Origin of the sequence: Rhizobium sp. Root1212 (assembly GCF_001424985.1) — a bacterium.
In the GTDB taxonomy this organism is placed as follows: Bacteria; Pseudomonadota; Alphaproteobacteria; order Rhizobiales; family Rhizobiaceae; genus Pararhizobium.
The window spans coordinates 227,375-445,399 of record NZ_LMDA01000022.1 but is presented as its reverse complement, the minus strand read 5'-3'; the positions used below and the strand labels follow the sequence as shown (position 1 = coordinate 445,399).

The window sequence follows — 218,025 nt, the reverse complement described above, 5'->3', positions numbered from 1 at the left end:
CATCCCCGCATTTCCTAAGAAACTTCAGAGCGAGTTCGTCGGTCGCCAGCAGCGCCGCCGCCCTCGTTGGTGAGCGGGTTATAGTCCCCCACCAACGAAATAGTCAACACACCAAATTCAAAAAAATACAAAAATTATACAAGTTACTGAAAATAAAGGGTAATTTTGATGATGCGGGGAGCTGTCTAGATAATCCATATAAACAGACGAAATCAGGAGGGGAGAAAGCGGGCAAATCAGGAGACAACATCGCGTGGCCGGAAAGACGCAACAGAGCGTACAGATGACGCCTCCTAAACAAGTGCTCCTTCCTCCCTCTATAGAGAGACGAACATTCCCTTATAGAGCGCCGCTTGCTATGCCCGGACATCCCGCGGAACAAACGATCATGCGCGCAAGAACAGAGACGACAATGCCCCATACGGCCCTCTCTCCCTATAGAGTGTATTTGAAAGACAGAGAAGACGGCCTGCGCCTCTTCCCGCGAGGCCGGCATGGTTGAGGTCGCCTCGCTGCCCGAGCTTCCCGTCAAAGCCGTCCTGCCGGAACTCGGACGCGCCTTGCAGACATCGTCTTCAGCCGTGCTGGCTGCACCGCCCGGCGCCGGCAAGACGACGCTTGTGCCGGTCTTCCTTCTTAGCGCGGCCTGGCGCGGCGACGGACGCATCATTCTTCTCGAACCAAGACGCCTTGCCGCCCGCGCCGCCGCGGGGCGGATGGCGAGCCTTCTCGGCGAGGAGATCGGCCAGATCGTCGGCTATCGCATGCGTCTCGACAATCGCGTTTCGGCAAAGACCCGCATCGAGGTGGTGACCGAGGGGGTTTTCGCACGGATGCTGCTGGATGATCCGGAGCTTTCGGGGATCGCCGCGGTGCTCTTCGATGAATTTCACGAACGCTCGCTGGACGCGGATGTGGGGCTGGCGCTGGCGCTCGACGTACAGCAGGGGCTGCGGCCGGATCTGCGGATCATCGTCATGTCGGCGACGCTCGATGTCGAGCGGGTCTCGACGCTGCTGGGCGGTGCGCCGGTGATCGAAAGCGAGGGGCGCGGCTTCCCCGTCGATATCCGCTATCAGGACCGGCCGGGAACGGAGCGGATCGAGGATGTCATGCAGCGCGTCATTCTCGATGCTTTGTGGAGCGATGAGGGATCGATCCTCGCCTTTCTTCCGGGGCAGGCGGAAATCCGCCGGACCGCCGAGCGGCTGGAGGGTCGGCTGCCGGCGGAGGTCACGGTCACGCCGCTCTACGGCAATCTGAGCCAGAAGGAGCAGGATGCGGCGATCCGGCCGGCAGCGGCTGGCACGCGCAAGATCGTGCTGGCGACGTCGATCGCCGAGACGTCGATCACCATCGATGGCGTTCGCATCGTCATCGACAGCGGCCTGCAGCGTTTGCCGGTCTTCGAGCCTTCGACCGGAATTACCCGGCTGGAAACCGTCCGGGTATCGCGCGCCTCGGCCGACCAGCGGGCAGGACGCGCCGGCCGCACGGAACCCGGCATGGCCATCCGTCTCTGGCATCAGGGTCAGACGGCGGCGCTGCCTGCCTTTACGCCGCCGCAGATCCTCTCCAGCGACCTTTCGGGTCTCGTGCTCGATCTTGCCCATTGGGGTGTCGGCGATCCCGCCTCGCTTGCCTTTCTCGACCAGCCGCCCGCGGCGGCCTGGCAGGAGGCGAAGGCCTTGCTGGTTTCGCTCGGTGCGCTCGACCGGGCCGGCATGCTCACGGCGGAGGGGCGTCGTATTCGCGATCTCGCCTTGCCGCCGCGGCTGGCGGCGATGGCGGTTCACGCCGCCGCGGGCGGTCATGCCGAAGAGGCCTGCCTGCTGGCCGTCGTGCTGACCGAACAAGGGCTCGGCGGAACCAGCATCGATCTCGAAGACCGTTTGCGCCGGTTTCGCAGCGAACGCGGGGAACGGGCGGAGGCTTCGCGGCGGCTGGCGCTCAGGATGGCCAAGGATATTGGTGGGAAGAAGGAACAATCGCCCATACAGCCCGGAACGTTGCTGATGCACGCCTTTCCCGATCGAATCGCCTTGCAGCGCGGCGGGCGGGGCCGCTTCGTCATGGCCAATGGGCGCGGCGCAGAACTGCCGGAGACGGAGCGGCTGGCCGGCGCATCGATGCTGGTCATTGCCGATCTCACGGGCCGGGCCGGCGCGCAACGCATCCTTGCCGCCGCCGAAATCAACCGGGCCGATATCGAAGCGGAAATGCCCGAACTGATCGTCAAGGAAGATCAGACGATCTTCGACCGGCAAAGCCGGCAGGTGCGCGCGCGCCGCGTGACACGGCTTGGCGCGATCGTGCTGGAGGAAACGCCGATCGCCCGACCGAAAGGACCGGCCAGTGCGCAGGCGCTGGCCGAGGGGGTGCGCCAGCTGGGGCTCGGCGTCCTGCCCTTTTCGAGGGAAGCTGCGCAACTTCGGGACCGTATCGGCTTTCTCAACCGCACCATCGGCGAACCCTGGCCGGATATGTCCGATGAAGGGCTGCTGGCAGCGCTCGATACATGGTTCATTCCCTTCCAGGAGGAGACGCGCGGGATCGACGATATTTCCGCCGGCTCGCTTTCCGAGGGATTGTCGTCGCTGGTTCCTCACGAGGTGGCCCGCGATCTCGGCAAGCTGGCGCCCACGCACTTCGAAGCGCCGACCGGTCAGCACCATCCGATCCACTACGATGGCGACGAACCGCTGCTGTCGATCCGCGTACAGGAGCTTTTCGGGCTGAAAACCCATCCGGCCATCGGCGGCGGCCGGCTGCCGCTGGTTCTGGAGCTGATTTCGCCCGGACATCGACCGATCCAGACGACACGAGACCTCCCCGGTTTCTGGACCGGCTCGTGGAAGGATGTGCGCGCCGACATGCGCGGACGCTATCCGAAACATCCCTGGCCGGAGGACCCGGCCAATGCCGCACCGACGACCCGCGCAAAGCCGCGCGGCACCTGAACCACCCAAGCAACCGTAGACGTTTCGATGTGAGGATTATGCATGGCGATCACGACTTCTCCCTATGAAGCGGCAACGATCCGCACGTTGCGGCTGCAGACGATCGTGCGCCTGCGCTGGCTCGCCGTCGGCGGCCAGTCGGTTGCGGTGGTGATCGTCGCCTTCTGGCTGCGGTTTCCCCTGCCGCTGGCTGCCTGCGCCGGGCTCATCGCCTTTCTTGCTTGGGTCAATGCCTATCTGACGGTGCGCTATCCGGCGGCGCATCGGCTGGAACCGTTTTCCGCCTTCGCGCTGCTCGGGCTCGATCTCGCGCAGCTGACGGTGCTGCTGTTCATCACTGGCGGACTTTCCAATCCGTTTGCGCCGCTGGTCTGCGTGCCGGTCATCATCTCGTCGGCCTCGCAGCCGCGCGGCCACAGCATCGCGCTTGCCTGCCTTGCCGTGCTCGGCATCACGGCGCTTGCCTTCACGCCGTTTCCGCTGCCGTGGTATCCGGGCGTCGTGCTGGTGGTGCCGCCGCTGCTGACGGCCGGCTTCTGGTTCGCGATCGTTTCCACCACGGCCTTTGCCGCCTTCTATACCTATCGCGTTTCGCTCGAAGCAAACCAGCTTTCCGATGCACTGGCGGCAACGGAGCTGGTGCTGCAGCGGGAAAAGCATCTGTCCCAGCTCGACGGTCTGGCCGCCGCCGCCGCCCATGAACTCGGCACCCCGCTTGCGACCATCACCGTCGTCGCCAAGGAGATGGAGCGCGAACTCGGCGACGATCCGCGTTTCGGCGAGGATGTGCACCTGTTGCGCAGCCAGAGCGAACGCTGCCGCGATATCCTGCGGCGGCTGACGACGCTGTCTTCGGAAGGCGAGGCCCATATGAACCGGCTGCCGCTGTCCTCCCTCATCGAAGAGGTGATGGCGCCGCATCGGGAGTTCGGCATCCGCCTCAATCTCGTGGAGATCGGCGACCGCGCTTCCGAGCCGGTCGGAAACCGCAATGCCGGCATCCTCTACGGCCTCGGCAATCTGCTGGAAAACGCCGTCGACTATGCCAAGAAGGAAGTGACCGTCACCGTCGCCCACACGCCGGACATTGTCCGCGTCACCATCGAGGACGATGGCGACGGTTATGCGCCGGATATCCTGAGCCGCATCGGCGAGCCCTATATGACCCAGCGGCAGAAGGATGATAGCGCCGGCGGCCTCGGGCTCGGACTGTTCATCGCCAAGACCCTGCTCGAACGCTCCGGCGCCAAACTCGCCTTCGAAAATCGCGGCCCGGAAACGCCGGGCGCACGGGTGCGCGTCGAATGGCCACGACGGCTGATGGATACGAAATCGTCAAATTGACTTTACCCCGCGCCTTGAAGCGGGAATAAAGCATGGGAAAAGCGATATCGCCGAGGAAGCCTCGATCATGACGGAAAAGACCAACGAACCGGCTGCAGACAACAGCGATGCCTCTTCCATCGGGCCGGATGCCTCCCTGCTGATCGTCGATGACGACGGGCCGTTCCTGCGCCGGCTTGCGCGGGCCATGGAGGCCCGCGGCTTTATCGTCGAGATCGCCGAATCGGTCGCCGAAGGCGTTGCACGCGCCAAGACCAAGCCGCCGAAACATGCCGTCATCGACCTCAGGCTCGGCGACGGCAGCGGCCTCGACGTCATCGAGGCAATCCGCGCGCGGCGAGACGACACCCGCATCATCATGCTGACCGGTTATGGCAATATCGCAACCGCGGTCAACGCGGTGAAGCTCGGGGCGATCGATTATCTCGCCAAGCCCGCCGATGCCGACGAAATCTTTGGCGCGCTGGTACAAAAGAGCGGCGAGCGGGCCGAACTGCCGGAAAACCCGATGTCGGCGGATCGCGTGCGCTGGGAACATATCCAGCGTGTCTATGAGATGTGCGAGCGCAATGTGTCGGAGACCGCACGCCGGCTCAATATGCATCGCCGCACCCTGCAGCGCATTCTGGCCAAGCGGGCGCCGAAATAACGGTCAGGGGAACTTATCGCGGGCGCCGGAGATGATGTCGCGCATCGCCGGATCGTCATTGCGGTCGGTCGACCATTCGGCCAGCATCAGGCGCTGGGCCGACACGCGCGCAAAGCTTGCCGTCAGGCTTTTGCGGGTCGCGGCGGAAAGCTTGTGTTCCGGCGCCTCGCGAATCAGGTCCGCGCCATAGCCGTCCGAGACGAACAATCCGCACTCTTCCGGAAAGATATCGAGCGGCACGCCGCTATGGGTGGCGAAAAACAGGCGGTCGGAATGCAGACGGTAATCCGGCCATTTGCGATCGACGCGAAAATCCTCGATCGAGGTCTTGATCTCGATGATCCAGATCTCGTTTCTGGGCGAAATGGTGATGAGATCGGCGCGGCGACCGCTGGCCAGCGTCAGTTCCGGCAACACGGCGTGGCGCATGTCATAGAGGAAACGCTGCACGCCGCGGCGCACCATCAACGCCCGCTGCGACTGGCGGCCGTCGATCAGTGGATTATCGTTGTGGATAGAGAGAATCGCCATGGTCTCTACTCTGGCATATCGGACGTTTTGTTGCAAAAAAGCCAGCCGTGGTGAATTTGAGGCCACCCGCAAGAATGCTGCAGTGCATTCACTTGCAATCGGGGTGTTAATCGAAAATAAACCATAATCACCGATGGTCGCAATGACCCGGATATTCTTCATATCTTTTCAAGAGACTCCCATGCGCTTCCGCAATGCCCTCATGCTGTGCAGCCTCGCGGCAACCGTTGCCCTTGCCGGTTGTTCGACGACCCCCGTCTCGACCACGCCCGGCGTTCATGTCGCCACCAACCAGATCTTCTCGGACAGCTACGGCACGGTCGAGGATCACGGCTATACCCTGCCGGCGATCCCGATCTCGAAGGTCGACCAGCGCTTCCATCGCCAGATCGTCGATTATGCGACCAGCGAGCGCCCCGGCACGATCGTCGTCAATACGCCGAGCCGCTTCCTCTATTACGTGCTGCCGGGCGGCAAGGCCGTTCGTTACGGCATCGGCGTCGGCAAGGCCGGCTTTGCATGGGAAGGCCGCGCCTACGTCGCCTGGAAGCAGGAATGGCCGACCTGGCACCCGCCAAAGGAAATGGCGGTCCGCAAGCCTGACGTTGCGCAATATGTCGAAAACGGCATGGGCCCCGGCCTGCGCAATCCGCTCGGCGCCCGCGCAATGTATCTTTTCAACGATAGCGACAAGGACACGCTGTTCCGCATTCACGGCTCGCCGGAATGGGCCTCGATCGGCACCGCAGCCTCTTCCGGCTGTATCCGCATGATCAACCAGGACATCATCGATCTCTACGCGCGCGTCCGTCCGGGCAAGAACACCCGCGTCATCGTCCAGCAGTAAGTCGCTTTCGCCTCGCGAAACAAAAAACCCCGGAGGAAACTCCGGGGTTTTTTGTTTGTCTGCTTTGCCGGTGAAGGCGGCCGATCAGGCCGCCTCGCTCGCCTTCAGCTCCAGCCGGCGGCGGTGCAGGACCGGCTCGGTGTAGCCGTTCGGCTGCTCACGGCCCTTGAGCACCAGTTCGACGGCTGCCTGGAAGGCGATCGAACCATCGAAATTGCCGGCCATCGGCCTGTAGGCCGGATCACCGGCATTCTGCCCGTCGACGACGGCGGCCATGCGCTTCATCGTCTCGATGATCTGCTCTTGCGTGACGACGCCGTGACGGAGCCAGTTGGCCATATGCTGTGCCGAAATCCGCAGGGTCGCGCGATCTTCCATCAGGCCGACATTGTTGATGTCCGGCACCTTCGAGCAGCCGACACCCTGGTCGATCCAGCGCACCACGTAACCGAGGATGCCCTGGGCATTGTTGTCGAGTTCGCGCTGGATTTCTTCCGGCGTCCAGTTCGGGCGCGATGCGACGGGGATCGAAAGGATATCCGACAGCTTTGCGCGGGCGCGCGAGCGCAGGCTCTCCTGAACCTTTGCGACATCGACCTTATGATAATGGGTCGAATGCAGGGTCGCTGCCGTCGGCGAGGGCACCCAGGCGGTGTTGGCGCCGGCTCTGGGATGGGCGATCTTCTGCTCCAGCATCGCCGCCATCAGGTCGGGCATGGCCCACATGCCCTTGCCGATCTGCGCATGGCCGGACAGGCCGCATTCGAGGCCGATATCGACGTTCCAGTTTTCATAGGCACCGATCCAGGCCGCCTGCTTCATGTCGCCCTTGCGGATCATCGGACCGGCTTCCATCGAGGTGTGGATCTCGTCGCCGGTGCGATCGAGGAAGCCGGTGTTGATGAAGACGACCCGCTCGCGGGCGGCGCGGATGCACTCCTTGAGGTTGACCGTCGTGCGACGCTCCTCGTCCATGATGCCCATCTTGATGGTGTTCGGCGTCATGCCGAGCGCTTCCTCGACGCGCGCGAAGATTTCGGACGCGAAGGCGACTTCTTCAGGGCCGTGCATCTTCGGCTTGACGACATACATCGAGCCTTCGCGCGAATTCATGCGGCGGCCGTCCTTGCCGATATCCCGCAGCGAGATGAGCGCGGTGACCATGGCATCCATGATGCCTTCCGGCACTTCGTTGCCGTCGCGATCGAGGATCGCCGGGTTGGTCATGAGGTGGCCGACATTGCGCACCAGCATCAAGACGCGGCCCTTCAATACGAGCGGCTTGCCATCGGCGCCGGTGAATTCGAGGTCCGGATTGAGCTTGCGGGTAAAGGTGCGGCCACCCTTGGTAACCTCTTCGGAGAGATCGCCCTTCATCAGGCCGAGCCAGTTGCTGTAGACGACGACCTTGTCTTCGGCATCGACGGCGGCAACCGAATCCTCGCAATCCATGATCGCGGTGATGGCCGATTCAAGGATGAGATCGGCGATGCGGGCCGGATCGCTCTTGCCGGTCGGGGTTTCGCCATTGATGACGATGTCGATATGCAGGTGGTGCTTGACGAGAAGGACATGCGACGGCGAAGCTTCATCGCCCTTGTAGCCGGCAAACTGCGTGGCATCGGCCAGGGTGGCCGAGCCGGTCTTTGTGCTGATCGACAGCGCGCCGTCCTTCACGGAAAGCCCGGTGACGTCACGCCAGCTGCCAGCAGCAAGCGGCGCGCTGTCGTCGAGGAAGGCGCGTCCCCAGGCGATGACCTTTTCGCCGCGAACCGGGTTGTAGCCCTTGCCCTTTTCCGCGCCGACGGTTTCCGGGATCGCATCCGTGCCGTAGAGCGCATCGTAGAGCGAGCCCCAGCGCGCATTGGCGGCGTTCAGCGCATAGCGCGCGTTCATGACGGGAACGACGAGCTGCGGGCCGGCGATGACGGCGATCTCAGGATCGACATGGGCGGTCGCAACAGCGAAATCCGGGCCTTCGGGAACGATATAGCCGATCTCCCTCAGGAAGGCCTGATAGGCTTCCATATCGGAGGGAACGCCGTTTTCGCGATACCAGGCGTCGATCTGCGCCTGCAGCGCATCGCGTTTGGCAAGCAATGCCCGGTTCTTCGGCGCGAGATCGTGAATGATGGCGGAAAGCGCGGCGAAGTAACGATCCTGATCGACGCCGGAACCGGGCAGCGCCTGATTCACGAGAAAATCATCGAGGCCCTTGTCGATCTGCAGACCGTTGCGTTCAATCCGGCTCATGGCCTTCTCCTAAATTCAAGAAAACATGGGCCGCAGTCTCACATTCTTTATAAACCTGTCAATTCAGTGAAAATGCGAAAAATTATTTCCTTTTTGGAACAGATTAGTGATGGGCGATGCGCGGACGGCCACTGGCGACCGCCACGAAGCGCGCTTCGATCAGTTTTCGCGTGCCTTCGATCTCCGGGGCGGAAATGTCTTCCAGGATCATGACGACCGGGCTTTCCGCCCCACTCTTCTGCGCTGCCTGAAGGGCCGCATCTTCCGCACGCCGGCGCGCCTCGGCAAAGGCCTTGGCCTCATCCAGCAGGCGCAGGCTTTCGCCGGCGCCGTTCACGACGAAAATGCCTTCCTCCGGCACCGTGACGAAGACCGTGACCGCCGCCCGGATCTGGCCGACAACCGCACCCACGGCATTGGCGACACCGGCATCCGCAGGGATCACCGAGGGAGCGCCGAGCATCTCGGCAATAGCCGGATAATAGACCGGCGCGGACGCACCAAGCCCCACCAGCGGCCGGTCGAGCGCCAGCGAGAAGCGAACGATGCCGGGCGCACGCTTCAGGGCACGGTCCACCGCAAGCGAAACAGCAGGATCGATCGCCGCGCCATCCTCGGCGAAGCAGCTCGACAGGATGACTTCGGACGACTGCCGCGTCAGCCTCGCCACGATCTTTTCCGCCATCTCTTCGGCGGAGGCCGCAATAGGACGGCCCTGGCCATCCTTGATGCGGGCGGCGAGCTCCGCGCCGAGCCGGGCGGCCTCGCCGTTCCACTGGCCCTGGCAGCCGAGAACGTGCATGGCATCGGAGGGCGTCAGGCCGCAGATATGGACGAGACCGCGCTCGACGAGCCGGTCGAGCGTAGCGCGCTGTGGCGTGCTGGTCAGCAGGTTTTCCAGCGCAACGGGCACGGAGCCAATACGTTCGTACAGCGCTTGCTGCTGGCTCGTCAGGCCGGCCGCCAGATGATCCGGCAAACCGGTGCGCACCGCCAGCTTGCCGTCATGCCGGCCGACATGGGCCGTGCGCAACTGCCGTTCGAGAACGCCGATGACAACCTCCTCATGCGCCACGGCCGCAAGGCTGAGCGGCAGAAAGCGGCGCGGGCCGAGAGACAGGGCTGCGACCATGCCACGATCGTCGATCCGAACCTCGGAATCGCCACCGAGCCCGAAGGTGCGCATCGCCACCGCCTCGACCATAGTGCGGAAACCGCCGACGACGGCGCCCTCCTCGTCCAGCCGCGGCCGCCCTTCGGCAAGGGTCGCGACATCGGTGGTCGTGCCGCCGATATCGGAAACGACGGCATCATCGAGGCCGGTCAGGTAACGGGCGCCGACGAGGCTTGCCGCCGGGCCGGAGAGGATGGTTTCGATCGGCCGCAGCCGGGCTTCGGCGGCCGAGATCAGCGCGCCATCGCCGCGCACCACCATCATCGGCGCTTCAATGCCGCGATCCCTCAGGAAATCCTCGCAGGAGCCGATCAACCGGTCGATCATCGAGACGAGACGGGCATTGAGCAGCGTCGTCAGCGCCCGGCGCGGGCCGCCGAGCTTGGAGGTCAGTTCATGGCTGCAGGTGACCGGCAGGTGCGAGACTTCGCGGATGCGGTCGCGCACCCGCTGCTCATGGGAGGGATTGCGCACGGCGAAATAGCCGGCGACGGCGAAGGAGGAAACCTCGCTTGCCAGCCGCGGCAGGGCCTCGTCGAGCGCGCGCATGTCAAGCATGGTTTCGCCGCCATGCACATTGTGGCCGCCGGGCAGGAAGATTACCGGATCGCTCCCCAGCGCGTCCTGCAAGCCATCCCGCTTCAGGTCTTCCGGGCCGAAGCCGATCATCACCAGACCCGCACGTCCGCCCTGCCCTTCGACCAGCGCATTGGTGGCAAGCGTGGTCGAGAGCGACACGAGGCTGATCGCGGAAACGTCCGTTCCCGAAGACGCAAGAACCGCCTCCACCGCGCCGGAAATGCCGACGGCGAGATCGTGCCGCGTGGTCAGCGATTTGGCGCGGGCGACGACGCCCCCGGTTTCGCTGAAGAGAACGGCGTCGGTATAGGTTCCGCCGGTGTCGATGCCGAGAAGAAGATGATCGCTCAAGATAATGCCCGTCAGCTCAGGGAAAGGCGGTGCGCGGCACCGCTTCAAACGAAGTTGCGAAGGTGATAGGACATATTGGCGGTCAAGGCTATCGCGCAGGCGACGCGATGGCGCGCAGGCGACGCGACCGATCTTGTTCAGCCGTCCGGGGGGATGCCGCATGCGTCGTTTCACATTGCCTGCCACTGTTCTCGCGCTCGGTGTGCTGCTGTTTTCCACGCCCGGTTTCGCGCAGGACAGCGACGAGGAGGAATACAAGCCGCAGCTGCCGGATGTCTCGATCTACAAGGCGATGCTCGACGTCAATAAGCCGACCGGCTGGGTGCAGTTTCGCAACTACGACGACAAGCAGCTCATCTATTTCACGACGCTGCAGACGATGCATTGCCGGCTATCCGAAATCCGTTACTCGGTGAATTCCGATCTGCTCGACAAGCGCATGCCGCTCGGTGAATGCAATCCGCAGATCCCCTTCAACCTTCCGGACGATCCGAGCAACAAATATCTCTATATCTCGCTGCCCGCCCATGAGGCGAAGACCATCGCCATTCAGGTCGTGTGGGACGACGGCGCCGGCAGCGAGATCGTCATCTACAAGCCCTGCGAAAATGTCGGCGACGCGACCTGCGCCCAGATCAAGACGATCAAGAAGCCGAGCAAGGTCTTGCCGCAGCCGCAACCGGCCGACAGTCCGGTGAAGGCAATGCAGGAACAGACGCCGGGCAAGAACTTCAGCGAGCCGTCACCCGCAGCGGCAGGCCGCCCCTAGGCTGGGTCGTCAGCCGCTGGATCGGCCAGGGGTTTGTGTCCGCGGTCATATCGAAGCGATAACGCTTCATCAGCACGGCCAGCGCGATCACCGCTTCCTGCAGCGCGAAGGTCGCGCCGATGCAGGTGCGCGGGCCGGCACCGAAGGGCAGATACTGGAACCGGTGCAGCTTTTCGCGGTTTCCCGGCAGGAAGCGCTCGGGCATGAACGCGCGCGGCCGATCCCAATAGAGCACGTGGCGATGCAGCGTCCATGGCATGACCAGAACGGAAATTCTCTTGGGAATGACGACGGTTTCGCCGGTTTTCGAAGTCCACTGGTCGTCTTCGATCGCCGCGCGATTGATCGAGGGCGCCGGCGGGTAAAGCCGCATCGCCTCCTCGAAGGCGGCGCGCACATGCGGCATCCGCTCCAGCCACTCGACCGGTTCGGCGCCGCTTGCCAGAACGCGGTCGATCTCTTCTTCCATCACTTCGCGCACATGCGGGGCATTGGCGATGCAATAGAAGGTCCAGCCCAGCGCCCGCGCCGTCGTCTCGTGGCCGGCGCCGATGAAAGTGAGGATATTGTCGGCGATTTCGTCTGTCGAAAGACCGTTCGGGCCTTCCAGTTCCAAGAGCAGCGTCAGGAAATCGCGCGGCACCGTGCCGGGATCGCTTTTCATCAAGGCGCGGCGCCGGTCCATCGTGTCGTAGACGATGCCATAGAAGCGCGCCATGACCCTGCGCCCGCCGATCCGCGTCAGCCGCGGCACCCATTTGGGCGCGAGCATGATGTCCATGGGATCGACCCGGCCCATCCGGTGCAGGAGCTGATCGACGCTATCGGCAAAACCCTCCGTCTCGGTGGCGATCTGGCCGGAAAACAGGGTTTCGGAGAGGATTTCGAAGGTCAGCTCCGTCATATCGTTGGCGATATTGACGACGCTGCCCTCCCGCGCCGCCTCTTCATAGCGGGCGGCATAGTCCTCGCTTTTTGCCAGCATCTGCGCGGCGAAACCGCGGGCGTGACGGGGCGTGAACACCGGCGCCATCGCCTTACGCGACCGTTTCCACACCTCGCCTTCAGCCGTCAGCAACCCGTCACGCAGGATCGGCCGCAGAATGAGCCGGCGCACCTGCGACATCTCGTAGTTTGCGGCATTCTCCACCAGAACGTAGCGGATGAGGTCGGGATCGTTGACGATAAGAGTGCGCTGGTTGAAGAACTTCGTCTCGATCCACGGCAGCGTATAGGAAGGCTCGCCCCAGAGTTCGAGCGGATTGCGCAGAACCGTGCGGATGACTTCCAGTCGCGTCAGCAATCGGGCCCGCATCGCCGGGGCCGGTGGTTCGAAGGGATCGGGTCGCTTGTCCATCTCACCTCCGCTTCGTCAGCATTCAACGAGAAACGTTAGAGCAGCGCGCGCAGTTCCGCGAGCTTGTCGTTGACCAGCCAGCCGTAATAGTTCTCTTCCGGCCATTCCGGGCCGCCATTCTTGCGTTTCGCCGCAAAGGCGGCGGCGCGCTGGTCCGGGTTGCCGACATTATAGAGCGTCGAGGTGATGCCCGGATTGTCGGAGATATCGACGCCGGCAATCGACTTGTAGGCGTCGATCGAATGGCGGATCGAGGCGGCCATATAGGCCAGCGACTGGTCTGGGTCCATGATCGCTTGATAGACGCCGGCCGCATCGTTCTCATCCAGCCTGTCATAGCCGGAAACGCGCGACACCATGTCGGTCAGCATCAGCGCCGTCAGCGGGTTGATCTGGCCGAGGCCGAAGGTCTGGCCGGCGAAGAAGGGCTGGAAGAACACGGCGCTGAAGCGGTTGTTCGGGAAGGAGACGCCGCCAACCGTCTTGCCGCGGAAATCCTGCTCCCAGACATTTTCCCGACAGCTCCACAGCGCATAGGAATTCTTCTTGCCCTGGCATGCGGCAAATTGCGGCCGCACGACGAATTGGGCAACCGTCTCGTCTTCATAACCGAAGCGGAAGCTGTCGCCGGCATAGGCCGCCGCCTTCACATAATAGGACTGCAGCCGGTCATAGGCATCGACATTATAGGTATGCTCGCCAACGATCGCGCCGATCATGTGGATCGGGTCGATGCCGTAGGCCGCCGCGGTCGACTTGATTTTGCTCATCAGCTTGCGATCGCTCGCCAGCAGCCGGTGCACCTTCTCGTATTTCGCATCGAAGGAGGTTTTGCCCGCCTTGGTGCGGCGCACGGAGGCGCCCGGCACGTTCGGCTGCTCGACGTTGCGGTTTCCTTCCGGCATTCGGCGAACATCGGCATGGGCTTCGACGCTTGCCAGCGCCAGGACCGAAGCGAGAAGCATTGCGAGAATGGAACGCACGATCGTCTTCCTCTGATCTTCCGGCCGCCCCGGCAGGCGCAGGACGCATGCGGCAAAATCATGTCGGAATCATGCCGCCGGTATTTTCCGATTAGTTTGATCTAGAAATAACGAAGGCGCCTGTCGGGTGACAAGCGCCTTCTTCAAAATTCGGACCCGACGTTATAGGATGTAACGCGACAGGTCGGTATTGGCCGCGAGATCGCCAACATGCTTGCGGACATACTCCGCATCGATCGTCAGCTTCTCGCCGGACTTGTCGGGGGCGACGAAGGAGATTTCGTCGAGCACGCGCTCCATTACCGTCTGCAGGCGGCGTGCGCCGATATTCTCGACGCTGGCATTGAGCTTGACCGCGACATCGGCCAGCGCATCGAGCGCATCGTCGGTGAAGCTCAGCCCGACGCCTTCGGTATCGAGCAGCGCGATGTACTGGCGGATCAGGCTCGCCTCGGTTTCCGTCAGGATGCGGCGGAAGTCTTCCTTGGTCAGCGCCTTCAGCTCGACGCGGATCGGCAGGCGGCCCTGCAATTCCGGCAGAAGGTCCGACGGCTTCGACACATGGAAGGCGCCCGAGGCGATGAACAGGATGTGATCCGTCTTCACCGGCCCGTATTTGGTGGCGACCGTCGTGCCTTCGACGAGCGGAAGCAAGTCGCGCTGCACGCCTTCGCGCGACACGCCGGCACCCATGCCGCCGTCGCGGGCGGCGATCTTGTCGATCTCGTCGAGGAAGACGATGCCGTCATTCTCGGCCGAGCGGATCGCCTCGCGCTGAATCTGCTCATTGTCGAGCAGCTTGTCGGATTCGTCATCGATCAGCACGGTGTAGCTGTCCTTGACGGTGGTGCGCACCTTCTTGGTGCGGCCGCCCATCGCCTTGCCGAACATTTCCGACAGGTTGAGCACGCCGATATTGGCGCCGGGCATGCCAGGGATTTCGAAGCCGCCGCCCGGCGAACCGGTGTCGGCGATTTCAATGTCAATTTCCTTGTCGTCCAGCTCGTTGGCGCGCAGCTTCTTGCGGAAGCTGTCGCGGGTGGCCGGCGATGCAGTGGCGCCGACCAGAGCATCGAGGACGCGCTCCTCGGCGTTCTGGTGCGCCTTGGCCTTCACCTCGGCGCGCTTCTTCTCGCGCACCAGGCCGATGCCGACCTCGACCAGATCGCGCACGATCTGCTCGACATCGCGGCCGACATAGCCGACTTCGGTGAATTTGGTCGCTTCCACCTTGATGAAGGGGGCGCCGGCCAGCTTGGCGAGGCGGCGGGAAATCTCGGTCTTGCCGACGCCGGTCGGGCCGATCATCAGGATGTTCTTGGGCATGACTTCATCGCGCAGCTCGTCGGAAAGCTGCTGGCGACGCCAGCGGTTGCGCAATGCGATCGCCACGGCGCGCTTGGCGTCATGCTGGCCGATGATGAACCGGTCGAGTTCCGAGACGATCTCGCGGGGGGAAAATGTGGTCATGGATATCAGGGTCCTTGGACGGCCGTTGCGGCCGATGAATGGGGTTTACCGGTTGCCCGCATGATCATGCGGCGTCCAGCGTCTCCACGACGATGTTGCCGTTGGTGTAGACGCAGATGTCGCCGGCGATTTCCATGGCGCGGCGGGCGATCTCTTCGGCCGTCTTATCGCTGTCCATCAGGGCGCGCGCAGCCGCATAGGCATAGTTGCCGCCCGAGCCGATGGCGATCGTGCCGTGTTCCGGCTCCAGAACGTCGCCGTTGCCGGTGATGGCGAGAGTGATCGTCTTGTCGGCAACCAGCATCATCGCTTCGAGATTGCGCAGGTATTTGTTGGTGCGCCAGTCCTTGGCCAGCTCCACGGCGGCGCGCATCAGCTGGTCGGGATATTGCTCCAGCTTGGCTTCGAGCCGTTCGAGCAGGGTGAAGGCATCAGCGGTGGCGCCGGCAAAACCGGCAATGACATCGCCCTTGCCGAGGCGGCGAACCTTGCGGGCATTGCCCTTCATGACGGTCTGGCCGAGGCTCACCTGGCCATCGCCGGCCATCACCACCTGGCCGCCCTTGCGCACCGTGATGATCGTCGTCGCGTGCATGGTTCCATAGGGATTGTGTTCACTCATAAGGGTACCTTTAGGCCCGGAAGACCGGGCGTTGTGCGGGGTTTGTCGGGTTCTATGTAAGAGCGGTTTTGCCGATTGCAAATAGGGTCGTTCGCGCGCCGAGAATCCCTGTCACACTTCTGGATATTTGGGGCTTAGCCTGATATGGAGCGGCTCTGTTTTCCTGGAGAACGCCTGATGGCAGACGAAAAGACCAGCCGCACCGCCAGCGTTTCGCGCAAGACGAACGAAACCTCGGTGAGCGTTTCCGTCAACCTCGACGGTACGGGCGTGTCCCGGATATCGACGGGGGTCGGCTTCTTCGACCATATGCTGGACCAGCTTGCCCGCCATTCGCTGATCGACATGGAGATCACGGCCGAAGGCGATCTGCATATCGACGATCATCACACCGTGGAAGACACCGGCATCGCCATCGGCCAGGCGATTTCCAAGGCGCTCGGCGACCGTCGCGGCATCACCCGCTATGCCTCGCTCGACCTTGCCATGGACGAAACGATGACCAAGGCTGCCGTCGATCTGTCGGGCCGTCCGTTCCTCGTCTGGAACGTCGATTTTTCCGCGCCGAAGATCGGCACCTTCGACACCGAGCTGGTGCGCGAGTTCTTCAACGCGCTTGCCCAGCACGCCGGCATCACGCTGCATGTGCAGAACATCTACGGCGCCAACAACCATCATATCTCCGAAACCTGCTTCAAGGCCGTTGCCCGCGTTCTGCGCGTCGCGACAGAGATTGATCCGCGCCAGGCAGGCCGCGTCCCCTCCACCAAGGGAACTCTGGTCTGACCGGCATAGCAGCGAAAGCCGCTCATGACGTCCTATCTGGTCTATAGCCCTCCCGGCGACAAGCCGCTCGACATCCGCTTCGTCGCGGATCGCTTTTCGTGGCTCGCCTTCGTCTTTCCGGCCTTCTGGCTGCTGTTCAAACGGCAATGGCTGGCGGGGATCGCCGCGATCGTCGTGCAGGCCGTCATTGCGGCCACGACCGACGAACCCCATCTGCTGGTCGCCGGGCTTCTTGCCGAACTGGCGCTGAGACTGCTTGTCGCGCTCGAAGGCCCGCGTTTCGTCGCCTCCCGTCTCGAAGTCGCCGGCTGGACATTGCATGCGGTCATCCCCGCCCCGGATCTCGACACCGCCGAAGCGATGTACGATAGCCGGCCGGCCGGCACCGACACACCGACACCATCCTTGAAGAGCACCGAAAACGGCAAGGCGGGCACGCCGGCCTTCGGTCTCTTCGAAACCTATGGAGAACGCTGATGCGCGTCGCCATCATCGACTACGGCTCGGGCAATCTGCGCTCGGCCACCAAAGCCTTCGAACGGGCCGTGCGCGAAGCCGGACTCGATGCCGAAATCGAGCTGACCGACAAGGCGGATAGCGTCGCGACCGCCGACCGCATCGTGCTGCCGGGTGTCGGCGCCTATGCCGATTGCCGCGCCGGACTCGATGCCGTCGACGGTATGCAGCAGGCGATCGAAGAGGTGGTCGATCGGCACGGCCGGCCGTTCCTCGGCATCTGCGTCGGCATGCAGCTGATGTCGTCGCGCGGCCTTGAGAAGAAGACGACGAACGGTTTTGGCTGGATCAAGGGCGATGTGATCGAAATGACGCCCGACGATCCGAGCCTCAAGATCCCGCAGATCGGCTGGAACACCCTGACGCTTGCCCGTCCGCACCCGCTGTTCGAGGGTATCCCGACCGGACTGGGCGGCCTGCACGCCTATTTCGTGCACTCCTACCATCTCGCCGCCGAACATGCCGACGATCTGGTGGCGACCACCGATTACGGCGGTCCGGTCACGGCCTTCGTCGCCAACGGCAACCGGGCCGGCTCGCAGTTTCACCCGGAAAAGAGCCAGACGCTCGGCCTCGCCTTGATCTCCAATTTCCTGCGCTGGAAGCCCTGACATGATCCTCTTTCCCGCCATCGACCTCAAAGACGGCCAGTGCGTGCGCCTCAAGCTCGGCGACATGGAGCAGGCGACCGTCTACAATCCCGACCCCGGCGCTCAGGCCAAGGCCTTCGAAGACCACGGGTTTGAGTGGCTTCACGTCGTCGACCTGAACGGCGCCTTTGCCGGCGAGACCGTCAATGGTGCCGCCGTCGATGCCATCCTCAAGGCGACGAAAAACCCGGTGCAGCTCGGCGGCGGCATCCGCACGCTCGATCATATCGAAAACTGGCTGTCGCGCGGCCTTGCCCGTGTCATTCTCGGCACCGTCGCCGTGCGTGACCCGGCGCTGGTGATCGAAGCCTGCAAAAAATTCCCCGGCAAGGTCGCCGTCGGCATCGACGCCAAGGGCGGCAAAGTGGCGGTCGAGGGCTGGGCGGAAGCCTCCGAACTCGGCGTGATCGAGCTTGCCCGCAAGTTCGAAGGCGCCGGCGTCTCGGCGATCATCTATACCGACATCGATCGCGACGGCATTCTGACCGGCATCAACTGGGCCTCGACGCTGGAACTGGCGGATGCCGTTTCCATCCCCGTCATCGCCTCGGGCGGGCTTGCCTCGCTCGATGACATCCGCCGCATGCTGGAACCGGATGCCGCCAAGCTCGAAGGCGCGATCTCCGGCCGCGCCCTCTATGACGGCCGCATCGACCCCGCCGAGGCCCTGAACCTCATCCGGGCAGCGAAAGGAAAAGTTGTATGACCCTCAAAGCACGCGTCATCCCCTGCCTGGACGTCAAGGACGGCCGCGTCGTCAAGGGCGTCAGCTTCGTCGATCTCATCGATGCCGGCGATCCTGTCGAATCGGCCAAGGCCTATGATGCGGCTGGTGCCGACGAGCTTTGCTTCCTCGACATCACCGCTTCCTCCGACAACCGCGACACGATCTTCGACGTCGTGGCGCGCACCGCAGACCATTGTTTCATGCCGCTCACCGTCGGCGGCGGCGTGCGCTCGATCGCCGATATCCGCAAGCTGCTGCTGGCCGGCGCCGACAAGGTCTCGATCAACTCTGCCGCCGTGAAGAACCCGGATTTCGTCGCTGAAGCCGCCGACAAGTTCGGCAACCAGTGCATCGTCGTCTCGATCGATTCCAAGAAAGTCTCGAAGCCCGGCGAGGAAGACCGCTGGGAAATTTTCACCCATGGCGGCCGCCAGGCGACCGGCATCGATGCCGTGGAGTTTGCCGAGAAGATGGTGGCGCGGGGCGCAGGCGAGTTGCTGCTCACCTCCATGGACCGCGACGGCCAGAAGAGCGGCTACGACATCGCGCTGACCCGCACCATCGCCGACCGTGTTTCCGTTCCCGTCATCGCCTCCGGTGGCGTCGGCAATCTGGATCACATGGTGGAAGGCATTCGCGACGGGCATGCGACCGCCGTGCTCGCCGCCTCGATTTTCCACTTCGGCACCTATAGCGTCGGCGAGGCCAAGCGCTATATGGCCGAGCATGGCATTCCCATGCGGCTCGACTGAGAAGGAAAGACATGATGAGCCAGCAGTTTGATCTTTCCGACCTCGAGCGGATCGTCGCGGAGCGGGCGAAAGCCTCCCCGGACCAGTCCTGGACGGCGAAGCTCGTGGCGCATGGCCAGCACAAGGCGGCAAAGAAACTCGGCGAAGAGGCGGTCGAAACTGTGATTGCCGCCATTTCCGACGACAAGGACAACCTCGTCGCCGAAAGCGCCGATCTTCTCTATCACCTGATGGTCGTATTGAATATCGCAGGCATTCCGTTGCAGAATGTCATGGACGAACTCGGACGGCGAACGGCGCAGTCCGGCCTTCAGGAAAAGGCGAGCCGGCAGACATCATGACCATCGCGGCAAAAGACCTGGCGCCTTCCGATATTCCCGATCATTTCGATAACAAGGACTATTCGCCCTACCGCTTCTACACGGCGGAAGAATGGTCGAAGTTTCGCGCCGATACGCCGCTGACCCTGACCGCCGACGAAGTCCACCGCCTGCGCTCGCTGAACGACCCGGTCGATCTCGATGAGGTCCGCCGCATTTACCTCTCCTTATCGCGGCTTTTGTCGGCCCATGTGGAATCGTCGCAGATGCTGTTCGAGCAGCGCAAGCGCTTCCTCAGCATGTCGGACGAATCCAAGACCCCCTTCGTCATCGGCGTTGCCGGTTCGGTCGCCGTCGGTAAATCGACCACCGCCCGCATCCTGGCGGAACTGCTGTCGCGCTGGCCGTCGAGCCCCAAGGTCGATCTGGTGACCACGGACGGTTTCCTCTATCCGAACGCCGTGCTCCAGCGCGAAAACATGATGGAGCGAAAGGGTTTTCCCGACAGCTACGATATCGGCGCACTGCTCCGCTTCCTGTCGGCGATCAAGGCCGGCCAGCCGAACGTCAAGGCGCCCAGCTATTCGCACCTGACCTACGACGTGCTGCCGGACACGTTCCAGGTCATCGACCGGCCAGACATCCTGATCTTCGAGGGCATCAACGTCCTGCAATCGCGCAACCTGCCGGCCGATGGCCGCATCGTGCCGATGGTGTCGGATTTCTTCGATTTCTCGATTTATATCGATGCCGAGGAAGAGTTGATTCACAGCTGGTATGTGAACCGCTTCATGCGCCTGCGCCAGACCGCCTTCCGCAACCCGGAATCCTTCTTCAAGCGTTATGCCGAAATCAGCGAGGAAGCGGCCCTGGCGATTGCCGAGGGGCTCTGGCACAACATCAACCTCAAGAACCTGCGCCAGAACATCCTGCCGACCCGGCCTCGCGCCGATCTCATTCTCCAGAAAGGCCCCAATCACCTCACCGAGAAGGTGGCGCTGCGCAAGTTGTGATCGTCAGGGCGTGACGCGGCGTAGGGTCAGGTTGATGCGGCCGCCATTCTTCAGAAGCGTCGATGTGGCGGGATAAATGCGATCGACGCCATGGTAGGCAAGCCTCCCCTCCCCGCCGAGAACGACGACATCGCCGCTTGAGAGCTTGAAGGACAGGGTCGGATCGCTGCGCCCGGTGCCGCCAACGCGGAAAAGGCAGCTGTCTCCCAGCGATACCGAAACCACCGGCGCACCAAAATCCTGCTCGTCCTTATCCTGGTGCAGACCCATCTTGGCGCTGTCGTCATAGAAATTGACGAGGCAGGCTTCCGGCAGTTTTTCGCACTGCGCCACATCCCGCCATAGGTCGAGCAGGCGCGCGGGAATCGCCGGCCATGGCTTTCCCGTTTCGGGATGATGCGGCTGATAGCGATAGCCGCGCTCCTTGTCCGTGACCCAGCCGAGGTCACCGCAATTGGTCATCCGCACGGACATCGGCTTCCCGGTCTTCGGCATGCGCGGCACGAACAACGGGGCTTCCGCTACCACCAGACGGATCGCTTCGACCAGCGCCTGTTGTTCGCCGCGATCGAAATACTCGGGAAGATGGCGAATGCCGTCGGGAAGCCTGCGCATCATTCCATGCCGACGACCGCCGGCGGCACGCCGTAGCGATCCGGCCAGATGGCATAGGCAACGTCCGTCGGGCCGACGACATGGTCCACGAGGTTCCACCGGCCGGACTGGAAAGTCAGAAGCGCAAACACGGTCAACCCGTCCATCATGTCCGATTCGCCCCGAAAACCGGTGCGCTCCGGATCGATCGCCCCACCACCCGGACGCTGCGGTTCGACCTGGACGAACGCCCAGCCGGGCGAAACCCTGATGGTGGTGACGACGAACTCGACGGAGCCGCGCATCTCCGCCTCGACAGCCGGACGCAGGGCATCGAGGATGGCGGCGCGCTCCGGCGAGCCTTTCGGCGGTTCGCGCAACGCCTGCGCCTGAAGCGGCCCTGCTGCCAGCGTCAAAAAAGCGAGCACGAGGCAAAGAATGCGCGACATCCTTATCGTCATGCTTCGTCGAGGCTCGGAATGCGAAGTACCTGACCTGGATAGATCTTGTCGGGATGGCTGAGCATGGGGCGATTGGCTTCGAAGATCAGGTTGTTCTTGGCGCCCTTGCCTTTTCCATACTGCGCCTCGGCGATCTTCCAGAGATTGTCGCCTTTCTTGACGGTGTAGAAAACCGGGGCTTTTGCCGGCGCGGGTGCGGCGCCTGCCGCTTCGACCTTTAGGTCGGACGCCTCGACCTGGGAAACGCCGAGCGTATTGCCGACAGCAACAATAGCCTTTTCGAAAATGGCCTGATCCCTGACGACACCCGAAAGCACGACCTTGTCGTCAACGACGCAGACATCCACCTTGTCCGTGCCGAGATCATGGGTATCGAGTTCTTTCTTGACCGCTTCGGCCTGCGGCGCCTCGTCGTCGCCGCCGATCCCGAGTTTCTTGCCCGCATTCTTGATGAAGCTGAAAAGACCCATGGCATTTCTCTCCCTGATAGAAACCGACTCCAGCAAAGAAAGCGCTGTGCGGGATAAAAGCAAGTGTCCGCACGGAGAAATCGTCAGCCCTCGCCTCCCGGCCGTCCTCGCATCTTCTTGATTTCGCCCCTGCCCGCCTTTGCCTTCAACCGCCGCTCGACCGAACCCTTGGTGGGTTTCGTCTTGCGGCGCAGCGGGGGCGGAGGTTCGGCCGCCTTCAGGATCAGCTCCTTCAGCCGTTCGCGCGCATCCTCACGGTTGCGCTCCTGGCTGCGAAACCGGCTTGCCTCGATCAACAACACGCCATCCTTGGAAACCTTGCGGCCGGCGATGCGGATCGCATTGTCGCGCACGCGTTCCGGCAGGGCTGGCGATGCGGCGATACCGTAGAACAACTGGACGGCGGTCGAGACCTTGTTGACGTTCTGCCCGCCCGGACCGCCGGCCAACACGAATTGCTCCGTCAATTCCCAGCCGGCAATGACGATGCGATCGTTGATGTAAAGCGGTTCGCTGGCCATGATCTTTGTCTCCGGCCCCGTCTATCTCACGGTTTCGGCGATTTGCATATCCTGCGCCTAAAATGGCAAAACCCGGCTCATGAGCCGGGTTTCACGTGAATCATAGCCAACAATCGATCGGAAACTTATTCCGCCGCGACGGCAACACCCGGAGCGGCATCGCGCACGCTGCCATCGACGTGGTTTTCGAACTTGGCAAAGTTGGTGATGAACATGTCTACCAGCTTGCGGGCTTGGGCGTCATAGGCAGCGCCATCGGCCCAGGTCGAACGCGGATCGAGGATCGCCGTATCGACACCTTCGACGGCGACCGGAACGGCAAATCCGAAGTTCGCATCCGTGCGGAATTCCGCGTTCGCCAACGAACCATCAAGGGCAGCACCGAGAAGGGCGCGGGTCGCCTTGATCGGCATGCGATGGCCGGTGCCGTAGGCGCCGCCGGTCCAGCCGGTGTTGACCAGCCAGCAGGTGACCTCGTGGCGGGCGATCAGGTCGCGCAGCAGGTTGCCGTATTCCGACGGGTGGCGCGGCATGAAGGGGGCGCCGAAGCAGGTCGAGAAAGTGGCTTCCGGCTCGGTCACGCCCTTTTCCGTGCCGGCGACCTTGGCGGTGTAGCCGGAGAGGAAGTGGTACATGGCCTGCTCGGGGGTGAGCCGGGCGATCGGCGGCATGACGCCGAAGGCATCGGCCGTCAGCATGATGATCGTGCGCGGATGACCGGTCGTGCCGGTCTTGCTGGCATTCGGAATGAAATCCAGCGGATAGGCGCAGCGGGTGTTTTCCGTGAGCGAGCCGTCGTTGAAGTCAGGCTTGCGGTTTTCGTCCAGGATGACGTTTTCAAGCACGGTGCCGAAACGGCGCGTCGTCGCAAAGATTTCCGGCTCGGCTTCGGCCGAAAGACGGATGGTCTTGGCGTAGCAGCCGCCTTCGAAATTGAAGATGCCGTCCTCGCCCCAACCATGCTCGTCGTCGCCGATCAGCGTGCGCTTCGGATCGGCCGACAGCGTCGTCTTGCCGGTGCCCGAAAGGCCGAAAAACACGGCCGCATCGCCATCCGGGCCGACATTGGCCGAGCAGTGCATCGGCATGACGCCCTTGGCCGGCAGCAGGTAGTTGAGCGCCGTGAACACCGATTTCTTCATCTCGCCGGCGTAGGAGGTGCCGCCGATCAGGATCAGGCCGTTGGTGAAATCGCAGGCGATGACGGTTTCGGTGCGGCAGCCGTGACGGGCCGGGTTACCCTTGAAGTCCGGCAGGTCGATGATCGTCAGGCGCGGCACGAAGCTGTCGAGCGCTGTCTTTTCCGGGCGGATCAGCAGGTTGCGGATGAACAGCGAATGCCAGGCGAATTCGGTGATGACGCGGGTCGGAAGCGCATTGTCCTGATCGGCGCCGCCGATGAGGTCCTGCACGTAGAGCGACTTGCCGCGGGCATGCTCGAGCATGTCGGCGCGCAGCACGGCAAAATGCTCCGGCGACATCGGGGCATTGTTGTCCCACCAGATGACGTCGGTGGTGTTTTCGTCGCGCACGACGAACTTGTCCTTCGGCGAGCGGCCGGTGTGCTGGCCGGTCAGGGCGCGCAGGGCACCGTCGGCCGTCAGCTGAGCTTCGCTGCGGCGCAGCACTTCCTCATAAAGCTCCGCAGTGCCGTAGTTAAACCGGACGACGTCCAGATCCTTGAAACCGATTGCGTCGAGCCCGATCGCGGGATTACGGATGCCGAGTGCGTCCATGGTCCAGTTTTCCTCTGTGTTGGTCCTGGAAGGGTGATTGAGAGGACAATAACCGTATGAAGCTAAAATGACAAGATTGCTGTCTTAAAATATCTAATAATATCAGTATATTAATCGATTTAAAGAAAATTATTTATTCTTTAATCGGTTTAAACGCGCGATTCAAACGGTTCGCTGCATGGGGATTTTCGCCTCTTGCCAAAGCTCTAATGCAACCCATCTTTGCCTTCGCCACAATTTGTTCCACCTTTATACTCATGAAGCGCAGGTGAGACGCCTGAACCGGGCATCGGTTTCCTTCCGGTGCAAGACATGGAGCGAAATGCAATGCAGACGATCGCGCTGGTCGATGACGACCGCAACATCCTGACTTCGGTTTCCATCGCCCTGGAAAACGAAGGCTACAAGGTCGAGACCTATACCGATGGAGCTTCCGCTCTCGACGGTTTGCTGGCGCGTCCTCCGCAGCTTGCGATCTTCGATATCAAGATGCCGCGCATGGACGGCATGGAGCTTCTGCGCCGCCTGCGGCAGAAGTCGGACATCCCCGTCATCTTCCTCACCTCCAAGGATGAAGAGATCGACGAACTCTTCGGCCTGAAGATGGGCGCCGACGATTTCATCACCAAGCCGTTCTCCCAGCGCCTGCTGGTCGAGCGCGTCAAGGCGATCCTGCGCCGTTCGGCAAACCGCGATGCCGTGGCTGCAAGCGGCGCCAGCCCCCAGAAGATTGCCGCCGACGTCCAGGCCCGTTCGCTCGAACGCGGCCAGCTTTCCATGGACCAGGAGCGCCACACCTGCACCTGGAAGAACGAGCCGGTGACACTGACAGTCACGGAATTCCTGATCCTGCATTCGCTGGCCCAGCGCCCCGGCGTGGTCAAGAGCCGCGACGCGCTGATGGACGCCGCCTATGACGAACAGGTCTATGTCGACGACCGCACCATCGACAGCCACATCAAGCGCCTGCGCAAGAAGTTCAAGATGGTCGATACCGATTTCGACATGATCGAGACGCTCTACGGCGTCGGCTACCGCTTCCGCGAATCAGCCTGACGCACCCGATTGTGACCGCGGCTGGCATGGCGCCGGCCGCGGCGGTATGATAGGGCTCCGCGCGCCGATGGATCGGCCGGACGCCGATCCTCGACAATCACCAACGGATAAGACCGCGCGGGCGGGAGTGGAAAGACTTGGTCGAAGTCTTGCAGAACAGGGACATGGATGAACCGGAGGCACGGCTTGCTGCCGGCCGCCGCTGGATACATCCCTTTACCCTGATCCGCCGCATCTTCGGCAATGCCGTCTTTTCGAGCCTCACCCGCCGCATCCTGTTCTTCAATCTCGTCGCGCTCGTCGTTCTTGTCGGCGGCATCATGTATCTCAACCAGTTCCGCGAGGGGCTGATCGATGCGCGCGTCGAAAGCCTGCTGACCCAGGGGGAGATCATCGCCGGTGCGATCGCCGCTTCCGCTTCCGTCGATACCAACTCGATTACCATCGACCCGGAAAAGCTCTTGGAACTGCAGGCCGGCCAGAGCATCACGCCGCTTCCGAGCGATGAAGACCTCGAATTCCCGATCAATCAGGAACGTGTCGCACCCGTGCTCCGGCGACTGATCTCGCCGACCCGTACCCGCGCCCGTCTCTTCGATGCCGACGCCGACCTGCTGCTCGATTCGCGCCATCTCTATACCGGCGGCCAGGTGCTGCGCTTCGACCTGCCGCCGATCGAGCCGGAATCGACCAGTGTCTCGGAATATCTGAACTCCTGGTTCAACCGCATCCTGCAGCCGGGCAACCTGCCGCTCTACAAGGAACCACCGGGCGGCAACGGCTCGATCTACCCGGAAGTGATGAATGCGCTGACCGGCGTGCGCGGTGCCGTCGTGCGCGTCACGGAAAAGGGCGAATTGATCGTCTCCGTCGCCGTGCCGGTCCAGCGCTTCCGCGCCGTGCTTGGCGTGCTGCTGCTCTCCACCCAGGCCGGCGATATCGACAAGATCGTCCATGCCGAACGTCTCGCCATCATCCGTGTCTTCGGCGTGGCGGCGCTGGTCAACGTCATCCTGTCGCTGCTGCTTTCCAGTACCATTGCCAATCCGCTGCGGCGCCTGTCGGCGGCCGCGATCCGGGTGCGCCGCGGCGGCGCCAAGGAGCGCGAGGAAATCCCGGATTTCTCGGCCCGTCAGGACGAAATCGGCAATCTTTCCGTGGCCTTGCGTGAGATGACGACGGCGCTTTACGACCGCATCGATGCGATCGAAAGTTTTGCCGCCGATGTCAGCCACGAGTTGAAGAACCCGCTGACCTCTCTGCGCAGCGCGGTGGAGACCCTGCCGCTGGCCCGCAACGAGGATTCCAAGAAGCGCCTGCTCGATGTCATCCAGCATGACGTGCGCCGTCTCGACCGACTGATCAGCGATATCTCGGACGCCTCGCGCCTCGATGCCGAGCTTGCCCGCAGCGACGATAAATCCATCGATATGGAAAAGTTGCTGAACGATCTCGTCGATATCTCGCGCCAGATTCATGCCGCCAAGAAGACGGTGGCAATCAGCTTTGCCGTCGATCGGCGCGACAACCCGAAGATGCGATTCCGCGTCAACGGCTATGAGCTGCGCATCGGCCAGATCATGACCAACCTGATCGAGAACGCCCGCTCCTTCGTGCCGCAGGAAGGCGGCCGGATTTCGGTCCGCTTGACGCGCGCAAAAAACCGCTGCCTCGTCACCGTCGAGGACAACGGCCCCGGCATTCAGGCCGAGGATATCGACCGTATCTTCGAGCGCTTCTACACCGACCGCCCCGAGAGCGAAGGTTTCGGCCAGAATTCCGGTCTCGGCCTGTCGATCTCCCGCCAGATCGCCGAAGCCCATGGTGGCACGCTGCGCGCCGAAAACATCATCAATCCAGAAACGTCCGCGATCGAAGGCGCGCGCTTCACGCTTTCGCTGCCCGTCGAGCCGAACACGTGACCGGCGCTGCCGGCACCAATGTCCATGCCACCGCGGTCGTGATTGAAAGCCGCTGCCTGCTGTTCATCGGCCCTTCCGGCAGCGGCAAATCCTCCGTCGCCCTCGCCTGCCTGATGGCGGCGCGCGATCACGGCCTGTTTGCCGCCCTCGTCGCCGACGATCAGGTTTTCGTCTCCACCGTCAACGGCCGGATCATCGCCCGCCGACCATCTTCGATCGCGGGACTTGCCGAGTTGCGCGGCGCAGGCATCGTCCCTGTTGCCTCCCTTCAATCCGCCGTGCTCGACTACGCGATCCTGCCGGTCAGCCCGCCTTTCAAGGAAAGAGTACCGCCGGAGACGGAGCGCCATGTTCTGCCGGATGGAAACGCGCTGCCGTTGCTGCGCCTGCCGCTCATGGCAGGCCTGCGCCCCTTCGATACCTTGCGGTTGTTATTGGCGAAAACGGCGGTAATTTCGCAATGAAAATACGTTAGCGGCGCAAGAGTTGGGATTTTTGACTTGCACTTCGCCTTTTCATGGCCAAGATGGCGAGCCCTAAAGGTGGACGGAATTGCTGCATTGCGATAATTGGACCATCGAATATTTTGCAGATGCAGTTGGAGCAAAGACACCATGATCGGACTTGTGCTTGTCACACACGGCAAGCTGGCTGAAGAGTTCAGGCATGCTCTGGAGCATGTCGTCGGACCGCAAAAGGCGATCGAGACGGTCTGCATCGGCCCCGAAGACGATATGGATCAACGGCGGCAGGATATCCTCGAAGCCGTGCTCAGGGCCGATCAGGGCAAGGGTGTCATCATCCTCACCGATATGTTCGGCGGCACACCGTCGAACCTCGCCATCTCCGTCATGCAGAGCGGCACCGTCGAGGTGATCGCCGGCATCAACCTGCCGATGCTGATCAAGCTTGCGGGCGTGCGCTCCGAAAGCGACATGGACAAGGCGCTGCAGGAAGCGTCCGATGCCGGCCGCAAATATATCAACGTCGCCAGCCGCGTTCTGAGCGGCAAATAACCGGATTTCTGCCTCCATGCTGTCGCGCGAGCTGCTGATCATCAACAAGAGAGGGCTGCACGCCCGCGCCTCGGCCAAGTTCGTCCAGACGGTCGAAAACTTCGATGCCGATATCAAGGTCTCCAAGGACGGCATGACCGTCGGCGGCACTTCGATCATGGGCCTGATGATGCTCGCCGCCAGCACCGGCTGCACCATTTCCGTGACCGCTACCGGCGTACAGGCCGACGCGGCCATGGATGCGCTCGACGCGCTGGTGGCCGACAAGTTCGGCGAAGAGATGTAAGCGCGATATAAAGATATAAAGACCTCTTTATATCGCCATTGCTCCCGCAAGCGTTTCCTGATAGTTGAAGCTCAAGCCCTTCGCAGCCTGCGGCGGGCAGCATTTTTCGTGTGCGCATCCGACATGGGGCCATTTGCGCTCCATCGGACGCCGCACCAGCACGGAGACCTCCATGAGCACCACGAACGACTATCTGGTCGCGGATATCGGCCTTGCCGATTTCGGCCGCAAGGAAATCACCATCGCCGAAACCGAAATGCCGGGCCTGATGGCCTGCCGCGAGGAATTCGGCGCGGCAAAGCCGCTGAAGGGCGCACGCATCACCGGCTCGCTGCACATGACGATCCAGACGGCCGTTCTGATCGAAACGCTCGTGGCGCTCGGCGCAGAAGTCCGCTGGGCTTCCTGCAACATCTTCTCGACGCAGGACCACGCCGCCGCAGCGATCGCCGCCAGCGGCGTTCCGGTTTACGCCGTCAAGGGCGAGACGCTGGAAGAATACTGGACCTACACCGACAAGATCTTCCAGTGGGCCGATGGCGGCCTCTCCAACATGATCCTCGATGACGGCGGCGACGCCACCATGTACATCCTGCTCGGCGCCCGCGCCGAAGCCGGCGAGGACGTTCTGTCCAACCCGACCTCCGAGGAAGAAGAAATCCTCGTCGCCCAGATCAAGAAGCGCCTTGCCGCTTCTCCGGGCTGGTTCACCAGGCAGCGCGACGCCATCAAGGGCGTGACCGAAGAAACCACCACCGGCGTCAACCGCCTCTACCAGCTGCACGCCAAGGGCCTCCTGCCCTTCCCGGCGATCAACGTCAACGATTCGGTTACCAAGTCGAAGTTCGACAACAAGTACGGCTGCAAGGAATCGCTGGTCGACGGCATCCGCCGCGGCACCGACGTCATGATGGCCGGCAAGGTCGCCGTCGTCTGCGGTTACGGCGACGTCGGCAAGGGTTCGGCCGCCTCGCTCTCCGGCGCCGGCGCGCGCGTGAAGGTCACGGAAGTCGATCCGATCTGCGCCCTGCAGGCCGCCATGGACGGCTATGAAGTCGTCCAGCTCGAAGACGTCGTCTCCTCCGCCGATATCTTCATCACCACGACCGGCAACAAGGACGTCATCCGCATGGACCACATGCGCGAGATGAAGGACATGGCGATCGTCGGCAATATCGGCCACTTCGACAACGAGATCCAGGTTTCGGCGCTGCGCAATCTCAAGTGGACCAACATCAAGCCGCAGGTCGACCTGATCGAGTTCCCGAAGGGCAACCGGATGATCCTGCTCTCGGAAGGCCGCCTGCTCAACCTCGGCAATGCAACCGGCCATCCGTCCTTCGTGATGTCGGCCTCCTTCACCAACCAGGTGCTGGCCCAGATGGAACTCTTCACCCGCGCCGGCGACTACGCCAAGCAGGTGCACATCCTGCCGAAGCACCTCGACGAGAAGGTCGCCCGCCTGCATCTCGCCAAGCTCGGCGCAAAGCTGACGGAACTTTCCGAAGAGCAGGCCAGCTATATCGGCGTGAAGCCGCAGGGTCCGTTCAAGGCGGAACACTACCGCTATTAACTTTGCGACGACAATCCACAACATCTAGAGACCGCGCCCCTTGACAAGGGCGCGGTTTCTTTTTTTCGCCAACCCTTCCCGCAGAATCTCCGAAGCGTTACACTTTTGTATCGATTCGTGACGCCGATGCGGACAGATGGTGTCGCAGATCGAAACATCCGGCCGCGCCCTTGCGCGGCGAACGCAGCCGGTCATCCGCCCCCGGAGAGGGACGATGTCAGCATTCATGGGCTCCTCAGTGGCCTGATGTCATGCACCGCCGAAAGGTCGGGGCACGCTACGGATGTTTAATGAAACGTGATCGCCCTGGCTCGACCGAATCGGCGGCGGTGACGTGCGATGCAAGCGGGGAAACGAAGATGGATCACGGTTCGGCGAAACGCGTGGGTGGACGGATCGGACGTCTGTTGCGAAAACTGGCGGCCGGTTCCATGCTGGCGTCCCTTGCGGGTCCGGCCTTTGCCGAAACCAGCGGGCTTTCCCTCTTCCGCTCTTCCGAAGTCATCACCTTTTCCGTGCTCATCGGCGTGATCTCCGCCGCGATGATCTCCGCCATCTGGCTGATCCGCCAGCGCGGCAATATCGAGAACGAAAACCGCGAGCTGAATGCCGCTCTTGCCGATGCGAACCAGCGTATTTCCCGGCTGCAGGCCCTGATCGCCGACAAGAACCGCCGCATCGTCATCTGGGAAGGGCTTTCCACCAAGCCGGAATTCATCGGCCATCTGCCGGCCGAAACCGGCGTGCCGCAGGACGACCGTGAATTCCTCGCCTTCGGCCGCTGGATCAAGCCGATCTCGGCCTCCGAGCTGGAAAAGGCGATCGAACGGCTGCGATCGCAGGCCCAGAGCTTCGACCTCATCATAGAGACCCACCGCAACGAAATTCTCGAAGCGCAGGGCCGCGTTTCCGGCGGCCGCGCCTTCGTGCGCTTCGTCGCCCTCAACAACCTGCGCGCCGAACTGGCCGAGTTGAAGCTGGAACACGATACCCTGCAGGCGTCGCTCGCCTCCGTCTACACGCTTCTCGACGCCATCGACCAGCCGGTGTGGCTGCGCAACACCGACGGGACCCTGAGCTGGGTGAACGAGGCCTATACCGACGCTGTCGAGGCACCGAACCGGGCGGAGGCCATCAAGGACGGCAAGGAATTGCTGGCCACCGTCGCCCGCGAAAAAATCCGCGCCACCAGCACCTACGACAACCCCTTCCGCGACAAGGTCTCGACCGTCGTGCGCGGCAACCGAACCTTCTTCGACGTGGTCGACGCCCGCAACATCCACGGCTCGGCCGGCATGGCCGCCAATATCTCCGATGTCGAGGCGGTGCGCGAGGAGCTAAACCGCACGCTGAAGAGCCACGCCGAAACACTCGACCATCTGGCGACGCCGGTTGCGATCTTCGACGGCGCTCAGCGGCTGCAATTCTACAACCAGGCCTTCCAGCGACTCTGGGAACTCGACATGGGCTTCCTGGAGCGCAAGCCGAGCAATGGCGAAATCCTCGACCGGCTGCGCGCCGGCGGCAAGCTGCCGGAACAGCTCAACTGGAAGCAGTGGAAGGACAACGCCCTTTCCGTCTATCAGGCAATCGACACGCAGTCCGATCTCTGGCACCTGCCGAACGGCCAGACGTTGCGCGTCTTCGCCACCGCCCGCCCACAAGGCGGCGCGACCTGGGTGTTCGAGAACCTGACGGAAAAGGTCGATCTCGAAACCCGCTACAACACGCTGGTTCAGGTGCAGGGCGAAACCATCGATCACCTGTCCGAAGGCGTCGCGGTGTTCGGGCCGGATGGCCGCATCAAGCTGTCGAACCCCGCCTTCCGCATGCTCTGGAACATCAGCGAGCCGCAAGCACAGCCGGGAACCCATATCCGCGCCATCGAACAGGCCTGCGCCTCTTCCTACGACCAGCCGGACGGCTGGAAGCGCTTCTCGCATCTCATCACCAGCTTCGACGACGAGCGCACCGACTGCCGCGGCATGCTCGAACTGCACACCGGCCTGATCCTCGATTTCGCCGTGATCCCGCTGCCGAACGCCCAGACGATGCTGACCTTCGTCAACATCACCGACAGCGTGCGGGTCGAGCGGGCGCTGACCGAAAAGAACGAGGCGCTGCGAAAAGCCGATTCGCTGAAGAACGATTTCGTCCAGCACGTGTCCTACGAGCTGCGCTCGCCGCTCACCAACATCATCGGCTTTGCCGACCTCCTGAAGACGCCGACTTTCGGCACGCTGACGGAACGGCAGGCGGAATATGTCGATCACATCTCCACCTCGTCCTCGCTGCTCCTGACCATCGTCAACGACATCCTCGATCTCGCAACCGTCGATGCCGGTATCGTCGAGCTTGAGCTTGCCGATATCAACCTCACCGATTTCATCGACGAGGTTTCGGCCCACATGGCCGAGCGGCTGCATGAAAGCGGCGTGACGCTGCGCATCGAGACACCGGACATGCTCGGCAACTTCGTCGCCGATCACCAGCGGCTGAAGCAAATCTTCATCAAGCTTTTGACCAACGCTGCGAATTTCGCGCCGGAAGGCAGCATCATCAGCCTGAAATGCCATCGCGAAAACCATGATTTCGTCTTCAGCATCGCCGATAACGGCAGCGGCATCCCGCAGGAAATCCTCGAAAGCGTTTTCGAACGCTTCGAAAGCCACGGTTCGCGCGGCGGGGCCGGCCTCGGTCTCTCGATCGTCGAGAGCTTCGTCAGCCTGCATCACGGCACAGTCTCGATCCGCAGCCGCGAGGGTGAAGGCACGGAGGTCACCTGCCGCATTCCCTCGGCCGAACTACCAAAAGTCCAAGCCGCCGAATGACGACGCCCATCGATATCCTGCTGAAGGACGAGGCCGCGACCAAAACGCTGGGCGAAGACCTGGCGCTGGCGGTCAAGATCGGCGATTGTCTGGCCTTGTCCGGCGATCTCGGCGCCGGCAAATCGACACTGGCCCGCGCCCTGCTGCGGGCGCTTGCCGACGATGACGAGCTTGAAGTGCCAAGCCCCACCTTTACCCTCGTCCAGAGTTACCCGCTGCGCATCCCCGCCGCCCATTTCGATCTCTACCGGCTGTCCGATGTCTCCGAACTCGACGAACTCGGCTTTGATGAAGCCCTGTCGGAGGGCATCTGCCTTGTCGAATGGCCGGAGCGCGCCGAAAGCGCCCTGCCAAAAACCACGATTACGCTCAGCTTCACCCACGAGGGCGACGGTCGCCGGGTGATCATTTCCGGCTACGAGGCCGCCCTGTCGCGGATTGGCCGCAGCCTGTCGATCCGCAACTTCCTCGACTTCAGCGGTTACAGCGATGCCCGCCGCCGTCACCTGAGCGGTGATGCCTCGGCCCGCGCCTATGAAACGATCTCCACCCGCGGTCGCGCACCGATGATCCTGATGGATGCACCGCGGCACAAGCCCGGCCCCATCCTCGAAGACGGCAAATATTACCAGCAGCTTGCCCATATCGCCGAAGACTGCGTGCCCTTCGTCGCCATCGACCGTGACTTGCGTGCAAAAGGTTTCAGCGCGCCGGAAATCTATGAAAGCGATCTCGACGCCGGCATCCTGCTGATCGAGGACCTCGGCCGCGACGGTGTTCTCGACGCTGATGGTAAGCCGATTGCCGAGCGCTACATCGAAAGTGTACGCATGCTGGCAGCCTTGCATGCACAGAAAGCCACGCCAAAAATCGCAGTTGGCAACGGCATCGTCCACACGGTGCCCGATTTCGACCGCCGGGCCATGAAGATCGAAACCCGGCTGCTGCTCGACTGGTACCTGCCATGGAAGCGCGGCGAACCGGCATCGAGCGCCGAGCGAGACGATTACGCCGCCGTCTGGGACGGGCTGATCGATCTGCTCGCCACCTCGGAAACCAACCTGTTGCTGCGCGATTTCCATTCGCCGAACATCATCTGGCGCGAGCAGGAAGCAGGCCTGAAGCGCATCGGTCTCATCGACTTTCAGGACGCGATGATCGGCCCGACGGCCTATGACGTCGCCTCGCTGACGCAGGATGCCCGCGTGACCATCGAGCCGGCGCTGACGGCCCGCATGCTGGAGGCTTATATGGCCGGTCGGCAGGAAAGCAGCGGCTTCGACAGGGAAACCTTCCTGCGCGACTGGCACATCATGTCGGCGCAGCGCAATTGCAAGCTCGTCGGCATCTGGGTGCGGCTGATGCAGCGTGACGGCAAACCCGGCTATATGAAACACATGCCGCGCACCTTCGCCTATCTGGAAACAGCCCTGACACACCCGGCCCTTGCGCCGCTCAAGGACTGGTGCGTGCGAAGCGGGCTTCTCTGAACCTTCAAATCGAAGCGCAATGTTATAGAGTCCGAATCAAGAACATCAATTCGGACCTCTTCATGCCCATTCACAACGCCATGGTGCTTGCCGCCGGCCTCGGCACCCGACTGCGCCCGATCACCGACACGATGCCGAAGCCACTGGTGAAGATCGCGGGACGGCCGATGATCGATTACGTGCTCGACCTGCTGCAGGCGGCCGGCATCACCACGGCGGCGGTCAATGTGCATCACTTCGCCGACCAGATGGAGAATCATCTCAAGGAGCGGGCAGAGCCAGAAATCCTGATCTCGGACGAACGCGACCGACTGATGAATTCCGGCGGTGGGCTGGTCAAAGGCCTGTCGCTTCTGGAAGACGGTCCTGTCCTCGTTATGAACGCCGATCTTTTCTGGGTGGGCGAAAAATCCTCCAATCTCGACCGCCTCATCTCCTTCTTCGATCCTGAAAAGATGGATATGGCGCTGCTCTGCGTCCGCAACGAGGACACGACCGGGCACAACGGCAAGCTCGATTTTTCTCTCGCGCCCGATGGCCGGCTGACACGCTATCAGAAGGGCATGCCGCAGCCAGTTGTCTATGCGGGTGCCATCGCGCTCGATTCGCGCCTGTTCGACGACGCCCCCACGGATGCCTTCAATCTCAACATCTATTTCGACAAGGCGATCGAACGCGGGCGGCTTTACGGCATCGTGCTCGAAGGCCACTGGTTGACGGTCGGCACACCCGAGGCGATCGGCCTTGCCGAAGAGGCCATCGCCCGCTTCGGCAACGGGGCCTGACATGGTGGCCCCCGCCCGCAACGTCTTCACCATTCCTGCCGGGCGACCGTTCCTGAAAACGCTCGTCCAGTCGCTCTGCGATGGAAGATTGATTGCCGGCTACAGATATGACGAGGCCGATCCGCTGGCGTTGGCCGGCATCACGATTTTCGTGCCGACCCGCCGTTCCGCCCGCGTGCTGCGCTCCGAACTGGTCGATCACCTCGGCGGCCGCTCGGCGATCCTGCCGGTCATCCGCGCACTCGGTGAGACCGACGACGACAGCGGCTTCTTCGATGCCGAAATCCCTGTTATCCTCGACCTTGCCCCGCCGCTTCCCGGCACCGCGCGGCTGATCGAGCTCGGCCGGCTGATACTCGCCTGGCGCAACCAGCTGCCGAAGATCGTGCTCGACATCCATTCCGAAAGCCCGCTGATCGCGCCGGCAAGCCCGGCCGACGCCATCTGGCTCGCCCGCAATCTCGCCGACATCATCGATGCGATGGAAACGGAAGAGCTGGATTGGGAAGCACTGGATAACCTGCAGAATGCCGACCATGCGCTGTGGTGGCAGCTGACGTTGGAATTCCTGAAGATCGCTCGCACCTACTGGCCGGCGCGGCTGGAAGAGCTGCACCAATCTTCCCCCGCCCGCCATCGCAATGCCATCCTCGACGCAGAAAGCCAGCGCATCGCCGCCGGCAAGGTGACGGGACCGATTATCATCGCAGGCTCCACCGGCTCCATCCCCGCCACCGCCGCCCTAATCGCTGCCGTACAAAAACTGCCGAACGGTACCATCGTCCTGCCCGGCCTCGACCAGACGATGAGCGAAGCCGAGTGGAACCAGATCGTTCCCGAGGCCATCGGCGACACTGGCCGACCGGACCCGTCGAGCCGCAGTCATCCGCAATACGGCTTCTTCCGTCTGTTGAAGCGCATGGGTCTCGATCGCAGCGAAATCCCGAGCCTTGCGGAGGCCGAAGGCGATCTCGCCTATCGGAGCGAAATCCTTTCCCACGCGCTGCTGCCGGTGCAGGCGACCAGCGCCTGGATGGACCTGCAACGCGACACCGACCCCACAAGGCTGCGCGCCGCCTTCAAGGACGCCGCCCTGATCGAAACCGCCAATGAGCGGGAAGAAGCAACCGCCATCGCCATTGCGCTTCGCCTTGCGCTGGAAGGCGATGAGAATAGTCAGGCAGCGCTGATCACGCCCGACCGCGACCTTGCCCGCCGGGTCGCCGCCGAGCTGCTGCGCTTCGGCATCGAAGCCGACGATTCGGCCGGCACGCCCTTGTCGGCCACACCGGCCGGCAGCCTCACGCGCCTCGTTCTCGAAGCAAGCCTGCGCCCCGGCGATCCCGTTGCGGTAACGGCGCTGCTCAAGCATCCTCTCGCACGCTTCGGCCAGCCGACCGATATCGCTCGTCGGGCAACGAGCGTGCTTGAACGGCTGGCGCTGCGCGGCGGCACCGGCAGCGTCGATCTCTCGGAACTGGGAAGCCTGCTCGATCAGGCTCTTGCCCGCCGCGTGACGGAACGCCACCAGCCGGAGTGGAAGAGCGCCATCACCGAGGAGGATATCGACGCGGCGCGGGATTTTTCTCGAGCGATTGGCAAGGCTGTCGAGCCGCTGACCGGCACGCTTGTCGGCCGTCATCGCAGCGGCCGCGGCTTGACGACCACGCTGACGCTCTCCGACTGGGCAAAGCGAACCGGCGAAGCGCTGGAAGCGATCGCCATCGACGCGGACCGAAGCCTCGCCGACCTCTGGAGCGGCGAAGCCGGTGAAGCCCTGGCAAACCTCTTGCGCGCGATCATCGAAACGGATGGCCAGCTTTCCGCCGATGGGCCGCAATGGAGCGATGTGATGGAAGCGCTGATGGTCAGCGAAGCCATCAAGCCGCGCTCCATGCGCCATCCCCGCGTCTTCATCTTCGGTGCGATGGAATCGCGCCTGCAGAGTGTCGATCTCGTCGTGCTCGGCGGCCTGAATGAGGGAACATGGCCGGGCCAGACGGCCAACGACCCCTTCCTGTCGCGCACGATGAAGACGACGATGGGGCTGGAGCCGCCGGAACGGCGCATCGGCCAGCTCGCGCACGATTTCCAGATGGCGTGCGGCACGCGGCGGCTGGTGCTGACCCGCGCCATGCGCAAGGGCGCCACCCCGACCGTCGCCTCACGCTGGCTGCAGCGGTTGCTGGCGGTCGGTGGTGAAGAGCTTGCGGCGGAGCTGCGCGCCAATGGCCGCGACTATGCCGGCTGGGCGGGCATGCTGGATGACGGCGGGCAGCAGGAACTGGCCAAACGCCCCGAACCGAGACCACCGGTGGAACTGCAGCCCCGAAGCTATTCCTTCAGTGAAGTGAGCCGACTGCGCCGCGACCCTTATGCCGTTTACGCGCGGCGCGTTTTGCGCCTTAACCCGCTCGATCCCTTCAATCGCGATCCCGGTGCGGCGGAGCGCGGCACGCTCTACCACAAGATCGTCGAGCGTTTCATTGCCGAAGATCTTGAGCCATCGTCTCCGCAAGCCGCCGCCACGATGGACCGTATCCTGAAAGAAGCCTTCGACGAACAGGCCCTGCCGCCCCATATCGATGTCGTCTGGCGCCCCCGCTTTGCGGCTGTCGGCAAGGCCTTCCTTGCCTGGGAGGCAGGACGCAGGGGTTCGATCAAGCAATCCTTCCTCGAGCTTTACGCGACCTTGCCGCTCGGCGTCGGCGACATCAAGCTGACGGGCATTGCGGACCGCATCGATATTCTGAACGACGGCACGGCTGTCATCCTCGACTACAAGACCGGCTCCAGCCCGTCGGTCAGGGAAGCCCGCACGCTGCTCGACCCGCAGCTTGCCCTGGAAGCCGCCGCCCTGAAGGCCGGGGCCTTCCCGAAGATCGGCCGCAAGGAGCCACAGTCGCTCGTCTATGTCCGGCTGAAGCCTGGCGATCGTTTTAAGTCCGAGGAGGTCAACAACGAAGGCGCAAGCCGCGCCGGCGTCGAAACGAAATCGGCCGATCAACTGGCGGAGGAATCGTTGCGCGAGCTGATCGGCCTGCTTCTGGCGCTGCGCAGCGGCAAATACGGCTTCGCATCGCGGCTGATCGTGCAAAAGGAACGCGATTATGGCGGCGAATACGACCATCTGGCCCGCGTCGCCGAATGGGCGACCGCCGATGGCGACGAGGATGGCAACGATGGCTGAACTTTCGCCCAACGATCTCAGCCCCAAGGGCTGGCTGGACTGGACATCGGCCAAGCAGGCGGAGGCGTCCGACCCTGCGCGCTCCGCCTGGGTGTCGGCCAATGCCGGTTCGGGCAAGACCCATGTGCTGACGCAGCGCGTGATCAGGCTTCTGCTCTCGGGATGCCGGCCCTCGGCAATCCTATGCCTCACCTATACCAAGGCCGCCGCATCGGAAATGTCGAACCGGGTGTTCGAGCGGCTTGCCGAATGGGTGACGCTCGATGACGACGCGCTCGACGCCCGCATCGAAGCAATCGAAGGTGAAAGACCGTCTCTCTTCAAGCGGCAGGAGGCGCGACGCCTTTTCGCGCGGGCGCTGGAAACGCCGGGCGGCCTGAAGATCCAGACGATCCACGCCTTCTGCGAGGCGCTGCTGCATCAATTCCCGCTCGAAGCCAATGTCGCCGGGCATTTTTCGGTGCTGGACGACCGGGCATCGGCGACGCTGCTGGCCGATGCCCGCCGCGCGCTTTTGACGGCGACGGCCAGCGAGGACGATCCGGAACTAGCGCAGGCCTTCGCCACCGTGCTTGACCTTGCCGACGATACCGGCCTTGAAAAGCTGCTGACGGCGATCGTCGCCAGCAGGACGAAGCTTCAGGCCTTTCTGGCCGAGGCGGAGGGCGGCATCGATAGCGCGCTCCGCGAAGCGCTCGGCATCGGACCGGACGAAAGTTCGCAGACGCTTATCGCCAACCTTTGGCCGCTCGATCCGCTGAGCGGCGCGGCGCTGGAGCGTTATCTCTCTGCTGCTGCCGCCTCTGGTGGCGCGAAGGTTTCGGAAGTGGCGGAAAACCTGCGTGGCACGGCCGGAACGTCCGATCCGCTGCAACGCTTCGATCTGCTGCGTTCGGCTTTCTATACCGGCAGCGGCAAGCCGAAGGCCGATTCCGGCCTGTTTTCCGCCGCCATGCGCAAGAGCGTGCCCGATCTGGAACCCATCGTTTTCGCGGCCCGCGACCGCCTTATGGAAACCATCGACCGGCTCAATCTCGTCGCGATGTTCGAGGCGACCCATGCGGCACTGATCCTCGCCGAACGGCTGAACCATGACTACGAGGACATCAAGAAAACCCGCAGCCAACTCGATTTCGACGACCTGATCAACCGCACCGCTGCGCTGCTGTCCCGCGCCGATGTCGGCGCCTGGGTGCATTACAAGCTCGATCAGGGCATCGACCATATCCTCGTCGACGAAGCGCAGGATACGAGCCCGGTGCAATGGACAATCATTCAGTCGCTGGCGGAGGATTTCTTTTCCGGCGAAACCGCGCGCGGCACCCATCGCACCATGTTTGCGGTGGGGGACGAGAAACAGTCGATCTATTCCTTCCAGGGCGCGCGTCCCGAACGTTTCTCAGATGAAAGCACAGCCACCGAACGGCGGGTGCGCGAAAGCGGCAGCGCCTTCAGCCCCATCCGCCTGCAGCTTTCCTTTCGCTCGACCGAGGATGTGCTGTCCGCCGTCGATGCCGTCTTCGACAATCCCGCCCATGCAAAAGGTCTCAGCGCCCGCAACGAGCCGGTCGTGCATGCCTCGAACCGCATCGGCCAGGCCGGCGTCGTCGATGTCTGGGAAACGATCGTGCCTGCCGAAACCATCCATGAAGAGGAATGGACGGCCGCCTTTGACGCGACGCCGGAAGATGCACCCGCCAATATCCTGGCGCAACGCATCGCCGCCACGCTTGCCGACTGGATCGGCACCGAAACGGTGATCGAGAGGGGCGTACCGCGCCCGATGCAGCCGGGCGATGTGATCGTGCTGGTGCGCAAGCGCGATGCCTTCGTCAACGCCCTGACGCGGGCACTGAAAACCCGGCGCGACATTCCCGTCGCCGGAGCCGACCGGCTGGTGCTGACCAGCCATATCGCCGTGCAGGACCTGACGGCGCTCGGCCATTTCGTGCTTTTGCCGGAAGACGACCTGTCGCTGGCGTCGATCCTGAAAAGTCCGCTCTTCGATCTCTCGGAAGAGCATGTCGCAGCCCTCGCCGAGCGGCCTGATGGCACCAATGTCTGGCAGCATTTGCGCAGCCTTCACGAACAGGCGCCCTATGGCGATCTCGTCAAGCGGCTGGAGCGCTATATCGCACTTTCGCGGGAGCTGCCGGTCTATGATTTCTATGCCCGTATCCTCGGGCAGGATGGCGGACGGGCAGCGTTTCTGGGGCGGCTCGGCAGCGAGGTCGGCGACATCATCGACGAATTCCTGACCTTCGCGCTCGATCACGAGAAAAACGGTCTGCCCGGCCTGCAAAGCTTCATTTCCGGCCTCGAAATGGAAGCGCCGACCGTCAAGCGCGAGCAGGACAAGGAGCGCAACGAAGTCCGCATCATGACCGTGCACGCCGCCAAGGGGCTGGAGGCGCCGGTCGTCTTCCTCGTCGATGGTTCCGGTAAGGCCTTCAATGCGCAGCATGTTTCTGGCTTGCGCACCCTTCCCCCCGTCATCGACCGGCCGGGCGCTGCCGATGTGCCGGTCTGGCGGCCGCCGGGCGCGTCCTCAAACAGCCTGATCGATGCCGATACCGAGCGGTTGAAACAGGCCGCCGAGGAAGAATATCGCCGGCTTCTTTATGTCGGCATGACGCGGGCTGCCGATCGGCTGGTCATCTGCGGCTATCAAGGCAAGCGCGCCAATGCCGACAGCTGGCATGCCATGGTCACATCCAGCCTTTCCGCTGATGAGAAGGGCCGCAGCACGCCGTGGACCTTCAAGGCCGGCGGGCAGGAATGGGCCGGCTATCGCTGGCAGGTTTCCGCGCCAAAAGATGTTTCCACGCCACAGGAGAAGAAGGACAAGGCGCATCGCGATGGCGGACCCGGTCTTCCCGTCGCCCTCTCGAAACCCCTGCCGCCGCAACGGCGCCTGCCGAGGCCGCTCAGCCCCTCGGGCGCCGGCATCACCGTGGAAGAGGATGCCCTGCCGCAGACGGGCTCTGCGCTCTTCCTGCAGAAGGCCGTGCCGCAGACCTCCCTGCTGCGCGGCGCGATCCTGCACCGTTTCCTGCAGATGCTGCCGGCCATGCCAAGGGAAGAGCGCAAAGCAGCGGCCGAACGCTATCTCGAACGATCGGTGCCGGACTGGCCGGAAGCGGAGCGCCGGGCTCTCGTGCAATCCGTGCTCGGTGTCATCGAGGACGAAAGCCTTGAGCGGCTTTTCTTAGGCGGCAGCCGGGCCGAAGTCTCGATCATGGGCACGCTGACACTCGGCAAGCGCGAGCACGCTGTCTCCGGACGCATCGACCGGCTGGCGGTGACGGACGACACTGTCATCATCGCCGATTTCAAGACCAATCGCGAGATTCCGGGCTCGGCCGAAGACGTGCCCTTCGTCTATCGCGCGCAGCTGGCCGTCTACCGGGCGATCCTGCAGCCGCTTTACCCGAAGCATCGCTTCGAATGCGTGTTGATCTATACGGAAGGGCCGGTATGCATCAGGCTCAGCGAAGCCATGCTCGACCAAAGTCTTGTCCAGCTCGCGACAAAGTGAGATAGAAAACATTGAAAATCCGGCGCTCAGCCATCACATCAGGAACAACCGTTCCAGGAACGCCAGAATCGAAACCAAGGAGCAGCCTATGGCTACCGTAAAAGTCGATACCTCCAATTTTCAGGATGAAGTGCTGAATGCCGCCGAGCCGGTGATCGTCGATTTCTGGGCCGAGTGGTGCGGCCCGTGCAAGATGATCGCGCCGAGCCTGGAAGAAATCTCCAACGAACTCGCCGGCAAGGTGAAGGTCGTCAAGCTCAACATCGATGAGAACCCGGAACTCGCCGCCCAATACGGCGTGCGCTCGATCCCGACGCTGGCCATGTTCAAGGCCGGCGAAGTCGCCGACATCAAGGTTGGCGCCGCTCCGAAGACGGCCCTGTCGTCGTGGATTTCGAACGCCGCAGCCTGAGGCGCTTCCAGTCTGGAAAAAGAAAGCCCGGAAAACCGGGCTTTTTTTGTATCTGGATCAGGCCGGGACGGTGCCGTTATCGGCGAGCACGTCACCCACCAGATAGAGCGAACCGCCGATCAGGATGCGCGGCGCGCCGTTGCCATTGTCGAAGATATCGCTGATTTCAGCCAGCGCCTCGGCCACCGATGAGACGGGCGCAGCCTTGAAGCCCGCCGAGGCCGCATCTTCAGCCAGAACCACCGCATCGATGCCGGCATCGGAACCGCGGATCGGCGCGGTGAAGACGTACTCGGCCAAACCCTTGAAGGCATTGAAGTAACCCAGCGGGTCCTTGGTGTTGATCATGCCGATCACCAGAAACAGCGGCCGCGGATCGCGGTCTTCCAGATTGGCCATGGTTTCGGCGATGACCTGGCCAGCGCCAGGGTTATGGCCGCCATCGACCCAGATTTCCGCGCCCTTCGGTGCAATCGCAGCCAGCCGGCCCTCGGTCAGGCGCTGCAGGCGGCCCGGCCATTCGACGGATGCCAGGCCCTTTTCGATTGCGGCTTCCGAAGGCGCAAAGCCGGCGGCCTTGACGGCGCGGATCGCAGCAGCGGAATTGGCATATTGGTGACGGCCCGGCAGGCGCGGCAGCGGCAGGTCGGCAAGACCGTCCTCATCCTGATAGATCAGCCGGCCATATTCCTCATGGGCCATGAAATCCTGGCCATAGACCGAAACCGGGCAACCCAGACGCTCGGCCGTGGTGACGAGCACGTCACGCGCGCCATCTTCTTCCTGATGGCCGATCACCACCGGACGGCCGCGCTTCATGATGCCGGCCTTTTCGGCGGCAATCAGCTCGACCCTATCGCCGAGATAGGCCTGATGATCGAGCGAGATCGGCATGATCACCGAAACGGCCGGCGAAGAAATGACATTGGTCGCATCGAAGCGGCCACCCAGCCCTACTTCGATGATCGCGACATCGGCGGGATGCTCGGAAAACAGGACGAAAGTGACGGCCGTCAGGATTTCGAAGACGGTGATCTTCTCGCCGGCATTGGCCTCCGCCACCCGGCGCACGGCATCGGCCAGCACCGGATCGGAGACCAGCTCCCCGCGCCCACCCTTGCGGCCGAGCCGGTAGCGTTCATGCCAATTGACGAGATGCGGCGAGGTGTGGACGTGGACGCTGAGGCCGGCGGCCTCGAGGATCGACCGGGAAAACGCGGTGACAGAGCCCTTGCCGTTGGTGCCGGCCACATGAATGACCGGCGGCAGGCGGTCCTGCGGATTTCCCAGCCGGTCGAGAAGCCGGGTGATGCGGTCGAGCGAAAGGTCGAAACCCTTAGGGTGGAGGGCGAGCAGTTTTTCGATTTCCTGCCCGGCCTCGCTGACGTCAACCGTCATCATGGTCTTCTTCCGATTGCGATCAGACGCTGGCTGCCAACGGCACGACGGCCGCGCCGCTTCCGTTCAGCTTGGCGGCATCGACCGGCTTCTTCATCAGGATCTTCAGGGTGCGAGCGAGCGTATCGGGGATATCGTGGCGCTTGACCACCATGTCGACCATGCCGTGCTCCATCAGATATTCCGAGGTCTGGAAGCCTTCCGGCAGCTTTTCGCGGATCGTCTGTTCGATGACGCGCTTGCCGGCAAAGCAGATTTCCGCGCCCGGCTCGGCAATATGCAGATCGCCCAGCATGGCGTAGGACGCGGTAACGCCGCCCGTCGTCGGGTTGGTCAGGACGACGATATAGGGAAGGCCGGCTTCCTTCAGCATCTGCACCGCAACCGTGGTGCGCGGCAGCTGCATCAGCGACAGGATGCCTTCCTGCATGCGGGCGCCACCCGATGCCGGGAAGATCACCAGCGGGCATTTTTCCGCAATCGCCTTCTCGAAGGCCTTGATGATCGCTTCGCCGGCGGCGATGCCGAGCGAGCCGCCCATGAAGGCGAATTCATGCACGACGCCAACCAGCTTCACGCCCTTGACGCGGCCGAGCCCGGCAACGATCGTGTCTTCCAGATCGGTCTTGGCGCGGCTATCGCGCAGGCGGTCGGTGTATTTCTTCGAATCGCGGAACTTCAGCGGGTCCTGCGCCACCTTGGGCTGCGGCAGGGCTTCATAGACGCCGTCGTCGAAAAGGTCCTTCAGACGCGCCTTGGCCGGCATCTTCATGTGATAGCCGGAGGCCGGGATAACCCACTTGTTGTCTTCAAGGTCGCGATGGAACACCATCTCGCCGGTCTCGGGGCACTTGATCCAGAGATTGTCCGGGACCTCGCGGCGGCCGAGCATCGAATTGATCTTCGGGCGAACGTAATTTGTGATCCAGTTCACTGCAAACTCCTGAAGTATTGCGCCCGGCCTTGCCGTTCAGCCGGCCAGGGACGCCTTAATTCATCATTTTCTCCAGCGCATCCGCCGGTCTGGCCAGCGGAATGCCCCAGAATGTGGGCATTTATTCGGCTGCTGCAAGCCTTGAGCCACGAACGCCCGCTGCAAGCCCGCGCACCAGCGCCTCGACCCCCGGCACCGTCGCGCCGGTGGAATGGCCTTCCTCGTTGAGGCTAGAGGCCACCTGATTGACGATCGCCGTTCCGACCACGACACCATCGGCGGAGGCGCCGATGGCGCGCGCATGCTCCGGCGTCTTGACGCCGAAGCCGACACAGACCGGAAGCCTGGTGTGCGCCTTGATGCGCTGCACCGCGCCGCCGACCAGCGACGGGTCCGGCAGAGCCGAGCCGGTGATGCCGTTCATAGAGACGTAATAGACGAAGCCGGAGGTATTTTCGAGCACCTTCGGCAGGCGCTTGTCATCCGTCGTCGGTGTGGCGAGGCGGATGAAGTTCAGCCCCTTGGCCAGCGCCGGCAGGCAAAGCTCGTCATCCATTTCCGGCGGCAAATCGACGACGATCAGGCCGTCGATGCCGGCTTCCAGCGCATTTTCGATGAAGCGGTCGACACCGTAGACATAAATCGGATTGTAGTAACCCATCAGGACGATCGGCGTATCCTTGTCGTCGGCGCGGAAGCGGCGGGCCAGTTCCAGCGTCTTTTCCAGCGTCTGGCCGGCCTTCAGCGCCCGCTGTCCCGCAAGCTGGATCGCCGGCCCATCGGCCATCGGATCGGAGAAGGGCATGCCGAGTTCGATCACGTCGGAACCGGCAGACGGCAGCGACTTCATGATCGCCAGCGAGGTTTCGAAATCCGGGTCGCCGCCCATGAAATAGGTGACCAGCGCCGGCCGGCCCTCGGCCGCCAGATCGGCGAAGCGTTTGTCCATGCGTGCGGTCATGCCCTTAAAGCCCCATGCCCAGAATATTGCCGACGGTGAAGATGTCCTTATCGCCGCGGCCGGAGAGATTCATCAGGATGATTTCATCCTTGCCCATTTTCGGCGCGCGCTTGATCACTTCGGCGATCGCGTGGCTCGGCTCGAGCGCCGGGATGATGCCTTCGAGACGGGTCAGCATCCGGAAGGCCTCCAGCGCCTCATGGTCCATGATCGGAACATATTCGACCCGGCCCACATCGCTCAGCCACGAATGTTCCGGCCCGATGCCGGGGTAATCGAGGCCGGCCGAAATCGAGTGACCTTCCTTGATCTGGCCGTCGCGATCCTGCAGCAGATAGGTGCGGTTTCCATGCAGCACACCCGGCGAACCGGCCGTGATCGAGGCACAGTGCTCGTCGCCGTCCAGCCCCTTGCCGCCGGCTTCGACACCGACCATCTTGACGGTTTCGTCATCGAGGAACGGGTGGAAAATGCCGATCGCATTGGAGCCGCCGCCGACTGCAGCAACAACCAGATCCGGCAACCGGCCTTCGGCTTCAAGGATCTGCTCGCGCGCTTCCTTGCCGATGACGGACTGAAACTCGCGCACGAGTTCCGGATAGGGATGCGGGCCAGCGGCGGTGCCGATCAGGTAATAGGTGCTGTCGACATTGGTGACCCAGTCGCGCAGCGCCTCGTTCATCGCGTCCTTCAGCGTGCCGCTGCCGGCGGTGACCGGCTTTACCTCGGCACCGAGCAGCTTCATACGAAACACGTTCGGCGCCTGACGCTCGACATCGGTCGCGCCCATGTAGACGACGCAGGGCAGGCCGAAACGGGCCGCGACGGTCGCCGAGGCGACGCCATGCTGGCCGGCGCCGGTTTCGGCGATGATCCGGGTCTTGCCCATACGCTTGGCGAGCAGGATCTGACCGATGCAGTTGTTGATCTTGTGCGAGCCGGTATGGTTCAGTTCTTCGCGCTTGAAATAGATCTTAGCGCCGCCAAGCTCGGCCGTCAGGCGCTCAGCGAAATAGAGCGGGCTTGGGCGGCCGATATAATGGGTGCCGAGATCGGCAAGCTCCGCCTGGAAGGCAGGATCGGTCTTGGCCTTGTTCCATTCGTCCTGCAGATCGAGGATCAGCGGCATCAGGGTTTCGGCAACGAAACGGCCGCCGAAAATGCCAAAACGGCCATCCTCGTCGGGTCCGCTCCTGAACGAATTCAATTTCGGCGTCTGGTTCACGTGTCGCTCCCTGCCGCAACCTCCGGCCCACGGGCCACGGCTGCGAAAAATTCCCGCATGCGCTTCAGGTCCTTGACCCCAGGTGCGCTTTCAACCCCGGAAGAAATATCGACGGCCCCCGCGCCCGTGAGCGCAAGGGCTTCCCCGACATTTTCCGCATTCAATCCACCGGAAAGCATGTAATCGACGCTTCCGTCAAGCGTCTCCAGCAGCCGCCAATCGAAAGAGACGCCATTGCCGCCGGGCAAGTCGGAGCCTTTCGGCGGCTTGGCATCGAAGAGGAAGCGATCGGCGATGCCGATATAGGGCTCGATCCGCTTGAGATCGTCGGCGTCGCGTATCGAGAAAGCCTTGATCACCGGCAAGCCGTAAACGGCTTTGACGGTCAGCACCCGTTCAGGGCTCTCATTGCCGTGCAACTGCAGGATATCCGGCGAAAGCGCCGAGACGATCTCGTCGAGCAGATCGCTATCGGCATCGACGGTGACCGCGACCACCTTGGCCTTGCCGCGGATGCGATCGGCAAGCCGGCCCGCGTCGTCGGGCTCGATATTGCGAGGGCTCTTTTCGAAGAAGATGAAACCCGTATGGGTCGCCCCGAGTTCGACCGCCAGATCGATGGCCTCAGCCGTCTTCAAACCACAAATTTTTACGTCCGTCGTCATGTCAGGGACCTTGCATGAAATGCCGCGTGAGTCGAGCCTAAAGAAGCCCGCCGCACTCAATCGAAGTCGATGGCGTGCAGCATGGTGCCGTTGCGCTTCAGCCAGCGCCGCGCATCCGGCGTCGCGGGGCAAAGCTCCTCGCACAAGGCCCAGAAATCCGGACCATGGTTCATCTCGCGAAGATGAGCCACCTCATGGGCAGCAAGATAATCGATCACCTTCGGCGGCGCCATGACGATGCGCCAGGAAAAGCTCAGGGCGCCATCGGCAGCACAGGAACCCCAACGGCTGCGGGTATCCTTGAAGCTGAGTGACTTGACCTTGCGCCCGACGATGCGGGCATGAATGCCGACACGATGTTCGAGGTCCTTGCGCGCTTCCTTCTTCAGGAAATCGGCGATACGCCGGCGCAGGTGCTCCGGTGCGCCGCTCACCCGCAGCACGGCCTCGTCCTCCGCCATAACCGCTTCCGTCAGGCCGCGCAGCTTGCCGGTGCGCTCGATGCGATGGGCGATGCCGCGGATAAGGATCGTGCCACCTTCCTCCAGCACGCTCTCGCCGGAAAACCGCGCGAGCTTGGTCATCAGCCAGCCCTGATGCCGGTCGAGGAAGGCATTGATCTCGCGTTCGGGCAGACCGGCCGGCACCGTCAGCTTCAACTCGCGGCCGCCGGGCTCGATTCTAAGCGTCATGCGGGTCGCTCTTGCATTCTGCTTGATCGTCAGCGGCATCGCGCGGCCGGCGACATCGAGAAGGCGCTTCGTCGGCTGCGGCGTTTTTTTCGTGCCCGTTGTCTTGCGAAGAAGGGAAAACATGAAACTGGTGATAGCCGATTCGCCGGGTTTACGCATTCGACAGATAAGGAAAAGCCGGCGCTTCAGGGAAACGCCGGCTTTGATGTCAAACCGTCAGTGGGCCGGAAAGCCCGGCACCGAACCCGGACCGCCGGAATTGCGTTCGCGCATGAAGCGGTCGAACTCTTCCTGATCCTTGGCCCGACGCAGCTCGCGGACATATTCGTCGAACTGTTCGCGCATCTCATCGAGCTTGCGGCGTTCTTCATCAAGGCGGGTCAATTCGGCATCACGCCAATCGTCGAAGGCGACGTTGCCGGTGCGGAACTGGGGACGGCAATAGCCGCGACGGCCACGCTTGAAGGATGAGAACATCCCGTCAACGGTATCGTTGGCATCCTTGCGGAAGGATTTCAGCCGATCGCCGAACAGGATATAGGCCAGCATGGCGAGACCGAGCGGCCAGAAGACCACGAAGCCAAGCACCATCAGCGCAATGGTTGCGGGAGTCCAGTCCGGACGGATCAATGCAGATTGATTCATGTTCAGAAGTCCTCGCTCAAGACAGACCCTTTTGGGCCTGCCCTTTACGATGTGGGAACAGCCGAACCCGCTCGCAAGACAGGCGCCGGCGAAATCCGCCAAGCGCCTGTTTCCAATCTCATAAATCGAACGAAACCCAGGTTTAGCCTGGTTTTCCGCCCTTGATCACGCGGGCGACCGGCTTTGCCCGGCGCGCGTGCTGGCGCTGGAAGGCGACGATGCGCGGCGCGATCTCGCGGCGGAAGCGCGAGCCGTTGAAGACGCCATAGTGGCCGACATCCGGCTGCACGTAATGCTGGCGCATGTCGTTGGGGATGTTGGTGCAGATCGTCTGGGCAGCTTCGGTCTGGCCGACGCCGGAGATGTCGTCGTTCTCGCCTTCGATCGTCAGCAGCGCCACCTTGCGGATGGCGGTCGTATCGACCGGCTGGCTGCGATGCATCATCTCGCCCTTCGGCAGGGCATGGCGCATGAACACGACTTCGACCGTCTGCAGGTAGAATTCCGCCGTCAGATCCATGACGGCCATGTATTCATCGTAGAAATCGCGGTGCTTTTCCGCAGCATCGCCGTCGTTCTTGACGAGGTGCTCGAAGAAATCCTTGGTCGCCGTCAGGTGCCGGTCGAGGTTCATCGACATGAAGCCGGACAGTTGCAGGAAGCCCGGATAGACAGGCCGCAGGAAGCCCGGCTGCGGGAACGGCACCTGCATGACGACATTGTCCTGGAACCACTTGATCGGCTTGTCCTTGGCCAGCTGGTTGACGGCCGTCGGATTGATGCGGGTATCGATCGGCCCGCCCATCAGCGTCATCGAGGCCGGCGACAGCGGATCTTCATTGGTTTCCATGACCGCAACCGCAGCCAGAACCGGAACGGCCGGCTGGCAGACGGCGATCACATGGGTATCGGGGCCTAAGAAATGCAGCATCTCGATGACGTAATCGATGTAGTCGTCGAGATCGAAAGTGCCCTCTGTCAGCGGCACCATGCGGGCATCGATCCAGTCGGTGATGTAGACATCCGAATGCGGCAGCATCGCCTCGACCGTGCCGCGCAGCAGCGTCGCATAGTGGCCGGACATGGGCGCGACGATCAGCACCTTCGGATCGGCGGCGCGGCCCTTGGGCAGCGCCCGCTCGAAGCGGATGAGATTGCAGAAGGGCTGGCGCCAGACGATCTTTTCGCGAACCTTCACCGTCTGCTCGTCGACCACGGTTTCGGGAAGGCCGAATTCCGGCTTGCCGTAGCGGCGGGTCATGCGCTCGAACACTTCGAGGCCGGCGGCGGCAACCCGGCCGAAATAGGTATGGGAAACGGGATTGAGCGGATTGGCGTAGGCGAGGCGCATGGCATCGGCCGTTGCGCGCCAGGGCGCCATCATCGCATGATTGAGTTCGTAAAGCTGGTAGAACACGGGGACACTCCTGTTACCGCTGCCGAAAAACGTCGACCCGAGCCGGCGACATTCCGGTCATTCCTCATCGACAGGCGGCTGGAGCCTTAACCTATTTTGTGCATCGCAGCAATTGCTGCAGCGCCAAATCGCCTTCAGTCATCGGACGCAAGAATTTCACCGATCTTTTGACAATCAATGAAGTTGCTTGCGCAAAGCTCGCGTAGGCGGTGACAGCTGTCAAGTTTCCCCTTTAATTCCCGAGGTTTTCTTCCTTCAGGGCGCTATTTCGATCACAGCCTTGACCAACCCTGTCTTTTCGCTGGCCCAGCGCGGCAAGTCGGAGATCACCCCTTGCAGCGTGGTGCGGTGCGTTATGAGCGCATTGACGGGCACCTTGCCGGCCCTGATCGCCTCCGCCACATGGACGAAATCCTCCTTGGTCGCATTGCGGCTGGCGATCAGCGTCATCTCGCGCTTGTGGAACTCGGGATCGGAAAAGCGGATGTCATCCTTGACCACGCCGACGAAGATGAGCGAGCCGCCATGGGCGACATAGGAAAAGGCGCGCTCCATCGAGCCGGCATAGCCGGTGGCGTCGAAGACGACATCGAAACCATCGCCGTCGGTTGCTGCGGAAACGGCCTCTGCCGTGTCGCCGCCGACGAGGATCGCCTTGGCGAAATCGAAGGATTTTGCCGCCATGGCGAGACGGTCGGCGCTGGTATCGGCAAGCGTCACGTCATAGCCGGCGATGCGGGCGAAGATCGCGGCCCCAAGGCCGATCGGCCCGGCACCGATGACCAGCGCCCGTGACCCTTCCGGGGCCTGCGAGCGGCGGACCGCATGGGCGCCGATGGCCAGAAACTCCACCGTCGCCGCAGCCTCCGGCGAAAGACCGTCAGCCGGGTAAAGATTGTGCTCCGGCACGAGGATTTCCTCGCACTGGGCGCCATCGGTATGCACGCCCAGAACCCGGATATTGGTGCAGCAGTTTGGTTTTTCCTTGCGGCAGGCGCCGCAGCGGCCGCAGGCGAGATACGGATTGACGATGACGAGGCTGCCGATGGGAAGCGAGACGCCCTCGCCCGCCTCCGCTATCCGGGCGGAAATCTCGTGGCCCATGATCCGCGGATACTGCAGGAAGGGATGCTTGCCCTCGTAGATGTGGTAATCCGTGCCGCAGATGCCGACATGGCTGACGGCAAGCCGCGCCCAGCCGGCCGGCACCGCGCCCGGCGCCGGGACATCGACAAGGGCAAGCTGTCCGGGTTCGTTGCAGACGACCGCTTTCATGGCACTCCCCGCTTTACCGCGAACCGCGGCGGCGCAACTGATCGAAATAGACGATGACGATAATCAGCAAGCCTGTGATGATGCGCTGCCAGAACGAATTGACGTTCAGGAGGTTGGCGCCGTTGTTGATGGTCGCCAGAATGAAGGCGCCGATCAGCGGGCCGTGGATCGAACCGACCGCGCCGAACAGGCTGGTGCCGCCGATGACCGAGGACGCAATCGCCTGCAGCTCCCAGCCTTCCGCCTGGGTGGCGTTGCCGATGCCGATGCGGGAGGCGAGCAGGATGCCGACAAAGGCGGCGCAGGTGGCCGAGAGGATATAGGCCATATAGATCGTGCGGTCGACGCTGACGCCCGAGAGGCGCGCGGCTTCGCGGTTGGAGCCGACTGCGAAGAGATAGCGGCCCCAGCGGCTGAGATGCAGGAAGATATAGGCCGGCACCGCCACCAGGATCACCATCCAGAACAGGCTGGGAATGCCGAGGAAATTGGCGCGCGAAAACCCGGTGAAGGCTTCGTGGGTGATCGAAATGGTCGAGCCATCGGTGATCAGCAGACCGATGCCGCGCAGCGAGGTCAGCGTCGCCAGTGTGATGATGAAGGGCGGCAGGCCCATGCGCACGATGCCGAAACCGTGGAAGACGCCGATCGCCATGCCCATCAACAAGGTGAGGATCAAGGCCGCCCAGAGCGGCACGCCTGCATGCAGCAGCCAGGCAAGGATGACGCTGGAAAAGCCGACGATCGCGCCGACGGACAGATCGATGCCGGCTGTGATGATGACGAAGGTCTGCCCCACCGCAAGGATCGCCGTCATGGCGCCCTGACGCAGCAGGTTGGAGATATTGAGCGGAGTCCAGAAACTGGCGGTCCCGAGGCCGAGCGCAATCCAGAGGAAGAGGAGAAGACCGATCAGCGTCAGGCTGAACAGGACGTTCACGCCGCGCCGCGGCGCCGCCGCGCTCGATTCGGATGAGGTGATGGCCATTTGGATTGTCCTCTTCTCGCTTTTCTCAGACGCCGATCGCCTCGGCGAGCACGTCTTCATGGGATGCGGCATGGAAATCATGGCTGCCCACCAGCCGGCCACGGCGGAAGACATGCAGCCGGTCGGCCAGTTCATAGACCTCGGGCAGATAGGACGAGATCAGGATGATGCCCGCCCCCTCTTTCAGGAGCATGGCGAACAGGCGGTAGATTTCCGCCTTGGTGCCGACATCGACACCGACCGTCGGCTCGTCGAAGATGAACAGCCGCGCCCCGTGGCTCAGCCATTTGCCGATGACGACCTTCTGCTGGTTGCCGCCGGACATGCTGGAAACCAGCACCCGCCGGCTCGGCGTCTTGATGCTGAGATTGCGGATCTGCTGATCGGCATTGGCCGATTCCAGTGCATGACTGATGATCGGCCCGCGGCTGAGCCTGCGGAAGACCGGCAGGTTGATGTTGAGGCCGATCGGCAGGTTGAGGCACAGGCCCTGATCGCGGCGGCTTTCCGGCGCAAGCGCGATGCCGAGGTCCATGGCCGCGTGCTCGTTCCGGATATCGACCTTCTTGTCCATCCAGTGGATTTCGCCTGATGTGGCCGGGTGCCGGCCATAGAGGCCGAGCGCAAATTCGCTGCGACCGGCGCCGATCAGCCCGTAGAGGCCGACGATCTCGCCGGCCCGGACGCTCAGCGAGACATCCTCGAAACCTGGCCCGCTCAGGCCCCGCGTCTCCAGAATGGTTTCGCCGAGTGGAATATCTACCTTGTGGTAGATCTGCTCGATCGAGCGGTTGATCATCAGCGCGATCAGCTCGGTCTCATTGGTCTCGCCGACAAGGCGGGTACCGACATGGGTGCCGTCGCGCAGCACCGAGACGCGATCGGCAAGCTCGAACACCTCTTCCATGCGGTGGCTAATATAGACGATGGTCACGCCTTCGCTCTGAAGCCGGCGAATGAGCTTGAAGAGCTGGGCCGATTCCTGGCGTGTCAGGTAGGCGGTCGGCTCGTCGAAGATCAGGAACTGGGTGCCGCGCATGGCCGCCCGCGCTGTCGCGACGAGCTGCTGCTGGCCGATGGTGAGCGAACTCAAGGTGGACGCCGCCGGCAGATTGAAGCCGAGGTCGTCGAGCACGGCCTGCGCCGTCTTCTCCATCTGGCGCTTGCGCATCAGGCCGTTGCGGTTGATCTCGTCGCCGAGGAAAAGATTGGCGGCGACCGTCAGGTGCGGGCAGAGCACCACCTCCTGGTGCACGGCATTGATGCCACGGGCGATTGCCTCGTTCGGGGTCGCCAAGGCGACCGGTTGGCCGCACCAGAAAATTTCACCCGCCGTGCGGGTGATGACGCCGGTCAGGAGCTTGATCAGGGTCGATTTGCCGGCGCCGTTTTCACCGACGATCGCATGAATTTCGCCGGCTAGAAACGTTACCGTCGCCGGTTTCAGCGCCTGCACATAGCCGTAGTTCTTCTGCAGCCCCTTCAGCTCGAGGATCGGCGAGCCTGGGGCGACACGATTGGCCTCGGTTTTCTTCAGGCTGTCGTCGTGCCGGTGCGCGACCTGTTCCAGGCTTGTCATGAACGCTGCCTCCTCCCAAAGGGAAAGCCGCGCCGGGTTGATTGAGGCGGCGCGGCTTCTGTTCTTAGATCTTCGGGTTGAGCAGCGCGTCGATCTTCGGATCGGCCATGTTCGCCTTGGTGACGAGGTTGGCGCCGGTATCGACATTGGCCTCGACCTTCTCGCCCTTGGAAACGGCAAGCGCGGTCTTCACGCCGTCATAACCCATGCGATAGGGGTCCTGCACCACAAGGCCGGCGAGCGCCCCTTCCTTCAGGAACGCGACCGTCTTGTCGTCGCTGTCGAAGCCAATGACCTTGATCTTGTCGCCGAGCTTGTTTTCCGAAATCGCCTGTCCGACGCCCTGGGCCATGATCAGGTTCGAGGCGAAGACGCCGACGAGGTTCGGATTGGCGGTGATCAGATCGGTCATGATATTGAGGCCGGTCGTTGCCTGACCGTCCGCATATTTATCGGCGATGACCTTGATGCCCGGATACTTGGTCTTGATCTGATCGAGGAAGCCTTCGCGGCGCTGCTCGAGCGAGCCGGCACCGGGCAGGTTGGTGATGATCGCGACTTCGCCCTCTTCCTTGCCGGTCGCTTCCTTGATCGCAGCAACGAGGCCATCGGCAGCGATGCGGCCGCCCTGGACGTTGTCGGTGGTCAGGAACGAGCTGAAGGCCTTGGAATCGGCGCCGGAATCGATACCGATCACCGGCACCGCCTTGGCGGCTTCATCGATCGGCTGGCCGAGCGCCTTGAACTCCGTCGGCGCGATGACGACGGCGGCCGGCTTGCCGGCAACCGCATTTTCCAGAATGCCGACCTGGCCGTTGACGTCGGATTCCGCCTGGGCGCCCAGTTCCGGAACCTTGACGCCGAGATCCTTGCCGGCCGCACGGGCGCCGGCCAGAACGATCTGCCAGTAGAAGGATGTCGTATCCTTGACGATGATCGGGATGGTGACCTCCTGCGCGAAAGATGCGGCAGGCATCATCGTGGCGAGGACGGCGGCGCCGGCCAGGCTGGTGAAGGCACGACGGGACAGAATATGCTTCATGATGGTCATTCTTGTTCTCCTCCAAAGCGCCTCGGTAATCTGTCCTTCGATCGGATCGTCAGGCGCAAAAGATCCGATTTATCAGCGGGACATCAGAGCGGCCGCGCGACGCCCGATTTTTGCGGGATCATCGCAGGAGCCGGCGATCGAAATTCTCCTCCCTTTCGATCGGCCCTAAAATCGAGGCTATAGGAGCCAATCCGAAAAGCAATCGAAAAATGGTTCTCTCATTCCACTTCCCTAGTATTCGGAATTTTTAATCCAATACCTCTCTTTCAGGGTCTGTAGAGTTCCTCCGGGCGCACTACCCCCTTCTTCAGGATGATGTTGCCGTAGAGCCGGAATTCAGTGGTTGCGACGATATAGGCAGCCTTGCGGGCGCGTTCGTAAAAGGCGAACCGCTCCACCGGCACCACCCGGAAATCGCCGGCCAGCCGATGGACGATCTTCTGGAATTCTATGCAAACCTCGGGCTCAGCCGCCGGATCACCCACCACTTCCATCCGCCAAGCGGCCTCGTCGACCAAAGTATCGAGCGGCATATGGGCAAGCACAGCCTCGGTGATCGACAGCGCATCGACGCCATCGGCGCGCACGACCTTCGGCCCCATGGTGCTCGCCGGAAAATTGGCGTCGCCGATGACGATTTCGTCGCCATGGCCCATGGAGCGGATCGCATGCAGCAGGTCCGGTCCGAGCAAGGGGTGGATGCCCTTTAGCATTGCTGTTTCTTCCTTTCTTCAGGCACGGACGGCTTCCTGTCCCAGTTCCGGCGCGACGAGGGTATGGGCTTCATAGGCGGCCAGATCGGCGGTGCCGATCTTGGCCCTGGTCAGTTCCATATTACGGACGAGGCTTGCCGGTTTTGCCGTGCCGAGCAGCACCGAGGCCACCGCCGGATGATCGAGGGCAAACTGGATTGCGGCCGCCGCAAGCGGCAGGCCTTGCGTTTCTGCGATCGCTTCCATGGCCGCGACCTTTTCCAGAATATCCGGAGTCGCGGGCATGTAATCGAAATGTGAGCCGGCAACCGGCCCTGTTGCCAGAATGCCCGAATTGAAGACGCCGCCGACAACGACGGACGTGTTTTTCTGCTCGCAGAGCGGCAAGAGTTCCGCAACGGCGGATCGGTCGAGCAGGGTATAGCGGCCGGCAAGCAGGATGCAGTCGATATCGGCCCGGTGCATGACATCGATACAAACGGGAACTTCGTTGACGCCCAGTCCGTAAGCCGAGATGATGCCACTCGATTTCAACTCCTCCAGTGCCTTCAGGCCGGAATCGAGCAATTGGCCGAGCAGCACCGCATTGCGGGCCGCGCCGTGTGTGTAGGCGCCGATATCATGGACATAGAGAATGTCGATACGGTTCAGCCCGAGGCGGGCATAGCTGAACTCGACGGAGCGCATGATCGCATCATAGCTGTAGTCATAGGTGACATCGAAGGGCAGCGGATCGACATAGGAATAGTCTGGCACCGCATTGTCCGGCACCGGATGCAGCAGACGGCCGACCTTGGTGGACAGCACATAACTGTCGCGCGGCTTGTCGCGCAGGAAATCGCCGGTGCGCCGCTCGGCGAGGCCAAGGCCGTAATAGGGCGCGGTATCGAAGTAACGCAGGCCGGCATCCCAGGCGGCTTGAAGGGTGTCCATTGCCGTTTCGCGCGGGCAGGCCCGGTAAAGGCCGCCGAGGGCCGCCGTGCCGAAGCTGTATTCGGTCACGTGAAGCGCGGTTTTGCCGATCTGCCTCGTCTTCATGTTTTCCCTCCCGCTACAGCGTTGCGCCGAGGTGCCATGGCACGAATTCATTGTCGCCATAGCCGAATAGCTCACTCTTGGTCTTTGCGCCGGAGGCGGTCTCGATGATCAGGTCATAGATCGCCCGGCCCATGCCAGCGATCGTCGCATCGCCGGTCGCGATCGTGCCGCAGTCGATATCCATGTCCTCTTCCATCGCCCGATAGAGTGTCGTGTTGCTCGTCAGCTTGATCGACGGCACCGGGCGCGAGCCGAAACAACTGCCGCGGCCGGTGGTAAAGGCAATCACATTCGCGCCACCGGCGACCTGCCCCGTTGCGGACACCGGATCGTAACCCGGCGTATCCATGAAGACGAGACCGTGCTCGTTCACCCGTTCGGCGTAGTGGTAGACCGCCGTCAGCGGCGAACGGCCGCCCTTGGCGACGGCGCCGAGCGATTTTTCGAGAATGGTCGTCAGGCCACCGCGTTTGTTGCCCGGCGAAGGATTGTTGTCGAGGGAGGCACCGTGCATCTCGGCGTAACCTTCCCACCAGGTGATCAGGCCATCGAGCTTCTTCGCCACATCGTCGTTGACCGCGCGGCTGCGCAGCAGATGCTCGGCCCCGTAAATCTCCGAGGTTTCCGACAGGATCGCCGTGCCGCCGACGCCGGCGAGGATATCGACGGCAACCCCAAGCGCCGGATTGGCAGTGATGCCCGAGAGCCCGTCAGAGCCGCCACATTGCAGGCCGACGATGATTTCGCTGACGGGGATCGGCACGCGCCTCACTGTCCCGACTTCGGCCGCGATCTCTTCGAGAATGCCAAGTGCCCTTTCGACGGCACGGCGGGAGCCGCCGGCATCCTGGATGTTGAAATGCCGCTTTTCCGCGCCAGCGCCGGCCTGACCATAGAGCGTGAGTTGGTTGACCTCGCAGCCGAGCCCGACCATCAGCACGCCACCGAAATTCACATGGCGGGTGTAGCCGGCGAGCGTGCGGTGCAGGTTCTTCATACCGTCGCCGGTGGAACTCATGCCGCAGCCCTGATCGTGCACGATCGGCACGAAGCCGTCGATACCCTCATAGCGCGGCAGAATTCTCTGGTTTGCGGCATCGGCAATCGCCCGGCAGACGGTGGTGGAACAGTTCACGCTGGCGATAATGCCGATATAGTTGCGCGTCGCTGCCCGGCCATCCGCCCGCCGGTAACCGAGAAAAGTTCGCGCCCTGTCGGCGGCGCTTGCCGCTTCCGGCGGCACGGCGGCGCTGACCGAAAGCCGATCCTGATCGAAGGCGAGATTGTGGGAATGCACGTGATCGCCGGGCTGGATATCCACGGTCGCGCGGCCGATCGCCTGCCCATATTTGACCACCGGTTCACCGGCATGGATGGCGCGGATAGCGACCTTGTGACCGGCATCGATCCGCGCCGCAGCATGAACACCGCCGGCCAGCGCCTCACCCTTGTCGAGCGCAAGCGCTGCCACCGCGACGTTGTCTTCCGGCGAAAGAACGATGAACGAAGGTGAACTCACCTCGTTTTCCCCCTACAGCTGTTCCCTGGACTTTGTCCGTTATTATTGTCTTTTATCGACAATAGACAGTTATTCGTCAATGGGTATTATCTTCACCCAAGCTCGTCTTAAACGATCGGTATCTCATGGCCAGGCAAAACACCGTCTTCAAGGACGCTTTCAACCGCTGCCTGTTGCAGTTGGCGGATACCGCATCGCTGCCGTCCGAGCCGGAACTCGGAAACGTACTGGGGGTAAGCCGAACCACAGTTCGCGCCATTCTCGCGCGGATGGAGGAACTCGGGCTCATCCGCTGGAACAAGCGCGCCAAGACGGTGTTGCGGCAGCCGAAGGCGGAGGATTATTTTCCCGAAGACGAGACCAATTCGCTCTCGACGATTATTGAACGCAGTTTCATGCGCCGGATTCTGGCCGGCGGCGCCGAGGCCGGTATGCAGATCAACGAGCTGGAAATCGCCCGCGACATCGGCATCGGCACGACCAGCGTGCGGGAATTTCTGATCCGCTTCAGCCGCTTCGGCCTGATCGAGAAACGGCCGAACAGTCATTGGGTGTTGAAAGGCTTTACCCGCGAATTTGCACTGGAGCTGACGGAGGTGCGCGAAATGTTCGAGTTACGCTCGGCCGCAAGCTTCGTCACATTACCGCCGGAGCATCCGGCCTGGGCCGATCTGCAGCGTGTCGAGGCGATCCACCACGAGCTTCTGGCGGATATCGACAATCGCTATGCGGAGTTTTCAGAACTCGACGAGCGCTTTCATCTGCTTGTGCACAGATCGTCGGCCAATCGCTTCATCGTCGATTTCTACGATATCATCGCCATCGTCTTCCACTATCACTACCAATGGAACAAGACGAATGCGCGCCAGCGCAATGCGCGCGCGCTGGAAGAGCATCTGGATTATATCGCCGCACTTCGCTCCCGCGATGCGGAAAAGGTCGAAGCCGCCTGCCGGCGGCACCTGCGCTCCGCCCGCGAGACGCTGCTGCAATCGATCCCCTGACGATCAGTAGCCAGAGACAGGCTTTGCATTGCCGGATTCACCATTGAGGAAATCCGATCGCAGCTTTTCCGTCGCCGAGACCAGCAACGTGACATCCGTACCGATCGCCATGAAATCCGCGCCGAGCGAGCGGTAGAGATAGGCCTGGCCGAGATCGAGCGTCATGATACCGCGTCCCTTGCCGGCCTTTGCAATGCGCTGAAACGCATCGGTGATGGCCTCAGTGACGGCGGGATGGCCGGGCTGGCCGAGATAGCCCATGTCGGCGGCAAGATCGGACGGGCCGATGAAAAGGCCATCGACGCCTTCCAGCGCTGCGATATCGTCAAGCGCGGCAAGGCCGGCGCGGCTTTCGATCTGCACGATCAAGCAGATTTCGTCGTTTGCCGTTTCAAGATAGTCGCCGATCCGGCTGAAATTCGAGGCACGGCCGAGGGCCGCACCGACGCCGCGGATGCCGTGCGGGGGATAGCGCACGGCGCGCACCAGCGCCTTGGCCTGCTCGACGCTCTCCACCATCGGGATGAGCAGCGTCTGGGCGCCGATATCAAGCACCTGCTTGATCATCCAGGCTTCGCTGCAGGGCAACCGGACCATCGGATGGCTTCCGGAGCGCAGGATCGCCTGAAGCTGGGCGGCGATGAGCGGAATATCGTTCGGCCCATGTTCGCCATCGATCAGCAGCCAGTCATAGCCGCTTCCCGAAACCACTTCGGCGGCATAGGGGCTTGCCAGCGCCACCCAGAGCCCGAGCTGGAAACGACCCTCGCGCAGGGCGGTCTTGAACGGATTGACAGGCGCGGGCATGGCATTCTCCTCAACAAAAAGCCGGCCGGAATGATCCGGCCGGCTCCGTCATAACAAACAAAGCATGTCGTGCAAAAGTGTGCAGCGGTTTTGCGGCAACGACATGCGAAAAAACAAGACCTAAAGCGCAGCTTTAAGGCCGTCTCAGGCAATTCCGCCGAGGCAGACATACTTGATTTCGGTGAACTCCTCGATGCCATAGCGGGAGCCTTCGCGGCCGAGGCCGGAGAGCTTGACGCCGCCGAAGGGGGCTTCAGCGGTGGAGATCAGGCCGGTGTTGACGCCGACCATGCCATATTCCAGCGCTTCGGCGACGCGGAAGACGCGGGCGAGATCCTTGGCGTAGAAATAGGAGGCGAGGCCGAACTCGGTGTCGTTGGCCTGCTCGATGACGTCGTTCTCATCCTTGAAGCGGAAGAGCGGTGCGACCGGGCCGAAAGTTTCTTCGCGGGCGACGGCCATGTCTTTGTTGACATCGGCCAGAATGGTCGCCTCGTAGAAGGTGCCGCCCAGCGCGTGCGGCTTGCCGCCCTGAAGGACGCGAGCGCCCTTCTTGACGGCGTCGGCCACGTGTTCGGCGACCTTTTTCAGAGCCGGCTCGTCGATCAGCGGCCCGAGGATCACGCCCTCGTCGAAGCCGTTGCCGGTCTTCAGCTTGCCGACGGCCTTGGCCAGTTTTTCGGCAAAGGCTTCATAAACGCCATCCTGCACATAGATGCGGTTGGCGCAGACGCAGGTCTGGCCATTGTTGCGGAACTTGGCGATCAGCGCGCCATCGACGGCTGCATCGAGATCGGCATCGTCGAAGACGATGAAGGGCGCATTGCCACCGAGTTCAAGGCCAAGCTTCTTGATGGTCGGCGCGCTCTGCTTGTAAAGCTCGGCGCCGACTTCGGTCGAGCCGGTGAAGGTCAGCTTGCGCACGGTCGGGTTGGAGGTCATCTCAGCGCCGATCTCGCGGGCGGAGCCGGTGACGACGCTGAACAGGCCCTTTGGCAGGCCGGCGCGTTCGGCGAGAACCGCAATCGCGATCGCCGAGAACGGGGTCTGCGCAGCCGGCTTCAACACCATGGCGCAGCCGGCGGCAAAGGCCGGGCCGGCCTTGCGGGTGATCATGGCATTGGGGAAATTCCAGGGCGTGATCGCGGCGACGACGCCGATCGGCTGCTTCATCACCATGATACGCTTGTCCGGCTGGTGGCCGGGGATCAAGTCGCCATAGATACGGCGTCCTTCCTCGGCAAACCACTCGATGAAGCTGGCGCCATAGACGATTTCGCCGGTTGCTTCCGCCAGCGGCTTGCCCTGCTCCAGCGTCAGGATGCGACCGAGATCGTCCTTGTTGTCGATCATCAGCTCGAACCACTTGCGCAGGATGCCGGCGCGCTCCTTGGCGGTGCGGGCGGCCCAGCCCTTCTGGGCGATGCGGGCGGCTTCGATCGCCGTCTTGGTTTCAGCAGCACCCAGCTTCGGTACATGGCCGATGGTTTCGCCGGTCGCCGGGTTGGTCACCACAATCGCGGTCTTCGGGTCCGCCTCGATCCAGTTTTCGCCGATGAGGGCTGCCTGGCGGAAAAGCGAGGGGTCTTTGAGGGAAAAATTCATCGGGGCAGTCCTCCAATTAAAATCTACAGAACTTATACAAGTTTTTTACGGAAAGACAATCTCCCTCGGCCAATCATTCGCGGCGAGGGGCCGTGCCAGCAGCCATTGGTCGCAAATTGGAAACAGTCCATCCTCCAAACCGCGACTTTCAGCGCCGTTGGCAATGACTATATCGTTTGGAACAGACCGACCGGGCCGGAGAGGCTCCCAAACTCCCCGCCGGATCGCCTCGCCGACTATACACAGGGCAAAAAGCCCTGACCCGAAAAATCCGCATGGCTCCGGCACCGCCCCATGCCCACGACAGGAACCGTATCATGACTGCCAGCAATCATCGCCAGGCCGACTATCCGATTTCGCCGGTCTTCCTCAACCGTTGGTCGCCGCGCGCCTATAACGGCGACGTCATTTCCGAACAGGAGCTGCTGACGATCCTCGAAGCCGGCCGCTGGGCGCCTTCGGCCTTCAACTCGCAGCCCTGGCGTTTCGTCTATGCGCTGCGCGGCACCGAAGAATGGAACACGCTTTTCCCGCTGCTGAACGACTTCAACCAGAGCTGGGCCGCCAATGCCTCGGCGCTGGTGCTGATCGTCTCGAAGACGCATTTCGCCGCTCCGGGCACGACGGAAGAAAAGCCCTCCTACAGCCACAGCTTCGATACCGGTGCTGCCTGGGGCGCGATTGCAGCGCAGGCTTCGATTTCCGGATTCCAGGCCCATGGCATGACCGGCATTCATTTCGACAAGGCTGCCGAGGTGCTGGGCATTCCGGAAGGTTATCGTATCGAGGCCGCAGTTGCCATCGGACGTCTCGGCGACAAGGCGCAGCTGCCGGATTACCTTCAGGCCCGCGAAACGCCGAGCCCGCGCCGTCCGCTTGGCGAGATTGCCTTCAACGGCAAATTCATCGCCGAGTAACAACGCCTGAACACTCTCCTCCGTCATGCTCGGCCTTGGGCCGAGCATCCATCAGGCTCTCCGTTCGGCGAGGGGCTGGAAGATCCTCGGTCGAGCCCGAGGATTACGACGGGGGGTGGGCGGGCTGCTTCCGCCACCCAAAAAAGCGAAGTCAAAAAAATGGCGCCCGTTCGGCGCCATTTTTGTTTCTACCGCTCTCGGCTCAAATATCGAGGTTGGCGACGTTCAACGCATTCTCCTGGATGAAATCGCGGCGCGGTTCGACCTCGTCGCCCATGAGGCGTGAGAACAGGCCGTCGGCATCGGTCGCATCGTTCACCCTCACCTGCAGCAGCGAGCGCACGTTCGGATCGAGCGTCGTTTCCCAGAGCTGCTCGGCATTCATTTCGCCAAGGCCCTTGTAGCGCTGCATCGACAGGCCCTTGCGGCCGCTGGCGAAGATCGCTTCGAGCAGGGCGCGCGGGCCGCTGATTTCGAGCGAACCGTCCTTGCGCTCCAGTGCCGGCGGAACGGCATAGATTTCGCCGAGGCGTGAAGCCATCTGGTCGATCAGACGGGCATCCTGCGAGCCGATCAACGCCATGTCGAGAGAAGCGACTTCCTTGACGCCGCGTACCATGCGCTCGAATTTCAGCCCGCCTTCGCCGGTCACGACCGGGCTCCAGCCGCGTTCGGTTTCCTCGGCAATCAGGTCCAGCCGCTTGGCGACCTGTTCGGCCGTCGCCTGCGCCCGCTCGGCATTGTGGACCAGTTCCGGGTTGAGCGCGCCGGCGATTGCCGCCTGCTCGACGACGGAACGGCTGTAGCGGGAATGCAGGCCATCGATCAGCGAACGCAGGCGAAGGGCGTCGCTGATGACTTCGCGCAGGTCCTGGCCGGCGCGGACTTCACCCGAGCCCAGCACCAGACGCGCATCTTCAAGGCCGGTGGAGATCAGGTAATCTTCCAGCGCCTTCTCGTTCTTCAGATACTGCGCCGACTTGCCGCGTGCGACCTTATAGAGCGGCGGCTGGGCGATGTAGAGATGGCCGCGCTCGATCAGTTCCGGCATCTGCCGGAAGAAGAAGGTGAGCAGCAGCGTGCGAATATGGGCGCCATCCACATCAGCATCGGTCATGATGATGATCTTGTGGTAGCGCAGCTTTTCCGGGTTGAACTCGTCCTTGCCGATCGAGGTGCCCAGCGCAGTGATCAGTGTGCCGATTTCCTGGCTGGAAAGCATCTTGTCGAAGCGTGCGCGCTCGACATTGAGGATCTTGCCGCGCAGCGGCAGGATCGCCTGATTTTCGCGGGAACGGCCCTGCTTGGCCGAACCGCCTGCCGAGTCGCCCTCGACGAGGAAAAGCTCGGATTTCGCCGGATCGCGCTCGGAGCAATCGGCCAGCTTTCCGGGCAGCGACGAGATATCGAGCGCACCCTTGCGGCGGGTCAGTTCGCGGGCCTTGCGGGCAGCTTCGCGGGCAGCGGCCGCCTCGACCACCTTGCCGACGAGGATCTTCGCTTCGGTCGGATGTTCCTCGAACCAGGTGCTGAGCGCTTCGTTGACGAGGCTTTCGACGACCGGACGGACTTCGGACGAAACCAGCTTATCCTTCGTCTGTGATGAGAACTTCGGATCGGGAACCTTGACCGATAGAACCGCCGTCAGGCCTTCGCGGCAATCTTCGCCCTGCAGCGTGACCTTCTCGCGCTTGGTGATGCCGGAGCTATCCGCGTAGGAGGTGACCTGGCGGGTCAGCGCGCCGCGGAAGCCGGCCATATGGGTGCCGCCATCGCGCTGGGGAATGTTGTTGGTGAAGCAGAGCACGTTTTCGTGGTAGCTGTCGTTCCACCACATCGCCACTTCGACGGTGATGCCGTCCTTCTCGCCACGAATGGCGACGGGCTTGGCGACCAGCGGCTTCTTGGCGCGATCGAGATAGGCGACGAAGGCTTCAAGGCCGCCATCATACATCATCTCGTCCTGCCTGATATCGGAATGGCGGCGATCGGTCAGGACGATGCGGACGCCGGAATTGAGGAAGGCGAGTTCGCGCAGGCGATGCTCCAGCGTTCCGTAATCGAAATCCGTCTTGGTGAAGGTCTCGGTGCTCGGCAGGAAAGTGACTTCCGTACCCGTCAGGTCGCCGGCATCCCCGGTCGCGGCCAGGGGAGCATCGGCGACGCCGTGGGTAAAGCTCATCTCGTGGATCTTGCCGGCGCGGCGGATCTTCAGCTTCAGCGAAACCGACAGCGCATTGACGACCGAGACGCCGACGCCGTGCAGGCCGCCGGACACCTTGTAGGAATTCTGGTCGAACTTACCGCCGGCGTGCAGCTGGGTCATGATGACCTCGGCTGCCGAAACGCCCTCTTCCTTATGAATATCGGTCGGGATGCCGCGGCCGTTGTCGGTGACGGTGACGGAGCCATCGGCATTCAACGTAACGGTGACGATATCGGCGTGACCGGCCAGCGCCTCGTCGATGGCATTGTCGACGACCTCATAGACCATGTGATGCAGGCCGGAGCCGTCGTCGGTATCACCGATATACATGCCGGGACGCTTGCGAACGGCGTCGAGGCCCTTGAGCACCTTGATGGAATCGGCGCCGTATTCGGCGTTGGAACCGGCAGCGGTTTCAGGAGTATCGGTCATCTAGTCTTTCCAGGTTTCAGGCCACGAACGGGCCTGACGGCGATTGCGGGCGAATCACCCAATCCACGGCTGTTGCGAATATAGGGAAACTATCGGTGCTTCCAAATCCCGAGGCGGTAAAACCTGCAGAAAACAGGGGATCATTCCCGTTCCTTATCAGGAAACCGTCCTTTTTCCAAAACTTCTTCCAGCGCAGCGATGGTTTCGTCGGGAAGGCGGCGAATTCGCGCCGCAAGCCGGTTGGCAAAGGCCGTGTGGCCGGCCGGAAGGCCTGTCGTATCGACCACCACCTTGGGGTCCGAAAGGGCGGCGATACCGAAGAATTCTTCCGCCTCGTCCCAGATGATATTGAAATATCCGGCGACCCGCTGCTGGAAATCGAAGCTCGGGGCGCCGCGCCTTCCGTGCTCGAGAGCTGAAAGATAGGCCGCCGAAACGCCGATCGCCGCCGCCATCTGCTTCTGGGTCACACCCTTGCGCTGGCGCAGCCGGTGCATCGCCTCGCCGAAGGGGGTCACGGCACTGACCCTTTGGGACGCGACAGGCGCACGTAAAGCGCACCGTCTCCACCGTGGGTACGGGCCGCCGGCTCATAGGAAGAAATCAGAAAGCGGAATTCCGGCAAAGAAAACCACATCGGCACGGCCCGCTTCAGCGCGCCTTCGCTGCCGAGCGAGGTGCCCTTGCCGGTGATGACGAGCACATGGCGCAGGCCCCGCTCATGGGCGCGCATCAGGAAATGCAACAGGAAGCCATGGGCCTCGCTCTGGATCATGCCGTGCAGATCGATCCGCGCTTCAAGCTGAAGGTGACCGCGCGACAGCTTGCGCTTGACTGGCTTTTCAAGCGGATGATGGCGATGCGAAGCCGGTTTTGGCGGTTCGGGTGCTACGCCAAAAGCTTCCAAGAGAGACTTTCCCTCTTTCACCTTCACCGGTTCCGATGGTGTGGGCGGCTTTTCCTCGGGTGGGACTTCGAACTGCGCAAGCTCTTCCATGCGTCCGGGCAGCGGCCGCGTCGTGCGCGCCACCTTGCCCCAGAGGATTCTGTCTTCGCTGGAGAGCTTGCGATCCCTAGCCATGGCCGTAACGCGCTGCTGCGGCCGTGGGAATGAAGATGAAGAAATCCGCGCCGTTGCGGACGGAGCCGGCAAGCCGGCCCGCCTCGTCGCCCGAGCCGGTGAAGATATCGCCTCGCGCCGGGCCGACGATCGCCGAACCGGTATCAAGCGCCAGCATCAGCTTGCGGAAGGGTTTGCCGGCATCGATATGGGTCAGCGTCTCGCTGCTGATGAAGAAGGGAACGCCGAAGGTGTGTATGGCGCGATCCACGGCCAGCGAACGGCCGGGCTCCAGCGCCACCTTCGCCGCCGCGATCGGCCCCAGTTCGGGATCGGCGACATCAGCCTCGCGGAAGAAGATGAAGGAGCGATTGTGCCAAAGCACCTCGTTTACCCCATCCGGGTGATCGGCAAGCCACTGGCGGATGCTCTGCATCGAGACGGTCTTCGGGTCGATCTTGCCGCGTTCGATCAGGAGCTTTCCGATCGCCGAAAAATAATGTCCGGTTTTGGCCGCATAGGTGATGCGCGTCACTTTGCCGTCGGGGAAGACCAGCCGTGCCGCGCCCTGAACATGGGCGAAGAAGACATCGACGATCGATCGGGCATAGGCGATCTCCAGACCCTTGCCAGCGAGATAACCCTGCTCGATGGCGGGTCGATCCGGGTATTCGTCGACGAGACCGTCCCGCAGCCGGCCGAAGGCGAAATACGGGTCCATTCCATCAGGGCGATTGTCGTCGTCGATATCGACGAGGTCTTCGGGACGCCGGTAGAAGGGAAAGCGGTATTCCGCATCCGGTGCGGCACGGACCTCGACTTCCGGTTCGTAGAAGGCCGTCACCAGCCCTTGTCCGCCGCTATCGAGCTTGATGGCGAAGGGAATGAAATGGGTTTCGAAGAAAGCCCTCGCCTGTTCGGCAGTCATCTCACCCGCGCCACTTGCGGCCTTATACGCAGGCAAAAGATCGCTCGAGGCGATGCCGAGCGATCCCGTCTTGTGCGGCTTGACGGAAACGACTTGCCGATGACAGCGCGCCAGCGCTTCGATCAACGCGCCCGGATCGTCATCAGACCAACCGGGCAAATTGGAAAAGCCGATCCTTTGCAGGCTGAAATCCATCGGCGCTTCCGATCAATTTTCGGATTCGGTTGCGATCAGCTTCCAGTTCGGATCGCGCGAGCGGGTATCGCGGGCAAAGGTCCAGAGGTCGTTGACCTCGGAGACCGCCTCCGCATCGCCGTCGATGACCGCGCCGGCCTTGTCGTGGGTGGCCGAGATCAGCTGGCTGATGATGCGCAGGGTGAGGTTGGCTTCGCTGTCCTTGACTTCGGCATGGACGATCTCGGCCTTCTCGATGCCGACGAAGGTGGATTTCAGCGTCTCGCCCTTGGCTTCGCGCTCGGCGATCGCAGCCTCGAAGCCGTCATAGACCTCGCGGGAGAGCAGCCCCTTCAGCGTCTTGCGGTCGCCATCGGCAAAAGCCATGACGATCATCTCGTAAGCCATCTTGGCGCCGTTGACGAATTCCTTTGGATCGAAGGACGGATCGGCATCGGAAATCCTGCGAAGCCCGTCGTTCAGCGGCGTGCCCGCCGGGGTGAAGGCGTCGATGGCGGCGTAGCGTCCGCCGTTTTCCGGGCCGCCGTCGCGGCGCGGCAACTGCACGACCTTGCCGCCGGTATCGGGGGCTTCTGCGGTTTCCCGCTTCGAATAGGGATCAACCGGCGGGCGCTCGCTGCCCGTGCGGCGGCCGAGCACGCTGCGCAGCTGGATGAAGATGATCACCGCCGCAACGAGAAAAAACAATGTGACGAAGTCGAAAGAGCCCATTCCACCCAGACCGCTGTTAATTTGCCTTGAGGTTACCCCATATAGTCTGCATGGCATCATCATTCAAACGACTATATCATTTCCTTTTGCCGGGATGCCGAAACAGCGGCATTTCCATGATCGATTGACGGGTTCCATGGGTATTCTGATCGCCTTGCTTTTTCTCCTGCTGCCGCTGGCCGAGATCGCCACCTTCGTTCTGGTCGGCCGCGAGGTCGGCGTCGGCACGACCCTGATGCTGGTCCTCGCCAGCATGTTCGCCGGCATCGTGTTGTTGCGCGTGCAGGGGCTCGGCACGCTGCGCCGGCTGCAGCAGGCAACGGCCAAGGGCGGCGATCCCGGCCGCGAACTTGTCCATGGCGTGATGATCGTCATTGCCGGCATTCTCCTGATCCTGCCGGGCTTCCTCTCCGATCTCATTGGCCTGCTGCTTTTCATTCCGCCAGTGCGCGATTTCGCCTGGAAGCTGATCCGCAGCCGCATGACTGTGATAAGCTCGGCTTCTAGCTTCCAGTTTTCGCGCGGCTCCGATCCTTACGCTCCGGAACAAACCAAAGCCCGTTCCGGTTCAAAGATCGTCGATCTCGATGACGACGAATTTTCGCGCGACGACACCGACCGACCGAGCAGGCCCAACGGGCCGAACCGCCTGCAGTGATGCCCAGGGCCTGCGGGTTGTAAGGCCTTTGGTGAAATGCTAGATGGCCTCGACAAATCAAGCCGAAGGAAAAGGCCCCATGACCGATACCGCATCCAATCAGAACGGCGCTCAGGAAAGCCCGTCGCTGAACGTTCTGGCGCAATATATCAAGGACCTCTCCTTCGAGAACCCGTCCGCGCCGCGTTCGCTGCAGGCCCGCGACAAGGCCCCGTCGATCAACATCAATGTCAACGTCAATGCCAATCCGCTTTCGGAAGCCGAATTCGACGTCGTGCTGACGCTGAACGCCGAAGCCAAGGAAGGCGACAAGACGCTGTTCAACGTCGAGCTTTCCTACGGCGGCGTCTTCCGCGTCACCGGCTTCCCGCAGGAACACATGCTGCCGCTGCTCTTTATCGAGTGCCCGCGCCTCTTGTTCCCGTTCGCCCGCCAGATCGTTGCCGATGCCACCCGCAACGGCGGTTTCCCGCCGCTGATGATCGACCCGATCGACTTTGCCCAGATGTTCACCCAGCGCATGGCCGAAGAGCGCGTTCGCTCGCAGGTCACCGGCGCGCCGAACTGATCTGAGAGTAACGCCCAACGAAAAATGCCCGGTTCTCGCGAGCCGGGCATTTTTTTGACGGGATGTTTTATTGCGGCTCGCCGTAGCGGCCCCAGATGGCTTTCGCGCCCATCTTGGCGACAAGCGCCTGATGGCCTGCCCGTTCCTCTTCGCTGATGCGGGGGGCGAGCGGACGGGGCCTCTGCCCGATCGCGATAACGATATCGTCGTTTTCCTGTTGTGTGCCTCGGGTCTCGCTGCTCGAAAGACCGAGTGCGGCCTGCCGGCCTCCGGTCATCTCGATATAGACTTCCGCCAGCAGTTCGGAGTCGAGAAGCGCGCCGTGCTTGGTGCGGTGTGCGTTGTCGATGCCATAGCGACGGCAAAGGGCGTCGAGCGAGTTCGGGCCCATCGGGTGCTTGCGGCGGGCAAGCGCCAGCGTATCGGTCACCATGTCCGATGCGATCGGCGGCCTGCCGAGGCGCGCAAGCTCTGCATTGATGAAGCCCATGTCGAAGGTCGCATTGTGCGCGACCCAGCGGGCATCGCCGAAGAAGTCGATCATCTCTTCGACGATCTCGGCAAAGCCCGGCTTGTCCTTCAGGAACTCATCGGTGATGCCGTGTACGGCCAGAGCATCCGGGTGAACCTGCCGGTCGCCGGGATTAATATAGACGTGGAAGGTGCGGCCGGTCGGAAAGTGATTGTCGAGTTCGACGCCGCCGATTTCGATCACCCGGTCGAGGCGGTTGTCGAGGCCTGTCGTTTCCGTATCGAAAATGATTTCGCGCATCAGCTCATCCCTTCTTAAGGAGGCGATCGATCAGCGCAGCCACCTGTGCGCGGGCCGAATCAAATCCCTGCCCCGTGTCGATGATATAATCCGCCTTCGCACGTTTTTGCGCATCCGGCATCTGACGGGAGAGGATGAGATCGAATTTTTCCGGTGTCATCCCCGGTCTTTTCAGCACGCGCTCGCGCTGGGTATCGGGATCGGCCGTCACGACGACGACGGCATCCACCCTGCTCTCCCCGCCGGTTTCATAGAGAAGCGGAATGTCGAGAACGACGATCGGCGTTTCGAGCGCCCGATGCCGCTCAAGAAATTGCTTTTCCCGCCGACGCACCAACGGGTGGATGATCGCTTCCAGCTCCTTGAAACGGGACGGATCTGCCGCAAGCACGCTCGAGAGTTTTGCCCGGTCCACCCGACCGTCCGAGATCACGCCAGGAAACGCGTTTTCCATCGGCGCGACGGCCTCCCCTTGATAGAGATCGTGCACGACCGCATCCGCATCGTTCACGGGGATGCCGAGATCGACGAACATTTGCGCGGTCGTCGATTTTCCCATGCCGATCGATCCGGTGAGGCCGAGCATGATCATGCGTGGGCGGCCATGTCATCGATGATCAACTGGCGAAGCGCCGCATCGACCGTCGGGCGCACCCCGAACCATTTCTCGAAACCGGGGGCCGCCTGATGCAAGAGCATGCCGAGGCCATCGACGATGCGGAACCCTTGTGCCTCCGCCTGGGAGAGGATCGGCGTCTTCAACGGTACGTAGACGATGTCGGTAACGACGGCATCCGACCGCATCAAAGTGAAGTCGAATTCGGGAACCTCACCACCATCCATGCCGAGCGATGTCGTGTTGATCAGCAGACCGGCACCGGACAGAACCTCACCCAGCGCATCCAACGACTGGGCATGAACGGCCGGGCCGAAGCGATCCGCCAGTTCCTGGGCGCGGGAGACGGTGCGGTTCAACACATGGATGGTTTTCACGCCGCGATCCCGCACCGACTGGATGACCGCCCGGCTTGCGCCACCGGCACCGAGAATGACGGCGGTATCGATCCTGTCCCAGCCAGGAGCGAAGGCGTCGAGATTGGCGGTGAAGCCGATGCCGTCCGTATTGGTGGCATGCACCAGCCCGTCTTCCCGCCAGAGCGTGTTGGCCGCTCCGATTTCGCGGGCGATCTCATCGGGGCGGTCGGCGACCGCGAAGGCTGCCTCCTTGTGAGGAATGGTGACATTGCCGCCAATGAAGCCGGAGCTGCCGCTCTTCAGATCCGCTATGAAGCCGGGAAACTTATCCGGAGTCACCTCCGCGGTTCGATAGCTTCCCTGTAGACCAAGGCTTTTCAGCCAATATCCATGAATGAGCGGCGAGCGCGAATGCTTGATCGGATAGCCGGCAACAAAGGCGTGGTTAACAAATGTTTCACGTGAATCATCCATGGATGACAGCAAGCTCCCTGAGTTTTGCGAGCAGCGGCAGCATGGGCAGACCGAGGATCGTGAAATAATCCCCCTCGATCTTTTCGAAGAGCTGAATGCCCTCCCCCTCCAGCTGATAGGCACCCACACTCGACAAGGCTTTTTCGCCGACACGGGCGAGATGATAGGCGATGAAATCATCCGTCAAGGGCCGAACGGTCAGTCGCGCCGACGACATATGACGCCAGAGAACATGGCCGCCGCGGTGAAGCACGATGGCGCTGTTCAGCTGATGGGTCGCGCCGGAGAGCGAGCGCAAATGCGCGTGAGCCTCCGCCATATTCGCCGGCTTGTGATAAACCCGGCTACCGAGCGACATCGTCTGGTCCGAACCGATTACCACTGCATCGGGAAAATGCCGCGCCACATCGGCGGCTTTTTCCGCAGCCAGCGCCAAAGCGACCTCTTCCGGTGATGCACCCGCGGCTTCGAGCTGCGCGTCGATCGCCCGCTCGTCGATATCGGCCGCGCGATGGCTGAAGGCGATGCCGGCATTTTCAAGCAACATGCGCCGTAAGGGGCTTGCCGAAGCAAGAACGAGAGAAGCGGTCATTGGTCAGGGCCTAAAAGGAATGATGGCGGATTTACCGCACGCGCGGGCGAAGGGCAACGATGGCCGCCGCCGTCTCCTCGATCGAGCGGCGGGTGACATCGATGATCGGCCAGTTGTTGCGGGCCGAGAGCGAGCGGGCATATTTCAGTTCCTCCGCGATCGTCGCCCGGTCCGTATAGTCTTCCGCATGGAAGTCGAGCGTGGAACCCAGCACCCGGTTTTGCCGGACCTGGGAAATACGATCGACCGTCGCGATGAGACAGACGATCAGCGGCTTGGTCGCCTGCATCAGGCGTTCCGGCAAGGGCACGTTCGGGACGATCGGAATGTTGGCCGTTTTGATGCCGCGATTGGCAAGATAGATGCTCGTCGGCGTTTTCGAGGTGCGGCTGATACCGACCAGCACGACATCGGCCTCGTCGAAATCCGCCGCCAGCTGGCCGTCGTCATGGTCCATGGTGAAATTCAGCGCCTCGATGCGGGCGAAATACTCCGCATTCATCACATGCTGGGCGCCCGAGCGCCGGCGCGAGGTCGCCCCCAGATAGGTCTGGAATATATCGATGATCGGATCGAGCACCGAGACGCAGGGCACCCCCATCTCCTTGCAGCGCTCTCCGATCAGATCCGACAGCTCCCGGTCGACGATGGTATAGAGCACGATGCCGGGGGCACCATCGATCGCATCCAGAACCTGCGCCAGCTGTTTTCGCGTGCGGATCAGCGGATAGACGTGCTCGAGGGCGTGAGAAGCCTGGAACTGCGCGGCCGCAGCCCGGCCCGCGGCAATCAGCGTCTCGCCGGTCGAATCGGATATGAGATGCAGGTGAAAATAGTTTTTGTGGTTCTCCACGCTATTCTCCGCGGGCTGTTGATAAAGCGGGACAGAAATAGCTAAAGGCGCGGCCGCGGCGAAGGCAAGGGGAAAACCCGCGAGTTATTCACAATTGACGCTCCGGCGGATTTCGTCTCGGCGACCTTGTGGAGAAGACTCATGCTTAGGGCAAAATGTCACGCTGATTCACAGGCTATCCACAGAAGACGATTTCTTTGCCGGGACCGCAATCGACTGAATCGAAAAAGCTTTTTCCGATATCCAAAAACTTCCGGCGACACAGACGATTTTTCTCCCAACCGGAGCGATGGTTTTCGCCCGATGTGGAAGAAGCGTGGATGGATTTTAATCCTTGATAGTCACCGACTCTAAGAAATAGAAACCTTCTCAATAGGATTTCTTTTAAGTTGGAGTATGTGGACGTGACGGTGCAGGAACGCAAAGTGCTGCGGGTTTTGAAGGGAGAAACGCTCTCTCCTCCCCCCGTCTGGTTGATGCGCCAGGCTGGCCGCTATCTCCCGGAATATCGTCAGACGCGACAGCAGGCCAGGAGTTTCCTCGATCTCTGTTACACGCCCGATCTCGCCGTCGAGGTCACGCTGCAGCCGATCCGCAGATATGGCTTCGATGCCGCCATTCTGTTTTCCGATATCCTCGTCATTCCCGATGCGCTGAAGCGCAATGTTCGCTTCGAGGAAGGTCATGGACCGCGGATGGACCCGATCGATGCGGACGGCATCGCCGGTCTTGATGCTTCGATCGTGTCGGCCCACCTGAAGCCGGTGATCGAAACGGTCTCGAAGCTGCGGGGAACCTTGCCGGGTGAAACGACGCTGCTCGGCTTTTGCGGTGCGCCGTGGACAGTGGCGACCTATATGATTGCCGGCCACGGCACGCCGGATCAGGCCCCTGCCCGTCTTTTCGCCTATCGATACCCTGAAGCCTTCGGCCGGCTGCTCGATCTCTTGGCGGATGTCTCGGCAGACTATCTGGTCGAACAGATTGATGCCGGCGCCGATGCCGTGCAGATTTTCGATTCCTGGGCTGGCGTGCTCGGCGAGGAGGAATTCGAGCGTTATGCCGTTCGCCCGGTCAAGCGTATGATCGACAGCGTGAAAGCTCGCCGTCCTGAGGCGCGCATCATCGCCTTCGCCAAGGGGGCCGGCATCCTCCTGAAAACCTACCGGCAAAAGACCGGCGCCGACGCGATCGGTCTCGACTGGTCGGTGCCGCTGAGCTTTGCGGCGGAGCTGCAGAAGGACGGCCCGGTTCAGGGCAATCTCGATCCGATGCGGGTCGTGGCCGGCGGTGCTTCGCTCGATGAAGGGATCGACCGTATTCTCGATGTCCTCGGCCAGGGACCGCTGATCTTCAATCTCGGCCACGGCATCACGCCGCAGGCCGATCCCCAGCATGTGACCCGGCTTCTGGCCCGCGTGCGCATGACCGGAGATGCGGCGTGACGGCTGAGCGACAGACAGACAGGGCGCCGGGCCAGCGCGCCCGCGCCCGCGCCTTCATCGCGATGGGCATTTTTGTGGGGTTGCTGGCCTGTCTTTTCATCTCTCGGCCGGAAAGCCTCTATCTCTGGATCAAGGCCCTGCACATCATCGCCGTGATGTCGTGGATGGCGGCGCTTCTCTACATGCCGCGGCTGTTCATCTACCACACCGATGCCGCGGTTGGCTCGCAGCAGTCGGAAACCTTCAAGATGATGGAAGATCGACTGCTGAAAGTCATCATGAACCCTGCAATGATGATTTCCTGGGGGCTTGGCCTTTATCTCGCCTGGAGCGTCTACGGCTTCCAGGGCGGATGGCTGCACGCGAAACTCCTCTTCGTCGTGCTTCTGACTGGGGTGCATGTGATGTTCAGCAGAGCGGTACGTCGCTTCGCCCGCGATGAGAACACCCACAGCGCCCGCTACTGGCGGCTGATGAACGAGGCACCGACCGTGCTGATGATCGCAATCGTCATCATGGCGGTGGTGAAACCTTTCTGATTGGGTCGCGGACGAAATTACGGTTAAATCCGCAACGCCTCTTGCGGCTCAGCAACTGACTCGCTATTTTCGCGCCATCTCATCTTCTCATGGCATGTGTGACCGAGACGAGCCTGCCCTTTTCCGCGCGGCTCCCTCATCCCAAAACACGCCGACTTCCATTCCGAATTGCTAAGTGTGGTTCCCCCTTCATGGCTGAAATGAAGCTACAAGACTTAAAAAATAAAACCGCGACCGATCTGCTCGCCTTTGCCGAAACGCTGGAGGTCGAAAACGCCAGCGTCATGCGCAAGCAGGAACTGATGTTCGCGATCCTGAAGATGCTGGCGAGCCAGGATGTCGAAATCATCGGCGAAGGCGTGGTCGAAGTTCTTCAGGACGGTTTCGGCTTCCTGCGTTCGGCCAATGCCAACTACCTGCCCGGCCCCGACGATATTTACATCTCGCCCTCGCAGATCCGCCGCTTCTCGCTGAAGACCGGCGACACGGTCGAAGGCCCGATCCGCGGCCCCAAGGAAGGCGAACGCTACTTCGCGCTGCTGAAGGTCAACACGATCAATTTCGAAGACCCGGAAAAGATCCGACACAAGGTCCATTTCGACAATCTGACGCCGCTCTATCCCAACGAGCGCTTCAAGATGGAATTGGAAATCCCGACCTCCAAGGATTTGTCCGCCCGCGTCATCGACCTGATCGCGCCTCTCGGCAAGGGCCAGCGCGGCCTGATCGTCGCGCCGCCGCGCACCGGTAAGACGGTTCTCCTGCAGAATATTGCCCATTCGATTACCGCAAATCACCCGGAATGCTATCTGATCGTGCTGCTGATCGACGAGCGTCCGGAAGAAGTCACGGACATGCAGCGCTCGGTCAAGGGCGAAGTCGTTTCCTCCACCTTCGATGAACCGGCAACCCGCCACGTGCAGGTTGCGGAAATGGTGATCGAAAAGGCCAAGCGCCTCGTGGAGCATGGCCGCGACGTCGTCATCCTGCTCGACTCGATCACCCGCCTCGGCCGCGCCTACAACACCGTTGTTCCGTCGTCGGGCAAGGTCCTGACCGGCGGTGTCGACGCCAACGCGCTGCAACGCCCGAAGCGCTTCTTCGGTGCCGCGCGCAATATCGAAGAGGGCGGCTCGCTGACCATCATCGCTACGGCGCTGATCGATACCGGCAGCCGTATGGACGAAGTCATCTTCGAAGAGTTCAAGGGCACCGGCAATTCGGAAATCGTTCTCGACCGCAAGGTTGCCGACAAGCGCATCTTCCCGGCAATGGATATCCTCAAGTCCGGTACCCGTAAGGAAGACCTGCTGGTTCCACGCCAGGATCTGCAGAAGATCTTCGTCCTGCGCCGTATCCTTGCCCCGATGGGCACAACGGATGCGATCGAGTTCCTGATCGACAAGTTGAAGCAGACGAAGACGAACGGTGATTTCTTCGATTCGATGAACACTTGATCTGCTGCCGGTGGATTTTGAAAAAGCCCGACCTGGTTCGGGCTTTTTCTTTTCGTGAGACAGCATTCCGGCAAACGTAATTTATGTAGCCGGATTCCTTCTGTGGAAACTCGCTCATGGCATTGACGGATACGATTTATGCCCTTTCATCCGGCGGCCTGCCCTCAGGTGTCGCCGTCGTCAGGATCAGTGGCAGCAGCACACGGGATGTCGTTTCGGCACTCTGTGGCGATGTTCCCGCACCTAGGATTGCGGCACTGAAATCGATTCGGACTCGAAACGAAGATGTTATCGATCAAGGTCTGATATTGTTCTTCCCGACGCCGAACTCCTTTACCGGCGAAGACGTCGCCGAATTGCAGGTTCATGGCGGGAAAGCCGTTGTCGATGCAATTCTAACTGAACTTGCCGGCCTCGGTTGCCGGCACGCAGAGGCGGGCGAGTTTTCGCGGCGGGCTTTTCAGAACGGGAAACTTGATCTCGTCGAAATCGAAGGCCTTGCCGATCTGATATCTGCGGAAACTGAGATGCAGCGGCGGCTGGCGATAGAGCATTCGAGCGGTCACCTTTCAAGTCTTTATGAAAGTTGGGCGCGGCGTTTAACTCATGCGAGAGCGATGATTGAAGCCGAACTTGATTTTGCCGATGAAGACGATGTCCCTGGCTCTGTCGCGGAGACGATATGGGCGGATATGCGGCGCCTTGAGCGGGAAATCTCCGACCATCTCAATGGTGCTCCCATCGCGGAAATCATCCGGGATGGACTGAATGTCGTTATCGCTGGCGCCCCGAACGCTGGCAAATCCAGTCTGTTGAATGCACTGGCCAAGCGGGATGTGGCAATCGTCACCGAGATTGCGGGGACAACCCGCGATGTGCTTTCCGTCGATCTTTCATTAGCCGGATTCAACATCAAGCTTCACGATACGGCGGGGCTTCGCGAGACCGAAGACCTTGTTGAACGCGAGGGTATCCGCCGCGCGCGGCTCGCCTTGGAAAATGCCGACCTTGTTCTGTTTCTGGCGGATGAACCCCAAGGGCTGGCGGGCAGGATGCCCTCGTTATCGCCGATGGTGCTTGTCGGCACAAAGATTGATTCCAACCCCCATTTATGGGATAAGGCGAATGTGGATGCCCTGATATCGGCCAGAACCGGCGAAGGCATGGACGCTTTGATTGAGCGCATTGCCGATCATCTTCCCAAACTGACTTCTGCGTCTAGTTTTTCTCTGCCATCGCGTAGACGTCATGTCGATTGTTTGCGGGAAGCCGGTAAAGCGATTTCATCCAGTCTCGCGGCTTTCAGTGTTGGTCTCGACATACAGGCGGAATATCTGCGTATTGCAGCTGAAGCTCTGGGTCGCATCACCGGCAGAGTGGACGTTGAAGATCTGCTATTGGTGATCTTCTCGGAATTCTGCATCGGGAAATAATGGAATACAACGGGAGCGAGTCTCGAGAAGCGTTTCACGTGAAACGATTCCATGCATGCTCAAAGGGTTTCGAATGTTTGATTATGATGTCATCGTCATCGGCGGCGGTCATGCCGGTGTGGAAGCCGCGAATGCATCGGCCCGCCTTGGTGCCAGAACCGCGTTGTTGACCCATAAGCGCGAGACTATCGGCGTTATGTCTTGCAACCCCGCAATTGGTGGGTTGGGTAAAGGGCACCTGGTTCGCGAAGTCGATGCTTTTGACGGTCTGATGGGCCGAGTTGCCGATCGTGCCGGCATTCAATTTCGACTGCTCAATCGCCGTAAAGGCCCCGCGGTGCGCGGGCCTCGTACCCAAGCCGATCGCAAGCTGTACCGCATGGCGATGCAGGAAGAGATTTTCAATCACGCCGATCTGGACGTCATCGAGGGCGATGCTTTCGATATCGAAATGAAGCGTGGTGTTGTTTGCGCTGTCGTCCTAAAAGACGGCAGGAGTTTTTCATGCCGCGGTGCCGTGCTGACCACGGGCACATTTCTCCGCGGTTTGATCCATATCGGCAATCGAAAGGTACCTGCGGGACGGGTTGGAGAAGACCCGTCGCTCGGTCTGTCCGGTAGTTTGGAGCGTTTGGGGGTAAAGCTCGGCCGTCTAAAGACTGGCACGCCAGCGCGCCTGGATGGTAAGACAATCGATTGGACGAGCATCGGCCGTCAGTCTGCCGACGAAGACCCTGTACCATTCTCGTTCATGACGGACGCCATCACAACGCCGCAAGTCGATTGTGGCGTCACTCGTACCACCGAGGCGACGCACAAGATCATCGCCGACAATATCGGCAAGTCCGCCATGTATTCCGGACAAATCGAAGGCGTTGGACCGCGCTATTGCCCCTCGATCGAAGACAAGATTGTGAAGTTTGGAGAGCGCGACGGGCACCAGATATTCCTGGAGCCTGAGGGGCTGGACGATGATACGGTCTATCCGAACGGTATATCGACCTCTCTGCCGGAAGACGTGCAGTCGGCTTTCATTCACACGATTCCCGGATTAGAGAGAGTAACTATTCTTCAGCCGGGTTATGCGATCGAATACGATCACGTCGATCCGCGTGAACTGACGCACGGTCTAGAGCTGCGCAAAGCGTCCGGCCTTTTTCTCGCCGGGCAGATCAACGGCACGACGGGCTATGAAGAAGCGGCTGCCCAAGGCCTTGTAGCGGGTTTGAATGCAGCGCGCCTTTGTGCAGGACAGGCGCCGTTCGTGTTCAGCCGGACAGATTCTTACATTGGTGTCATGATCGATGATCTGACATCTCGGGGTGTTGCGGAACCGTACCGCATGTTTACATCGCGTGCTGAGTACCGGCTATCGTTACGCGCTGACAATGCAGATCAGCGATTGACGCCGCAGGCAGTTGCTCTTGGCTGCGTATCGTCAGCGCGTGCCATGAAATTTGATTCCTGGTCCGAGGCATTCGCAACGACCAAGCAACAGCTCAAAAGTCTGTCGCTAACTCCCAATGAGGGCGCCTCTTACGGGATGAAACTTAATCAGGACGGGCAACGACGAACGGCCTATGACCTGCTTGCCTACGCCGAGCATACGCTGGAGACGCTGTCGCGCGCCTGGCCCGAGTTGAAGGGCATCGACAAGAAGCTAGGCGAAGCGCTGGAAATCGATGCCAAATATGCTGTCTATATGGATCGCCAGTCTGCGGATATCGTTGGTGTACGACGCGAAGAAAGCCGTTCCATCCCCGACGATTTCGATTTCTCTGCCCTCCCTGGGCTGTCTATCGAGCTTCAGCAAAAGCTTCAGAAGGCGCGGCCGACTAACCTAGCCCAAGCGATGAAGGTGGATGGAATGACGCCATCGGCAGCTTCTCTATTGCTCGCCGTCATACGCAAGGGCGAACTCAAAGGTGAAGTAAAGGTATCTATGCAATGAATACGAGTCCCGCGGTTGCATTGAACGGGCTGCGTGTTTCACGTGAAACGTCCGACAAAATTGAACACTTTGCGACGCTTTTTCAGAAATGGGCCAAGTCGATCAATCTGGTCGCGCCGTCTACGGTATCCGATCTCTATTCGCGTCACATCGCTGACAGCGCGCAGATTTTTCAGCTTCTCCCGGAACCGAAGCGATGGTTGGATCTCGGAAGCGGCGGCGGCTTTCCAGGAGTTATAACGGCGATTCTACTGACGGAACTGAATGGCGGATGGGTACATCTGGTCGAAAGCAACAACAAGAAGGCTGCCTTCCTACGGGTAGCGCTTGCCGAAACGGGCGCGCGTGGGTCCGTCCACCCTGTGCGAATCGAAGAAGCCGCTAAAACGATCCCGGAATGCGACGCCATTTCCGCCCGTGCCCTGGCGGAATTGCCGCTGCTTCTCGATTACGTGTCGCCTTGGATGGTCAAACGTCCTGAAGTGCGCGCTTTTTTTCACAAAGGCCGGGATTACCAGCAGGAGATCGACAAAGCCGTTGGTCGCTACGCCTTCGATCTGGTAAAACATGCTAGTGTTATCGAAGCGGACTCAGTCGTCCTCGAAATCGCAAATCTTTCGCGGAAAACGTAACCATCAACGGATACCCAGATGCCAGGCGAAAAGAACCGGATCATTACCATTGCCAACCAGAAGGGCGGCGTCGGCAAGACGACGACGGCGATCAATCTGGCCACAGCGCTTGCGGCAATCGGTGAACGCGTCCTGATCGTCGATCTCGATCCGCAGGGTAATGCGAGCACCGGTCTCGGCATCCAACGGCGTGATCGCCGCCTGTCGTCCTATGAGTTGATGACGGGGTCTCACGGTATAGATGAGATCGTGCAGGAAACGGTCGTTCCCAACCTGTCGATCATTCCATCGACGATGGATCTGCTGGGCATCGAAATGGAGATCGCGCAAGCCGCCGACCGGATTTTCCGCCTGCGTAAGGCGCTCGCCTCGCCGGCGGCGCTTTCCTATTCCTATGTGCTGGTCGATTGCCCGCCGTCGTTCAATCTTCTGACCATGAACGCCATGGCCGCAGCGCATTCCGTCCTGGTGCCGCTGCAGTGTGAATTCTTTGCGCTGGAAGGCTTGAGCCAGCTGCTCGAAACCGTGGACCAGGTGCGCCGCTCGGTTAATCCGACGCTCGATATTCAGGGCATCGTTTTGACGATGTTCGATTCACGAAACAATCTGGCTCAGCAGGTAGTGAGCGATGTTCGCACCCATCTCGGTGAAAAAGTCTATCACACGCTGATCCCGCGCAACGTCCGCGTCTCGGAAGCACCCTCCTACGGCAAGCCGGCGATCCTCTACGACCTGAAATGTGCCGGAAGCCAGGCCTATCTTCAGCTGGCTTCGGAAGTGATCCAGCGCGAGCGGCAGCGCAAGGCTGCCTGAACGATTCGATACCGTAACGACATTGTGTGAGTACCTGCTATGAATGACGACAACTCGAGAAGGCGACTCGGCCGCGGTCTGGCAGCCCTCATCGGCGAGATGGATCAGCCTTTGACGACGGGTTCGCCGGCAACGTCGGTGAGCGCAGATCGCAAGGTGCCGATCGAATTTGTGGCGCGCAACCCGCGCAACCCGCGCCGTCATTTCGATGAGGCCGAGCTTCAGGATCTTGCGAATTCGGTCCGCCAGCATGGCATTGTCCAGCCTGTCGTGGTCAGAACGCTCGACACCGATCGTTATGAAATCATTGCGGGTGAACGGCGCTGGCGTGCGGCACAACTGGCCGGATTTTCCGATATTCCGGTTATCGTCCGGGATGTCGATGACCGCACGGCGCTCGAAATCGCTATCGTCGAAAACGTGCAGCGCTCGGATCTCAATCCGCTGGAAGAGGCGCTTGGTTATGAGCAACTGATTGCCGAGCATGGCTATACCCAGAACGATCTCGGCGAAATCATCGGCAAGAGCCGTAGCCATGTAGCGAACAGCCTTCGTCTGCTGAAGTTGCCGGACCCGGTTCGCGACATGCTGTCTTCCGGCACGCTGTCGGCTGGCCACGCTCGCGCGCTTATTCCGACGTCCGATCCTGTCGCGCTGGCCCGCTCGGTCGTCAGCAAGGGCATGTCCGTTCGCGATACCGAGCGCCTTGCCCAGAATGATATTCGTGCCCAGAGCGATCCGAATTTCGGCAAGCCCGCGCCTCGCCCGGAAAAAGATGCCGATACGCTGGCGCTGGAGCGAACTCTTACCGATAGTCTTGGCCTCGACGTAACCGTCAATCATAAGGCTTCGGGCGGTTTTCTGCGGATCGACTACAAGACGCTGGACCAGCTTGAAGAAATCTGCCGGCTGCTAGAGCGTCGGTAGAGATCGATTCGTATCCGAAATAATTTAGAAATATAGAGAAAACAGCGCTTTACCGCCGTGCGGACTGCAGCGTGATCGCCAGCAGCGTTTGCATAGCGATACTGTCCTCCAGGCTGGCGCGCGAGCGGCTCTGGAAGACGGCGGCATTGAGCCTGTTCAATTCACGCTGGATTGCGCTGCTTTGCCAGTTGCGAAGGGCTGCTTCCACCAGCGGCTTGCGGCGGAAATGCAGATGACGGCCCAGCGTTGCGACAACCTGCGCCGGTTGCTGGCGCTTCTCGTCCATCTCCGCTCGCATCAGGTCGAGAACCTGGAATTGCTTCAGGCAGGCCTGTAGCACGAGGAAGATCGCGGTTTTGGAAGCGACGATCTTGCGGACCGCGTGGTTGAGCCCATCGGCGTCGCCCTTCAGTACGGCATCGACGGCATCATCGACTGAAATCGCACTGGCATCGCCGACGATATCGAAGACATGCTCTTCCTCGACTGTCGGAAGACCGCGGCAATAAAGAGCCAGCTTACGAATTTCGTTGCGCGAAGCGATACGGTCGCCGCCAAGGGTTTCGACCAACCTTTGCCGGGCGGTAGCGGTAATCTTCAGGTTTTCCTGTCCAAGTTCCAGATCGATCAGCGCATTGATGGCGCGGGCGTCATCCGCGTAGCAGGCAATACCGATGACACTGCGGGCGGTCTCCGCCAGCTTGCGCAGCCCGGCTCCCTTCTTCAGGTCGCCGGCCTCAATGATGACATAGCTGCCGGCTGGTGGTTCCTTGGAAAGCAGGGTGAAGGCATCGAGAAGTGCCTTTTCCGTTCCGGAAGCGCGCACCCAGACGAGTTTTTCGCCGCCAAAGAGACCGATCGAATTGACTTCATCGAGAAGCCGGCCGGGATTCTGCTGCAGGTCGGAAGCATCGAGTTTCACGAGGCAAAAGGGATCGTCGAGGGCGATGCCGGTTTTGGCGGCGATCTGCCCTGCCCGCTCGGAAACCAGGCCACGATCAGGGCCATAGATCAGGAACAATCTATGATCGCCCAGCGCGCGCTGGAGAAAACCTTCGAACTCGTGGGATTTGACCTCGCTCACCGCCCGGCCGCCTTCAGCGCCCGAGGGCTGCTGCTAGGTCGGCGCGGATGATCTCGGCGAGTTCACGCGCCGCCCGGTTTTCCGCATCGCGCTTGGCGCGCAGCTTGGCGAATTCCTGGTCCGGGAAATCGACCAGAGCGACGGCGCTGCGTTTGCCCGAGCGAACGGTTTCGCCGGTATCGGCACGCGACAGATTGTAGTCCGCCGTCACCGTAGCGCGGCCGGCGTCGGCCGTGTCGGCTTCGTCCTTCTCGTAGAGCACGCCAACGATCTTGCTCGTTACATTGAGCGCCAGCTTGTATTGCGGGTTAACGGGCTCGCCCGCCCCACCGCCGACAAGGAAGATGAGCCGATTGCGGACTTCCTGGGCGACCCGGGTATCCGCATCGGAAATCTCAATCGACGCCAGCTTCTGTGCCGGTGCGCCGCTTACACCTTCGGAATAGAGCGGCCGCACCTGGCAGCCCACCAGAGCACCGAAGATCGCCGCCAACGCAACAAAACGGGCTGCGCGCCGGGCTTTATCAGACAACGACATTCACGATCCTCTGCGGCACGACGATGATCTTCTTCGGGTTTTGGCCGTTCAGGACGGCCTGCACGGCTTCCAGCGCCAGGACGGCGCTCTGGACCGCAGTCTGATCCGCATCGCGCGCAATTGTCAAATCGGCGCGCTTCTTGCCGTTGATCTGGACGGGAAGCGTGATTTCGTTCTCGGCCACCAGGTCCGCATCGAAGGACGGCCATGCGCCCTTAGCGATCAGGCCTTCCCCGCCTATTTCACGCCAGCATTCCTCGGCTAGGTGCGGCATCATCGGCGCGAACATGTTGATAAGGATCACCACGGCATCCTTGGCGGCCGAAACGGTTGCCGCATCGGCCTTACCGCCGGCGACCTCGGTGAGCGGCGCTGCGAGCGCATTCACAAGCTCATACAGGCGCGCTACGGCCTTGTTGAAAGCCAGCTTTTCATAATCAGCTCCAACGGCCTTCAGCGTGCGGTGCGCGGCCTGAGAAATTTCCAGGGCATTGCCGCTTTTTGCCGGCTTAGCTTCGGCTTGACGAAGGGCTGGAGCGGCTTCGGAAATCAGACGCCAGGTGCGCTGAACGAAGCGATGCGAGCCCTCCACGCCGGCTTCCGACCAGATAACGTCACGGTCCGGCGGCGAATCCGAAAGTACGAAGAAGCGTGCGGTATCGGCGCCGTAGGAGCCGATGATGTCGTCGGGATCGACGACGTTCTTCTTTGATTTCGACATCTTCTCGATCGAGCCGATGGTGATCGGCTCCTCGGTTTCGATGTGGACCGCCCGGCGTTTGCCGTCGATCTCGTCGATGCGGATTTCGGCCGGCGTGATCCACTCGCGCTGAGCGCCCTCGCCGCGGCTGTAGGTTTCGTGGACGACCATGCCCTGCGTGAACAGGCCCTTGAAGGGCTCGTCCAGGGCGACGTGTCCGGCAGCCTTCATTGCTCGGGTAAAGAACCGCGAATAGAGCAGATGCAGGATCGCATGCTCGATGCCGCCGATATATTGATCGACGGGTAGCCAGTGGTTGGCGGCCTTTGGGTCGGTCGGATTGTCTTCCCAGGGGGCCGTGAAACGGGCAAAATACCAGGACGAATCGACGAAGGTATCCATCGTGTCGGTTTCACGCCGCGCGTCCTTGCCGCAATGCGGGCAAGCAACGTGCCGCCAGGTCGGGTGACGGTCGAGCGGGTTGCCCGGCTTGTCGAAGGTAACGTCGTCGGGCAGCTTGACCGGCAGATCCTTCTTCGGAACCGGAACGATGCCGCAGTCCTCGCAATGGATGACCGGGATCGGGCAGCCCCAATAGCGCTGGCGCGAAATACCCCAGTCGCGCAGGCGGAAATTCACCTTGCGCTCCGCCTGCGGCTGGTTTCCGATCAAGGTTTTCTCAAGGGTCGCAGCGACGCGTTCGAAGGCCTCTTCCGTGGACAGACCATCGAGGAAGCGCGAATTGATCATCACGCCATCGCCAATATAGGCTTCGTTTTCGACGGTGAAGGTCGCGGCGTCGCCGTCCTTCGGCATGACCACCGGAACGACCGGCAGATCGTATTTGCGGGCGAAGTCGAGGTCGCGCTGGTCACCGGAGGGGCAGCCGAAGATGGCGCCCGTGCCGTAATCCATCAACACGAAATTGGCGATGTAGACCGGTAGCTCCCAGCTCGCGTCGAGCGGATGCTTAACGCGGACGCCGGTGTCGATACCCTTCTTCTCGGCCGTTTCCAACGCGGCGAGCGACGTACCGGCGCGACGGCATTCGTCGCAGAAGGCGGCGCTGGTTTCGTTGCCTGCGGAAAGCTCGCGGGCGAGCGGATGATCGGCGGCGATTGCCAGGAACGAGGCGCCGAACAGCGTGTCGGGCCGCGTGGTATAAACCGTGATTTCTCTCTCGGCGGTCTTCTGAGAGCCTTCGGCGATTTCCCAGCGCACGGTCAGGCCTTCCGAACGGCCAATCCAGTTGCGCTGCATAAGGCGCACCTTTTCCGGCCATTGGTCGAGCGTATCCAGCGAATCAAGCAGATCCTGGCTGAAATCGGTGATGCGGAAGAACCATTGCGTCAGCTCACGCTGTTCGACCAGCGCGCCGGAGCGCCAGCCGCGGCCATCGATGACCTGCTCGTTGGCGAGAACGGTGTGATCGACCGGGTCCCAGTTGACCTTGGATTGCTTGCGGTAGACGAGGCCCTTTTCCAGGAAATCCAGGAACAGGTGCTGCTGGCGCTGGTAATACTCGACGTCGCAAGTGGCGAATTCGCGGCTCCAGTCGAGCGAAAGGCCCATAACCTTCAGCTGCGCCTTCATGGCTGCGATGTTCTGGTAGGTCCAGGCGGCCGGGTGAACGCCGCGTTCCATGGCGGCATTTTCAGCCGGCATGCCGAAGGCGTCCCAGCCCATCGGATGGAGCACGTTGTAGCCGCGCGCTCGCTTGAAGCGGGCAACGACGTCACCCATCGCATAGTTGCGCACATGGCCCATGTGAATGCGGCCGGACGGATAGGGGAACATCTCCAGCACGTAATATTTTTCACGCGGATCGTCGTTATCCGTCTTGTAGACGTTGTTCTTTTCCCATTCCTGCTGCCAGCGCTGCTCGGCATCGCGCGGATTGTAACGTTCGGTCGCCATGTGATTTTCCGGAAGTTTGGATGGGGCACGAAGCCCTCAGGATATTTGGGGTGACCTTCATCATGAAACAGCCGTAGCGTCAAGTTTTTGAGGTCTTTGAGGCGAAACTTTGGGGCAGCCGGCGCGGCCTTCCCTTGGCAGCGCTCAAGGATTTGTCTATCTGCCTCTGCAGAGCTTCCCGTTTCGGGGAACAGGACGGAAAACCAGGACGGAGACGGGCGATGGACGTGACAGAAAGACTGAACGAGGTCTTGAGCCGGATTCGCACCGCCGAGCGTCAGTCGGCCCGTGCGAAAGGGTCGGCAGCGCTCGTTGCCGTCTCGAAGACCTTCGATGCCGATGCGATCCGTCCGGTCATCGCGGCCGGCCAGCGGGTTTTCGGCGAAAACCGGGTTCAGGAAGCGCAGGGCAAGTGGCCGTCGCTGAAGCAGGAAACTCCTGGTATCGAATTGCATCTGATCGGGCCGTTGCAATCCAACAAGGCGGCCGATGCGGTGGAATTGTTCGATGTCATCGAAACAATCGACCGCGAAAAGATCGCCCGCGCCGTCGCTGAGGAGATGCGCCGGCAGGGGCGCACGCTCCGTCTCTATGTGCAGGTCAATACCGGGCTGGAGCCGCAGAAGGCTGGTATAGCGCCGGATGAAACGGCGGCTTTCGTTTCGCTTTGCCGGAAAACGATCGGTATCGAGGTCGAGGGGCTGATGTGCATTCCGCCGGCGAATGAAAATCCGGGGCCGCATTTTGCCCTGCTGGCCAAGCTGGCCGCGGAATGTGGTCTTGAGCGCATCTCGATGGGAATGTCCGGGGATTTCGAGACGGCTGTCGCCTTCGGTGCGACGAGCGTCCGGGTCGGTTCGGCGATCTTTGGCACTCGCTAAAAAAGCTTAGGCTTTCGTCTGGCTTTTCGCGGTCGGCGCCTTGCCCTACTCTCTTTCCCGAGGAGCCGAGGATTTCGGTGGAAACGGGAGGAAAACGGCGATGGCCTATCACGCCGCCTATGACGCCTGGAACAGGGATGGCGAGGCTTTCTGGGGGCGGGCAGCAGGGGCGATCGACTGGTACCGGAAACCGCAGCGTATTTTCGATGGTGACCTCGGCGTTTACGGCCTCTGGTTTCCCGACGGCGAGACCAACAGTTGTTACAATTGCCTCGACCGCCATGTGGCCGCAGGGCATGGCGACCGCAATGCGTTGATCTATGACAGCCCGGTAACCGGCAAGGTCGAGCACTGGACCTATGCCCGCATGCTGGCCGAGGTGGAAACATTGGCGGCCGTTTACCTCGATTTCGGTCTCTCCAAGGGCGATCGGGTCGTGGTCTATATGCCGATGATTCCGGAGGCTGTCGTGGCCATGCTGGCGGCGGCGCGCATCGGGGCGGTTCATTCCGTGGTGTTCGGCGGCTTTGCGGCGAACGAACTGGCCGTCCGGATCAACGATACGGAAGCGAAACTGGTGGTGTCCGCCAGCTGTGGTATCGAAGCCGGCCGGGCCGTCGCCTACAAGCCGCTGCTTGATACGGCGATTGCCATCAGCGATCATAAGCCGGCACATTGTCTGATCCTGCAGCGCGAGCAATTGGCAGCCAGTCTCGATCAGGGCCGCGATATCGACTTTTCGGCGGCGATGGACAGGGCGCGGCGGGCGGGCGTTTCGGTTCCTTGCGTTCCCGTCGCGGCCACCGATCCGCTCTATATCCTCTACACATCGGGAACGACGGGCCAGCCGAAGGGCGTGGTGCGCGACAACGGCGGCCACATGGTCGCGCTCAAATGGTCCCTGCCGAATATCTTCGGCGTCGGGCCGGGAGAAGTTTTCTGGGCGGCGTCCGACATCGGCTGGGTGGTCGGGCATTCCTATATCGTCTACGCGCCGCTGTTGAACGGCAGCACCACCATTCTCTATGAGGGAAAGCCGGTGGGAACCCCGGATGCGGGCGCCTTCTGGCGGGTGATCGCCGATCACGGCGTTTCCGTGCTGTTCACGGCGCCGACGGCATTGCGCGCCATCCGCAAGGAAGATCCGGAAGCATTGCTGGCGCGGAAATACGATCTCTCAAGCCTGCGGGCTCTGTTCCTGGCTGGCGAGAGAGCTGATCCGGACACCGTGCGCTGGGCGGAAGCCGTGCTCGGTACGCCGGTCGTTGACAATTGGTGGCAGACGGAGACGGGCTGGCCGATTGCGGGCAATCCCCTCGGGCTTGGTCTTTTGCAGGTCAAGCACGGCTCGGCTGCGGTGCCCATGCCCGGCTACAGGGTGAAAATCCTCGATGATGGCGGCCACCCCGTGGAAAGCGGCACACTTGGCAATGTCGTCATCGAACTGCCGTTGCCGCCCGGCTGCCTGCCAAGCTTCTGGAAAGCGGATGATCGCTTTCGGGATGGGTATCTGCGGGAGTTTCCGGGGTACTACCGGACGGCTGATGCCGGTTACATCGATGATGATGGCTATATCTTCATCATGTCGCGCACCGACGATATCATCAATGTCGCCGGCCACCGCCTGTCGACAGGCTCGATGGAGGAGATCTGCGCCAGCCATGCGGATGTGGCAGAATGCGCAGTCATCGGCATCGCCGATCCGATCAAGGGGCAGATTCCGGCCGGCTTGCTGGTGGTAAACGCGAATGTCACCAAACCCCCGGCGGAAATCGAACGGGAAGTAATCGGTCTCGTGCGGGAGCGGTTGGGGCCGGTCGCCTCGTTCAAGACGGCCGTCTGCGTCAAGCGCCTGCCGAAAACCCGCTCCGGCAAAATCCTGCGCGGAACCATCAAGAAGATCGTCGATGGCGAAAGCTGGAAGATGCCGGCGACGATCGACGACCCGGCCGTTCTCGACGAGATCGCCCAAGTCCTGACAGCACGGGGTATCGGGGCGGCGTAAACCGGGCAAAAGAAAACCCAGGCTTTCGGCCTGGGTTTGGGAATGTGCGATAGCCTGATGTCTCAGTAATCGTCGTCTTCGTCGTCCTTGCGGTCGGACTTGAGCGACTTGAGCTTGGCGAACACCGCGTCGGCATCCATTTCCTTCTCTTCCTCGCGCTCGTAGGAGAAGTCGAGCTTTTCGGTTTCCTGCGAAGATTCGAGGGTAGCGCCGAGTTCGGCGGCGGTCGGCAGCGGCCGGCCCTTGGAAGCGCGTTCGACTTCGAGGTCGAGATCGATCTGGGTGCAGAGGCCGAGCGTGACCGGGTCCATGGCGGTCAGGTTGGCCGAGTTCCAGTGGGTGCGCTCGCGGATCTGCTCGATGGTCGACTTGGTGGTGCCGACGAGGCGAGAAATCTGTGCGTCTTTCAGTTCCGGATGGTTACGCACCAGCCAGAGAATGGCGTTCGGACGATCCTGGCGCTTGGAAACGGGTGTGTAGCGCGGGCCCTTGCGCTTGCTTTCGGGAACGCGAACCTTCGGCTCGGAAAGCTTCAGCTTGTGGTTCGGGTTGCCTTCGGCGCGATGGATCTCGTCGCGGGAGAGCTGGCCGGTGGCGATCGGGTCGAGGCCCTTGATGCCCTGAGCGGATTCACCGTCGGCGATCGCCTTCACTTCCAGCGGATGCAGCTTGCAGAATTGCGCGATCTGGTCGAACGACAGAGCAGTATTGTCAACGAGCCAGACGGCCGTTGCCTTGGGCATAAGCAGTTGTTGGGCCATGGATATAATCCTTCTGTCCGTCCGCGCCGGTGTCGCGGGCCGTGGAGTGTAACCACTGATTTCCGGGAATTGAGCGCTTCTATACCTCCGTCGTCGCAGAAATGCAATTCTTCTTCAACAAATGACCTTTTGTCTAATTGCCGCCGTGGTTTGACCTGATATGAATGGCGCCGGAGCCGGGCGCGCACGGGGAGTTGTGCGGCCCAGAAATCGCTTGCGCAGGGAGGAGACATCAATGTCCGCCAAGACGTATCCCGTTCTGAAATCCGCCAAAAACCGGGCACTGATCGACAAGGATACCTATCAGAAATGGTATCGCGAAAGCGTCGAGAACCCGGAGCGTTTCTGGGACAAGCACGGCATGCGGATCGACTGGTTCAAGCCCTATACAAAGGTCAAGAACACGTCCTTCAACGGCAAGGTTTCGATCAAGTGGTTCGAGGACGGCATCACCAACGTCTCCTACAACTGTATCGACCGCCATCTGAAGGCTCACGGCGATCAGGTCGCGATCATCTGGGAAGGCGACAACCCGTATATCGACAAGAAGATCACCTATAACGAGCTCCACGAGCAGGTCTGCCGCCTCGCTAACGTCATGAAGAAGCATGGCGTCAAGAAGGGCGACCGTGTCACCATCTACATGCCGATGGTGCCGGAAGCGGCCTATGCGATGCTCGCCTGCGCCCGCATCGGCGCGATCCATTCGGTGGTGTTCGGTGGCTTCTCCCCGGATGCGTTGGCTGGCCGCATCGTCGATTGCGAATCCACCTTCGTCATCACCTGCGACGAGGGCGTGCGCGGCGGCAAGCCGGTACCGCTCAAGGAAAACACCGATACCGCGATCGACATCGCCGCCAAGAACCACGTGATCGTCAACAAGGTGCTGGTCGTGCGCCGCACCGGCGGCAAGATCGGCTGGGCGCCGGGCCGCGATCTCTGGTATCACCAGGAAATCGCCAGCGTGCCGCGTGATTGTCCGCCGGCGCGCATGAAGGCGGAAGATCCGCTTTTCATCCTCTACACTTCCGGCTCCACCGGCAAGCCGAAGGGCGTGTTGCATACAACGGGCGGCTATCTCGTCTATGCCTCGATGACCCACAAATACGTCTTCGATTATCATGACGGCGATATCTACTGGTGCACGGCCGATGTCGGCTGGGTCACCGGCCACTCCTATATCGTCTATGGCCCGCTCGCCAACCGGGCGACGACCGTGATGTTCGAAGGCGTGCCGAATTTTCCGGACGCCGGCCGGTTCTGGGAAGTGGTCGACAAGCACAAGGTCAATATCTTCTATACGGCGCCGACGGCAATCCGCGCGCTGATGGGTGCGGGTGACGCTTTCGTCAAACGGTCGGACCGGTCGTCGCTGCGCCTTCTCGGTTCGGTCGGCGAGCCTATCAACCCGGAAGCCTGGGAGTGGTATTATAATGTCGTCGGCGAAGGCCGTTCGCCGATCGTCGATACCTGGTGGCAGACGGAAACCGGCGGCATCCTGATCACGCCGCTTCCGGGTGCGACCGACCTGAAGCCGGGCTCGGCGACCCGTCCCTTCTTCGGCGTCAAGCCGGAACTTGTAGACAATGAAGGGGCGGTGCTGGAAGGTCCGGCGGATGGCAACCTTTGCATCGCCGATAGCTGGCCGGGCCAAATGCGCACCATCTATGGCGACCATGCCCGTTTCGCCCAGACCTACTTCTCCACCTACAAGGGCAAGTATTTCACCGGTGATGGCTGCCGCCGCGACGAAGACGGCTATTACTGGATCACCGGCCGCGTCGACGACGTTCTCAACGTCTCCGGGCATCGTCTCGGCACCGCGGAAGTCGAATCCGCCCTCGTCTCGCACCATCTGGTGTCGGAAGCGGCGGTCGTCGGCTATCCGCACAGCCTCAAAGGCCAGGGTATCTATTGCTACGTCTCGCTGATGGCCGGCGAGGAAGGCAACGACACGCTGCGCCAGGACCTGATCAAGCATGTGCGCAAGGAAATCGGCCCGATCGCTACGCCGGACAAGATCCAGTTCTCGCCGGGGCTGCCGAAAACCCGCTCCGGCAAGATCATGCGCCGCATCCTGCGCAAGATCGCCGAGGACGATTTCGGCTCGCTGGGCGACACCTCGACGCTGGCCGATCCGGCCGTGGTCGATGACCTGATCGCCAATCGTCAGAACAAGGCCTGATGCTTCCAGCAAGCCGGCGGGCGACCGCCGGCTTGTCTACTGCCAGAACTCGCAGGATTGCGATGTGCTCCGCCGTTCGGCATAGGTGGCGACATAGCCGGCAGACAGCAATTCCCGAGCCGGATTCCGCCCGTCTTCAAGCGCAACCTCAGCCAGAACCCGTCCGAAATACTTGTCGCCGGAAATGCGCATCAGCCGGATATTGCGGTCGCTGACCATGCGCGCCAGCGCTGCCTTGGCCTTTTCGCCCGCGTCATGAATGGCGCTGCAGTCGGATTTTATTTCCGGCGCATCGATGTCCCGCAGCCGGACATAGACCTCGACGATCTGCTGCGGCCACGGACGCGCCGCGACAAGCAGGGTGTCGCCATCCACCACCCGCAGTACCTCGGCATTGACGGGGCCGGTGATTTCCTCCGCCCAATGTCCGGTGTCGGCCCCGACGGAGATATCCGCAGCGGCGAAGAAGATGAAGAAGGCAAGGGCGAGTCGGGAGCGCATGAAAGGAAAATATTCCAAATCATCGCACCCTTCAACAGGAATTATTTCCTTTAATCAAAAATCGATGGCGCGGCCGTTGATTTCCCAATCTCCGAATCGGGCGGGATCGGCGCCGCCGCGTCCGCCCAGTTCCGCCGGCAACGCTTCCGTCTTCTCCTCCTTACGGCGTTCTTCAGCCTCCTGCAGGGCGCGCTGCGCGGCGGGCGAAAGAGCTTTTGGAACTGCTTGCGGCTGGTTGTCGTTGTCGGCGCTCATAGTCGAATTTCCGATGCAATATTGAAGAGAAGGCGTTGCTATCCCATCATATAGGTGACTTCACTGGAAACGAAACCCGTGATTCACGTGAAACACGACGCAGGATCGATGGACGGAGAACACTCATGAACGTTGTTCGCACGGCAATGCTTCTGGCGGCCATGACCGCGCTTTTCATGGGCGTCGGCTTTCTGATCGGCGGTCGGGGCGGCATGATGATCGCCTTTCTCATGGCAGCCGGTATGAATGTGTTTTCCTACTGGAACTCCGACAAGATGGTCCTGCGCATGTATAATGCCCAGGAGGTCGATGAACGCAGTGCGCCGGAATATTACGGCATCGTGCGCGATCTGGCCGCCAAAGCTGGCCTGCCGATGCCGCGCGTCTATGTCATCGACAACGCGCAGCCCAACGCTTTCGCAACCGGGCGCAATCCCGAAAATGCCGCGGTCGCGGCCTCGACCGGTCTACTCCATGCCCTGAATTACGATGAGGTCGCGGGTGTCATGGCGCATGAACTCGCCCATGTGCAAAACCGCGACACGCTGACCATGACGATCACTGCCACGCTTGCTGGCGCGATCTCGATGCTCGGCAATTTCGCCTTCTTCTTCGGCGGCAATCGCGAGAACAACAATCCGCTCGGGGCCATCGGCACGATCGTCGCCATGATCGTCGCGCCGCTGGCGGCGATGGTGGTGCAGATGGCTATCAGCCGAACGCGTGAATATTCGGCCGACCGACGCGGCGCCGAAATCTGCGGCAAGCCGTTGGCGCTGGCCTCTGCGCTTGCAAAGATCGCCGGTGCCGCTCATCACATCCCCAATGCCGAGGCCGAACATAATCCCGCGACCGCGCCGATGTTCATCATCAATCCGTTGTCAGGGCAGCGTATGGACAACCTGTTTTCCACCCATCCCGATACGGAAAACCGGATTGCGGCCCTGCAGCAGATGGCTCGTGAGATGCAGCCGGTCTCGACGCCGCCGGTCACGCCTGATAAGGCGGTGCGCAAGTCGCGCTCCGTTCCGTCCACCGGTTGGGGACGCGGCGGTTCCGAACCGCCGAAAGGTCCCTGGTCTTGAATTCCGATACTCCGAAAAACGATTCGCCATCGAAACAATCCCGCAAACCCGGCCAAAAGCCAATTAACCATCCCACAAAGCCAGGTCTTCTGGCGCGTCAGGTTGCGGCAAAAATGCTGGCGGCCGTCGTCGATCGCAAGACCTCGCTCGATGGCATGCTCGATGCGGCAAACGGCAATCCGGCTTATCGGGCGCTGAATGAAGCGGATCGTGCCCTGGTGCGGGCGATCCTCAATTCGGCGCTTCGGCAATTGCCGCGTCTTCAGGCTATGATCAATTCGCTGTTGGAAACCCCGCTGCCGGAAGGCGCACGGGCCTTGGAGCATGTGCTGGCGGTTGCTGCCGCGCAGATCCTTTATCTCGACGTTCCCGATCATTCCGCCGTCGATCTCGCGGTCGAGCAGGCACGCACCGATCCGCGCAACAAGCGCTTCGCGAACTTGGTTAATGCGGTGTTAAGGCGCCTTTCCCGCGAGAAGCAGACTTTGCTGGAAACCGTGGGTGCCGCAACTCCGGTCATCCCGGCCTGGTTTCAGGAGCGCCTCGTTGCCGCCTATGGTGCCGAGCATGCCAATCGCATCGCCTTATCCCTGCTGACGCCGGCCGCCATCGATCTCACGGTGAAATCCGATGCCGAAGGCTGGGCGCAAAAGCTCAATGGCCGCGTTCTTCCCACGGGTTCGGTTCGTCTTGCCGGTTTCACCGGCACGGTTCCGGCCCTCGCCGGTTTCGAGGATGGCGAATGGTGGGTGCAGGATGCGGCCGCCTCGCTTCCCGCGCGTCTCTTCGGTTCGCTTGCGGGCAAGCGTGTTGTCGATCTCTGTGCAGCGCCGGGCGGCAAGACGGCGCAACTCATTCTGGCCGGCGGCGAGGTAACGGCGCTCGACCAGTCGAAAAGCCGATTGAAGCGCCTTGAAGGCAACCTTGCGCGGCTCGGCATGAAAGCCGAAACGCTTGAAAGCGATATGGCTGTCTTCACGACGGACGAACTGTTCGATGCCGCCCTTCTCGATGCACCCTGCTCGTCCACCGGCACGATCCGCCGCCATCCCGATGTGCTCTGGACCAAGGGCCCGGACGATGTTGCCAAGCTTGCTGCGCTGCAGGAGCGCCTGTTGCGCCACGCACTGATGCTGGTGAAGCCGGGCGGCATCGTGGTTTTTTCCAATTGTTCGCTCGATCCCAGCGAAGGCGAGGAGATGGTAGAGCGGCTTGTCGGCGAAGGCATGTGCGAGCGCGTTTCCGTCCAAGCCGCGGATTGGCCCGGCCTCGAAGATGCGGTCACGGCAAAAGGCGAATTCCGCACGACACCGGCCATGATCGCGCCGGAGGGGCCGTTTGCGGGTGGTCTCGACGGATTTTACGCCGCTGTGCTGCGCCGCAAGGTGTGATTGCGGTTTTTCGTCAACAGTACATTCCATGCTGTCGATTGACGCCGATGCCTTCCTCGGACAAAGATGACGCAATCCGTAAAGGTTTAGGCAATTTCGGACAAGTTTCGGTTCAAGGCGCGCTTCGTGCCAGATCGTCCTGAAATCGGAGACATGCGGGGCGTAATGCGTTTTTCGGACCGCCAGAGGCTGTTTTATCTGTATCTGCGTGAGGGCTGCCGCCGTTTTTCGCGCAGAATGGCTCTGGGGCGTAATCGCGCCGGCCGTTTCGCCGGTAAAACACCGGAACGGCTGATCGTCGCACCGACCGATCTTCGTGCCATCGATCCCTTTGTTGCCCGCGAAATACTGCAGGGGCGCGTTCCCCTTGCCGGACGGGTGCTGGATACGGAGGGCGAATCGCCGTTCGAACTCGATCTTCCCTCGAAGGAATTTGCCGTGCGGCTCTATTCCTTCGGCTGGGTGCGTCACATGCGCTCGCTGACAGACGACAAGGATTTTGTCGTGCTGCGGAAGCTGATTGGCGACTGGATGGCGACCCATGGCCGTCATATCGGCGGACTTTCCTGGGAACCCGATATCATCGCCCAGCGGGTCATCGCCTGGCTTTCCCACTCTCCCGTCATCCTGCGCAATGCCGAGCATGCTTTCTACCGGCGTTTCCTGAAGAGCCTGGGTTTCCAGCTACGCTACCTGCGCCATGTCGCCGACACCACCAGCGACGGTGAAGCGCGGCTGCGGGTGCGCATCGCCCTTGCAATGGCCTCTATCGCCATGCCGGCTTCGGCCAATGCGATCCGCAAGGCGGCCCGCAATCTCGATCTGGAACTTGATCGGCAGATCCTGCCGGATGGCGGCCATTCCTCGCGCAATCCGCGGGTCGGGCTAGAGCTGCTGCTCGACCTCTTGCCGCTGCGCCAGACCTACGTCAATCTCGGCCATGATGTGCCCGCGCGGCTGATCCCCTGCATCGATCGCATGTATCCGGCGTTGCGCTTCTTCCGCCATCAGGGCGGTGAACTGGCGCTGTTCAATGGCGCGACGTCGACGCTCGCCAACGAGCTGATGTCTGTGCTGCGCTATGACGAGACTTCGGGCGCGCCTTTCCGCGGCCTGCCGCATATCAACTACGAACGGCTCGCCATGGGCGATACGGTTGTGATCATGGATACCGGCCTGCCGCTTTCGCCGGAACTGTCGCTGAATGCCCATGCCGGATGTCTGTCCTTTGAAATGTCGTCCGGCCGGCATCGGTTCATTATCAATGCGGGATCACCGAAATTCGCCGGCGAACGATTTCGCCAGATGGCGCGGGCAACGGCCGCCCACTCGACCGTCACGATCAACGACCGTTCCTCTGCCCGCCTTTCGCAATCGCAATTTCTCGGCCCGATCGTCACCGGCGGCGTGACCAAGGTCGAGGCCCGTCGCGAAACGCAGCCGAACGGCGCTGAGGCCGTCATTGCCCGGCACGATGGCTATGTCCGGGTCTTCGGTATCGTCCACGAAAGGGACCTCAGTCTGAATGTTCAGGGGACGGTGCTGCGCGGCCGTGATCGTCTGATGACGCCGGATGGCGGCGATCCGGCGGGCACGGCGCAGCTGCAGGCCGAGGCCCGCTTCCATTTGCATCCGGCGATCAAGCTGCGCCAGCACAGTGCAAACGAGGTCTACATGACTGCGCCGGACGGCGAGAGCTGGCTGTTTTCCTGCCACGATGCGCCGGTTTCGATCGAAGAAGACATCTTCTTTGCCGATCCCTCCGGCGTGCGCAAATCGCAGCAGCTGCTGATCGGCTTCGATGCACGCGAACTTCCTGAAATCCAGTGGGTCGTTTCCCGCGAAAGTCTGACCAGCTCCTTAGCCGGAGTCTGAATATTGGCGGTGAAATATCCGCAAACCATCGGGTGTCCAAGGTTTCCTCGCGGGGGCAGCTGTGCTAACGGCACCTCAGACCCATGGCCCACGGCCGGACCCGTTTCCCGAAGGCTCCGGCGCCGCACAAGGAACCCGCTGATGGCTGTCGCCTCCAAGAAAATCCCAGCTCCGGATCAGGTTAAGGTCCGCACCGCCCTGCTCTCCGTCTCCGACAAGACGGGGATCGTCGATCTCGCCCGAAAACTGCATGAGAAGGGTATCCGGCTGGTTTCGACCGGCGGCACGCACAAGGCGCTTTCCGAAGCCGGCCTGCCCGTCAGTGACGTTTCGGAACTTACCGGTTTCCCGGAAGTGATGGACGGCCGCGTCAAGACGCTGCATCCCGGTGTGCATGGCGGGCTGCTCGCCATCCGCGACGATGAAGAGCATGTTGCCGCCATGAGCGCGCATGGCATCACCGGCATCGATCTCGCCATCATCAACCTCTATCCCTTCGAGGAAGTCCGCGCCAAGGGTGAGGATTATCCGACGACGGTCGAGAATATCGATATCGGCGGCCCGGCGATGATCCGTGCGTCGGCCAAGAACCACGCCTATGTCACTGTTATCACCGATCCGGCCGATTACGACGCCCTGGTGGAAGAGCTTGGCTCGGGCGCGACTTCCTTTGCCTTCCGCCAGAAAATGGCGGCCAAGGCCTATGCCCGCACCGCCGCCTACGACACGGCGATCTCCAGCTGGTTTGCCGAAGTGCTCGATACGCCGATGCCGCGCCATCGCACCATCGGCGGTGTGCTGAAGGAAGAGATGCGCTACGGCGAAAACCCGCACCAGAAGGCCGCCTTCTACGTCACCGGCGAAAACCGTCCGGGTGTGGCGACGGCGAAGCTGCTGCAGGGCAAGCAGCTCTCCTACAACAACATCAACGACACCGACGCGGCTTTCGAACTGGTGGCGGAATTCCCGGCCGAACAAGGGCCGGCTTGCGCGATCATCAAGCATGCCAACCCCTGCGGCGTCGCCACCGGCAAGACACTGGTCGAAGCTTATTCCCGCGCCTTGGCCTGCGATTCCACCTCGGCCTTTGGCGGCATCATCGCGCTGAACCAGGTGCTGGATGCGGCGACGGCCGAAGAGATCGTCAAGCTCTTCACCGAAGTCATCATCGCACCCGAAGTGAGCGAGGAAGCCAAGGCGATCATCGCGCGCAAGGCCAATCTGCGCCTGCTGGTGACCGGCGGCCTGCCGGACCCGCGCGTGCCGGGCCTCACCGCGAAGACGGTGGCCGGCGGCCTGCTGGTCCAGACCCGTGATAACGGCATGGTCGAGGATCTGGACTTGAAGGTCGTCACCAGGCGCGCGCCGACGGCGCAGGAACTGATCGACATGAAGTTCGCCTTCAAGGTCGCCAAGCACGTGAAGTCGAACGCCGTGGTCTATGCCAAGGATGGCCAGACGGTCGGCATCGGCGCCGGCCAGATGAGCCGCGTCGATTCTGTCCGCATCGCTGCGATCAAGGCCGAGGAAGCTGCCAAGGCGCTGGGCCTGCCCCAGCCGCTGACGATCGGCTCGGCGGTGGCTTCGGAAGCCTTCCTGCCGTTTGCCGATGGTCTTCTTTCGGCGGTTGCCGCCGGGGCGACCGCGGTCATCCAGCCGGGCGGCTCGATGCGCGATGATGAGGTGATTGCGGCGGCCAATGACGCCGGCATCGCCATGGTCTTCACTGGCATGCGCCACTTCCGCCACTAGGTTTTTCGCTTGTTCGAAACCCGCCGTGCGATCTCGCCCGGCGGGTTTTTCATGCCCGCTTGCTGGCGGGGTAAGGCGTGCGCAGGATCAGCAGCAGTCCGAGCCCGAGGAAGGCGACAAGCGCCATCATGCCGATCCGCGCTGAACCCGTGGCAAGCGTGATGGTGGCGACGGAGGCAGGCGCCAGGAACGATGTCGCGCGGCCGGACAGGGCATAGAGGCCGAAATAGCGGCCCGCTTCATCCGGGCTGACGCTGCGGGCGAGATAGGAACGGGACGACGCCTGTACCGGCCCGAAGGCGATGCCGACCAGCAAACCAAAGACGATATAGGCCTTTTCAGCCGCGGTGCCGAAGAGGCCGCCGCTGTCGGCGGTCGAAAGCGGCAGCAGACCGAACAGCGTGTAGCCGGGTCCTGTCGAAACGATGCCGAGCGTTGCCGTCACAAGACAGGCGAGGCTGAAGACAACGATGGTCTTCGAGCCGAGCTTCCGGTCGAGCCGGCTGGCATAGAGGCAGCCGCCGATCGCGACGACATTAAGGATGATCCCGTAAACCCCAAGCTCCACCGTCCGCCAGCCAAACATACCGGCGGCAAAGGTGCCACCGAGCGCCAGCAGCCCGTTGACACCGTCCTGATAGATCATACGGGCGATGAGAAAGCGCAGCATGCCATCCCGCTGTCTGAGTTCCGCAAGCGCATGGCCGAGTTCGCGAAAACCGGCGCGCACGGCAGTCCTCGCGGAAATGCTGACGCGCTTTGCATCGGGCGTGAATAGAAACATCGGCAGGATGAAGACGAGATACCACAGGGCGGAGATCGGGCCGGTGATGCGGGCATCTTCGCCGGCTACGGGATCGAGCCCGAACAGCGGGCTTAAGCCGATCACCGTCTTGCCGGTTTCCGGGCTTGCAGCCAGAAGCGCCACAACGGCGATCAGCACGATCATGCCGCCGAGATAGCCGATCCCCCAGGCGAGATTGGAAATACGGCCGATCTCCGGCTCATCGACCAGTTTCGGCAGCATGGAATCGTTGAAGACGATGGAGAATTCGGCCGCAATGGTGGCGAGAACGATGCAGAGGAACGGCACGACGAGGGGCGAACCGGGTGCCGCGAACCAGAGCGCGGATAGCGCGGCGATCTTGATCACGGCGAAAAAGGCGATCCAGGGTTTTCGCGCGCCGGTCGCATCGGCGACCGAGCCGAGGATCGGCGAGAGGATGGCAATGACGACGCCGGAGACCGTCAGCGTATAGCCCCACATCGCCTGCCCGTAATCGGCGTCGTTCGTGAGTCGGGAAACGAAATAGGGGCCGAATATGAAGGTGGTGATGACGGTGAAAAAGGGCTGGGCCGCCCAGTCGAACAGCATCCAGCCCCAAAGACCCGCACGGGTGACTTCCTGCCGTCTCGTACCGTCAATCGCCTTGATGTCGTGCAAGTCCCGCTCCCTGCCCGGAGGCATTGCAGCCGCGGCGCCCTATGGGCCGCGGCTTACGGCGGCAAGATTCCGTTGCCGGATTCATGCCGCCGCGCGGACTGTTTCACTTCGAAGGCGTCTGTGCAAGATCGCTCAGGAGACCGGCTGCGACCGTGATCTTGGCCAGCGTCGTTTCGCCGGTTTCGGTCAGCTGCGTCAGCTGTTCGCTGATGCGGCCGATGCGGTCGCGGTCGCCCTCCTGCCAGGCCTGGATCGGGTTGCGCTCGGATTTCTTGTCGGCCAGTGCCGCAATGGTGATCTGGCGGCGGGCAGCGGCGATGTCACCGATGCTGCGTGACAGAGCCATGGCCTCGTACTGATCGGTAGCCGAAACCTTTTCGGCAGCAGCGAGCAGACGGGAGACCCTGAGATGCTGGGTCACGCCGAAGTAGCTTTGAGCTGTGCGGCCCAGCGTCACGCCGGTTTCGGCGGAAATCTGGATGATTTCCGGGACAACCGTCATCAGTTCAAGTCCGGCGACCTCTTCCGCAAGCGCGGCAGGCACGCCCCGGTCCACGAAGTAAGCCGCTCTCGCCTGCAGTTGCTGGGCAGCATCTGCGGGAAGCGAGCCGTGCAGGCTCGGCTTGAGCTTGACCAGCGCATGGCGCACGCCCTCGACGGCTTCGGTCAATCCGCCGGCGGCCGCCTTGGTGCGTAGCGCCCGCTCGGTGACGACGGCAAAGACCCGGCTCACATCCTGATAGAGTTCGTTCTGGACCTGCCCGTCGATGACGGTGTCGAGTGCGTCGATATCGGCCTGGATGCGCGACAGGCCGCAGCCGTCGCGGGCCAGGACGGCCGCTTTGACGACCTCCGACGGCAGTGCACCCGTCAGGTCCATCATGGTGCTGACGAAGGCCGGGCCGCCGCGGTTGATGACGTCGTTCGCCAGCACCGTCGCGATGATTTCCCGGCGCAGACGATGGCTTTCGATATCGCCGGCATGGGCCTTGTGCATCTTGGCCGGGAAATAATCCATCAGCGTTTCGCGGAAATATGGATCGTCCGGTAGATCGCCCTCAACGAGATCGTCAAACAGCACGATCTTGGCATAGGAGAGCAGAACGCCGATTTCGGCGCGGCTCAGCGCCTTTCCGGACTGGTAGCGCTCGCTCATCGCCTGATCCGAAGGCAGGAATTCCACCTTGCGGTTCAGCCGTCCCGCGGTTTCCAGCCGGGTCATCAGCCGGGCCAGCGGCGCGCGGTTGGCGGCGCCGAGCCTTTCCGTAAGGGAAATGGCCAGCGATTGCTCGTAGTTGTTGCGCAGCACCAGATGCGCCACCTGATCCGTCATCGATGCGAGCAGGGTGTTGCGCTTCGGCCGCGGCAGGCGGCCGTCGTTCATCGCCGAAGCAAGCGCGATCTTGATGTTGACCTCGAAGTCCGAAGAGTTGACGCCCGCCGAATTGTCGATCGCATCGGAGTTGCAGCGCCCGCCCTTGAGGCCGAAAGCGATGCGGCCGCGCTGGGTAACGCCGAGATTGGCGCCTTCGCCGATCACCTTGGCGCCGACGTCTTCGGCCGAGATGCGGATCGGGTCGTTGGCGCGGTCGCCCACCTCGGCATCGGTCTCGCCGGGGCCGCGGATATAGGTGCCGATGCCGCCGAACCACAGGAGATCGACCGGGTTCCTGAGGATCGCCGTCATGATCTCGAACGGCGTCGCCTGCAGCTTGTCGAGATGGATCGCGGCGGCCGCTTCGGGCGTCAGCGTTACGGATTTGACGGAGCGCGGAATGATCATCGCGCCCGGCGACAGCGTTGCGCGGTCATAGTCCTGCCAACTGGAACGCGGCAGAGCGAACATGCGCTTGCGTTCGGCATAGGAGCGATCGATATCCGGATTCGGATCGATGAAGATATCGCGGTGATCGAAAGCGGCGATCAGACGGATTTTCTCCGACAGCAGCATACCGTTGCCGAAAACGTCGCCGGACATGTCGCCGACGCCGACGACGTCGAAGGGCGTCGTCTGGATATCGACGTTCATCTCGCGGAAGTGGCGCTTGACGGTTTCCCAGGCACCGCGGGCGGTGATGCCCATCTTCTTGTGATCGTAGCCGGCGGAACCGCCTGAGGCAAAGGCGTCGTCGAGCCAGAAGCCGGCTTCCTGGGCCAGTCCGTTGGCGGTGTCGGAGAAGGTCGCCGTACCCTTGTCGGCAGCGACGACGAAATAGGGGTCGTCACCATCCAGCCGCAGCGTGTCGGCCGGCGGTACGATGTCCTGGCCGACGATATTGTCGGTGATAGACAGCAGCGTGCGGATATAGGTCTTGTAGGCGTTGGTGCCGGCCTGGAAGATTTCGTCGCGGGTGCCGCCGGCCGGGAGCTGCTTCGGATAGAAGCCGCCCTTGGCGCCGACGGGAACGATGACCGCGTTCTTGACCTGCTGCGCCTTGACGAGGCCCAGCACTTCCGTCCGGTAATCCTGTGCGCGGTCGGACCAGCGCAGGCCGCCGCGGGCGACCTTGCCGAAGCGCAGGTGCACGCCCTCGACCTCGGTGCCGTAGACGAAGATTTCACGGAAGGGACGGGGTTCCGGCAGGCCGTCGAGGATCTTCGGATCGAGCTTGAAGGCGAGCATGGCGCGCGGCTTGCCGGCCGCATCGCGCTGGAAGTAGTTGGTGCGCAGCGTGGCGTGGATCGCGTTGACGTAGCGGCGCAGGATCTGGTCTTCGTCGAGGCTCGGAACGGCCGCCAGCGCCGTTTCGATCGCCGCCTCCAGCGTTTTCACGCGCTTCTGGCGCGGCTTGTCTTCCAGCGCAGGGTCGAGATGGGCGACGAAAAGCTTGAAGATATCGCTGGCGATCGGCGCGTATTTGTTGAGCGTCTCGGCGATATAGCCCTGCGAATAGGTGATGCCGGTCTGGCGCAGGTAGCGGGCATAGGCGCGCAGCACCGTCACTTCGCGGGCCGTCAGCCCGGTCAACAGGATCAGGCGATTGAAGGTATCGTCCTCGATCAAGCCGTTCCAGGCGGCAAGATAGGCTTCTTCCAGCAGCGGCCCCATCTTTTCGAGATGGAGCGTCTGGCCGTCGCGGTGCACCAGTTCCATGTCATGCAAAACGACCAGACGGCTGCCGGCGGCGTCGGTCACGTTGATATCGTAGGTCCGCTCGCTGACGACGCGGAAGCCGAGGTTTTCAAGCAGTGGAACGCGCTGCGACAGCGACACCGGCTCGGCGGCGTGGAAAATCTTGAGTTCCAGCGACTGCGCGCCATTACCCGGCTTCTGATAGAAGGCGATCCGGATCGGATCATCCTTCCGGCAGGCGGAAATATCGGCGAGATCGGCGTAGGCTTCACTCGGGGTGAAGGCTTCCTGATAGGCCTGCCCAGTCTCGATCGTGACGCCTTCCTCGCGCGCCAGCAGATTGAAGCGGTCGATCCAGCGGGTGACGATATCACGCACGGCCGCTTCGAGCTTGGCCTGGGGGACGCGCGGCGTCTTGCCGGCCGAACGGCCGATGATGAAGTGGACGCGCGCCAGCCCGCCTTCCGGGAAAGCCGGATAATAGGCCGAGACGCGACCGTCATAGACGGTCTTCAGATAAGTGCCGATCTTTTCGCGCACGTCGGAATCATATTGCTCGCGCGGCACGTAGACGATGACCGAAACGAAGCGGTCGAAATGATCGATGCGCGGCAGAACGCGCACGCGGGGGCGGTCGCCAAGTTCGTTGATCTGCTCGCAGAAGGCCGCCAGCTGGCTGACATCGATCTGGAACAGATCGTCGCGCGGATAGGATTCCAGCGTGTTCATCAGCATTTTGCCGGAATGGCTCTGCGGATCGTAGCCGAACTGATCGACGATCTTCTCGACCTTGAAGCGCAGCAGCGGAATATCGGCTGCCTGCCTCGTATAGGCCGTGGAAGTGAAGAGGCCGACGATGCGCAGTTCGCCCACCACCTTGCCTTCGGCGTCGAAACGCTTGACACCGACATAATCCATATAGGCGCGCCGATGGATGACCGATTTCACATTGGCCTTGGTGACGATCAGGTAATCCGGGCCCTGCAGGAAGGCGAGGATTTCCGGCGTCGTCACGACCGCGTCGTGGCCCTGTCGCAGCACACGCACGTCGGGATTGGAGAGAATGCCGAGGCCATGGCCGCTGCCGCGCTCGACGGTCGCCGTCTCGCCCTCGCCGGTATAGGAATATTCGCGCATGCCGAGGAAGGTGAAATTGTTGGCGCGCAACCAGTGCAGGAAGGCGAGCGCCTCGTCACGGTCGCGCTTGCGGCGGCTGGCATTCTGGCCCTGTAGTTCCTGTACCACCTCGTCGAGCAGCTTCTTCATCGCCTGCCAGTCGCCGACGGCCTGATGCACCTGCGACAGCACCTCTTCGAGGCGGGCTTGCAGGCTTTCGGCTTCGCGCTCCGAAAGCGCGGAAAGGTGAATCTGGATATGGCTGACGCGCAGGGACGGATCGCTTGGCTCTTCCGGGTCGAACAGCTTGGCCGGCGCGCCGTTTTCAATGACGAGAATAGGGTGCACCGCCATATGAATGTCGCGGTGGGTGCTGGTGACCTCACCCATGACGGAATCGTAGAGGAACGGCATATTGCGGTCGGTGACCGAGAGGATCGACACCGGAGTCTCGCCCGGCGAAACGCCTTCGACCGTGGCGATGGTGATGCGCGGCTTGTCCTTTAGCCGGTTATCGATCTCGTGCTGTGCATGACGCGCCGAAAGCGCCAGCATTTCCGGCGTATAAGCCGCCAGGTCGTCCTGGCTTGCCCGGCCGAACAGGATATCCGGCGAAAGGACATTGCCGTCGAGGGATTTGGCGACGTTTTGCGCCTCCTCGATTTGCCTTTCGCGTTTCGGATTGTTTGCGGCGCCCATGATCGTCTCTCCCCATGCATCATGAATTGGGCCGAACCTAGCAGAACGGCCAATCTTTGCGATTGTTTTTATAGGGAATGAGGCATTTTGAAGCGATTTCGACGGAAAATTCACAAAATCGGGCCAAGAATGTAGGGAAATTGCGCGATTTTCATGTGAAATTGCCTAAAAAATGCGAAAAAGTCAGACTTTTGATGTAAAATTGCCTCGCGGTTGACAGGCACCTGCGCCGCGGGCGATCAGAATCATCAGAGAAACTGGAACAGTTCATGTCCGAAACCCCAGCCGGCGCCGTCATTGTCATTTCAAGCCATGTGGTGCGGGGATCGGTGGGAAACCGTGCGGCCGTCTTCGCATTGGAAACGCTCGGTTATCCGGTCTGGGCGTTGCCCACGGTCATTCTCCCCTGGCATCCCGGCCACGGCCCGGCCACGCGGATCACGATACCGGAAGCGGAATTCGACGCCGTCATCGACGATCTCATCCGGGCTCCGTGGATCGGTGAGGTCAAGGCCGTCCTGTCGGGCTATCTGGGCGGGCCTGGCCAAGCGGCAGCGGTGGCGCGGCTGGTTCAAGCTCTCCGGGAAAAGAAACCCGATCTCTTCTATGCCTGCGACCCGGTAATCGGCGATGTCTCCGGGCTTTATGTACCGGAGGCCACCGCGATCGCGATCCGCGATCATCTTTTGCCCCTGGCAAGTCTGGCGACCCCCAACCGGTTCGAGCTTTCGTGGCTCTGCGGTGCCGATCTCGACAGCAATGCCGCCATTCTCGAAGCCGCCCTGTCGCTCGGTCCGCCGCGCATGCTGGTCACCTCGGCCATCCCGATGATCTCCGGCAGCACCGGCAATCTTTATCTTTCCGGCAATCACGCCCTGCTTGCAGAGCACCGGTTGATCGACAACACGCCGAACGGCACGGGCGATCTCCTGAGTGCGCTTTTCCTTGCCCGCCTTCTGGAGGGGTTGAACGAGGAGCGCGCCCTGCAACTGGCAACGGCGGGTGTTTTCGAAGTCATTGCCCGCTCGCGCAAGCGCGGCGCCGACGAATTGACGCTGGAACAGGATGCTTCCAGCCTTTCAACGCCGATGGCGATGGTGCAGATGCGCCGCCTGCTGCATCCTTCACAGAAAAAGAACCGTTGAGACGTCGGGACTTAGCCGGAGTCTGACCACCCATACCGCCTGGCTGCGCCAGAGCGCACTTGCGCCCCAGGACGATCAACGGTTAAACGGATTGGTCGGTCATGGCTGGCAACGGTTCTTCTGCATTCGTCCCGCGGGCGAGATCAAGCTGAAGTTTCAAACCGAGGAAGTGCGCCGCAGCATCTTTGCGCCACACGATCGGGGCCGGTGCCTGTCTGGCGGCCATGAATTTTTGGGCTCTCGACGATCAGTGAGGTATCAACTGCCATGAACCGTTTCCCGGAACGTCTGCTGAACGGCTACAACAATTTCATGAGTGGCCGTTATTCGGAACAGCAGCAGCGATACAAGGCGCTGGCCGAGACCGGTCAGCATCCCAAGACGCTGATCATCGCCTGTTGCGACAGCCGTGCCGGCCCGGAAACGATTTTTGACGCGGGGCCGGGCGAACTGTTCGTCGTGCGCAACGTCGCCAATCTGGTGCCGCCCTACGAACCGGACGGGCAATATCACTCAACGTCCGCGGCGCTCGAATTTGCCGTCCAGGCGCTAAAGGTTTCGGATATCGTCGTCATGGGCCACGGCCGCTGCGGCGGCATCAAGGCGGCGCTCGATCCGAATGCCGAGCCGCTGTCCCCCGGCGATTTCATCGGCCGGTGGATGAACCTCCTGAAGCCGGCGGCTGAACAGATCCAGTCCAACGACATCATGACCGTCAGCGAGCGCCAGCGGGCGTTGGAGCGAATCTCGATCCGCAATTCGCTTGCCAATCTCAGGACTTTCCCTTGCGTGAAAATCCTTGAGCAGAAGGGCAAGATCAATCTTCACGGCGCCTGGTTCGATATTTCGACCGGCGAACTCTGGGTCATGGATGCGGCCACCGGCGATTTCCGCCGTCCCGGCATGTGACATGAAAAACGCCCGCTTCGGCTACCGAAGCGGGCGTTTTCTTCGTCAGGAGCCGCCTTTTCAGTGGCCGTCGATCTCTGCGCCGATGATGGCGATCGCCTGCTGGTAGACGCTTGCGGCGTTCCAGCCCTGAATGGCCGAAAAGTTCGATTCACCCGGCTGATAACCGCCGCCGGCCCGCCAGCCGTGGCCGCGCAGGAAGTTTGCGGTGGAGGCGAGCGCATCGGCCTTGGAGCGCACCATGTCGATATGGCCGTTGCCATCACCGTCGACGCCGAATTTCAGCACGTTTGCCGGCAGGAACTGGGTCTGGCCGATTTCGCCGTGGGCAGCGCCGCGGGCATCCGGGCTGAGGTCGCCGCGCTGCACGAGGTTGAGGGCGGCATAAAGCTGGTTGGTGAAGTAATCCGAGCGGCGGCAGTCATAGGCGAGCGTGCTGACCGCCGAAAGCGTATGCTCCTTGCCCATGAAGCCGCCGAAGCCGGTTTCCATGCCCCAGATGGCGATGATCGGGCCGGCGGGAACGCCGAAGCGGCTTTCGATCGAGGCGAAGAGGCCGGCATTCTGCGCCTTCATCTTCTTGCCGCGGGAAATGATCGTCTGGCCGCCACGCTTCTGCATGAACTGGTCGAGCGAGAGCTTGAAGCTCTTCTGGCCGCGGTCGGCGCGGATGGTCGCCTTGTTGTAATTGACATTGGCGAAGGCGCGGTCCAGCACGGAGCCGCTGATGCCGTTTCCGGCTGCCTGCGCCTTGAAATCCTCAACCCAGGCGTCGAACCCGGCGGCATTGTTGCCGCACTGGGCAGCGGATGCCGCTACCGGCATGAAGACGGTAGCGGCCAGTGCCGCCAAACCCGCCAGAGTGCACTTCGTCTTGTGCATGTAAAACCCCGTGATGGCCAAATTCAAACGATTCGCCGCAAGATGTCAGTCTTTGCGGTTTCTGTCACGCCCGCTCGGATGCAAACGTTTCACGTGAATCCGATCGTTCGTTGCTGCGAATACTCTTACGGAAAAACCCCGTCGTTCCTTCTACGGAACAGACGGGGCTTTTATTGCCGTAACCTTCACATTTTATGATCAGGCGGCCTGCTTCTTCGCCTTGATCAGTCCGCGATTGACGAGCAGCTCGGCAATCTGGATGGCATTGAGAGCGGCACCCTTGCGCAGGTTGTCGGAAACGACCCAGAGGTTCAGGCCGTTTTCGACGGTTGCGTCTTCGCGAATGCGCGAGATGTAGGTCGCGTCTTCGCCGGCGCTTTCATAAGGCGTGATGTAGCCGCCGTTTTCGCGCTTGTCGATGACGAGGCAACCCGGCGCTTCGCGCAGAATGTCGCGGGCCTGATCGGCGGTGATCTCGTTTTCGAACTCGATGTTGACCGATTCCGAATGGCCGATGAAGACGGGAACGCGAACCGCGGTGCAGGTCACCTTGATCTTCGGGTCGAGCATCTTCTTGGTTTCGGCCAGCACCTTCCACTCTTCCTTCGTGTAGCCGTCTTCCATGAACACGTCGATGTGCGGGATGACGTTGAAGGCGATGCGCTTGGTGAACTTCTTCGATTCGATCGGATCGGCGACGAAGACGGCACGGGTCTGGTTGAAAAGCTCGTCCATGCCTTCCTTGCCGGCGCCGGAAACCGACTGGTAGGTGGAAACGACGACGCGCTTGATCTTGGCGAAGTCGTGCAGCGGCTTCAGCGCGACGACGAGCTGGGCAGTCGAGCAGTTCGGGTTGGCGATGATGTTCTTCTTGGTAAAACCGGTGATGGCATCCGGGTTCACTTCCGGAACGATCAGCGGCACCTCGGCGTCGTAACGCCAGGAGGAGGAGTTGTCGATGACGACGCAGCCCTGCGCGCCGATCTTCGGCGACCACTTCAGCGAAACGGCGCCGCCGGCGGACATCAGGCAGATATCGGTATCGGAGAAGTCGTAGTTTTCGAGGTTCTTCACCTTCAGCGTCTTGTCGCCGAAGGAAACTTCGGTGCCCTGCGAGCGGGCAGAGGCGAGCGCCACCACCTCATCGGCGGGGAAGCCGCGCTCGGAGAGGATGTTCAGCATTTCCCGGCCGACATTGCCGGTCGCGCCTGCGATTGCTACCTTGAAACCCATTGTATTGCTCTCTTTCTCTTCTCTCCGCGGGGGCTTTGGGAGAAACCCGCCGGCCAAGGACGCGGGCTTCGGTTCCCCGGCCGTGCCGGGGAGAGAGCGGTGGGCCAGAGACGTCAGACGGTTTTCGTCGTCGTTTTGGCCGCAGTTTTGGAATACGACAGGAAGAAGGCGTCCTCGCCGGCGTTGTCTGCCGGGGGGATATGCGCAGCGATGGAATATCCAGAGCGAAGCATGGGCGCGGTTTCCTTGTATGCCGTTGCTCATAGTAAATTCCACGGGAGAGTCAAGGCTTCACGCGGTCGAAACTTCAGACGGCTGTCACGCGACTGTTATGCGTCCGGCCTATTCCGGGCCGTCATTCGATGTCAGCGAAAGGGAATCTCATGCGTACGATCCTTACGGTCCAGATCCTTACGGCCCAGATTCTTACGGCATTGGCCGCAACGACCATTCTCGCCGGTGCGGCCCATGCAACGACCGTCTACCCTCTCGACCGCGCCACGATCCTTGCGGGCTCGCCCTTCGATTTCAAGGTCGAGTTCGACAGCGTCGTCAAGCCGGAGGACGTGAAGATCACGATCAACGGCCGGGATTACAAGACCTTGCTCGGCAAGGAGGCAGATTTCATTGCCGAAGAGAAGGACAAGGCGGACAAGGTGCTTGGTTCGGCCGTTCTGCTGCGCGGCATCGCGATCCCGGCGCAAGGCGCCTATAAGGTCGAAGTCTCCGCCGGCGCGGAACGCAAGATCGTTACCTGGGATGTCTACGCCACCGAGGCGACACCCAAAGCCAAAAACATCATCTTCCTGCTCGGCGATGGCCTTTCGGTCGCGCACCGCACCGCCGCCCGCATCATGTCGAAGGGCATGACGGAGGGTAAGGCGAACGGCCGCCTCAACATGGACGATCTCGATCACATGGCCTTCGTCGGCACGTCTTCGACAGAAGCGGTCGCCACCGACAGCGCCAACACCATGTCAGCCTATATGACCGGCCACAAGACGGCGGTGAACGCGCTCGGCGTTTATGCCGACCGCACCGCCGACAGCTTCGACGATCCGAAGGTCGAGACCATTGCCGAGGCTCTGCGCCGCCAGACCAGAAAATCGATCGGCATCGTCACCACCTCCGAACTGCAGGACGCGACGCCGGCCGCCGTCGTCTCGCATACCCGCAAGCGCGCCGACAAGCCGGAAATCACCGGCATGCTCCTCGACGTCAAGCCGGATGTCGTTCTGGGCGGCGGCCTCGCCTATTTCCTTCCCAAGGATGCCAACGGCTCGAAGCGCAAGGACGACAAGGACTATGTCAAGCTATTTACGGAAGCCGGCTATACACTCGCGACCAACGGGACCGAGCTTGAAGCCGCCGACGGCACGAACCGCGGCAAGATCCTTGGCCTGTTCCACACCGGCAACATGGATGCAATGCTCGACCGGGGATTCCTGAAGAAGGGTACCGTCGGCAAGTTCCCGGATCAGCCGGGCCTCGTCGAGATGACGAAGACGGCGCTGGATCAGCTTTCGAAGAACCCGGACGGTTTCTTCCTGATGGTCGAAGGCGCCAATATCGACAAGATGTCCCACCCGCTCGACTGGGATCGCGCCGTCGTCGAGACCATCGAGTTCGACAAGGCGATCGGTATTGCCCGTGAGTTCGCTGCGAAAAACCCCGGTACCCTGATCGTCGCCACGGCCGATCACACCCACGGCGTTTCGATCATCGGCACCGTCGATGACGATAAGCCGGGTAGCAAGATGCGCGAAAAGGTCGGTACCTATGCCGAAGCCGGATTCCCGAACTACACCGACGACAACGGCGACGGCTATCCCGACAGGGTCGATGTGACGCGCCGACTGTTCCTGAGCGCCAATAACGGTCCGGATCACTACGAAACCTTCCGTCCGAAGCTCGATGGTCCGTTCGTTCCTGCGGTCGCGACCGAAAGCAAGACCTATGTCGCCAACGACGCCTACAAGACTGTTCCCGGTGCGGTCTTCGTCGAGGGCAACATTCCGGCCGAAGGCGATTCAGGCGTCCATTCCGTCGACGATGTCGTGCTGCAGGCCGCCGGCCCCGGCTCCGAAAACTTCAAGGGTTACATGGAAGAGAGCGATATCTACCGCGTGCTGGCAGACGCATTCGCGCTCGGTGTCAAACAGGCCGATTGAGAAGGGACCGTCCGGCGGCATTTGCTGTCGGACGGTTTTGCCTGCGATGTGAACCACATCCACACCGTCCTTCATGTTATACTAAAGTCATAAGTCCAAAGCATCGCTGTTCGGATCGGCCATTTCTGCCATCCTGTTGCTACGGCGCATTGCGTTCGCATCGAGGAGGATCGCGGACATCGGAGGATGCGCTTAACCGCCGTTTTCTGAGTGGAGGACTATCGAAATGGCAAACGTAGCAACCGTGGGCGGCGAAAAGGCCGGACCCATGACCCAGGAGCAGAAGAAGGTGATCTTCGCCTCTTCGCTCGGCACGATCTTCGAATGGTACGATTTCTACCTCTATGGTTCGCTGGCCGTCTATATCGGCGCGACCTTCTTCAGTTCCTACCCGGAAACCACCCGCAATATCTTCGCCCTGCTCGCTTTTGCGGCGGGCTTCCTCGTCCGCCCGTTTGGCGCACTCGTCTTCGGCCGTCTCGGCGATCTCGTCGGCCGCAAATATACCTTCCTCGTCACCATTCTGATCATGGGTCTTTCGACCTTCCTCGTCGGCATCCTTCCCGGTGCCGCTTCGATCGGTATTGCCGCTCCGATCCTGCTGATCGCGCTGCGCATGCTGCAGGGCCTGGCGCTCGGCGGCGAGTACGGCGGTGCTGCGACCTATGTCGCGGAACACGCTCCGCACGGCAAGCGCGGTTACTTCACGTCCTGGATTCAGACCACGGCGACGCTCGGTCTGTTCCTGTCGCTGGTCGTCATCGTCGCCGTCCAGATCGCCGTCGGCAAGGAAGCCTTTGCAGCCTGGGGCTGGCGCATTCCGTTCCTGCTCTCCTGCGTTCTGCTCGGCGTTTCCGTCTGGATTCGTCTGAAGATGAACGAATCGCCCGCCTTCAAGAAGATGAAGGAAGAAGGAAAGGGCTCCAAGGCACCGCTGACGGAAGCGTTCGGCCAATGGAGAAACGCCAAGATCGCGCTGCTCGCTTTGTTCGGCGCCGTCGTCGGCCAGGCTGTCGTCTGGTATTCCGGCCAATTCTATGCGTTGTTCTTCCTGCAGAACATCCTGAAGGTCGATGGCCAGTCCGCCAACCTGATGGTTGCTGCCTCGCTTTTGATCGGCACCGGTTTCTTCGTCTTCTTCGGCTGGCTGTCGGACAAGATCGGTCGCAAGCCGATCATCATGGCAGGCCTTCTGCTGGCGATGGTCACCTACTTCCCGCTGTTCAAGGCGCTGACCTGGGCCGGTAATCCGGCTCTGGCCGAAGCACAGGAAACCGTGCGGGCAACCGTGACGGCCGATCCGGCGGACTGCAAGTTTCAGTTCAACCCGACCGGCACGGCGAAGTTCACCACATCCTGCGATATCGCCACCTCGTTCCTGACGCGCAACTCGGTGCCCTACGACGTCGTTCCCGGCCCTGCCGGCACGCCGGCAACGGTCAAGATCGGCGATGAAACCGTATCCAGCTACGACGCCATCGCCGCTGGCGACCAGGCCAAGGCTTTGAACGGCGCCTTCGAAAAGCAGATCAACATTGCACTTCACGACGGCGGCTATCCGCTGGTGCGCGGTGCCGCCAAGGTACCGGAAAGCAAGCTTGACGGCTTCGTCGCCGCCAATCCGGAACTCGCATTGGATGTTGCCGCTGTCCGTGGCGGCGAGAAGGCAAGCATGACCGGCGAACAGCTGGTCGCCGCCAAACTGCTGACGGTCGAAGAGGCAGCCGGCGTCACCGAAATGCCGGTCTATACGATCGACAAGGGCGGCGCGTTCGCCATGGTCGCCGACCCGGCGCGTGTCAACTGGCTGACGATCATCGCCGTGCTCACCGTTCTCGTCATCTATGTGACGATGGTCTACGGCCCGATCGCCGCCCTTCTGGTCGAGCTTTTCCCGACCCGCATCCGCTACACCGGCATGTCGCTGCCCTATCACATCGGCAACGGCTGGTTCGGCGGCCTGCTGCCGGCAACGGCCTTCGCGATGAGCGCGGCCAAGGGCGATATCTACTACGGTCTCTGGTACCCGATCGTCTTTGCCGGCATCACCCTGGTCATCGGCATGCTCTTCCTGCCGGAAACCAAGGATCGCGACATCCATGCAATGGATTGACCCCTGATACCCAAGACAAAAAAGCCCGGCGCGAACAGCGCCGGGCTTTTTCTTTTATGTTTTGCGGTCAGAGGGAGAAGCGGCCGTATCTGCCGTTGTTGTAGATGAGGGATTGGCCTTCACCGGCGACGATCGAGACGACCCGGCCGAGCAGGATCGCATGGCTATGGCGCTCGATGATCTCATCGACTTCGCAATCGATGGCGGCGAGCGCACCGCGCAGCACCGAAGCGCCGCTGGCCAGCGTCTGCCATTCCGCCCCGTCGTAACGATCCGGCCCCTTGAGGCCGTCCTTGCCGGCGAAACGATCGGCCACCGCCTGCTGCTCGGCCGTCAGGATGTTGACGCAGAAATGCCCATAGCGCTGGATGATCGGCCAGGTGGAGGAGCTGCGGTTGATGTTGACGATCATGGTCGGCGGATCGACCGAAAGGGCGGTGGCCGACGTGACCGTCGCTCCCGTCCTCTCCTCGCCCACGCCGGCCGTTACCACCGCAACGCCGCCGGAAACCAGCCGCATGGCCGATTTGAGGCTTGCCGCATCGGCAAGATGTGCAAAGGCATCCGGTCCTGCGGCAAAGGCGGTTTCCGCCCCTATGGATTTTCTCAACACGACATTCATTCCCGCGAACTCCCGCCTGTTTATCTTTAAGGCAAATGTGGCATCGCGGGACAGGTTTTCTCAAGCAAAGAAACTTCCGCTTCGGCCTTCCGGGAGAACGCAAATTTCTTTCATGATAAATTTTATAGATTATATTGTTTTCATGAAAGGCCCGGAACCCTGGGCTTTTCCACGGATCGAATTTCCGATCCGGCGAATAGAGCATATTTTTCCTAGACTATTGACAGTCGCATCAATTGCGGCAACTTTGTGTCAAAAGCGGAGCGATCCGGTCTGGCGGACAAAAGGGGTTGGCATGTTTTATCATGGTGGAATGACGCTCGGTTACTTCACGCCGCCGGCAAAGCCGGAAAAGCAGATCCGTGTCGAAAAGCCGTCGCTGCGCAGCAATGACAGCGCCATCGACGTCGAGCCCGCGCGCACCGACGAGCTGAACCGGGCCTTCCTCACGCCCTGGCACCTGTTTTATTGAGAGGCAGCCTCAGCCCTGGAAGGCCGTCACTTCGATCTCGATCAGCATTTCCGGGCGGATGAGATCGCAGACGACCATGGTGGCCGCGGGGCGGATCTCGCCGAAAGCCTCGCCGAGGATCGGGAAAACGATATCGGCATAGGCCGCATCCGTCACGTAATAGTGGTTGCGCACCACGTCCTTCAGCGAAAACCCGGCTTCGACGAGGGCGGCTTCGATCGTCTTGAGGCAGTTGCGCGTCTGGGCTTCGACCGTTTCCGGCATGCTCATCGTCGCATAATCGTATCCGGTCGTGCCGGATACGAAGCACCAGTCACCCTGCACCACCGCGCGCGAATAACCCGCCGTCCTTTCGAACGGCGAGCCGGATGAGATCAGCTTGCGCGGGCTTGGCATGGGCTCAGGCCCAGGGGCGGGCGGAGGCGTTGGTCTTTTCGAAGCTGTCGATCGAGGAGACTTTTTCCAGCGTCAGACCGATGTCGTCGAGGCCGTTCAGCATGCAGTGGCGCTTGAAGGCATCGAGTTCGAAGGTGATCTTGCCGCCGTCCGGGCCGGTGATTTCCTGGTTTTCGAGATCGACCGTCAGCACGGCGTTCGAGCCGCGGCTGGCGTCGTCCATCAGCTTTTCGAGGTCTTCCGGCGAGACGACGACCGGCAGGATGCCGTTCTTGAAACAGTTGTTGTAGAAGATGTCGGCGAACGAGGTCGAGATGACGCAGCGGATGCCGAAATCGAGCAGCGCCCACGGCGCGTGTTCGCGCGAGGAGCCGCAGCCGAAATTGTCGCCGGCAACGAGGATCTTGGCGTTCTGGTAGGCCGGCTTGTTGAGGACGAAATCCTCGTTGACGGAGCCGTCTTCATTGTAGCGCGCTTCGGCGAACAGACCCTTGCCAAGGCCGGTGCGCTTGATCGTCTTCAGGTAATCCTTCGGAATGATCATGTCCGTGTCGATATTGACGACGGGAAGGGGCGCGGCAACGCCGGTGAGCTTGACGAACTTGTCCATGACTGTGCGCTTTCGATTCAACGGGACACAAGAATTGTGTCCCGCGTTTAGAGCAATTTCACGCCAAAATGAAGAAGAATCTGCTCAAAGGCCTGCTTCACAGGCCTTGCCGGGAAACGCCCGCCTCAGAGATCGATGATCGTGCCGCGGCCGTCGTTCCAGATGCGCGGCTCCTTCTGCGGGCGCGGACCCTGCGCGCGTGCGGTGGCGCGCACCGGCTTCGGGCTGATGCGCGCCGAAATGGCGCTTGCCACCATCAGCACGGCCACGATACCGGCCAGGGCCACGCCCAGCGACGCCGTGAAGACGAGGGCCATCAGCGTGAACGCGATGCCTGCTGCCGTCAGGAGAAAAGAGCGAATGCTTTGCATGTTCATCACCTTTCGTTACCGCAGATGTGGGATGGCGTGCCCGGCCTTGCAAGAGCCGTTACCATCACTGCCTTGCGAAAATGGCGAAAGCCGGGCACAAAAGTCCCATGAGTTTTCCTGATCCCCGCCATCCTGCCCGCCTGCGCCGCTCCGTGCTCTGCGTTCCCGCCGACAACGAACGGGCGCTGGGGAAGATCGCCTCGCTTGTCTGCGATGGCGTGATCTACGATCTGGAAGACGCCGTGCTGACCGACAGGAAAGCCGAGGCCCGCGAGATGCTCGTAGCGCATCTCGAAAAATCCCGGCCGGCCGGCGTCGAGATCGTCATTCGCATCAACAGCCTCAAGACGCCCTTTGGCGAAGAGGATTTGCTGGACGCGATCCGGCTGCAGCCGGATGCGATCCTCTTGCCCAAGGTGGAAAGTCCCGCCGATATCCAGCTCGCTGCCGATCTTCTCGCCGAAAACGATGCGCCGGACAGTCTTCGCCTCTGGGCGATGATCGAGACGCCGCGGGGCGTGCTCAATGCCGCCGCGATCGCCGAAACCGGCCGCACCTCCGGCGGCCGGCTCGATTGTTTCGTGCCCGGCCTCAACGACCTGCGAAAGGAAACCAACGTTCCTGCCCTGCCCGGCCGGCCCTATCTGGTTTCCTGGTTGATGCAGATCCTGCTTTCGGCGCGCAGCTGCGGCCTCGATATCATCGATTCCGTCTATAACGATTTCCGCGATGCCGATGGGCTCGATGCCGAATGCCGCCAGGGCCGTGACATGGGTTTCGACGGCAAGATGCTGATCCACCCCGCCCAGATCGAAATCGCCAACCGCGCTTTCGGGGTCACGTCGGAAGCTGCGGCTGAAGCGGCTGCGATCATCGACGCCTTCGCCCGGCCGGAAAACGCCGGCAAGGGCGTCATCAATCTCGATGGCCGCATGGTCGAGCGTCTGCATCTCGACCAGGCCCTGAAAACCGCCGCCAAGGCGGATGCCATGCAAAACAAGGACAATCCCGCATGAAACTCTACCGCTTCCTTACCGGCACCGATGACGCCGCCTTCTGCCACCGCGTCACCGACGCGCTGAACAAGGGCTGGTCGCTGCATGGCTCGCCGGCGCTGTCCTTCAACAGCCAGACCGGCCAGCCGATGACCGGCCAGGCGATCGTCAAGGACGTCGAGGGCAAGGATTATCATCCCGACATGAAGCTCTCGGAGCAATAATCGCTCCTGCGATGGCGCGGCTAACCGCGCCATCCGCTTTCAATGCGCGTGTTCCACGCTCGCTTCGATCCGCTCCATATCGTCATCCGAAAGTCCGAAATGATGGCCGATCTCGTGGATCAGGACATGGGTGATGATATCGCCCAGCGTCTCGTCGTTTTCCGCCCAGTAATCGATGATAGGGCGGCGATAGAGCGTGATCCGGTTCGGCATCTCGCCGGTTTCCATGGTGAAACGCTCGGTGATGCCGCGGCCTTCGAATAGCCCCAAGAGATCGAAGGGCGTTTCAAGCGCCATGTCATCGAACACCTCGTCGCTCGGAAAATCCTCGATCGCGATGATGAGATTGGTCGCAAGCGTGCGGAATTCATCCGGCAGGTGGCTGTAGGCCTCCTGGGTGAGGGATTCGAAGGTGCTGATCGTCGGCGCGTGGCGTTCCCGCCAGTCGCCGGTCTGGTCTATATTGGCCATGAAGTCTCCTTGTGCTCTTCATATAGCATTTTGCCCGGTTTTTTCGAGAGCATCGGTGCTTGCGGCGACAAAGGAATAAATTCACAAGATTCAGTCGTTGACTCTTTCGGGCAGCTCTGGAATCAATAGGAACATAACAGGAACAATCTGAATTGGAGACCGTCATGGTTGGCACGGCCATGGCGCGTGAGCGGCTTTTTACGCTCCGTGAAACGATCGCACGGCTGGAAGGCAAAGCCGTGCCCGATCTCTCGGAAACGCCGCTTCGCAACGATACGCAAACCGTCCGTCACCTCAGCCTCGGCGTCGATAGCCTCGATGAGGCGCTGGGCGGCGGCATTCCGCTACAGGGATTGAGCGAAATCCGCTGCCGGCTTCTGGTGGATGCCGGTGCCGCCAGCGGTTTCACCACCGCTTTGGCGGCTCGCATGCAGGCCGAGGAGAAGGTGCGCTCCGGCCGGTCCCTCGCCCCGGTTCTGTGGATCGGCGATACGGTGGGAACGATGGAAGCGGGCCTGCCCCATGCCGTCGGCCTCATTCATTTCGGCCTTGCACGGCACGGCTTTTTTCATGCGGCGCCGCGCAAGCTCGACGATGCGCTCTGGCTGGCCGAGGCCGCGATGGAAAGCGGCGCCTTCTGCGCCGTTATTTTCGAGGTTCGGGGCAATCCGGCCCATTTCGGTCTGACGGAAAGCCGCCGTCTCAGCCTGAAGGCCAAGGCCGCGGGCAAGCCCCTTCTCTTGCTGCGCGAAGGCGGTGAGGAAGAGGCAAGCAGTGCCGCCTGCCGGTTTCTCGCCGAGCCCGCCCCTGCCCGCCCTCGCCTTCTGGCCGGCGGCGGGCAACTCGAAGGCAGCATCGGCAATCCCGTTTTCCGCCTGACCCTCGAAAAAAGCCGAAGCCCGGCTCCCCTTTCCCTTCTCTTGGAGTGGAACCCCCATGACCGCCGATTTGCTGTTATCCCGGACGAAACACTTACGCATTCTGGCGCTCGGCTTTCCGCATCTGCCCACGGACCGGATCGCCCGCAGCAAATGGGGACCGTCCTGGCGTTCGACCGGGCGTCCTGACGTCCCGGCGATTGCCTGCGTCGGCCGCTACGACAATACGCTGCGGCTCACTGCACTGGATGAGAAGGCAGAAGCGCTTGGCCTGCGCCGGCATCAGGGGCTGACCGAGGCGCGCGCGCTTTACCCGCAACTGGAAATCGCCGAGGAAAACCCGGCTGGGGACCGCGACCTGCTGCTGTCCATTGCCGACTGGTGTGATCGTTATACCCCGCTCGTCGCGCAGGATGCCGATGACGGCCTGTTTCTCGATATCACCGGCTGCACCCATCTGTTCGGCGGCGAGGAAGCCCTGCTGAACGATGTCCTCTCGCGCCTCTTTCATATGGGTTTTGACGTTCGCGGAGCAATTGCCTCTTCGCCCGGCCTTGCCTGGGCGGTCGCCCATTTCGGGCGTGGCGGTGTCATCGGCGATGATCCGCGCGATATCCTGATGCCCCTTCCCATTCAGGCCTTGCGGCTGGAGACGGACCTCGTCGCGTCCTTGAGCAAGCTCGGCCTGAAACGCATCCGCGATCTCGCCACGGCCCCACGGGCGCCGCTGGTGCGGCGGTTCGGCATCCGGCTGATGCAGCGGCTCGATCAGGCACTCGGCTATGAGGAAGAGCCGATCTCTCCCCGGCGGGCCATCGCCAGTCTTTCGGCGGAACGGCGGCTGGCCGAGCCGATCGTCTCGCAGGACGATGTCCTTCATCTCGCCGGCCGGCTCGCCGCCTCCCTGAAGCCGGGACTGGAAGCCCGCGGTGCCGGCGGCCGGTTGTTCGAGTTGGTGCTGTTCCGCGTCGATGGCAAGGTCCTGCGCCTCGTCGTCGGCGCCTCCCAGCCCTTGCGCGATCCAGCGCGTATCGGCCAGCTGTTCACGGAACGCCTGACTGCCATACATGACGATCTCGATGCCGGTTTCGGCTTCGAAATCCTGCGCCTGAACGTGCTGAACCATGAAGATTTCAGCATGCGCCAGGGCGATTTTGCCGGTAAGGAACAGAGCGAGACATCCCTCCCTGATTTCATCGACCGGGTAGCGGCCCGGCTAGGGCCGGATTGCCTCAACGGCTTCCATCTTCAGGAAAGCCATATTCCCGAAAAAGCCGCTCTCGCCGTGCCGGCTGCGGACCATATCCGGGCGGGGAAGGCCGTCGAAGCCGCCCTCCCCGCGACAGACCGGCCGCTCCGGCTCCTTAAGTCTCCCGAGCCGATGGAGGCGTTTGCCAGTGAGGTTCCCGATGGTCCGCCCGGCAGTTTCCGTTGGCGGCGCGCCTTGCACCGCATGACCCGCAGCGAAGGCCCGGAGCGGATCGAACCGGAATGGTGGAGCAGTCTGGAAGGTGATCGTGTCAGGGATTATTTTCGCGTCGAGGACGAGCAGGGCTATCGTTTCTGGATCTACCGCGAGGGCTTTTACGGTGACAGCGCGCAGCCGCGCTGGTTCGTGCATGGAATTTTCGCATGAGCGCGGGGATCGCCTATTGCGAGATCGCCGCGCGCACCAATTTCTCCTTTCTGGAAGGGGCCTCCCATCCGGAGGAAATGGTGATGGCGGCTTCGGCCCTTGGCCTTGCGGGCCTCGGCATTGCCGATCGCAATTCCGTCGCCGGCGTCGTTCGGGCCTGGCGGCAGCTGAAGGTGCTCGATGAGAAATACAGAAATCCCGACGCCCGGACTGAGAAGGAAAAAGCGGAAGGCCCGCCCCTCAAACCTGTCGGCCAGTTTCAGCCGGGTGCCCGGCTGGTCTTTTCGGATGGTACGCCGGATATCCTCGCCTTTCCGCAGGACCGACGGGGATGGGGAAACCTCTGCCGATTGCTGAGTGCCGGAAACCTGCGAACCGAGAAGGGTTCCTGCATCCTCTATCTGTCCGATCTCATCGAATGGGGCGACGGGATCATGCTGGCCATCGCCCCCCATGCCCCCGCCGTGCTTGAAACATCGGGTTTCGAAGAGCTGGATGATCATGTGCGGCAAATCCGGGAGCGCTTTCCCAAGACGCTCTGGATCGCGCTTTCTCCAGCCTATGACGGGCGGGATGCGCTGGTTTTCGCGCATCTTGCCCAGCTTGCGGACAAGCATCGTCTTCCCCTGATCGCGACCAACCAGCCGCTCTACCATGGTCCGACCCGCCGCCCGCTTTCCGATATCGTGACCGCCATCCGCGACGGTGTACCGATCGCAAAGGCGGGTTTTCGCCTCTCCGCCAATGCCGAACGGCACCTGAAGCAGGGAAAGGAAATGGCCCGGCTCCTGCGCCGTTATCCCGAGGCGGTCACCAATACGGTAGCATTTTTTAGCCGGCTGTCTTTTTCACTGAAAGAGATCAGCCACAATTATCCCGACGAAAGCATCAATGGCGAACACCCCTTCGAGACCCTCAAGCGCTTAACCTATGAGGGGGCTGCCGAACGCTATCCGGAAGGCATTCGCGGAAAGGTTCTGGGCCAGATTAAATACGAACTGGATTTGATCAAGGAGAAGAAGTACGCCCCCTACTTCCTCACGGTCTACAAGATCGTCAAGCATGCTCGCCATGAACTCAAGATCCTTTGCCAAGGCCGCGGCTCGGCGGCCAATTCAGTCATTTGCTATTGCCTTGAGATCACTGAGGTCGATCCCGGCAAAAGCACGTTGCTCTTCGATCGCTTTCTCTCGATGGATCGCGACGAGCCGCCGGATATCGATGTCGATTTCGAGCACGGGCGGCGCGAGGAGGTCATTCAGTATATCTACAAGACCTATGGCATCGCCCATGCCGGCCTGACGGCGGGCGTGACCACCTATCGCAGCCGCTCGGCCGGCCGCGAAGTCGCCAAGGCTTTCGATCTTTCCGAGGATGTGCAGTCGGCGATTTCCCATGCGGTCAGCGGCTGGTGGACGGAAAAGCTGACGGATGCGGATGCACGCGCCGCCGGCCTCGATATCGCCGATCCCACCACACGGAATGTGCTGCATCATGCCTCGACGCTGATGGGCTTTCCGCGGCACCTGACCCAGCATGTCGGCGGTTTCGTCATCACCCGCGACCGGCTCGACGAGGTCGTGCCGATCATGAAGACGGCGATGCCCGACCGCTACATGATCGAATGGGACAAGGACGATCTCGACAGTGTCGGCATCCTGAAAATCGATGTTCTGGCGCTGGGCATGCTGACCTGCATGCGCAAGGCTTTCGAGCTGCTGAAGAGCCATTACGGCGTCACCAAGACGCTCGCCGATCTCGGCAATGCCACGCACCCGGATGAAAAGGAAGTCTACGACATGATCTGCCGGGCCGATACGATCGGCGTCTTCCAGATCGAAAGCCGGGCGCAAATGAGCATGCTGCCGCGGCTGAGGCCCCGAAAATTCTACGATCTGGTGATCGAAGTAGCGATCGTCCGGCCGGGGCCGATCCAGGGAAACATGGTCCATCCCTATCTCAAGCAGCGCGAAGCGGCGCGCAAGCCCGGATATAGAACGCCTTTTCCGAAGGAAGAGCTGCGTCCCATTCTGGCGCGGACATTGGGCGTGCCCCTGTTTCAGGAGCAGGCCATGCAGATCGCGATCACCGCGGCCGGGTTTTCGCCTGCCAAGGCCGATCGGCTGCGCCGCTCCATGGCCACCTTCAAGCGAACCGGCACCATCGATTCCTTCCGGCAGGATATGGTCGGCGGCATGGTTAAGAGGGGATACGAACGGGAGTTCGCCGAGCGCTGCTTCAAGCAGATCGAAGGTTTCGGCGAATATGGTTTTCCCGAAAGCCACGCCCAGTCTTTCGCGCTGCTGGTCTATGCGTCCTCCTGGGTCAAAGCCTATTATCCGGATGTCTTCTGCGCGGCCCTCCTGAATTCCCAGCCGATGGGCTTTTATCCGCCGGCCCAGCTGGTGCGCGACGCGCGCGAGCACGGCGTCGAGATCCGGCCGGTGGATGTCAATTCTTCGGGCTGGGACACGCTGCTCGAAAAGGCCCCTTTCAATCCCGAAGCCATCGATTGCCGACACGAGAACATGGCCGGCGTCATTCGCACGGGCCATGCCCTGCGGCTCGGCTTTCGCCTGGTCACCGGCCTTTCCGAAAACGATATGGGAAGGCTCGTCACCTGCCGCGGCCAAGGCTACGCGTCGATCCGCGAACTCTGGTTGAGATCGGGTCTCGAGCGGGCCGCGATCGAGCGGCTGGCGGATGCGGATGCCTTTCGCTCCCTCGGGCTTTCGCGGCGACAGGCGCTCTGGGCCGTGCGGGCGCTCGACGGGAAAAGTGCGGCCGAAAAACTGCCGCTTTTCGAGATGGCCGGCCATGAAGACCTGCAGTGCGAGCCGGACACCAGGCTTCCGGCCATGCCGCCTGGCGAGGAGGTGATCGAGGATTACCGCCATCTGACCTTGTCGCTCAAGGGGCATCCGGTCTCGTTCCTGCGGGACAGGCTGTCGCGGATGGGCATCCTGGCAAGCCGGGATCTTCTTACTGTCGCGAATGGCCGCCGCGTGACGATTGCCGGCATCGTGCTGGTGCGTCAGCGGCCGGGCTCGGCCAATGGCGTGATCTTCATGACGCTGGAGGACGAAACCGGCATCGCCAATGCTATCGTTTGGAAAGCGACCTTCGGCCGCTACCGGACGATCGTGCTCGGGGCACGGTTGGTGAAGATAACCGGCAAGCTGCAAAGCCAGGACGGCGTGCAGCACGTCGTGGCCGAGCACATGGAAGACCTGACGCCCATGCTCGGCTTGCTTCTCGATCCGTCACCCATCGGGGACCCTGACGGCCGGAAAGCGGATGAGGCAACCGGGCAATCCCTGCAGAAACGGACCCCACGTATCATCCCCGCCGATGCGCCTGCCGCCGTCATGCCGAAAGGACGCAATTTCCATTGATGGCGACAGGGATAAACGGGCAAATCGGCGCTCTAAAGCGGGTGGCCCATGGCGCTGTAACAAAACGTGTAGAAATTCTTTCGATCAAGAAACGGTGAGTCGATGGAGATCAGGGAGGTGAATTTGCCAGCCGCTTTTCCATAAGCAAATGAAAACACGATGTTTTCTATCAAGTTTAGAATCGATCTAATCGATGCCGGGAAAATCCATGTGGGGATTTTTAGTTGACAATAAATATCCTCTTTTGCTCTATGAAAAAATTCAGTGCTTTGTGTATGACGGGCAGAACGAATGCTGGTTTGCAGCTGCAATTATATCACCGATAAAGAGATCGAAGAGACGATCATCAGCCTTCTCGATGAAGACTGTTGGCAGCTGATCGTGCCTGCGAAGGTCTACCACGCGATGGAAAAGCGCGGCCGTTGCTGCGGCTGTTTCCCCAATGTCATCGACATCATCATCCGCACGACCGAGCAGTATCATGCCGGCCGTGACTCGACGGACGTCGAAATATTTGATTTCATGAGCCGCCTCAAAAAATTCCATGAAGAAAACAGGAGAGCGGACATTGAAAGGCGACAAAAAAGTCATCGAGCAGCTTAACGAAGCGCTCTATCTCGAACTCGGTGCGGTCAACCAGTATTGGCTCCACTATCGCCTTCTCGACGATTGGGGCTTTACGCTGCTCGCCAAGAAGGAACGCGCCGAATCGATCGAGGAAATGCAGCACGCCGACAAGCTGGTTTCCCGAATCATCTTCCTCGAGGGCCATCCGAACCTGCAGACGGTCGCGCCGCTGCGCATCGGCCAGAACGTCAAGGAAGTGCTGGAAGCCGACCTCGCCGGCGAATACGATGCCCGTACGGCCTACAAGAATTCCCGCGATATCTGTCATGCGGCTGGCGATTACGTTTCCATGAAGCTGTTCGAGGAACTGCTGATGGACGAGGAAGGCCATATCGATTTCCTCGAAACCCAGCTCGATCTCCTGAAGTCGATCGGTGCGGAGAAATACGGCCAGCTCAACTCGGCGCCGGCCAATCAGGTCGAGTCGGAATAAGTTTTTTAAAGACGTCTGCCAAGCCCGTCCGGCATCTGCTGGGCGGGCTTTTCCATGCCAGCAGTCCGGCGGACGAAACCTGTAAGTCGCCGCATCTCCTGATGCCAATCCGCGATTCCGTGTTGCATCGCGGACGAAATTTCCCGCTTTTTCGCCTGTTCCCATGGGAACACGAACGGCCTCTCACCCGCGTTACCCATAAAGCATCCGGTCAGAAGGAACCTTCGAACCGGAAAGGCCACCGGAGGAAATCCGCCATGGATGGAACAGTCTAGTCATAGTTGACCCGAGCCAACGCAGCGGCGCTTGGCTCATTCCTGGCAGGATCGAAAACCTTGCACCGCTGACCCGACCGGGTCTGCGAACGGTGGCCCTATTCGTTGAAACAGTCCAGGAGACTAATATGCGGTACATCACGGGTACGATCAACGCGGATACGCTGATCGGCAGCGATCTGGAAGACGACACCATCATGGCTTTGGAGGGCAATGACAAGATCAATGGCGGCATGGGATCGGACATGATCCTGGGTGGCGAAGGAGATGACATCGCCGATGGCTCATTCCAGGGCGATACCATCATGGGTGAAGCCGGCAACGACACGCTCAACGGTAATAGTGGCAACGACAATCTGGATGGCGGTCTTGGCAAGGACAAGCTGAATGGCGGCAGCGGTCAGGACGCGATCAATATTAACGAGTACGCCAACGGCAATGGCGACATCGCCGATGGCGGCTCCGGCACCGACCGGCTGGTCATCGACTATAGCGAGGCCACGGCCAAGCTGAACATCACCATCAAGGACTGGATTTCGCCGCAGACGCTGACGGGTGGCGTGCAGGCCACCAATGTCGAATCCTTCTGGATCACCGGCAGCGATTTCGACGATACGATCACCGGTGGCAACTATTCCGATTTCTTTGTCGGGGGCGCGGGCAACGATACCCTTTCGGGAGGGCGCGGCTTCGACATGCTGTCAGGTGGTATCGGCAACGATACGCTGCGGGGCGGATACGGCATCGATTTCCTATCCGGGGACGAGGGTGACGATACGCTCTATGGCGACAAGGGCATGGATTCCCTCGACGGCGGCATCGGCAACGACAAGCTCTACGGCGGGGATGATCTCGACTGGATCGTCGGCGATGAGGGTAACGACGCGCTCTATGGCGGTAATGGAAGCGATACGCTTGATGGCGGCGCCGGGAATGACAAGCTCTATGGCGAGAATGACGGCGATACGATCGACGGTGGCAAGGGCGACGATATCGTCGAGGGCGGCGCCGGCAACGACACCGTCACCTATACCTACGGCGAAGGCAAGGACACGATCACCGACAGCGCCGGTAGCGATCGGCTTGTGATCCAGAATTTCACCGCCAATTTCACCGCCAAGGCCTCCACAGAGGTCAATACGCTGGCCGGCGGCACGACCTTCAAGGGCTTCGAACACTATACCATCGTCGCAACCGGCACCGGCGCCAATACGATCAAGACCAGCAGCGGTGACGACAACATCGATTCCGGTGCCGGCAACGATACGATCGATGCCGGGGCTGGCAACGACTACGTCTATACCGGCCTCGGTGCGGATAGTGTCGTGGCCGGTCTGGGCAACGACAAGGTCAGCCTCGGTGACGGTGGCGCGGACAAGGCCGATGGCGGTGATGGCACCGACACTGTCCTGGTCGACCGCCGCTCCGCCACGGTTGGCCAGACCTTCAGCGCCACAGGCGCCACCGCAACCATCAGCGACGGAACCAGCCTGAAGAACTTCGAAAACTACGTCGTCTCCTTCGGCAAGGGCAATGACGTGGTGAAGTCGGTCGGCTCGGCCAAGAGCGTCGAGTTCTATGGTTACGACGGAAACGACACGCTGATCGGCACCATCGGCAACGACAAGCTGGATGGCGGTGACGGCAACGACAGCCTGAAATCCGGTGACGGCAACGATTCGATCTATGATGCCGGCGGCACCAACACGATCGATGCCGGCAAGGGTAACGACCTCGTTTCGGTCGGCGACAGCCTCTCCGGTACGTCGATCGGCCATAACACGGTCAATCTCGGTGAAGGAGACGACAGTTTCTATCGCTCCGCCTCCACCGGCAAGCTGACACTCGACGGCGGTGCGGGCACCGATTTTGCCAGCATCGACTTCAGCAAATATACGGCCGGCCTGACTTTCGTGCTGTCGCCCTCGGTCACCGTCACCAATGCGCCGGTCACCGTCAAGAATATCGAGCGCGTCGCACTCCTCGGCGGCACGGGCAACGACGTCTTCACTGGCGGCAGCCTTAGCGACGACCTGCGGGGCGGCGCTGGCAACGACACGCTCACCGGCGGCGGCGGCAACGACACCCTCATCGGCGGTATCGGCAACGATACGCTGCGGGGCGGTGATGGCAACGACACGATCTGGGCCGACGGGCCGAAGCTCAATGGCGGCAAGGATACGGTCTATGCCGACGCCGGCAACGATACCGTCTATATGGGCATCGGCGACAAGGCAGACGGCGGCATCGGCACCGACCGCATCTCCATCGATGCCGGCGACCAGACGAAGGATATCACCTTCACCTTCTCGACCGGCACCGTCACGGTCGATCCGGCGACGTCCTTCACTGCCTTCGAAGCCCTTAATTATTACGGCAGCAAGGGCAAAGACACGGTCACCGGCAGCAGCCTCGACGATGACCTGTTCGGCTATATCGGCAACGACATCCTGCGCGGCGGTGCCGGCAACGACAGGCTGGAAGACGGCAATGGCGACGACCAGCTGTTCGGCGATGCCGGAAACGACACCCTGCTGCGGACGGATGCACTCGGCAAGGATGTCTTCGACGGCGGCGCCGGCACGGACACGCTCGATTTCCGCCCCGGCGCTACCTCCGTCGTGATCGACCTGATGAACCAGGCCAAGAACAAGGGCATGGCCCTGGGTCTCACGGTCAAGAACATCGAGATCATCAACGGCAGCGAAGCGGATGACGACATTCGCGGCGATGCCGCCGTCAACACGCTGAACGGCGGCAAGGGTGACGACGTTCTCGACGGTCGTGATGGCAACGACATCCTGAACGGTGGTGGCGGCGACGACTGGCTGACGGGCGGCAAGGGCAACGACAAGTTCGTCTTCGATCTTGGCGGTCGTGACGGCGAAGGCGACGTCATCACCGACTTCACCCGAGGTCAGGACAAGCTCGTCATCGATAAGAGCGACTTCCATATCGCCGCCGGCGATACCACGGTCACGCTGGTCGTCGGTGCCGATCCCGTCGCCACCAGCACGAAGGGCACCTTCCTGTTCGAAAGCGACAATGGCCGGCTCTGGTTCGATGCCGATGGCAGCGGCAGCGATGCCGACCTGGAACTGGTCGCTATCCTGCAGAACGTCAAGACACTCTCCACCAGCGACTTCAGCTTCATCTGAGGTTTTGTCCAATAAAAACGCCGCGTCCGAAAGGGCGCGGCGTTTCAGGATGGACGGGGACCGTCAGGCCGCCAGATGGGAAAAGGCTGCGATCACCTCGTCATAGACCTTGCGCTTGAACGGAACGATCAGCTCCGGCAGGTCCCGCATCGGCTTCCAGGCCCATTGGTCGAATTCCGGCACATGGCCGCCCGGCGGCGGATCGATGGCAATCTCGCTTTCCGGCCCCTCGAAGCGGAAGGCGAACCAGCGCTGCGTCTGGCCGCGATATTTGCCCTTGAGGCCGATGCCGATCAGGTGGTCCGGCAGATCGTAATTGATCCAGCCCGGCGCTTCGGCAAGCAGAGAAACGCTCTTCATGCCGGTTTCCTCGTAAAGCTCGCGATAGGCGGCCTTCAACGGGTCTTCGCCCTTGTCGATGCCGCCCTGCGGCATCTGCCAGAGCTGCGGCGAGCCGTCATATTCGGAATTGCCGATGGCGATGCGGCGGCCGGCCCAGACGAGCTTGTCCGCATTCAGCACCATGATGCCGACACAGGGCCGATAGGGAAGATCCTCGGCCTTCAGCGGTTTGTTCTTATCCTTGCCCATCGCCCTCACCTTCTTTTGGTACAATATCCTATTGCTGCTGCGGGTCCTTGACGAGTGCGGAAACGCCGACGAACTCGATGCCGCGCGCGGATGCCTCATCCACCCAATCCGATATCGCGCCGACGCTTTCGTCGAAGGCCGAGGCGACGCCGATCGCCTGACCGTTTTTCCGGGCGACCCGTTCCAGTTCGTCGAGCTTCTTCAGGATCGCGCTACGATCGAGTTGGTCATCGACGACGAGATCGGCAAAGCCTTGTGGCACGTCCAGGGTTCCCGCCAGCGTTCCCGACAGCGACTGCGCTGAGGTGCCGTCGTCGAGAAACAGCAGGCCGCGCTTGGAAAGATCGCGCATGACCGGCTCCAATGCATCCGCATCCGAGAGGAAGCGGCCGCCGAGGAAATTCATGATGCCGGTATAGTTGGTGATTTCGGAGAGCGACTTGTGCAGCAGCGCGAGATTGGTCTTTGCACCGGCTTCGGTGGTCAGCGTCAGCGGACCCGGATCGTTTGCCGGGTAATCGAACGGTTCGAAGGGGATCTGCAGCAGGATTTCGTGGCCCTTGCGCCGAGCCTCCTGCATCCAGCGCTGCAGGCTGTTGCCGGAGGCGGCAAAGGCCAGCGTCACGTCCGGCGGCAGGGTGCGGATTGCATTCTGCGTGCCGGTCTGGCTGAGGCCCAGGCCACCTACGACGAGGCCGATACGGACCCCGCGCGTGCCCGACCACGGGCGGGCATACTGGTCCATCGGCCGCAGGCCATCGGGCCCGATGATGGGCAGCTTACCGTCGGGGCTGTCTTCCAAAAGGTCGTCGTTGGGGATCGCCGCCATGCGCGGGTCCTGCCCCTTCTTGTCCACCTGGATGAAGGCCGGACCTTCGCCATCGCGCTGCTTGGGCGAGTATTTGGTGACGACGGCGCCGTTGTCGGTCACCGTGCGCTCGACATTGGCGCCTGACATCGCGCCGCTTGGCTGCTGACCCTTGCGGGGTTTATCACCGTTACCGCTGGCCGGCTTGTCGGCGGGCGCTTCCTTCTCGGCGACAACCTGCGTTTCCGGCTCTGCCTTGCGTAAGGCCGAAGGCGACAGCGCCACCCAAAGGGAGACACCCGCAAGGGCGATCACGCCGGAAAAAACAGCGAGACGGGAAAAGGAAAAGACGGTGCGGGAGGCCGCGTCGGAGTTCCTCGGCGAACGCGGCTTGCGATTTTGACCAAGTGGCGCGTTGAGATCTGTTCCCAAGGGTGAAGCTCTGTCGACCGGAGGCTGGCATCTGGCCGCGAAGGGTGCGGCCTGTCAAGAATCAACCGCCCGGCGCGAGGCCGGGCGGTTTTGGAATTTCAGGGCGGGATCGCCGGATCAGGGCTTCAGTTCGGCCTTTTGCGGATTGGCGGGGAAGGCCGGATCGGTCTTCTTGCCGCGCAGCAGGTCCAGCGCGTAGTTGAGCTGAATGTCGTCCTTGGCTTCCGGCGGCACGTAGGCGACCGAGCCCGAGCCTTCGTCGGTCTCGTTCTGGCCCTGGATGTGGCCGCGCAGGCTGGATTCGCTGGTCGCCTCGACCTTGCCGAGCAATTCCGGCGGCAGGGGCTGCTCCACCTTGATGTCGGGCGAGATGCCCGTACCCTGGATCGACTTGCCCGACGGCGTGTAATAGAGCGCCGTCGTCAGGCGCAGCGCGCCGGCTTCGCCGAGCGGAATGATCGTCTGGACGGAACCTTTGCCGAAGGAGCGGGTGCCGAGAACGGTCGCCCGCTTCAGGTCCTGCAGCGCGCCGGCGACGATTTCCGAAGCCGAAGCCGAGCCGCCGTTGACCAGCACGATCACCGGCTTGCCATCCGTCAGGTCGCCCGGCGTCGCGTTGAAGCGGCGGGTTTCGTCGGGATTGCGGCCGCGGGTCGAAACGACTTCGCCACGCTCCAGGAAGGCGTCGGAGACGTTGATCGCCTGATCGAGCAGGCCGCCCGGGTTAAGGCGCAGGTCGAGCACATAACCCTTCAGCTTGTCGGCCGGGACCTGCGCCTTGATCTTTTCGATGGCGTTCTTCAGGTCGTCATAGGTCTTCTCGGTAAAGGAGATGACACGGACATAGCCGACATCGCCTTCGGTGCGGAACTTGACGGCGCGCACTGCGATGATGTCACGCACGATGGTCAACTCGATCGGCTTTTCGGCGCCCTTGCGCAGAATGGTTAGCTTGATCGGCTTGCCGACCTCGCCACGCATCTTGTCGACGGCTTCCTCGAGCTTCAGGCCACGCACGTCCTGGCCGTCGATCTTCGAGATGAAATCGCCGGCGAGAACGCCCGCGCGGGCAGCCGGCGTATCGTCGATCGGGCTGGTGACCTTCACGAGGTCGTCTTCCATGGTGACTTCGATGCCGAGACCGCCGAATTCACCCTTGGTCTGGGTGCGCATGTCTTCCGCGTCGGTGGCGTTCATGTAGCTCGAATGAGGATCGAGCGAGGACAGCATGCCGTTGATCGCGTTTTCGATCAGCTTGTCGTCCTGCGGCGGGGTGACGTATTGCGCGCGCACGCGCTCGAAAACATCGCCGAAGATCGCCAGTTCGCGATAGGTCGACGGATTGGCGGCCACGGCCGGGATGGTGGCCGAGTAGACCACGCCCATGGCGGTCGCACCCATCAGTGCCCCGACCAGAACAAGTGATGCCCTACGAATCATTGCGTGCCTTTCCGGTGTCTTGAGCGGTCCACCAAGGTCGGGAATCAACCGGTTTTCCATCTTTTCTGAATTCAATGTAAAGCGTTGGCCGGTCCGTTTCCAGCGCCAATGCAGCTGCACTCGCCACTCTTTTTGCCCCCATGACGGCAAGTGGTTCGCCGGCGACGACGAACTGGCCCTGCTGCACGTTGACGGCCTCCATTCCCGACAAAACGACGTGATAGCCGTCGCCGGGATTGAGGATGATCATCTGGCCGTAGCTGCGGAAAGAGCCCGCAAACACGATCCAGCCATCCGATGGTGCGGTGACCACTGCGCCGGCGTCGGTTTCGAGCATCATGCCCTGAAGACTGTGGCCCGTCCCGTCCGCATCGCCAAACCGCCGAACCGGAGTGCCGGCGGCAGGGTAGGCAAGCTTCTTCTGCAAATCCGAGAAGGCATATGCAGGTGCAATGCGGTTTTTGTCGGGCACGGCGTTGCGGGCAAGCTCGCGGGCCTTTTCGCGCTCGGCGTCGGAAAGCTGCTTTTGGCGCTCGGCTTCGGCGCGGGCCGCATCGGCTGCAGCGCGTACCGAGGCAATGTCTTTTTCCAGAGAGCCGATCAGGCCTTCGAGGCTCGTCGCCTTGGCGGCCAGTTCTTCCGCCTTGCGGCGTTCGGCGGCCAGCTCTTCAGCGTTCTTGTCGCGCAGCCGCGATTTTTCGACCATCAGCAGCGACATGCGCCGCTCTTCTTCCATGCGCGCCGTCATGTCGTCGGTCAGGGTCTGCTTTTGAGCGGCAATGTCGATGCGCAGCGACGAGAGCGCCTTGAGGTCGGCGGCGAGGTTTTCGGTTTCCTTGCGGATGCCCGGCACGACGGCGCCGAGCAGGATGGCGCTGCGCACCGAGGCTAGCGCATCTTCCGGCGCGACCAGAAGGGCAGGCGGCGGGTTGCGGCCCATGCGCTGCAGCGCGGCCAGCACTTCCGCCAGCACGCCGCGGCGGGCGCGCAACGAGGCGTGCACGGCGTCTTCCCGAGCGCGCAGGTCGTTGAGCTTCTTTTCGCCATCGACGATCTGCTGCTCCAGCGCCTGCCGCTTGCCGGCCGATTCGACCACGGCGGCGCGCAGGGTCTCGTTGGTCTTTTCGATCTCGGCGATGCCCTGTTCGAGGGCGGCGGCGCGTTCCTGCGAGAGCGTGATCGATTTCGACAGCGTATCGAGTTCGCCGCGGGTCTCGTCGCGGCGGCGGGAAAGCTCGGCTTGCGGATCGACTGAGGTTTGCTGCTGCGGGGCGGGTTGCTGCTGTGCTATGGCCGGAAGGGTGATCGCAACGAGGCAGGCGGCGATCATTGATGCGCGCACGGCTGCGAAGGCAGCCTTCGGCTTGCCGGTTTTCGTGCCGTTACCCTCGATCCCTGTCATGCCGTCTTGCGCCGCGTCCGTTGCCGGTTCGAATCTAAGCTGATTTGCCCCTCGCTCCAACAGCCATCTTCCGCAATTGCGGCAGCCGGATGGCGGCGGGACCGCGAGATCTGAGGATGCGGCTTCAGCCGGCGGCGCTGCGTGGCGGAGCAAAATCCTCGACCGGCTCAAGGCAGCTTTCGAGCTGCTCCAGCGCCATGGCGGCGAAGCCGGAGAGAAGCTTGTGCTGCTCGCCGGTAAAGCCGGTATGGGCCACGGTATCGACGATACAAAGCGTGCCGATCGTCGCGCCGGTCTTCGGCTCCTTCAGGGGTGCTCCGGCATAGAAGCGCAGCCCGCGTTCGCCCTTGACGAGCGCATTGCCGGCAAAGCGGACGTCGCGCGCCGCATCGAGCACGATCATGGTCTCCGGCGAGCCGAGCGCATGGGAGCAGATGGCGAGGTCCCGCGACGTCGATTCGAGTTCGATGCCGAAACGTCCGAGGAAACGCTGTTCCTCGGCATCGACGACGGTGACGACGGCAAGGCTGGTGCCAAGCGCCTGGGCGGCCATCTGGCTGATGCGGTCGAGTGACTGGCGCACAGTGGGCGTCAGGTTCGCAAGGAGCGTCTCGACAAGGGCCAGCCGTTCGGCTTCGTCGGCGGGGGGAAGGGCAGGGATACCGGTCTTGACCACCGCGTGGCTGATGACGCGGTTGCGGCCGCTGCGTTTGGCGCCGTAGAGAGCTTCGTCGGCCGAGGCTACCAGCTCGGTGGACCGGTGCAGCGGCTCGGAGGAGGTCGGGTCGAAGGTGGCGACGCCAAAGCTGGCGGTGACGATGCCGAAACTCGATTGCGCATGACCGATCGCCAGTTTCTCGATCGATTGGCGCACGTCTTCGGCGATCCGGTCAGCCTCCTCCGCTCCAGTCTGCGGCAGGATGATGGCGATTTCCTCGCCGCCGTAACGGGCGACAATATCGGTTGCGCGCTGCAGGCGCTGGCGGATCGTTCGGGCGATCAGCCGCAGGCAATCGTCGCCGCGCTGGTGGCCGTAGAAATCGTTGAACATCTTGAAGCGGTCGACATCGATCATCACGATGGAGAGCGGGCGCGCCGTCTGGAGCGCTTCGGCAAAGCAGTCTTCGAAGCAGGTATCGAAGTGGCGGCGGTTGAAGAGGCCGGTCAGGTCGTCGATATGGGCGAGCCGGCGGTAGCGCATTTCGCTTTCACGACGGAAGCGCAGTTCCCGTGCCAGCATAATCGACAGGAACACGACGCAACCGGCAAGCGAGGCAAAGGAGATGGCCGTCATCGACGCCAGCGTCAGCCAGCCCGCATAAATTTCATCGACCGAAAGGCCGATCGAGACGATCAATGGCAGGGCATCGACCTTGCCGGCGCTATAGAGCCGTTCGACGCCGTCGATTGCCGACGGCATGGCAAAGGGCGCAGTGGCCGTCGCCAGCCGCCAGAAAATCGGCGTCGTCACATAGTTGGTTCCGATGGTGCCCTTCATGTCCGGCGCGCGCAAGAGCAGTGTGCCATCGGTGCCGTAGAGGCTGATCGTCCCCTTTTTCCCGAGTTCGAGCGAGCGGAACAGCTGCGAAAAACTCGAGAGCCGGAGCGAGAAGACGGCGACGCCGGCAAAGGCGCCGTTCCGGTCAGAAAGTCGGCGGCTGAGGATCACGGCCGCATCCTTCATCGGCGAGACGCCGACGGTCTTTGCGGTGAAAAGCAGGTCCTGTTTGGTGCGCTCGTGGGAATAGAAGAACGGCTCGTTGGCGAAATTGGTGCGTAGGCGGGGGCTTGTTTCCGAGCTGAGCTTCAGATCGCCTTTGGCGTCGAGCACGTAGATTTCGCCGATGCCGACATCGCTGCCGGAGCCGCCGAGGAAAGCGCGGCGCTTCTGCGGATCGAAGCGGAAATCGGGATTGCCCCGCAACAGTTCGCGCACCGACATCAGCACCAGATCGGCGCCGTTGAACGTCTGCAGGATTTCGCGCTGGACGGAGATTCTGAGATTGTTGGCGGCCACTTCCGCCTGCTCCCAGTCCTGGCGGCGCTGGTCGGACAGCAGAAGTACGAAGAGTGCGACGAAACCGGAGAGCGTGACGGCAAGCACGGCGGTCCAGAGGACGACCGTCAGTCTGCGGCGCCAGGAAACGGGACCGTCATCCGCCAGCGGAGTGCTCGAAACGCCTTTCACGACCATCCTTCCGAAGAGAATGCCACACTCATCCAGGCGGCCACGGAAGGCACGATAGCATCGCGACGATTAACGCGAGATTACGCAACGAAATTCGTGGGATAGCACCTCATTCGAAAGAGGTTTCTAAAGTAATTCGTGCGAATATGAGGCGCGTCAGACGCGGTGATAGGGATGACCGGAGAGGATGGTCACGGCGCGGTAAAGCTGCTCGGCGATCAGGATGCGCACCAACTGGTGCGGCCATGTCATCTTGCCCAGGCACACGACGGCATCGGCGCGGGCATGGAGGGCGGGGTCGAGCCCGTCGGCGCCGCCGATGGCGATCATGAGGTCGCGTTTTCCCATGTCGCGCAAGAAGCCTAGGAGGGTGGCGAAGCCCTGCGAATCAAGCGCCTTGCCGCGCTCGTCGAGCAGAAGCAGCAGGCTGCCTTCCGGCAAAGCCTTTTCCAGCATGCCGGCCTCCTCGCGCTTGCGCGTATCGGCGCTGGAGGCGCGGCTTTCGTTGACTTCGGCAAGGCGGGAAAACTCAAGGCCGATCGCCGGTCCCGCCTTGGCGAAACGGTCGAGATAACGGGCCGCAAGATCTTTCTCCGGGCCTGCCTTCAGGCGCCCGACGGCAAAGAGACCGACCCGCATGTTTCACTCCGTTTCGTCACTGATGGCAGCGCAATCTTCTGCCCGGCTCGCGCGCTATCGCAGCCGACGGCAAGCCGCAAGGATCACACTGTCCCGAAGCCCGCTTTAGCGGGCTTTCGTTCCGTGGCCGTCAGGCGGGCCTAGTGCAGCCGGCCGTCTTCCATATCCGGCGCAGCCCACATCTTCTCGATGTTGTAGAACTCGCGGATTTCCGGGCGAAAGACATGGATGATGATGTCGCCGCTGTCGATCAGAACCCAATCGCCGGTTTCCAGTCCTTCGACGCGAGCATTGCCATAGCCCTCGTCCTTCAGATCGGAAATCAGGTGATCTGCGATCGCCGAGACATGCCTGTTGGAGCGCCCCGAGACCACGACCATGTAGTCCCCAAGCGCCGATTTACCGGCAATGTCGATGGTGACAATATCTTCCGCTTTCGAGTCCTCAAGGCTAGAGAGGACCAGGTGAAGGGCACGGTCGGCAAGCTCGCTGCCACGATCCGCGCTCGGTGGGAAGATGCGTGTGACACTTCCCTTCGCGTGTGCTGTTGTCAGGGTCTTTCCTTTCCATTTGAACAGAACAGGCACTACGATTCGTTTGTCGGGCGAACCGTCACACCAAATGTAGTCATCAATGTCTTAATGTTTCAAGACATGAGAAATAAATGATGGTTTGTTCCCATTGTTCCATGACGATGGGTTCATGCCGTTTTTTCCCGCAAGGCCGTCGAACTCAGCGGCGAGCGAGGGCCATGGATGAAGGTCCAGGCCGGCGCCGGCCGCGATGCGAGGCTTGCTGCATCCTCCTCATCGACGCGGGCGTAATCGAAGGTTTTCGCCATCTTCGAGGACAGATAGGCAAGCGTCGCGCCGGGGCGGTCGATAACCGCGATCGGAAAGGTTTTGGCGATCGTCTGCCAGTTCTGCCAGAGATGGAAGTTCTTCAGGTTGTCAGCGCCCATGACCCAGACAAAGCGCACGCCGCGGTTCTTCTGGCGCACCTTTTCCAGTGTCCTTGCCGTGTAGCTCTGCCCCAGCGCCTGTTCGAATGCCGTGACCTTGATGCGCGGATCGTGGGCGATCTTTTCGCAAAGAGCGATGCGCTCGGCAAGCGGCGCCAGCTGGTTGCGGCTTTTCAAGGGGTTGCCGGGGGTTACCATCCACCAGAGCTGGTCGAGCTTCAGGCGGCGAAGGGCGATATCGGCCACCAGCTCATGGCCGGCATGGGGCGGATTGAACGAGCCGCCGAACAGGCCGACCCGCATGCCCGGCTCGACATGCGGCATCTTCAGATAGTCGGTAGCAACGGCGGCATCGTTCACTTAAGCGCGGACCTGGCCATTGCCGCGAACGCGATATTTGAAAGAGGTCAGCTGCTCGACGCCAACGGGACCGCGGGCATGCATCTTGCCGGTCGCGATGCCGATCTCGCCACCCATGCCGAACTCGCCGCCATCGGCAAATTGCGTCGAGGCATTGTGCAGAAGGATAGCCGAATCGATCTCGGAGAAGAAACGCTCGACGACGGCGGGATCGTCCGCGATCACCGCCTCGGTGTGCGACGACGACCACTTGGAAATATGTTCGATCGCGCCGGAGATGCCATCGACCAGCGCAACCGAAATGATGGCGTCGAGATATTCAGTCGCCCAATCCTCTTCGTTCGCCGTGATAACACCCGGCATCATCGCCCGGATCTCGTCGCAGGCCCGAACCTCGCAGCCGGCTTCCATCAGTGCCGTTAGCAACGGTACGACAAAGCGGTCCTTGGCTGCGCGATCGATCAGCAGGGTTTCGGCAGCGCCGCAAATACCGGTGCGCCGCATCTTGGCATTGACGACGATCGTCTTCGCCATGTCCAGATCCGCCGATTTGTCGACATAGACGTGGCAGACGCCTTCCAAGTGGGCGAAGACCGGCACCCGCGCTTCGTTCTGTACCCGCGCGACAAGGCTTTTGCCGCCGCGCGGCACGATGACGTCGATCGTTCCGCCGAGGCCGGTCAGCATCGCGCCGACGGCCGAACGGTCGGCGACCGGCACGATCTGGATCGCATGTTCCGGAAGCCCGGCATCCTTCAGGCCCTGCACCAGGCAGGCATGGATAGCCTGCGATGAATTGAGGCTGTCGGAACCGCCGCGCAGGATCACGGCGTTGCCGGCCTTGAGGCAGAGCGCGCCGGCATCGGCCGTCACGTTCGGCCGGCTTTCATAGATGACGCCGATGACGCCGAGCGGCGTGCGCACCCGCTCGATATGCAGGCCGTTCGGCCGATCCCATTCGGCGATGATGTGGCCGACCGGATCGGGCAGATCGGCAATGGCGCGGATCGCGTTGGCCATGTCGAGCACGCGGTTTTCCGTCAGTGTCAGCCGATCGAGGAACGAGGCAGCGACGCCGGTCTCGCGGGCGTTTTCAAGATCGAGCGCGTTGGCGGCCAGAATCTCGTCCTTGCGGGCAACGATGGCGCTGGCCATGCTGACGAGGGCGGCATGCTTGCGCTCGGCCGTGGCGATCGCCAAGGGCCGGCTGGCAGCGCGCGCCTGACGGCCGATGACCGCCATGATCTCCTGGATTTCCTTCTTGCGCGCATCGTCAAGCATGAGCGTCACTCCCCTGCGGCTCGGCTTTTTGTCTCGCAGCCGTCATGACCATGTCGTCGCGGTGGACCATGGCCGCGCGCCCGGCATAGCCGAGGATTGCGGCAATTTCCGAAGATTTGCGGCCGACGATCTGGCGCGCCTCGTCGGCATCGTAGCCGGCAAGTCCGCGCGCGATCTCGCGCCCTTGCGTACCGATAATGGCGATGGTATCGCCACGGCTGAACGCACCGGTGACCTCGCGCACACCTGCCGGAAGCAGGCTCTTGCCGGAAACCAGCGCATTTTCCGCACCGGCATCGATCGCCACGCTGCCCGCCGGCAGCAGTTGCCCGGCAATCCAGGTCTTGCGTGCCGTCACCGGAGAAGCGGACGGTGCAAACCACGACGAGCGCGCGCCTTCAGCAATCGCCTGCAAGGGTCGATCGGTCTTACCCGAGGCGATGATCATGGCGCAGCCCGCCACGGTCGCGATCTTGCCAGCATCGATCTTGGTGCGCATGCCGCCGCGCGAAAGCTCGGAAGCCGCACCGCCAGCCATTGCCTCGATTTCGGGGGTGATGGCTGGAATGGTTTCGAGAAAACGCGCAGCGGGATCGAGATGGGGCGGCGCCGTATAGAGCCCGTCGATATCGGACAGCAGCACCAGCAGGTCGGCGCCGGTCATGGTCGCGACGCGGGCGGCCAGCCGGTCGTTGTCGCCATAGCGGATTTCCGACGTAGCGACGGTATCGTTTTCATTGATGATCGGCACGGCGCCGATTTTCAGAAGCTGGTTGATGGTGGCGCGCGCATTGAGATAGCGGCGGCGCTCTTCCGTATCGCCGAGCGTCAGCAGGATCTGGCCGGCGACGATGCCATCGGTGGAGAGGCTTTCCGACCAGGCGCGGGCAAGCGCGATCTGGCCGACCGCCGCCGCCGCCTGGCTCTCCTCCAGCTTCAGCACGCCGGAAGGCAGGTCGAGCACCGTGCGTCCGAGCGCAATCGCGCCGGAGGAAACGACGAGCACATCGATGCCGCTTGCCTTCAGCGCGGCGATATCGGCGCACATGCCGTCAAGCCATTGTTTTCTCAGGCCCGTCTTGCGATCGACCAGCAAAGCCGAGCCGATCTTGATAACGATGCGGCGGTATTTCTCCAGGGCTTTGCGGGTCGCGGCCATGTCAGTCGTCTTCCCCTATGGTCTGGGATCGGACGATAATATCGCGCAATTGCCGCAACGCCTCGGTCATGCCGGTGCCGACGACCGCCGAAAGTAGAAGCGGTGTCTGGCCGCAGGCCTTGGCAAGCGCCTTCTGCTTCTTCTTCAACTCATCGGGATCAAGCACGTCGATCTGCGAGAGCGCGACGATTTCCGGCTTGTCGAGAAGCTCGCCGCCATAGGCTTCAAGCTCGTGTTTCACGGTCTTGTAGGCCTTGGCGACATCCTCTTCCTGGGCGGAAACGAGATGCAGCAGAACGCGGGTGCGCTCCACATGGCCAAGGAAGCGGTCGCCGAGGCCGGTGCCTTCATGGGCGCCTTCGATCAGGCCGGGAATATCGGCGAGAATGAACTCGCGTCCGTCGATCGTCGCCACACCCAGATTGGGATGAAGCGTCGTAAACGGGTAGTTGGCGATCTTAGGGCGGGCGCGGGTGCACGTCGCAAGGAAGGTCGACTTGCCGGCATTGGGAAGGCCGACGAGACCGGCATCGGCGATCAGCTTCAGCCGCAGCCAGATGGTCTTTTCCTCGCCTTCGAGGCCTGGATTGGCCCAGTTCGGCGCCTGATTGGTCGAGGATTTGAAATGGGTGTTGCCGAAACCGCCATTGCCGCCGGCGGCAAGACGGAAGCGCTGGCCCTCGGCGATCATGTCGACGATCAGGGTTTCCTGATCTTCTTCGAAAATCTGTGTGCCGACCGGGACCTTCAGAGTCACATGGGCGCCGCCGGCGCCCGTGCGGTTTCGACCCATGCCGTGAATGCCGGTGCCGGCCTTGAAATGCTGTTGGAAACGGAAATCGATGAGCGTATTCAGGCCATTGACGGCCTCCACCCAGACATCGCCGCCGCGGCCGCCATCGCCGCCGTCCGGGCCGCCGAACTCGACGAACTTCTCGCGCCGGAACGACACGGCACCCGCGCCGCCATCGCCGGAGCGGATATAGACCTTCGCTTCATCGAGAAATTTCATCGTCTTGCCATTCGTCGTTGTGCTGACTGCGCGGTGAGCCGCCATCGATATAGCTGCTGACAGCGCAGGTCAAAGATTATCCTGCTCTTTCCGGCCCGCGCGGGACCGGACATATGAAAATGCGCCGGATAAGCCGGCGCATCTCTTCTTCACCGTTACTGCGGTGCGCGCAGACCCGCCGCCGTAATAGCGGTTTCGATGTGGCTCACCATGGCATTGCGCGCCAAAGCATAGACATCGCGGCAGCCGGTGACCTCGAAACCGAGGACCTTCTGCAGCTTCAGGGATGCGGCATTGTCGGCAAAGACGCCGGAATGCAGCACCGCCTGCGGCATGCGCCGGAAGAACCGCTCGATGGCCGCATAGACAGCCTCGCGGGCATAACCGCGGCCCCAGTAGTAACGGTTCAGCCAGTAGCCGACATGCCACTGCCCATGGCGCAGCTCCAACCCGATGCAGCCGATATGGACATCGTCGCCATCGGTGATCGCCAGCGCCCAGCCTGCGACGAGGCCTGAATTCTGACGCACCAGCCAATCCAGCGCATCCTGCCGGTGGTAGGGCGTCGACACCCGCGCCAGCATGCGCGAGACCTGGAAATCACTGAGCGACTGGGCGACCGCATCAGCATCGTCGAGCCGGTGCGGCCGCAGGACCAGCCGTTCCGTGCGGATGGTCGGGCAAGGGCCGAGATCGGGCTTTACCGCGACAGGCGGCCGTTCACGCAGATGGGCGGTCATCTCCGGCCCCCCCAACTGCGCAACGACATCCAGGTCTTGCGGTCGAGCCTGTACCATTCGACGGCCATCATGCCGCCCAGCGCCTGGCTTTCGACCATGCCGCTGCCCTGATACTGGAAGCCGCACTTCTGGATGACCCGCCGCGAAGCGACGTTCATGACCCGGCAGCGCGCATCGATCTGGTCGATGTCGCGGGTGCGGAACGCCATGTCCGTCAGGGCCTGGGCGGCCTCGGTTGCATAGCCTTCGTTCCAGTAGGGCTCGCCCAGCCAGTAGCCCAGCTCCGCCGTCCTGCCATCGGGATGCGGCTCGATACCGCAGCAACCGAGAAATGCGCCATTGTCCGCTTTGGTGATCGCGTAGACGCACTTGCCAATCGTGCCGGTCTTTGTACGTCGTACAAAATCCGCGGCGTCGGCCACCGTGTACGGGTGCGGCATGCGCGAAACCATGGTGGCGATATTGGCGTTGTTGGCAAGATGGGCAAGGGCGTCGATATCGTCTTCATGCGGCGTGCGCAAAACCAGCCGGGGCGATAACAATATCGGGCAATCGGTCCTTGACCGCTGAGGCCTCGGCCTCTCCTGGGGGGACCGGGATTGGTCCTGCCTCAACAATTCGGTTTGCATCTTCTTATCCTCCAAAGACACGAAAAAGGGGAGTTGGGTATTGCCCCATCTCCCCTTTTGATCTTTGGCGAAAACCAGATGCGGTCAGCCGGGTCGATGAGACGCCGGCTGTTTTAGAGCGCTACCGGCTTATTCCGCTGCTTCGGCTTTCGGCATCACAGACACGTACACGCGGCCATTGGCCTTCGTGCGGTAGTTCACGTTACCTGCCGTAAGCGCAAAAATGGTGTGGTCCTTGCCGAGGCCGACATTGGCGCCCGGATGCCACTGGGTACCGCGCTGACGCACGATGATGTTGCCTGCGACGACGACTTCGCCGCCGAACTTCTTCACGCCAAGGCGCTTGGACTGAGAATCGCGACCGTTGCGCGACGAACCGCCAGCTTTTTTGTGTGCCATGGTATGTCTCCTTTAAACCTTAGATCCTGGGGCTCAGTTTGCTGCGATGTCCAGAATACGGACAGTCGTCTGGTGCTGGCGATGACCGCGCGAACGCTTCGAGTTCTGGCGGCGACGCTTCTTGAAGGCGATGACCTTCTTGGCGCGGCCCTGTTCCACAACTTCGGCGCTGACAACGGCACCCTTGACAAACGGAGCACCGATGGTTGCATCGGCGCCGACGCCGACCATCAGGATCTCGGTGAATTCAATCTTGTCGCCTGCGACACCGTCGAGCTTTTCGATGGTGACGACGTCGTTGGCGGCCACACGGTACTGCTTACCGCCGGTCTTGATGACTGCGAACATTTTTTATCCTTTCATGTTCGTTCCGGCTCTCCACCCAAAGGGAGGGGCCGTCTTTTTGCCAGTCGGACGATGGCAGGGTTTTGAGGCTCTGCCGGTGAACGGGCGCAATGAACACCCGGCGCGGTGAGGGCATGCCACACCACTTCAGTAGCGGCGATTACTGGAAGAGACAAAAACTGTCAAGACGAGACGGCTGATTTTGCGTCATTTTCATGAAATCGCCCTCTTGCCATCCCGATCAACTGCCGCTATGAACCGCCTCGCGCTTCCAAAGCGTCGACCAAGGATGACCCGGAGAGGTGGCTGAGTGGTCGAAAGCACCGCACTCGAAATGCGGCATGCGGGCAACCGTATCGTGGGTTCGAATCCCACCCTCTCCGCCATAATTTGGGTCACTCTTCCCCAATTACCCGCAAGCCCTTGGGTTTCCTCGTAAATTCCTGACCGTCTGCCCTCAAAAGGGAAGTTCAGTCATGAATGTATCGCGCATTGTATCGCGCCATGTACACTCCGATGTATCGCCGGATGCGGAAATCATTTCCGCGAAGAAACAGAATCGCAAGCTTAAAAAGCGATCCTCCGGGCTCTATCTGGTCAGAAGCGGCGGCATCTACCTTTTTCAAATCAGATTGCCGAAACGCATCGGGGGCGGCGCAGGCTCGCGACCGATCCGCGTGAGCCTCGGCGCTCTTTCGCATCAGGAAGCAAGGGAGCTTGCCGATGCGCTTGGGGCGTTGGCTCGAGCAGCGTTCAAGGAGATTGAAAAGAGAATGGCACAGGACAACGGAGTTGATCAGACCTCTTTCAGCAGCGGCATGTCCGCGGGCGATGCGGAAGACGACTGGCCTTACGAGTTTGTCAGCCTCATCCTGAAAGCTGGCCTATTCGACGCGAGGGAGCCGACGCGTTCGCCGACGCCGGAGGAGGTCAAAGGATTGGAACTCATGCGCGGCCTGGTGCGGATCGGCCAGCAGGTTTCAGCGAAGCAATCGGGGCAGCCCTATGACGATATGATTGCCGACAATGCCGAACTCCTGGCCGCCCGACACGTTTCTAAATATGAAAGGTCCGCAGGGCCTGTTTCAATTTCTGAACAGCTCTATTCCTCGACGCAGATGCCTACGGCACCTGAACAGGTCGCGACGCCAGTTACTCCTTCGATCAGGCGATCGACGAAGGGGCCTATTTCCCGGTCGGAAACGCCAGCCTTCAAGGAAGATCGTCGCACCGTCAAACGCAAGCCGTCCACAAAGCCGCTGTTCAGTCAGATCGCGTCCGAATATCTGACACTACGCCAATCGGGCAAGTCCGGGAAAAGCACGGACCTCGACATCGCGGAATTCCGTCTCAATATGTTCGTCGAGCTGATCGGCGACCATCCGATCGACACATACACGCCGACGGACCTGCAGGCATTCATCGAGCTTCTGAAATTCTGGCCAGCGCGGCAGAAAGACCGAGATGAGAGCCTCACGCCGCGTGAGATCATTGCCGGAAATCGGGATTTTCATCTCGAAACACTTGCGCTTAAAACATTGCAGGAGGGATATGTAGCCGTCGTGAAGACGGCTTTCGGCTCCAGAACGACCACCTATGACTATGCCAATCCAGTCGCCGGTGCGAAACTTGTCTACCCGGATTCCGCCCGCGACCCGCTTCGGACAGAGCCGCTATCTGTCCAGAAGATTGGCCTACTGCTCAAAACAGGTGTCGAGCAGGGGATGATGGATACGGCAATGCTACCACTGCTCGGCCTTTTAACAGGACGACGGCTCGGCCTGCTGGTTCATCTCCAAGGGATGGATTTCCGCGAAAAGTTCGAAGGCGTCTGGGTCGCGCAGACCGGGGGCATCGTTTACCGCGACGGCGTCTGGCGGCGCGTGCCTTACAAAACGGATGCCAGCGTCAGCTTCTTTGTGCTGCACAATTTCCTTGTTGAAATCGGTTTTCCGCAATGGGCGAAAGAGCAGGGCGACGCGTTCATTTTCCGTGAACTGATGAGACTGGACGATCCCAGCAAGAGTGCCTCGTCCTACATGTCACGCCTCATGGATGAGGCTGGCATCAAGGATGTTGCCCAGGAAAAGTTTCACTCGCTGCGGGCAGGGTTCATTTCGACCTCCGGTGACAAAGGCATCGAACCCCGTGATCGCAAGCTTCAGGCGGGTCACGAGCTGGGGGCCGATGAGCACGAGCTGTATGGCTTCCAAACCTTGACCGAAACGAAGGCCCGCCAGATCGCTTACATGCCGCTGCCTGACATCGATCTGACACCGTACCAAGGCCTGGATTTCGACAAGCTGGCCGCAGCAAAACGCACGCGCGGACGTAAGACTAAAGGCGCTTAGATTGTCGATAACCATGAGTAGAAGAGGCCAGAGGGCAGCTTCAGTCGCGGTAATGACGGGGGATGAGACGGCCCGCTCCTGCCGTCTAGTTACCCAACCCCCAATTGATATAGGAGAAGCGAAGGCGCTTGTGTGTGGGCTGCCAACAGCCATTAAGGATAAAGCGGAGCGCCACAGTCAGTATACCTCACGGCTGCGCTTCGCGTCTAGCTCCTTCCCGAGGTCGAATTTATCACCCCAGGCGGTGAACCAATAATCGTTTGCGGACTGAACAGACGAGAGGCTTGCGGCATCCAGGCCGAAAGTCCCTCCGATCGCGATCTTGGTTGCGTTACTAATATAGGGACATACGATTAGATCAAACAACATGATCAACGTCTCGGCGTCGTTCGGGCAGTGAGCCTTCATATAGTTGAGTTTGACAATGACATGCGCCTCCACGAAGCCCCTTAGCTTCGCATAACGAATCTTGTCTTTGATGTAGGTCAGCAAGATCGTGATCGAAAAGTGGTTCATGAAGCCCGACGGGCGAACGTAATTCCCCGTGCCCTCTTCTTCCTCGATCAGAAAATGTCGGAGCAGGACCGAAACCGGCAGCCAATATTCCCGGCCGATCTGCGATAGGGATATGAGTAGGTAGAGGCTCTCGATCTCGCGATGAACGCTCATTGTGTTCTTTTCGAGCTGTTGCATAACGTTGTCGTGGACGTACTTAAACAGCAGGTGTTTTAGCTCGTATGACAGACCTTGTGCATGTAGAAAATCAACGGAGGCCGCGATCATCCGGCAGAGGCGAATCGTGTGATTGACCTTCGGGCTCGCCGAGTACGCGAAAAATGAGAACTCCATGATAGCGAGCAGGGTACTGGAGAGGCGCTTGCGATCGCGGTCTGACTTGCCGCTCTCAAGATAAGCTGTGAAGAGCTTCTCGATTTTGTTCTCGGTTATAGCGAACGTGTAATTCAGCAGATCGCCATAGGTAACACCTGCCTCCTTTAGTGCGGCCTTGTAACGGATGATCAGGCGGTTCGCATTGATCGCGCAGACCAACGTCTGCTTGGGCAATATGAAAGGATCGTCAAGCGGCTCTTCCACACACGCGGGATTGATCTCGTCATTCAGAAGGGTCGAGATTCGCTCTTTAGCGATTGTGATCTCGGTGATTATCGGCTTCTGATAGTGTTTAATCTTAGCCGTGTTGATGCTCAATTTTTTGGACTTGAGAGTTTCCTGAAGCGTCTCGAATATCTTTAGGTGGGTGGACTCCTGGTTGTAGAAAACAAAAAAATCATCCACGTACCGGAAAATTTCGTAATCGACCTTGTGGGTTAGTTTTGCCCCCTCGGCCAATTGCGTGATTAATTGCGCATCAATCGACTGCAAAATGATTTCTGCGAAAATTCGGGAAAACTCTGGGCCGATGACGATGCCGTTAGTTTCGTTATGATTCAAGTTCTGCATGAGAGCGTCGAATCTCCCCCCAAATGTACCCTTCGATTCCTCAAGACTAAATTTCGTCTGATCTTTTCCCAGCACGGCCCAAGGCAGCGAATGAGTGTAGATGCTGTCGAAGCATTTGCTCACATCAATCTGAACCATCGCATCGTATTTTTTCTCGCTTCGGTGATATTTGTACGACTCGAAAAACCGATGGATATTTCGGTATTTTCGATAGACGAAATAGGAACCGAGCTGTTCATACTCCCGGTCTTCTTCTTCCACCCCTGCGACGGCATCTAGGCGATCTTGATGGAGTTTGTCCTTAAAATAAGCATAGCGCGACACCGACACCGGATGGCGAATCGAGAATTCGCTTACGGAAGTATGATATATAATTAGCGCGCTGTGCGTTGCGTAGAAGCTCGCAACTGCAACTTGATTGCGCGGATGCACAACGCTTAGCGTGCGCCCGTCAAGATTATGAGCGACACGGAAATTGAACGGAATAGTCGCCATCTGGCATTTGCCGATGGGCACAGAGCGGCGCGTTTTCTGCTTGCCCCATTCATTCACAACTTCGGTTGCAATAACGGCCGTCGGCGTGAACCCGAATAGTAAGCGCATTGTCTGATCAAGGTTGGCCGTCTCGCAAATCCAGCGCAACTGCCCCTTTTCAATCTCAATGCTGTTGTCCCTCAAGAAGGCATAATAGCCCCGGTTGGAAAATGTCGGTGGCACCTCGAACGGCAACATGTCCGTTAGCACTGACCTTTGCTTCCTGTGGGTAAGCGAGACCCTCCGCTTAGCCATGCTTCCAGACCCTCACGATCATCTGCAGCTCTCTTGTACTGAAATTATGATACCGACGTTGCTCGAAGCCCGTAGTGAATTTTAGCTTTTTTAGCTGTTTTTGGAGGCTTGTTCGCTTGAGTTCCGCAATACGCGTCTTGAGGCGCTTATCGAGAAGTTTGAAACTCGATAAGTCTGTGACGATCGAGTTGTTGAAGTATATGCCGGTGGCTGCTCGTGACTTACTGTTGGACAGGCGCGTGTTGCCCGTGAGGAATTTTACGCGTCCTATCAGCTTCCTAAATGCCCCCTTAGGATTGACCGGTTTCTCCCTCCAATATTCCGCAAACACGGCATTCATCCGCGCCCGATATTTAGCCACCTTCGCGGCGCTAGGACTGATTTCAAACTGCCCGGGTTTGAGGTGAAACCGATAACCAAGATACTCGAACTTCTTAGCATCGTTGTCGACCAGCTTGAATTCAGAGGTCTTCGCCGCGTTGTGGGTGAGGCTATTGTCGCCGAATATTGCTATGATCAGGTCTTTAAAAGACCCAAGTATCTTGCCTGCTGGGGGCCTAGCGAACACGGCAACGATATCATCGACATAGCGGCAGTATAGTACCAAGCCAGGGATCGCCCGGATTGCATTGTCCACCGGCCGCAGATACAGCTCAGCCAAATAGGCGCTGATCCCGACGCCTCTAGGAACTCCTGTGGCCGTGCCGGAAATGTTGCCGTATGAGTCCAGCACCTGCTTGATGTATTTCTTTGAAGCTGGGCTTAATAGCTGGTCTCTGTCCAATTTCTCGACCAGCCTTTTTCGATCGATGCTTTCGTAGAACGAGGAAATATCTGTGCGGACCAACTCGAAAGGAAATTTGCTGCCGAGCATGTCGCGAAGCTGGCAGACTAGGTCGTGACGATTCGCTTGTTTCACGCCGTAAATCCGATGGACGTTGAATTGAAGTTGCTTAATCACGAAGAAAGTCTCGGGCTCTGCATCAATGCAGAAAACGGGCTTTCCCTTCGGTCCGTTTTTTTGGGACAGCTCGATTTTGAAGCTTGGCTTCAGCACCTTTTGGCTCATCTCATCCATTATGGCGTCCACTGCGGATGACTTAGCTGTCTTCAATTCGGCCAATTCAGCCTTCAACGCCATTAACTGCGTCTCGAAATCGGCAGCCGCCAGTGTGGCCTCGATTTTCCGTAGATTACGAACCTCCTGAATTTTGTCGCGTACCGCGAACGTGAACGGTTCGAGCGTCGGAAAATAGCGTGCTGCAAGGTCGACACCCTTGCGGTTCTCGGCATCATAGGTACGACGGAAGTTTTCCGCAGTGAACATCTGATCGAGCATTGCTGTTACTTCGTTCCATCTGATTCGGGTCGGTGGCTAGGCGCAATATTGCGCAACAATGAGTTGAACGCACCATTCAAATAGGCTCCATCAAGCACAAAGCCGAGTGGCTTGGTTTTAGTATCCTCCAATGTCTAGTTCGCCTCTCACGGACGGAATAATAACCACTCATCAGGCTATGCTCGAGCGCCGCTAACGGGGCACGCATGACTTTGCCAGATCGGATAATTATTTCCACCCTCAGTGTTTGCCCTTTTGTAGGACGAGACCATTCCACTGCGTGCGGTAGCATTGACAGTGCAACCCTACCTCTTGGCGAACAACGGGTGGCAAGTGTAATCGTCTTAGCGGCAATCACGAAGATGGGCGCAAGGGGATTGATGCGGGCAGGGGCGAAGCTCTAGCCTTCGGCTATTTCACCGCCTGCCGCCTCTGCATCCCTGGCATCAAGTCGCTGGATCAGGCCAAGCCGCATGGCCCGGCGCTTGTTGATGGGGCTCTCCTCCGCTATTTGCCGCAAGGCGAGTCCTGCTTTGTCCATGATGGTATGTATGCGTGGGTCTAGCCCACCTGTGTTAAGGTACTGGCGCATGCCTGAGATGATGTCGGACAGCTTTGACCCTTCGTAGGATTTCAGGATTCGGATGAATTCGCTTACCGGCAGCTTAGCGGCAACGTCGTATAGCTCTTCCTCATAACCTCGCTTACCAAGGGCAATGAGCACCTCGTCGGGGTTGAGCTTGGGTGCCTGCTCTGCCTCGGCCGCTACGATCTTTTCCTTTACCGGCGGCGTTAGCTCGTTACCGAATCGCTCAAGCCGGTTAACGTCGAAGGCGTCAGGCTTGGTTTTGTTGACCTCAATGTACCGGTCAACCAGCTGATGCGAGCGACCGTCTTCCAATTCCCGAAACAGGCGCTCGAAAATCGACATATCGCTAAGCGTCATAAACTCGATATTGCGCATGTAGCATTCAAAGAATTTGTCGAGGATACCCTGTGCCGGCTTCGTGAAGGAGTAGTGCATATCATCCCAGATGGCCCGCACCTCCTGTTCGACCTGATTTCTCGCATCGGCCCGATCAAGCTCAGCCGCATGCTTCTCGATCTCGCCTTTGTCAAAATAGCCGTTTTCGATGCCCTTCAACAACACCAGGTCAAAATCGCTGGTATGGGTGTAGTGGTACTTCAGAAGAAGGTCGCGCCACTTCATATCAAGGTCCACGTCGTCCTGCTTCGGGGAGTAAGTGTTGACCCGTTTCAGGTATTCGAGAGGCGGGGCTTTCTTCGGCTGAAAGTGGCTCCATCCCAGAAGTGTGATAACGGCGGCGGCATTTACGGTTACGATGTCCGAGTATTTGCCAATGAGCGGCAGCAAATCGTTCACCAGTGCATGTAACTTCCGGATGACACGTACGTTGGTGATGCCCAGCGCAATTGCGTTGTCGCGTACCAGCACTGAAACCTTGTCTGTTTCGGGAATGGCAATGCGGGCGACTTCCTCGCAGGTAGGCTCAAAGCGCAGATACACATCCACGACCTTCTCAAGGTAAGACGTGAATTCGGTCTCGTCTTTCAACTCCTCGTCATTAAGCAGCAGGACTACCTTAGATAAACGGTCATCCCTCAGCTGCGAGATGTAGCCGAGCACGTCCACGCTCCGCAGGTCTTCGCCTTTGCGCTCAAGATCATCAATGAGAATGAGTTGTTCACGGGCGAAAAGTGCCGCCACCTCGATTGCGGCCGTCATCGCATCCTCATGGACAAAGCTCGCCTTGTTCAAAGCCCACTTGCCCCACGACTTCAGGTTATCGACCACGTTGTTGACGTTATCGATATCAAAAGGCTTGCCGATCTGGTCGATATCGATGGCTGACTGGAAGATTTCCCGCTTCAGTTCCTTGATGGAATTCAGGCCGAACAGGGACGCCTTGGCGTACTTCTTCGCCTTGATCTTCTTCCCAGCCGCAGCCGCTTTCAGCACGTCGTCCCATGTGTAGGTCTTACCGGTGCCCCATGCTCCCCGGATGCACAGCACTTGCGGTTTGTCGTAAGCGAGGAATCGTTCGATGGCGGCACGGACGTTCTGAACAGACATGGGCGGGCTCCGAATTTATATTATTTCTTCCTGTCACGTGCCAGCCTCTACCGTTAGCCCGGAGATAGCTCGGCTGGTAGGCGGCGGACAGCGTGCTTTTTTAGCTGTCTTCAAACCTCTTCAGTAGAGCGAGGAATACCGCCTTGCTGTCAGCATCTCCGCCGAAAGCATCTTGTAGCTCTTGGTCACGGCGTCGTCGCGTCGCTGGATTGCATTGGATTGCGTCCAATCGGTGCAGCTCGGGCGCTTAATCATATTCCTCGGCCAAGGCCGCTCGCTCCGCAAGCAGAGCGCGATACCGATCAGTGAAGTTCTGCTCTTCGGTGCCTAGAAGAGGGTATCGATCAATGGAAAAGGTCTCGCCACGGATCACATCAAGGATACGGATTTCCGCTGGTGGCACCTGATCCAACGTTTCTAGCAAGAGCCATAACCCGAGCCTAGCCGCTTCGGCCGACAAGACCGGTTCCGGGGCGAAATATGGGTACATGTAATGCTCGATACCTTGCGCATCGCGGACGGACAGAATGCTGTCAACCTTCACCGTCGCTCCCAGATCAGGGGATTGGAAGTTGGATTTTAGCTGCTGCCCTGGCTGAAAGGGCGCGTTTGTCCAGCGTCTTCTTTCGGTCCACCACCTGAGGAAACCATCTCGCAGCCTGGGGTAGAGGTTGCTTCTCCGCCCATTTGCCTGAATGCGGGCTTGGACGGCGGTGTGAAGGTCCTCCATTCCAAAGACGTGAGCGCGCGCATCGGCCCAGAACGGCGCATAGAAATCACCTCCACCGCCGTCATCGCCCGCGTCCTTCGCTATCTCTTCTCGAATATCAGTTCGTAGAGCAGTACGTCTCGGCCCGTCCGCCAGAAACATGATTTTCAATAACTTCCTGAGATGGATACGGTCTATGCTCATGCCAGCTCCTTGCTGGCACAAGTCCAGCACTCGGTTGCATCTGCTTCGGAAGAAAATCATCCTGAGTTGAAGGTAGGAGCATATCCGGAAATTGCACAGTGCTAACAACGGCAATCCCAGGTAAAATTCTGAAAGGGCCGATCGATTTTAAATCCGCGCGTTCTGCCTGCAATGCGGAAACTATTTCCGCATCCGTCACGCACCATCATTCCTCGACGAAGAAATCCTCGTCGAGCCGCTTCACCTCCACGGTGCGGGCGATGCGCACGCCCACGCCGTGCTCGATCATGAGGTCGGCCAAGCGGTCGCCGTCGATCAACACGATGCGCTGCGGCAGGTGGCGAACGAAATCGGTGGCCGGGGCGGAGAAGCTGGATGTGGTGACGAAGACGCCCTTGGCGGCACCGACGCCGACGAGGCTGCCGAGAAAGCCCTGCACTTCTGGACGACCGACGCTGACATGTGACGCGTAGCGTTTGCCCTGCACATAGATGCGGTCGAGGCCAAGGCGGTCCTCGTCGATCACGCCATCGATGCCCCCATCGCCCGATCTGCCCAACCGGCGCGCGGCATTTTCATGGCTGCCGCCATAGCCCATGCCGACGAGAAGATCGACGATGGCGCGCTCGAAGAATGCCGGGCTCTGCGCCAGAATGCGTTGCAGCAGGTCCGCCTTCAGGGCTTGATGCAGTACAGCCTGCGCAGCATCGATCTGTTCCTCCGGCGTTGCGGAGGTCGTTGCATCGATGGTTTCACCGGCGCCAGCTGACGCGGCATTTGTGCCGCCAGTGCCGGATGTGCTGGACGCGTAGAACTCGGCAAAGGCCGGATAGGTTTTTAGCGTGTCAACATTGATACCGGCGGGATTGGTGGCCAGCAGCGCTCGGCCCGCCTGGCTTGCCACGAAGCGGCCGCGCGCGGGGCTATCGATCAGGCCCGCCTTAGTCATGTAAAACTTTGCCCAATGGATGCGATTGTGAAAAATGCGCTGACGGCCGCTCGGCAACATCTCCTCCCTCTGCGCGATGGACAGACCAAGCTGGTTGGCCAGCTTTTCCGCCGCATCCGGCACACGAGTTTCGCCGTCCGCCGCAAGCCGCAGAACGGGAAGCATCAGGGATTGGTAATCGGGAATTGCCATCGTGAGCCGGTACCCCGTTAAAAGACTACATGCCTGCCGGCCATCGGCCGACAATCTCTATTTTCCACCAAACCGCGATGCGCCAGGAACGGAGGCGAATATACTCTGCGCCTTCATCCAGTCACCGTTGAAGAATTCGCCGCCAAGGCTGGTCAGCTCTTTTTGGCCGCGGTCCTTGAAGACTTTCTCGGCGGCTTCCGCAGTCGCCTTGTTGTGGTAAAGCTGTGAGGTCATCTCGATCTTCCAGCGGCCCTTGGCTGCGGGCGGAAAGCCGCAGTTCAGCTCCTCCGCGCGCCGCCTGACGTCATTGGACACACCGATCTTGATCAGGCCCGATTTGTCGAATTGCGGCTTCGGCAGGCCCATCATGGCGAACCCGTCCCCTTCAAAACGGGCAAGGTAGAGAAGCGTTGGACCATCTTCGTAGGTCGATGTCCTCTCGCCGAAACTGCCCGGAAACGCTTCGGAGGGTTGAAACACCTCGGCAAGCGGTCTTCTCTTGACCACCGTCTCCGCGACAGGCGTCTCCCCGAAGACATTGACCTCGGTTACCTTCACTTTCAGCGCCAGATCGATTTCCGATGGTGTCAGCTCCGGGCTCCAGACAGCGATCGCTTGGCCTGCCTCGGCACGATAGGTCACGGGCGCGATGGTTTCGAGCAGCATCGGCTCATCGACCCGCCATGCACGCACAACCGGTAATGCGTGGCTCCATTTCTCCGTCCAGCCATTGTCGCTTTTGCGTTTCAAGCCAAGGGATGAGGCTTTGTCGATGTCGCGAACACGTCGCGCCTCGACCTGCAGAAACCCCAGAACACGGTGGCGTTCGTTCTTGCTGGTCTCTGCGGAGGCGGCTCCATAGATCATGAACAGATCGCCATCCTTGACCAGCCCCAGCATCCGATCGCGGGACGCCTCGTCGGTCCAGCCGAGATAGCCGTCTTCTTCCGGGCTAAAACCATAGAAGGAACGCAGGCGGATGGAGCGGGGTTTTTCCAGTAACGCGGTCATGCGGCATTCCTTACCGGGTGATTGTATTTATTTGGCTTCTCTCATCGATCAGCCTTGGCCGCTATGCCAAGTCATCTCTCACGGTGTTCAAACTGCTTGCTCCAGCTCTCCCCCGCGATCACGCGGATACCATCAGCCCGATAACCTTCAGCTAAAAACACCTCGCGTAGCTGATCTGCGGTGCGTTTTGCACCCACCCAGTCACCTCGCTCAAGTAACGGTCGAATCTTAGGATGGATAGCGACGTCCACATCGGCTATCTCCCGCTCCGCAGCGAGCGTTGATCCTCCTTCCGCGCTAACAAGGCTTAGAGCCGGTTCGAAGTAGTAGCGCCATTCTGCGTCAGGCTCCGGTAGTTCAATTGGGTCCAGCGGTTCAGGCTCAGGATCGCGCCAATAGAACTCCAGGGTTTCATTCCGGAAAAAAGAGAAGGAGCCTACATGCAGTGAACAACTGTTGTTATTGACGCATATGAGGCGCAACGCTTGGAGCTTCGCTTTCGCCTTGTCCGCATTCGTCGGGGCAGAAGAACGTCCTTTGCTCTCGAAGGCGAGCCAATGTCCAGTGTAATCCTGCCCGATCAAGTCCGGTCGAGAGCGTCCAAGAATGAGTGGATTCAGGTCGCTACGGAAAACATCCAGATGTAGGAGCCAGGGAGTTCTGAGGAGCTGACCAGCAAAGACCTTACAGAGCATCATGCCCAGAAAATAGCTGACCATTCCCTTTTCTGTCGGGTCCAGCGCGGCGAAGGCGTCAGTCCGCTGCAGCCGACCGTGCCAGCCTTCTTGAATGGCCATCCGCACGAGCGCCAACCTAAAAATGGCTTCGTGGGCCGACGCCGGTCCATGCCGAAATACGTGGTAGGTACTGGGCCGACCGATCGTTATCGCTGCCCAAAGCAATTCATCCCAGGTTGTTGTGAGTGTCCCGGATCGGATTGCATAGACGCTGGGGAAGTCCACACTCTGGTGGTCGATCCGAAGTGTCATTCTGCCGCCTCCTGCAGCACCTCGGCATCGACAGGTGCCAGCGCCTCGGCCAGCAGCGCGTCGAGCAGTTTTTTCCGCGTCTCGTCAGCGTGGGTCAGGCTGGATTCCAACTGATCGCAGAGCGCCATGAGTTCATCGACCTTGGCGACGATGCGATGTTGTTCGGCGAGCGGTGGGAGGGGGAATGGGCATGCTCGGAGCTGCGTCATGTTGATCGATGCGAGGTTAGTTGTCTGCTTCGACGCATTCTCGAAAAAGGCCCGCCCGAGGTGGCTATTTACGTAGGTGATGATCCAAGCGGGCGAAACATCGGCCGATGGCGGTCTGACGCGAAAGATGTGGTTCTGATGGATGCAATTGGGAATCTCGTCGCGCCATATCGCGGCGCGTCCCAACTTGTCCCAGTCACCTCCCTCGGTCATGAGAACGTCACCTTCTCTAAGAGCATATCGTTCAATATCGCTTCGTCGAACCGAAATTGTCTTGATCACGGTAAGATCAAGATGCCCGCGTTGCACATTGGCAACCCGAAGATAGGGCGCATCTGCTGCCTCGGACGGAGACACCTTCTGCCCCTTCGTCACGCCGCTGACGATTACAAAGAGATCGTCAAAGGACGACAAAACCCATTCGTCCGGAACATCGAACCACAGATCAGAACGGCCTAGCTTTTTTACTGGTGGCCGCGCCCGAAGACTTTCATCTCTGCAAGCAGCACTCTGCGCGGCCATCAGGCGCTTCAACAACTCCTCTGCCGGCTCATCCGCCGGGTCCTGCGGCACGAGCTTGCCGCGGACGGCGAGGTTGAGGATGGTCTGGCGCATCTGCTTGATCTGGTCCGGCCGGGCGGTGAGCGCCGGCAGGGCATCGAGCGCGAAGCGCGCGTCTTCGCGGAAGGTCTCCGGGTCGGGGGTGTTGAGGCGGGCAAGGCTTGCACTCGCCAGCCGGTCCCGCTTCGTCTCCCTCTCCATTCGCGCCGCTTCCAGCGCGTCGCAAAGCGCCATCAGTTCATCGACCTTGGCGACGATGCGGTGCTGTTCGGCAAGGGGTGGAAGGGGGAAAGGAGAGTTCGCGAAATAGTCAGTCGGTACACGCTTTTGGCCGGCGGTTCCCGTCATTTTAGGAATGCCGGTTTCTATGAAATGGGGGCTCTTCCAAAAGAGCAAAATGTAGTCTGCCACGACCAGCAATGGGCGAACGACGTGAAGTTCAGTCGTTCCGCTGCCTATGCCGCCAGTCAAATTCCTAAAGACCGTCGACTTCCCATTTTCGAAACAAGGCGTGATCTTCGCGAGACCGACATCGCCCTCGGCGAAATGCGTATACCCCTTTTTGATCTCGCCCCAAGGACGGACTTCGTGCCTGTTCGCAACACCATATTCGGCAGCTATCAAAGGCATGGGAACAAATGACTTTTCCAGTGTGTCAGGCGCATCGTTTCGGGGGCTCACAATCCCGACTTCAGCGATTTGCGACCAAGACCAATTCGATGGAATTGAAAAGGGAGCGTCAACTACTGCGCTATGAGGCTTGGGAGTTCGAATTTCCCCTGCTTTGAGCAGCCGCGCCTTTTCCTCCGCAATCCGCTTCAATAGCTCCGACGCCGGCTCGTCTTCGAAATCCTGCGGCACAAGCTTGCCCCGTACGGCTAGATCGAGAATGAACCGCCGTAGTCTGGCAATCGCATCCGGGGCATCGGCAATCTTTTCGTAATGCTGCAACAGGCGTTCGGCGTTCATCGGGCCAGCGCCTCGGCCAGAATGCTCTTCAGCTGGTCGCGCAGGCGGGCCGCACTGGTTTCGGCAGCCGTCAACTCTTCCAGCAGGGTCTGCGGGTCGCCATGGTCATCGGCCACCGTGTGCGGGTTCTTGAAATCCAGATTATAGCCGCGCGCCTTCACGTCTTCCAGGGTTACGCGCCAGGCCTGCGGGCCTTCTTCGCGGCCCTTGCGCTCCGTGCCACCCCACCAGTCGACGCAGTCCTGCAGATGCTCCTGCCGGATCGGCTTGGTCATGGAATAGGCCTTCTGGCCTTCCGGCACGCGGTGTTCCCAATACCAGATGTCCTTGGTCGGCGTGCCCTTTTCGAAGAACAGCAGATTGGTGCCGATCGAGGCATAGGGCTTGAAGACGGAATTGGGCAGGCGCACGATGGTGTGTAGATTGCACTCCTCCAGGAGATGCTCCTTCAGCCGCGTCTTGATGCCTTCGCCAAACAGCGAGCCATCCGGCAGGACGACGGCGGCGCGGCCGCCATCCTTCAGCAGGCGCACAATCAGCGCCAGAAACAGGTCTGCGGTTTCCTTGGTGCGAAAGGTCGGAAAGTTGTTTTCGATGCCGTCTTCCTCGCGCCCGCCAAATGGCGGGTTGGTGAGCACGATATCGACGCGCTCATCCTTCCCCCAGGAAATCAGCGGGCGGGCGAGCGTGTTGTCGTGACGCACGAAGCTTGGGTCTTCGATGCCGTGCAGCAGCATGTTGGTGACGCAGAGCATATGCGGCAGCGGCTTCTTTTCCACGGCGCGCAAGCCGGCCTGCATCTTATCGCGGCTCTCCGGCGTGCGGACATGGTGCTTTTCCATGTGGCGGATGGCGCAGGTCAGGAAGCCGCCGGTGCCGCAGGCGGGGTCGAACAGGATTTCCCCGGGTTTCGGGTCGATGCGCTCCACCATGAAGGCGGTCAGCGCACGCGGGGTGTAATATTCGCCGGCATTGCCGGCCGACTGCAGGTCGTTCAAAATCTGCTCGTAGATTTCGCCAAAATGCTGGCGTTCCGTTAGGCTGTTGAAATCGACGTCGCTGATCTTGTTGACCACCTGGCGGATCAACTGGCCTGATTTCATGTAGTTATAGGCATCCTCGAACAGATCGCGCACCACGCGGCGGCGATCCCCCGGCTGTGCCGAGACCGGCACCGTTTTCAGCGCCGGAAACAGCTCCATGTTGACGAAGTTCATGAGCGCCTCGCCGGTAATGCCTTCCGGGTCTGCCGCCCAGTTGCGCCACTGGAATTTCTCCGGGATGGGCGAAACGTAATTGTCGTGCGTCAGCTCCAGTTCCTGGTCCTGATCGTCCATGATTTTCAGGAAAAACATCCAGCAGAGCTGGCTGATGCGCTGGGCATCGCCATCGACGCCGGCATCCTGGCGCATGATATCCTGGATGGATTTGACGGTGTTACGGACTGACATGGGGCTGCTTCATTCTGTTATTGGCTGCGTGGGGCACTCGGGAGGGTGTAGCCTCACGAGGCATCCTCGTAAATTGCGTTCTGCATGGCGTGGACCGCCTGTTCGAAAGCTAGCTTGCCACCGAAGGCGCGAAGAAGCTCTACGGGCATGCCGAGCGTGTTGGCGGGTGGTATGCGCAGCACATTGGTATCGTCGAGGTTCAGGACGCCCTCATCCGCGTATTTGGTCAGCAGCATGTCCAGAACGGCCCGCGCCTTGCCCTCGTACCGGCCAAAGACATCGCGCTTCTTCACATTGTCAGCACGTTCCTGCCGTGTCAGCGGCTTGCGGTCAAAGGCGATGTGGCAGACGAGATCGAAGGGATCAAGGTCGATGCCAAGTTCCTTGGCGATTGCATCCAGCGGCAGGCCTTCGGCCGCCAGTTCCTTCACCAGCGCGTCCTTGCGCTCCTCGGAATTCCAACGGCGCAGGAACGCATCGAGACTGGCGAAATGGCGAAGCAGCGCTGCCTTGGTGAAATCGCGCAGGCTTTCGGTGACAAGCTTGCCATTGGCATCCAGGTATTCGACGCGCTCCGCGACAACCCGCACTCTGATACCATCGACGTAGACCTTCTTCTGGCGTTCGCCGCCGCCCGGAAACGTTACGTCCCCGTCCCCAGTGGTTGGCGGTTCGGCAGTGTATTCGTCCTGATCGTTGTCTTCAAAGCCGCGAGGCTCCACATCCGGCGGGGTGATCGGGTCGCCCTCGCCCGCCTCGTATATCTGCACCGGATCGCCATCGAATTCGGGATCGGCGAAGTGGTTGGTCGCGCCGCGGAAATCCATCAGCGTGAAATAGTACTTCTGCGTATCCTCATGCACCCGCGTGCCGCGGCCGACGATCTGCTTGAACTCGGTCATCGACCCTACGGGGCGATCCAGCACGATGAGGCGGCAGGTCTGGGCATCGACGCCGGTGGAGAGCAGACGAGACGTCGTGACGATCACCGGGTACCGCGATTCCGGATCGATGAAGTTGCCGATCTGCGCCTGGCCGAGGGTGTCGCTTCCGGTGATGCGCATCACGTAGCGGGGATTCCCGTCGCAGAGGTCCTTGTTGTCGTTAATCAGCGCCTGGCGCATACGGGCCGCATGCTCTTCGTCAACGCAGAAGACGATAGTCTTCTGAAAACGGTCGCCGCTCTCCTTCAGGAACTCGGTCACCTTTGCGGACACCAGCTCGGTGCGGTCATCCAAAACCAGGGTCCTATCGAAATCCTTGGCGTTGTAAATGCGGTCCTCGACCTCCTCGCCATCCCGATCCAGCTGGCCCTTTTCTGGCCGATAGCCTTCAACGTCGCGGTCGATGTGGACCTTGATCACCTTGTAAGGTGCGAGAAAGCCGTCGCTGATGCCCTGTTTCAGGGAGTAGGTGAATACCGGCTCGCCGAAATAGGCGGTGTTGGACACGTATTCCGTTTCTTTCGGCGTCGCCGTCAAACCGATCTGACTGGCAGCGGAGAAGTACTCCAGGATTTCGCGCCAGGCTGAATCTTCGGCAGCACTGCCGCGATGGCACTCGTCGATAACGATCAGGTCGAAGAAATCCGGCGAGAACTCGCGGAAAAGCTTCTGCCGTTCTTCTGGGCCGGTGATGGCCTGATAGAGGCCGAGATAGATTTCGTAGGACGCATCGATACGACGCTTACGATCGAGCGCAAGCGGTACGTCAACATTGGACCCGTCGGCGCGCTCTATGGTCTTTGACTTGCTCGAAAGCTTTGCCATCGCACCGCCGAACGGACGGAAATCGTTGATCATGGTCTGGTCGATCAGAACGTTGCGATCGGCCAGGAAGAGGATACGTTTCTTGCGCTTGGCCTTCCACAGACGCCAGATGATCTGGAAGGCGGTATAGGTTTTCCCTGTGCCCGTCGCCATGACCAACAGGACACGGTCCTGCCCCTTGGCGATGGCCTCGATGGCCGCGTTGACGGCGTTCACCTGATAATAGCGCGGAGCCTTGCCGCTGCCGTCATCATAATAGTCCTGAAGCACCAAGGCTTCCGCAGAGGTATCCAGGCCCTTCCATCGGCTATAGAGCCTCCAAAGCTCAACCGGCGACGGGAACTGCTCAAGGCGGAGGTTTTCCTCCTTCACGTCGCGCAGGCCTGTCCGATCGTGGAAGACGAAGCCATCGCCATTCGAGGCAAAGACGAAGGGGATCGCCAGCGTTTCAGCGTAGTCCAGTCCCTGCTGGAGGCCATCGCCTACCGCATGACTGTTATCCTTCGCCTCGATGAGCGCGATCGGGATATTGGGCTTGTAGTAGAGGACAACGTCCGCCTTCTTGGCGTTGCCGCGGGCGACGAGCTTCCCGCGGACAGTAATGCGCCCCTTGGTGAAGAAGACCTCTTCACGGACCTGCAGCATCATATCCCATCCAGCCTGCCTGACGGCCGGCAGAATGAACTTCGTGCAGATATCGCGTTCCGTCAAAGAGCGCTTGTCCATCTGGATGCCGTTTCCCCCGCAATCTCATTGATTACTCAATATGAATAGTGTTCGCGGCAGTAATGCAACCCTGAGAATAGGAGATGGCGGAAGGATGGATTTCCGATTCCTCTGCAAACGCCGTGATGCCGAGTAATGGGGAGAAGACGACCATTAGAACCGAACGGCGTTTGCAAAGCACAAATGAAAGAGAGCCAGATCAGAATGGCGCGAGATGGCGCTTGGGGCGGAAGGGGTAGAGGCCGTCGCTGTACCGATCGGCAAGCTCATGAAAGACGTTCTCGCTCTCACGCACGTCGAATCCTTGGCGCTCCAGATCATCAACAATTGAATCCCTGACCTTGCCCAGCGCGCGGTCGGGGTCCTTCTGTGCTTGCGCGGCGGTGATCATCTGCCAAAGCAGAACACGTGCGAGATCGTCACGGGACGGACGGCAGCGCGCCTTGGCATCCTCACGTACAAGCTGTTGGCGTTCAGCCTGCTCGGCGTTGCGTTGTTTCTTGGGTTTCCTTGGCATCTTGCGCTCCTTGTTGGTGGAGCCTCAGCGTGAGCGCCGGCGATGCAAGCGACAAACGCCAGTTGCCCCGAAAGAACCCGATAGCCTATCCACCAGTGCGTTGCCCGCAACCGACGTTGACCCCGGAATCGCAAATCCGGAGTTCGGCAACGAGAACGCAGAGATCGGAATCGCGGCAGGGTAAATTGAGATGAGGCGTAATGATGTGCAGGCACCTCGACACGCATCGTCGCAATTCAGGACACGTCAGTATGAGGTGCCGTCAGGTCGTGGCGATCTGAGAAGACGTGATACGACGCATGTTGGTGCGACCGTCGAGCGCCTGACCGCCTCAGGCAACGCGGTCTTGGACTTCGGAATCGATAATCCTGACGTCAGAATCGCATTCCAAGAGATCGGAATCGCACGGGCGCCAAAAGGAATCGATTTTCTGGATCGCACCGATTGGCTTGCTACCCTCCGTTACCCGTCTCGGACATCCAGCATCTGGCGCACCTCGTCTCCGCTCATCACACTGACCTCGCTGAGGCGTGTGGCAATGGCCATCAGGTCCTCGCGCCGCGTCTCCAGCATGTCTCGCGCGGCCTGCTCAGCTGACAGCAGCCGGGCATTGACCCGCTCTGTCAGCTGCCGGTCGAGATTCAGCTCGGTGATGCTGACACCCTCAGATCGATAGACGAGGGGCTGGTGGTTGGAGAAGCCTAGCCTCGTCTCGGCCGCCAAGGCGTGGTTTGTAGCTTGAGCTAGATCGCTGTCGTCGCCCCCGCCAGCGCCTGCCATTGGCTCCCCGAACACCAGGAGTTCGGCAGTGCGACCGGCGAGCAAGCAGGTGATATAGTCCATCAACCAGCTTTCCGTCTGTGTCAGGTGACTGTTCGGCCGACTGCTGACCTGTCCGACGCCGTCGATTCCGATGGTCGCGGTAATAACTTCGGCAATGCCAGTCAGCGTGAAAGCCATGGCGTGGCCTGCCTCATGGATCGCCGTGCGCCAGCGAAGGTCGTCGGACATGCGCATCTGTCCATCTAGCAGCGCCTGCTCGAGATCGCTCCAAGTGATGTCGCGCTGCTCCCTACGGGTCTTGCGCCGGACCTCGCGGACGACGCGTTCGATGTCTGCGCCCGTGCGACCGGTTGCAAGCAAGGCCAGCGGTCGAAGGACATGATGCGGTTGTTCCTGGATTTTGATCATTGCGGCGCTTCCTTTCCATGTTCGGCTTTTCGGCGCTCAGCTGTTTTCCGCAGCTGCGGATCGTGGCCCTTCGCCTTCTGTGGTGGTAAAGGTTTCGGAAACGGTGTGGTCGGAGCCGAGGAAAGAACGCCAGGCAGGTCGTCCGCCAGATGGTGTGCCAGGATGCCGCTGAGCGCATCGGTGTCCGGCATGGGAACGACCACATGCGTCTCCAGCCGGCCTGACCGCAGCAGGGCGGCATCAATCCGATCCGGCAGGTTCGTCGCCCCGACAACGATCACACCTTCGGTCTTGGAGGCGCCATCCAGCAGCTCCAGCATCCGGTTGATCAAGGAGCGCCAGTAGTCGTCATACTGTTCTCGCCGGCTGCTGCCCCGGCTGCCGATATTGTCGATTTCGTCGATGAAGAGAATGGATGGCGCATGCGCCCGGGCCGCCTCGAAGGCGTGCGACATGCGCTTGAGCACATCGCCGAGATAGCCAGGCTCCAGCCATGCCGCGACGGACGTTACCAACAGCGGCACCTGCAGCATGTTGCATAGAGCGTGGGCATAGGTGGTCTTGCCAGTACCGGGAGGCCCCGAGAGAAGGAGCTTGGTGCTCATCTCGCTCCAGCGAAGACCTTCCTCCCGCCAAAGCTCAAGATCGCCCCTCAGATCGAGTGCCCATTGCCTCGCCTCACCGTAGCCGGACATGGATTCGATCCGAAGGTGTTGCACGTAGCTGCCGACTGCAATTTCTTCTGGTGACGCCTCTTCGCCCACGGCGCCCGTGTTTTCGGCAGTTAGCTTGAGCGGCTGAATGATTTCGACGCCATCAGGCGCGGCCGATTTGCCGGTCTCGCCCGATGTGCCAGCCCTGCTTTTCGACTTGGGGTCTCGGCCAGTGCGACCACGACGACCATCACTGTCCTTGCTGTCATCCTCGTCGCAGCTTCGTGCCCTTTCGCCGAGCGCGGCAAGAGTGGCCAGGATTGCTTCAAGATCGTGTGACGGCCTGATCGCCAATGTCAAGTCATCGATCGACAGGCCTTCCAGATCGAGCCCCAAAACTTCCATACCTTTCAGCGATCGCGTCGGGGCAATACCGAGGGTAATATGCAGCAGCTCGGCGAGCAACGCGTGATCCAGACCCTGGCATTCGAAGACGACGTCCACAGTCAGCGCCAAGGACGGTGACGGTGTAACACTCGTTTCGTCGACAACGATGACGGGCGTTGACCTGTCCAGGAGTGCATCTGCGAGATGCTGCGACAGCGCCGTGTGCTCGATATGGCGCGCGCGATTGCCGCTTAACAGTTTGACGGCACGGCGCGGCTTTGTCCTTGGCTCACCGTGATACTGCTCGCGGAGCGAGGCACCGTGGTAGACATCGCCAACCTTCACGCGATAAGGCAGCAGCAGGCCGTCTTCCAACATCTTCGCAAAGCGTCGTTCGAAGCGCTTAACAGGCGCTTTGATCAAAGCGAAGATGTCGGCACGTGCAACGAGTTCGCGCAAGGTTTCGATATCTGGGATACTCGATCCAACAGCCCGGGCCACCAGCAATGCCATCGCTACATGAGCGACACTTGGTGCCGGCACATGCTGACGCAAAAGGGCCAGAATATCGGTCTCCTTCGCCATGGAAGGTTGTTTCGGCATCAGGGTCGCGGGCCGGTCCGCCTGGTCCTCGTCGTTGCTGGCCGATGCAGCGATATGTTTCACGCGCGACTTCGTCCGCGGCCGAACCTCAAGCTCTGCATCCTGATCGGTCTCGTAGTCGAACATGTTGAGTGTCGTGCCGCTTGAGGACGTCATCGACGTGCCAAGTCGCCGCGCGATCAGTTTGCGATCCTTATCCTTATCACCGGTCATAAGGTGCAGGGTGCTGTCTGCAACAGTCCAGACCGTGCCGCTGTCCTCATCTTCACCAGCGGGATATTCTTCAAGGAGCCCGACGTTGGCTGCCGCAGCATAGAGATCGAGAACTGCACGACGGCGAAGGCGGGCGAGCAGATGGCGCGTAATGCGATCGGTGGGGGTTTCCATTAGGCGCCCTCCCCCATCTCGACACTCCGCTTGGATGTGCGCTGCCCGTCAGACCCCGCGGGATCGAAGTCATGCGCCCAGTAACGACGGTTGCCGGTCAGCCAGTCATGCACCATCACGGCGGACGGTTCTCCCTGATCGCAGAGATCGATCAGCCACTTGCGTAGCTGCGGCTGCAGGCTCGACAGGCTGCGCCCCTTTCGTCGGCCGCACCGGATGGCGACACCCACAATGGTGGCCACGTGTTCGCGGAACTCGTCGTCTGCGACGAGGCTTTTGTTGCCGGTGGCCAGCAGATGAAGAACCTCAGGCTCGGCAGCCTTCAGCTGCGAAGCAGGCTGGATCGGCGCGTGGCGGATCGGAAAGGACAGAATATTGGAAATTTTTTTCGTCATGGCAGACGATCTCCTGATCGCGTGCCCATCGGGCATGCGTTGAATAGGCAGGGTGGATTATTCGCGGGAGTCGGTCGCTAGTGCGGGGCAGCGCGTGGCGCTTGCGCAAAACCGATCTGGATCGGCGGGCGTGATGCGCCACGACCAACCAACTCCGGTGGCACGGCCGGCTGCGCAATTTCTGACGCCGCACCGCGCAACCGAAGCCGCTCGGCTTCCGCAACATCGGTCACCTTTGCGTCGCGATGGTCCTGGAGCGCGTCATTCCAGTTCAGCTCGATCCGGGTCTGGAACAGGTGGCGCATGTTGGCCATGACTTCACCTGCGCCCTCGACCTCAAGCAGATGATCGAGATGCGAGAGTGGCCAGACACCGCCGTCGATGTCGGTGCGCTGGTTTTCGGCGTTGAGGATGACGACCCGCACCTCTTTTGCTTGGAGCCGGCGATGCTCTTTGTAGAGCAAGTCCGGCACAACGAGCGCGGCGGCCAGCATGCGGTTTTTGAGCTCGGCGATCCGCGATACCTCATACGACCCGAGGCTGCGTTTGACATCGACCAGATGCACGACCTCGGTCCTCTGGTTGAGGATCAAAAGGTCGGGCGTATAGCTTTTGCGTCCACCACTGTCAGCGTCAAGGCTGAGTGACCGGTAGAGTTTGGGGTCGTTCATCTCTACCAGCTCGGTCGCCGCCTTCGTCACCGGTAGACGCAAGTTGCCAGAGAGGACGACAAGGTCCGCGTTCAGATTAGCGATCAGCGCAATGCCGCGTTCCAGGAGCCGTCCTTCGGCAACCGGCACGGCGCGCAGAATCGTAGTGATCTCGTTTATGCCGGCAGAGAGCGCACGGCGAAGCAAGTCGGTGGACAGTGCAGGTGCGACGATCTCCTCGATCAGCGCATTCAGGCTGGGCTTCATGGTCTCGACATCTGCGATGGTGGAGTAGGCAGGCGCCGTCATGTGTTTGATGGTGGTCATGGGTCTCTCCCGTTAATTGGAAACAGGATCGCCCGACGCGGCAAATCCGCGGACAAATGCCCGCGCATGCGGAAACAATTTCCGCATCGGATACCAGCGTCGGCGATCAAAGGTCCGGTTATGACATGCGACCGACGCGCAGCGGCGCGCGGACGAACGGACGTGTTTCAACAGAAGGGGCGGGAGAAGACGCTTCCGATACGGAAGCGAAGCAGTTAAGGGTCGACATAGCCGGTGGCCTTTCGCAAGAAGGTTGCTGGTCAGGCCCGCGTTTGGTGTTCCACCACCGACGTGGGCCGCTAAGTGTCTGCAGAACCAGGTGTTTCTCCAGACACCGTCGACATAGCCCGGATATCGGTGTCCGGCTAGCCGGTTAGAACGCATCCGGAACAAAGAGCCCTGGCATGGTTAACGGCGAACGCTTCATTCCAATGCACTAAACGCAAAAAGCCCCGCACGATGGCGGGGCTGTTGGACACGCTCTTCAAGCCGCAAGCTTCTTGTACTGGCGCTTCGAAGGTTTGGGATCGAACAGGATCATGCCCCTCATCTCCTCCCTGTCTTCTGGCGGCACGATCTCGAGAGCGTTCTCGACAGAGTCCTGCACGTTGGAGGGCATCTGATCGAACGGGATCAGGCCTTCAGTGTCGTTCGTGTCTGTCGCATCGATGTCGGGTTCTCCGGCGATCGCTTCGCCGTGGACCACAAAGCGAAGCAGAGCGACGACGTCGTTCTGAAGCCATGGCACGAACGATGCACGCTCGGGCCATGTGGTGCCACCCATGAGACTAAGCAGGTTCTGCACCTTCCGCCAGGCAGTGCCATGGGGAAGCTTAGCAGCACGCCAATTCATGTAAGATGTCGCATCAGGAACGAGCGGTGCGGCAATACTGTTGAGAAGGTCGTGTGCATGTCGGCAGTCCAGCATGACTTTGTCCTGCAGCGTCTTTTTCACAACAGGCTTATTGTTTTCGTGCGGCTTCAGCGCCTCTTCGACCCGTGTAAGGATCACGGTCACTAGCTCGATAAACCGAACGGTGTCCTGCTGGACCTTCACCTGAGCGACTTCGCGAAGCCCAACAAGCCCTGCTGCGTTGAAGGTGTCGTCCGGACGTTCGAGCTTCTTGCCGGGCGTTACGCCGACCATGCTTTTGACCTGCGCCACGGTCAGCTGTTCGCCAGCTTCGAATGCCGAAAGCACGTGTTCAACATACTGCTGGTCCGCGTAGGCGAGGACGAAAAGGGTCGTCGGCGCAATTGCCGCCTCAACGATCCGGTCCTCGTATGCGGACAGGTTCTCGTGGATGGCAATATAGTTGCGTGCGGACTTCGGCGTGAACTTACAGATCGCCTTAACCCACGCGCCAAGCTGCCTTTCCGGAAGAATGGCTTTGGCGCGCGCGAGGTAGCCGCCCAGCTCCAATGCCTGTTTGGTCGAGCGACGTCCGAGGGAACGGATTCCCTCCCCAAGCTCTTTCAGCTCGCCCTGCTGCTCCGGGCTGATCTCTTCATCGCCTGCCGCTGCCTTGGTAGCCAGAGTGGTCGCAATCTTCTTCTGCGTGTATTTAGTCATGTCGTCTTATCTCCTGTTTTCATCCGGTCTTCATCAGCGACCGTGAGATAATGATGACATGGATTTCGGATATGCGTTACAACCGGAATCCACAAGGTTTTGAAAACATTAGGAAACTTTCCGAGTTTCCTAATGTTTTCTCATTTTGAGACGGAAATTCCTCAAGGAATCCGGTGAGCTAAAATTTCTGAAAAATCTTCAAGAGCCGCTTTGGTATACACTAATAAATTGCAGTGAGGATATCAAAAATTTGAAGACGAGGCCCGAAAGCTACTTGTCTCGCTTCAAAAGCCATACCCGGTATTGATAGGGCGCCGTTTCTTCCACTGTCACCGTGTCGCCCGGTTTCGCATCGTTGTTTCGGAAGAATGATGCGATCCAACCTCGCGCGCGGAAAAACCTCTTGGAACCGTCCAGGTCCGTCCAAACACTGTCCTCGCCCCAGTTAACGGATATCTCCCTCAGCGCCTTGGCCGCTCTATTCGATCCACCGACAGAATCTGCCGGGAAGCGATCGAAGAACCCGCGGAGATATATATGGTGGTGGTCGATGTTTCCCTGAGTGATCTCGACTTGGCCGATGACCTTGGCGTCTCTCTTATCCACAACGCTTGGCGCTGCGGCCAGCGAGGTCAAGGGAGCCTGGAAGGCAGGCGCGTCATTCAACTGTCGGACAATTGCCTCCGAAACATCGTCTTCCAGCTTAACCCATGTTACCGCGCCATTCTTATGACGGTAGCGCACGGGAGTTGTCAGCCGCCTGACATCGGCAAGCACCCAAGGCGTGTTCCACGTCGCCACCTCACCGGATCGTATCATCTCTTCCGGAATGCGGTGGCGCTCGTAAGCCTCTATCATCTGCTCGGGAGACTGCGGAGGTTTCACATCGACCAGCCGAGCGACACCGTAGACTGCTCCGAGCCCCTTCCATATCAGCCCGAACCAGCCGCGATGTGACGCTGACGTCGATCGCATTTCCCAGTCCTTCTGACCACTCAGGATCAAGCTGATCCACGGGTCCGCGATTACAAGGGCTTTGTCGACTGAAAGGATGGGTTCGATGGCGGTGTTGCTTTTATTCGTCATGGTCGGTCCAAGTTCATTTTATCGCTATCCACTCGCCGCCGCAGGGACGCCTCCCGTTGCGGAAATCATTTCCGCATACCGGATCGTTCGAGGTCAATCGATTGCGAGCGATCCATCGGCCTCCGCTGCAGGAAGCCTCAGATTGTCCCGCTGAAACATTCCGTGCATCGCGGCTTTCACTGGATCGCCGTTGTCGGTCGTTCTCTCGGCAGTCATCAGGCGTTGAAGTGCTGCGACATCATCCTGTGTGTCGCCCATCGGCCAAAGCGCTGAACTGGCGAGCCGCCGTTTGCGCATCATCAGGCTCTGAAGGAGGCAATCAAAGGATTGGTCCTGGTAGGAGGCATGTACCGCCATGGGGATGTGGACCGTTACAGGGTTTGTCTGTCCGATACGGTGAACACGGTCATTGCATTGCTCTTCGACAGCCGGATTCCACCAGCGGGAAAGATGGATGACATGCGTGGCAGCCGTGAGAGTCAGTCCAGTCCCAGCAGCCTTCGGTCCCAACACGAGGAGATCAAACCCTCGATCATCCTCCAGGTGCCGCTGGAACCGGTTGACGATGGCCTGGCGCTGAGGAATTGGCGTATCGCCGTTGATCAGGTCGACTCTCTGGAGCTTGAACTCAGCTCTTACCAGCTCGACGAAACGGTACTGCATCTGCCTGTGCTCTATGAAGACGAGAGCCCTCTCGCCTCGTGCATGAACACGGCGGAGGATATCCATGACGGCGGTCAGACGCGCTGACGCCGAAATGAAGTCCTCGTCGCTCCATGCCGACTGGACGGATGGGTGAACGGACACGGTGCGAATGTGATGCAGCATCTTCAGCTGAGCGCCGAGGCCGCCGGTTGCCAATTTCAGTTTGGCGTCGTCATAGGCAATAGCCTGGCCTTCCGGCATCAGTCTGGGATGAATTCTGCGCGACTTTTTGGGTAGATCGGACGCGACTTCGTCTTTCAGGCGCCGCAGTGCCAGTGGTGGGCAATCCTTGTTGGGGCGGAAAACGCGTGCATGGAGATCGGTCATGTTCTCCGCCGTCGGTTCCTTGTATCTCCCGTGGAAGTCACGCAGACTGTCGAGCGAGCCTGGTGCGAGCTGATCCATGATCGACCAGAGATCGGTCGCAGCGTTTTCGATCGGCGTACCTGTCAGACCAATACGAAAGTCGGCATTCATCGCTCTTGCGGCGACAGCTCTCAGGCTGACGGGGTTTTTCAACGCCTGAATTTCGTCGAAGACGATCGCGGAGAACGGAATGCGTCCCAACGAATGCTGATAGTTTGTAAGGGTCGTGTAGGTCGTCAGTAGCCAGAATCTGTGAGCACGACCCTCCTCGATCGCTTCCTGAAGGGAGCTCAGGTCGAGTTTGGCGTCACCGCTGTCGGTGTCACGGCCCTTTGCGCCGACCAGCTTTCGGCCACCGAGACTGCTACCATAAAGCCTGATGAGATGCCCCAGGCCAGGATCGTGGAGATGGCGGGCGACCTCCTGCTCCCAGTTTTCAAGCAAGGATGTCGGCGCAACGACAAGGACCGGACCTTTGTTCTGCGCACCCGTTTCCGCCATATGCGATTTCAGCCAGGTCAGGAAGGCGATGGTCTGAAGCGTCTTCCCCAGCCCCTGTTCGTCTGCATTCAGTACGCCGGGGAGGCCCGCCTTCCAGGCGTCGATCTGCCATTGCAGGCTCTCGACCTGGTGAGGTTTCAGGGGTGTTCTGATGGAAACCGGAATCCCGGAACCGGCCGGCGCTGATCTCGGGGTAAGTTTCGCGTGCCAGGAAACCTCTTCGAAGTTGACTGCGGTGTCGAGGACGACGGGGCCGCGCCTCCCTTCATCGGTCTTGTCGCCATCGTTATCACTGTCGTCGTTATCGATGGCGGCGTTGAGATGATTGTCTATCACGCTCAGCATTTCCGGCCTGGCCGGTATCGAAAGTTCGCCCAGTTCAACCGCGGATTTCTCGTCCTCGATCGCAGATGAAACTCTTTCCCGCAGTGCCTCAAGTTCGGAGCGGGGCATCGCACCGAGCGCCTCTCCGAGTTTTCGGCTGAATTCTTCAGGCAGCCACGTCGTACCGCTCCCTTCAGTGATGTCGAGCGCGATCTTCTCAAAAGTCACAACGCCCGTTACGCGTTCGGAAAATTCCTTGGTTTCGACGATGAGGCTGCCTGCCGCGGCCTCGATCATCTCCTGCTCGGCCTGGGGTGACAGACCTTCAAGCTTGCCTTGAGATCGAAGCGAAGCTTCTACGGCATTCGATATCTTCAGGCCCGGATTGCGGATGAAGTCCTGACGTTCTGCCGCAGGCGCATGCTGCATCTCTGCCATCACCTGCAGCGCGGGTGCCGCCGAACGGTCAACAACGAGGTAGCTGCCGGGCGACAGCCTGTAAGCGGGGAGAGCGCCGCGTTCGCGAACCCGGTTCTGGAAGATGCCGAGGTCGGTGTTCCGGATTTCCCCCATGTCCTCGGAAACTTCGTCGAAGCCGCTCAGATCGCGTTCCAGGCGCTGGGATGAAAATGGAACGACGTCAAAGTCGGACGAATTGCGGGGCGAAATGGAAAAGCTGTCCGCCATCCGCACTTGTAGACCGCCGAGAAAGTCGGTCATGGAAAGCCGAGCGGCAGGGCCTTTGTTTTCGCCATCGGCACCCGGGTCCAGCATCTGCCTGAACCGTGCCAAGGCTTCCCAGTCCGTCGAATCGCCGTTGCCGGGCCGATGCGCTTCCGACGTTTCGATCGCGTCCATCATCCACAACGGAACGCGGCGCAGTCCGTTGGCTGTTTCAAGGATAGCCCCGGTCCTTTTAGGAAACTGTCGCTGTCCGTTGCGCAGCCATTCATGCCTCAGCCGAAAGTTGCTAGCGCCGACAATGCCTTCGACGTCGGTCTTGAGGACCAGATCAACCACAGCCGGCAATCCCAGAATTTCCGCAGTCCTGGCGTCAAGAGCGGCGACAAGGCGGTGATCGAGAACAATGGCGTTGGAGGTTATACGAGGTGGGGCATCAATCTCATCACCGATTGCACGGACATCGGCGACGGCCAACAGGAGATCGCGCTCCTCGATCGGGAGGCTGTCCAGATCGGTTGTCGCCTTTCCGGACATCAGCCGGCTAAGAAACCCGTATCGTTTTTCACGAAGGGCAAGAGTTACAGCGCTCTGGTCGAACGAGACATCAAATTCCAAGGCCGGTTCCTTCAGATGTTTTCCAGCACCCAACCTTCCCAGTAGCCTTGGTGAGACTTCGCCTTGGCTCCCGGAATGTCCCGGATGTCGTCACAATCGTAGTTGTCGCCGTACAAAGCCGGAGCCCGCAGATTCGTAGCGTCGAACACATGGACCTTATAGCTGTGTGAGCCCTCTACGACGATCTTGCGCCCAACCTTCAAGATCAGAAGCGACGTGTTACTCCGGCCCCCGCCGGCAATCTGGCGGCCAAATCGCAACGTCCCTCGACTACCGGACTGTTTGCTTCTCGTTCGGGCCTCTCGAGCCGCTCGATCACTGAAGGCAACCCATGCGGCATCTATCCGCCCTTGCTGGTGCAGACCCAGCCAGAACTTTCGCCGCGGCTCCCACATGTGGCTTTCTTCAACGGCTGACACGATGTCGAGGAAGAAGCGGATGTTCTCGCGGGTCAGCCATCGGAGGATGACGCTCATCAACTGCTCGGACACGCCCGTCCAGGCGCCGCTGCGCTGCACTCGCGGATCGCCATAAAGCCCGATCAGGTTTTCGAGGAGATAACGCTGGTCATCCTCCGGCGGTACCGCTTGCGTCCAATGGCCAAGGCAAGCGGAAATTGCGTCCGCAGAACCTGTAAGCTTGGCTTCCTGATTATCGGGCTTCAGCCATCCGAATAGCCTTGCCATGCCTTCGCGGCTCTTCAGTTCCGGTGCGATTGACCGAATATAGGCGAGGTGTGCGTGGTCCATCAAACCGTTAGCATGCGGGCTACGGAGACCCAGACTTTTCAGGCCACTCCATGGATCGTCCATCCGGATCATCTTTTGGGCGACGGCCTCATGCGCGATGAATGGATCGAGTATCTCGGGGATGTGCTCCAGCAGGTTTTTCCAGCGTCCGCCCAAACGAGCCCGAGCCTCGCGAAGCGCTTCCGATAGCTCCAGGGTGTGGCGAGCAGCTGGAACATAGCTACCAATATAAATCGATGCCATGGCGCCGAGAAAGCCCATACGCGTCGAAACCCGGCATTCGTCGTAATAGAACCTCCGGAGGTCCGCGAGGTCTGGTCGCTCACGCCGCTCCCCATCAAAGAGCGCTCTTGCCGCCGATGTGACAAGCGACATCGGCGTGTTGTTCCAGTCATCGCTCTGGAAGCGGCGATTGATCTCGGCGACGAGCCTCTCGCGGTCGCGCTCCGGTGGGTTCGCCACGACGTCGGGCCAGCGTGAGAGGATACGTTCTGTCGCCGACCACAGCCGATTTATCGCGGGAAGGGCGGGAGCTTCAAAGCGCCCCCGCGCCTTCAGCTTCTCAAGGATTCCCATTCGCCACCCCATCGCTCTTTTCGAGAGAATTGCGAATCCGTTCGATTTCGTCTGATCGGCTCGGGCTGTACATGATGATCCGCAGATCGACCCTGCGGTTGGTTGCCTTGCCTTCAGGCGTATCGTTCTTTCGGATTGGTCGCATCTGCCCATATCCGGCCACGGAAAGAACGGGCTGGTTGCGAAAATTCTGGAAATCCACCAGTCCCGGCTTGCTCGCAGTCATTGTGGTGAAGGTGGAATTGGCCCGCGCCGTGGAGAGATTCAGGTTGCTGTCGGGAGTCCCGTCCGAGTCCGTGTGCCCTTCGATCTGCAATGCCTCGATGATGGACAGGCTTGGATTGCATTCCGCATTCCACGACTTCTTCGGACCCAACGTATAGCAAGGCAGTATCTGCTCGAGGCGCGCGGCAATCTTTTCGACGACCGCCCTTCTGTCAGCCTTCAACGTGCTGATGCCCCTGTCAAAAAGGCCTTCGCCCTGGAAACGAAGTGCGTCGCTTTCCTCGCTGATGACTACCTGCAGGTCAGGAAAATCGACCTTCAACTGGTTACGGAGGGTCTCGAGAATCCGACGCCGCTCCGCTGCCGACCGTGTCAGATATGCTTCGAGAGGATCGGGCTTTTTCGATTTCGCGATAATCTCTTCCAGTTCGGCGATCTTTTGCTGAAGTTGAGTGATCTCATCTCGCTGTTTGTAGATTTCGGCGGACTGCTCATCGATACGTTTCTCCTTTTCGGAAACGAGCGCGCGCAGCTTCTCTATCTCCTCCAGGGCCGTGTCGCGTTCTGCCACGACCTCTTCGTGGATCGTCCTGCTGACAGTATCGTTTTCGCTGTACTGGCTTGCGAAGAATGCCAGAAGAAGCATGACGATGAACAGGAAGCTGACGGTCATGTCCGTCATGGAGACGAACGCGCTCTCCTCTTCTTCTTCCTGATGCTGAACCCTGAAACCGCCACGCATCACACTCTCCGTGACTGCGGCGCAAACTGCTCGGCCTGCTCGACGATTTCCCTCATCGTGTCGAGAGCCGGGTTCAAGCGATCCTGCATGTCGCGAACATGCCCGAACATTCCGTCGATGGCGCGTGCGACCTGCTCGGTGTAAATTTCGAATGCATTACCCAGCTTGCTATCCATGTCATCCAGACGATCGCCTTGACCGCGCATCTGGTCCACGAGTGTTTTCAGACCGGACATGGTGCTCTCGATCGCCAGCCGCTCCTGCCCCAGTATCTTTTCCGCGGCATCAAGCGCCGCTGCGGCAGACTGTGCAGTTGTCTCTGCCGTTCTCGAGACGACGCTGGCGACATGCTGTGTACTGTCGGTCAACTGACGTACCGATGTGTCGATCCGTTCGGCAATAGACCGGATTGGCGTGGCGGCGGAAATGAGATCGCCGGATGCGGAACGGAAGGTGCCAGCGGCCTCGGAGGATGCATCTGCGCCTGCACGCACTCCCTCTGCCATTCGGCGCAGGTCGGCATTGCCCTGATTGAGCCCTGTGATCATCTCCTTGAGCTGCCCTGCGATGCCCTCCAGCGGTGCCATCAGTTCCTGGCCCGCCTTCATCGCGGCCTGCTCGGAAATCCGGGCGATCTCGGCACTGGTCCTGCCAAAGGCATCGACGACGTTCTGGCCAGCCGTGCTGATCGAGCCGCTCGCGTCCGACGTCGCAGCCTGAATTCGTGCGTTAGCGGCCTCCGTGCCGGATTTGGCCGCGGCCTCAATTTCCGACCGAAACGATTCCGCTGCAGCGCGCATGTCGCCTGCTGCCGCGGACATGGCCCGAGCGCCTTCCCCGGTATTGCTGCGGATGCCCTCCAGTGTCTGGTTCATGACATCGAGCAACCGTTCCGCGCCTTGTGTGAACGCCCCTCCCGCCGACTGCGTGGTTGCGGCCATTGAGTTTCTGAGCTCCTCGACCGCCTGCGCGACCCGCATCGTTGCCGTTTCCATTTCCGAACCCATGCGGCCGGAACTCTGGTCCATGCGATCTGCGAGCTGTCCGATCTTCATTCCGGCTTCGGAGAGACGCTGGCTTGCATCGGACAGGGCGAGGCCAACAGTGTCGGTCAGTTTGTTGGAGAGGCCGGAAACCAGATCGCCGACGCCTTCGGCGCCGAGCTTTCCAACGCGGTCCATCATCGGGGCCATCGCGTCGCTGATGGACGCAGAGATCGCTTTTGGCAGTTCCTCACGAAGTGGCCGTCCAAGTTCGGAGACAAGCTCCATGCCGATAATGCGGAAATGTTCGCGCTGTTCGCGAATAGCCTGAAGCTGTTCCGATGCCAGCGCTTCGAGGCTGATGTAGGTCAGCTTCTTTTCGATCGCCTCGCAAAGATCATGGGCGGCCTTGAGGAGTCCACCGTAGACGCGGCGAAACACGACGGTGAAGATGATCGAGCAGAACAGGCCAGTCAGCGACATGATGAACTTCGCCGAAGCGATGCTCAGCAGCGTCCTCATTGTCGCGCTGTTGATCTCCTCGCCCTGAGACATGGCGTTCAGTGCGGAGATCAGCCCGAGAAAGGTCAGAAACAATCCAATGGTAACGAACAGGCCGGGAGCGATCCGCCAGGCTCCGGCACCGAACCCCAGGTCCTCGACATTCAGGAACGTTGATGGTCGCACGGCATTGCGAAGGATGATGTTGCCGTCTTCCTCGTGGGGAACAAAGGTCTCGCGGTATTCCGTCCACGCATGCGCCAGCTGACGTTGCTGCGGAGACTTCGCGTTCTCTGCAATCTTCGCGCCGAGCGCATCGATGTTGCGGCTGAATTCGAGCTCGTCGGCACTGGCCGCTATCTCTCTCTTGAGCCAGAGAACGGCTCGTCTCTGTTTGTTCACCCTTTTCCAGAACGCGAACGATGCGATCAACAGTGACAGCAAAAGGAGGAAAGCAATGAATCCGGGCGCAGATTCATGTGTCAACAAACCCGCAATATACAAAATGAATGTACGGAAAAAGTCTCCGGTCGAAATGATGATCTGCACGTATACCCCCGATATCCGACGGCAAATCACCGCCGCAATGTATTAGAGGAGATTTGCATAGACATGTCCGGGGTTGTCTACTTCAAATCGCTCTCTCGCGCTAAAATTGATGGAAAAACAATAAGCCAATGTGAACACGATGGTTATCAGACAGCTTGCCGACCGATCCGTTGACACCGCTTGCGGACAAGGAACAGGAGGTTGGTGCCAACGTCGTTGTTGCATGCGGGAGCGCGTCCGATCTGTTCCAAAGCCTCTTCGAGGGCGGACAAGACCTTTTCCGAAAGCTCCTGCACTCGTCTGGTTACGCTTGCGGGGCTCAGACCGACTGCTGAGGCAAACTGCCTCCAGTCATTTCCATGAAGTTCATTGGCGTTTCGCTTGCCAGCCAATTGTTGCGGAAGGGACTGGTCTACCTGACGATAGGGTGCAGCACACATGAGGTCGTAGAGCGGTGCAAGCTTTGCCGTTCCGGATGCACCGATGAGAACGGAGTAGTTTTTGGCGTGCGAATCGGAGTTGCAGATCAGGATGTTGAAGATCACCGCATCGAGAAGTTTCAGGCGCTCCGCTGGAGAGACATAGGCAGCCAGTGCTTCGAACATCTGCGCCAGGGATGCGCCGCCGCGGCGACCCAGTCCGGTCTGTTCGTATTTCTCTGCGGGAAAGAGACCCAGCAGCTGGCAGAAGTCTTCCTGGTGGATGCGTCTGACTGTCCCCTGGTGGTCGGCGATCCGGTCATAGCGCTTCACCTGAAGATAATCCCGTTTGCCCGCGCGCGCGATCGTTACATCGGCGACGTCCAGGCCGCAGAGCCTGGCGAGCGTCATGCAGAACGCCTCGTTCGTGACGCTGCCCGCCAGTCGCCGTATGTCCGGCTTCAGAATGTGTGTTGATGGCGTGCCGTCCACGGGAATTGCTATCTTGCCGTCCCTATCGACGAAGACGGGCAGCTTGTCCTGAACGCCAGCCAGGGACATCGACACGCCGCGTTCTCCGATCAGAAAAGGGCGTTCGGGCAGTTCATCGAGGATGCGTTCAAGCGCTGCCTCGTTCTCGACGATGCGGAAATTATTTCCGTATCGACGCGGTTCGCCGATCGAGAAGGCACCAGCGGTATCGCGGCCGACCCGGATGAGAAGGCCCAGAATGTCCTGGGGCGAAACCTTGAGCTGCTGACCGATCTCCGACAGGTGCGTCTCCGGCAGGAGATTGGCAAGCCACGGCATGACGTTTTCCGGACCATATGGACCCGACCGTAGGGGCATCGTCAACGACAGGGGAAAGGCTGAAGGGCGCCGTTCCCAGCTCGCGTCATAGGCAAGCGAAATGCCGTCGTCACCGTTCAGATGAGCGACAGGCCAGGTCTCGTAGAAGATTGTGGTCAAGGTCGCACCTGGTCAGGAGAAGCGGGGCAGGTATCCAAGATCGTCCTCAGCCTCGGGAATAGGAGGGAGGCTGGCGGATTTCAGGTCGCCAAGATCGATACCGACGGTTCGCGCCGCGATGAGGGACTTTTCGAGCTGGCAGCTGGGCTTGCCGTTTTCCAGATCGACGATGAAGCGCTCTCCGGTTCCACAGCGTTCGGCGAGCTCTGTCTGGGTCCAGCCAAGCTTCTTCCTGTGTTCCCTGACCAATGCGCCGAACTCTGTGGCTGAACGGATCATAAGCATCCCCCTGGTTAGCTTACCGTACAGGAAGATTTTTTGCATTTCAAGAAAAACTTACCGAAGAGGAAGATTTGGCCGTAAACCATAAAAATCCTCCCGATCGGGAAGGCGCAATCCCGGACTTGATTGCAACCAAACATTCGTTAAGCTGACCTCGAACGGAGGCGAGATAAATTGCTCGCCTGGGGCTTGCTAAGAGCCCGTCAGCGAAACGTCCAATAGACGCTCGTACCGTTCAAAGACTGCGGAGTGACGCATTACGTATGCGTCGTCTAGTGCGAGGAACATCCTCCCAACTGAGGGGTGACCGTTTTCCCGGTCACTGCACGTCCGCTTCAGCAATGAAGCAAAGGACGTGGAATCATGCCTTCAAAAAACACGCTCAAGAACCTGAGAAAGCAAGCCGCCGAGCAACAGGGCTGGCGCTGCTTTTACTGCCGACTACCGATGTGGGAAACCCACCCGCAAAGGTTCATTGTGCACTATGGACTTTCGACTGGTCTGGCCAAACGGTTTCGATGCACCGCCGAGCATGTCGACGCGAGAAGCGATGGCGGCAAGAACGTCGCCTCCAACATCGTTGCGGCCTGCCTCTTCTGCAACACGACACGACACAAGGCGAAGCATCCGGTCGACGCAGCCAAACATGCTGCCGTAGTACGTTCCAGACTGGAGAAGGGCAGGTGGCACCCGGCGCAGGCGATAGCCGCTTTGCGCAAACGAACGACCCCTTCAATCTGAACGGAATGGCTCCGGCAGCATGCAGTCGTCAAGTCAAACCGCAGAGCAAAACGACCGTGCGAAAACGTCGACTTGCCAAAATGTATCGCGCCATGTATCGCTCGAAGTATCGTAACCGGGCTTATCTGTCAGTATATTGGCGGAAACCCTTGGTTTTGCTGTAATTGGGGAAGAGTCCCACCCTCTCCGCCATATCCAATTTCCTCCGTATAATCCGTTTTTCATGACTGCAGGCTCTATCGCACGGATGAAAGCAGTGCCTCGATATTCCGGGCGATACCGAGCAGATGCCGATCGCTACCCTTTGTTCCCATGAGCATGAAGCCGACCGGCGGGGAAAATCCAGGCACCGGTAGTGTAATCGCCGTGAGGTCGAACTGATTGGCGACCTGCGTGTTGCGCAGCAACAAGCCTTCGACGCGCTGATATTCGTTCTCGTCCGTTTCCACGGTCGCGATCGGTACGGCGAAGATCGGTGTCGTTGGCAGTGCGATGGCGTCCAGGGCCGACAGGCGGTCGTGCATGCGGATGGCGAGCGTAGCGCAATGCGCCAGCAGCGCAGCCTCGTCTGCAGCGCTGACCGATGCACGCTTGCGCAATGTCGTGCTGACACGGATATCGACCGGCGCGTCTTTCTGGGGTAGCCAGTCAGCGTGTATGCGGCTGGCCTCGATGCCGGCGATAGAGCCTATGCGCGTCGCCTGTCCCAATTCTTCCAGCAGGTCGTCGAGAGCGATATCGGTGAGCATGCAACCGGCGTTCGCGAGATGCGTCAGCGTCTGTTCGTAGGCGGCGGCGACGCTGCTATCCAGCGTCTCCAGCAGTCGGCCGCGGGGAATGCCGATTTTCAGGTCGGGAAGGGGAATGGGCGGCGGCAGTTGAGGCGATTCGCCGGCCATGACGGCATCGGCAAGCGCGCAGGCATCGACCGAAGACGCAAGCGGGCCGATGGAATCCAGACTGGGCGAAAGGGGGAAGGCACCCTCGAGGGGTACCCGTCCTGCCGTCGGTTTGAAGCCGACGAGCCCGTTCAGAGCTGCGGGGATGCGCACCGAACCGCCGGTATCGGAGCCGATGGCGATGTCGCAGGTTCCTTCCGCTGCCGAGGCGGCAGCGCCGGAGGAGGAGCCGCCGGGAATGAGGCGTTCGTCACGGGCATTGCCCGGTACCGGATAATGCGGATTGAGGCCGACCGCCGTGAAGGCGAATTCCGTCATATGCGTCTTACCGATAATGACGGCGCCGGCGGCCCTGAGCCGGCGAACGATTTCCGCGTCTTTTGTTGCTGATGCGGCATTGCGTCGGATGATCGAGCCGGCAAGCGTCGGTTCTCCCGCGATGTCGAACACGTCCTTGATCGAGACGATCTTGCCATCCAGCGGCCCGAGGCTTGCACCTTCAGCCCGTCGCCCATCGGCGGCCTCGGCCTCCCTGCGTGCCGATCGTTCATAGAGCGTCATGAAGGTGCGCTCGCGGTCGCGCCGTGCGTGAAGGCGTCCCAGAATCGCTTCGAGTTGGGTTCGGACGGGGCCTTGCCGTGGGGTCACATCAACCTGCCGATATGGAAAAACTCATGACGTCATAACAGGTTGACGGCTGGAAACCAGCGGCAAGCCGCTGTGCTTCTCCGTGCAACAAGCCTTGCATGGAGCCGATACCCGCGCCATGAGTGGGCGCATGAGCGAAACGAAAAAGACGACCGCCATTGTCGGCGGAGGGCCGAGCGGGCTGATGGCGGCGGAGATCCTGTCGAGGATGGGACATTGCGTCACCGTCTACGAGGCCATGCCGACGGTCGCCCGCAAATTTTTGCTGGCGGGAAAATCGGGGCTCAACATCACCCATTCGGAGACCTTTTCCGATTTCGCCGGCCGCTTCGGCGCTGCAAACCCGCATCTGCGTCCGACCCTGGAAGGATTTTTGCCGACAGATGTCCGGGCCTGGGCGCATGGGCTGGGGACGGAGACGTTTGTCGGGACATCGGGGCGCGTCTTTCCGACGGTGATGAAAGCTTCGCCGCTGCTGCGTGCCTGGTTGAAGCGATTGGAAGGGCAGGGGGTTTCGGTGCTGACGCGGCATCGCTGGCTTGGCTTCGGCACCGGCGGCGATCTTCAGTTCGAAACCCCGGAAGGGTTAAAAACGGTCCGGGCGGATGCGGTGCTTCTGGCGCTCGGCGGTGCAAGCTGGCCGCGGCTCGGTTCGGACGCCGCCTGGACCCCGGTGCTTGCGGCCGATGGCGTCGGCATCGCGCCTTTTCGCCCCGCCAATTGCGGCTTCGACGTGGATTGGAGCGATTTCTTCCGCGATCGTTTCGCCGGCCAACCGGTAAAATCGGTCACCGCGAAATCGGCTGCCGGCATCGTTCCGGGGGAATTTGTCATTACCCGGACCGGCATCGAGGGGAGCCTTGTTTATGCCCATTCCGCAGGGTTGCGCGACGGGCTGGAAAGCGGCGCTAACGCTGTCCTTGAAATCGACCTCGTGCCCGGCCGCTCGTTCGAGCGGTTGACCGCCGACCTGCAAAAGCAGGACGGCAAGGCGAGCTTCAGCACACGGCTGCGCAAGGGGGCGGGCATTGATGGCGTCAAAGCCGGTCTTCTGCGGGAGGCGGGAGCCGAAAGCGAACCTCAGCGTCTTGCCGCCCGCATCAAGACCTTACCGATCCGGGTCGTCCGGCCGCGCCCGATAGCCGAGGCGATTTCCGTGGCGGGCGGCGTGCGATTCGATGCCATCGACGGCAATTTCATGCTGAAAGCGCGCCGCGGCGTCTTCGTCGCCGGCGAAATGCTGGATTGGGAGGCGCCGACCGGCGGCTATCTGCTGACCGCCTGTCTCGCCATGGGCAAGGCGGCCGCGGAGGGCATCGACCGGTTTCTTGCTTCGAAACCCGGCGAACCTGAAGTGTCGTCGCTCTAAAGCTGAACTCTGGCTTCCACCCCGTCCGTGCTGCCGCTTGCCGGCGACAGCAGTTCGAAGTGCCCGTTCATCTGGGCGACGAGTTTGGTGACGATCGAAAGCCCGAGGCCTGCGCCGGCTGCGGTAGTCTTGCCGCGCGCAAACCGGGCCATAAGGCCCGAAAGCGTCTGCGCATCGATAACCGGGCCGCCATTGATGACGGATATGCGCCCGTCCCGCGTCACCACGACCCGCACCGGCCGATCGGATGTGCCGTGCGAAAGGGCGTTTTCCAGAAGATTGCGGATGACGATGGCGAAGGCATCGCCATTGATCGGGCGGACGAGGCCAGCGCCCTCGGCCACCTGCAGTTCGACCGGCCGCCGGGCGATGCCGAGACGGCGCGTTTCGTCGACCACGATGCGCAGCACGGCCAGCAGATCCTCCGGCTTGTCGATCGTCACGATGCCGGCTTCAGCGCGCGACAGTTGCAACAGCTTTTCCGCAAGCCGCCCGAGATTGCCGAGCGAGCGGGCGATCTGGCCGGCGCGCGCCCTTTGCGGACCTTCGTCCAGCTCCTCGATCAGCCGCTGGGTTTGTGCCAGCGCGCCGGCAATCGGCGTTCGCAGTTCGTGGGCGCTGTTGGCGGTGAATTCACGTTCGGCCTCCAATGCGCCCTGCAGGCGCCTCAGAAGCAGATTGACGGAACGGGCTATGGGGCGCAGTTCGTTGGGAAGACGGTCATTGCTGATGGCGGCCATGTTGCCGCCGTCCTTGCTGGCGATCTCGGCCCGCAAGGTTTCGACAGGTCGCAGCATGCGCCGTACGATCAGGCGGATGACGAAGATATTGGCGGGGATGAGCACCAGCAGCGGCAGGAGCAGGGTGCTTCCGCCTTCAAGCGCCGCTTCGTGGCGGAAGGAGAGGGGATCGGCCACCTGCACGAAGATTTTGTCATCTGCCGATACTGTCGTGTAGATCCGGTGGGTCGGCGTATCGTGGAAGCCGCGGCGTAGCGGGGCTTCCAGCGGCGGGCCTTTCATGGCGTGGGAGCGCAGCAGCACGCGGCCGCTGGCATCTCGCACCTGATAGGTGAGATAGGCCTCTTCCGGTCCGGAAATGGCGGCGATCCGTTCCGCGCTGTCGGCTGTGGCGTTGCTGGCGAGGTCGTCGAGCGCCAGCGGCATCAGGCGCTCGGCGGTTTCCTCCAGCACGCTGTCGAAAATCTCGCCGAATTCATCCAGCATGACATAGATGCCGAGCCCCGCGGCAAACAGCCAGAAGGTGGTGACGGTGGCCGTCAGCGCGACGATCAGGCCGCGGCTCATGCTGATGGGGCGCCTTTTCATCATCGCGCCCCCAGGCTGTAGCCGAGGCCGCGCATGGTGGAGATGCGCTCCTTGCCGATCTTCTTGCGCAGCCGGCTGATATAGACCTCGACGGTGTTGCTTTCGATCTCGGAGCCGAAGGCATAGAGCGCTTCCTCGATCTGGTCCTTGGAGACGATCGCGCCTGGCCGTTCCAGAAGGCGCTCCAGCACGGCCCACTCGCGGCTGCTCAGCGAAACCGGCGAATCGTCGACGATCAGGTGACGGTTGACCTGATCGACGACGACGCCCGGCAGGCGCAGGAGCGGCGCGGGCTTGCCGCCGTAACGCCGGGCAACGGCATGGATGCGGGCGGAAAGCTCGTTGAGATCGAAGGGTTTCACCAGATAGTCGTCGGCGCCGCTGTTCAGGCCCTCGATCCGGTCGCTGATCTGGTCATGGGCGGTGAGGATGATGACCGGGGTCGCATCCTCACGTTCGCGTAGCTTTTTAAGCAGCGTCAGGCCCGAACCGTCGGGGAGCCTGAGATCGAGCAGGATCAGGGCGTAGCTTGCGACCTCCGCCGCTGCCGCCGCATCCGATATCGTGCCGAACCAATCGACGGCGTGGCCGCTTGCAATAACATGATCGCGCACGGCCTCGCCGAGAATTTCATCGTCTTCGATCAGGAGAATCCGCACCAGTGCCGCTTTGCTACCCATTTCGCCTCTGGCGACCATAGAGCAAAATCAGGCGCTGTGCAGGTCCGTCGTCACGAATTCGGCTTGCCACGGCAGGATGCCAGAATATCGAGCGACGGATCGTAGACCGAGGTTTCGACGTTCATCATGCCGAGGATGCTGTGGAACAGGTTGTCGTGCGAGCTTTCGACATTGGCCTGTGATTTCAGGCATGCCTGGGTCACGCCGGTCGTCTTGGCGAAATCGTCGTCCATCCACATCACGAACGGGATATGAGTCTGCTCGGTCGGGGCGAAGAGATAGGGCATGCCGTGCAGGTAGACGCCGTCTTCGCCCAGCGATTCGCCGTGGTCTGACATGTAGAACATCGAGCCGGAGAGTTTGTCTCCATGACGCTTCAGCCGCTCGATCACGCCGGCAAGGATATGATCGGTATAGAGGATGGTGTTGTCATAGGCGTTGGCGATCTCCTGCGGGGTGCAGGTGGTGAATTCCGTCGAGCGGCAATCCGGCGTGAATTTGCGGAATTCCTGGGGATAGCGCAGGTAATAGGCAGGCCCGTGGCTGCCGAGCTGGTGCAGCACCAGCACGCTGTCGCCCTTGACGGTGTCGAGCCAGGCATCGAGGCGATCGAGGAAGATGCCGTCCTGACATTCCCCGTCGTTGCAATAGTGTGGGTCCTTGAGTGCGGGGATGCTGACGAAATCGATGCGGTCGGCGATGCCCTTGCTGCCGGTGTTGTTGTCCCACCACGCGGCCTTGATGCCGGCATGGGTAAGGACGTCGGGCAGGCTTTCCGTCGAAAGCCCCTTGCGGTGGGTATATTCCTTGCGGGTGTAGACGGAGAACATGCAGGGCAGCGACACGGCGGTCGCGGTGCCGCAGCTGGTCGTCTGCGGGAAATAGGTGACGCCTTCGGCCTTCAGCTCGGGATTGGTTTCCCGCTCATAGCCGTTCAGAGAAAAGTTCTGGGCTCTCGCGGTCTCGCCGGCAACGATGATGGTGACGCGCGGCTTCTCCAGCGTTTCGCCGCGGGCGACCCGACGAGCGTCGGTGCCGAGCGGCGCAACCACGATATTGCCCTCGTCGCCGCTGGCGATCGCATAATGTACGACGCTGACCAGCGGCACGACGGGATTGACGACGCGGGCCAGGTCCTTGTGGGTGCGCACCGTCGAGGCAAAGACGCGCGCCTGGCTGGTCACGGCGACCCCGGCGGCGATCAGGCAGGGAACGATGACCGCAAGGTTCCAGCCGACTTTCGACCAGAAGGGCCGGTGGATGATCTTGACCCAGGCGATGAGGGCGCAGGGCAGGATCGCCGTCAGCAGCACATGCATGAACAGGCCGAGGGTAAAGAACCGGCTGGATTCCGGGCCTGTGGTTTCGACGACGTTACGGATCATGTCCGTATCGATGATCGTGCCGTAATTGTCGGTGAACCATGCACCCAGCGAAGCCGCTACGATCAGCAGCATGAACAGCGGCTTCGTCACATATTTGATCGAGATGGTGATGAGGATCGCGGTGAAGATCGCGAGCAGCGCAATGGCAAGCGCGCTCAGCGCCACGGGGCTGCCGGCGAGATAATCCTCGGCACGCTGCCAGAAGGTGCGATTGGGAACGGCGAGGAGATAGAGGGCGACAACGAAACTCAGGGTCGCGCTGCCGATGCGCGGCCGGTGGCGGCCGAGAAAAGCAATGATGGGCTGCAAGAGAAGGGGTCCTTGGCCGGTTTGATACCGGCCATCTCTCTCGTCAAACCCTGACATCAACCTGAAAGGTCCCAAAAACACGAAAGCCGGCCGCAGGGTTGGCCGGCTTTCGTCGTCTGGAGGACGGCAATTTCATTCGCAAATACGAACCTTCCGGATCACCCGGTTGCCGTAATAATCGTAGGACTTGATCTTGCGGATGAAGCAGTGGGGCTGGCAATCGTCGCTGTAATAGCCGGCCATGGACGGAGCCGCGAAGGATGTGGCGGCAAACAGGGCAACAGTGACGGACAGGATGATGTTGCGCATGGTGTTCTCTCCTCTTTCCGGGCCTTGAGACCGCCTCATCCCGTTGAAGAGACAATCTCATTTTTGCCGGGCGGGCGCTGTTTCGGATGGAACAGGCCCGGTTTTTCACCGCCGCCGGTCGCGAAACGTCAGAATTTCGAGGGTGGCGCGCAGGATGGCGAGAACGGAACGGAGAAAGCTTCGCATGACGGTCCCCAGGGGTTCGGCCGGATTTTAAGCGGTCCGACCGCGGGGAAGATCACACCGCCTGCGCCGTTTCCCTGTTCCGGCGGGAACTTCGACAAATTGCCGCGCGCGACCGATTCTTTCTCCGGGCGCATTTTCCTTGGTGGAAAGTTGCGTTAAGAACGCGCCCACACGATTGAAGGCCCGTTTGCAAACACAAGGAATTCCCCATGACAGTGCGCAACCTGTTCCTCCTGCCCGGCGACGGCATCGGCCCGGAAGCCATGGCGGAAGTTCGCAAGATCATCGCCTACATGAACGAAGACATGGCGACCGGCTTTGTCCTCGACGAAGGCCTCGTCGGCGGCTCGGCCTATGATGCCCATGGCGCGGCGATCTCGGATGCCGACATGGAAAAGGCCATGGCTGCCGATGCCGTGCTGTTCGGCGCCGTCGGCGGACCGAAATGGGATGCCGTGCCCTACGAGGTGCGCCCGGAAGCCGGTCTGCTGCGCCTGCGCAAGGACATGGAACTTTTCGCAAACCTGCGCCCGGCGATCTGCTATCCGGCGCTGGCATCCGCGTCCTCGCTGAAGCCGGAACTGGTTGAAGGGCTCGATATCGTCATCGTGCGCGAACTGACCGGCGGCGTCTACTTCGGCGAGCCGAAGACGATCACCGATCTCGGCAACGGCCAGAAGCGCGCCGTCGATACCCAGGTTTACGACACCTACGAGATCGAGCGCATCGCCAGCGTCGCCTTCGAAATGGCCCGCACGCGCAACAACCGCGTCTGCTCCATGGAAAAGCGCAACGTCATGAAGTCGGGCGTGCTCTGGAACCAGGTGGTCACCGCCGTCCACAAGGATAAGTATTCAGATGTGCAGCTCGAGCACATGCTGGCCGATGCCGGCGGCATGCAGCTCGTTCGCCAGCCGAAGCAGTTCGACGTCATCGTCACCGACAACCTGTTCGGCGACATGCTGTCCGACGTTGCGGCGATGCTGACGGGCTCGCTCGGCATGCTGCCGTCTGCCTCGCTCGGCGCGCCGGATGCCAAGACCGGCAAGCGCCGCGCGCTTTACGAGCCGGTACACGGTTCCGCCCCTGACATCGCCGGCAAGGGCATCGCCAACCCGATCGCCATGATCGCTTCGTTTGCCATGTGCCTGCGCTACTCCTTCAACCTCGTGAAGGAAGCCGACAATCTGGAAAAGGCCATCGCCAACGTGCTCGACAAGGGCATCCGCACCGGCGACATCATGGCCGAAGGCGCCCGTCAGGTCGGCACGACGGAAATGGGCGATACGATCCTCGCCGAATTCAAGGCGCTTTCCGCCTGATCCGATCTTTTTCGATCGAGACATGCCCTCGAATCAGCCGATTCGGGGGCATTTTTCTGTGAGGTGGTTGAAACGCTGATGTCGCCGACAGATGTTCCGGGTCAACGAAAGGCCTTTCATGAACCGACCGCTTTCCTCGACCCTCTGGATTTTCCTCGCAACCGCCGTGCTGGTTCTGGCGCTCCTGCCCTTCGATGCGGGGATATCGCAGAGGGCGCAGGCCCTCCCGCCGGCTATCGTCGATTTCAACCGCCGCATCACCGATTTCGGCACCTTCGGCTGGATGATCTATGGCTCGGGCGCCATCGTCATCCTCGCCTATATGCTGCGGCGGGTGGTGACGAGCGACGGTCTCCGCGACAAGTCGCGGACGGCGACACGGCTGTCGCTTTATTTCCTCGTTACCATCGGCAGCGCCAGCGCGCTGGTGCATCTCGCCAAGTTCCTGGTAGGCCGGGCGCGGCCGGAGGCTTTTCTCGACTACGGCGCCCATAGTTTGACGCCCTTTGCCAGCGACTGGCTGTTCCAGAGTTTCCCCTCCGGCCATTCGGCGGCGGTCGGCTCCTTCTTCGGGGCTTTTTCGATGCTGGTGCCGCGCCTGCGCATCCTTTTCTTCCTCGGGGCGCTGACGATCGGCATCACCCGCGTCATCGTCGGCGCGCATTATCCGAGCGATGTGGTGGCGGGGCTGCTGATCGGTCTCTGGACGGCCATGATGGTCGCCTTCTTTTTTGCGTGGAAAGGCTGGCTTTTCCGGCTCGACGAAAACGGCTGGCCGCGTCCGAAGCGGGAAGTACGCGGCGATCTTTGAATCAGAAACGGGCCGGGCTGAAGGTCTGCTCGCCGATGCCGTTTTCGGCATAGCTTTCCGGCAGGGCTCTTCCGGTCAGGAGATGGGCGGCAAGCGCGCCCAGCGCGGGTGAGGTCAGGATGCCGTAGCCGCCTTGTCCCGCAAGCCAGAAGAAATCCGACCGCGACGGCGTGGCGCCGACAACCGGCAGCTTGTCGGGCGAAAAGCTGCGCATGCCGGCCCAGCTCTTGAAGACGCGCCTGACGGGAATGGTGGTTGCCTCTTCGACGTAATGGGCGGCCCAGGCGATATCGATTTCTTCCGGCTGCACGTCGGCCGGCTCGCATGGGGTGGCGTCGGCCGGGGAGGCGAGAAGCCGCCCGGCATCCGGCTTCATGTAGAAATCCTCGTCGAGTTCGTTGATCTCCGGCATGGTGGAGATGTCGAAGCCTTCGGGCAGATCGAGCGTGATGGCGGTGCGTCGGTGCGGCACGATGCCAATCGGTTCGGCACCGAAGAGCTGCGCCGTCGCATCCGCCCAGCCGCCGGCCGCGTTGACGACGGTGCGGGCCTTGATGATTCCGGCCGACGTTTCGACGATCCAGATATCGTTCTCGCGGTGAGCGGAAACCACTTCGTGCTTTTCCAGAATATCGGCGCCGTTCTGCCGGGCGCCGCGGGTATAGCCCTGCAGCAGGCTTTCGACCTCGATGTCCCAGAAATTCGGATCGTAGAAGGCGGCAGCGACGTAATCCGGCCGCAGGATCGGCACGCGGGCAATCGCCTCTTCTGGGCTCAGCCGCTCCAGTTCCGGCGTGAAGGCTTGTTCTTCGCGGAAGACCTCTTCGAGACGGTCGGCCTTTTCCGCATTGGCGATCATCACGCCGCCGCGCTGTTTCAGCAGCGGGATATCGGAAAAGCCGGCCGGCGGCGCATCGAAAAAGCTCTTGGCAACCCGCGCCAGCGCGCAGATTTCCGGCGCATTGTAGCGCAACACGAATTCGGCGGCCGAGCGGCCGGTGCTGTGGTAGCCGAGCGCGTCCTCCCGCTCCAGCACGGCTACGGAGCGATGCGGGCTCAGGAAATAGGCAAGCGACAGACCGGCAATGCCCCCGCCGATGATGGCGATATCGTAGGTTTTCATGGGGCGTCCGTCCTGTGCTCGTTCGTTAGGGTGGCGCACAGTAGGAAAATCCGCGCCCACCTTCAAATTTATAGCGGCAAAGGTGGCTATAAGATTGGTTGATACTTAAAGGCTGTGATCCAGCGCTTCCGTATCCGCGACATGCGCAAGGAAGGCGGCTTCCGCCGGGTTGAGGATCGCATTCGGATTGGTGATGCGGAAGACGTCGGTGGTCGGCAGCGTGCTGTAGGGTGGCAATTGCCAGAGTTCGCCCGCGGCAAGGCCGGGGGCGGCCAGATGATCCGGCATCATGCCGATGCCGATATTGGCCGAAATCAGCCGGATGACCTCTTCGACATTGGACGAGACTGCGCGCACCTTCTGGCCGAAGGAACCCATGGCGCGCACGGCCGTCACCGCATTCATGTGCTGGCCGCCGAGCACGTCGGCGGTAAAGGCGATGTAGGGATCGCCGCGCAGATCGTTGAGGGTCGCGTCCGTGACGCCGAACAGCCGGTGGCCGCGGCCGCAATAGAGGGCGTATTGCTCGCGGATGTGGAAGGTCTTTTCCAGCGTCTCCGGGATATTGCCGTCGCAAAGGCCGAGCGTCGCCACGCCGCGCTCGACGGCGCTCAGGACATCGGTCGTCGTCTCGACGGTGATGCTGATCGTCGCCTTGGGATGGCGCTCGAAGAAGCCCTGCAGCTTCCGGTCCCAGGCCGCGTTGTGGGCGTGGCTGACCGTGTGGATGCTGACATGACCCGTGATGTCCTCGCCGGCCGTCTCCAGCGTTTCCGGCAGGCGCACGACGGCGGCGAAGATATCGCGGCATTGGCGGTGAAGTTTCGCGCCGGCCTCCGTCAGCTCGAAGCGGCCGGGGCGGCGGTCAATGAGTTTCTGGCCGAGCGTCTGTTCGAGCCGCTTCAGCGCCATGCTCACGGCCGGCTGCTGCAAAAGCAGCCGGTTCGCCGCCGCCGTGATGCTGCCCTCCTCGACGACAATGACGAAGGTGCGCAGCAGGTTCCAGTCGAGATTGTGGGCGAAGCGTTCGAGGTGGCGCATGGTTTACACGCTGACGAGGCCGCGCGGCAGCCGGTTCATGATCTCGTGACCGTCTGTCGTGATCAGCAGTTGATCCTCGATGATCATGCCGCCGACGCCATTGACATACCAGGGCGTTTCGAAGGCGAGCACCATGCCCGGCTCAAGGATCGTCTCGCTCTCCGCCGAGAGGAACGGCCATTCCTCGCTGCCCGGCCCGGTGCCGAGGCCATGGCCGAAATGGCCGCGGGTGAAATCGGGAAAGCCGGCATCCGCCATGGCGCGGGTGGCGGCGCGGTGCACCGTGCTCATTGCATTGCCCGGCTTCAGTTCGTCAAGGCCGGCGGCGAAGGCCGCTTCGAGACCCTGGAAAAGCCGGGTCTGCAACGTTGTCTGCTTGCCGCATACGAAGGTGCGGCCGGTATCGGAGGTATAGCCGGAGACGAGGCAGCCGACATCGACCTTGATCAGCGATCCCTCTTCGGCGGTGCCGCCCTGCGCCCAGGGATTGGGGCCGACCGAGACATATTCCCAAAGTCCCGTCAGGTTCTTCACGCCGCGCCGCGTGGCTTCCTCCCTCACGCCCGCCGTCCATGCGGCGGCGAGCGCCTCGCGGGAAACGCCGACGGCAATGGTTCGCTGCAAGGCCTCGATGCCGGCCTCGGAAAGCGCGACGGCGGTTCTGAGGTGCGCGATTTCGGCCGGCGATTTGATCATGCGCAGCCGCGCGACGAGGCGGCTTGCATCGATAAGGGTTGCATCCGGCAGCGCATCCTGTAGCCGGCGAAAATCATTGACCGAAAGACTATCGAGTTCGACGCCGATGCGGCCGTTCTGCAGGCCTCGGTCCCGAAGAATATCGGCGGCGAGCCGGAAGCCGTGTGCTGCATCGAAGGTTTCCGGCCGGGCAAAGCCGCGCCCTCTCGCCTCAACGGCGGTTGCGATCAGCGCTTCCGGCGAAAGATTGCCAGTCGGGCCGGTGACATCGGCGGTTTCGACCCAGATGGGGTTGATGCGGATATCCTCGATGGCACTTGCCTTGCGGAAGGCGGTTTCGAAGAGATCGCTGATGACGGCGCCCTCGGCCAAGGCCGGGTCTGCTGGGATCACGGCGGCGATGGCGCCGGCCCGGCGCCACATGGTGGCGACCCCGGCCGGTGCGCCGGTCGCATAGGTAAAGGTTTCGGCGGTCAGCAGCAGCAGGGCGTCGATGCCGTCCTGTTCCATCAGCTTTGCCGCTCGTTGCCGGTCCAGATATGCCATCGTCATGCCCCGCTTTTCCCGATGCGGTTCCATACCATTCCTGCGGCGCATGAGGCAGTGCCTCATTTTCGTTTGTAACCCTTGTCCCCTCTTGCCATAAAGGCAACCATAGAACGCTGCCACAGGAGGAACGACATGGCCGCCCGCAATCAGTTTCAATGGGATGACGCCTTCCTGCTGGACGACCAGCTCACCGACGACGAGCGCATGATCCGCGACACCGCCCGCGCCTATGCGCAGGACAAGCTGCAGCCGCGCATCATCGACGCCTATCGCGAAGAGGCGACCGATCCTTCGATCTTCCGCGAAATGGGCGAACTCGGCCTTCTCGGCGTCACCGTGGAAGAGACCTATGGCGGCGTCGGCGCTTCCTATGTGGCCTATGGCCTGATTGCCCGCGAAGTCGAGCGCGTCGATTCCGGCTACCGCTCGATGATGAGCGTGCAGTCCTCGCTGGTCATCTATCCGATCCATGCCTATGGCTCGGAAGAGCAGAAGCAGAAATACCTGCCGAAGCTGATTTCCGGCGAATGGATTGGTTGCTTCGGACTCACAGAGCCGGATGCCGGCTCCGATCCGGGCGGCATGAAGACCCGCGCTGTCAAGACTGATGCCGGCTACCGGCTCACCGGTTCCAAGATGTGGATCTCGAATGCGCCGATCGCCGATGTCTTCGTCGTCTGGGCGAAATCGGAGGCCCATGGCGGTGCGATCCGCGGCTTCGTGCTCGAAAAGGGCATGAAGGGCCTCTCCGCGCCGAAGATCGGCGGCAAGCTTTCGCTGCGCGCCTCGATCACCGGCGAGATCGTGCTCGATAACGTCGACGTCGGCGAAGATGCCCTGTTGCCGAATGTCGAGGGCTTGAAGGGTCCGTTCGGCTGCCTCAACCGCGCCCGTTACGGCATTTCCTGGGGTGCCCTCGGCGCCGCCGAATTCTGCTGGCATGCGGCCCGCCAGTATGGCCTCGACCGCAAGCAGTTCGGGCGCCCGCTCGCCCAGACCCAGCTCTTCCAGAAGAAGCTTGCGGACATGCAGACGGAAATCACGCTGGGCCTGCAGGCCTCGTTGCGCGTCGGTCGCCTGATGGACGACGGCAAGATGGCGCCGGAGATGATCTCCATCGTCAAGCGCAACAACTGCGGCAAGGCGCTCGATATCGCCCGCCAGGCCCGCGACATGCACGGCGGCAACGGTATTTCGGAAGAATTCCAGGTCATGCGCCACATGGTCAATCTGGAAACGGTCAACACCTACGAGGGCACCCACGACGTGCACGCCCTGATCCTCGGCCGCGCCCAGACCGGGCTGCAGGCCTTCTTCTGAGCCGCGTCATGACAGCACCGCTGCAAGGCTTGAAGGTTCTCGAACTCGCGCGCATTCTGGCCGGTCCGTGGATCGGCCAGACGCTCGCCGATCTTGGCGCTGACGTGATCAAGGTGGAAAGCCCTGATGGCGATGACACCCGCGGCTGGGGTCCGCCCTTCGTGGCGGGCGAGGACGGCGGCCAGCTCGATGCCGCCTATTTCCACGCCTGCAACCGTGGCAAGCGCTCCGTTGTGCTCGATTTCACCACGCCGGAGGGGCAGGAGGCCGTGCGCCGGCTTGCCGCCCAGTCCGACGTGCTGCTCGAAAACTTCAAGGTCGGGGGGCTCAAGAAATACGGTCTCGACTATGAGAGCCTGAAAAAGGTCAATCCGCGCCTGATCTATTGCTCGGTCACCGGCTTCGGCCAGGACGGGCCTTATGCCCATCGCGCCGGCTATGACTACATCATCCAGGGCATGAGCGGCATCATGGACCTGACCGGCGATCCGAATGGCGAGCCGCAGAAGATCGGCGTTGCCTTTGCCGATATCTTCACCGGGCTTTATGGCGTGATCGGCGTGCAGGCAGCCCTTGCCCAGCGCGAGCGTACCGGCGAGGGCCAGCATATCGACATGGCACTCTATGACAGCATGACCGGGGTGCTCGCCAATCAGGCGCTGAATTTTCTCGTCTCGGGCAAGTCGCCGCGCCGTCTCGGCAATGCCCATCCGAACATCGCGCCCTATCAGGTGTTTCCGGTGGCCGATGGCCATCTCATCGTCGCCGTCGGCAACGACCGGCAGTTCGTCAAATTCTGCCAGCTGCTCGGCCGCGACGATCTGGCTGCGGATGCGCTTTACCAGACCAATGCGCTGCGTGTGCAGCATCGCGATACGCTGACACCGGCCCTTGCAAGCGAAACGGCGAAGTTCGTGCGCGACGATCTGCTCACAAAGCTGGAAGAAGCAGGCGTGCCCGGCGGGCCGATCAACACGGTGGCGGATGTGTTTTCCGATCCGCAGATCGTGCACCGGTCCATGCGGGTCGATGCGCCGCATACGGGTGCCGCCGGAGGTACCGCGCCGGGCGTTCGCACGCCCATCACCTTCTCCGATGCCGAACTGGCACTTGAGCGTGGTTCGCCGCGACTGGGCGAGCACACGGAAGAAGTCCTGCGCGAGATCGGCATGGCGCGCTGACGTTTCTTTGAGGCGGTTTCCCCGGAGACCGCCTCAGATATTGCCCATGCAGAGATATTTCATTTCCAGATAGTCTTCGGCGCCATGGCGGGAGCCTTCGCGGCCGATGCCGGATTGCTTTAGGCCGCCGAAGGGGGCGGCTTCCGAGGACATGCGGCCGGTGTTGATACCGATCATACCGTATTCCAGCGCCTCGGCCACCCGCCAGACCTTCTTCAGTTCCGTCGCGTAGAAATAGGCGGCAAGGCCGTAGATCGTATCGTTGGCTTCCGCGATCACATCCTCGATCGTCTCGAAGGGGATGATCGGCGCTACCGGCCCGAAGGTTTCGTCGCAGGCGACCAGCATGCGCCGGTCAACGCCGGAGAGCACCGCGGGCGTATAGAAAGCGCCCTCGCCCTCAAGCCGGGTGCCACCGCACATCAGGGTCGCGCCCTTGGCAACGGCATCGGCGACATGGGCCTCGACCTTGGCCATGGCACGCTCGTCGATCAGCGGGCCGACGGTCACGGCGGGCGAGAAACCGTCTCCGACGACGAGCTTCTTCGTTTCCTCCGCCAGCTTGCGGGCAAACTCCTCGTAGACGCCGCTCTGGACGTAGAAGCGGTTGGCCGAGGTGCAGGTTTGGCCGGCATTGCGGAATTTCGCCTGGATCGCGCCATCGACGGCCGCATCGATCTCGGCGCAATCGAAGACGATGAAGGGGGCGCTGCCGCCGAGTTCGAGGCTGACCTTCTTGATCTGGTCGGAACACTGCCGCATCAGGATGCGACCCACCTCGGTCGAGCCGGTGAAGCTGATCTTGCGCACCTTCGGATTGCTGCAAAGCTCGCGGCCGATGGCATCGCCCTCGGAAGCCAGAACCAGATTGAGCACGCCTTCCGGAAAACCGGCGCGGCGGGCCAGCGCGTGCATGGCGAGCGCCACTAGCGGCGTCTGTTCGGCCGGTTTCAGGATGACGGTGCAGCCGACGGCCAGCGCCGGCGAAATCTTGCGCGCCACCATCGAGGCCGGGAAGTTCCAGGGCGTTATCGTGCCGACGACGCCGACCGGTTGCTTGATGACCAGCATGCGCCGGTCGGTCGAGGGCGCGGGAATGGTTTCGCCGTAAACGCGCTTGGCCTCTTCCGCATACCATTCGATATAGGCGGCGGCGTGTTGCAGCTCGGATTTCGATTCAGACAGCGGCTTGCCCATTTCGGCCGTCAGCACGGCGGCGAGGTCGTCGACATGGGTAAGGATCAGGTCGTGCCAGCGGCGCAGGATGGCGCTACGCTCGCGCGCGGGTCGGGCGGCCCAGGCGATCTGGGCGGTAGCGGCGGCGTCGATCGCGGCGCGGGTTTCCGCCACGCCCATGTCGGGCAGCGTGGCGAGCAGGGTGCCGGTCGAGGGATTGTGAACGACGAAGGTCCGCGTGCCCACGGCAGCCGGCGCGTCCTCAAGCCCGAGCAGCGCTGGCTCTTTCACATGATCGGTCAGCTGAGCGGTAAAGATCATCGATGATCCTTTCTGCCGCTATGCCTTTGTCGGGACAGCGGTCTTTCATACGCGGAGCGGCTGGGCGGTTCGCCGGGAGGGACCGTCGGTGTAGCGGATCGCGCGCGTCGCGTCCATCGGCGGCATGCCGCCGATGGACCTCATGTCTTGCCTCAGGCGCGGGCTTCGAGGATCGAAGCTTCGAGGATATCGAGGGCTTCGGCGAAAATGCCGTCCTGGATGGTGATCGGCGCCAGGAAGCGAATGACGTTGCCGTGCACGCCGCAGGTCAAGAGGATCAGGCCCTTGTCGAGCGCGATCAGCCGCACCTTGTTGGCGAAGTCGGCGCTCGGCAGGTTGGTGGTGACGTCGTTGAACTCGACGGCGTTCATGAAGCCGGGGCCGCGGATATCGACGATTTCCGGCGCCTTTTCGCGGATTGCAGCCAGGCGCTGCTTCAGGCGGCCGCCGAGCTGTTCGGCACGGTTGCAGAGGTCCTCGTCCTTGATGACGTCCAGCACGGCATGGGCTGCCGCAACGCCGATCGGGCTGCCGCCATAGGTGCCGCCGAGGCCGCCGGGGCCGGGGGCGTCCATGATTTCGGCGCGGCCGGTGACGGCTGCGATCGGGAAGCCGCCGCCAAGGCCCTTGGCCATGGTCATCAGGTCGGCGGTGACGCCGTAGTGTTCCATGCCGAAGAGCTTGCCGGTACGGGCAAAGCCGGTCTGGACCTCGTCGGCGATCAGCAGGATGCCGTGCTGATCGCAGATTTCGCGCAGCGCCTTCATCATGTTGACGGGGACGGGATAGAAGCCGCCCTCGCCCTGCACCGGCTCGATGATGATCGCGGCGACGCGGTTCGGATCGACGTCGGCGGCAAAGAGCTTCTTCAAGACGCCGAGCGACTGCTCGACCGTGGTGCCGTGCATCTCGACCGGGAAGGGCACGTGGAAGACATCGGCCGGCATGGCGCCGAAGCCGACCTTGTAGGGCACGACCTTGCCGGTCAGCGCCATGCCCATGAAAGTGCGGCCATGGAAGCCGCCACTGAAGGCGATGACGGCCTGGCGGCCGGTGGCGGCGCGGGCGATCTTGACGGCGTTTTCGACGGCTTCGGCGCCGGTGGTGACGAAGATCGTCTTCTTCTCGAAGTTGCCGGGGGTGACGGCGTTCAGGCGCTCGGCAAGCTCGACATAGTTTTCATAGGGCACGACCTGATGGCAGGTGTGGGTGAAGCGGTCGAGCTGGTTCTTGACGGCCTCGATGACGCGCGGATGGCGGTGGCCGGTGTTGACGACGGCGATGCCGGCGGCAAAATCGATGTAGCGATTGCCTTCCTTGTCCCAGATTTCGGCATTTTCGGCGCGGTCGGCATAAATCTGCGTGGTCATGCCGACGCCACGGGAAATGGCGGCATTCTTGCGGTCGGTGAGAGTGGTCACAAGCGTCATCCTGTCGTGAGGGTTTTGTCAAATCCTATATTTTTTCTGTAAGTTTGCAAATCAAATTTTCCGAGCCGCGCCCTTAACCCTGGCGAGCGCTTTTTCTTGTCAAACCTCCGGCGATGTGGCTACATTGACGGAACATTGCAGCAATGGATTTTTATGATCTGGCGTGCGGAAAGGTGTGATCCGAACCGCATGTGACTAACGATTTGAGCGCTTTCGCGGCGAAAAGGCATTTCAGAGCATGTTGTCGTGCCTTCCTGCGCGGGCCTGTTTTTTAAGGCCAACACCTGTCCTTGAAACATTCAGCATCAGGAGAACGACGCCATGACAGCAGACACGATCATCCGGGCGCGCATCGATTCCGGAACCAAGCAACGGGCCGTGGAGGCGCTGTCTGCCATGGGTTTGTCGCTGTCGGATGCCATCCGCATGCTGATGCTGCGCATTGCCGAAGAGCGTCGGCTGCCGTTCGAACTCAAGGTACCCACCTATGAGGAAACGGGTGGCGCCGGCGGGCGGGCGACGCAGCGCGTGGAGAACGGTGAAGATCTCTTCCGTGACCTGGAACATTGACGTGAAAGACGAGGGCGGCAGCCATGAGTGCTGACGGCCCGGTGCGATACAAGGTGGCTGAAGCGGCGCGGCTTGCGGGCGTTTCCGCCTCCACGCTGCGGTTGTGGGAGACACAGGGGCTTGTCGTGCCCGAGCGCTCATCGACCGGCCATCGCCAATACAGCGAAAGCGATCTGGCGCGGCTGAAACGCATATCCTGGTTCCGCGCCGAGCGCGGGCTCAATCCCGCCGCGATCCGCGAGGCGCTGGAAGGCGAGCCGGGGGAAGCAACCGGCGATGCCGGGTCGATCTCTCCTGTCGGACGCAAGCTGCGCAGCCTGCGCCACGCCGCCGGCCGGACGCTGGAGCAGGTGGCGGGCGAGGTCGGCATCGCGCCGTCCGTTCTCTCGACGCTGGAGCGCACGTCGCAGGGCGTCTCCGTCGCCGTTCTTCACAATCTCGCTGCCTATTTCGAGACGACCGTCTCCAGCCTTTCCGGCGAAGACGAGCTGGAGGCGCGCGCCGTCGTTCGCGCCGGCGAATGGCGTGCCTGGCCGCGCACGACGCCGGGCGTGACCGTGCAGCTGATGGCGGAAGGCCGCAACCAGATGGATTGCCACCGCTTCGTGCTGGAGGCCGGCGCGTCGAGCGAAGGCGCCTACCGGCACGAGGGCGAGGAATTCGTCTATGTGCTCTCCGGCCGGGTGGAGTTCATCATCGAGGGCGAGCATTTCCACGATCTGGGGCCGGGGGATTCGCTGTATTTCGCCAGCCGCCGTCGCCATGCCTGGGTCAACCGCCACGACGGCGAGACCGTGCTTTTGTGGATCAACACACCGCCGACCTTCTAGTTCGACGATCAATCGAAACAATACCAGCTATTGCCGCTATCTATTTCGCTTATATTCACGACCGGCCTAGGATCGGCCCAAACCATCGCTGGGGATGGTAATCAAGAGGGAAGAACATGAGAAAACAGATTATTGCGTGGGCGCTTGCCTGTGCCGCAGCCTTTTCCGCCACCGCACATGCCGCCGACAAGCTGGTGATCGGCACGGAAGGCGCCTACCCGCCCTTCAATTTCGTCGATCCGGCCGGCAAGATCGGCGGCTTCGATGTCGAGATCGGCCTTGCGCTCTGCGCCAAAATGAAGGTCGAATGCGATGTCGTCGCGCAGGATTGGGATGGCATCATTCCCGGCCTCATCGCCAAGAAATACGATCTGATCATCGCTTCGATGTTCATCACCGAAGAGCGCAAGAAGCAGGTCGCCTTTACCGACCCCTACTACATCGCCGCCATGACCCATGCCGCCCCGAAGAATTCCGGCATCACGGATTTCACCAATGAAGGCATGAAGGGCAAGACGATCGGCGCCCAGTCCGGCACGACGCAGGCCGATTACGCCGCTGCCGTCTATCCCGATGCCGACATCAAGCTCTACCCGACGCAGGACGAAGTGAACCTCGACATGGCGAACGGCCGCCTCGACCTGCAGGTCGGGGACATGATCCCGCTGCTCGACTGGGTCACCAAGAACGAGGACGGCAAGGCCTGCTGCGAACTGATCGGCCAGCCGATCCTCGACAAGAAGTTTGTCGGCGACGGCGTCGGCATCGCCGTGCGCCAGGAAGACAACGACCTGCGCGAAAAGCTGAACAAGGCGCTGGCCGATATCCGCGCCGACGGCACCTACAAGGCGATCAACGACAAGTATTTCAGCATCGACGTCTATACGATGAAGTGATCCGAAAAGATTCTTCTGGTTTTTTTGAGCCTCTCCGATACGCTCGGGGAGGCTTGTTTTTTGAGCTGACGACTGCGGTGGCCGGGACTTTATTCGATTGAAAGAGTCGCCGCGTTTTCAATGTCTTGAAAGTTATTTTCCCGTTGATTTGGCTATTGGCGAAAATATAATTTCGACGCACTTTCCGACTAAAAATATAACCGACGTTATGCTTGCCACGCAGGGCTGAGATGACTCTTGCCCTCTGGCAAAAACTTTCCACCCATGCCATATGAGCGCCATCAATAGCCAATGGAGCTTATCATGACTTCGCAGCGCAAGCTCGCGAACCCCGGTTTCTTCCAGGTTCTCTGGAGCGCCCTCCTGCTCGGACGGGCCCGCGAAACCGATCTGTTCACCGCCCCGCGCGGCCGTTAATCTTTCGCGTCAACCTGATCGGATAGCCGGTCAGGCCGGCGAAAAAGTCACCGAGACTTTCAATCCCCTGCCATCGCGACCGTCGGAAAGCTCAACCTTTCCGGCGAACAGGCTGGCTATCTCTTCGACGATCGGCAGGCCGAGGCCCATGCCGGGGGCGTCGTTGTCACCGCCGCGCGCGAAGCGCTGGCGGGCGATCTGCCGTTTCTGCGGCGGAATGCCCGGTCCGTTGTCTTCGACTTCGAGGCGGGCGATTTCGTTTGAGGTCTTGACCCGCACCGTCACCTCCGCGCCCTTGCCGGCATAGACGATGGCGTTTTCGATCAGGTTGCGCAGCAACTCGCCGATCAGCAACGGTTCGGCGGCGATGGACACCTGTTCCTCACCTTCAAAGCCCAGATCGACATCTGCCTCGCCCGCTTTCGGCACGTAGTCTGCGGTGATCTCCTGCGCGAGTGCGGTGAGGTTCAAGGGCTCCGGGGCTGCGCGCTGGCTCGAACCGGCGGCATCGATCTTCGCCATCATCAGAAGCTGTTTCAGGATGCGTTCGGCATGGGCCACGGCCTCGTCGCCCTTGCGGGCGGCGGTCTGTGCCTCTTCCAGCGTCGTTGCGCGGGACGAAAGCGCAAGCTGGGTACGGATGATCGCGAGCGGCGTGCGCAGCTGATGGCTGGCATTGCCGCTAAAGTGGCGCAGCGCATCGAGCGCCGATTGCAGCCGCACCATGAAGGAATTGACCGTCTCCACCAGTCCCTCGACTTCGCTCGGCACGGATTGCTCGATCGGGTGCAGGTCGTCCGGGTTGCGCTCGGCAATGGCGTCTCCGAGGCGATAGAGCGGGCGCAGCGAGAAGGTGACGGCGATCCAGACGATGGTGGCCGCACCGAGGATCATGAAGGCGAGCCGGAGCGCCGAGCGCAGCAGGATCGCCTGCGCCAGCTGCCGGCGCGCGATGGTCGTTTCCGCGACCGTCACGACGAAGGGAACGGAGTTGATGCCGGTCGAGGCGGAGCGTTCGAGCACTGCGATGCGGATCGGCTCGCCGCGGAATTCCGCATCGGCATAGGCCGACGACTGCTCCTTCATGTCGATGGAGGGCAGGGTCTGGTAGCCGGTGATGAAATGGCCGGGCGGCCCGTCGACGCGGTAGAAGACGCGGTCCTGCGCCGCCGAGGTCAGCATCTCCAGCGCGACATAGGGAATATCGACTTCCAGCGTGCCGTCTTCGGAGACGACGACACGCTCGGCGATGGCAAGCGCCGAGCCGGCCAGTACGCGGTCGGAGACGGTGTTGGCAGTCTTCACCGCCTCTCGGTAGGTGTCGGCCAGCGCGATGACGCCGATGACGGCGGTGGAGATCAGCAGCCAGCCAAGCAGCCGGCGGCGGAGCGAATAGGCGCCGCTCAAGGGTTCGCCACCTTTTCGAGATAGTAGCCGATGCCGCGGGCGGTGCGCACCGTCAGCCCGTGTGGCGCCAGCCTTTTCCTGAGCCGGCTTACATATTGCTCGATCGCATTGGCGCTGAGGTCGTCGTCGAAGGCGGTGAGCGACTGGATGATCGCCTCCTTGGCGACCACCTTGCCGGCGCGCAGGAACAGGATTTCCAGAAGCCCGAGTTCTCGGGCGGGAATGTCGATCAGCGCGCCATCGACGGAAAACACCCGTGATTTCAGGTCGAAGGAGACGTTTCCGTAACTGACATTGGAGGCGCGAAGCCCCGCCTGCCGGCGCAGCAACACCCGCACCCGCGCCTCGAACTCGCCGACATCGAAGGGCTTGATCATGTAGTCGTCGGCGCCGAGGTCGAGACCTTTCACCCGCTCCTCCGGCGTGCCGCGGGCGGTCAGGATCATGACCGCCGATTTGTTCTGGCGGGCGCGCATGGCGCGCAGCACCTCCAGCCCGTCCATTTCCGGCAGCGTCAGGTCGAGAATGACGAGATCGAAATTTTCGGTGGCGAGAACGGCATTGGCGGATGCACCGTCAGCCACCGCATCGACGGCATAGCCGCTGGAGCGCAGGATCGCCGAAAGACCCTCCGACAGAGTGGCATTGTCCTCCACCAGCAATATCCGCACGCGACCTCCCGAGCGGCAAAATTCCGTTCCGCCCTCCTGAATTAGCCCAACATCGGCGGCAGCGGAACCGTTTTCGCGAAGGCCTGCCGTCACCGCGCCGACCGATCGCGGTCCCATGCTTGTGAAGTTCCGGCCGCTGCGGCATGATCGGCCATGCGCATTTTCGTTTCTCTGTTGATCTTCTTGGTGTTTCCGCCGCTCGCCTTAGCGCAAGCGACGTTCTATCCGGCTCCCTCCGGCGCGGCTGGTGCGCGCGTGCTGACGGTCTATTCGTCGCTTGACGAGCCCCTGGCGCGGCCGATGGTCGAGGGATTCCAGAAGGCGAACGGCGACATCGCCGTGCGTTATGAAGAGATGCTGACGGGCGAGATCTACGACCGGATCGTCCGAGAAACCGATGCCGGCGAAAAGACCGCCGACTTCGCCTTCTCCTCGGCCATGGACCTGCAGGTCAAGCTTTCCAACGACGGCTATGCCCAGCGCAGCGATCTGGCGATGAGCGCCCACTGGCCGGCCTGGGCAAACTGGCGCAACACGGCCTATGCGCTCACTTTCGAGCCGGCCGTGTTCGTCTATCACAAGCCGAGCTTCGCCCATGAGAAGCCGCCGTCGAGCCGGGCCGAGTTCGTCGACTACCTGAAGCGCAAGGGCAATTCCGTCTTCGGGCGGATCGGCACCTATGACATCGAGCGCTCGGGCGTCGGCTTCCTGTTCATGGCGCGCGACCAGGAGCAGTTCGGCGATATCTGGTCGGTGATCCAGGCGATGGGGGAGGCGGGCGTCAAACTCTATTCCACCAGCTCGGCTATCCTTGAGCGCATCTCCGACGGGCGCTTCGTGCTCGGCTACAACATCCTCGGCTCCTATGCGGCCGACTGGGCCTCGCGCCATCCCGATGTCGGCCTGGTGCTGCCGAAGGACTATACCGTCGTCATGTCGCGTATCGGGCTGGTGCCGCAGGCCGCTGCCGCACCCGATCTCGGCCGCCGCTATCTCGAATTCTTCATGTCGCGGGAGGGGCAGTCGATCATGGCGCGGGAGCTGCATATCGCTGCCGTCAGCCCCGAGGTCGCTGGTGAAAACACCGCCAACAGCATGCAGGAAATGCTTGGCGCGCAGCTGCGTCCGGTTCCCGTCAGCCCCGGCCTGATGGTCTATCTCGATCAGGTAAAGCGGGCGCGGCTGATCGCGCGGTGGAACGAAGCCCTGCGGCTACAGTAGACGCAGGCGTGTTTTTGGAGGAAGCTGGCCCTCGCATCCGCCACAGGTCCTAATGTCAGGTAAATGACAGCTTCATGTGGTGCTTTGCAGGTCTTCATCGTCCGTGGAGGCGGACGGCGAGGCAGGCTGGGAGGAGAAACAGCCGGCCACAACCCTTTCGGGTGCGGCATTCCCCTTCCGTCTGCGCAGTTAACATGCGCGCCAAAGGCGCCCGACGGAGGACTATCCTTGAAACAGTTTCTTATCGCTTCGATTCTTGCCGGCGCTGTCGCGTTCTCGGCCAATGCCGCCGATTACACCATCATCGCACCGGCCAATCCGGGCGGCGGCTGGGACCAGACGGCGCGCTCGATGCAGACTTCGCTGCAGCAGGAAGGCATTTCCGGCAACGTCCAGGTGCAGAACGTACCGGGCGCCGGCGGCACCATCGGCCTTGCCCAGTTCGCCAGCCAGTCGAAGGGCAATCCGAACGCCCTGATCGTCGGCGGCTACGTCATGGTCGGCGCCATCCTGACCAACAAGTCGCCGGTTTCCCTGAAGGACGTTACGCCGATCGCGCGCCTGACCGGCGAATACGAAGCCATCGTCGTGCCCGCCGATTCGCCGCTGAAGAGCATGGGCGATCTCGTCGAAGCCCTGAAGAAGGACCCCGGTGCGGTGTCCTGGGCCGGCGGCTCGGCCGGCGGTACCGATCATATCGCTGTCGGCCTGATCGCCAAGGCGGCCGGCGTCGATCCGACCAAGATCAACTACATCGCCTATTCCGGCGGCGGCGAAGCCCTGGCGGCTATCCTCGGCAACCAGGTGACGGCCGGCATCTCCGGTTACGGCGAGTTCGAATCCCAGGTGAAGTCCGGCACGCTGCGCCTGCTCGCCGTTTCCTCTGACGCCCGTATCGATGGCATCGATGCGCCGACCATCAAGGAAGGCGGCCTCGATGTGGTCGTCCAGAACTGGCGCATGGTTGCCGCGGCTCCCGGCCTCACCGACGAGCAGAAGGCTGCCGTGACCGCCGATGTCGAAAAGCTCGCCAAGTCGGCCAGCTGGCAGGAAACCCTGAAGACAAAGGGCTGGCAGGATACCTATCTCGCAGGCCCGGCCTTCGAAGAGCAGCTCGCCAAGGATGTCTCGGCCACCGAAGGCATCCTCAAAGAGATCGGTCTCGTTCAATGAGTGGGGGTAACCTCCCTTCAAACGGTAAGCGCCGCCCCGACCGGGCGGCGCTTTTCATCGCCGTTTTTCTCGCTGTGATCGCCGCCATCATGTTCTGGGATGTTTCCCGGCTTTCGGCGGTCGCCAACTATTCCCGCATCGGCCCCGCGACGGTGCCCTTCTTCATCGCCTGCGTGCTGGTCATTCTTGCCATCTGGACGGCGCTGGAAGCCCGGCGCGGCGATTTTCCCGAGCGGGAACATCAGGAGATCGGCCCGGTCGTCTGGATCGTCGGCGGCCTCGTGGCCCAGCTCCTGCTTCTGAAGACGGCCGGCTTTTCCATCGCGACGGGCATTCTCTTTGCCGCGGCGGCGGCCGGTTTCGGGCGGCGCAAGCTCTGGATCACCATTCCGGTGGGCATCGTGCTCTGTCTCGGCATCTGGCTGATCTTCGCCGGCCTCCTGCAGCTTTCCCTGCCTGCCGGTCCGCTTGAACATCTGTTTCTCTGAGGGCATGCCGCAATGAACACGTTCGAATTCCTGCTGCATGGTCTCGGCGTTGCGATGCAACCGATGAACCTGCTCTATGCGCTGATCGGCGTCACGCTCGGCACCGCCGTCGGCGTCCTGCCCGGCATCGGCCCGGCGCTGACGGTGGCGCTCCTGCTGCCCGTCACGTACAAGCTCGATCCCGCGGGGTCGCTGATCATGTTTGCCGGCATCTATTACGGCGGCATGTATGGCGGATCGACCACGTCGATCCTGCTCAATACGCCCGGCGAAAGCTCTTCGATCGTGACCGCGCTTGAAGGCAACAAGATGGCCCGTGCGGGCCGGGGAGGCCCGGCGCTGGCGACGGCGGCCATCGGCTCCTTCGTCGCCGGTCTCATCGCCACCATAGCGCTCGCCTTCATCGCGCCGTATGTGGTAAAGCTCGCGCTGGTCTTCGGGCCGCGTGAATACTTCGCGCTGATGGTGCTCGCCTTCGTGACCGTGTCCTCGGCCTTCGGCGATTCGACCCTGCGGGGGCTGACCTCGCTGTTCATCGGCCTCGCGCTCGCCACCATCGGCATCGACCAGCTGACCGGCCAGGCGCGTCTCAGCTTCGGTATTCCCGATCTGCTTGACGGTATCGAAGTGACGACGCTGGCCGTCGCCATGTTCGCCATTGGCGAATCCCTTTACATCGCCGCCCAGGGGGACCGTGGACCGGACAAGGTGGAGGCCGTCAAGGGCTCCGTCTGGATGACGCGTGCGGATTGGGCGCGCTCGTGGAAGCCGTGGCTGCGCGGTACCGTGATCGGCTTCCCGATCGGCGCCATGCCGGCCGGCGGCGCGGAGATCGGCACCTTCCTGTCCTATGCGGCGGAAAAGCGCCTGACGAAGTACCCGGAAGAATTCGGCAATGGTGCGATCGAAGGTGTGGCCGGCCCGGAAGCCGCCAACAATGCGTCTGCCGCCGGTACGCTTGTGCCGCTGTTGACGCTCGGCCTGCCGACCACGGCGACGGCAGCGATCATGCTGGCCGGCTTCCAGCAATACGGTCTGCAGCCGGGACCGCTGTTGTTCGCCACCAATCCTCAGCTCGTCTGGGGCCTGATCGCCAGCCTCTTGATCGCCAACTTCATGCTGCTGGTGCTGAACTTGCCGCTGGTCGGCCTCTGGGTGCGGCTGCTGACCATTCCGAAGCCCTGGCTGTATGCCGGCATCCTGCTCTTCGCGACGCTCGGCACCATCGGCGCCAATCCGTCACCCTTCGAGCTTGGCATGCTCTTGGCCTTCGGTCTGCTCGGTTATGTCATGCGCATCTTCGGCTATCCGATCGCGCCCGTCGTCGTCGGCCTGATCCTCGGGCCGCTGGCGGAGCAGCAACTGCGCCGGGCGCTTGCCATCAGCCAGGGCGATGTGACGGTGCTGTTCACCTCTCCGATCGCCGCTGCGTTGCTCATTATCGCTGCTGCAGCGCTGATCATCCCGCTCGTCCTGCGCGCACGCGGGCGCGGCGAGGTTCTGTCGCAATTGGCCGCCTCGGAAGATTGATCCTCCTCCCATATCTTCAGGGCGACCACGAAAGCAGGCCGGGTTCCATCAGAGCCCGGCCTGCTTGCTTTTTGCATGGCCTGCTTGCATCGCATAGCTGCGATGACGATTCGTGCATTGTCGGAAGCGCCTCCGCTCCCCATCTTCTGGTGGTCAACCAGATACATGAAAGCGAGAAAGCAAAATGTCCGCCACCTCCGCCCGCAAAAGCTTCTTCGGTCGTGCGATCGCTGTTTTCGGCGCTGCCTCCGCAGCTGCGGCGGCCGTCGAAGGTGGTCGTCGCCCGCGCGATCGCGACCTCTATGAACTCGGCATCGACCCGGTCCGGTTTCACTCGGTAAACCGCGGCTAAAGCATTTCCAGCAAAGGTGCGAAGCGGTTTTGCGTCCGGAAATGCGCAAACCGTCAAATGCCAAGATACTGATCTCCTGATACAAGAAAGCCCGCCGGTGTTCCTTCCGGCGGGCTTTTCGTTTGTTCTCCCGTAGCCGCTTGCGCGACTGCGGGGATATCGGGACGCACCTTACTGGTGCGCCTCCTGCAGGTGTTGCTGCTGCTCGCGCCTGTTGTGGCGGATCGACGACCAGAGCGAGACGCCGATTAGGGCAGCGCCGCCAAGGCCGGTGATGACCTCGGGGATATGCACCAGCGTCTGGAAGAACATGATCACCGACAGGATCAGGATGGCGTAGAAGGCGCCGTGTTCCAGATAGCGGTATTCTGCAAGCGTTCCCTTCTCCACCAGCATGATCGTCATCGAGCGCACATACATGGCGCCGATACCGAGACCGATGGCGATAACGAAGAGGTTCTGCGTCAGCGCGAAGGCGCCGATGACGCCGTCGAAGGAGAAGCTGGCATCGAGCACTTCCAGATAGATGAAGGCGCCGAGGCCACCCTTTGCCGCAGCGCTCATCGTCTGCTGCGAGGCATCGAGCAGGCCGCCGATCACCTCGACGATCAGGAAGGTCACGAGGCCGTAGATCGCCGAATGCACGAAGACGGTCGCATTCTCCCCTTCGAGCAGGCGCGCGAAGCCGAGGATGAGCACCAGCACGAAGGCGATCTCGATGCCTTTGATCGTGGCGAAGCGCGCCATGCGCTTTTCGAGGAAGGCGATCCAGTGCACGTCCTTCTCCTGGTCGAAGAAGTAGGTGAGACCGACCATCATCAGGAATGTGCCGCCGAAGGCGGCGATCGGAAGATGGGCATCGTTCATGATGCGCGCATATTCCTCAGGCCGTGCCGCCGCCAGGATGACCGCTTCGATCGGGCCGATATTGGCGGCGATGACGACGATCAAGAGCGGGAAGACGATGCGCATGCCGAAGACGGCGATGATGATGCCCCAGGTCAGGAACCGATGCTGCCATTCCGGCGTCATGTCCTTGAGCTTGTTGGCATTGACGATGGCATTGTCAAAGGAAAGCGAGATTTCGAGCACCGCGAGCACGGTGCAGATGAAGAAGACCGTCGCCATGCCGGCAATCGTGCCCGTCGAGTTCCAGCCGAGCCAGGCGCCGAGCGCAAGACCTGCGGCGGTAACGATGAACGCCCACTTGAAATAGCCAAGCGAGGACGTGTGAGTTTGGGGCTGGTTCATGGCCGTACCTCCGTTGCGAAGGAGAGGCCGATAGATGTGCAAAAGGAACGCATGCCATCGGCATGCGCTTGTCGCATGGGTTGAGTTGTCATTTGTGCGTAATCCGCCGGCTTGTCTGCTGGCGGTACCGACATCACGAGAGCGCCGTAAAAACTCTCGCCAGAGGGGCCCGGCACCAAGGTTCACTGCGCAGCCGTGTTGATGCCTGAAGCTGCGCAAGCACCCAAGTAGTTAGCGATCTTCTTTTCAAGGTCAAGGGGCTGGCGCAGAATGATCTGTCGCTGCGGCTTTCATTCGCAATCGTGATCGATCCATCGCCTTTGCGCTATGGATCGGCGCGGGAGAATATGCGACTGGCGGGCAACGTTTCAGGAAACCGCCGCCCATGTCGCTACAATCCACCCTCGCGCCCCAAGCCGGCAGCGCCGCGCGCAACGGCGCACTCGTCATGCTGCTCAGCATGCTGATGTTCTCGCTGAACGACGTCATGGGCAAATGGCTGGTCGGCACCTATTCCGTCAGCCAGCTGATGACGATCCGCAGCCTTGCGGCGCTCGTCATTCTCGCGCCCTTCATCGTCAAGCGTGGATGGCGGGTGTTTCTCGTCGTCGATCGACCGTGGCTGCATGCGCTGCGCTCGCTGCTCTTTGCCATGGAAGCATCGGCCTTCTATTTCGCCGTCGCCTATATGCCGCTGGCCGACGCGATGACCTATTGGCTGGCGGCGCCGATCTATGTGGCGGCCGCCTCGCCCTTCGTTCTCGGCGAGAAGGTCGGCTGGCGGCGCTGGACGGCGATCCTCGTTGGCTTTGTCGGCGTCCTGATCGCGCTAGAGCCCTCGCGCGACAGCTTCACCCTGCCGGCGGTGATCGCGCTGGTGGGCAGCGCCGCCTTTGCCGGCGCCATCCTGCTTGGCCGCACGCTTCGGGAAACGCCGGATACGACGCTGGTCTTCTGGCAGGTGGTCGGCGCGCTGATCTTCTCGGTTGCGGGCCTTGCGATCCATCCGGCCGGCTGGGTCACGCCGGATTTCGAAGCGACGGTCCTGCTCGGACTTCTCGGCATCGTCGCGATGATGGCGCATATTCTCGTCACCCGCGCGCTGAAGCTTGCCGATGCCGCAACGGTCATTCCGCTGCAATATACGCTGCTGTTCTGGGCTGTAATCTTCGGATGGCTGTTCTTCGGCGATACGCCGCGAATTACGGTGATCATCGGCTCGATGCTGATCGTCGCTTCCGGCCTGTTCATCTTCTTCCGCGAACAACAGTTGAAGAAACGCGCGGCCTGACGGTCACGGTACCTGCGCGCCCGTCGCCGTCACGTAGATCGCGTAGAGCGAGCGGGTGGCGGTGATGAACAGGCGGTTGCGCCGCGGGCCGCCGAAGGTGAGGTTTGAGACCCCTTGCGGGATGCGGATCTTGCCGAGCAGCTTTCCTTCCGGCGAAAAGCAATGCACGGCTTTCCCGCCGCTCGTCCAGAGATTGCCGTTGGTGTCGAGCCGGAAGCCGTCCGGGACGCCCTCGTCCAGATGACAGAACACCCGCGAATTCGCCAGCCGCAGGCCGTCTTCCACGTCATAGACCTTGATATGGCGCGGGGCGAAGCCATCGCGGTCGGTGCCGCTGTCGGCGACGTAGAGCTTCGTTTCGTCGGGAGAGAAGGCAAGGCCGTTCGGCTGCAGGAAATCGGAGGTCACGGCATCGAGCGCACCGGTCACGGGATCGAGGCGGTAAACGCTGTGGTGTTCCTGTTCCGGCTCGGACTTATAGCCTTCGTAGTCGGAGAGGATGCCGTAGGTCGGGTCGCTGAACCAGATGCTGCCGTCGGATTTCACCACCACGTCGTTGGGCGAGTTCAGCCGCTTGCCCTGATAACTGTCGGCGAGCACCGTGATCGCGCCGTCGATTTCCGTGCGGGTGACCCGCCGGCCGCCATGCTCGCAGGAGATTAACCGGCCCTGCCGGTCGCGTGTATGGCCGTTGGCGAAATTCGAGGGGTAGCGGTAGACGCAGACGCCGCCTTCGGGCGTCCAGCGCAGCATGCGCTGGTTCGGAATATCGCTCCAGAGCAATTGCTGGGCATCGCTGAACCAGACTGGACCTTCCGCCCAGCGGCAGGAGGAATAAAGCTCTTCGAGACAGGCGCTGCCGATGATCAGCCTGTTGAAACGCGGGTCGTAGACCTCATAAATCGCCGCTGCTTCCGCCATCTTTCCCTCCCTGTGCCATCATATCGATAGCACAGGGAGGAGAAAAAGCGAGCTACCCTTAAGCCGTGAAGGCGGCGTTCATCAGGGTCTGGGTATAGGCCTGCTTCGGCGCATCGAAGATGGCGTCGGTTTCGCCTTCCTCGACGATCTTGCCGTTCTTCATCACGATCACATAGTCCGACATCGCCTTGATGACGGAGAGGTCGTGGCTGATGAAGATGTAGGACAGATCATGCGATTTCTGCAGGCCGCGCAGAAGATCGATCACCTGGCCCTGCACCGAGCGGTCGAGCGCCGAGGTCGGCTCGTCGAGGATGACGACCTTCGGCTTCAGGATCATGGCGCGGGCAATGGCGATACGCTGGCGCTGGCCGCCGGAGAACTCGTGCGGATAGCGGTTGCGGGCGGCCGGATCGAGACCGACCTCCTTCAGCGCCTCGACGGCGCGGCGATCCCGCTCGGCCCTGGAAAGCTGCGGCTCGTGCACGTAAAGGCCTTCGGTGATGATCTCGCCGACCGTTTGGCGCGGCGAAAGCGAACCGTAGGGGTCCTGGAAAACCAGCTGCATTTCCTGGCGCAGCGGGCGCATAGCACTGCGGCCGAAGTCGGAGATATCCGTCTTTTCGAAGCGGATATGGCCGCTGGCCGGCAGGAGCTTCAGCAGGGCGCGGCCGAGCGTCGATTTTCCCGAGCCGGATTCGCCGACGATGCCGATGGTCTGGCCCTGCTTCAGCCGAAGCGTGATGTCGTCGACGGCGCGGAAGGTGCCGGATGCGCTTTTGAACAGGCCGCCGCCGGTGCGATAATCGACGCAGACATTGCGGCCTTCGAGGATGATCGGCGCGTTGTCGGGCGGTGAGGCCTTCCGGCCGCTCGGCTCAGCGGCGAGCAGCATCCTGGTATAATCCGCCTGCGGCCGTTCGAAGATATCGGCGGTCGCGCCGGTCTCGACCACCTCGCCGCGGCGCATGACGGCGACGCGGCTTGCGAAATGGCGCACGATGCCGAGATCGTGGGTGATCAGCACCACGGCCATGCCGAATTTCTGCTGCAGCGATTTCAGGAGGTCGAGGATCTGCGCCTGGATCGTCACGTCGAGCGCCGTCGTCGGCTCGTCGGCAATCAGGATATCCGGCTCGTTGGCAAGCGCCATGGCGATCATCACGCGCTGGCGCTGGCCGCCGGAAAGCTCGTGCGGATAGCTGTTGATGCGCCGTGCCGGTTCGGGAATGCCGACCAGTTCGAGCAGTTCCAGCGCCCGCGCCTTCGCCTCGGCGAACGAGCCGCCGCGGTGATAGACGATCGGCTCGGCGATCTGCCGGCCGATGGTGTAGAGCGGGTCGAGCGAGGTCATCGGCTCCTGGAAGATCATGGTGATCTTTGCGCCGCGCACTGTGTTCAGCTCCTTCATCGGCAGGCCGATGAGTTCCTTGCCGCGATAGCTGGCCGAGCCGGTAGCGCGGCCGTTCTTGGCGAGCAGGCCCATGATGCCCATCATGGTCTGGCTTTTGCCGGAGCCCGACTCGCCGACGATCGCCAGCGTTTCGCCGGACTTCACGTCGAGATCGATGCCCTTGACCGCTTCGACAGTACCGTCAGGCGTGTCGAAGCTGACTTTCATGTTACGGACGGTGAGGATGGATTCTGCGGCCATGTCAGCGGTCCTTCGGGTCGAGCGCATCGCGCAGGCCGTCGCCGGCGAAGTTCAGGGAAAACAGCGTGACGACGAAGAAGATCGCCGGGAAGATCAGAAGCCACGGTGCCGACTGGATGTTGTTGGCGCCTTCGGAAATCAGCGCACCCCAGCTGGTCAGCGGCGCCTGCACCCCGAGACCGAGGAAGGACAGGAAGCTTTCGAGCAGGATGACCTTCGGCACCACCACCGTCACGAAGACCACGACGGGGCCGATCGTGTTGGGGATGATGTGGCGGCGGATGATCTGCCAGTCGGTGAGGCCCAGCGCCTGGGCTGCGCCGACGAATTCACGCCGTTTCAGCGCCAGCGTCTGGCCGCGCACGATGCGGGCCATGTCCAGCCATTCCACCGCGCCGATGACGAGGAAGATCAGGATGAAGCTGCGGCCGAAGAACACGACGAGCACGACGACAAGGAAGACGAAGGGTAGGGAATAGAGGATTTCGACGAAGCGCATCATGACGTTGTCGACGCGGCCGCCGATATAGCCGGAGGTCGCGCCATAGACGACGCCGATGCCGAGCGAAACGATACTTGCCAGAAGGCCGACGGCGATCGAGATCTGGCCGCCGAGCATGACGCGGGCGAGCATGTCGCGGCCGTTGGAATCGGTGCCGAAGAAGAAGTATTCGCGGCTGACATTGCCTTGAAGCTTCAGCGTCTTGCCGTCGTCTTCGGTGGCGACCACCGTGGTCGCGTCGAATTCGTTGGCGCGGTCGAAATAGCGCGTGGTGCGCGGATCGATCGGCTGGTCGGAGGTGACGGTCGCGGTGAAGGTCTGGCCCTCGACGGCGAATTCCTTCAGCGTCACGCGGGCACGGCCGGCGACCCCTTCCATCGCTTCCTGCAGGCTGCCGGCATCCGGCCGGGCCTCCAAGCTCGGCGGCACGGAGACGTAGGACGGGAAGACCTGGTCGTACTTGTGGCTGATGAACAGCGGGCCGAGGAAGGAGAAAAGCGCGATCAGGACCAGCACGACGCAGCCGGCCATGGCGGCGCGGTTGCGGCGGAAGCGCATGGCGGCGAGCTGGAACAGGCTGCGGCTCTTGGTTTCCGGCGGCAGCGCCAGCGGGGCATTGACCATATCAGTCATGGCGGACCCTCGGATCGAGAAGGCCGTAGATGATATCGACCAACAGGTTGAAGACGATGACGAAGATGGCGACCAGCACCACGGTTCCCATGACGAGCGTATAGTCGCGGTTGATCGCGCCGAGCACGAAATAGCGGCCGACGCCGGGAATGGTGAAGATCGTCTCGATGACGGCCGAGCCGGTCAGCAGGGCTGCCGCGCAGGGCGCAAGATAGGACACGACCGGCAGCATGGCCGCCCGCATCGCGTGGGTAATGACCACCGTGCGCGCCGGCAGGCCATAGGCGCGTGCGGTGCGGATGTGGTCTGTGTGCAGGGCCTCGATCATCGAGCCGCGCGTCAGCCGCGCAAAGACCGCAAGCTGCGGCAGCGCGAGCGCGATCATCGGCAGGATGAGGAAGCGCAGCGAACCGTCACCCCAGCTGCCGGCCGGAAGCCAGGCGAGGATGATGGCGAAGACCAGCGTCAGCACCGGGCCGACGACGAAGTTCGGCACGGTGACGCCGATCGTCGAGACCGACATGATCGCGAAATCGAGCACGCTGTTTTGCCGAAGCGCTGCGATGGTTCCGGCGAGCACGCCGCCGATCAAGGCGAGCAACAGCGCGTAAAAACCGAGTTCCAGCGAATAGGGCAGGCCCTTCGCGATCAGTTCGGCAACGGTGTTGTCCTTGTAGATGTAGCTCGGGCCGAAGTCGCCGGTGACCGCATTGGTGATGTAGGTCACATATTGGCGCCAGAGCGGCTGGTCGAGCTGGTAGGTCCGCATCAGGTTCGCCATCGTCTGTGGCGGCAGCGGCCTTTCGAGGTTGAAGGGGCCGCCGGGGGCGAACCGCATCAGGAAGAAGGAAATCGTCACGACGATGAAAAGCGTCGGTACAGCGCTCGCGAGGCGGCGCAGCACGAAGGAAAACATGGGGTAAGCCCTCCGGCCGAAAGCCATGGCGGCGTGAGGCGCCGCCATGGTTCGGATCTTTCGGTTATTCAGCGATGCTGAGGAAGCGGGTCAGGTGCTGGTTGGCAGCGTTGTCCTGCCAGCCCTTGACCTTCGAGGCGACGAGCCACAGGTCGGCCTGGGTGAGGAACGGCGCGACCGGCTGGTCCCGCATCATCATGGCTTCAGCTTCGTGGAGGAGCTTGGAGCGGGCGGCCGGATCGGTTTCCTCATAGGACTTCTTCATGAGGGCGTCGAATTCCGGGTTTTCATAGTGCCCGTAGTTGAAGGTCTTGTTGGACGACAGGCTGAGCGCCAGGAAGTTTTCGGCGTCCGCGTAGTCGGCAACCCAGCCGGCGCGGGCGACGTTGAACTTGCCGCCTTCCTGCAGGTAGGCGTAGTGCGAGGACACGTCGAGGTTCACCAGCGAGACCTTGGCGCCGAAGGTGTTCTTCCACATGTCGGCAACAGCCGTTGCCACCCGCTCGTGGTTCGGGTTGGTGTTGTAGCGGATTTCGATGTCGAGCGGCTTGCCGCCTTCACCGTAGCCGGCTTCCTTCATCAGGGCGATCGCCTTGTCTTCGCGGTCGAGCTGAGACATCGAGGCGAAATCGGCCTTGGACGGGTCGCCGTAGGTCTCGATGCCCGGAGGCACCATCGAATAGGCCGGCAGCTGCGAGCCGGAGTAGATTTCCTTGGCGAGGAAGTCGCGGTCGACGGCCATGGAGAGCGCCTGGCGGACGCGCACGTCGCTATAGGGCTCCTGGCGGGTGTCGAAGGCGTAGTAATAGGTCGCAAGCGTCGGCGAAACGTGGACTTCGTCACCGTAGGACTTCTTCAGACGCTCGATCTGGTCGGCCGAGAAGTTGTAGACGAGGTCCATTTCCTTAGCTTCGAAGCGGCGGACGGAGGCTGCCTGGTCGTCGATCGGGTAGAAGATGACCTTGTCGATCTTGACGTTGGCGGCATCCCAGTAGTTCTCGTTCTTCTGGGTGGTCAGGCTGTCGTTCGGCGTGTGGGCGACGAGCTTGTAGGCGCCGTTGGACACCATCACGCCTGGCTTGACGAAATCGGCGCCGTTCTTTTCGACGCTGGCCTTGGAAACCGGCAGGGCCGTCTGGTGGGCGAGAAGTTCGAGGAAGAACGGGGTCGGACGCTCAAGCGTAATCTCGACCGTCTTGTCGTCGACGGCTTTGATGCCGAGCTGATCGACCGGAAGGTCGCCCTTGTTGACCTTTTCCGCATTCTTGATCGGCAGCAGGATGTTGGCATAACCGGCCGCAGTCTTCGGGTCTTCGACGCGCTGGAAGGAGAAGACGAAATCGCCGGCGGTGACCGGAGAGCCGTCCGACCACTTGCCGTTATCGCGCAGCTTGAAGGTGTAGACGGTACCGTCGTCCGAGACCTTCCAGCTTTCGGCAGCGCCCGGAATGATCTTTCCGGCAGCGTCGTAAACCGTCAGGCCTTCATAGAGATCCTTGAGGATGAATTCTTCGATGTTGATCGAGGTGTGGGCCTGATCGAGCGTCTGCGGCTCGCCGGCATTGCCGCGGTTGAGAACGGTTTCGGCCAGCACCGGGCTCGCCCCGATCAGGATCGAACCGAGCAGCGCAGCCGCCCGGAGGTTGAATTTCATGACGTTCATTTTTTGCTCCTTCCCCTCTTTTTTGGGTTTGTGAAGCGCCGAGAGAATGCCAAAATTTTCGCAAAGGCAAGTGCCGACTTCTCGCAGGGGGCATGGCTCCGAAAAAGAAGCCCGCTCAGGTTGTGAATTTTTGTAATCTCCAAGCGACGCATTTGTGACAGATGTGCGACATCGGAAACGCTTGAACGGGACTGAGGCGCGCAAGAAAAGTTACAACCTCCCGCAGTTTACGTAATATGTTGCACGGCAGCAGAGCGGTTTTATAATCTTCATGTCCTTTACGCTTCTCCGGCAGAACGCGAAGCCCGTGTGTTCCGACAGATGTCCTCACAACCGAAAAGCGTGTGCCGAAAATATAAGTTTTTGTTCATATCACGCGCTTCAACGCAGGAAATCCGCAAAGAAAGGCCGATCCAAAGCTGAGCGGTTGCCAAAAATCACCCATTCACTATTGTCTTTCCGCAGGGCGGGGGAGGTTTTCCGCTGGGAAGACATCGACCTGTTTTTTGAAGGAACGTTCCCCGCGGGAGCGGTCCTGACGGCCGATCAATTGGGAGATTTTGAGAATGGCATTGATTACCTTGCGGCAGCTGCTCGACCACGCCGCCGAGAACAACTACGCGCTTCCGGCATTCAATGTGAACAATCTCGAATACATCCAGGCCGTGATGCGCGCGGCGGATGCGACCGACAGCCCGGTCATCCTCCAGGCGAGCCGCGGCGCGCGCGCCTATGCCGGCGACGCCTTCCTGCGCCACCTCATTCTCGGCGCGGCCGAGGAATATCCGCATATTCCGGTCTGCCTTCATCTCGACCACGGCGACCAGCCTTCGACCTGCATCTCGGCGATCACCAACGGCTTCACCTCCGTCATGATGGACGGCTCGCTGCTGGCCGATGGCAAGACCATTGCCAGCTATGAATACAATGTCGGCGTGACCGCTGAAGTGGTGAAGATCGCGCATGCGGCCGGCGTTTCCGTCGAGGGCGAGCTTGGATGTCTCGGCAACCTCGAAACGGGCGCCGGCGAAAAGGAAGACGGCCACGGCTTCGAAGGCAAGCTTTCGCGCGAAGAGCTTTTGACCGATCCGGAGCAGGCCTTCGATTTCGTCGAGAAGACCGGCGTCGATGCACTGGCCGTCGCTATCGGCACCAGCCACGGCGCCTACAAGTTCACCCGCGCGCCCGATGGCGAAATCCTGTCGATCGAGACCATCGCCAAAATCCACAAGCGCCTGCCGAACACCCACATGGTCATGCACGGTTCCTCCTCGGTGCCGCAGGACCTGCAGGACCTGTTCAACGCCTATGGCGGCAAGATGAAGCAGACCTGGGGTGTGCCGGTCGCCGAAATCCAGAAGGCGATCCCGCTCGGTGTGCGCAAGGTCAATATCGACACCGACCTGCGCATCGCGTTCACCGGCGAAATCCGCAAGCATCATCAGGAACACCCAGACAATTTCGATCCGCGCAACTACCTGAAGCCGGCGACCGCCCGCATGGTGGAAGTCTGCAAGGAACGCTTCATCGCTTTCAACGCCGCCGGCCAGGCGTCCAAGATCCGCGTCAAGCGTCTGTCGGACATGGCCAAGAGCTACGTCAAGGCCGCCTGAGCCCGAACCCTTCGGAACCGGCGGCATTGTCCGCCGGCCTCCAGCCAGCGTGTCGGGCTGGGCATCCTCTTTCGTGAATGGGCAGGCTCTATGTCGACGACGGTTTCACAAGCGCGGTGCGAAGCCCGGCTCGTCGTGGTGATGGGCGTCAGCGGCTGCGGCAAGACGTCGGTGGGCGCGGCAATGGCGGAGCGTCTTCATTGCGCCTTCGTGGAAGGCGACAGCCTGCATCCCCCGGCCAATATCGACAAGATGAGCGCCGGCATTCCCCTGACCGACGACGACCGCTGGCCGTGGCTCGATGTCATCGGAGACCGGCTTGCCGAAAACCATACGCGGGGCGAAAGCCTCGTCGTCTCCTGCTCCGCCCTGAAGCGCAGCTATCGCGACCGGCTGCGACAAGCCGCCGGCGGAAATCTCTCCTTTGTCTTTCTGGAAGGCCCGCGCGCCGTGCTGGAGGCGCGGATGACCGCGCGCACCGGGCATTTCATGCCGGCCTTGCTGCTCGACAGCCAGTTCGCAACGCTGGAAAAGCCGACAGGCGAGCCGGGTGTCGTCACGATCGATCTGACGCAGGAATTGGATGATATCGTTTCGCAGGCCATCACGGCGCTTGCGAAGCTTTACCAATAAAAAGATGCTTTACAATTGAGGCGTCGTTTGGTTTGTCAAGCGGCGGAAAGCGACGATAGGGAAGGGAGCACCATGAAACTTTTGCGTTATGGGCCGGAAGGCTCCGAAAAGCCGGGCGTGCTGGACAAGGACGGCAAGATTCGTGACCTGAGCGGCGTAATCGCCGATATCGGCGGCGCTGCGATCAGCGATTTCGGCTGGGCCAAGGGGCTCGACATCAACAGGCTGCCGGTCGTCGACGGCAATCCGCGTCTCGGCGCCTGTGTTGCCGGAACCGGCAAATTCATCTGCATCGGCCTTAATTATGCCGACCACGCCGCCGAGACCGGCGCCGACGTTCCGCCGGAGCCGGTGGTGTTCATGAAGGCGACCTCGGCCATCTGCGGCCCGAACGACAATGTCATCATCCCCCGCGGCTCGGTCGCGACCGATTGGGAGGTCGAGCTTGGCGTCGTCATCGGCAAGACGGCCAAATATGTCTCGGAGGCCGAAGCGCTGGATCACGTGGCTGGTTACTGTGTCATCAACGACGTGTCGGAGCGCGATTTCCAGACCAAGCGTGCGGGCCAGTGGACCAAGGGCAA

Annotated in this window: 187 protein-coding genes and 1 tRNA gene (1 of these 188 running past the window's edge); 77 read left to right on the top strand and 111 right to left on the bottom strand. The window is 61.3% G+C overall.

All coding sequences use genetic code 11. The annotated features are described in order from the left end of the window. The 4 genes from ASC86_RS26405 to ASC86_RS18165 form a co-directional block, all read left to right on the top strand. A partial coding sequence (locus ASC86_RS26405; protein ID WP_210170360.1) for a hypothetical protein occupies positions 1–287 on the top strand: 287 nt, incomplete at its 5' end. A gap of 207 nt (positions 288–494) precedes the next feature. Then, positions 495–2,960: an ATP-dependent helicase HrpB gene (gene hrpB / locus ASC86_RS18175; protein WP_056324239.1), complete on the top strand. Its 2,466-nt coding sequence runs from the start codon at positions 495–497 to the stop codon at positions 2,958–2,960. A gap of 42 nt (positions 2,961–3,002) precedes the next feature. Further along, entirely contained in the window at positions 3,003–4,304 is a 1,302-nt protein-coding gene (locus tag ASC86_RS18170) for an ActS/PrrB/RegB family redox-sensitive histidine kinase (protein ID WP_056324237.1), read from the top strand. Positions 4,305–4,371: 67 nt separating this feature from the next. Next, positions 4,372–4,953 carry an ActR/PrrA/RegA family redox response regulator transcription factor gene (locus ASC86_RS18165; RefSeq protein ID WP_056324234.1) on the top strand — a complete coding sequence of 194 codons (582 nt, stop codon included), beginning with the start codon at positions 4,372–4,374 and terminating at the stop codon, positions 4,951–4,953. Between the two features lie 3 nt (positions 4,954–4,956). Here the strand turns inward: ASC86_RS18165 and ASC86_RS18160 are convergent, their stop codons facing one another. Further along, complete coding sequence (locus ASC86_RS18160) at positions 4,957–5,484, bottom strand: MmcB family DNA repair protein (RefSeq protein WP_056324232.1); 528 nt, start codon at positions 5,482–5,484, stop codon at positions 4,957–4,959. Between the two features lie 181 nt (positions 5,485–5,665). Here ASC86_RS18160 and ASC86_RS18155 point away from each other — a divergent pair, with 181 nt between their 5' ends. Continuing rightward, the gene (locus ASC86_RS18155; protein ID WP_056324229.1) at positions 5,666–6,331 is read left to right on the top strand and encodes a L,D-transpeptidase; all 666 of its coding nucleotides are present in this window, start codon (positions 5,666–5,668) and stop codon (positions 6,329–6,331) included. Positions 6,332–6,415: 84 nt separating this feature from the next. On the opposite strand, the gene ASC86_RS18150 is transcribed toward ASC86_RS18155, so the two are convergent. Continuing rightward, positions 6,416–8,584 carry a malate synthase G gene (locus tag ASC86_RS18150; RefSeq protein WP_056324228.1) on the bottom strand — a complete coding sequence of 723 codons (2,169 nt, stop codon included), beginning with the start codon at positions 8,582–8,584 and terminating at the stop codon, positions 6,416–6,418. Positions 8,585–8,687: 103 nt separating this feature from the next. Continuing rightward, on the bottom strand, positions 8,688–10,688 hold the full coding sequence (locus tag ASC86_RS18145) for a hydantoinase/oxoprolinase family protein (protein ID WP_056324358.1): 2,001 nt from the start codon (positions 10,686–10,688) through the stop codon (positions 8,688–8,690). Between the two features lie 160 nt (positions 10,689–10,848). On the opposite strand from ASC86_RS18145, the gene ASC86_RS18140 reads away from it, so the two are divergent. Next, positions 10,849–11,457 (top strand): hypothetical protein, encoded by a 609-nt coding sequence (locus ASC86_RS18140; protein WP_056324226.1) that lies wholly within the window; start codon positions 10,849–10,851, stop codon positions 11,455–11,457. Here the strand turns inward: ASC86_RS18140 and ASC86_RS18135 are convergent. The 4 genes from ASC86_RS18135 to hslV all read right to left on the bottom strand — a co-directional run bounded on the left by ASC86_RS18135 (position 11,420) and on the right by hslV (position 15,889). After that, a complete protein-coding gene (locus ASC86_RS18135) occupies positions 11,420–12,814 on the bottom strand; it encodes a cytochrome P450 (RefSeq protein WP_056324222.1) in 1,395 nt (464 codons plus the stop codon). The genes ASC86_RS18140 and ASC86_RS18135 overlap by 38 nt on opposite strands. Positions 12,815–12,849: 35 nt before the next feature. After that, complete coding sequence (locus ASC86_RS18130) at positions 12,850–13,779, bottom strand: DUF1402 family protein (RefSeq protein ID WP_156387109.1); 930 nt, start codon at positions 13,777–13,779, stop codon at positions 12,850–12,852. A 180-nt stretch (positions 13,780–13,959) separates the two neighbouring features. Then, positions 13,960–15,267, bottom strand: a complete 1,308-nt coding sequence (gene hslU, locus ASC86_RS18125; protein ID WP_056324217.1) for an ATP-dependent protease ATPase subunit HslU — start codon at positions 15,265–15,267, stop codon at positions 13,960–13,962. Between the two features lie 64 nt (positions 15,268–15,331). Continuing rightward, positions 15,332–15,889, bottom strand: a complete 558-nt coding sequence (hslV, locus tag ASC86_RS18120) for an ATP-dependent protease subunit HslV (RefSeq protein ID WP_056324215.1) — start codon at positions 15,887–15,889, stop codon at positions 15,332–15,334. A 177-nt stretch (positions 15,890–16,066) separates the two neighbouring features. On the opposite strand from hslV, the gene hisB reads away from it, so the two are divergent. The 7 genes from hisB to coaA are packed head-to-tail and all read left to right on the top strand — an operon-like array spanning position 16,067 to position 20,653. After that, the gene (hisB, locus tag ASC86_RS18115; protein ID WP_056324213.1) at positions 16,067–16,675 is read left to right on the top strand and encodes an imidazoleglycerol-phosphate dehydratase HisB; all 609 of its coding nucleotides are present in this window, start codon (positions 16,067–16,069) and stop codon (positions 16,673–16,675) included. A 24-nt stretch (positions 16,676–16,699) separates the two neighbouring features. Beyond that, complete coding sequence (locus ASC86_RS18110; RefSeq protein WP_056324210.1) at positions 16,700–17,152, top strand: DUF2628 domain-containing protein; 453 nt, start codon at positions 16,700–16,702, stop codon at positions 17,150–17,152. Next, entirely contained in the window at positions 17,152–17,802 is a 651-nt protein-coding gene (hisH, locus tag ASC86_RS18105) for an imidazole glycerol phosphate synthase subunit HisH (RefSeq protein ID WP_056324207.1), read from the top strand. The genes ASC86_RS18110 and hisH overlap by 1 nt, the downstream gene beginning before the upstream one ends. A gap of 1 nt (position 17,803) precedes the next feature. After that, positions 17,804–18,547: a 1-(5-phosphoribosyl)-5-[(5-phosphoribosylamino)methylideneamino]imidazole-4-carboxamide isomerase gene (gene hisA / locus ASC86_RS18100; protein ID WP_056324205.1), complete on the top strand. Its 744-nt coding sequence runs from the start codon at positions 17,804–17,806 to the stop codon at positions 18,545–18,547. After that, positions 18,544–19,320, top strand: a complete 777-nt coding sequence (hisF, locus tag ASC86_RS18095; protein ID WP_056324202.1) for an imidazole glycerol phosphate synthase subunit HisF — start codon at positions 18,544–18,546, stop codon at positions 19,318–19,320. The genes hisA and hisF overlap by 4 nt, the downstream gene beginning before the upstream one ends. A 14-nt stretch (positions 19,321–19,334) precedes the next feature. Then, positions 19,335–19,661: a phosphoribosyl-ATP diphosphatase gene (locus tag ASC86_RS18090; protein WP_056324201.1), complete on the top strand. Its 327-nt coding sequence runs from the start codon at positions 19,335–19,337 to the stop codon at positions 19,659–19,661. After that, on the top strand, positions 19,658–20,653 hold the full coding sequence (coaA, locus tag ASC86_RS18085) for a type I pantothenate kinase (RefSeq protein ID WP_056324197.1): 996 nt from the start codon (positions 19,658–19,660) through the stop codon (positions 20,651–20,653). Before ASC86_RS18090 ends, coaA begins: the two co-directional genes overlap by 4 nt. A 3-nt stretch (positions 20,654–20,656) precedes the next feature. Here coaA and ASC86_RS18080 read toward each other — a convergent pair whose 3' ends face one another. The 5 genes from ASC86_RS18080 to ASC86_RS18060 all read right to left on the bottom strand — a co-directional run bounded on the left by ASC86_RS18080 (position 20,657) and on the right by ASC86_RS18060 (position 24,435). Then, positions 20,657–21,268 (bottom strand): alpha-ketoglutarate-dependent dioxygenase AlkB, encoded by a 612-nt coding sequence (locus ASC86_RS18080; protein WP_056324195.1) that lies wholly within the window; start codon positions 21,266–21,268, stop codon positions 20,657–20,659. Beyond that, the gene (locus ASC86_RS18075) at positions 21,268–21,696 is read right to left on the bottom strand and encodes a hypothetical protein (RefSeq protein WP_082510282.1); all 429 of its coding nucleotides are present in this window, start codon (positions 21,694–21,696) and stop codon (positions 21,268–21,270) included. Before ASC86_RS18075 ends, ASC86_RS18080 begins: the two co-directional genes overlap by 1 nt. A gap of 8 nt (positions 21,697–21,704) precedes the next feature. After that, positions 21,705–22,178 (bottom strand): peptidoglycan-binding protein LysM, encoded by a 474-nt coding sequence (gene lysM, locus ASC86_RS18070; protein WP_056324189.1) that lies wholly within the window; start codon positions 22,176–22,178, stop codon positions 21,705–21,707. An 83-nt stretch (positions 22,179–22,261) separates the two neighbouring features. After that, positions 22,262–22,699 carry an alternative ribosome rescue aminoacyl-tRNA hydrolase ArfB gene (gene arfB, locus ASC86_RS18065; protein WP_056324187.1) on the bottom strand — a complete coding sequence of 146 codons (438 nt, stop codon included), beginning with the start codon at positions 22,697–22,699 and terminating at the stop codon, positions 22,262–22,264. Between the two features lie 125 nt (positions 22,700–22,824). Beyond that, a complete protein-coding gene (locus ASC86_RS18060) occupies positions 22,825–24,435 on the bottom strand; it encodes a phosphoenolpyruvate carboxykinase (RefSeq protein ID WP_056324184.1) in 1,611 nt (536 codons plus the stop codon). A gap of 327 nt (positions 24,436–24,762) precedes the next feature. On the opposite strand from ASC86_RS18060, the gene ASC86_RS18055 reads away from it, so the two are divergent. The 12 genes from ASC86_RS18055 (at position 24,763) to trxA (ending at position 42,534) form a co-directional block, all read left to right on the top strand. Further along, positions 24,763–25,491, top strand: coding sequence for a response regulator transcription factor (locus ASC86_RS18055; RefSeq protein ID WP_056324181.1), 729 nt, complete (start codon positions 24,763–24,765; stop codon positions 25,489–25,491). Between the two features lie 164 nt (positions 25,492–25,655). Then, complete coding sequence (locus ASC86_RS18050) at positions 25,656–27,413, top strand: sensor histidine kinase (protein WP_200943833.1); 1,758 nt, start codon at positions 25,656–25,658, stop codon at positions 27,411–27,413. Beyond that, positions 27,410–27,877: an HPr kinase/phosphatase C-terminal domain-containing protein gene (locus ASC86_RS18045; protein WP_056324177.1), complete on the top strand. Its 468-nt coding sequence runs from the start codon at positions 27,410–27,412 to the stop codon at positions 27,875–27,877. The genes ASC86_RS18050 and ASC86_RS18045 overlap by 4 nt, the downstream gene beginning before the upstream one ends. 150 nt (positions 27,878–28,027) lie before the next feature. Further along, positions 28,028–28,429, top strand: a complete 402-nt coding sequence (locus ASC86_RS18040) for a PTS sugar transporter subunit IIA (protein ID WP_056324175.1) — start codon at positions 28,028–28,030, stop codon at positions 28,427–28,429. A 16-nt stretch (positions 28,430–28,445) separates the two neighbouring features. Continuing rightward, a complete protein-coding gene (locus ASC86_RS18035) occupies positions 28,446–28,715 on the top strand; it encodes an HPr family phosphocarrier protein (RefSeq protein ID WP_056324172.1) in 270 nt (89 codons plus the stop codon). Between the two features lie 172 nt (positions 28,716–28,887). After that, positions 28,888–30,288, top strand: a complete 1,401-nt coding sequence (gene ahcY / locus ASC86_RS18030) for an adenosylhomocysteinase (protein WP_056324170.1) — start codon at positions 28,888–28,890, stop codon at positions 30,286–30,288. Positions 30,289–30,647: 359 nt separating this feature from the next. Then, positions 30,648–33,119, top strand: a complete 2,472-nt coding sequence (locus ASC86_RS18025) for a PAS domain-containing sensor histidine kinase (RefSeq protein ID WP_056324167.1) — start codon at positions 30,648–30,650, stop codon at positions 33,117–33,119. Continuing rightward, the gene (gene tsaE, locus ASC86_RS18020) at positions 33,116–34,609 is read left to right on the top strand and encodes a tRNA (adenosine(37)-N6)-threonylcarbamoyltransferase complex ATPase subunit type 1 TsaE (RefSeq protein ID WP_056324165.1); all 1,494 of its coding nucleotides are present in this window, start codon (positions 33,116–33,118) and stop codon (positions 34,607–34,609) included. The genes ASC86_RS18025 and tsaE overlap by 4 nt, the downstream gene beginning before the upstream one ends. 62 nt (positions 34,610–34,671) lie before the next feature. Next, positions 34,672–35,394, top strand: a complete 723-nt coding sequence (locus ASC86_RS18015; protein ID WP_056324355.1) for a nucleotidyltransferase family protein — start codon at positions 34,672–34,674, stop codon at positions 35,392–35,394. Between the two features lies 1 nt (position 35,395). Further along, on the top strand, positions 35,396–38,584 hold the full coding sequence (addB, locus tag ASC86_RS18010) for a double-strand break repair protein AddB (protein WP_056324161.1): 3,189 nt from the start codon (positions 35,396–35,398) through the stop codon (positions 38,582–38,584). Then, positions 38,577–42,122, top strand: a complete 3,546-nt coding sequence (gene addA, locus ASC86_RS18005; RefSeq protein ID WP_056324158.1) for a double-strand break repair helicase AddA — start codon at positions 38,577–38,579, stop codon at positions 42,120–42,122. Before addB ends, addA begins: the two co-directional genes overlap by 8 nt. A gap of 88 nt (positions 42,123–42,210) precedes the next feature. Beyond that, positions 42,211–42,534, top strand: coding sequence for a thioredoxin (gene trxA, locus ASC86_RS18000; protein ID WP_056324155.1), 324 nt, complete (start codon positions 42,211–42,213; stop codon positions 42,532–42,534). A gap of 57 nt (positions 42,535–42,591) precedes the next feature. On the opposite strand, the gene ASC86_RS17995 is transcribed toward trxA, so the two are convergent. The 15 genes from ASC86_RS17995 to ASC86_RS17925 form a co-directional block, all read right to left on the bottom strand. Next, positions 42,592–43,935, bottom strand: coding sequence for a folylpolyglutamate synthase/dihydrofolate synthase family protein (locus ASC86_RS17995; protein ID WP_056324153.1), 1,344 nt, complete (start codon positions 43,933–43,935; stop codon positions 42,592–42,594). Between the two features lie 19 nt (positions 43,936–43,954). Next, the gene (gene accD, locus ASC86_RS17990; RefSeq protein ID WP_056324150.1) at positions 43,955–44,866 is read right to left on the bottom strand and encodes an acetyl-CoA carboxylase, carboxyltransferase subunit beta; all 912 of its coding nucleotides are present in this window, start codon (positions 44,864–44,866) and stop codon (positions 43,955–43,957) included. A 121-nt stretch (positions 44,867–44,987) separates the two neighbouring features. Beyond that, positions 44,988–45,827 carry a tryptophan synthase subunit alpha gene (trpA, locus tag ASC86_RS17985; protein WP_056324148.1) on the bottom strand — a complete coding sequence of 280 codons (840 nt, stop codon included), beginning with the start codon at positions 45,825–45,827 and terminating at the stop codon, positions 44,988–44,990. 4 nt (positions 45,828–45,831) lie between these two features. Continuing rightward, positions 45,832–47,052 (bottom strand): tryptophan synthase subunit beta, encoded by a 1,221-nt coding sequence (gene trpB, locus ASC86_RS17980; RefSeq protein WP_056324146.1) that lies wholly within the window; start codon positions 47,050–47,052, stop codon positions 45,832–45,834. Then, complete coding sequence (locus tag ASC86_RS17975; protein WP_056324144.1) at positions 47,049–47,717, bottom strand: phosphoribosylanthranilate isomerase; 669 nt, start codon at positions 47,715–47,717, stop codon at positions 47,049–47,051. The genes trpB and ASC86_RS17975 overlap by 4 nt, the downstream gene beginning before the upstream one ends. A 56-nt stretch (positions 47,718–47,773) precedes the next feature. Further along, positions 47,774–48,532, bottom strand: coding sequence for a M48 family metallopeptidase (locus tag ASC86_RS17970; protein ID WP_056324352.1), 759 nt, complete (start codon positions 48,530–48,532; stop codon positions 47,774–47,776). A 93-nt stretch (positions 48,533–48,625) separates the two neighbouring features. Further along, entirely contained in the window at positions 48,626–49,054 is a 429-nt protein-coding gene (locus ASC86_RS17965) for a DUF2852 domain-containing protein (protein WP_056324140.1), read from the bottom strand. A 142-nt stretch (positions 49,055–49,196) separates the two neighbouring features. After that, a complete protein-coding gene (gene phaZ, locus ASC86_RS17960; RefSeq protein ID WP_056324137.1) occupies positions 49,197–50,471 on the bottom strand; it encodes a polyhydroxyalkanoate depolymerase in 1,275 nt (424 codons plus the stop codon). 255 nt (positions 50,472–50,726) lie between these two features. Further along, on the bottom strand, positions 50,727–51,746 hold the full coding sequence (locus tag ASC86_RS17955; protein ID WP_056324134.1) for a zinc-binding alcohol dehydrogenase family protein: 1,020 nt from the start codon (positions 51,744–51,746) through the stop codon (positions 50,727–50,729). Positions 51,747–51,759: 13 nt separating this feature from the next. Further along, positions 51,760–52,734, bottom strand: coding sequence for an ABC transporter permease (locus ASC86_RS17950; protein ID WP_056324132.1), 975 nt, complete (start codon positions 52,732–52,734; stop codon positions 51,760–51,762). 25 nt (positions 52,735–52,759) lie between these two features. Beyond that, complete coding sequence (locus tag ASC86_RS17945; RefSeq protein ID WP_056324130.1) at positions 52,760–54,313, bottom strand: sugar ABC transporter ATP-binding protein; 1,554 nt, start codon at positions 54,311–54,313, stop codon at positions 52,760–52,762. A gap of 64 nt (positions 54,314–54,377) precedes the next feature. Then, a complete protein-coding gene (locus tag ASC86_RS17940; RefSeq protein ID WP_056324128.1) occupies positions 54,378–55,364 on the bottom strand; it encodes an ABC transporter substrate-binding protein in 987 nt (328 codons plus the stop codon). Positions 55,365–55,630: 266 nt separating this feature from the next. Then, positions 55,631–56,077, bottom strand: coding sequence for an RbsD/FucU domain-containing protein (locus tag ASC86_RS17935; protein WP_056324125.1), 447 nt, complete (start codon positions 56,075–56,077; stop codon positions 55,631–55,633). Between the two features lie 18 nt (positions 56,078–56,095). After that, positions 56,096–57,115, bottom strand: coding sequence for an aldo/keto reductase (locus ASC86_RS17930; protein ID WP_056324122.1), 1,020 nt, complete (start codon positions 57,113–57,115; stop codon positions 56,096–56,098). Positions 57,116–57,128: 13 nt separating this feature from the next. Continuing rightward, positions 57,129–58,634: an altronate dehydratase family protein gene (locus ASC86_RS17925; protein WP_056324119.1), complete on the bottom strand. Its 1,506-nt coding sequence runs from the start codon at positions 58,632–58,634 to the stop codon at positions 57,129–57,131. A gap of 125 nt (positions 58,635–58,759) precedes the next feature. On the opposite strand from ASC86_RS17925, the gene ASC86_RS17920 reads away from it, so the two are divergent. After that, the gene (locus ASC86_RS17920) at positions 58,760–59,638 is read left to right on the top strand and encodes a GntR family transcriptional regulator (RefSeq protein ID WP_056324116.1); all 879 of its coding nucleotides are present in this window, start codon (positions 58,760–58,762) and stop codon (positions 59,636–59,638) included. A gap of 3 nt (positions 59,639–59,641) precedes the next feature. Here the strand turns inward: ASC86_RS17920 and ASC86_RS17915 are convergent, their stop codons facing one another. Both ASC86_RS17915 and gabD read right to left on the bottom strand, forming a co-directional pair. Continuing rightward, complete coding sequence (locus ASC86_RS17915; RefSeq protein ID WP_056324113.1) at positions 59,642–60,445, bottom strand: HpcH/HpaI aldolase/citrate lyase family protein; 804 nt, start codon at positions 60,443–60,445, stop codon at positions 59,642–59,644. Between the two features lie 144 nt (positions 60,446–60,589). Next, entirely contained in the window at positions 60,590–62,050 is a 1,461-nt protein-coding gene (gene gabD, locus ASC86_RS17910; protein ID WP_056324110.1) for an NADP-dependent succinate-semialdehyde dehydrogenase, read from the bottom strand. Between the two features lie 317 nt (positions 62,051–62,367). On the opposite strand from gabD, the gene ASC86_RS17905 reads away from it, so the two are divergent. Continuing rightward, on the top strand, positions 62,368–62,967 hold the full coding sequence (locus tag ASC86_RS17905; protein WP_056324349.1) for a nitroreductase family protein: 600 nt from the start codon (positions 62,368–62,370) through the stop codon (positions 62,965–62,967). Positions 62,968–63,169: 202 nt separating this feature from the next. On the opposite strand, the gene gyrB is transcribed toward ASC86_RS17905, so the two are convergent. The 5 genes from gyrB to ASC86_RS17880 form a co-directional block, all read right to left on the bottom strand. Continuing rightward, positions 63,170–65,605 carry a DNA topoisomerase (ATP-hydrolyzing) subunit B gene (gene gyrB / locus ASC86_RS17900; protein WP_056324108.1) on the bottom strand — a complete coding sequence of 812 codons (2,436 nt, stop codon included), beginning with the start codon at positions 65,603–65,605 and terminating at the stop codon, positions 63,170–63,172. A gap of 140 nt (positions 65,606–65,745) precedes the next feature. After that, on the bottom strand, positions 65,746–66,123 hold the full coding sequence (locus ASC86_RS17895) for a helix-turn-helix transcriptional regulator (protein ID WP_056324105.1): 378 nt from the start codon (positions 66,121–66,123) through the stop codon (positions 65,746–65,748). Then, complete coding sequence (locus tag ASC86_RS17890; RefSeq protein WP_056324103.1) at positions 66,120–66,686, bottom strand: Smr/MutS family protein; 567 nt, start codon at positions 66,684–66,686, stop codon at positions 66,120–66,122. The genes ASC86_RS17895 and ASC86_RS17890 overlap by 4 nt, the downstream gene beginning before the upstream one ends. Beyond that, positions 66,679–67,788, bottom strand: coding sequence for a murein transglycosylase A (locus ASC86_RS17885; protein ID WP_056324101.1), 1,110 nt, complete (start codon positions 67,786–67,788; stop codon positions 66,679–66,681). Before ASC86_RS17885 ends, ASC86_RS17890 begins: the two co-directional genes overlap by 8 nt. Positions 67,789–67,800: 12 nt before the next feature. Continuing rightward, positions 67,801–68,499, bottom strand: coding sequence for a Tim44/TimA family putative adaptor protein (locus ASC86_RS17880; protein ID WP_056324099.1), 699 nt, complete (start codon positions 68,497–68,499; stop codon positions 67,801–67,803). A 136-nt stretch (positions 68,500–68,635) separates the two neighbouring features. Between ASC86_RS17880 and ASC86_RS17875 the strand changes: the two genes are divergently transcribed. Together ASC86_RS17875 and secB are read left to right on the top strand one after the other, a co-directional pair. Beyond that, a complete protein-coding gene (locus ASC86_RS17875; RefSeq protein ID WP_056324097.1) occupies positions 68,636–69,157 on the top strand; it encodes an FxsA family protein in 522 nt (173 codons plus the stop codon). A 79-nt stretch (positions 69,158–69,236) separates the two neighbouring features. After that, positions 69,237–69,725 carry a protein-export chaperone SecB gene (secB, locus tag ASC86_RS17870; RefSeq protein WP_056324094.1) on the top strand — a complete coding sequence of 163 codons (489 nt, stop codon included), beginning with the start codon at positions 69,237–69,239 and terminating at the stop codon, positions 69,723–69,725. Between the two features lie 67 nt (positions 69,726–69,792). Here secB and dnaQ read toward each other — a convergent pair whose 3' ends face one another. The 5 genes from dnaQ to ASC86_RS17845 are packed head-to-tail and all read right to left on the bottom strand — an operon-like array spanning position 69,793 to position 73,391. Further along, positions 69,793–70,497: a DNA polymerase III subunit epsilon gene (dnaQ, locus tag ASC86_RS17865; protein ID WP_056324092.1), complete on the bottom strand. Its 705-nt coding sequence runs from the start codon at positions 70,495–70,497 to the stop codon at positions 69,793–69,795. 4 nt (positions 70,498–70,501) lie between these two features. Next, on the bottom strand, positions 70,502–71,089 hold the full coding sequence (coaE, locus tag ASC86_RS17860; protein WP_056324089.1) for a dephospho-CoA kinase: 588 nt from the start codon (positions 71,087–71,089) through the stop codon (positions 70,502–70,504). Next, entirely contained in the window at positions 71,086–71,946 is an 861-nt protein-coding gene (locus ASC86_RS17855) for a shikimate dehydrogenase (RefSeq protein WP_056324087.1), read from the bottom strand. Before ASC86_RS17855 ends, coaE begins: the two co-directional genes overlap by 4 nt. After that, positions 71,939–72,538 (bottom strand): Maf-like protein, encoded by a 600-nt coding sequence (locus ASC86_RS17850; protein ID WP_056324085.1) that lies wholly within the window; start codon positions 72,536–72,538, stop codon positions 71,939–71,941. The genes ASC86_RS17855 and ASC86_RS17850 overlap by 8 nt, the downstream gene beginning before the upstream one ends. Positions 72,539–72,569: 31 nt before the next feature. Next, on the bottom strand, positions 72,570–73,391 hold the full coding sequence (locus tag ASC86_RS17845) for a pyruvate, water dikinase regulatory protein (RefSeq protein ID WP_056324082.1): 822 nt from the start codon (positions 73,389–73,391) through the stop codon (positions 72,570–72,572). Between the two features lie 404 nt (positions 73,392–73,795). Here ASC86_RS17845 and hemE point away from each other — a divergent pair, with 404 nt between their 5' ends. From hemE to ASC86_RS17805, 8 genes are all read left to right on the top strand, one after another. Further along, positions 73,796–74,836 carry a uroporphyrinogen decarboxylase gene (gene hemE / locus ASC86_RS17840; protein WP_056324345.1) on the top strand — a complete coding sequence of 347 codons (1,041 nt, stop codon included), beginning with the start codon at positions 73,796–73,798 and terminating at the stop codon, positions 74,834–74,836. Beyond that, on the top strand, positions 74,833–75,375 hold the full coding sequence (hemJ, locus tag ASC86_RS17835; protein WP_056324081.1) for a protoporphyrinogen oxidase HemJ: 543 nt from the start codon (positions 74,833–74,835) through the stop codon (positions 75,373–75,375). Before hemE ends, hemJ begins: the two co-directional genes overlap by 4 nt. A gap of 191 nt (positions 75,376–75,566) precedes the next feature. Then, the gene (rho, locus tag ASC86_RS17830) at positions 75,567–76,832 is read left to right on the top strand and encodes a transcription termination factor Rho (RefSeq protein ID WP_156387102.1); all 1,266 of its coding nucleotides are present in this window, start codon (positions 75,567–75,569) and stop codon (positions 76,830–76,832) included. 116 nt (positions 76,833–76,948) lie between these two features. Then, complete coding sequence (mnmE, locus tag ASC86_RS17825) at positions 76,949–78,265, top strand: tRNA uridine-5-carboxymethylaminomethyl(34) synthesis GTPase MnmE (protein WP_056324079.1); 1,317 nt, start codon at positions 76,949–76,951, stop codon at positions 78,263–78,265. Between the two features lie 73 nt (positions 78,266–78,338). Then, a complete protein-coding gene (mnmG, locus tag ASC86_RS17820) occupies positions 78,339–80,216 on the top strand; it encodes a tRNA uridine-5-carboxymethylaminomethyl(34) synthesis enzyme MnmG (protein ID WP_056324340.1) in 1,878 nt (625 codons plus the stop codon). Next, positions 80,213–80,848, top strand: a complete 636-nt coding sequence (gene rsmG / locus ASC86_RS17815; protein WP_056324076.1) for a 16S rRNA (guanine(527)-N(7))-methyltransferase RsmG — start codon at positions 80,213–80,215, stop codon at positions 80,846–80,848. Before mnmG ends, rsmG begins: the two co-directional genes overlap by 4 nt. A gap of 18 nt (positions 80,849–80,866) precedes the next feature. After that, positions 80,867–81,661: a ParA family protein gene (locus ASC86_RS17810; RefSeq protein WP_056324074.1), complete on the top strand. Its 795-nt coding sequence runs from the start codon at positions 80,867–80,869 to the stop codon at positions 81,659–81,661. Positions 81,662–81,700: 39 nt separating this feature from the next. Continuing rightward, positions 81,701–82,588, top strand: a complete 888-nt coding sequence (locus ASC86_RS17805) for a ParB/RepB/Spo0J family partition protein (RefSeq protein WP_056324073.1) — start codon at positions 81,701–81,703, stop codon at positions 82,586–82,588. 49 nt (positions 82,589–82,637) lie between these two features. On the opposite strand, the gene holA is transcribed toward ASC86_RS17805, so the two are convergent. Genes holA through leuS form a run of 3 tightly spaced genes read right to left on the bottom strand, consistent with a single transcriptional unit; the run spans position 82,638 to position 86,827 of the window. Then, entirely contained in the window at positions 82,638–83,672 is a 1,035-nt protein-coding gene (holA, locus tag ASC86_RS17800) for a DNA polymerase III subunit delta (RefSeq protein ID WP_056324070.1), read from the bottom strand. A 13-nt stretch (positions 83,673–83,685) separates the two neighbouring features. Next, positions 83,686–84,210, bottom strand: coding sequence for an LPS assembly lipoprotein LptE (lptE, locus tag ASC86_RS17795; protein WP_056324068.1), 525 nt, complete (start codon positions 84,208–84,210; stop codon positions 83,686–83,688). Further along, positions 84,197–86,827: a leucine--tRNA ligase gene (gene leuS / locus ASC86_RS17790; RefSeq protein ID WP_056324065.1), complete on the bottom strand. Its 2,631-nt coding sequence runs from the start codon at positions 86,825–86,827 to the stop codon at positions 84,197–84,199. The genes lptE and leuS overlap by 14 nt, the downstream gene beginning before the upstream one ends. A 221-nt stretch (positions 86,828–87,048) precedes the next feature. Between leuS and ASC86_RS17785 the strand changes: the two genes are divergently transcribed. Both ASC86_RS17785 and ASC86_RS17780 read left to right on the top strand, forming a co-directional pair. Next, positions 87,049–87,708: a YggS family pyridoxal phosphate-dependent enzyme gene (locus ASC86_RS17785; protein ID WP_056324062.1), complete on the top strand. Its 660-nt coding sequence runs from the start codon at positions 87,049–87,051 to the stop codon at positions 87,706–87,708. Positions 87,709–87,808: 100 nt separating this feature from the next. Then, positions 87,809–89,713 (top strand): AMP-binding protein, encoded by a 1,905-nt coding sequence (locus ASC86_RS17780; RefSeq protein WP_056324059.1) that lies wholly within the window; start codon positions 87,809–87,811, stop codon positions 89,711–89,713. 62 nt (positions 89,714–89,775) lie between these two features. On the opposite strand, the gene ASC86_RS17775 is transcribed toward ASC86_RS17780, so the two are convergent. Continuing rightward, positions 89,776–90,474: a DUF1013 domain-containing protein gene (locus tag ASC86_RS17775; protein WP_056324057.1), complete on the bottom strand. Its 699-nt coding sequence runs from the start codon at positions 90,472–90,474 to the stop codon at positions 89,776–89,778. A gap of 235 nt (positions 90,475–90,709) precedes the next feature. Between ASC86_RS17775 and acs the strand changes: the two genes are divergently transcribed. After that, positions 90,710–92,659 (top strand): acetate--CoA ligase, encoded by a 1,950-nt coding sequence (gene acs, locus ASC86_RS17770; protein ID WP_056324055.1) that lies wholly within the window; start codon positions 90,710–90,712, stop codon positions 92,657–92,659. 36 nt (positions 92,660–92,695) lie between these two features. Here acs and ASC86_RS17765 read toward each other — a convergent pair whose 3' ends face one another. Further along, positions 92,696–93,160, bottom strand: a complete 465-nt coding sequence (locus ASC86_RS17765; RefSeq protein WP_082510288.1) for a thermonuclease family protein — start codon at positions 93,158–93,160, stop codon at positions 92,696–92,698. Positions 93,161–93,214: 54 nt separating this feature from the next. Then, complete coding sequence (locus ASC86_RS17760; protein WP_056324052.1) at positions 93,215–93,415, bottom strand: DUF1674 domain-containing protein; 201 nt, start codon at positions 93,413–93,415, stop codon at positions 93,215–93,217. Positions 93,416–93,540: 125 nt separating this feature from the next. On the opposite strand from ASC86_RS17760, the gene htpX reads away from it, so the two are divergent. The 4 genes from htpX (at position 93,541) to purH (ending at position 99,518) form a co-directional block, all read left to right on the top strand. Then, positions 93,541–94,500: a zinc metalloprotease HtpX gene (gene htpX / locus ASC86_RS17755; RefSeq protein WP_056324050.1), complete on the top strand. Its 960-nt coding sequence runs from the start codon at positions 93,541–93,543 to the stop codon at positions 94,498–94,500. Positions 94,501–94,562: 62 nt separating this feature from the next. Then, entirely contained in the window at positions 94,563–95,891 is a 1,329-nt protein-coding gene (locus ASC86_RS17750; protein WP_244477643.1) for an RsmB/NOP family class I SAM-dependent RNA methyltransferase, read from the top strand. Between the two features lie 165 nt (positions 95,892–96,056). Continuing rightward, complete coding sequence (locus tag ASC86_RS17745; RefSeq protein ID WP_056324046.1) at positions 96,057–97,766, top strand: heparinase II/III family protein; 1,710 nt, start codon at positions 96,057–96,059, stop codon at positions 97,764–97,766. Positions 97,767–97,907: 141 nt separating this feature from the next. After that, positions 97,908–99,518, top strand: a complete 1,611-nt coding sequence (gene purH, locus ASC86_RS17740) for a bifunctional phosphoribosylaminoimidazolecarboxamide formyltransferase/IMP cyclohydrolase (protein WP_056324043.1) — start codon at positions 97,908–97,910, stop codon at positions 99,516–99,518. A gap of 49 nt (positions 99,519–99,567) precedes the next feature. On the opposite strand, the gene ASC86_RS17735 is transcribed toward purH, so the two are convergent. Together ASC86_RS17735 and ASC86_RS17730 are read right to left on the bottom strand one after the other, a co-directional pair. Further along, a complete protein-coding gene (locus tag ASC86_RS17735; RefSeq protein WP_056324041.1) occupies positions 99,568–100,893 on the bottom strand; it encodes an MFS transporter in 1,326 nt (441 codons plus the stop codon). A 172-nt stretch (positions 100,894–101,065) separates the two neighbouring features. After that, a complete protein-coding gene (locus tag ASC86_RS17730) occupies positions 101,066–105,850 on the bottom strand; it encodes an NAD-glutamate dehydrogenase (protein WP_056324038.1) in 4,785 nt (1,594 codons plus the stop codon). 269 nt (positions 105,851–106,119) lie between these two features. Here ASC86_RS17730 and pdxY point away from each other — a divergent pair, with 269 nt between their 5' ends. Then, entirely contained in the window at positions 106,120–106,995 is an 876-nt protein-coding gene (gene pdxY / locus ASC86_RS17725) for a pyridoxal kinase PdxY (protein WP_056324036.1), read from the top strand. 143 nt (positions 106,996–107,138) lie between these two features. On the opposite strand, the gene ASC86_RS26930 is transcribed toward pdxY, so the two are convergent. After that, on the bottom strand, positions 107,139–107,264 hold the full coding sequence (locus tag ASC86_RS26930; RefSeq protein ID WP_280136986.1) for a hypothetical protein: 126 nt from the start codon (positions 107,262–107,264) through the stop codon (positions 107,139–107,141). On the opposite strand from ASC86_RS26930, the gene ASC86_RS17720 reads away from it, so the two are divergent. Beyond that, positions 107,263–107,904 carry a carbonic anhydrase gene (locus tag ASC86_RS17720; RefSeq protein WP_056324033.1) on the top strand — a complete coding sequence of 214 codons (642 nt, stop codon included), beginning with the start codon at positions 107,263–107,265 and terminating at the stop codon, positions 107,902–107,904. The two genes, ASC86_RS26930 and ASC86_RS17720, sit on opposite strands and share 2 nt — an antisense overlap. Before the next feature lie 60 nt (positions 107,905–107,964). Here the strand turns inward: ASC86_RS17720 and ASC86_RS17715 are convergent, their stop codons facing one another. Together ASC86_RS17715 and ASC86_RS17710 are read right to left on the bottom strand one after the other, a co-directional pair. Next, on the bottom strand, positions 107,965–108,786 hold the full coding sequence (locus tag ASC86_RS17715) for a lytic transglycosylase domain-containing protein (protein ID WP_056324335.1): 822 nt from the start codon (positions 108,784–108,786) through the stop codon (positions 107,965–107,967). Positions 108,787–108,984: 198 nt separating this feature from the next. Continuing rightward, the gene (locus ASC86_RS17710; RefSeq protein WP_056324030.1) at positions 108,985–110,019 is read right to left on the bottom strand and encodes an aspartate-semialdehyde dehydrogenase; all 1,035 of its coding nucleotides are present in this window, start codon (positions 110,017–110,019) and stop codon (positions 108,985–108,987) included. 383 nt (positions 110,020–110,402) lie between these two features. On the opposite strand from ASC86_RS17710, the gene ASC86_RS17705 reads away from it, so the two are divergent. Next, positions 110,403–112,190 (top strand): alkaline phosphatase, encoded by a 1,788-nt coding sequence (locus tag ASC86_RS17705; RefSeq protein WP_056324026.1) that lies wholly within the window; start codon positions 110,403–110,405, stop codon positions 112,188–112,190. 226 nt (positions 112,191–112,416) lie between these two features. After that, positions 112,417–114,303: an MFS transporter gene (locus ASC86_RS17700; RefSeq protein ID WP_056324024.1), complete on the top strand. Its 1,887-nt coding sequence runs from the start codon at positions 112,417–112,419 to the stop codon at positions 114,301–114,303. Positions 114,304–114,370: 67 nt separating this feature from the next. On the opposite strand, the gene ASC86_RS17695 is transcribed toward ASC86_RS17700, so the two are convergent. Further along, entirely contained in the window at positions 114,371–114,925 is a 555-nt protein-coding gene (locus tag ASC86_RS17695; RefSeq protein WP_056324021.1) for a flavin reductase family protein, read from the bottom strand. Between the two features lie 295 nt (positions 114,926–115,220). Here ASC86_RS17695 and ASC86_RS25905 point away from each other — a divergent pair, with 295 nt between their 5' ends. Then, positions 115,221–115,397, top strand: coding sequence for a hypothetical protein (locus ASC86_RS25905; protein WP_156387101.1), 177 nt, complete (start codon positions 115,221–115,223; stop codon positions 115,395–115,397). Between the two features lie 9 nt (positions 115,398–115,406). Here the strand turns inward: ASC86_RS25905 and ASC86_RS17690 are convergent, their stop codons facing one another. The 3 genes from ASC86_RS17690 to ASC86_RS17680 form a co-directional block, all read right to left on the bottom strand. Beyond that, the gene (locus ASC86_RS17690) at positions 115,407–115,793 is read right to left on the bottom strand and encodes a RidA family protein (protein ID WP_056324018.1); all 387 of its coding nucleotides are present in this window, start codon (positions 115,791–115,793) and stop codon (positions 115,407–115,409) included. Positions 115,794–115,797: 4 nt separating this feature from the next. Further along, entirely contained in the window at positions 115,798–116,403 is a 606-nt protein-coding gene (leuD, locus tag ASC86_RS17685) for a 3-isopropylmalate dehydratase small subunit (protein WP_056324016.1), read from the bottom strand. 125 nt (positions 116,404–116,528) lie between these two features. Further along, positions 116,529–116,774 carry a hypothetical protein gene (locus ASC86_RS17680; RefSeq protein ID WP_056324332.1) on the bottom strand — a complete coding sequence of 82 codons (246 nt, stop codon included), beginning with the start codon at positions 116,772–116,774 and terminating at the stop codon, positions 116,529–116,531. A gap of 107 nt (positions 116,775–116,881) precedes the next feature. Here ASC86_RS17680 and ASC86_RS17675 point away from each other — a divergent pair, with 107 nt between their 5' ends. Then, positions 116,882–117,790, top strand: coding sequence for a CoA ester lyase (locus ASC86_RS17675; RefSeq protein WP_056324014.1), 909 nt, complete (start codon positions 116,882–116,884; stop codon positions 117,788–117,790). Further along, positions 117,787–117,993 carry a DUF1737 domain-containing protein gene (locus tag ASC86_RS17670; RefSeq protein WP_056324011.1) on the top strand — a complete coding sequence of 69 codons (207 nt, stop codon included), beginning with the start codon at positions 117,787–117,789 and terminating at the stop codon, positions 117,991–117,993. The genes ASC86_RS17675 and ASC86_RS17670 overlap by 4 nt, the downstream gene beginning before the upstream one ends. Positions 117,994–118,032: 39 nt before the next feature. Here ASC86_RS17670 and ASC86_RS17665 read toward each other — a convergent pair whose 3' ends face one another. Next, positions 118,033–118,464 (bottom strand): metallopeptidase family protein, encoded by a 432-nt coding sequence (locus tag ASC86_RS17665; RefSeq protein ID WP_056324009.1) that lies wholly within the window; start codon positions 118,462–118,464, stop codon positions 118,033–118,035. A gap of 164 nt (positions 118,465–118,628) precedes the next feature. Between ASC86_RS17665 and ASC86_RS26695 the strand changes: the two genes are divergently transcribed. From ASC86_RS26695 to ASC86_RS17630, 6 genes are all read left to right on the top strand, one after another. After that, positions 118,629–119,531: a hypothetical protein gene (locus ASC86_RS26695; RefSeq protein WP_056324006.1), complete on the top strand. Its 903-nt coding sequence runs from the start codon at positions 118,629–118,631 to the stop codon at positions 119,529–119,531. Further along, a complete protein-coding gene (locus ASC86_RS17655; protein ID WP_280136987.1) occupies positions 119,413–120,978 on the top strand; it encodes a DNA polymerase Y family protein in 1,566 nt (521 codons plus the stop codon). Before ASC86_RS26695 ends, ASC86_RS17655 begins: the two co-directional genes overlap by 119 nt. Beyond that, on the top strand, positions 120,975–124,373 hold the full coding sequence (locus ASC86_RS17650; protein WP_056324003.1) for an error-prone DNA polymerase: 3,399 nt from the start codon (positions 120,975–120,977) through the stop codon (positions 124,371–124,373). Before ASC86_RS17655 ends, ASC86_RS17650 begins: the two co-directional genes overlap by 4 nt. A gap of 291 nt (positions 124,374–124,664) precedes the next feature. After that, positions 124,665–124,976: a (2Fe-2S)-binding protein gene (locus ASC86_RS17645; protein ID WP_056324001.1), complete on the top strand. Its 312-nt coding sequence runs from the start codon at positions 124,665–124,667 to the stop codon at positions 124,974–124,976. After that, positions 124,942–125,433: a bacterioferritin gene (gene bfr, locus ASC86_RS17640; protein ID WP_056323999.1), complete on the top strand. Its 492-nt coding sequence runs from the start codon at positions 124,942–124,944 to the stop codon at positions 125,431–125,433. The genes ASC86_RS17645 and bfr overlap by 35 nt, the downstream gene beginning before the upstream one ends. A gap of 403 nt (positions 125,434–125,836) precedes the next feature. Continuing rightward, positions 125,837–128,866, top strand: coding sequence for a calcium-binding protein (locus ASC86_RS17630; RefSeq protein WP_200943832.1), 3,030 nt, complete (start codon positions 125,837–125,839; stop codon positions 128,864–128,866). 63 nt (positions 128,867–128,929) lie between these two features. On the opposite strand, the gene ASC86_RS17625 is transcribed toward ASC86_RS17630, so the two are convergent. The 15 genes from ASC86_RS17625 to rplU form a co-directional block, all read right to left on the bottom strand. Next, a complete protein-coding gene (locus ASC86_RS17625; RefSeq protein WP_056323993.1) occupies positions 128,930–129,457 on the bottom strand; it encodes an RNA pyrophosphohydrolase in 528 nt (175 codons plus the stop codon). A gap of 28 nt (positions 129,458–129,485) precedes the next feature. Then, positions 129,486–130,697: a divergent polysaccharide deacetylase family protein gene (locus ASC86_RS17620; protein ID WP_056323991.1), complete on the bottom strand. Its 1,212-nt coding sequence runs from the start codon at positions 130,695–130,697 to the stop codon at positions 129,486–129,488. Between the two features lie 117 nt (positions 130,698–130,814). Beyond that, positions 130,815–132,137, bottom strand: coding sequence for a S41 family peptidase (locus tag ASC86_RS17615; RefSeq protein WP_056323988.1), 1,323 nt, complete (start codon positions 132,135–132,137; stop codon positions 130,815–130,817). Continuing rightward, positions 132,127–133,467 (bottom strand): murein hydrolase activator EnvC, encoded by a 1,341-nt coding sequence (locus ASC86_RS17610; protein ID WP_056324326.1) that lies wholly within the window; start codon positions 133,465–133,467, stop codon positions 132,127–132,129. Before ASC86_RS17610 ends, ASC86_RS17615 begins: the two co-directional genes overlap by 11 nt. A gap of 196 nt (positions 133,468–133,663) precedes the next feature. Next, complete coding sequence (locus ASC86_RS17605) at positions 133,664–135,727, bottom strand: diguanylate cyclase (RefSeq protein ID WP_162245016.1); 2,064 nt, start codon at positions 135,725–135,727, stop codon at positions 133,664–133,666. A 156-nt stretch (positions 135,728–135,883) separates the two neighbouring features. Beyond that, positions 135,884–136,366 carry a 23S rRNA (pseudouridine(1915)-N(3))-methyltransferase RlmH gene (gene rlmH, locus ASC86_RS17600; protein WP_056323983.1) on the bottom strand — a complete coding sequence of 161 codons (483 nt, stop codon included), beginning with the start codon at positions 136,364–136,366 and terminating at the stop codon, positions 135,884–135,886. A gap of 140 nt (positions 136,367–136,506) precedes the next feature. Further along, the gene (gene rsfS, locus ASC86_RS17595; protein ID WP_056323980.1) at positions 136,507–136,953 is read right to left on the bottom strand and encodes a ribosome silencing factor; all 447 of its coding nucleotides are present in this window, start codon (positions 136,951–136,953) and stop codon (positions 136,507–136,509) included. Between the two features lie 113 nt (positions 136,954–137,066). Continuing rightward, entirely contained in the window at positions 137,067–137,651 is a 585-nt protein-coding gene (locus tag ASC86_RS17590) for a nicotinate-nucleotide adenylyltransferase (protein WP_056324323.1), read from the bottom strand. A gap of 36 nt (positions 137,652–137,687) precedes the next feature. Further along, entirely contained in the window at positions 137,688–138,968 is a 1,281-nt protein-coding gene (locus tag ASC86_RS17585; protein WP_056323977.1) for a glutamate-5-semialdehyde dehydrogenase, read from the bottom strand. Beyond that, complete coding sequence (proB, locus tag ASC86_RS17580; protein WP_056323975.1) at positions 138,961–140,127, bottom strand: glutamate 5-kinase; 1,167 nt, start codon at positions 140,125–140,127, stop codon at positions 138,961–138,963. Before proB ends, ASC86_RS17585 begins: the two co-directional genes overlap by 8 nt. Before the next feature lies 1 nt (position 140,128). Beyond that, positions 140,129–141,139: a GTPase ObgE gene (obgE, locus tag ASC86_RS17575; protein WP_056324319.1), complete on the bottom strand. Its 1,011-nt coding sequence runs from the start codon at positions 141,137–141,139 to the stop codon at positions 140,129–140,131. A 155-nt stretch (positions 141,140–141,294) separates the two neighbouring features. Beyond that, complete coding sequence (locus ASC86_RS17570; protein ID WP_056323973.1) at positions 141,295–141,879, bottom strand: GNAT family N-acetyltransferase; 585 nt, start codon at positions 141,877–141,879, stop codon at positions 141,295–141,297. Further along, on the bottom strand, positions 141,876–142,508 hold the full coding sequence (locus ASC86_RS17565) for a GNAT family protein (protein WP_056324318.1): 633 nt from the start codon (positions 142,506–142,508) through the stop codon (positions 141,876–141,878). The genes ASC86_RS17570 and ASC86_RS17565 overlap by 4 nt, the downstream gene beginning before the upstream one ends. A gap of 129 nt (positions 142,509–142,637) precedes the next feature. Beyond that, the gene (rpmA, locus tag ASC86_RS17560; protein WP_056323971.1) at positions 142,638–142,907 is read right to left on the bottom strand and encodes a 50S ribosomal protein L27; all 270 of its coding nucleotides are present in this window, start codon (positions 142,905–142,907) and stop codon (positions 142,638–142,640) included. A gap of 33 nt (positions 142,908–142,940) precedes the next feature. Beyond that, positions 142,941–143,255, bottom strand: coding sequence for a 50S ribosomal protein L21 (gene rplU / locus ASC86_RS17555; protein ID WP_056323967.1), 315 nt, complete (start codon positions 143,253–143,255; stop codon positions 142,941–142,943). Between the two features lie 293 nt (positions 143,256–143,548). Here rplU and ASC86_RS17550 point away from each other — a divergent pair. Beyond that, a tRNA-Ser gene (locus ASC86_RS17550) sits at positions 143,549–143,638 on the top strand. 90 nt (positions 143,639–143,728) lie between these two features. Continuing rightward, on the top strand, positions 143,729–145,603 hold the full coding sequence (locus ASC86_RS17545; protein ID WP_056323964.1) for a hypothetical protein: 1,875 nt from the start codon (positions 143,729–143,731) through the stop codon (positions 145,601–145,603). A gap of 177 nt (positions 145,604–145,780) precedes the next feature. On the opposite strand, the gene drt3b is transcribed toward ASC86_RS17545, so the two are convergent. The 23 genes from drt3b to ASC86_RS17430 form a co-directional block, all read right to left on the bottom strand. Continuing rightward, complete coding sequence (drt3b, locus tag ASC86_RS17540; RefSeq protein ID WP_056323962.1) at positions 145,781–147,853, bottom strand: antiviral reverse transcriptase Drt3b; 2,073 nt, start codon at positions 147,851–147,853, stop codon at positions 145,781–145,783. Further along, positions 147,846–149,192 carry an antiviral reverse transcriptase Drt3a gene (gene drt3a, locus ASC86_RS17535; RefSeq protein ID WP_056323960.1) on the bottom strand — a complete coding sequence of 449 codons (1,347 nt, stop codon included), beginning with the start codon at positions 149,190–149,192 and terminating at the stop codon, positions 147,846–147,848. Before drt3a ends, drt3b begins: the two co-directional genes overlap by 8 nt. Before the next feature lie 400 nt (positions 149,193–149,592). Beyond that, complete coding sequence (locus ASC86_RS17530) at positions 149,593–151,287, bottom strand: hypothetical protein (protein WP_056323958.1); 1,695 nt, start codon at positions 151,285–151,287, stop codon at positions 149,593–149,595. A 247-nt stretch (positions 151,288–151,534) separates the two neighbouring features. Continuing rightward, positions 151,535–152,200 (bottom strand): hypothetical protein, encoded by a 666-nt coding sequence (locus ASC86_RS17525; RefSeq protein WP_056324315.1) that lies wholly within the window; start codon positions 152,198–152,200, stop codon positions 151,535–151,537. 205 nt (positions 152,201–152,405) lie between these two features. After that, complete coding sequence (locus ASC86_RS17520; RefSeq protein WP_244477637.1) at positions 152,406–153,395, bottom strand: restriction endonuclease; 990 nt, start codon at positions 153,393–153,395, stop codon at positions 152,406–152,408. 3 nt (positions 153,396–153,398) lie between these two features. Next, positions 153,399–154,241, bottom strand: coding sequence for a GIY-YIG nuclease family protein (locus tag ASC86_RS17515; protein ID WP_200943831.1), 843 nt, complete (start codon positions 154,239–154,241; stop codon positions 153,399–153,401). A gap of 182 nt (positions 154,242–154,423) precedes the next feature. Beyond that, positions 154,424–155,341 carry a hypothetical protein gene (locus ASC86_RS17510; protein WP_056323949.1) on the bottom strand — a complete coding sequence of 306 codons (918 nt, stop codon included), beginning with the start codon at positions 155,339–155,341 and terminating at the stop codon, positions 154,424–154,426. Then, complete coding sequence (locus tag ASC86_RS17505) at positions 155,338–157,080, bottom strand: restriction endonuclease subunit S (protein ID WP_056323948.1); 1,743 nt, start codon at positions 157,078–157,080, stop codon at positions 155,338–155,340. The genes ASC86_RS17510 and ASC86_RS17505 overlap by 4 nt, the downstream gene beginning before the upstream one ends. Beyond that, a complete protein-coding gene (locus tag ASC86_RS17500; protein ID WP_056323945.1) occupies positions 157,077–158,531 on the bottom strand; it encodes a class I SAM-dependent DNA methyltransferase in 1,455 nt (484 codons plus the stop codon). The genes ASC86_RS17505 and ASC86_RS17500 overlap by 4 nt, the downstream gene beginning before the upstream one ends. Positions 158,532–158,584: 53 nt before the next feature. Continuing rightward, the gene (locus tag ASC86_RS17495) at positions 158,585–161,026 is read right to left on the bottom strand and encodes a DEAD/DEAH box helicase family protein (RefSeq protein WP_056323942.1); all 2,442 of its coding nucleotides are present in this window, start codon (positions 161,024–161,026) and stop codon (positions 158,585–158,587) included. 199 nt (positions 161,027–161,225) lie between these two features. Continuing rightward, positions 161,226–161,543 (bottom strand): hypothetical protein, encoded by a 318-nt coding sequence (locus ASC86_RS17490; protein WP_056323939.1) that lies wholly within the window; start codon positions 161,541–161,543, stop codon positions 161,226–161,228. Positions 161,544–162,005: 462 nt separating this feature from the next. Further along, positions 162,006–162,734 (bottom strand): hypothetical protein, encoded by a 729-nt coding sequence (locus ASC86_RS17485; RefSeq protein WP_056323936.1) that lies wholly within the window; start codon positions 162,732–162,734, stop codon positions 162,006–162,008. After that, positions 162,731–164,764, bottom strand: a complete 2,034-nt coding sequence (locus ASC86_RS17480; protein WP_056323934.1) for an ATP-binding protein — start codon at positions 164,762–164,764, stop codon at positions 162,731–162,733. The genes ASC86_RS17485 and ASC86_RS17480 overlap by 4 nt, the downstream gene beginning before the upstream one ends. Next, entirely contained in the window at positions 164,764–165,159 is a 396-nt protein-coding gene (locus tag ASC86_RS17475) for a hypothetical protein (RefSeq protein ID WP_056323931.1), read from the bottom strand. The genes ASC86_RS17480 and ASC86_RS17475 overlap by 1 nt, the downstream gene beginning before the upstream one ends. A gap of 77 nt (positions 165,160–165,236) precedes the next feature. Then, a complete protein-coding gene (locus ASC86_RS17470; protein ID WP_056323929.1) occupies positions 165,237–166,136 on the bottom strand; it encodes a hypothetical protein in 900 nt (299 codons plus the stop codon). Between the two features lie 484 nt (positions 166,137–166,620). Beyond that, positions 166,621–167,709 (bottom strand): hypothetical protein, encoded by a 1,089-nt coding sequence (locus ASC86_RS17465; protein ID WP_056323927.1) that lies wholly within the window; start codon positions 167,707–167,709, stop codon positions 166,621–166,623. Positions 167,710–167,979: 270 nt separating this feature from the next. Beyond that, a complete protein-coding gene (locus ASC86_RS17460; RefSeq protein WP_056323925.1) occupies positions 167,980–168,795 on the bottom strand; it encodes an ASCH domain-containing protein in 816 nt (271 codons plus the stop codon). 93 nt (positions 168,796–168,888) lie between these two features. Beyond that, on the bottom strand, positions 168,889–171,990 hold the full coding sequence (locus tag ASC86_RS17455) for a DEAD/DEAH box helicase (RefSeq protein ID WP_056323921.1): 3,102 nt from the start codon (positions 171,988–171,990) through the stop codon (positions 168,889–168,891). Positions 171,991–172,001: 11 nt separating this feature from the next. Further along, positions 172,002–173,315 (bottom strand): EH signature domain-containing protein, encoded by a 1,314-nt coding sequence (locus tag ASC86_RS17450; protein WP_056324313.1) that lies wholly within the window; start codon positions 173,313–173,315, stop codon positions 172,002–172,004. After that, on the bottom strand, positions 173,302–174,282 hold the full coding sequence (locus ASC86_RS17445) for an OmpA family protein (protein WP_056323919.1): 981 nt from the start codon (positions 174,280–174,282) through the stop codon (positions 173,302–173,304). Before ASC86_RS17445 ends, ASC86_RS17450 begins: the two co-directional genes overlap by 14 nt. Then, the gene (locus tag ASC86_RS17440) at positions 174,282–176,315 is read right to left on the bottom strand and encodes a MotA/TolQ/ExbB proton channel family protein (RefSeq protein WP_056323916.1); all 2,034 of its coding nucleotides are present in this window, start codon (positions 176,313–176,315) and stop codon (positions 174,282–174,284) included. Before ASC86_RS17440 ends, ASC86_RS17445 begins: the two co-directional genes overlap by 1 nt. A gap of 146 nt (positions 176,316–176,461) precedes the next feature. After that, entirely contained in the window at positions 176,462–177,703 is a 1,242-nt protein-coding gene (locus ASC86_RS17435; RefSeq protein ID WP_056323914.1) for a type II toxin-antitoxin system HipA family toxin, read from the bottom strand. Positions 177,704–177,715: 12 nt separating this feature from the next. After that, positions 177,716–177,982 carry a helix-turn-helix transcriptional regulator gene (locus tag ASC86_RS17430; protein WP_056324310.1) on the bottom strand — a complete coding sequence of 89 codons (267 nt, stop codon included), beginning with the start codon at positions 177,980–177,982 and terminating at the stop codon, positions 177,716–177,718. A gap of 366 nt (positions 177,983–178,348) precedes the next feature. Here ASC86_RS17430 and ASC86_RS25365 point away from each other — a divergent pair, with 366 nt between their 5' ends. Then, positions 178,349–178,726 (top strand): HNH endonuclease, encoded by a 378-nt coding sequence (locus ASC86_RS25365; RefSeq protein ID WP_082510270.1) that lies wholly within the window; start codon positions 178,349–178,351, stop codon positions 178,724–178,726. A gap of 236 nt (positions 178,727–178,962) precedes the next feature. Here ASC86_RS25365 and ASC86_RS17425 read toward each other — a convergent pair whose 3' ends face one another. Continuing rightward, entirely contained in the window at positions 178,963–180,273 is a 1,311-nt protein-coding gene (locus tag ASC86_RS17425; RefSeq protein WP_056323911.1) for an amidase, read from the bottom strand. 130 nt (positions 180,274–180,403) lie between these two features. On the opposite strand from ASC86_RS17425, the gene ASC86_RS17420 reads away from it, so the two are divergent. Beyond that, positions 180,404–181,642, top strand: a complete 1,239-nt coding sequence (locus ASC86_RS17420) for a TIGR03862 family flavoprotein (protein ID WP_056323910.1) — start codon at positions 180,404–180,406, stop codon at positions 181,640–181,642. Here the strand turns inward: ASC86_RS17420 and ASC86_RS17415 are convergent. The 4 genes from ASC86_RS17415 to ASC86_RS25900 form a co-directional block, all read right to left on the bottom strand. Beyond that, entirely contained in the window at positions 181,639–182,970 is a 1,332-nt protein-coding gene (locus ASC86_RS17415) for a HAMP domain-containing sensor histidine kinase (RefSeq protein WP_056324307.1), read from the bottom strand. The two genes, ASC86_RS17420 and ASC86_RS17415, sit on opposite strands and share 4 nt — an antisense overlap. After that, positions 182,970–183,629 (bottom strand): response regulator transcription factor, encoded by a 660-nt coding sequence (locus ASC86_RS17410; RefSeq protein WP_056324305.1) that lies wholly within the window; start codon positions 183,627–183,629, stop codon positions 182,970–182,972. Before ASC86_RS17410 ends, ASC86_RS17415 begins: the two co-directional genes overlap by 1 nt. Positions 183,630–183,700: 71 nt before the next feature. Further along, positions 183,701–185,344 carry a phosphoethanolamine--lipid A transferase gene (locus ASC86_RS17405; RefSeq protein ID WP_056323907.1) on the bottom strand — a complete coding sequence of 548 codons (1,644 nt, stop codon included), beginning with the start codon at positions 185,342–185,344 and terminating at the stop codon, positions 183,701–183,703. A 132-nt stretch (positions 185,345–185,476) separates the two neighbouring features. Then, positions 185,477–185,653 (bottom strand): hypothetical protein, encoded by a 177-nt coding sequence (locus tag ASC86_RS25900; RefSeq protein WP_156387099.1) that lies wholly within the window; start codon positions 185,651–185,653, stop codon positions 185,477–185,479. Positions 185,654–186,048: 395 nt separating this feature from the next. Between ASC86_RS25900 and leuB the strand changes: the two genes are divergently transcribed. Then, the gene (gene leuB / locus ASC86_RS17400; RefSeq protein ID WP_056323905.1) at positions 186,049–187,161 is read left to right on the top strand and encodes a 3-isopropylmalate dehydrogenase; all 1,113 of its coding nucleotides are present in this window, start codon (positions 186,049–186,051) and stop codon (positions 187,159–187,161) included. Between the two features lie 118 nt (positions 187,162–187,279). Beyond that, positions 187,280–187,972, top strand: a complete 693-nt coding sequence (locus tag ASC86_RS17395; RefSeq protein ID WP_056324302.1) for a phosphatase PAP2 family protein — start codon at positions 187,280–187,282, stop codon at positions 187,970–187,972. A 1-nt stretch (position 187,973) separates the two neighbouring features. On the opposite strand, the gene ASC86_RS17390 is transcribed toward ASC86_RS17395, so the two are convergent. The 3 genes from ASC86_RS17390 to ASC86_RS17380 form a co-directional block, all read right to left on the bottom strand. Continuing rightward, positions 187,974–189,095, bottom strand: a complete 1,122-nt coding sequence (locus ASC86_RS17390) for an FAD-binding oxidoreductase (RefSeq protein ID WP_056323902.1) — start codon at positions 189,093–189,095, stop codon at positions 187,974–187,976. A gap of 105 nt (positions 189,096–189,200) precedes the next feature. Beyond that, positions 189,201–190,136, bottom strand: coding sequence for a LysR family transcriptional regulator (locus tag ASC86_RS17385; RefSeq protein ID WP_056323900.1), 936 nt, complete (start codon positions 190,134–190,136; stop codon positions 189,201–189,203). 3 nt (positions 190,137–190,139) lie between these two features. After that, positions 190,140–191,384: a Xaa-Pro peptidase family protein gene (locus tag ASC86_RS17380; protein ID WP_200943830.1), complete on the bottom strand. Its 1,245-nt coding sequence runs from the start codon at positions 191,382–191,384 to the stop codon at positions 190,140–190,142. Between the two features lie 129 nt (positions 191,385–191,513). Between ASC86_RS17380 and ASC86_RS17375 the strand changes: the two genes are divergently transcribed. Both ASC86_RS17375 and ASC86_RS17370 read left to right on the top strand, forming a co-directional pair. Then, a complete protein-coding gene (locus tag ASC86_RS17375) occupies positions 191,514–192,701 on the top strand; it encodes an acyl-CoA dehydrogenase (RefSeq protein WP_056323897.1) in 1,188 nt (395 codons plus the stop codon). Between the two features lie 8 nt (positions 192,702–192,709). Next, positions 192,710–193,882, top strand: a complete 1,173-nt coding sequence (locus ASC86_RS17370) for a CaiB/BaiF CoA-transferase family protein (protein ID WP_056323895.1) — start codon at positions 192,710–192,712, stop codon at positions 193,880–193,882. Positions 193,883–193,915: 33 nt separating this feature from the next. On the opposite strand, the gene ASC86_RS17365 is transcribed toward ASC86_RS17370, so the two are convergent. Together ASC86_RS17365 and ASC86_RS17360 are read right to left on the bottom strand one after the other, a co-directional pair. Next, the gene (locus ASC86_RS17365) at positions 193,916–195,379 is read right to left on the bottom strand and encodes an NAD-dependent succinate-semialdehyde dehydrogenase (RefSeq protein WP_056323892.1); all 1,464 of its coding nucleotides are present in this window, start codon (positions 195,377–195,379) and stop codon (positions 193,916–193,918) included. A 152-nt stretch (positions 195,380–195,531) separates the two neighbouring features. Beyond that, positions 195,532–196,809, bottom strand: a complete 1,278-nt coding sequence (locus ASC86_RS17360; protein WP_056323889.1) for a 4-aminobutyrate--2-oxoglutarate transaminase — start codon at positions 196,807–196,809, stop codon at positions 195,532–195,534. Positions 196,810–197,130: 321 nt separating this feature from the next. Between ASC86_RS17360 and ASC86_RS17355 the strand changes: the two genes are divergently transcribed. From ASC86_RS17355 to ASC86_RS17345, 3 genes are all read left to right on the top strand, one after another. Beyond that, positions 197,131–197,379: a type II toxin-antitoxin system RelB/DinJ family antitoxin gene (locus ASC86_RS17355; RefSeq protein ID WP_056323887.1), complete on the top strand. Its 249-nt coding sequence runs from the start codon at positions 197,131–197,133 to the stop codon at positions 197,377–197,379. Positions 197,380–197,402: 23 nt separating this feature from the next. After that, positions 197,403–198,209 (top strand): MerR family transcriptional regulator, encoded by an 807-nt coding sequence (locus ASC86_RS17350; protein ID WP_056323885.1) that lies wholly within the window; start codon positions 197,403–197,405, stop codon positions 198,207–198,209. A gap of 116 nt (positions 198,210–198,325) precedes the next feature. Continuing rightward, positions 198,326–199,105 (top strand): ABC transporter substrate-binding protein, encoded by a 780-nt coding sequence (locus ASC86_RS17345; RefSeq protein ID WP_056323882.1) that lies wholly within the window; start codon positions 198,326–198,328, stop codon positions 199,103–199,105. Between the two features lie 447 nt (positions 199,106–199,552). Here the strand turns inward: ASC86_RS17345 and ASC86_RS17340 are convergent, their stop codons facing one another. Beyond that, a complete protein-coding gene (locus ASC86_RS17340; RefSeq protein WP_056323879.1) occupies positions 199,553–200,929 on the bottom strand; it encodes a sensor histidine kinase in 1,377 nt (458 codons plus the stop codon). Then, positions 200,926–201,600, bottom strand: coding sequence for a response regulator transcription factor (locus ASC86_RS17335; protein ID WP_056324297.1), 675 nt, complete (start codon positions 201,598–201,600; stop codon positions 200,926–200,928). Before ASC86_RS17335 ends, ASC86_RS17340 begins: the two co-directional genes overlap by 4 nt. Positions 201,601–201,753: 153 nt before the next feature. On the opposite strand from ASC86_RS17335, the gene ASC86_RS17330 reads away from it, so the two are divergent. From ASC86_RS17330 to ASC86_RS26275, 5 genes are all read left to right on the top strand, one after another. Further along, entirely contained in the window at positions 201,754–202,821 is a 1,068-nt protein-coding gene (locus tag ASC86_RS17330) for an ABC transporter substrate-binding protein (RefSeq protein WP_082510266.1), read from the top strand. A gap of 228 nt (positions 202,822–203,049) precedes the next feature. Further along, entirely contained in the window at positions 203,050–203,994 is a 945-nt protein-coding gene (locus ASC86_RS17325; protein WP_056323876.1) for a tripartite tricarboxylate transporter substrate binding protein, read from the top strand. Next, positions 203,991–204,482, top strand: coding sequence for a tripartite tricarboxylate transporter TctB family protein (locus ASC86_RS17320; protein ID WP_056323873.1), 492 nt, complete (start codon positions 203,991–203,993; stop codon positions 204,480–204,482). Before ASC86_RS17325 ends, ASC86_RS17320 begins: the two co-directional genes overlap by 4 nt. 12 nt (positions 204,483–204,494) lie before the next feature. Next, entirely contained in the window at positions 204,495–206,012 is a 1,518-nt protein-coding gene (locus tag ASC86_RS17315) for a tripartite tricarboxylate transporter permease (RefSeq protein WP_056323870.1), read from the top strand. Positions 206,013–206,196: 184 nt separating this feature from the next. Continuing rightward, complete coding sequence (locus ASC86_RS26275; protein WP_200943829.1) at positions 206,197–206,364, top strand: hypothetical protein; 168 nt, start codon at positions 206,197–206,199, stop codon at positions 206,362–206,364. 171 nt (positions 206,365–206,535) lie between these two features. On the opposite strand, the gene ASC86_RS17310 is transcribed toward ASC86_RS26275, so the two are convergent. Further along, positions 206,536–207,615, bottom strand: a complete 1,080-nt coding sequence (locus ASC86_RS17310; protein WP_056323868.1) for a DUF475 domain-containing protein — start codon at positions 207,613–207,615, stop codon at positions 206,536–206,538. Between the two features lie 385 nt (positions 207,616–208,000). Here ASC86_RS17310 and ASC86_RS17305 point away from each other — a divergent pair, with 385 nt between their 5' ends. Further along, positions 208,001–208,906, top strand: a complete 906-nt coding sequence (locus tag ASC86_RS17305) for a DMT family transporter (protein WP_056323865.1) — start codon at positions 208,001–208,003, stop codon at positions 208,904–208,906. Between the two features lie 3 nt (positions 208,907–208,909). Here ASC86_RS17305 and ASC86_RS17300 read toward each other — a convergent pair whose 3' ends face one another. The 5 genes from ASC86_RS17300 to ASC86_RS17280 form a co-directional block, all read right to left on the bottom strand. Next, positions 208,910–209,827 (bottom strand): SMP-30/gluconolactonase/LRE family protein, encoded by a 918-nt coding sequence (locus ASC86_RS17300; RefSeq protein WP_056323862.1) that lies wholly within the window; start codon positions 209,825–209,827, stop codon positions 208,910–208,912. Positions 209,828–209,885: 58 nt separating this feature from the next. Beyond that, positions 209,886–211,508, bottom strand: coding sequence for an ABC transporter ATP-binding protein (locus ASC86_RS17295; RefSeq protein WP_056323859.1), 1,623 nt, complete (start codon positions 211,506–211,508; stop codon positions 209,886–209,888). After that, positions 211,483–212,616 carry an ABC transporter permease subunit gene (locus ASC86_RS17290; protein ID WP_056323856.1) on the bottom strand — a complete coding sequence of 378 codons (1,134 nt, stop codon included), beginning with the start codon at positions 212,614–212,616 and terminating at the stop codon, positions 211,483–211,485. The genes ASC86_RS17295 and ASC86_RS17290 overlap by 26 nt, the downstream gene beginning before the upstream one ends. Further along, positions 212,609–213,532, bottom strand: coding sequence for an oligopeptide ABC transporter permease OppB (gene oppB / locus ASC86_RS17285; protein WP_056323854.1), 924 nt, complete (start codon positions 213,530–213,532; stop codon positions 212,609–212,611). The genes ASC86_RS17290 and oppB overlap by 8 nt, the downstream gene beginning before the upstream one ends. Positions 213,533–213,596: 64 nt before the next feature. Then, entirely contained in the window at positions 213,597–215,195 is a 1,599-nt protein-coding gene (locus ASC86_RS17280) for a peptide ABC transporter substrate-binding protein (protein WP_056323850.1), read from the bottom strand. 566 nt (positions 215,196–215,761) lie between these two features. On the opposite strand from ASC86_RS17280, the gene fba reads away from it, so the two are divergent. The 3 genes from fba to ASC86_RS17265 all read left to right on the top strand — a co-directional run. Then, positions 215,762–216,808: a class II fructose-bisphosphate aldolase gene (gene fba, locus ASC86_RS17275; protein WP_056323847.1), complete on the top strand. Its 1,047-nt coding sequence runs from the start codon at positions 215,762–215,764 to the stop codon at positions 216,806–216,808. Between the two features lie 90 nt (positions 216,809–216,898). Next, on the top strand, positions 216,899–217,441 hold the full coding sequence (locus ASC86_RS17270) for a gluconokinase (RefSeq protein WP_056323844.1): 543 nt from the start codon (positions 216,899–216,901) through the stop codon (positions 217,439–217,441). Between the two features lie 72 nt (positions 217,442–217,513). Beyond that, positions 217,514–218,025, top strand: partial view of a fumarylacetoacetate hydrolase family protein gene (locus tag ASC86_RS17265; protein ID WP_056323842.1) — the 5' portion only. It continues 325 nt past the right edge of the window; only the first 512 of its 837 coding nucleotides appear in the window; its start codon is at positions 217,514–217,516; the stop codon falls past the right edge of the window.

Bases quoted from the DNA above. Each gene is read 5' to 3' on its own strand.
- ASC86_RS17630 (WP_200943832.1), top strand. From the start codon at position 125,837: ATGCGGTACATCACGGGTACGATCAACGCGGATACGCTGATCGGCAGC.
- ASC86_RS17570 (WP_056323973.1), bottom strand. From the start codon at position 141,879: ATGACCGCCCATCTGCGTGAACGGCCGCCTGTCGCGGTAAAGCCCGAT.
- hrpB (WP_056324239.1), top strand. From the start codon at position 495: ATGGTTGAGGTCGCCTCGCTGCCCGAGCTTCCCGTCAAAGCCGTCCTG.
- ASC86_RS18160 (WP_056324232.1), bottom strand. From the start codon at position 5,484: ATGGCGATTCTCTCTATCCACAACGATAATCCACTGATCGACGGCCGC.
- ASC86_RS17355 (WP_056323887.1), top strand. From the start codon at position 197,131: ATGACAGCAGACACGATCATCCGGGCGCGCATCGATTCCGGAACCAAG.
- trxA (WP_056324155.1), top strand. From the start codon at position 42,211: ATGGCTACCGTAAAAGTCGATACCTCCAATTTTCAGGATGAAGTGCTG.
- ASC86_RS17675 (WP_056324014.1), top strand. From the start codon at position 116,882: ATGAGTTTTCCTGATCCCCGCCATCCTGCCCGCCTGCGCCGCTCCGTG.
- ASC86_RS26275 (WP_200943829.1), top strand. From the start codon at position 206,197: ATGTCCGCCACCTCCGCCCGCAAAAGCTTCTTCGGTCGTGCGATCGCT.
- ASC86_RS17460 (WP_056323925.1), bottom strand. From the start codon at position 168,795: ATGACGAATAAAAGCAACACCGCCATCGAACCCATCCTTTCAGTCGAC.
- rho (WP_156387102.1), top strand. From the start codon at position 75,567: ATGGCTGAAATGAAGCTACAAGACTTAAAAAATAAAACCGCGACCGAT.
- ASC86_RS18050 (WP_200943833.1), top strand. From the start codon at position 25,656: ATGGATGAACCGGAGGCACGGCTTGCTGCCGGCCGCCGCTGGATACAT.
- ASC86_RS17305 (WP_056323865.1), top strand. From the start codon at position 208,001: ATGTCGCTACAATCCACCCTCGCGCCCCAAGCCGGCAGCGCCGCGCGC.
- ASC86_RS25905 (WP_156387101.1), top strand. From the start codon at position 115,221: ATGTTTTATCATGGTGGAATGACGCTCGGTTACTTCACGCCGCCGGCA.
- ASC86_RS18040 (WP_056324175.1), top strand. From the start codon at position 28,028: ATGATCGGACTTGTGCTTGTCACACACGGCAAGCTGGCTGAAGAGTTC.
- ASC86_RS17730 (WP_056324038.1), bottom strand. From the start codon at position 105,850: ATGGGCGCCGCAAACAATCCGAAACGCGAAAGGCAAATCGAGGAGGCG.
- ASC86_RS18155 (WP_056324229.1), top strand. From the start codon at position 5,666: ATGCGCTTCCGCAATGCCCTCATGCTGTGCAGCCTCGCGGCAACCGTT.
- ASC86_RS17370 (WP_056323895.1), top strand. From the start codon at position 192,710: ATGACAGCACCGCTGCAAGGCTTGAAGGTTCTCGAACTCGCGCGCATT.
- ASC86_RS17705 (WP_056324026.1), top strand. From the start codon at position 110,403: ATGCGTACGATCCTTACGGTCCAGATCCTTACGGCCCAGATTCTTACG.
- ASC86_RS17700 (WP_056324024.1), top strand. From the start codon at position 112,417: ATGGCAAACGTAGCAACCGTGGGCGGCGAAAAGGCCGGACCCATGACC.
- hslV (WP_056324215.1), bottom strand. From the start codon at position 15,889: ATGAGTGAACACAATCCCTATGGAACCATGCACGCGACGACGATCATC.
- dnaQ (WP_056324092.1), bottom strand. From the start codon at position 70,497: ATGCGCGAAATCATTTTCGATACGGAAACGACAGGCCTCGACAACCGC.
- ASC86_RS18140 (WP_056324226.1), top strand. From the start codon at position 10,849: ATGCGTCGTTTCACATTGCCTGCCACTGTTCTCGCGCTCGGTGTGCTG.
- ASC86_RS17500 (WP_056323945.1), bottom strand. From the start codon at position 158,531: ATGTCAGTCCGTAACACCGTCAAATCCATCCAGGATATCATGCGCCAG.
- ASC86_RS17495 (WP_056323942.1), bottom strand. From the start codon at position 161,026: ATGGACAAGCGCTCTTTGACGGAACGCGATATCTGCACGAAGTTCATT.
- ASC86_RS17645 (WP_056324001.1), top strand. From the start codon at position 124,665: ATGCTGGTTTGCAGCTGCAATTATATCACCGATAAAGAGATCGAAGAG.
- ASC86_RS18135 (WP_056324222.1), bottom strand. From the start codon at position 12,814: ATGGACAAGCGACCCGATCCCTTCGAACCACCGGCCCCGGCGATGCGG.
- ASC86_RS17785 (WP_056324062.1), top strand. From the start codon at position 87,049: ATGGACGTGACAGAAAGACTGAACGAGGTCTTGAGCCGGATTCGCACC.
- rsmG (WP_056324076.1), top strand. From the start codon at position 80,213: ATGAATACGAGTCCCGCGGTTGCATTGAACGGGCTGCGTGTTTCACGT.
- ASC86_RS17365 (WP_056323892.1), bottom strand. From the start codon at position 195,379: ATGATCTTTACCGCTCAGCTGACCGATCATGTGAAAGAGCCAGCGCTG.
- ASC86_RS17430 (WP_056324310.1), bottom strand. From the start codon at position 177,982: ATGATCCGTTCAGCCACAGAGTTCGGCGCATTGGTCAGGGAACACAGG.
- ASC86_RS17470 (WP_056323929.1), bottom strand. From the start codon at position 166,136: ATGACCACCATCAAACACATGACGGCGCCTGCCTACTCCACCATCGCA.
- leuB (WP_056323905.1), top strand. From the start codon at position 186,049: ATGACAGTGCGCAACCTGTTCCTCCTGCCCGGCGACGGCATCGGCCCG.
- ASC86_RS17385 (WP_056323900.1), bottom strand. From the start codon at position 190,136: ATGCGCCACCTCGAACGCTTCGCCCACAATCTCGACTGGAACCTGCTG.
- mnmG (WP_056324340.1), top strand. From the start codon at position 78,339: ATGTTTGATTATGATGTCATCGTCATCGGCGGCGGTCATGCCGGTGTG.
- ASC86_RS17475 (WP_056323931.1), bottom strand. From the start codon at position 165,159: ATGACGAAAAAAATTTCCAATATTCTGTCCTTTCCGATCCGCCACGCG.
- ASC86_RS17390 (WP_056323902.1), bottom strand. From the start codon at position 189,095: ATGAAAACCTACGATATCGCCATCATCGGCGGGGGCATTGCCGGTCTG.
- ASC86_RS17970 (WP_056324352.1), bottom strand. From the start codon at position 48,532: ATGTTTTCCCTTCTTCGCAAGACAACGGGCACGAAAAAAACGCCGCAG.
- ASC86_RS17490 (WP_056323939.1), bottom strand. From the start codon at position 161,543: ATGCCAAGGAAACCCAAGAAACAACGCAACGCCGAGCAGGCTGAACGC.
- ASC86_RS17650 (WP_056324003.1), top strand. From the start codon at position 120,975: ATGAGCGCGGGGATCGCCTATTGCGAGATCGCCGCGCGCACCAATTTC.
- ASC86_RS17710 (WP_056324030.1), bottom strand. From the start codon at position 110,019: ATGGGTTTCAAGGTAGCAATCGCAGGCGCGACCGGCAATGTCGGCCGG.
- ASC86_RS17395 (WP_056324302.1), top strand. From the start codon at position 187,280: ATGAACCGACCGCTTTCCTCGACCCTCTGGATTTTCCTCGCAACCGCC.
- secB (WP_056324094.1), top strand. From the start codon at position 69,237: ATGACCGATACCGCATCCAATCAGAACGGCGCTCAGGAAAGCCCGTCG.
- ASC86_RS17320 (WP_056323873.1), top strand. From the start codon at position 203,991: ATGAGTGGGGGTAACCTCCCTTCAAACGGTAAGCGCCGCCCCGACCGG.
- ASC86_RS17420 (WP_056323910.1), top strand. From the start codon at position 180,404: ATGAGCGAAACGAAAAAGACGACCGCCATTGTCGGCGGAGGGCCGAGC.
- ASC86_RS17760 (WP_056324052.1), bottom strand. From the start codon at position 93,415: ATGAGCGCCGACAACGACAACCAGCCGCAAGCAGTTCCAAAAGCTCTT.
- mnmE (WP_056324079.1), top strand. From the start codon at position 76,949: ATGGCATTGACGGATACGATTTATGCCCTTTCATCCGGCGGCCTGCCC.
- ASC86_RS17330 (WP_082510266.1), top strand. From the start codon at position 201,754: ATGCGCATTTTCGTTTCTCTGTTGATCTTCTTGGTGTTTCCGCCGCTC.
- ASC86_RS18075 (WP_082510282.1), bottom strand. From the start codon at position 21,696: ATGTCGCGCATTCTTTGCCTCGTGCTCGCTTTTTTGACGCTGGCAGCA.
- ASC86_RS17890 (WP_056324103.1), bottom strand. From the start codon at position 66,686: ATGGCTAGGGATCGCAAGCTCTCCAGCGAAGACAGAATCCTCTGGGGC.
- ASC86_RS18035 (WP_056324172.1), top strand. From the start codon at position 28,446: ATGCTGTCGCGCGAGCTGCTGATCATCAACAAGAGAGGGCTGCACGCC.
- pdxY (WP_056324036.1), top strand. From the start codon at position 106,120: ATGTCCGAAACCCCAGCCGGCGCCGTCATTGTCATTTCAAGCCATGTG.
- ASC86_RS26930 (WP_280136986.1), bottom strand. From the start codon at position 107,264: ATGGCAGTTGATACCTCACTGATCGTCGAGAGCCCAAAAATTCATGGC.
- lptE (WP_056324068.1), bottom strand. From the start codon at position 84,210: ATGTCGTTGTCTGATAAAGCCCGGCGCGCAGCCCGTTTTGTTGCGTTG.
- ASC86_RS17380 (WP_200943830.1), bottom strand. From the start codon at position 191,384: ATGACGATGGCATATCTGGACCGGCAACGAGCGGCAAAGCTGATGGAA.
- acs (WP_056324055.1), top strand. From the start codon at position 90,710: ATGTCCGCCAAGACGTATCCCGTTCTGAAATCCGCCAAAAACCGGGCA.
- arfB (WP_056324187.1), bottom strand. From the start codon at position 22,699: ATGGCCAGCGAACCGCTTTACATCAACGATCGCATCGTCATTGCCGGC.
- trpA (WP_056324148.1), bottom strand. From the start codon at position 45,827: ATGACCGCACGCATGGACAAACGCTTCGCCGATCTGGCGGCCGAGGGC.
- addA (WP_056324158.1), top strand. From the start codon at position 38,577: ATGGCTGAACTTTCGCCCAACGATCTCAGCCCCAAGGGCTGGCTGGAC.
- ASC86_RS18130 (WP_156387109.1), bottom strand. From the start codon at position 13,779: ATGCTTCTCGCTTCGGTCCTGGCGCTGGCAAGCGTCGAAGCCCATGCC.
- ASC86_RS17590 (WP_056324323.1), bottom strand. From the start codon at position 137,651: ATGCCGCATGTCGAGCCGGGCATGCGGGTCGGCCTGTTCGGCGGCTCG.
- ASC86_RS17885 (WP_056324101.1), bottom strand. From the start codon at position 67,788: ATGGATTTCAGCCTGCAAAGGATCGGCTTTTCCAATTTGCCCGGTTGG.
- ASC86_RS17315 (WP_056323870.1), top strand. From the start codon at position 204,495: ATGAACACGTTCGAATTCCTGCTGCATGGTCTCGGCGTTGCGATGCAA.
- ASC86_RS17350 (WP_056323885.1), top strand. From the start codon at position 197,403: ATGAGTGCTGACGGCCCGGTGCGATACAAGGTGGCTGAAGCGGCGCGG.
- ASC86_RS17480 (WP_056323934.1), bottom strand. From the start codon at position 164,764: ATGGAAACCCCCACCGATCGCATTACGCGCCATCTGCTCGCCCGCCTT.
- ASC86_RS17780 (WP_056324059.1), top strand. From the start codon at position 87,809: ATGGCCTATCACGCCGCCTATGACGCCTGGAACAGGGATGGCGAGGCT.
- ASC86_RS17485 (WP_056323936.1), bottom strand. From the start codon at position 162,734: ATGATCAAAATCCAGGAACAACCGCATCATGTCCTTCGACCGCTGGCC.
- ASC86_RS25900 (WP_156387099.1), bottom strand. From the start codon at position 185,653: ATGCGCAACATCATCCTGTCCGTCACTGTTGCCCTGTTTGCCGCCACA.
- ASC86_RS18110 (WP_056324210.1), top strand. From the start codon at position 16,700: ATGACGTCCTATCTGGTCTATAGCCCTCCCGGCGACAAGCCGCTCGAC.
- ASC86_RS17270 (WP_056323844.1), top strand. From the start codon at position 216,899: ATGTCGACGACGGTTTCACAAGCGCGGTGCGAAGCCCGGCTCGTCGTG.
- ASC86_RS17680 (WP_056324332.1), bottom strand. From the start codon at position 116,774: ATGCAAAGCATTCGCTCTTTTCTCCTGACGGCAGCAGGCATCGCGTTC.
- ASC86_RS17290 (WP_056323856.1), bottom strand. From the start codon at position 212,616: ATGACTGATATGGTCAATGCCCCGCTGGCGCTGCCGCCGGAAACCAAG.
- ASC86_RS18165 (WP_056324234.1), top strand. From the start codon at position 4,372: ATGACGGAAAAGACCAACGAACCGGCTGCAGACAACAGCGATGCCTCT.
- ASC86_RS18150 (WP_056324228.1), bottom strand. From the start codon at position 8,584: ATGAGCCGGATTGAACGCAACGGTCTGCAGATCGACAAGGGCCTCGAT.
- ASC86_RS25365 (WP_082510270.1), top strand. From the start codon at position 178,349: ATGCCTTCAAAAAACACGCTCAAGAACCTGAGAAAGCAAGCCGCCGAG.
- obgE (WP_056324319.1), bottom strand. From the start codon at position 141,139: ATGAAATTTCTCGATGAAGCGAAGGTCTATATCCGCTCCGGCGATGGC.
- ASC86_RS18090 (WP_056324201.1), top strand. From the start codon at position 19,335: ATGAGCCAGCAGTTTGATCTTTCCGACCTCGAGCGGATCGTCGCGGAG.
- ASC86_RS17505 (WP_056323948.1), bottom strand. From the start codon at position 157,080: ATGAACGCCGAACGCCTGTTGCAGCATTACGAAAAGATTGCCGATGCC.
- ASC86_RS17955 (WP_056324134.1), bottom strand. From the start codon at position 51,746: ATGAAAGCGGTCGTCTGCAACGAACCCGGACAGCTTGCCCTTGTCGAT.
- gyrB (WP_056324108.1), bottom strand. From the start codon at position 65,605: ATGACCGATACTCCTGAAACCGCTGCCGGTTCCAACGCCGAATACGGC.
- ASC86_RS17525 (WP_056324315.1), bottom strand. From the start codon at position 152,200: ATGAGCATAGACCGTATCCATCTCAGGAAGTTATTGAAAATCATGTTT.
- leuD (WP_056324016.1), bottom strand. From the start codon at position 116,403: ATGGACAAGTTCGTCAAGCTCACCGGCGTTGCCGCGCCCCTTCCCGTC.
- ASC86_RS17950 (WP_056324132.1), bottom strand. From the start codon at position 52,734: ATGGCCATCACCTCATCCGAATCGAGCGCGGCGGCGCCGCGGCGCGGC.
- oppB (WP_056323854.1), bottom strand. From the start codon at position 213,532: ATGTTTTCCTTCGTGCTGCGCCGCCTCGCGAGCGCTGTACCGACGCTT.
- ASC86_RS17610 (WP_056324326.1), bottom strand. From the start codon at position 133,467: ATGATCGCCGCCTGCCTCGTTGCGATCACCCTTCCGGCCATAGCACAG.
- ASC86_RS17545 (WP_056323964.1), top strand. From the start codon at position 143,729: ATGAATGTATCGCGCATTGTATCGCGCCATGTACACTCCGATGTATCG.
- leuS (WP_056324065.1), bottom strand. From the start codon at position 86,827: ATGGCGACCGAACGTTACAATCCGCGCGATGCCGAGCAGCGCTGGCAG.
- ASC86_RS17775 (WP_056324057.1), bottom strand. From the start codon at position 90,474: ATGGCCCAACAACTGCTTATGCCCAAGGCAACGGCCGTCTGGCTCGTT.
- ASC86_RS17515 (WP_200943831.1), bottom strand. From the start codon at position 154,241: ATGCTGGGGCTGGTCAAGGATGGCGATCTGTTCATGATCTATGGAGCC.
- rplU (WP_056323967.1), bottom strand. From the start codon at position 143,255: ATGTTCGCAGTCATCAAGACCGGCGGTAAGCAGTACCGTGTGGCCGCC.
- ASC86_RS17720 (WP_056324033.1), top strand. From the start codon at position 107,263: ATGAACCGTTTCCCGGAACGTCTGCTGAACGGCTACAACAATTTCATG.
- ASC86_RS17585 (WP_056323977.1), bottom strand. From the start codon at position 138,968: ATGCTTGACGATGCGCGCAAGAAGGAAATCCAGGAGATCATGGCGGTC.
- drt3a (WP_056323960.1), bottom strand. From the start codon at position 149,192: ATGCTCGATCAGATGTTCACTGCGGAAAACTTCCGTCGTACCTATGAT.
- ASC86_RS17345 (WP_056323882.1), top strand. From the start codon at position 198,326: ATGAGAAAACAGATTATTGCGTGGGCGCTTGCCTGTGCCGCAGCCTTT.
- ASC86_RS17530 (WP_056323958.1), bottom strand. From the start codon at position 151,287: ATGTCTGTTCAGAACGTCCGTGCCGCCATCGAACGATTCCTCGCTTAC.
- hisF (WP_056324202.1), top strand. From the start codon at position 18,544: ATGACCCTCAAAGCACGCGTCATCCCCTGCCTGGACGTCAAGGACGGC.
- ASC86_RS17695 (WP_056324021.1), bottom strand. From the start codon at position 114,925: ATGAATGTCGTGTTGAGAAAATCCATAGGGGCGGAAACCGCCTTTGCC.
- hslU (WP_056324217.1), bottom strand. From the start codon at position 15,267: ATGACCACATTTTCCCCCCGCGAGATCGTCTCGGAACTCGACCGGTTC.
- ASC86_RS17880 (WP_056324099.1), bottom strand. From the start codon at position 68,499: ATGGGCTCTTTCGACTTCGTCACATTGTTTTTTCTCGTTGCGGCGGTG.
- ASC86_RS17295 (WP_056323859.1), bottom strand. From the start codon at position 211,508: ATGCGCTCGACCCGAAGGACCGCTGACATGGCCGCAGAATCCATCCTC.
- ahcY (WP_056324170.1), top strand. From the start codon at position 28,888: ATGAGCACCACGAACGACTATCTGGTCGCGGATATCGGCCTTGCCGAT.
- purH (WP_056324043.1), top strand. From the start codon at position 97,908: ATGGCTGTCGCCTCCAAGAAAATCCCAGCTCCGGATCAGGTTAAGGTC.
- ASC86_RS17930 (WP_056324122.1), bottom strand. From the start codon at position 57,115: ATGAAGACGAGGCAGATCGGCAAAACCGCGCTTCACGTGACCGAATAC.
- coaA (WP_056324197.1), top strand. From the start codon at position 19,658: ATGACCATCGCGGCAAAAGACCTGGCGCCTTCCGATATTCCCGATCAT.
- lysM (WP_056324189.1), bottom strand. From the start codon at position 22,178: ATGGGTCTTTTCAGCTTCATCAAGAATGCGGGCAAGAAACTCGGGATC.
- fba (WP_056323847.1), top strand. From the start codon at position 215,762: ATGGCATTGATTACCTTGCGGCAGCTGCTCGACCACGCCGCCGAGAAC.
- htpX (WP_056324050.1), top strand. From the start codon at position 93,541: ATGAACGTTGTTCGCACGGCAATGCTTCTGGCGGCCATGACCGCGCTT.
- ASC86_RS17920 (WP_056324116.1), top strand. From the start codon at position 58,760: ATGGCCAGGCAAAACACCGTCTTCAAGGACGCTTTCAACCGCTGCCTG.
- ASC86_RS17905 (WP_056324349.1), top strand. From the start codon at position 62,368: ATGACTGCCAGCAATCATCGCCAGGCCGACTATCCGATTTCGCCGGTC.
- ASC86_RS17975 (WP_056324144.1), bottom strand. From the start codon at position 47,717: ATGACGACGGACGTAAAAATTTGTGGTTTGAAGACGGCTGAGGCCATC.
- ASC86_RS17995 (WP_056324153.1), bottom strand. From the start codon at position 43,935: ATGATGACGGTTGACGTCAGCGAGGCCGGGCAGGAAATCGAAAAACTG.
- gabD (WP_056324110.1), bottom strand. From the start codon at position 62,050: ATGAATTTTTCCCTCAAAGACCCCTCGCTTTTCCGCCAGGCAGCCCTC.
- coaE (WP_056324089.1), bottom strand. From the start codon at position 71,089: ATGATCATGCTCGGCCTCACCGGATCGATCGGCATGGGAAAATCGACG.
- ASC86_RS17625 (WP_056323993.1), bottom strand. From the start codon at position 129,457: ATGGGCAAGGATAAGAACAAACCGCTGAAGGCCGAGGATCTTCCCTAT.
- ASC86_RS18015 (WP_056324355.1), top strand. From the start codon at position 34,672: ATGCCCATTCACAACGCCATGGTGCTTGCCGCCGGCCTCGGCACCCGA.
- ASC86_RS17875 (WP_056324097.1), top strand. From the start codon at position 68,636: ATGGGTATTCTGATCGCCTTGCTTTTTCTCCTGCTGCCGCTGGCCGAG.
- ASC86_RS17965 (WP_056324140.1), bottom strand. From the start codon at position 49,054: ATGAATCAATCTGCATTGATCCGTCCGGACTGGACTCCCGCAACCATT.
- ASC86_RS17300 (WP_056323862.1), bottom strand. From the start codon at position 209,827: ATGGCGGAAGCAGCGGCGATTTATGAGGTCTACGACCCGCGTTTCAAC.
- ASC86_RS17665 (WP_056324009.1), bottom strand. From the start codon at position 118,464: ATGGCCAATATAGACCAGACCGGCGACTGGCGGGAACGCCACGCGCCG.
- ASC86_RS17415 (WP_056324307.1), bottom strand. From the start codon at position 182,970: ATGAAAAGGCGCCCCATCAGCATGAGCCGCGGCCTGATCGTCGCGCTG.
- ASC86_RS17765 (WP_082510288.1), bottom strand. From the start codon at position 93,160: ATGCGCTCCCGACTCGCCCTTGCCTTCTTCATCTTCTTCGCCGCTGCG.
- ASC86_RS18080 (WP_056324195.1), bottom strand. From the start codon at position 21,268: ATGCGCAGGCTTCCCGACGGCATTCGCCATCTTCCCGAGTATTTCGAT.
- ASC86_RS17935 (WP_056324125.1), bottom strand. From the start codon at position 56,077: ATGCTAAAGGGCATCCACCCCTTGCTCGGACCGGACCTGCTGCATGCG.
- ASC86_RS17805 (WP_056324073.1), top strand. From the start codon at position 81,701: ATGAATGACGACAACTCGAGAAGGCGACTCGGCCGCGGTCTGGCAGCC.
- ASC86_RS17450 (WP_056324313.1), bottom strand. From the start codon at position 173,315: ATGGGAATCCTTGAGAAGCTGAAGGCGCGGGGGCGCTTTGAAGCTCCC.
- ASC86_RS17850 (WP_056324085.1), bottom strand. From the start codon at position 72,538: ATGACCGCTTCTCTCGTTCTTGCTTCGGCAAGCCCCTTACGGCGCATG.
- ASC86_RS17465 (WP_056323927.1), bottom strand. From the start codon at position 167,709: ATGACTAAATACACGCAGAAGAAGATTGCGACCACTCTGGCTACCAAG.
- ASC86_RS17690 (WP_056324018.1), bottom strand. From the start codon at position 115,793: ATGCCAAGCCCGCGCAAGCTGATCTCATCCGGCTCGCCGTTCGAAAGG.
- hisB (WP_056324213.1), top strand. From the start codon at position 16,067: ATGGCAGACGAAAAGACCAGCCGCACCGCCAGCGTTTCGCGCAAGACG.
- ASC86_RS18060 (WP_056324184.1), bottom strand. From the start codon at position 24,435: ATGGACGCACTCGGCATCCGTAATCCCGCGATCGGGCTCGACGCAATC.
- proB (WP_056323975.1), bottom strand. From the start codon at position 140,127: ATGGCCGCGACCCGCAAAGCCCTGGAGAAATACCGCCGCATCGTTATC.
- ASC86_RS17565 (WP_056324318.1), bottom strand. From the start codon at position 142,508: ATGCAAACCGAATTGTTGAGGCAGGACCAATCCCGGTCCCCCCAGGAG.
- ASC86_RS17945 (WP_056324130.1), bottom strand. From the start codon at position 54,313: ATGACAAGCCTGGAACAGGTCGCGCACCGGCACGACGACAGCCTGAAG.
- ASC86_RS17375 (WP_056323897.1), top strand. From the start codon at position 191,514: ATGGCCGCCCGCAATCAGTTTCAATGGGATGACGCCTTCCTGCTGGAC.
- ASC86_RS17615 (WP_056323988.1), bottom strand. From the start codon at position 132,137: ATGATTCGTAGGGCATCACTTGTTCTGGTCGGGGCACTGATGGGTGCG.
- ASC86_RS17360 (WP_056323889.1), bottom strand. From the start codon at position 196,809: ATGACGCTTGTGACCACTCTCACCGACCGCAAGAATGCCGCCATTTCC.
- addB (WP_056324161.1), top strand. From the start codon at position 35,396: ATGGTGGCCCCCGCCCGCAACGTCTTCACCATTCCTGCCGGGCGACCG.
- ASC86_RS17940 (WP_056324128.1), bottom strand. From the start codon at position 55,364: ATGACCATCATGAAGCATATTCTGTCCCGTCGTGCCTTCACCAGCCTG.
- drt3b (WP_056323962.1), bottom strand. From the start codon at position 147,853: ATGGCTAAGCGGAGGGTCTCGCTTACCCACAGGAAGCAAAGGTCAGTG.
- hisH (WP_056324207.1), top strand. From the start codon at position 17,152: ATGCGCGTCGCCATCATCGACTACGGCTCGGGCAATCTGCGCTCGGCC.
- ASC86_RS18055 (WP_056324181.1), top strand. From the start codon at position 24,763: ATGCAGACGATCGCGCTGGTCGATGACGACCGCAACATCCTGACTTCG.
- ASC86_RS17715 (WP_056324335.1), bottom strand. From the start codon at position 108,786: ATGCACAAGACGAAGTGCACTCTGGCGGGTTTGGCGGCACTGGCCGCT.
- ASC86_RS17670 (WP_056324011.1), top strand. From the start codon at position 117,787: ATGAAACTCTACCGCTTCCTTACCGGCACCGATGACGCCGCCTTCTGC.
- ASC86_RS17510 (WP_056323949.1), bottom strand. From the start codon at position 155,341: ATGACACTTCGGATCGACCACCAGAGTGTGGACTTCCCCAGCGTCTAT.
- ASC86_RS17310 (WP_056323868.1), bottom strand. From the start codon at position 207,615: ATGAACCAGCCCCAAACTCACACGTCCTCGCTTGGCTATTTCAAGTGG.
- ASC86_RS17915 (WP_056324113.1), bottom strand. From the start codon at position 60,445: ATGCCCGCGCCTGTCAATCCGTTCAAGACCGCCCTGCGCGAGGGTCGT.
- ASC86_RS17735 (WP_056324041.1), bottom strand. From the start codon at position 100,893: ATGCTGTTCGACTGGGCGGCCCAGCCCTTTTTCACCGTCATCACCACC.
- ASC86_RS17745 (WP_056324046.1), top strand. From the start codon at position 96,057: ATGCGTTTTTCGGACCGCCAGAGGCTGTTTTATCTGTATCTGCGTGAG.
- ASC86_RS18025 (WP_056324167.1), top strand. From the start codon at position 30,648: ATGGATCACGGTTCGGCGAAACGCGTGGGTGGACGGATCGGACGTCTG.
- ASC86_RS26695 (WP_056324006.1), top strand. From the start codon at position 118,629: ATGGTTGGCACGGCCATGGCGCGTGAGCGGCTTTTTACGCTCCGTGAA.
- ASC86_RS17855 (WP_056324087.1), bottom strand. From the start codon at position 71,946: ATGGATGATTCACGTGAAACATTTGTTAACCACGCCTTTGTTGCCGGC.
- ASC86_RS17280 (WP_056323850.1), bottom strand. From the start codon at position 215,195: ATGAACGTCATGAAATTCAACCTCCGGGCGGCTGCGCTGCTCGGTTCG.
- rlmH (WP_056323983.1), bottom strand. From the start codon at position 136,366: ATGCGGGTCGGTCTCTTTGCCGTCGGGCGCCTGAAGGCAGGCCCGGAG.
- ASC86_RS18170 (WP_056324237.1), top strand. From the start codon at position 3,003: ATGGCGATCACGACTTCTCCCTATGAAGCGGCAACGATCCGCACGTTG.
- tsaE (WP_056324165.1), top strand. From the start codon at position 33,116: ATGACGACGCCCATCGATATCCTGCTGAAGGACGAGGCCGCGACCAAA.
- hisA (WP_056324205.1), top strand. From the start codon at position 17,804: ATGATCCTCTTTCCCGCCATCGACCTCAAAGACGGCCAGTGCGTGCGC.
- rpmA (WP_056323971.1), bottom strand. From the start codon at position 142,907: ATGGCACACAAAAAAGCTGGCGGTTCGTCGCGCAACGGTCGCGATTCT.
- ASC86_RS17810 (WP_056324074.1), top strand. From the start codon at position 80,867: ATGCCAGGCGAAAAGAACCGGATCATTACCATTGCCAACCAGAAGGGC.
- ASC86_RS17445 (WP_056323919.1), bottom strand. From the start codon at position 174,282: ATGCGTGGCGGTTTCAGGGTTCAGCATCAGGAAGAAGAAGAGGAGAGC.